Here is a 223,081-nt window from a genome sequence, read left to right on the forward strand (position 1 = left end):
TGCCTTCGAATTCATCGCGAGCAGGCTCGCTCCTACAGGGGAATGCGTACGCTCTGAGCTGCCGCAGGCTGCGATCTTTTGATCTTCGCTTTTCTCTCAAGCCACATGGTCCGTTTGAGGGATGCCCACCCTTGCGCGCATTGCTTGAATGCCAGGGTAGGGGCGCTACACCCGCCCCGCTGCACGCGCGCCCCGGCGGATGGGGTGAACAAAGGAGAACAACAAAAATGCTCAACCAAGACCTGATTCGCCAGCGTCTGAGCCAACGTGCCCGCGAGCTGGTGCCGATCCTGCGTGAACGCGCCCTGAACGCCGCGCAAGCCGGCCAGTTGCCTGAAGAAACCTTGAAGGATTTCCATGACGCCGGGTTCTTTCGCATCCTTCAGCCATCTCGCTGGGAAGGCTATGAGTTGGAGCCCAAGGACTTTTTCGAGGTGCAGATGACCCTCGCCGAGGGCTGCATGTCCTCGGCTTGGGTGCTGGGCGTGGTGGCGATCCACAATTGGCAATTGGCGTTGTTCGATGACCGCGCCGCGCAAGATGTGTGGGGCGCCGATTCCAGTGTGCTGATCTCTTCTTCCTACATGCCGGTGGGCAAGGTCGAGCGGGTCGAGGGTGGTTTCAAGCTGAGCGGGCGCTGGGGTTTTTCCTCGGGTAGTAAGCATTGCGATTGGGTGTTCCTTGGTGCGCTGGTGCCGCCGGAAGAAGCGGGTGGGGCGCCGGATTACCGGACCTTCCTGGTACCGCGCAGCGACTATCAGATTCTCGACAACTGGAATGTCATGGGCCTGGAAGCCACCGGTTCCCACGACATTCTGGTGGAACAGGCCTTTGTGCCGGAATACCGAACCCATCGCGCCTTTGACGGTTTCATGCAGAACAGTCCGGGTAATGCGGTGAATACCGCGCCGTTGTTTCGGCTGCCGTTCGGGCAGATTTTTGTGCGCGCGGTGTCGTCCTCGGCCATTGGCGCCCTGCAAGGTGCGGTTGATCAGTTTGTCGAGCACAACCGCGCGCGTGTCGGGGTCAACGACGGTCGCAAAATGGTCCAGGACCCGGCCGCGCAGTCGGCACTGGCCAACGCGATGGTGTGCGTCGACGAGTGCAAGACCGTGCTGCTGCGCAACTTCGCCCTGATGCTGCAACGGGCGCAAAGCGCGGAACCGTTGAGCATGCCGGAGCGGGTGAAGATGCGTTATGACTCGGCGCTGGTGGCCGACAAATGCGCCAAGGCTGTCGCCGACCTGATGTTCAACAGTGGCGCCTCGACCATCTTCCGCAGCAACGGGATCAACCGGGCGTTTCGCGACATTCACACCGGTCGCGCCCACGTTGCCAACAATCCTGCCAAGTACGCCTGGAATCTCGGTGGGGTGAGCATGGGGCAGGACAGCAACGACTTTTTCCTCTGACTGTTTTTCCATGAATCGGCTAGTCCGTTTGCGTGATTCGAGCGCCCCGTCGATGCCCGAGCATGGGTGCAAGGCACAGGTCTCTGGCGCCGACTGCGCATCCAATAAAGACAAGGATCAACCATGAAATTTTCACTGATTTACGAAGCCCAGACGGTGGACTCCAGCCGTGAAGGCGACCGCAAGATTTTCGAAGACACCGTCGAGCAGGCTGTGCTGGCCGACAAGCTCGGCTTCGACACCTTCTGGTGCGTGGAGCATACGGCGCTGAGCAACTACTCGCACATGTCCGCGCCGGAAACCATGCTGGCCTTCGTTGCCGGTAAAACCGAACGCATCGGCATCGGCCACGGCGTAATTTGCCTGCCTCCTGCAATGAACCACCCGGTGAAAGTGGCGGAACGCATTGCCACCCTCGATCTGTTGTCCAAGGGGCGGGTGCATTTTGGCGTTGGCAAGGGGGGCACTCAGCAAGAGGCAGGGACCTTCGGTTACGACCTGGCTACCCTGCAACCGCAGATAGACGAAATGATGTACCTGATCCCGAAAATGTTCGTGCAGGACGAAATCGAGCATAACGGCGACTTCGTGCAAATCCCGAAGCGCCCCATCCATCCCAAGCCTTATCAAGACCCACACCCGCCGATGTACTTGGCCTGCACCAACACCGAGTCGCTGAAAAATGCCGGCGGTCGCGGTATGGGGGCCCTGGTGTTGGGCTTCGGTGGTCCTGAAGAGATCGCCAAGAAAGTCGAGGTGTATCACGAGGCCTGGGACAACCGCGACGAGAAGAAACAGGTCGGCTTCCGTCCCAACCGCCATATCGCGGCGCTGTGTCCGGCCATCGTTCTTGAAGACAATGAAGAGGCTCGCCGCATTGGTATTCGTGGCCAGCGTTACTTCATGGAGTCGCTGGGCTATTGGTACGGTGGTGGCGAGCGTCCGGACCCGGAAAAGTGGAAGGACGACACGTTCGTCGACGGTAACGGCCAGAGCGTGATCAAGTCGCGCTTCGCCTCGGAGGAAGTCAGCGTCGATTTCTCCGACCCGACCATGGCGATGATGAACCCCAACCACGCCTACGGCACCGTCGAAGATTGCATCGGTTACGTGCAGCGCCTGATCGATGCCGGCGCCGACGAGATCCTGTTCATCTGCCAGATGGGTACCGTGCCGCAGTGGGCGCAACTGGAGACCTTGCGCAACATCGGCGAGAAAGTGATTCCACATTTCCGCAAGGCTTGAAACCCGACGCTTAAGGCGTGAACACCGCATGACCCTTGTGGGAGCGAGCCTGCTCGCGAAGGCGGTGTGCCAGTCGACACAGATGTTGGCTGTCATGCCCTTTTCGCGAGCAGGCTCGCTCCCACAGGTTTTTGGGGCAGTTCCCGTTACCGAGTTGGTGTTTAAACAGGGTTTGTTTAATCGTTGTCAGTGTTACTTGATGAAAGCTACAACACCTTGCGTCGTTGCCTACAGGTACGCCAGAATCCGCCGGCTTGTGCGCCTTGGGCTTGCTCGGTAACTTGATTCGTGTCACTGCCCATCAGTGATCGGGTTTAGCAGCCTGGGGTTATAAGTAAGCTGCACAAGCTCTTGTCAGTCAGGCATTCTCATGCCTGCACTTGATGGTAGTTGTGCGCAGGGCGCCTTCGGGCGCGCCGGCTTTGCTAGCTTCCCCGGTCTGCTAACCTGCGTACAGCTGCCTCCCTCTCGTTTAGCAGCAGGAGGGTTGGCACCCAATCAGGAAGCCAGCTTATGTTCAAAGTCACACCCAACCCACCGGACACCGATCCGGCCTCCCCGTACGAACCCGATTCAAAAAAACTCAACGACGCCGCCGAGCGCGCCCTCAACTACCACTTCCCCTCGACAGCCGACATCAAAGCCACGCCGCGCACACCGAGCACCCTGTTTACCGTCGACCCCGAGGTCACGACTGAAACCCTGATGGTTTATCTGGTCGAGACGCTAGCCTCGGTGGATGTGATGGTCCATCAGCTGGTGGATCATCTGGACGGTGGAGACCGCAATGCCCTGCTGGGCATTTCCAACAGCGTGATGCTGGCGGAGATCACGGCAAATCGGGTACTGGATCAAATCGAACCGCCTGCGTAAAAACGCAACCAATCCCTGTGGGAGCGAGCCTGCTCGCGAAGGGGCCCTAACATTCAATATCAATGTCGAATGTCAAACCGCCTTCGCGAGCAGGCTCGCTCCCACAGGAAATGTGTTCCACCGGCCCTAACGCGATCCGTAGCAGCTGGCGAAGCCTGCGTCCGAACGCGGCCCGAGCCGAACGCAGGCTTCGCCAGCTGCTACAAGGTATGCGTTGCTGCTTAACTGATCGGCATTAGCCATTTATGGCCCGTTTTTTTTGTTCCCAGCCAATCATTTCCGCTAGTCCCATTGGACGATGTTGCCCCCCTCCAAACCCGTTTGAATAGCCCTATATAAAGTCTCTCCCGGCAGTTGCCGAGGGGCGGCTCGGCCTGAGAAAAACGAGGAGTGCATCCATGGATATCCGTGGTCTGGGTTACGTCACCCTGTTATCCAGCGACCTGGTGCAATGGCAGCAGTACGCAAGCCAGGTGCTGGGCATGATGGTCACCGGTAGTGATGACGATGAGCGCCTGTACCTGAAAATGGACGATCGCCATTATCGCATCCTGGTGGAGAAGAGCACTCAGGATGGCTTCGGCGCCTGCGGCTGGGAAGTCCCCGGCAAAGCGGCACTCGAACACGCTGTCAGCGTTCTGGAACAGGCCGACGTACGAGTGACGCGCGGCACAATGGCTCAAGCCGAACTGCGCAAAGTCCAGGAGCTGGTGCACTTCAGCGACCCGGATGGCAATCGCCACGAACTGTTCTGGGGACCGTTGCAGGACTTCGCGCGCTTCGTCTCGCCGGTGGGGGTCAAGGGTTTCGTCACCAACGAATTGGGCATGGGCCACGTGGTCCTGCCGGCGCCGAGCTTCGAGCGCTGCCGGGACTTCTACGAGCAAGTGCTCGGTTTCGGCCTGTCCGACCTGATGAAAGTCCGCTTCACCCCGGACCCGGCCGAGCCGCAAAAACGCATTCACTTCCTGCACTGCAACAACGGCCGGCACCACTCGCTGGCGATCTTCGAGTGTCCGATGCCCCACGGTTGCGTGCACATGATGGTCGAGGTCAGCACGCTGGACGAAGTCGGCCGGGCCCTGGACCGCGTGCACGCCAACGGCGTGAAACTCTCGGCCACCCTCGGCCAGCACACCAATGACCAGATGATCTCGTTCTACATCAAGACCCCGTCCGGGTTTGACCTGGAATACGGCTGCGATGGCCTGGTGGTCGACTGGGATCGCCACACGCCTTTCGAAAGCACCGTGGTCAGCCACTGGGGCCACGACTTCAGTGTCGGTCGCCAATGAGGAACATGACGATGGACAAGCAAATGACCCCCTTCGAGATCGTCGGCCAACTGCGTGACGGTATGACCATTGGTATTGGTGGCTGGGGACCGCGACGCAAGCCCATGGCCCTGGTGCGGGAGATACTGCGCTCGGACCTCAAGGACCTCACCGTGGTCGCCTACGGCGGTGCCGATGTCGGCATGCTCTGCGCCGCCGGCAAGATCAAGAAACTGGTGTTCGCCTTCGTGTCCCTGGATTTCATTCCACTGGAACCGTATTTCCGCAAGGCGCGCCAGGAAGCGGCGTTGCAAGTGATGGAAATCGATGAGGGCATGCTCCTGCTTGGCCTGCGTGCAGCAGCGATGAACGTGCCGTTTATTCCGACGGCGGTTGGGCTGGGCACGGATGTGCTGCGTCACAACAGCCAGATCAAACTGATCGCCTCGCCCTACGCCGACGGCAAGGACTGGGTCGCCATGCCGGCGCTCAAGCTGGATGCGGCGCTGGTTCACGTCGACCGTGCCGATGTGCGCGGTGTCTGTCAGATCAGCGGTCCTGATCACTACATGGACGATCTGTTTGTACGTGCAGCGACTCATAGCTACGTCACCTGCGACGAACTGGTCGACAGCGAATTTTTCCATTCCGATGCAGCACAGGCGCATCGAGTGTTCTGGGAACGCAACCTGACCACCGCCGTGGCCCACGTTCCGGGCGGTGCGCATCCGACATCCTGCGCGCCGCTGTACGGTTTCGACGTCGCGCACTTCAAGGCTTACAACGCGTCGGCGCAGGTCATTGATGGCTGGCAGGGTTATGTCCAGAACTATGTCGACTGCACTCACGAGCAGTACCTGGAAAAAGTCGGCGGCCTGGCTGCCATCCGCCAACTTCCCCTGCCGGTTTTCTAAGCGAGCCTCGATATGACCACCTCTGCAATGACCTACAGCCTCGCCGAACTGATGATCTGCGCTGCCTCCGAGGCCTGGCGCGACGACGGCGAAGTCCTCGCCAGTGGTATCGGAGTGATTCCGCGCCTGGCCGCGTCACTGGCCATGCTCAGCTGCAATCCGCAGCTGCTGATGACCGATTCCGAAGCCTACATGGTCGCCGAACCGGTGCCATTGGGCGCGCGCAACGGCTACCAACCCAAGCGTGACAGCTGGATGGGTTTTTCGCGGATTTTCGACAACGTCTGGGGCGGCAAGCGCCATGCGTTGGTCGGCCCGACCCAGATCGACCGTTTTGGCCAGGCCAATATTTCGTGCATTGGTGACTACGCCAAACCCAAGGCGCAGATGCTCGGTGTGCGCGGTTTTCCCGGCAACTCGATCAGCCACGCCAACTCCTTTTGTGTGCCCAGCCACAACCGTCGGGTGTTCGTCGAGGGCGAGGTCGATATGGTTGCTTCGGTCGGCTACAACCCGGCCCGCCTGGCGCGCGGCTGGTCCCTGGACGAGATCGATATCCGGCTGATCATCACCGACCTCTGCGTGCTGGATTTCCAGGGGCCGCAACGGCAAATGCGCATTCGCTCGCTGCACCCCGGTGTGACCGTGGCTGAAGTTCAGGACAACACCGGATTTGCCCTGCATGTGCCGCAAGACTGCCCGACTACAGCTGCACCGAGCGTCGAGCAATTGCAGCTGATCCAGCGCCTGGACGCGCACAACCTGCGCGCCAGCCAGCTCAAAGACAACCCGCCAGGCCAACGCTGAGTGTCGCTCAGGCAGTCCCGTTTCGGAGAAAAGTGATGGCTGAACATAACGACAAAAAAGAAGCCGACGTGGTGCTTTACGAGGTACGGGGCGAGGTAGCCATCGTCACCATGAACCGCCCCGAGTACCACAACGCGCAGAACTCGCAGATGACCTATGCGCTGGACGCGGCGTTTCGTCGGGCCTGCGACGACGATGAAGTGAAGGTCATTGTTTTGCGCGGCGCCGGCAAGCATTTCTCCGCCGGGCACGACATTGGCACCCCGGGCCGTGACGTCAACCAGACGTTCGAACGCGCCAGCCTGTGGTACGACCATGTCAACAAACCGGGCGGCGAATTTCTCTATGCCCGGGAGCAGGAAGTCTATCTGGGCATGTGCCGGCGCTGGCGCGAAATGCCCAAGCCGACCATCGCCATGGTCCAGGGCGCCTGCATCGCGGGCGGGCTAATGCTGGCCTGGGTCTGCGACCTGATCGTTGCCAGTGAGGATTCATACTTCGCCGATCCGGTGGTGCGCATGGGCATTCCCGGGGTCGAGTATTTTGCCCATGTGCATGAACTGAACCCGCGCATCGCCAAGGAGTTTCTGTTCCTCGGTGAGCGCATGCCAGCGGCGCGCGCTTATCAAATGGGCATGCTCAATCGGGTGGTTACCCGCGATGTGCTGGAACAGGAAACTCTCGACATCGCCGGGCGCATTGCGCAAATGCCGCGCCTGGGTCTGCAACTGAGCAAGCAGGCGGTCAACAACGCCGAAGACTTGATGGGCAAGCGCGCGACCATGGACATGGTGTTCGGCCTGCATCACTTCGCCCATGCCCACAACGAACTGGTATCCGGTGACCGTCTCGGCGGCTATGACGCCAAGGCTATGGCCAGTTCACAACGCACAACAGGTGGGGCGTGAGCATGGCGGTCTCTCTGAATACCCGTCTGACCGAGTTGCTCGGTTGCCGCTACCCGATCATCCAGACTGCCATGGGTTGGGTTGCCGATCCGAAACTGGTGGCGGCGACCGGTAATGCCGGCGGCTTTGGTTTTCTCGCCGGCGCGACCATCGAGCCGCAACGGATGGAAGCGGCGATCCTCGAAACACGGCGCCTGACCGATCAGCCGTTCGGGGTCAATTTTCATATGTACCAGGCCAACGCCGGCGAGATTGTCGAGCTGGTGCTGCGTCATAACGTCAGGGCGGTCAGCTACAGCCGCTCGCCCGGCAAGCAAATGATCAGCCGTCTGAAGGACGCGGGTGTGGTGTGCATCCCCACGGTCGGTGCTCTAAAGCATGCGCAGAAAGCCGTGGAGATGGGCGCTGACGCCGTCACCGTTCAGGGCGGCGAGGGCGGCGGGCATACCGGGTCGGTGCCGACGTCGTTGCTGCTCGATCAAGTGGTCAACGCGGTCTCGGTGCCGGTGGTCGCGGCTGGTGGATTCAAGGACGGCAACGGTCTGGTGTCGGCCCTGGCCTACGGTGCCGAAGGCATCGCCATGGGCACACGCTTTCTGATGTGTGCCGACAGCCCGGTGCCGCAGGCGACCCTGGCGCGTTACCTGGCAGTCGAGGACCCGGCGGCGATCATCATCAGCCGCGCCATCGACGGCATGCCGCAACGGATGATCCGCAACGAATTGCTCAACCAACTAGAAGCCAGCGGCGGTCTCAAGCGCTGGTTGCTGGCGGTGCGCAGTGGCTTGGCCTACCGCCGCCATAGCGGCATAAGCCTGGTTCAACTGCTCGGCAGCGCGCTGAAGATGCGCGGCAGCGGCGAGCTGACCGCCGCGCAAAGCCTCATGGCGGCCAACGCACCGATGGTGATTCAGAAAGCCATGGTCGACGGGCGCCCGGCCGAAGGCGTATTGCCCGCCGGCCAGATTGCCGCGTCCATCGACAGCTTGCCTAGCTGCGCCCAATTGATTGAACAGATCGTCCGCGACGCTGAAGCGCGCCTGGGCGATCTGTGCCGCCGTGTGTCGTGAAGGGGAAAGGCATGAAACCATTTAGCGTCAGTATCGAAAACGGCATCGCCGAACTGGTGTTCAACCAGCCACCGGTCAACGCCTTCAATTGTCAGGGCTGGACCGATATCGCCAGCGAAATCGAAAGCTTCGGTCGCGACGCCAGCGTCCGGGTGATTGTCATTCGTGCTGAAGGTCGCGGCTTCTGTGCCGGGGTCGACATCAAGGAGCTGGCCGCCGACGGCAACCTGATCGTGGCGGTCAACAAGGGCAACTACGACAGCTTCAAGGCGATCCACCGTAATCCGAAACCGGTGATCGTCGCCGTGCACGGCTTCGTCCTCGGCGGCGGCATCGGTCTCTGCGGCGCTGCCGACATTCTGGTGGCCTCCGAGTGCGCTCGTTTCGGGGTGCCCGAAGTGGATCGCGGCGCCATGGGCGGCGGCGCCCATTTGCAGCGGCTGTTCCCGGTGCAGAAGGTGCGGCACATGTACTTCACCGGCGAGATGATCGACGCCGCGGAGGCCTGGCGTCTCGGTGCGGTGGAGCGTGTAGTCAAGCGCGAAGATTTGCGTGAAGCCGCGTTGCAGATCGCCCGCGCCATCGCCGCCAAAAGCCCGGCCATGATCAGCCTGGCCAAGGAAGCCTTGAGCGGCATCGAAGACGGCAATCTGGAAGACAAATATCGCTGGGAGCAGGGCTTCACGCTTGAAGCCTATCGCTCACTGGACTCTCAGGAAGCACGCGACTCGTTCGTCGAGAAACGCGATGCCCGATTCAACGGCTGAAGGCACTCTCATGGACCTGACATACACCCCGGCCCAGCAGGCCTTTCGTGCGCAAGCGCGGGCCTGGCTGACGGCCAATGTACCCAGCGAACCGCTGCAATCGTTCGACACCGAGCAAGGCTTTGCCGAGCATCGTGCCTGGGAAACCCGGCTCAATGAGGGGCGTTGGGGCATGGTCACCTGGCCGACCGAGCTCGGTGGACGCGGTTGCGACTTGATCGAGTGGCTGATTTTCGAAGAGGAATACTACCGTTCCGGTGCCCCCGCGCGGGTCAACCAGAATGGCATCTTCCTGCTCGGGCCGACGCTGATGGAATACGGCAGTGAAGAACAGAAAGCGCGATTTCTGCCGCGCATGGCCACCGGGGAAGATATCTGGGCCCAGGCCTGGTCCGAACCGGGTGCCGGCTCCGACATGGCGGCGATTCGCTCAAGGGCTGAACGGGTGGGCGACCACTACGTGATCAACGGTCAGAAAACCTGGTCGACCCGTGCGGTGTGGGCCGATTGGGCGTTCGGGATTTTCCGCACCGATCCTCACTCGCAGCGCCATCAGGGCCTCACGTTTATTCTGCTGCCGCTCGATACGCCGGGGATCACCGTACGGCCCATTCCTCAGCTCAATGGCTTGCCGGGGTTCGCCGAAATCTTCTTCGACGACGTCAAAGTGCCGGTGGAGAACGCGTTGGGCGGCGAGGGAATGGGCTGGCATGTGGCGATGTCCACCGCCGGGTTCGAGCGCGGTTTGCTGCTGCGTTCGCCGGCACGTTTTCAGGAAACCGCCCGGCGTCTGGTGCAGCTGTACCAGTCGAATCGCGAGCAAGCCGACCGTGATCCGGCGATTGGCGAAGCGGTGATGCGCGCCTGGCTCGACGCCGAGGCCTACACCCTGAACACCTACATGACCGCCTCGCAACTGGTGCAGGGCGGGAAGATCGGGCCGGAATCCTCGACCAATAAAATTTTCTGGTCGGAACTCGATCAGCGCATGCACGACACCGCCCTGAGCATTCTCGGATGGCGCGGCGAGCTGCTGCCCGAGGCTCCGGCGGCTGGCGATGCCGGCCATTGGCTGGAAGGTTTTCTGTTTGCCCAGGCCGGGCCGATTTACGCCGGCACCAACGAGATCCAGCGCAACATCATTGCCGAACGCATGCTCGGCATGCCGCGTGCCTGAGGAATCAATCATGGACTTTAGTTTCAGCCGCGACCAATTGCTGTTTCAGGACAACGTCAGAAGTTTTTTGATCAACGAAGTGACCCCGGAGCGCATTCGCGAACTGTGGCTCAGTGATAGCGGGCGCAGCGACCGGCTCTGGGCGCAACTGATGGAGTTGGGCCTCACCGCGCTGACCGTGCCGGAGGAGCATGACGGGATGGGCATGAATGAACTGGACTTCATTTTGATCGCCCAGGAATGTGGTTACGCCGGTCTGCCGGAGCCGCTGGTGGATACGATGCTGATCGGCGTGCCGTTGCTCGCTGCCCTTGATGAAAGTCACGCGGCGCTTAAGCAACATTGGTTGGTGCGTGTCGCTGAAGGCCGCGCGCGGTTGGCGATTGCCGAGCCGGGTAACCTGCTGGTCAGCGATGCCCATGTCGCCGATTTGCTGTTGCTGGCCCATGGCGATGAGGTGCACGCGGTTGAGCGTGGCACCGTGCGACTGACCCGCAATGTATCGATCGATCCCAGTCGTCAACTGTTCCAGGTCGACTGGACACCCACGCCCGCCACCTGTGTGGCTGCCGGTGAACAAGGGCGGCGTTTGTGGGCCGCTGCGTTTAACCGCGGGGCGCTAGGCAGTGCCGCGCAGTTGCTCGGGCTGGCCAAACGCATGGTCGATCTTGCGGTGGATTACACCTTCGAACGCAAACAGTTTGGCAAACCGGTCGGTTCGTTCCAGGCCGTCAAGCACTTGATGGCCAATATTGCGGTGCAGATCGAATTCGCCAAGGGACCGTTGTATCGCGCCGCCTATGCACTGGCGGAGCAACAGCCGGGTCAGGAGGTGTTGATTTCCCATGCCAGATTGGCGACCTCGGAAGCGGCGATGCTCGCGGCCAAAAACACTATTCAGGCTCATGGCGCCATGGGTTACACCTGGGAGGTCGACCTGCACCTGTTCATGAAACGCGCCTGGGCGCTGGACAAGGTCTGGGGTGATCGCGGCCATCACAAAGGACGAATCCGTGCGGCGTTGTTTAACGGCAATCACGCCCTGGGTGCTGGCAATACTTTCTGACGGCGACTGTGCCCGACTTCAACTGACTGCGAGGTAGACCATGCCTGAAGCCTATATTGTAGATGCTCTGCGCACGCCCACCGGCCGGCGCAAGGGTGGTTTGAGCCAGATTCACGCGGCCGATCTGGGCGCCCATGTCTTGCGCGCGCTGGTCGAGCGCAACGACATCCCCGATGAGGATTACGACGACGTGATCTTTGGCTGTGTCGACACCATTGGCCCGCTGGCCGGGGACATTGCCCGGACCAGTTGGCTGGCCGCCGGCCTGTCGCAATCGGTGCCTGGCACTACCATCGATCGCCAGTGCGGTTCGTCCCAGCAAGCGGTGCACTTTGCCGCCCAGGCCGTGATGAGCGGCACTCAGGATGTGGTCGTCGCCGGTGGCGTGCAAACCATGACCCAGATCCCGATTTCCTCGGCCATGATCGCCGCTGAACCGTTGGGCTTTCGCGACCCGTTCAGCGGCTCCGAAGGTTGGGTCAGGCGCTACGGTGCGCAACCGCCGACGCAATTTCGCTCGGCGCAAATGATTGCCGAGAAGTGGGCGTTGTCCCGCGCGCAGCTGGAGGCCTATTCACTGGAGTCGCATCAGCGAGCATTGCGGGCCATCGAGCAAGGGCGGTTCAACCGCGAGATCGTACCGCTGGCCGGGGTCGTACACGACGAAACGCCGCGCCAGACCAGCCTGGCGAAAATGGCCGAACTGGAAATTCTGTTTGGCTGTGATCGGGTGACGGCAGCGGTCTCCAGCCAGACCTGCGACGCGGCCAGCGCGATGCTGATTGTCTCTGAAGCGGCGCTCAAGCGTTACGGGCTGACGCCTCGAGCACGCATCCACCACCTGAGCGTGCGCGCCGAAGACCCGATCTGGATGCTCACCGCACCGATCCCGGCGACCGCTTACGCGCTCAAACGCGCCGGCATGAAGCTGGAAGACATTGATCGGGTGGAAATCAACGAAGCCTTCGCGTCGGTGGCGATGGCGTGGCTCAAGGAGACGGGTTATCCGCATGAGCAGACCAACGTCAATGGAGGGGCGATTGCCCTTGGCCATCCCTTGGGCGCCACTGGCACCCGTTTGATGTGCAGCCTGCTGCATGAACTGGAGCGCAGTGGTGGGCGCTTCGGTTTGCAGACCATGTGCGAAGGCGGTGGCCAAGCCAACGTGACAATTATTGAACGCTTGTAATCGATGCTTTTGAGGGGATCCGAAACATGAATATCTGTGAGAACCGCATCGTGATCATTACTGGCGCCGGTGGCGGTTTGGGCCGCGCCTACGCGCTGGCCTTCGCCGCCGAAGGCGCCAAAGTGGTGGTCAACGACATCAACCGTGAAGCGGCACTGGCCGTGGTCGGCGAAATTCTCGAGCAGGGCGGCAGCGCTGTGGCCAATAGCAACGACATCACCCGCTATGACGATGCGGCGTTGATCGTGCGTCAGGCGATTGAAACCTACGGTGGCCTGAACGTGGTGGTCAACAACGCCGGCATCTGCCGCGATCGCATGTTCGCCAGCCTCACTGAAGTGGATTGGGATGCCGTGGTGACCGTGCACCTCAAAGGCCATTTCTGTATCGCCAGCCACGCCACACGTTACTGGCGCGAGCAGGTCAAGGGCGGTGCCACGGTAAACGCGCGGATCATCAACACCAGCTCCGGCGCAGGTTTGCAGGGCTCCATCGGTCAGTCCAACTACGCGGCGGCCAAGGCCGGTATTGCGGCGCTGACATTGGTCCAGGCTGCTGAACTGGGGCGCTATGGGATTACCGTCAACGCGTTAGCCCCGGCAGCGCGAACCGGCATGACCGAGCAGGTGTTCGCCGACACGATGAAAAAGCCTGAAGAGGGCTTCGATTACTTTGCCCCGGAAAACGTCGCGCCGTTGGTGGTCTGGCTCGGGTCCGAGGTTTCTCGCGAAATCACCGGACAGATGTTCGAGGTCGAGGGTGGCAAGCTGTCGATTGCCGACGGCTGGCGCCGAGGCCCGGAACTGGACCGTAACGGCCGATGGGCGGTGGACGAGATGGGCGAAGCGGTCACCCAACTGATGGCACAGGTCATTCCGGCAGCGAAAGTCTACGGCAGTTGACCGAATATAAAGACAGAGGAGCGCTTCACCGATTGGCACGCGTCGATGGCAACACTTTTTCTTGCCCACTCCAGGCCACCCTCACAAATCATGAAAAATTTGTTAACATCATTTTTGATATTCGGTGGGCACCGTAGGCAAGTCCACGGATCGGGTCTTTAAGATGAGGCCCTGCGCTATTTCTTGAGCGACAGCGTCACCGGCCTTATTAACGGTATATGGAGCAAGGCATGAAGCTGACGTTGATATTGACCAAGCACAATGTGCTGATTTACGCATACGCGTCATGACCCTACTGGTCACCGGCGCAGCTGGTTTCATCGGTTTTCACACGGCCAGGCGTTTATGCCAGGACGGACATGAAGTCGTCGGCATCGACAACCTCAACGACTACTATGACGTGGGGCTCAAACGCGCGCGTCTCAAAGAGCTGGAGTCCTTGCCGGGCTTTCGATTCCAGAAGCTGGACATCGTCGACAAGCCGGCATTGATGGCGTTGTTCAGCGACTATGGGTTTACAGAAGTTGTGCATTTGGCCGCGCAGGCGGGCGTTCGTTATTCGCTGGACAACCCCGACGTTTATGCGCAGTCGAACCTGGTGGGCTTTCTCAATGTGCTGGAAGCCTGCCGGCACTATCGCCCTGCGCATTTGATCTATGCTTCGAGCAGCTCGGTGTATGGCACCAACAGCAAAATGCCGTTCAGCGTCGAGGACGCTGTCGATAATCCCATTTCTCTCTATGCAGCCAGCAAGCGGGCCAATGAATTGCTGGCCCATACTTATTGCCATTTGTATGGTTTGAAGGCCAGCGGATTACGCTTTTTTACCGTTTACGGGCCGTGGGGGCGACCCGACATGGCGCTGTTCAAATTCACCAAAGCGATGCTCGAAGGCCTGCCAATTGATCTCTATAACCAGGGATTGATGGCGCGCGACTTCACCTACGTCGACGACATTGTCGAAAGCATTGCCCGACTGCGCCCTAGACCGCCGGTGGCGGACGGGCCGGCCGATGGTGTCAACCGGCTATTCAACATCGGGCGCGGCATGCCGGTGGCGCTGCTGGATTTCGTCGACTGCCTGGAGACCGCGCTGGGTATGCCAGCCAAGCGCAACTTGTTGCCGTTGCAGGCCGGCGATGTGATTAAAACCTGGGCCGATGTCTCGGCACTGACCGAATGGGTCGACTTCAGTCCGCAGGTTGCGGTTGAAACCGGTGTGAAGGAATTTGTGAAGTGGTATCGCCAGTTCTATCAGATATGAGCCGTTCGCCCTTAATAAAAAAGACCGAAGTAAAAGAGGGCCTCTATGAGCCATGACATTTTTGTATCTGTACTGATTCCCGCAAAGAACGAAGCGAACAATCTCAAGCAGTTGCTTGAGGAAGTCCGTGTTGCTTTGGCCGATGAGTCTTACGAAATCATCGTTGTGGACGATGGCAGTACCGATGCCACCTTGCATGAACTGGGGCAGATCAAGCACAACGGCCTGAGCCAGTTGCGCATCCTGCATCATGAGCGTTCGCTGGGGCAAAGTACCTCGCTCTATCACGCAGCGTTGGCCGCTCGGGGGCAATGGCTGGCCACACTCGATGGCGATGGTCAGAACGACCCTGCGGACATTCCGGGGATGTTGGCGCTGGTGCGCAGTCAGAAGGGTCGCGTCGACCTGCAACTGGTGGCTGGGCACCGCGTCAACCGCCGTGATACCGCCAGTAAGCGCTGGGCTTCACGGTTTGCCAACGCCCTGCGTCGCCGCATGCTGAAGGACGACACCCCGGACACCGGTTGCGGGCTGAAAGTGATCGAGCGTGCGGCATTTTTGCGCCTGCCTTACTTCGACCATATGCATCGGTATATTCCGGCACTGATCCAGCGGCACAACGGCCGAATGATCGTCCATCCGGTCAACCATCGACCGCGCACGGCCGGGATCTCCAAATACGGCAACATCGACCGCGCCCTGGTGGGCATTCTCGACCTGATCGGCGTTTGGTGGCTGATCAAGCGCACGCGTCTGAATACAAATGCGCAGGAGATCGAAGGATGAACCTCTCCCGCGAAACCCTCTGGCTGGTGATCGGCTTTGTGGGGCAGATAGCCTTCACCGGCCGTTTCATCCTGCAGTGGCTGTACAGCGAATACAAGAAGCGCAGCGTGATTCCGGTGAGCTTCTGGTACCTGAGCATCGTCGGTAGCACCCTGCTGCTTTTTTATGCCATTTATCGACAAGACCCGGTCTTCATCGCCGGTCAGGCGTTCGGTTCCATCGTCTATTTTCGCAACCTGCAATTGATTGCCAAAAGCAAACATCCGAAGGAATGAATCATGCGCAGATCCCTATCGCCCAGGGTCGAATGCCTAGGCTTGATGCTGCTTGCTCTTTTATTGATCGGCGCGGGACTTGGGCTGCGTCAGCCGCAGAATGTTGACGAAGAGCGGTTCCTCGGCGTTGCGCTGGAGATGCTGCACCACGGCTCGTGGCTGATTCCCCACCGCGCGGCGGAGATCTACGGCGATAAACCGCCAGTGTTCATGTGGGCCGTGGCGTTCTTCGCCTGGCTCACTGGCAAGCCTTCTATCGCCCTTTATATTCCGGGCCTGCTGTCGGCCGTGACGGTCACGGCAGCGGTCTACGACCTGGGTCGCAGGCTCTGGAATCAGCGTACCGGCCGCACGGCGGCGCTGTTGTACCTGGCGACTTATCAAACCTACAGCATCCTGCAGACCGGCCAGATCGACAGTTTTGTGGTGCTGTTCACCTCCGTTGGGCTGTACGGATTGGCGCGTCACCTGTTGCTCGGGCCAGCCTGGCGCTGGTTTTACGTTGGTTGCGCGGCCATGGGTATTGGCGTGATTACCAAAGGAGTGGGTTTCCTCCCGGCTTTGATGTTGATTCCGTATGCTTACGCGGTGCGCAAAGATTGGCCGGGTGTGGTGGCCATGCCGGGCGAGAAGCGCAAGTGGTTGCTCGGGTTTTTGATCATGCTGGGCGCCATCGCGATCTGGTTGCTGCCCTTGGCCTTGTCCATTGTGCTGAACGGCGGCGCCGATGAACTCGCCTACGCGCGCGAAATCCTGCTGCGCCAGACGGCAGGGCGCTATGCCGCCTCGTGGGACCATCGCGAACCGTTCTGGTATTTCTTCGTCAAAGTGATCCCGCAATACTGGCTGCCGTTGGTACTCGCGCTGCCGTGGCTGGTTCCCGCCTGGCGAAAACAGCTGCGCAAGCATGACGGTCGAGTGCTGGTACTGCTGGGCTGGGTCGGACTGGTCGTACTGTTTTTTTGCATCAGTGCCGGCAAACGCAAGTTGTATATCTACCCGGCAGTGCCCGGGCTGGTGCTGGTGGCTGCACCGTTGATTCCCTGGTTACTCAAACGCTGGTTCGGCCAGCGCCCGCGTGGTCGAAAGGTATTCCAGGCATTGGTCTTTACCTGGTTTGCTCTATGGATCGCCCGCGGTTTCATCGAGCCGATCAAAGACGGTCCCAATCCGCACGAGGCGATCATGGCGCAGGCGGCGACCATGACCAATGGCGCAGAGCTGGTGCTGGTCACCTGGCGTGAGGGCCACTGGCTGTACGCCCGCCAGCCGATCGTGCATTTCGGGATGGCCGACTCTACGGTCGAGCAGGCAGCTCAATGGCTGCGCGAACACCCTCAGGCCTACGCATTGGTACCGGACGAATTACTGAGCCAGTGTTTCAACCCTCAGGCTGCACGTGAGCTGGGCGAAACATCCCGTGCGCAATGGTCGATTGTCGGTGCCGATGCCGATAACGGAAAATGCCATCCGGGGCAGCCTGGCCATGTCTATCGCTTCAGCTGGTGACCAGAAAAAACGTGAGTAATCCATGGAAGGCCGGATTACTCATTGTCTCTGTTGCATTGGCGCTACCTGTCCGGCCAGGGGCTGACTGCCCCTGATCCTTCAGGTGGACACCGGATAAAAGACACCTCGCAGGAGGGGCGAGCATGGCTATAATCGGCCAACGTTCCCTCCTGTCACCACACGAGACTGCCATGACCATTTCCCTGTACGACGCTTCCGTCCCGGTTTTCAAACAAATGCTCACCGCCCTGAGCGATGTCTTGAACAAGGCCGAAGCCCATGCGACTGCCAAGAACATCGACCCGAACGCGTTCCTGCAAGCCCGTCTCTACCCGGACATGTTCCCGCTGGTGCGGCAGGTGCAGATCGCCGTTGATTTCGCCAAGGGCGTTTCCGCGCGTCTGGCTGAAGTCGAGCTGCCGAAATACGACGACAGCGAAACCACCTTCGCCGAGCTGCAAGCGCTGCTGACCACGGTTCTGACCTTCATCGGCGAGATCAAGCCTGAACAGATCAACGGCAAGGAAGGCATTGAAATCATCACCCGCCAGGGCACGCCGAAAGAGAAGCGCTTCACCGGTCAGGCTTACCTGCTGAGCTACGGTCTGCCGCAATTCTTCTTCCACGTCACCACCGCCTATGCGCTGTTGCGCCACAACGGTGTGGAAGTGGGCAAGCGCGATTACATGGGCGCGTTCTAAACCGACCCGATAAAAAAAAGCCCGCCAAGGTGTAAGCCTTGGCGGGCTTTTTCGTGCCCCATTCCTGTAGGAGCGAGCTTGCTCGCGAAGGTGTGTCAGCTACATAGGTGTCGGCTGACCCACCTTCGTCGGAACGCCGCCCGGAGCAAGCTCGCTCCTACAGGAATGGATGAACAACAAGATAGGCAGGTTCGTGCAACTTTGTTTGGAAACACTCTGTTAAGATCCGCCATCCTCATTTTCATGTACTGCCAGTGGGCCCTCGGGCTATCGCTGGTGTTGGCGTTTTCTGGAGTTTTGCATGCTGTTGCCCATCCTTCTGTTGTCTGCTGCCGGTTTCACGGTGCTGACCACGGAATTCATCATCGTCGGCCTCCTGCCGGCCATCGCTAGAGACCTTGAAGTCAGCATTCCCCAAGCGGGCTTGCTGGTGACTTTATTCGCCTTCACCGTCGCCGCGTTCGGGCCGTTCCTCACGGCGTATTTCGCCCGGTTCGAACGGCGCAAGCTGTTCATTTCGGTGCTGATCATGTTCGGTCTGGCCAATACCCTTGCAGCGTTTGCACCGAACATTTGGGTGATGGCCGTTGCCCGTTTGATCCCGGCGCTCGGGCTGCCCGTGTTCTGGGCGCTGGCCAGCGAGACAGCGGTGGACATCGTCGGGCCGGATTACGCCGGACGCGCCATCGCTAAAATCGGTTTCGGCATTGTGTGCGCCACGGTGTTCGGCATTCCGGTGGGCACGTTGATCTCCGATGCATTCGGCTGGCGCAGTGCCTTCGGCATTCTGGCGGTGATTGCATTTGCCAAGGCGTTATTGTTGTTTATCTACCTGCCGAAAACCAATCTGCACCAGCATCAGGTGAGCTTGCGCTCGCAGTTCAAGATCCTGCGCAGCCCGTTAATGCTGGGTCATGTGCTGTTGTCGATCCTGGTGTTCAGCGGCATGTTCACCGCTTACACCTACCTGGCGGATATCCTTGAACGCCTGGCCGGATTCGACGGCGCCGTGGTCGGCTGGTGCCTGATGGGCTTTGGCGCGGTCGGTTTGATCGGCAACTCGCTGGGCGGCCGCGCGGTGGATCGCCATCCGCTGATCGCCTCGATGATGTTCTGCGCGTTCATGATCGCCGGCATGGTGGCGCTGGTGCCCAATATTCATTCGCCCCTCGGCCTGGCGGCGTCACTGGGGATCTGGGGCGTGACGCAGGCAGCGTTGTTCCTGGTCAGTCATGTGCGTTTGATGAAGGCTGCGCCTGAAGCGCCGGCCTTTGCCGCATCGCTGAACATTGCCGGCGCTAACCTCGGGATCGGCCTGGGCGCCATGGTCGGCGGTCGAGTGATCGACGGTGTCGGCCTGCAAGGTCTTGGTTTCGCGGCCGCCGGATTTATCCTTGCCTCGATCCTGCTGGCGATCGCGTTGATGACCTTCAAACCGCGTGAAATCTGCGCCTGAGCCCTTTTAAATCTCGGTAAATAGCTCGCGTCGGGCACCTTCGGTAATGGCGACAATACCGGGGTGCTTGACCTTGCGTTCCACCGAAATGGCATAGAACGACTCGGTCACCGCGTCAGTCTGGCCGATCACCTCGACACCGTATTGGCGTTTCACTTCGTCGGCAATCACGCTCGGGCCGATGAATATCCCGCTGCCGGATTGGCCGAAGGCCTGCATCAGCGCGCTGTCGTCGAATTCACCGACGATTCGCGGCTGAATTTGCTGTTCGGCAAACCAGCGCTGCAAGCGACTGCGCACAACGGTTTCCGGCCCGGGAATCAGCAGGGGCGCGCCGTGCAGGCTGCGAGGGAAATCCTGTCCATACCGTGCTGCCAGTTGCGTGGTGGCGAAGAAGCTGATGCCGCATTCACCCAGTTTCTGGCTGTAGCCCTTGATGTCCAGGTGCGACGGCATCGGGCTGTCGGATATCACCAGGTCCAGACGCTGGATCGCCAGGTCCGCGAGCAAGCGTTCGAGTTTGTCTTCGCGACAGGTGATGCGTAGCGGCTCGCTGAGCTCCATGGTCGGCGCGATCAAGCGATAGACAATGGATTTGGGCACCACGTCCGCCACCCCCACCCGAAACAGAATTTGCTGCTCGTTGGGTTGTGCTCGCAACATCAACTCCAGTTCACCGCCCAGCTGAAACATTTGTTCGGCGTAGGGCAGGGCCTGGCGACCGGCCTCGGTGAGTTCAAGCTGGCGACCGACTCGGCGAAACAGCTCGATGCCATAAGTTTGTTCGAACAGTGAAATCTGCCCGCTGATGGTCTGCGGTGTCAGGTTCAGCTGCTCGCAAGCGCGCACGATGCTGCCTGTTTTAGCCACCACCCAGAAGTAATGCAGCTGTCGATAATTAAGCATGTTGCTGAAATCCCCGGTTCATATCATCTGTAGGAGCCGTAGGAGCACACGCACACGCCCTATTCGAATTGTCAGCTCTCGATTCGTTAAAACCGAAGTATACCCGCTAAAAATACGAATTTTCCTGAAGTGTTTGTCTGCCTAGAATGCATCGCTATCAACGGGCCATCGTTTCAACCCGGATTGTTCTATCAAGGAAAGCATCATGAAGCTTAAAACCACGGCGCTGCTGATTACGTCTTTACTGGTACTGGCCGGTTGTGACCAAGCCGAGAAAAGCGCGCAGCAATTGATGAACAAGGCTGCCGAAACCGCCAAACAGGCGATTGACGATACCCACAAAGCCGCCGAGCAAGCGATCAGCGATGCTGCTCGCGGCTTGATCAGTAAGAAAGAATCACCGGGCGAAGACAAAGAGAAAACCGACGCTTCGTCCCAGGAAATCTAAACCGTCTTACAGCGAGTCAGGACTGACCCATGGAATACCTTGTACAACTTGCCGCCAGCCCCACCGCGTGGGTCGCCCTGGCCACTTTGATCGTCATGGAAATCGTGCTCGGCATCGATAACCTGATTTTTATCTCGATCCTGACCAACAAATTGCCGGAGCAGCACCGGCAGAAGGCGCGGCGCATAGGTATCGGCATGGCGTTGATTTTGCGTCTGGCGTTGCTGAGCACTATCGCTTTCATCGTCAAGCTGACTGAGCCTGTGATCGATATTTTCGGCCAGGCCTTCTCGTGGAAGGACATGATCCTGATTGCCGGTGGCCTGTTCCTGCTGTGGAAGGCGACCACCGAGATCCATCACAGCATGGACCCGGCACCGGAAGATCCGAAGTCGGCGACATCTGCTGTGACCTTGGGCTTTGCTGCTGCAATCGGTCAGATCCTGATGCTGGACATGGTGTTTTCCATCGACAGCATCATTACCGCGGTTGGCATGACCGAGCACTTGCCGATCATGATCATTGCGGTGGTGGTATCGGTGCTGGTGATGTTGCTGGCGGCTGATCCGCTGGCCAAGTTCATCAACGACAACCCGACGGTGGTAATGCTGGCGCTGGGCTTCCTGATCATGATCGGCATGACGCTGATCGCCGAAGGTTTTGGCGCCCACGTACCGAAAGGGTACGTCTACGCGGCCATGGCGTTCTCGGCGACGATCGAGGGCCTGAACATGATGTCGCGCCGGGCCAGGCAGAAACGCTTTTCTGCTGAAACTTGACCCGCTGTAAATGAAACGGCCGCCGGGGTTCGAAAGAGCCCGGGCGGCCGTTTTTGTTGGGGGCTGAACAGCGTCAGTCAGTGCGTGGTCGCGTGCTGTGCAGCTGTTTTTTCGGGTTTGGTCACCGGCACCGCTTGAGCGTGATGATGGTAGCGTCGGGTAATGCGCAGGACGCCCCACAACATGGCGGCGGCAACGGCCAGCCAGCTGGAAATCAACATCGCAATGGTCATTGTCAGGCTCATCAGTGCCTCCTCTTTGCCCTGCTGCGGGCACACACTCTTTGCAAGTGACAGTCTAGTCGCTGCTGTATTTCAGGCGATTGACTAAGGGGCGGCAAACACCAACCCGTTCGCTCTATCGAATGCAATCAACTACCGTTTAAGGCTATACCGCCGCCGCGCGGCGTCCTATGATCGACGGTCAAGCCGGGAGCGCGAATACCTGGCGTCTAATCAAGAGAGAGATGAAGGTGCGGGTATTTTCTCAAATTCTATCGGCGGCGCTGATTGTGGGCTGCGTTTCAGGTCTGGCGGGTTGTGCGGGGAGCGTTGCGCCAGAGATCAAGCGCCTGCCGGAGCGTGTCGAACTGAGCGGCAGGTTCTTCGTGGGCGTGGCCGAACAAAGCGGACCGCAAGTGCTGGCCAGCATGCTGTCCCAACAAGGCGTGGTGATTACCCCCGGGTTACTCGAAAAGCCTTTGAATTTGCCGGGTGCCGAAGCGCAGTTGCCGCAGAACATGCAGAACCTCGCCCGCGAGTACGGCATGATGGTCTATCCCCTCGACAGCAATCTGCCCGCATTGTTGACTCAGGTCGCGGCCGGTTTTCCGGTGATGGTGCGTTTTACCGACGGTTCGGCGTTCTGGGCGGAACCCCGTTACGCCATTCTTGCTGGCTACAACCGTCAGAAGAAGACAGTGCTGCTGCGCGCCGGGATGAATCGCCGGTACCTGACGAGCTTCAGTTCATTTGAATCGGCTTTCAAGGATGCTGGTGGCTGGGCCGTTTTAATTCAGGCACCGACGCAGATTCCAGCCAACGTCGATCATCAGCGTTGGCTTAAGGCCGCGAATGAACTTGCCCAGGCAGGACAGGAACAGGCCGCTGCCCGCGCGAAGAAGGCACTGCCCGCGCAATAAGGTTCCGTTCGTCATCTGTATGGCACTGCCAGGCGCGATTGGCCTCTTATGGATAAGGCCCCGGATTCTTCCGGGGTAGAATCAAGGAGGCGTCCATGGCAGATTCCACTTCACCCTCGGGCCCGCATTCGTCTGAACATTCTTCGGGCGATGACTTGGGTTTTGATCCCGATTCACCGGACCTCGCCGATCCTCAGGTCGATCCCGTCGGCCCTGCCAGGGCGCCCAGAGATGTAAAGCCGGGCGAGGATTGCAAGGCGCCGGCCAAGCCTTACGACCCGCTCGCGGATCTGAAACCCTGACCTTCAGTGTGAGGTGTGTATGTCTACCGATTCGAGTTTTGACGACAAGCATCCGGACAGTGTTCCAACAACCCCCGAAGACGACATTGATCCGGTGATGGATCCGGACAGCCCGTTACGGGATCCTTTGGCCAGGCCTATGGTGGTGTCGACAGAGCATCCGCGAGGCACAAGAGATCCGAGTACCGGAGACGGCATTCCCGATGACGACCAGATGCCGCTGCCGAATGATTAATGCCAGACGAAAAAGCCCCGAATAGCGAATGGGGTCCACTGTGGGAGCGAGCTTGCTCGCGAAAGTCTCAGGAACGCTGCGTTTAGCCAGTAAACACGCGTTATCGTTAACGACCATCGCGAGCAAGCTCGCTCCTACAATTTCCTATTACTTAGACGCTTCAATCACGCCACTTTGGCGGTGCTTGAGGTTCTTTTCTGCCTTGTATTGCAACGCCACCGATGGCACGTCTGTGCTCCTGCCGGATTCGACCCAGTTGCGGATCCGCGTGGCGTCGGCAAAGTGCGTGTACTTGCCGAAAGCGTCGAGAATCACCAGTGTCACTGGGCGATTACCCATGCTGGTCACCAGCACCAGGCAGTGGCCGGCCGGGTTGGTGAAACCGGTCTTGGTGATCTTGATGTCCCAATTTGGCTTGTTGACCAAGTGATCGGTGTTGTGGAAACCCAGGACGTAGTTGGGATTGCGGAACCGCACGGATGTTTCTTTGGTGGTGGTCAGCTCGCTCAGGATCGGGTATTTGTGCGCAGCGACCAGCAGTTTGCTCAGGTCTCGGGCGGTGGAGACGTTACGAGGCGAGAGGCCGGTCGGTTCGACGAAGTGGGTACTGGTCATGCCCAGTGCCCTGGCCTTTGCGTTCATGGCCGCAATGAATGCGACATAACCGCCTGGATAGTGATGGGCGAGGCTGGCGGCGGCTCGGTTCTCCGACGACATCAGGGCGATCAGCAACATTTCCCGGCGCGGCAATTCGCTGTTGAGTTTGACGCGGGAGAACACGCCTTTCATTTCCGGTGTGTCAGCGATGTTCACGGAAATGTACTCAGACATATTCTGCCGGGCTTCGACAATCACAAGGCCCGTCATCAGCTTGCTGACGGATGCGATCGGCACAACCACGTCCGGGTTGTTGGCATAGATGACTTTGTTGGTCTGCATATCTATTAGCAACGCGCTGCCTGAAGCGATCTTCAGATGCGAAGCGTCTCGGGGCACCGATGTTGTGTCGGCGGCGTTGGCCATTGGTGCGATGAAAGTCCCTGTAAATGCAAAAAATAGACTCAGGATGAATAGACGGATTTTCACGCTGGCAGACTCGTAATGTGTTGATAAGCCGTTTTGTAACGGGCTATTTCGGAAAAGCGCGACATTCTGGAGTATGGCTGAATAACTGTCGATGGTTGTTCAAGTAAGGGGTGAAAGTCCTTTGAAATATGAAAAAAAAGTCATTTTCCGGCAGATGGTCGATCTTTTTCTGCGGATGAAAAAAACCCCGCCATGGGCGGGGTTCTTTGACTCGTTGTCTACGTCTGCGTCGACACTCAGCTGTGCAGGGTTTCGGCGGCGTACAACGTGTTTTCCAGCAGGCAAGCGCGGGTCATCGGGCCAACGCCACCAGGAACTGGAGTGATCCAGCCAGCGCGGGGCAGGGCGGTTTCGTAGATCACGTCACCGACCAGTTTGCCGTCTTCCTGACGGTTAATGCCGACGTCGATCACGATCGCGCCTTCCTTGATCCACTCACCCTTGACCAGCCCCGGTTTGCCGGCGGCGACCACCACCAGATCGGCACGACCGACGTGGCCAGCCAAATCCTTGGTGAAGCGGTGGGTGACGGTCACGGTGCAACCCGCCAGCAGCAATTCCATCGCCATCGGGCGACCGACAATGTTGGAGGCGCCAACAATGACAGCATCCATCCCGTAAAGATCGGCACCGGTGCTTTCCAGTAACGCCATGATGCCTTTAGGCGTGCACGGACGCAGCAGTGGAATACGCTGGGCCAGACGGCCGACGTTATAAGGATGGAAACCGTCGACGTCCTTGTCCGGGCGAATGCGTTCCAGCAATTTGGAGGCATCCAGGTGTTCAGGTAAAGGAAGCTGAAGCAGAACGCCGTCAATCGCCGGGTCGTCGTTCAGGCGATCGATCAGATCGGTGAGTGCTTCTTGAGTGGTTTCGGAAGGCAGGTCGTAGGCTTGGGAAATGAAGCCGACCTCTTCGCAGTCTTTACGCTTGTGCGAGACATAAACCTGAGAGGCAGGATCGCTGCCGACCAGGATCACCGCGAGACCGGGGGTGCGCAGGCCTTGCTGGCGACGCTCGGTGACGCGTTTGGCGATCTGCTGGCGCAGGCTGGCGGCGATCGATTTGCCGTCGATTAGTTGTGCAGTCATTGCGCGTGATTAACCATCGAGAGGGGAAAAAAAGAGAACGCATTCTCGCATGTCATGAGGTGAGGGCAAAGGCGCTTGGTCTGCAAATTCCCCTAACCCCTTTAATTAAATGAATTTTTTTTAAAAAAGAGTTGACGACCTTCAGGCTCACCTATAACATTCGTCGCACTTGTCGGGCACAGCCTAGCACTGGTTAAGAAGGTCGAGCAGAGTTGATGTTTAATTCGGTGAGACTGAAAGCACTTAGTTTGTAATCGTCCAAGAATACAGATTAAAAAGGCGCCCGTAGCTCAGCTGGATAGAGCATCCGCCTTCTAAGCGGATGGTCGCAGGTTCGAGTCCTGCCGGGTGCGCCATTAGGCAGCTTTGGCACAAGTAAGGCAACATGGCAATATGGTGGGCGTAGCTCAGTTGGTAGAGCACGGGATTGTGACTCCCGTTGTCGAGGGTTCGATCCCCTTCGTCCACCCCATATTTAGAAAGGCGCCAGATTAATAATCTGGCGCCTTTGCTTTAAAAGCTTGATGCGGATGTGGTGGAATTGGTAGACACACTGGATTTAGGTTCCAGCGCCGCAAGGTGTGAGAGTTCGAGTCTCTCCGTCCGCACCATTACAAATAGCTATTTAGATAGCAAAAAACGGCGCAGCACCTGAAAAGGGCTGCGCCGTTTTTGTTTTAGAAGTCGAAATTTTCAAAACGATCGCGGGTTCCGGGTCGAGAGGGTGGGTTGGTTCGTCGCATTTGTGTTTCTCGATGATGCCGATTCACCCGTCGGTCCCCTTGTGGGGTCGGCTGTCAGGGATGGATTGCCGAATCCTTCTATATATAGAAGGATTGTTGCAGGGCCCTGGCTTGATTGGCTGTATTTGCTAACAGGGCGAGGCACAACCGTTTGTCCCCGCCTATAAATTGCCTGCTGCGTTTTTACCCGTTTTCAGTAGGGTGACTTCTTGAGTTTGACCCACTAGAATGCATGCCCTTGATTCTGGGGTCGGAAACGGCCGGCTAACGTCTGTGCAACGAGGAATATCCATGCAAGTTTCTGTTGAAAATACTTCTGCTCTTGAGCGCCGCATGAGCATCACCGTGCCGGCTGAGCGCATCGAGACTCAGGTCAACAAGCGTCTGCAGCAGACTGCCCAAAAGGCCAAGATTGCTGGCTTCCGTCCAGGCAAAGTGCCTATGAGCGAAATCAAGCGCCGTTTTGGTGCTGATGCGCGTCAGGAAGCTGTCGGCGACGTCATTCAGTCCTCTTTCTACGAAGCTGTCGTTGAGCAGAAGCTGAACCCGGCTGGCGCTCCTTCGATCGAGCCAAAATCGCTGGAAGCAGGCAAAGACCTGGAATACGTCGCTATCTTCGAAGTGTTCCCTGAGTTCACCGTTGCCGGTTTCGAAGGCATCACTGTCGAGCGTCTGAGCGCTGACGTGGCTGACGCCGATCTGGACAAAATGCTGGACGTGCTGCGCAAGCAGAACACCCGTTTCGAGGTGGCCGATCGCGCCGCTCAGAACGAAGACCAACTGAACATCGATTTCGTCGGCAAGGTTGACGGTGAAGTGTTCGCTGGCGGTTCTGCCAAAGGTACTCAGCTGGTGCTGGGTTCCGGCCGCATGATCCCTGGTTTCGAAGACGGTCTGGTCGGCGCCAAAGCCGGTGAAGAACGCGTTCTGAACCTGACCTTCCCAGAGGACTATCAGAACCTCGATCTGGCAGGCAAAACCGCTGAGTTCACCGTAACCGTGAACACTGTTTCCGAGCCAAAACTGCCAGAACTGAACGAAGAGTTCTTCGCTCAATTCGGTATCAAGGAAACCGGTCTGGAAGGCTTCCGTACCGAAGTTCGCAAGAACATGGAGCGCGAACTGCGTCAGGCGATCAAATCCAAGGTCAAGAATCAGGTAATGGATGGTCTGCTGGCCACCAACCCGATCGAAGTGCCTAAGGCTCTGCTGTCCAATGAAGTTGACCGTCTGCGCGTGCAGGCTGTTCAGCAGTTCGGCGGCAACATCAAGCCTGACCAACTGCCGGCCGAACTGTTCGAAGAACAAGCCAAGCGCCGCGTTGTACTGGGTCTGATCGTGGCTGAAGTGGTCAAGCAATTCGACCTCAAGCCTGACGAAGCCCGCGTTCGTGAAATGATTCAGGAGATGGCTTCGGCCTACCAAGAGCCTGAGCAGGTCGTGTCCTGGTACTACAAGAACGACCAGCAGCTGAACGAAGTCCGTTCGGTTGTGCTGGAAGAGCAAGTTGTGGATACTGTTCTGCAGAAGGCTAGCGTGACCGACAAATCGGTCTCTTACGAAGAAGCAGTCAAGCCGGTAGAAGCTCCACAAGCCGACTGATCGTTTTTGCTGTAAGAAGTACACACCATAAGCCAGCCTTCGTGCTGGCTTATGCGTATTCAAGACATAACTATTTGGGAGTGACTGCAGAGCATGTTCCGTAATTCGTATATTCAGCAGAACTCTGATATCCAGGCCGCAGGCGGCCTGGTCCCGATGGTTGTCGAGCAGTCTGCTCGTGGCGAGCGCGCTTATGACATTTACTCGCGCCTACTCAAGGAGCGAGTGATTTTTCTGGTTGGCCCGGTAGAGGACTACATGGCCAACCTGATCTGTGCGCAACTGCTGTTCCTTGAAGCGGAAAACCCGGACAAGGACATCCATCTCTACATCAACTCCCCGGGCGGTTCGGTGACGGCGGGTATGTCGATCTATGACACCATGCAGTTCATCAAGCCAAACGTGTCGACCACCTGTATCGGTCAGGCGTGCAGCATGGGCGCGTTTCTGCTGACAGCAGGTGCCGCGGGCAAACGTTATTGCTTGCCGAACTCGCGTGTAATGATTCACCAGCCACTGGGCGGTTTCCAGGGTCAGGCGTCGGATATCGAAATCCACGCCAAGGAAATCCTCTTCATCCGCGAACGTCTCAACACGCTGATGGCCAAGCATAGCGGGCACACTCTTGAAGAAATCGAGCGTGACACCAATCGCGATAACTTCATGAGTGCAGACGCCGCGCGTGAGTACGGGTTGATCGATGAAGTGATCAGCCAGCGCCCCGCTTAAAATAAGCAGCTCAAAAAGGGTTGGTCGGCTGCTCCGATCACCAGCGGGCTTGAAAAAGCCCGCAATAGCCTTCATCTTGTGTTGCAAGCCTATCGGATTTGGATCGAACGAATGACTGACACCCGCAACGGCGAGGACAACGGCAAGCTGCTCTATTGCTCCTTCTGTGGCAAAAGCCAGCATGAAGTGCGTAAGTTGATTGCCGGCCCCTCGGTCTTTATTTGCGACGAGTGCGTCGACCTGTGCAATGACATCATCCGTGAGGAGGTGCAGGAAGCCCAGGCCGAAAGCAACGCGCATAAATTGCCTTCGCCTAAAGAAATCAGCGGCATCCTTGATCAGTATGTGATTGGTCAGGAGCGTGCGAAAAAGGTTCTGGCCGTAGCGGTATATAACCACTACAAGCGTCTGAACCAGCGCGACAAGAAAAGTGACGACGTCGAACTCGGCAAAAGCAACATCTTGCTGATCGGCCCGACAGGTTCGGGTAAAACCCTGCTTGCCGAAACACTGGCCCGCTTGTTGAACGTTCCGTTCACCATCGCCGACGCAACCACCCTCACCGAGGCGGGTTACGTGGGTGAAGATGTCGAGAACATTATTCAGAAGCTGCTGCAGAAGTGCGATTACGACGTAGAAAAAGCCCAGATGGGCATCGTCTATATCGATGAGATCGACAAGATCTCGCGCAAGTCTGATAACCCGTCGATCACCCGGGACGTTTCCGGTGAAGGCGTGCAGCAGGCCCTGCTCAAGTTGATCGAAGGCACGGTCGCTTCCGTTCCGCCTCAAGGTGGTCGCAAGCATCCGCAGCAGGAATTCCTTCAGGTCGACACCCGTAACATCCTGTTCATCTGTGGTGGTGCGTTCTCTGGTCTGGAAAAGGTTATTCAAAACCGTTCCACCCGTGGCGGCATCGGCTTCAACGCAGAAGTGCGCAGCAAGGAAGAAGGCAAGAAAGTTGGTGAATCCCTGCGTGAAGTCGAACCTGACGATCTGGTCAAGTTCGGTCTGATCCCGGAGTTCGTCGGTCGTCTGCCCGTTCTTGCCACGCTGGACGAGCTTGATGAGGCTGCGTTGATGCAGATTCTCACCGAGCCGAAAAATGCTCTGACCAAACAGTATGCCAAGCTGTTCGAGATGGAAGGTGTGGACCTGGAATTCCGGGCCGACGCTCTGAAATCGGTCGCTAAACGTGCCCTGGAACGCAAGACCGGTGCCCGTGGACTGCGCTCGATTCTCGAAGGTGTATTGCTCGACACTATGTATGAAATTCCCTCGCAGTCCGAGGTAAGCAAAGTAGTGATCGATGAAAGCGTTATAGAAGGTAAGTCCAAGCCACTGTATATCTACGAAAACAGTGAGCCGGCTGCCAAGGCCGCGCCAGACGCTTAAGCGTCACGCAGCTGGAACAAAGAAGGGGCCTTCGGGCCCCTTTGCTTTTAGCGCGGTTTAACACAGTCTTTGCGCTTGTTTTTTTTTAAGGCAGCCCCCATCTTGGTTTCAAGCTTACATCCATCTGTTTACGGCCATATGGCCGCCGTAGAGGCGAAATCATGAAGACAACCATCGAATTGCCTCTCTTGCCATTGCGTGATGTTGTGGTTTATCCGCACATGGTTATCCCGCTGTTCGTGGGGCGCGAGAAATCCATCGAAGCCCTCGAGGCTGCGATGACGGGCGACAAGCAGATACTTCTGCTGGCTCAGAGAAACCCTGCTGACGACGATCCCGGTGAAGAAGCACTCTATCGCGTAGGTACAATCGCTACTGTCCTGCAGTTGCTCAAGCTGCCTGACGGCACGGTCAAGGTTCTGGTTGAAGGTGAGCAGCGGGGCGCTGTGGAGCGTTTCAGCGAAGTGGACGGCCACTGCCGTGCCGAAGTCTCATTGATCGACGAAGTCGACGCGCCTGAGCGCGAGTCGGAAGTGTTTGTCCGCAGCCTGCTGGCTCAATTCGAGCAATATGTGCAGCTGGGCAAGAAAGTCCCCGCTGAAGTCCTGTCGTCGCTCAACAGCATCGACGAGCCAGGCCGCCTGGTCGACACCATGGCTGCGCACATGGCCCTGAAGATCGAGCAGAAGCAGGAAATCCTCGAAATCATCGATTTGTCGGCCCGGGTCGAGCACGTTTTGGCATTGCTGGATGCCGAGATCGATCTGCTGCAAGTCGAAAAGCGGATTCGCGGTCGCGTCAAAAAACAAATGGAGCGCAGCCAGCGCGAGTACTACCTGAATGAGCAAATGAAGGCCATTCAGAAAGAGCTCGGCGACAGCGATGAAGGCCACAACGAAATCGAAGAGCTGAAAAAGCGCATCGATGCCGCGGGTCTGCCGAAAGATGCCTTGGCCAAAGCCCAGGGCGAACTGAACAAGCTCAAGCAAATGTCGCCGATGTCTGCTGAAGCAACCGTGGTTCGTTCCTACATCGACTGGCTGGTTCAGGTGCCGTGGAAGGCTCAGAGCAAAGTGCGCCTGGACCTGGCTCGTGCAGAGGACATTCTTGACGCCGATCACTACGGTCTGGAAGAAGTCAAAGAGCGGATCCTCGAATACCTCGCCGTGCAAAAGCGCGTGAAGAAAATTCGTGGTCCGGTGTTGTGCCTTGTCGGTCCTCCCGGCGTGGGTAAAACCTCTCTGGCAGAGTCGATTGCTCACGCCACTAACCGCAAATTCGTGCGCATGGCCCTCGGTGGTGTGCGCGATGAAGCGGAAATTCGCGGTCATCGCCGTACTTATATCGGTTCGATGCCGGGAAGATTGATTCAAAAGATGACAAAGGTGGGTGTGCGCAACCCGCTGTTCCTGCTCGATGAAATCGACAAAATGGGCAGCGACATGCGCGGCGATCCGGCGTCGGCATTGCTCGAAGTGCTCGATCCCGAGCAGAACCACAACTTCAACGATCACTATCTGGAAGTCGACTACGACTTGTCCGATGTGATGTTCCTTTGCACCTCGAACTCCATGAACATCCCGCCGGCTCTGCTGGACCGGATGGAAGTGATTCGTCTGCCGGGTTACACCGAAGACGAGAAGATCAACATCGCCGTCAAATACCTTTCGCCCAAGCAGATTACGGCCAACGGCCTGAAAAAAGGCGAGCTGGAATTCGACGCCGAGGCGATTCGCGACATCATTCGCTACTACACCCGTGAAGCCGGTGTACGTGGCCTGGAGCGCCAGATCGCCAAGGTTTGCCGCAAGGCGGTCAAAGAGCATGCGCTGGAAAAACGCTTCTCGGTGAAGGTGACTGCGGAGATGCTGGAACACTTCCTTGGCGTGCGCAAATTCCGTTACGGCCTGGCGGAATCGCAAGATCAGATCGGTCAGGTTACCGGGCTGGCGTGGACTCAAGTGGGCGGCGAATTGCTGACCATCGAAGCCGCTGTCGTGCCGGGCAAAGGCCAGTTGATCAAGACCGGTTCCCTGGGTGACGTGATGGTCGAGTCGATTACCGCAGCGTTGACCGTGGTCCGCAGTCGCGCGAAGAGCCTGGGGATTCCTCTGGACTTCCACGAGAAGCGCGACACGCATATCCACATGCCGGAAGGGGCGACCCCGAAGGATGGCCCTAGCGCCGGTGTAGGTATGTGCACGGCGTTGGTATCGGCATTGACCGGGATCCCTGTGCGGGCGGATGTCGCCATGACGGGCGAAATCACATTGCGTGGTCAGGTATTGGCGATTGGCGGTCTTAAAGAAAAACTGCTCGCTGCTCACCGTGGCGGGATCAAGACCGTGATCATTCCTGAAGAGAACGTGCGCGATTTGAAGGAAATTCCTGACAATATCAAGCAGGATCTGCAGATTAAACCGGTTAAATGGATTGACGAGGTCCTGCAAATTGCGCTGCAATACGCGCCGGAGCCCTTGCCGGATGTGGCTCCTGAGATTGTTGCGAAGGATGAAAAGCGCGAGTCTGACTCTAAGGAAAGAATTAGCACGCATTAGTACGGATTTGCCTGAGGGGCTTTCTTGACAGCTTTTTAGAGCCCTTGTTATAAAGCGGCTCTTTCTTAGTGTCTGTAGGCCATTCAGCACTTGTTTTTGTTTTCACCAAAAAACTTAGAATTATACTCAAATAGATATAAGGGGACTTAGAGTGAACAAGTCGGAACTGATTGATGCTATCGCTGCATCCGCTGATATCCCGAAAGCTGCTGCTGGCCGTGCGCTGGACGCTGTAATCGAATCCGTCACTGGCGCTCTCAAGGCTGGCGACTCTGTTGTTCTGGTTGGTTTCGGTACTTTCTCCGTAACTGATCGTCCAGCTCGCATTGGTCGTAACCCACAGACCGGTAAGACACTGGAAATCGCAGCAGCTAAAAAACCAGGTTTCAAAGCCGGTAAAGCGCTGAAAGAAGCTGTCAACTAAGTTCGATTCAGGTTTTTTGCCTATCCGGGTCGGGGTCATGCCTGACCTGGCAGCGGAGCGGTAGTCCAGTCGACAAGTCGCCGATCTGAGACCACCGAGGGTCGCCAGTTCGAACCCTCGGTCCGCTCCGCCAGTTACGAGAAGGCGCATCCTCGGATGCGCCTTTCTTCTATCCGGATTCTACCCACGCTCCACGGTTGCCTAATTTTGAAGTTCAACCGTTTCTGGGGGACGCATGCTGCAGAATATCAGGGACAATTCACAAGGCTGGATTGCCAAGACCATCATTGGTGTCATCGTTGCTCTGATGGCTTTGACCGGTTTCGACGCCATTTTCAGGGCCACAAGGCACACCAATGATGCGGCCAAGGTCAACGGCGAAGAAATCAGCCAGAACGAGCTGAGCCAGGCGGTTGATATGCAACGCCGTCAGCTGATGCAACAACTGGGCAAGGATTTCGACGCTTCCTTGCTCGATGAAAAAATGCTGCGCGAATCGGCCCTCAAAGGCCTGATCGATCGCAAACTGCTGCTGCAAGGCGCAGAAAGCTCGAAATTCGCTTTTTCCGAAGCGGCTTTGGATCAGGTGATCCTGCAAACGCCTGAGTTCCAGGTGGATGGCAAGTTCAGCTCTGAGCGTTTCGATCAGGTCATTCGTCAACTTGGCTACAGCCGCATGCAATTCCGCCAGATGCTGGCTCAGGAAATGCTGATCGGTCAGTTGCGCGCTGGTTTGGCGGGTAGCGGTTTCGTCACTGATGCACAGGTGCTGGCGTTCGCCCGTCTGGAAAAACAGACTCGCGATTTCGCTTTCCTGAACGTCAAGGCTGACCCGGCGGCTGTGAAGCTGACCGACGATGAGGTCAAGGCCTACTACGACGAGCACGCCAAGGAATTCATGACACCGGATCAGGTCGTCATTGATTACCTCGAATTGAAGAAGGCTTCCTTCTTCGATCAGGTCAGCGTCAAGGACGAAGACCTGCAAGCGGCGTATCAGAAAGAAATTGCGAACCTGTCCGAACAACGCCGGGCTGCGCACATTCTGATCGAAGTGAACGATAAAATGACCGAGGCGCAAGCCAAGGCCAAGATCGAAGAGGTCCAGGCGCGTCTGGCCAAAGGTGAGAAATTCGAGGCTCTGGCCAAGGAATTCTCCCAGGACCCAGGTTCGGCAAACAACGGCGGTGACCTCGGTTTTGCAGGTCCTGGCGTCTACGATCCAGCCTTCGAAAAAGCGCTGTATGCGTTGGCCAAGGATCAGGTTTCCGGACCGGTTCGTACCGATTTCGGTTTCCACCTGATCAAGTTGCTGGGTGTGGAAGCACCTGAAGTGCCGACGTTCGCCAGCCTGAAAGACAAACTGACCCGCGAGCTGAAGACCCAGCAGGTCGAGCAACGTTTTGTCGAGGCGACCAAGCAATTGGAAGACTCCACGTTCGAAGCGTCCGATCTGGGCCAGCCGGCGCAGGACCTGAAGCTGACGGTTCATACATCCAAGCCGTTCGGTCGTGAAGGTGGCGAAGGTATTGCGGCAAACCGTGCCGTGGTCACCGCGGCATTCAGTCCTGAAGTATTGGATGAAGGTGCCAACAGCACCGGTATCGAGCTGGACCCTGAAACCGTGGTCGTGCTGCGAGCCAAGGAGCATCTGAAGCCTGCGCAACTGCCTCTTGAAAGCGTTAATGCGAGCATCCGCGTGCAATTGGCCAAGGAGCACGCCAGTGCTGCCGCCAAGACCAAGGCTGAAGAGCTGATTGTCAGCCTGCGCGAAGGCAAGACACCGCTGGACAAGGCGATCGACGGTCAGGCCTGGAAGGTAACCCAGGCAGCCACTCGTGCCCAGGAAGGGGTCGACCCTGCCGTACTGCAAGCACTGTTCCGCATGCCGAAGCCGGCAGCCAAGGACAAGCCAACCTTCAGCAACGTGACCCTGGCCGATGGTAGCCTGGTGATCGTGCGCCTGAATGCGGTGAATGAAGCCGCGGTGCCGACCGATGAAGAGAAGGCTCAATACCGTCGTTATCTCGCGTCGCGTATTGGCCAGCAAGACTTTGCGGCTTACCGCAAACAGCTGGAAAGCCAGGCCGACATCAAGCGTTTCTGATGTCAGACTGAGTTTTGCGCTACACAAAGACCCCGGCCGAAAGGCCGGGGTCTTTTGTTTTCCGTACGTCGTTTTTTTTTGCGTCATTTCCCGCAAACATGGGTCAATACCTGTGTAACTGTTTTAAGACACAATCGATGCGGCACTCGACATCGATCTGTTGCACAATACGCCCCGGACCGTTTTCCTCAGGATGTTCAATGTTTAAATCATTTCCCATGCGTGTTGCCGGGCTGGCGTTGATGCTGGCCGCCGCGGCCGGTTGCTCGTCGAAAAAGTCCGCCATCTATGAGCATGAGAACTTCAACGACTCCGGCACGTTTTCGCGCAGCTACCCGGTGACTGATGTGCAGACGTGCGAAGCCGCTCGTCGGGCATTGCTCAGCCAGGGCTACATCATTACCAGCGGCGACCCGAAACTGGTCAGCGGACACAAAAGCTTCCAGCAGACCGGCGAGACCCACTTGGAGATCAGCTTCAGTGTGGTCTGTGCCGATGACGGCAGCGAGGGGCATCACGCCACCATGTTCGCCAACGCGCTGCAGGATCGTTATGCGCTGAAGAAGACCAACAACTCCGCCAGTGTCGGTGTGGGTGTATTGGGTTCGGTGTCGATGCCCATTGGCTCGTCCGACGATTCAATGGTCAAGGTCGCCAGCGAAACCGTATCCTCGGCCAAGTTCTACGACCGTTTCTTCACCCTGGTCGAGTTGTTCCTGCCGCCTGAAGCGAAGAAAGCCGCGCACATCATCGAGAAGCCGAAAACCGATCTGGGCGTGCCAGAAGCCAAGGTTGCACCGCCAGCGCCGACCCCGACTCCGGCACCTGCGGCAGAACCTGCACCGACCCCAGCCGAATCCGCGCCTGCAGCATCGGTGCCAGTGAGTTCTGCGCCTGTATCATCGGAGCCAGTGACTTCTGCGCCTGTAGCATCGGAGCCCGTGGCTCCTGCGCCTGAAGCGGCGCCGATTGCCAAGACCGAAAACACCGAGTCGACGTCGTCCACGCAAGCCATTACTCCACCGGAGAACCCGAGCAACATGGCGCCTCCGACCGAGCCGATTCCGGCCATGCCTGTCACCGGCCAGTAATCCGGCCCTGGCGTTACGGGTTCGGGTCAGACGATACCGAACCCGTAGCGGCTTTCAAGATTGATCTGCGTCAAGCCGGCCTGTTGTCCTACAGCCGTACCGAAAAAAACCTGTGATAAATTCCTGACGGGCTGCTACTTTTTATCAAGTGGCTGTTTAGCGTCCTGCCTGCGTCATTTTTCGTTCACGTGGGCACTTTATGCTTGGGGCGCTGGTCATTTATTCAGGCGATTTTTAAACGAGCTGTGGGGGATTCAAAAATGGACGACTATCAAGAAGAGCTGCTCGAGTTTCAGGCGTTTGAACTGGACCCGCTGGAACCGGCCGAGGATGCTACCGAGCTGTAGCATCAGGCGGATTGGCGATGACTGCGGCGAAACTCGCCGGGTGTCTGGCCATTCCACCGTTTGAAGGCCCGTTGAAATGCTTCGGCTGAGGCAAAACCTAGCAGGTAGGCGATTTCACCGAATGCCAGTTCGGTGTCGCGGATGTAGGTCATGGCCAGGTCGCGACGCGTGTCGTTGAGAATCGCGCGAAACTGCGTGCCTTCCTCGGCGAGTTTGCGGCGCAAGGTCCAGGTGGGCAGCTTAAGGCGTGCCGCCACCTCTTCGAGGTCGGGTTCCCGGCCTCCATTGAGTAACGGCCCCAGCAACTGAGTGATGCGTTCACGCAGGGAGCGGGTGCGTGTCAGCTGCTCCAGTTCCCGCTCACACAGTTGCAGCAAGTGCCTCCAGGTGCTTGGGCAGTGCTCCGGGTTGCGCAGGGCGAGGCTTTCCAGGCTCAAGCGCAGTTGGTTATGCTCGCAGCCAAACTGAATCGGACAGTCGCCCAGCACCGCATAAGCCTCACGGTATTGCGGCGCTTCGAACTCGATCTCAATGCGCTCGGCGCGTAGCGAGGTCAGGCTTACGCTGGATAATTGCTGCAACCAGCCGGCAATGATCGAATCCACCACGAAGCGGTTATAGGCGTTGTACGGGCTGATGGAGTAGAACCTCAGCCAGGCGCCTTCGGCGTCTTCGTGAAAGGTCGATTGCCCTCGATAGTTGGAGCCATACAACGCTTCGAAGCGAATCAGGCAGCGCGCCGCTTCTCGTACCGTCGGCGCCTGTGCGGCAGTGACCCCGGCCAGGCCGGCCTGGCTCAGGCGACTGAGCTGGCCCATGCGCAAACCCAGGGCAGGGTCGTCGGTCAGCTGAATGGCGCCGTGGCCCAGGCGCATATAGCGCGGGATCGAAAGCCGGGCGCCGGCTTCGCCGAGGCGTGCCGCGTCCAGGCCATATTGTTCGAGCAGTGGCAACGGGTCTACACCGTGACTGCGCACGGCTTCGGCCAGGCTATGGACGAAGCCTACCGAAAGATCACCGAGACGCATCGGCAGCGGTTTCATTGTCTACAACCAGAGATTCAGCAGACGTGCACCACGTGCGTTGCCGTCGGCAAATTGCTGTCCGTTGCTGCTGATAAAGCTTTGGCCGGCGCTGCCCTGATCCCAGAACTGGCCTCTCAGGAACACGCTCATGCCGGCGATCGCCTGACTGCTGGGCGGTTGCGCGGTGAGTGTCAGGCGATGCCAGGCCTGGCCTTCGCTGAGCTCGCCAGCCTTGAGGCTGACCGAGGCTGGCGTCAACAGCCCCTTGTAGCCGCGCCACGGTTTGTCCCAAGTGCCGCTCCCGCTGACGTAGGCCGGGACCGCCACCAATTGCGCGCCTTGAGCGTCGAGCTTACGGTAGTTGTCGGGGTACCAGCTGTCGCTGCCGATCAACACACCCAGACGTCCGGCCGGGGTGTCGACGACATTGAGCGTGTGCTCGCCATTGGCCTCGATGACGTCATAGTCATCGAAAATCGGATGCATCTGACGCTGGGGCTGGCCGATGGGCAGGCCATCGCGGCCGAACACCACGCTGCTGTTGAACAGTGCGCCTCGGCCGACTTTCAGGGTGCCATCGATGACGCTGGGGTCGGGCAGCACAATGGAACCCGCCACCAGTGTTACGTGGAACTCTTTCGCCAGACCACCGAACAGCGCCTGGTAATCCTTGGCCATGCCCTTGGCTTTCATCCGTAAGTGAGCGTCGTCCAGTCGGCTGTCGCCCTTGGCACTGATCAACGCGCGAAGGAACTTCCAGGGGTTGCTCACCGCCAGCCAGTTCATGGCTTCCTTGAGCGTGGTGGCCTGGTATAGCTCATCTTTCTCGCCGCTGACCATCAGCCAGGTGCCGACATGTTCCGGCAATACGACGATGGTTTTTTCATTCAACAAGCCTTGATCCTGAGCCTTCTGCAAGTAAGCGGCGAGTTTGCGGTGCAAGCGTTCGGGGCTTTGATAGTCGGTGGGAAACAGCTCGGGCTGGATGCCCAGCAGGTTGCCGCGGTCGGCGGGTGTACCCTGATCCACCGCCAGATTGATCCGCAGGTCCGACAAGTAATGACCCACCGGACGGTCCGCGGCCCACATCGCGTAGGTCGTGAGGGCGGCTATCAAGGCCATGAAGCAGGTCAGGTACAGAAGTTTGCGCATGGGAAAGCAATCAACAGCCGTGTGCAGGGTTCGCGACTAGGGTAGGGCCCATACTGGCGCTTGCCAAGGGTTGCTGCGCATTTGGATCAATAAGTTGTCAGTTACGGTCATTGAGCGACAACGGCGCGGCTCTTAGTCTGTGGAACATGACTGATAGGGGCCTTAGAGCCCCTGCACTTTTTCCGTGATCGCTTGTTGTGGAGTTACCGATGGCCGCCGCTCATTACCCGCACCTGTTGGCCCCGCTGGACCTGGGTTTTACCACGTTGCGCAACCGCACCCTGATGGGGTCGATGCACACCGGTCTTGAGGAAAAGCCCGGCGGCTTCGAGCGCATGGCGGCGTACTTTGCCGAACGTGCCCGCGGCGGTGTCGGCCTGATGGTGACCGGCGGCATTGGTCCGAACGACGAGGGCGGAGTGTATTCCGGCGCGGCCAAGTTGACGACCGAAGAAGAAGCGCTCAAGCACCAGATCGTGACCCGCGCAGTGCACGAGGCGGGCGGCAAGATCTGCATGCAGATCCTGCACGCTGGCCGTTATGCCTACAGCCCGAAGCAGGTTGCACCGAGCGCCATTCAGGCGCCGATCAACCCGTTCAAGCCCAAAGAGCTGGACGAGGAGGGCATCGAGAAGCAGATCAGCGATTTCGTCACCTGTTCGTCCCTGGCGCAAAAAGCCGAATACGACGGCGTCGAAATCATGGGCTCCGAGGGTTACTTCATTAACCAGTTCCTGGCGGCTCACACCAACCACCGTACCGACCGTTGGGGCGGCAGCTACGAAAACCGCATGCGCCTGCCGGTGGAAATCGTTCGCCGGGTACGTGAAGCAGTGGGCCCCAACTTCATTATTATCTTCCGCCTGTCGATGCTCGACCTGGTGGAAGGTGGCAGCACCTGGGAAGAAATCGTGACGCTGGCCAAGGCCATCGAACAAGCCGGTGCGACCCTTATCAACACGGGGATCGGGTGGCACGAAGCGCGGATTCCGACCATCGCAACCAAGGTGCCGCGTGCGGCGTTCAGCAAAGTCACGGCCAAGCTGCGTGGCTCGGTGAACATTCCGCTGATCACCACCAACCGCATCAATACCCCGGAAGTCGCCGAGCAGATTCTTGCCGAAGGCGATGCCGACATGGTCTCGATGGCACGGCCGTTCCTCGCCGACCCGGACTTCGTCAACAAGGCGGCTGCTGGGCGTGCCGATGAAATCAACACCTGCATCGGCTGCAACCAGGCCTGCCTCGATCACACCTTCGGCGGCAAACTGACCAGCTGCCTGGTGAACCCGCGGGCTTGCCATGAAACCGAGCTCAACTATCTGCCGGTGCAGCAGATCAAGAAAATTGCCGTGGTCGGCGCGGGTCCTGCGGGTTTGTCCGCCGCCACCGTGGCTGCCGAACGTGGTCATCAGGTGACGCTGTTCGATTCGGCCAGCGAAATCGGCGGCCAGTTCAACATCGCCAAGCGTGTACCCGGCAAGGAAGAGTTCTTTGAAACCTTGCGCTATTTCAACCGTAAACTGCAGACCACCAACGTTGAACTGTGCCTGAACACCCGTGTCGATGTGGCGAAACTGGTTGAAGGCGAATACGACGAGATCATTCTCGCCACGGGTATCGCTCCAAGAACTCCGGCGATTGCGGGCGTGGAGAACGCCAAGGTATTGAGTTATCTCGACGTGATCCTCGAGCGCAAACCGGTGGGCAAGCGTGTCGCGGTGATCGGTGCCGGTGGTATCGGTTTCGACGTGTCGGAGTTCCTGGTCCATCAAGGCGTTGCGACCAGCCAGGACCGTGAAGCGTTCTGGAAAGAGTGGGGCATCGATACGCACCTTCACGCACGCGGTGGTGTTGCCGGCATCAAGGCTGAGCCGCATGCGCCGGCCCGTGAGGTGTTCCTGCTGCAACGCAAAAAATCCAAGGTCGGCGACGGCCTGGGCAAGACCACTGGCTGGATTCACCGCGCCGGTCTGAAGAACAAGCGGGTGCAGATGCTCAATAGCGTCGAGTACCTGAAGATCGACGACGAAGGTTTGCACATCCGCATCGGCGAAACCGGCGAGCCGCAAGTGCTGGCGGTGGACAACATCGTGATCTGCGCCGGGCAGGATCCGCTGCGTGAACTGCAAGACGGCTTGGTGGCTGCGGGGTTGAACGTGCATTTGATTGGCGGCGCGGACGTGGCGGCAGAGCTGGATGCCAAGCGGGCGATCAACCAGGGTTCGCGGTTGGCTGCCGAGTTGTAATACGCAGGCCAACGTGCCAATGACCTTCGCGAGCAGGCTCGCTCCCACAGGTTCTGTGTTGTTCACAAATTTTGTGGCCGATACAAAATCCCTGTGGGAGCGAGCCTGCTCGCGAAGGCTTCCTTTGAGCGACTAGAATGCTGGCTCTTTCCGAGCACAGTCAGGCGCCGATGCTTTACCCGTCCTCCAACGGGCTACTCCAAGCCCCTTTAGAACCCCTTCACCTTGACTGGCTCAAAACTGCCGGCATCGAAGTCGCGACCCTGCGCCTGGACCAGATCGACCCGCTGATCAGCGGCAACAAGTGGTTCAAACTCATCGAGCACCTGAAGACGGCTGACCTCGCCGGTGCCAAAGGCATCATCAGTCTGGGCGGTGCTCACTCCAATCATCTCCACGCACTGGCGGCTGCAGGCAAGCGCTTCGGTTTTAGTACCGTTGGTCTGCTGCGCGGTCATCCGCAAGACACGCCAACGGTGAACGACTTGCAGGCCTTCGGCATGCAGTTGCACTGGCTGGGTTATGGCGGTTATCGCGCACGGCACGAAGCGGGTTTCTGGAGCCCATGGCGGGCGCAGTACCCGGATCTGCATCCAGTGCCTGAAGGTGGCGGCGGATTGCAGGGAGCAAGAGGCTGCATGCAGTTTAAAGCGAGGGTCCACGAGCAACTGAACGGTTTGGGCTGGAGCGACTACGACGGCTGGTGGCTGGCCTGTGGAACCGGTACGACACTGGCTGGCCTGGTATTGGCCGAGGCGGGAGAGCATCCGGTTTACGGTGCGTTGGCGGTGCCCGACGATCACGGCGTGGCGCAGCAGGTCGCATCGATTGTGCAAGCAGCGGGTTTGCCGCATTCAGATTACCAACTGTTCGACGCCAGCCGGGGAGGCTTCGCCAAAGTCGATCCACTGTTACTCGAATTCATCGAACAGACCGAACTGGCCAGCTGCATTCCTCTGGAGCCGCTGTACACCGGTAAAGCGCTGTTGATGCTCAAGCAGCAAGTCGAAGCCGGAAGATTCGAAAAGGGAACGCGTCTGATCTTCATCCACACCGGCGGTTTGCAGGGCCGCCGGGGGTTTCAATGACAGGCCGGAGTCAGCCGCGTTTGGGCATCATCCGCAGAAGTGTGTTATCGCCCACCACATAATGGTGATAAAGCCCGGCCAAGGCGTGCAGGCCGATCAGCCAGTAACCGATGGTGCCGCCGAGCACATGCCAGTGCTCGATTTGCTTGGCCAGTGCCTTGTCCTCTGACACCAGTAAGGGCAGGTCAAAGCCGTAGAACATTACCTGCTGTCCCTTGGCACTGGTGACCAGCCAGCCCAGAATCGGCATTGAAATCATGAAAATGTACAACGCCCAATGCATCACCCGGGCGAGTGTGGTTTGCCAGTGAGGGGAAGCGGGGAAAATCTGCGGTGCCGGGCCCAGGCTGCGGGCGAATAATCTGAACCAGACCAACACAAACACGGTCAAGCCCAGCATGTAGTGCGTTTCGGTAATTAGCGCTCGTCCGCCACTGCCTTTGGGAAAGATCCCGCGAAATTCGATACAGGCGTAGACCAGCACCAACAGCACCAGCATCAACCAATGCAAAACGATCGATACAGTGCTGTAGCGCGAGTGGGAGTTTTTCCACGGCATACGGTGTTCCTCACAGGTCAGGTCTAGCCACCGTTATTGTTCGGCGGTGTGCTGTAACTGTAATCCTGTTTCACCGGGTTTGCCCGAGGCCAATGGTCGTTGAATGCTCTGGTTCAGGTGATAGACAGCAAAAAAGCGCCCGTTCCGGTCTGGAACTGGCGCTTTTTTGAGACAGGGAGGTGTTTTTAGCGGGTTTGCGGCATCTCGCCGTTGGCCAAACGCTTATTGATATCGGCAATCACTTCCGGCAAATCGGTGATGGTGTCGATCATATAATGTGGCCGAGAGCCTTCGAACATGGCATGGATGCGCTTGCGTTCGCAGGCCAGGGTGTCGCTGCTCAGGGCGCGAAAGTCTTCGTAGTCCAGACCCAGCGCGTTGCCCGAGCAGATCAGCGCCACGGTCCACATACCGGCGCGCCGACCTTCGAGGATGCCCGGCACGGTGTCGTCGATCTTCACACAGGCAGCGACATCGTCGATGCCCAAGGCGATGACGTTAGCCAACGCCTGGGCCGGCCATGGGCGACCGTTCGGCACTTCGTCGGTGGCGACCACATGGTCGGCGATGTAGCCATTGGTGGCCGCCAGTTCAACCACTTTGTCCATGACCTGTTTCGGGTAGCCGGAGCAGGAGCCGATTTTGATCCCTTGCTGGCGCAGGTTGGCGATGGTGTCCAGCGCCCCCGGGATCAATGCCGAGTGCTCGGCGATTTTTTCGATTTGCAGCGGCATGAAGCGTTTGTATATCGCGGTGACGTCATCGTCGGTCGGCGTGCGGCCGAATACCTTGCGATAACGTTCGGCGACTTCCGGTTGATCACACAACGTGCGTATGTGATCCCATTTGCCCATGCCCATCGGCCCGCGAGCTTCTTCGATGGACACCTGGACGTCGAACTCGGCGAAGGCTTCGACAAAAATCTGTGTTGGCGCGAAAGAACCGAAGTCGACGACGGTGCCGGCCCAGTCGAGGATCGCGGCTTGCAGTTTGGTAGGGTTTGCGTAGTTCATGGTGTTTAAATCCTGTAGTCGGGCAATGGTGATCCCTGTAGCAGCTGCCGAGCCTGCGAGGCTGCGTTCGGCTGCGAAGCAGTCGTAAACCCTGTCAGCATGGTCTACCTGAAACACCGAGGTGGACGGTTTTACGACTGCTTCGCAGCCGAACGCAGCCTCGCTGGGGCTCGACAGCTGCTACAGGCGGTTTAGATTTCGAGTACTTCCATTTCCAGCAATGCTTCGGCGACCGCCGCCACCGCCGCGTGCATCTCGGCCTGGTTGACGTGTCCGATGCAGCCGACACGAAACGTTTCGACTTGGGTCAATTTGCCCGGGTAGAGGATGAAACCCTTGGCTTTGACACGTTCGTAAAATTCTTTGAACTGGTAGCGCGGGTCTTTCGGTGCGTGGAAGGTGACGATGATCGGCGCCTGAATCTCGGCGGGCAGGAAGCTGCGCAGGCCCAGTTTGGCCATGTCATCCAACAGCACTTTGCAATTGTCGGTGTAGCGCTGGTGCCGGGCCGGCAACCCGCCTTCTTCGTTGTATTGCAGCAGGGCTTCATGCAGCGCAGCGACTACGTGGGTCGGCGGAGTGAAGCGCCATTGGCCGGTCTTGGCCATGTAGGTGTGCTGGTCGAACAAGTCCATCGCCAGCGAGTGCGAGTTGCCGGCGGCATTCGCCAGCGCTTCTTTGCGAGCGAAGACGAAACCCATCCCCGGCACGCCCTCCAGGCATTTGCCCGAAGCGGCAATCAACGCGTCGAATGGCACCTGTTGCGCATCGATCGGCAGCGCGCCGAAGGAGCTCATGGCGTCGATGATCAGGCGTTTGCCATGTTGCGCGATGATGTGGGCAATCTCCGGCAACGGGTTGAGGATGCCGGTACTGGTTTCGCAGTGAATCAGCGCGACGTGGGTGATGCTGGCGTCGGCCTGCAGCAGACGGTCGACGTCGGCAGCGGTGGTCGGTTCGTCTTCGGCGGTTTCAAAGGTGCTGAAGGAACGGCCGAGGACTTCGCAAATTTTTGCCAGGCGTTTGCCATAGGCACCGTTGATCAGCACCAGGACTTTGCCGTCGCGTGGCACCAAAGTGCCGATTGCCGCTTCGACTGCGAAAGTGCCGCTGCCTTGCAATGGCACGCAGTGGTGGCTGCTGCCGCCGTTGATGATCGCCAGCAATTGTTCGCAGAGGCTGGCGGTCAGTTGATTGAAGCGGTCATCCCAAGAACCCCAGTCGACCATCATCGCCTGACGGGTGCGATACGACGTGGTCAATGGGCCGGGGGTGAGCAGGATGGGTTCAGCAGTACTCATTCTCGTGTCCTCGCAATCGATGGGATGAAGCTACGGGACTTAAATTGCAATTTGCCGTGCTATCAATCAAATTGTTTGTTGTTATGCCAGCCATCAGTGAGAGTTATTCATGAACCTGTTCCAGCTCCGCGCCTTCGATGCGGTAGCCCGTGAGGGCAGCTTCACCCGGGCCGCCGCGCGATTGTTCATCAGCCAACCGGCGGTCACCGGGCACATCAAAGCTTTGGAGGAGCATTACCAAATCACCTTGTTGCGGCGCACCGCGCGAAGGGTGGAACTGACGGAAGAGGGCACCCAGCTGGCCGCGATCACTCGCGCGATGTTTGGCCTGGCCGAAGAAGCGCAGGTGATGCTGGAGGCCAACCGGCAGTTGTTGACCGGGCGCCTGGAAGTGGCGGCGGACGGGCCGCACATGGTCATGCCGATGCTCGCCAGTCTGCGGGCGAGGTATCCCGGGGTCACGGTGAATCTGCGTCTTGGCAATGCTCAGGAAACCTTGGCGGCGTTGTTGTCCGAGCATGCCGACGTGGCGGTGCTCACCGAAGTCGAGCCGCGCAAGGGTTTGCATTTACAGGCGTTGAGCGAGTCACGGATATGCGCGCTGGTGCCCGAAAGTCACCCTTGGGCGCAACGTTCCAAAGGGGTGCCACTCAAGGCGCTGGATCAGGTGATCATGGTGTTGCGCGAACCGAGTTCGATTACCCGGCGCACGTTTGATGCGGCTTGCGCTCAGGCCAGGATCAATCCTCGAGTGTTGCTGGAGCTGGACAGTCGGGAGGCGGTGACCGAGGCCGTTGCTGCGGATTTGGGGGTGGGCGTGGTGTCGTCGGTGGAAGTCAGCCACGATCCCCGCGTGGTGGCGGTGCCGATTATCGGCGATGGACTGGTGAATCGGCACATGATCGGTTGTATGGAGCGGCGGCGGGATTTGCGCTTGATACAGGCGTTTTTCGGTTTGGCGCCAGACCGATAGACCGCGGCGCCTTCATCGCGAGCAAGCTCGCTCCCACAGGTTTTGCGTCGTGCACAAGATTGGCGGCCAGCATAAATTCCTGTGGGAGCGAGCTTGCTCGCGAAGGGGCCGGACCTGCCTACACCAGACTCTCGCGAACCATCTCCAGAAACGTCGCCACTACCCGCCGTGAACTCTGCTCGCGCAAGCACACCAATGTCTCCGTCAGCCGCCGCTTGCAATCGGTGATCGGCAACGCACACACCCGCGAATCCGCACCGAACTCCGCTGCCGACACCACGCCGACGCCAATCCCTACAACCACCGCTTCTCGTGCTGCTTCTCGGCCCTCCACTTGAATCGCCGGTCGAATCCGAAACCCCGCCCGGGCCATTTCCTCTTCCAGGGTCTGGCGCGTCACCGAACCGATTTCCCGTAGCACCAGCGGCGTGTCATCCAGGTCAGCGAGGCAGATGGATTCACGATCCGCCCACGGATGATTGCGCGAAACAAACGCTACCATCGGGTCATTGCGCAGCGGCAGCGAGATCAGTCGCTCGTCGCTGACATCGCGCCCCAACAACGCCAGATCGGCCTGATAGTTGAACAACCGGAACAACGATTCATCGGTGTTGCCGGTTTCGATCTTTACGCTGATGCCGGGATAGCGTTCGCAGAAGCGGGCGATTTGCGGCAGCACATGCACCGGCGCATCCACCGCCAGAATCAGGCTGCCGGTCTGCAATGCCTGAGAGTCTTGAAGCAACTCCTGTGCTTCGGCCTCGATGACGAAAAGCCGTTGAGTAATGCCCAGCAACCGCTCGCCCAGATCGGTCAGGCGTACCGAGCGTTTGTTGCGGTGAAACAGCAGCACACCGAAACGCTCTTCGAGCTTGCGCACTTGATCGGAAATGGCCGGTTGCGTGAGGAATAACCGCTCGGCAGCTTTGGTGAAACTTCCATGGACGGCGACAGCGTGGAAGGCTTTGAGCTGGGCGTGGGAAACCGACATCGAAACCTCCAGTAACAAGCTGAGCTTATATTTGAAATACGATAAATCGATTTCACTTATTAATCAGTAATTGTTTTTATCGCTCTCAGCCCCGGTGACTGGTCAGTCGAACAGCATCCGGGGCCATGAGCCTGTGCGTGCAACTGCAGGCCTCATCTGACCGGTATTGCCTCAAGGGACAGGGCGATATCGCAGTGCTCAACAATAAAAACACAGGCGTTTTCTTCCAATTCTGCCGGCACACTCACACCCTGAGGTCAGAACCACAATGAACAATCACATCGGCACCATCAAGCGTTGGCGCGTGCAGATCTTCGCGATCACCTGGCTCGCTTACGCTGCGTTCTATTTCACCCGCAAAGCCTTTTCCGTTGCAAAACTGGGGATCGCTGAAGACCCCACCTTCATGCTCGACAAAATGGCCATGGCCAACCTCGACGCCATCTACCTCGCCGCGTACGCCATCGGGCAATTCACCTGGGGTATCGTTGCCGACCGCTTTGGCCCGCGGGTCGTGGTGCTCGGCGGGTTGCTGATTTCGGCGGCGGCAGCGCTGGTGATGGGCAGCTTCGCAACGTTACCGATCTTCGCCACGTGCATGCTGATTCAGGGGCTGGCGCAGTCCACAGGATGGTCGGGGCTGTGCAAAAACATCGGGAGTTTCTTCCCCGCCGAGCAGCGCGGGCGGGTCCTCGGATTATGGAGCTCCTGCTACGCCTTTGGCGGGCTGGTGGCCTCGCCGTTTGCCGGTTGGTGGGCGTACACGCTCATCGGCACCTGGCACGCGGCGTTCATTTCCAGTGCGGCGGTGGTTGGGCTGGTCGCCGTGCTGTTTTTTATTTTTCAACGCAACAAACCGGAAGATGTCGGCTTGCCGGCGGTGGAACCGGAGCCGGAACTGACGGCCGATGAGGCCTATGCACAAAGCAAAATCAGCGTTCTGGAGCCGTTAAAGGAAATCCTGCGCAACCGTACCGTGCTGGTGCTCGGCTTCGCCTACTTTCTGCTGAAGCCGGCGCGCTACGCGATTCTGCTCTGGGGACCGGTGATCGTCTTCGAGCAGATGCCGACCGTGGGTAAGGTCGGTGCAGCGATCATTCCGACCTCGTTCGAGCTGGCCGGGTTGCTCGGGCCAATCCTGCTCGGCCTGGCCTCGGACAAACTGTTCGGCGCCCGACGGATGCCCGCCTGCGTGCTCAGCCTGTTGGCGTTGACCATTTCGCTGGCGCTGTTCATGGGCGCTTTGCACACCGGCAGCGTTGTGTTGGTGGTGGCACTGCTGTTCGTCATGGGCCTGACCCTGTACGGCCCGGACTCGATGATCAGCGGCGCGGCGGCGATTGATTTCGGCACTGCGAAGGCCGGCGCCACGGCGGCAGGCTTCGTCAACGGTTGCGGCTCGGTCGGTGCAGTTCTCGGTGGATTGCTGCCGGGTTACTTCGATTCGGTGACGGTGTTCATCGTCTTCGCCGGCTGCGCGATGTTCTCTGCCTTCGTGCTGATCCCGCACTGGAACAGCCGCCCGGCTGGCCTGCATACCGAAAACGCGTTCGTGCCGAACCGGCCGATGAGCGTCAAACCCCTGCGTACCTGAGGATTTACCGATGAGACCTTTCTGGCTGGAACAGGCGCTGGAGGCCGAGACCTGCGCGCCGTGCGAACCCTTGGCGGGCGATACACGCGCCGATGTCTGCATTGTCGGCGGCGGCTACACCGGGTTGTGGACCGCGATCATGCTCAAGGAGCAGAACCCTGAACTGGAGGTGCTGCTGATTGAAGCGGACATTTGCGGGGCTGGCGCCAGCGGGCGCAACGGCGGTTGTGCGCTGTCGTGGTCGGCCAAGTATTTCACGCTGGAAAGGTTGTTCGGTGTCGCAGAGGCGGTGCGGTTGGTCAAAGAGTCCGAGCGCAGCATTCATGCCATCGGCGCCTTCTGCGAACAGTACAGGGTGGATGCCGACTACCGCCTCGACGGCACGCTCTACACCGCGACCAACCGTGCGCAATGCGGTTCGACCGACGCCGTGATTGCGGCGTTGGAGCGTCACGGGATCAACTCCTTCACCCAACGGCCAGTGGCCGATGTGCAACGCATGGCCGGTTCCAGCAAGCATCTGGAAGGCTGGTTTTCGCCAGCCGCCGCCAGTGTGCAACCGGGGAAACTGGTGCGCGGGCTGCGCCGGGTTGCCTTGCAACTCGGGGTGAGGATTCACGAGAACACCGCCATGACCGGGCTGGAGGAGGGCACGCCTGCCGGCATCCAGACGCCGAACGGCACCGTTCGCGCGGACCGGGTGGTGTTGGCGATGAACGCGTGGATGGCCCGTGCATTCGCGCAGTTCGAGCGCAGTGTGGCGATCGTTTCCAGCGACATGCTGATCACCGAGCCGCGCCCGGACCTGCTCAATGAAATCGGCTTGACCAGCGGCGTGACCGTGCTCGATTCGCGAATTTTCGTGCACTACTACCACAACACCCCGGACGGTCGAATCATGCTCGGCAAAGGCGGCAACACCTTTGCCTATGGTGGCCGGATGTTGCCCGTGTTTGATCAGCCGTCGCCGTACGCGGGGTTGTTGCAGCACAGCCTCGCAGAGTTCTTTCCGGTGTTTGCCGGGGTCAAGGTCGAGGCCACCTGGAACGGTCCGTCAGATCGATCGGTGACGGGGCTGCCGTTCTTCGGCCAGATGAGTGCCAGCGGCAACGTGTTCTACGGTTTCGGCTATTCCGGCAGCGGGGTCGGGCCCTGTCATATGGGCGGGCAGATTCTCGCCTCAATGGTTCAGGGGCTGGACAATGCCTGGACGCGTTCACCGCTGGTCAACGGCCCGTTGGGCTACTTTCCGCCGGAGCCGATCCGTTATCTCGGTTCACTGATGGTGCGCAACGCCATCCGCCGCAAGGAGCGTGCGGAGGATCACGGGCGTCGGCCACGGCATCTCGATGTGCGCCTGGCGAAATTCGCCGCCGCAGCCGGCAAGGCTGACAAGGGTTGAGTACGCCTAGCGGTTGATCAGCCAATCGAGCAGCAGACGGCTATCGTTATGGGGCTCGCAAGCGATTCGAGGTGCTGGCGGAGGGCTCGCAGTAGCGCATAGCACCGGACGGTCCGGGTCGCTGTCGAGAAAACTGATAAGCACTTCGCAGCCACCCAGGGGCAGCCGGGAAGGATCGATCCGATCCTCAGGCGTTGCGAAGACAACGGGCAGCCAGATGCCGGAGGATTCGCCGGTATCGGACGCAAGCGTTGGCCACAACCTGACCTGTATCCGCCCGCGTTCATCCAGCGGCGAAGGTTGCCCGTTCGGGCCCAGCACCCGAGCTGTCTGAAAGCCTGGAATGCGCGGTCTGGTGTGTGTGAGCGCAGGCCTGAACACCGTTGACCACGCAATGGCGGTGAACCGATTGGTGTAGCGCCGGACAATGTCGATGCGCTCTTCGGCGAGAATCGACGGCTGTTGGCCCTGATGCCGAATCTCGGTCAGCAGCCACTGATCGTTGAAGGTTGGGAGCGGATGTTCAGACACTTGTACGATTTGCCCGGCGCGCAATTTACTCTGGTTACTTTGACCCTGTATCTGCCAATGCAGGCAGCGCAGCCGCTCCAGTATCCGACGGCTGGGTTGCTCACTTTGGAGTGGCTGCGGGGCGGAGTGCGCGGCAAGTGGCGGCGAGGTATGACGCTGGAACAGTTCACTGATCACCGGCACATTCAGCTCATGAGGGGGATCGCCATGAAAAGGCATGAGCAGCGGTTCCTGGGGAAAACTCAAACTGTCATCCGCCAGCACCAGCACATGGCCATCGCGCCGATGTTCGAAGTGATAGTGGATGCCTTCTTCTTCACAGAGCCTTTGCAGGAACGCCAGGTCGCTCTCATCGAACTGAATGCAAAATGCCCGGATGGGGTAGCGCCCGCTCGGTAGCTCAAACCGATAGCTGTCTTCGGGCAGCGCGTTTTCTTCAAGCAACTGGCGCAGGATGGCGGGCACACCGAGTTGATGAAATACCCGGCGAGAAGGCTGGCGGTCGAGATTTTGAAGGTACGGCACCATCACCAAGTGGTAGCCGGTCCGGTGTGGGCCGCGATGCTCGCGGCTGGCACTGTGCAGGATGCCGTGAATGCCAGTGTCATCCCCGAGGCTCAAGAACACCGGTTGTTGCAGCAATCGATCAAGACTTATCGTCGGCGCCAGTCCGATGGCTTCGATGTCGAATCGATAAGGCTGGTTTAGGGCTTCATGGCCACTGAACTGCAGCACCTGCAAGCTCAAGTCGTCGTCGAGCAGTGTCAGGGTGAGGGGGCTTTCCTTGTCGTTGTGCATCGATTGCGCTTCTGCCACGGAGTACGGGTGCAGAGGGTACGAAACCATTGCCGTTTAGGGGTACCGCAAACTGACTTTTCAGAATCGCCCTACAACCGCTGGTGAAGATGTCGATCGTGGTGCCGGTGTATAAGTCAGAATTTGTGGTCGATTGCCAACTTTAGGCCGTATAAACTTGGCGCCATGCGTCGGCCAATAGATGTCTCGGCGCCACAGATAAGAGAGTGAGTAAATGGGCGCACAGTGGAAGGTTAAACACAAAGAAGCGGCATCTAACGCCAAGGGCAAGATCTTCGGCAAACTGGTGAAAGAAATCACCATTGCTGCGCGCAACGGCGCCGATGTCGCCACCAACGCACACCTGCGCCTGGTGGTCGAGCAAGCGAAAAAGGCTTCGATGCCACGTGAAACCCTGGAACGTGCGATCAAGAAAGGCTCGGGCCAGCTCGGCGAGACCGTGCAATACCATCGCGTGACCTATGAAGGGTTCGCCCCGCATCAGGTGCCGCTGATCGTTGAATGCGTGACGGATAACATCAACCGCACCGTCGCCGAAATCCGCGTTGCTTTCCGCAAGGGCCAACTGGGCGCTTCGGGTTCGGTGGCTTGGGACTTCAACCACGTCGGTATGATCGAGGCGTCCCCGGACAGCCCTGACGCCGATCCGGAAATGGCGGCCATCGAAGCGGGCGCTCAGGATTTTGAACCAGGTGATGAAGCAGGCACCACCCTGTTCCTGACCGAGCCTGCCGATCTGGACGCCGTGCAAAAAGCCCTGCCTGAGCAAGGTTTCACCGTGTTGTCGGCCAAGTTGGGCTATCAGCCGAAGAACCCGGTCACCGGGTTGAGCGATGAGCAAATGGCTGAAGTCGAAGCGTTCCTGGAAGGCCTCGATAACCATGATGACGTGCAGGACATGTTTGTCGGGTTGGCGGGTTAATCTGATTCGTCAGTAAAACCGCCATCGCGAGCAGGCTCGCTCCCACAGGGGAGTGCATTCCAATGTGGGAGCGAGCCTGCTCGCGATTGACCGCGAAGCGGTCACTGGATATCAAGTGCTTGCACTATCTCGCTGAACCCCGGCCGCGCCAGCACATCCGGCTGACAGCATCGCTGCTGCAACGCCTCCAGCTGCAAACGACCTTCATCGCTCAGCCCCGAGTCGATCCGCTCCAGCAATTCCCCCAGCAACACACCAAACGCTCGCACTTCGATCCGTTGCAATGCACGGCTCTCCAGGCTGTCTGAAGTGGCGTGGAAAGACGCTGCACCAAAGTCCCCCAGCAAGCAATCACCTGACTCGTGCCACAGAATATTGTGGCCATAGAGATCACCGTGGGTGATGCCCTGTTGATGAAGGTGTTCGGCCACCGAGGCAATGCCATTGGCGATTCGCAATGCCACGCCAGCACTGAAACGGGTGTCGTTGGCATAGATGTCCCGAGTGCAAGACGCCAGGCTTGGCAGACTGGCGAGGTTGCGGTAGCTCGGATCGATCAGTTGCATCACCAGCCCGGCCTGGGCAAGTGGATGCTCGACAATCCTTCCTTCGACCCGAATCAGATTCGGGTGGAGGCCGGCGGTAATGCACGCGTTCATTTCGTGCAACGGCGAGCCGTCGCTGGTCATTTCGCCTTTGTAGAGTTTGACCGCGACCTGCACGGCCGACTGCCCCGGTCGATCCCACGTCGCCCGATGAATCACCCCCGACGCGCCTTCGCCCAGTTGCTGTTCCAGGCGCAGCTGCGACCAAGGGATGCTCGCCGTCGCTTCAAGGGCGGCCGCATCGGCTTCGGTTTCCAGCGGGTTACCCGCGTAGGCCAGCCAGGTCAGGCTCGGCAGGGACAGCAACCACTCGGGTAGCTCGGTCAACTGGTTGGCGGCGATGCGGATCAATTCGAGTCGATGGCAGTGACGCAAGCTTTCGGGCAAGCGCTGCAAGCGGTTACCGGCCAGCATGAGTTTTTGCAGGTGCGGGCGTTCACCCAGCTCGGTTGGCAGCTCAGTGATGCAGTTATCAGTGAGGATCAGCCAGCGCAGTAATGGCGGCAGGGCGGCAGCCGGCACTTTTGCGATGCGGTTGGCTTTGAAGGCGATCATCGACAGCGCGGTGCATTGGCCCAAACAGGCGGGCAGTTCGGTGAACAGATTGTCCGAGCAGAACAGCACGCGCAAACGGGTCAAGCGATGCAGATCGTCCGGCAGGCTGCTCAGGGCATTGCCACTGAGGTTGAGCACCTCCAGCGAGTCCGCCAGGTCGAAGATTTCCCGAGGGAACTCCGTCAGTCCGCAAACGAGGTCCAGGCGGGTAGCGCCCGTCAGTGTGCCGGCGCGCAGTTGTGCGAGGGTATCCATGAATAAATTCACTTCTTATCGGGAAGAGGGCTCGAACGGCCCGAAATGGGCGACATGATAACGGGAAAGATGAGTTGTCTGTCATGCCGTCATCGCGAGCAGGCTCGCTCCCACAGTTGACCGGGTTGTCTGGGCGGATGCGGACACCTGTGGGAGCGAGCCTGCTCGCGATGAGGTCGGCTGCAACACTGCAAAGCTGCCGTTCATCCCGGATCCCGGACCTCGACCAACTGCCCCAGCCGGCTACGCGTGCGCGCCAGGTCGATGGCATCCCCGCCCAGGCTTTCGCGTAGGGATCGCTGTCCGAGCACAATCAAATGCTTGTCCTGATCGTACAAAACATCAATCAGATTGATGAAGCGCTGCTGGGCGGCGATCGAACAATCGGCGAGGTTGGGCAAATCAAAGATGATCCAGTGATCAAAACGCCGGCACAGCTCCAGATAATCCATCACCGCCGTCGGGTGGTCGCACACATGGCTGAAGGTAATGCCGAGGGTCCGCCCCTCGCAGTATCGAGCTTGAATATGCCGTGTCCCGACGGCCAGTTCGATGGCGGGCAACACAGGTTCAGGCAGGCTCAAGGCCTGACGCTGCGCCACCGTGGCCGGCCAGACGTAATGGCCTCGGGTGAACAACTGCTCGGCGTGGGTTCTGACCTGGCTACGGTAGTCGTGCGGGCCGCCGACTTCCATGACCTGCATTCGCAGGTTGATCAGGTCGATCACCGGCTTGAAGCGCGCATGGTAGAGCGGGTTGGGCAACAAGCCTTCCGGCGGATAGTTGGACGTGACCAGCAGCAGGATGCCTCGGCGGAACAAGGCTTTGAACAGCCGAGTGATAAGCATCGCATCGCCGATGTCATGGACATGAAATTCGTCGAAACACAGCACCCGGCAATCGAGCAGCTGTTCATCAAGGGTGGTTGCCAGCGGATCCGGTTGATCGCGATGACGGAACATGCCCTGGTGCAGTTGGGCGAAAAATTCATGAAAGTGCAGGCGCTGTTTTTCCGCGAGCGGGATGGCCTGGAAAAAACCGTCGAGCAGCCAGCTCTTGCCACGACCTACGGCCCCATGCAGGTAAAGGCCGGGAAGCGTCTTCGTTGACGTGCCCATCAACACCGAGGCGTGCTGCGCCATGCAGTCAATCACGCGCTGTTGGCTATGACTGAGGGTGTATCCCTGGGAGTGGGCTTTGTGGCGGAAGTAGTCGTGGATGACGCGAGCGGACTCGGTGCCGCTGGCGGTGGCAGCGCAAGCTGTGCCGAAGAGACGACGGAGCGCGGACCAGCGCGGTGCGAATCGCGATCGTTTGGGCGGTCGAGCGGCCACTGTGATGTCACCCCCGTAATCTTCAGGCAAGCTCCCCGAGCTGCGGCGGCGTAGTGTAACCAAAGGCGGAATAACCCGACCACTGCGGGCAGTGTGTGCGGCGCAAAAGATCGCGGCTTGAGGGCGCTAAGCGGTTCGCGCAGCCAGGCTCTGCTAGAATCGGTCACCTTGACTACACGAGGTGCCTCCATGAACGAGCCGATCCGCCTGACCCAATACAGCCACGGTGCAGGTTGTGGCTGCAAGATTTCTCCCCAGGTGCTGGAGGTGATTTTGGCCGGCAGCGGGGCACAGAACCTTGATCCGAAACTCTGGGTGGGCAACGCCTCCCGCGATGACGCGGCAGTCTATTCCATTGATGAAGAACGTGGTGTCGTCTCGACCACCGACTTTTTCATGCCAATCGTCGATGACCCGTTCGATTTCGGCCGCATCGCGGCCACCAATGCAATCAGTGATATCTACGCCATGGGCGGTGATCCGTTGATGGCGATCGCTATTCTCGGCTGGCCGGTCAATGTGCTGGCCCCGGAGATTGCCCGTGAAGTCATTCGCGGTGGACGTTCGGTCTGCGACGAAGCAGGCATACCGTTGGCCGGCGGGCACTCGATCGATGCACCGGAGCCGATTTTCGGTCTGGCGGTCACCGGGCTGGTGGAAAAGCGCCACATGAAACGCAATGACACCGCCACGGCCGGTTGCCTGCTTTACCTCACCAAACCCCTGGGAATAGGCATCCTCACCACCGCCGAGAAAAAGGGCAAATTGCGCCAGGCCGACATCGGCCTGGCCCGCGACTGGATGTGTACGCTGAACAAACCGGGCAGCCGCTTCGGCAAGCTCGAGTGCGTGACCGCGATGACCGATGTCACCGGTTTCGGCTTGCTCGGCCACCTGGTGGAAATGGCCGACGGCAGCAACTTGTCTGCCCGCATCGAGTATGACCGTGTGCCGCGCCTGCCGGGTGTCGAGTATTACCTCGACCAGGGTTGCGTTCCGGGCGGGACGCTGCGCAATTTTGACAGCTACGCGAGCAAGGTCGGTCGTCTACAGGAACTGCATAAACGTGTGCTTTGCGATCCACAGACCAGCGGTGGGCTGCTGGTCGCCGTCACCCCTGGAGGCAACGAGCAGTTCCTCAAGGTGGCCGCCGAGTTGGGGCTGACCCTGGCGCCGATCGGCGAATTGATTGAGCGACAGAGCCATGCGGTTGAGGTGTTCTGATGTCCATCGAGTTCACCGATTATCGCGATATCTTTCTCAATGATCGGCCGATGATGGATGCCCGCGCACCCGTCGAGTTTCATAAAGGCGCATTCCCCGGCGTGATTAATCTGCCGCTCATGAACGATCTGGAGCGACAAAGGGTTGGCACCTGTTACAAACAGCACGGTCAGCAAGCGGCCATTACGCTGGGGCATCAGTTGGTGTCGGGGGAAATCAAGGCCGGGCGCATTCAGGCCTGGGCCGATTTTGCCCGAGCGCATCCTGAGGGTTATTTGTATTGTTTTCGCGGCGGGTTGCGCTCGCAGATCGTCCAGCAGTGGCTCAAGGACGAGGCAGGTATCGACTACCCGCGGGTCGGCGGCGGCTATAAGGCCATGCGGACGTTCTTGCTGGAGACGATCGATCAGGCAGTTGCCCAATGCGATTTCGTGTTGCTGGGTGGCATGACCGGCACCGGCAAGACCGAAGTGCTCACGCAATTGAGCAACGGGCTGGACCTTGAAGGTCACGCCAATCATCGAGGCTCCAGTTTCGGCAAACGCGCGACGGGCCAACCGTCCAACATCGACTTTGAAAACCGGCTGGCGGTGGACGTGCTGAAGAAGCGCAACCACGGCATTGAACAGTTTGTACTGGAAGACGAGAGTCGCATGGTCGGCAGTTGCGCCTTGCCGCTGCCACTGTTCCAGGGCATGCAGCAGTTTCCGATGGTCTGGCTTGAAGACAGCCTGGAAGGGCGAGTCGAGAGAATCTTGCGCGACTACGTGGTGGACTTGTGTGCCGAGTTTATTGGCGTCTATGGCGATGAAGGCTTCTCGCTGTTTTCCGAGCGTTTGTTGGCGAGTCTGAACAATGTTCAAAAACGACTGGGCGGCGAACGTCATCGGCGGATGCTGATTTTGATGGAAGACGCGCTGGCGGAACAGGCGAGCAGCGGGGCGGTGGACCTGCACCGGGGCTGGATTGAAGGGTTACTCCGCGAGTATTACGACCCGATGTATGCGTTCCAACGGGAGAAGAAGGGTTCTCGGATCGAGTTTTCCGGGGAGCGGGGTGCTGTTCTTGAGTACCTTCGGGAGCGTGGTAGTCAGCGAGGGTGATGTTGTTTTTGCTGGCCCTATCGCGAGCAGGCTCGCTCCCACATTAAATCTCAGTGCCACACAGATCCAATGTGGGAGCGAGCCTGCTCGCGATGGGGCCCTTACAGCCACAATAAAACTTAAAGCAGAGCAGCCCCGATCACCCCGCTGACCACACCAATCACCATGGTCATCAACGCCACGCTCACCAGCACCTTGGCATCGAAATCCTTGCGCAGCATCAGCAGTGACGGCAGGCTGATGCTCGGCAGGGTCATCAACAGCGCGACCGCCGGGGCGATGCCCATGCCCAGAGTCATCATGGTTTGCACGATGGGGATCTCGGCGGCGGTGGGGATCACAAACAGCGTGCCGATGATCGCCAGCGGCACCAGCCACAACAGGCCGTTGGCCATGGCGCCATCAATGTGCGGGAACACCCAGACCCGCACGGCGCCCAGTACCAGGACTGCCAGGATGTAGATAGGGATGGTGCTCCAGAATAATTGCCACAATGTCCGGCCCCAGCGGGTCAGGAACGGTTGCGTATCCTTTTCGCTGGCGTCGGCCACCGCTTCGACAGCCGCCTCCGGCAACACCTCAGGGCCGGCGATGCGCTGAGCGATTATCGACACGCCAAACACCAGAACAATCCCCGCCACCAGACGCAACGCCGTGAAACCCCAACCCAACACGAAGCCCATGAACACCAGGGTGGCAGGGTTGAGCACCGGGTTGCCGATCCAGAACGCCAGCGCCGCGCCGACCGATACATTCGAACGGCGCATGCCGGCGGCCACCGGTGCGGCGCAGCACGAGCACATCATCCCCGGCAGGGCAAACAGACCGCCACGCAGGGTCGACGCAAAACCGGCTTGGCCAAACAGGCGCAGCAACCAGTCTCGCGGGATCAGTACTTGCAGGAGAGAACCGAGGATCACCGCCAGCACGGCCGCTTTCCAGATTGCCAGGAAATATACCTTGGCGTAGGTCAGCGCTGCGGTCAGGGGAGCGGTTTGTGCATCGTTGAGAATTGAGGCGCCGATGCTGTGGTTGTCAGCCGCGAGGAACGCTTTCGCGTAATAAGGCGACCATTTGACGTAGTAGAGGCCGATGCAGGCCACCAGGATAAACAGGGCGGGTTTCCACCAGAACGACCAACCCCTGGCGGGGACAGCTGCGCTTGATAGTGACATTGAGAGGTTTCGCTTGTGAGGGGGGAGATGCGTACAGGATAGCCCAGCCCCCAACACTTATGTCGGACACACCTTCGAACCATTATCCAGACCCTGTTTGTAGCTGTGGCTGACCAGACTGGCTTTGCCGTTGCGCCACGTCAGGGTGAGCACGTACAGCGAGTCGTAGTCACTGGACGCCCAGTCGTCGGTGATGATTTGTTTCTCGCCGACAGCTTCCCCGGCGACCTTGTTGAGCAGCTCCGGCAAATAGCCGTGGGACCACGCGGTGTAGATGACCGAATTGTGATACTTGTCCTGCAGCAGCTCCTCGGCAAGGTCGCTGGTGTCGTTGGCCGAGAAACTGATGTTCACCGGCAACCCGAGCTTGATCGCGCTGGGGTTGATGGTCATCAAGGGCCGGAGGTAACTGTAGGAATTGTCCCGTTCACCTTCTTCGACATTGCGTGTCGGGTTGGCCGCGAACACGTAATGGGCCTTGCCGAATTTTTCCGGCAGCAAGGTGGCCAGGTCGATGGCGCGATTCAATCCCTGGCAATTGAGCTGGCCCAGGCCCTCAGCGGGTTTTTCCGCGTGGCGCAGGAATACCAGCGTCTGGGTGCCGTCTGCCGGTTGGTTGCGACCTTTACTGTATTCCAGCAACAGGAAAAGCGCGCTGGCCGCCAATAGGGCGGCCAGGACAACATACGCGCGATGTTTGAAGCGTGGGACGAATTTCAAAGGGTTCATCATTGAATTTAGAGTTCTTAAGCGCATTCGATTAAGGCTGACAAACCTTTTTACACCGCGACCTCCTGGTCAGTTTCCCAAAGGGCAGTAATCAGCGTTTGCTGAAGCCCGTTGGGTTCGATTCCGCGGAGTTTGCAGCAATGTACCGACAACCTTGAACGGGGTGGAGCAGAGGTTTACGACAGGATGTTGCTGATTTTATCGACACCGTACAATTTGGCGCGCTGACAAAGGCTGGGATTTTTTTGAGATTGTTCATCAGGCCTGTCGATAACGCCAAAAGATCGCAGCCTTCAGCCACTCCCATTATGATCGTCACTCTTAATCTCTTCGTGGATTCCTCCCATGACCGATCTGTCTGCGTTCCCTATCACCCAAAAATGGCCGGCCCAGTACCCGGAGTGGATTCAGCTGTACTCCCTGCCGACCCCCAACGGCGTCAAAGTCTCGATCATGCTCGAGGAGATCGGTCTGCCCTACGAACCGCATCGCGTAGGTTTCGACACCAACGATCAACTGTCTCCCGAGTTTCTGTCGCTGAACCCCAACAACAAGATCCCGGCCATCCTTGACCCTCATGGCCCAGGCGACCAACCCCTGGCACTGTTCGAGTCCGGGGCGATTCTGATTTACCTCGCCGACAAGAGCGGGCAACTATTGGCCCAGGAGTCGGCGGCCCGTTACGAGACGATCCAGTGGCTGATGTTTCAGATGGGGGGGATCGGGCCGATGTTCGGCCAGCTCGGATTCTTCAACAAATTCGCCGGCAAGGACTACGAGGACAAACGTCCCCGTGACCGTTACGTCGATGAAAGTAAAAGGTTGTTGAGCGTTCTTGATGGCCGCCTGCAAGGTCGCGACTGGATCATGGGCGAGCGCTACACCATCGCCGACATTGCGACCTTTCCGTGGGTGCGCAACTTGATCGGCTTCTATGAGGCCGGCGACCTGGTGGGTATTCAGAATTTCCCCAATGTCACGCGGGTGCTGGAACGCTTCCTGGCACGACCTGCGGTGAAGCGTGGGCTGGAAATCCCCAAGCCAAACGATTCCATTTGATCAGGACCAGGGACGGCCATGAGTACCTACCATTTCAAGCAAGTCGATGTTTTCAGCCGCGTTGCGCTCAAGGGCAATCCGCTGGCGGTGGTGTTCGGCGCCGATGAGCTCAGCGATGAGCGCATGGCGGCGTTCGCCAGCTGGACCAACCTCAGTGAAACCACCTTCGTGCTCGAACCGCGTGATCCCCGGGCCGACTACCGGGTGCGCATCTTCACGACCCTGAACGAGTTGCCCTTCGCCGGGCACCCGACCTTGGGCACTTGCCACGCGTGGCTGGAAGCCGGTGGCGTGCCCAAGGGTGAAGAGATCATTCAGGAGTGCGGCGTCGGCCTGGTGCGTGTTCGTCGCCAAGGCACGGAGTTGGCCTTTCTTGCGCCGCCATTGATCAGAACCGGGCCGGTGGAGCCTGACGTGCTAGAGCGCGTGCGCCGTGGGTTGCGGCTGGAGCCGGGCGCCATCGTCCGGGCGCAATGGGTCGATAACGGCGCCGGCTGGCTGGCGGTGATGGTCGAGGATCGGCATCAGGTACTCGACTTGCAGCCGGATCATTTGCAAATGCTGGGCCTCGCTGTGGGTGTGATTGCACCGTGGGATGCCGCACGCGATGGCGATGACGCGCAATTCGAAGTGCGGGCGTTTATCTCCGGCGACGGCATGCCGGAAGACCCAGCCACAGGCAGCTTGAACGCCGGGATCGCCCAATGGCTGCTCAGCGAAGGGTTGGCGCCGGCGTCCTACGTCGTCAGTCAGGGCCTGACCATGGGCCGCGCCGGGCGAATTCAGGTCGATCAGGTGGGTGATGAGATCTGGATCGGCGGTTCTGTGTTGACGTGCATTACCGGCACATTAACCTTGTAGCAGCTGCCGAGCCTGCGTTCGACCGTGTAGGAGCGAGCTTGCTCGCGAGAAATGTAAGAGCAACGCGGTTATCCAGATCGCACGCGTGATCGTTGACGTCCGTCGCGAGCAAGCTCGCTCCTACACAGTCGGACGCAGAGCCGCTACGAATGTTTGTATCGATTATTGCCAATTCGGTAAGGGGCTATTCCGCGCCTCAGGTTTGTACCCTACACCGCACAGGGCATAAGCTTCGCCCCCTACGACTTTCGTCTTGTCCCCCGTTTTCAGGAAATTTCATGTCCAGTCAGTTCCCCGAAGCACGTCCACGCCGTTTGCGCCGCAATGCGAGCCTGCGCAGCCTGTTCCAGGAAACCGAGTTCAGTCTGAACGACCTGGTCTTGCCGATTTTCGTCGAAGAGGAAATTGACGATTTCGTACCAATCAAGAGCATGCCTGGCGTGGCGCGCATTCCAGAGTCGAAACTGGCCGGTGAGATCGAGCGTTATGCCCGGGCCGGTATCAAGTCGGTGATGACGTTCGGTGTGTCCCATCATCTGGACAGCAACGGCAGCGACACCTGGAGCGACAACGGGCTGGTGTCGCGCATGTCGCGCATCGCCAAGGACGCGGTGCCGGAGATGATTGTGATGTCCGACACGTGTTTCTGTGAGTACACCGACCACGGCCATTGTGGCGTGCTGCATCATCACGAAGTCGACAATGACCAGACCCTGATCAACCTCGGCAAACAAGCCGTGGCCGCCGCCCGTGCCGGTGCTGACGTGATTGCCCCGTCGGCGGCCATGGATGGCCAGGTACAGGCGATTCGCCGAGCGCTCGATGACGCCGGTTTCAGCCAGACCGCGATCATGGCCTATTCGACCAAATTCGCCTCGGCGCTTTACGGTCCGTTTCGTGAGGCCGGCGGCAGTGCGCTCAAGGGCGACCGCAAAAGCTATCAGATGAACCCGATGAACCGCCGCGAAGCCGTGCGCGAGTCACTGCTGGACGAGCAGGAAGGCGCCGATGCGCTGATGGTTAAACCGGCCGGTGCGTACCTGGACATCATCCGCGACATTCGTGAAGTGTCGCGTTTGCCGCTGTCGGCGTATCAGGTGAGCGGCGAGTACGCGATGATCAAGTTCGCCGCGCAGGCAGGGGCGATCGATGAGGATCGTGTGGTGCGCGAGAGCCTTGGCGCGATCAAGCGGGCAGGGGCGGATTTGATCTTTACCTACTTTGCGATGGACCTGGCGTTGGCCGGGATCTAAAGAACCTTGTAGGAGCGAGCTTGCTCGCGATGGACGTCAACGATGACGCGTATTGTCTGGAAAAATGCGCTGCCTTCGAGTTTATCGTCGGATCGCCGCCCGGAGCAAGCTCGCTCCTACACGGTGATGCGGTGACCTCAGGATTTGCCAAAAAACGGCCTGATGCCGTGTGCCCGGAAATACCGCTCGATCACTTTCGGGTCCGAGCACGTTTCGGCAATGGCCACGTACGTATCCGGCCGTAACAGATAAAACCCGTTACGCCCCAGGCCTGCTGCATCAAACGCCGGCCGCCAGTCAAACACGTGCAGCGGCAAATGATGCTCGACGCACCAGGCGATCATTTCGTCGCTGGTGTCGCCATACACATGCACCTGCCAGGTCAGGCACTTCAGCGACTCGAAATTGTCGCCCTCACCGTCGTGCGCCCAAGGCAATCGATCACCGCCATGAACATGCCCGGCAACGCCGTTGCTCAAGGGCATCGCGCGATAATTCAGGGTGACCTGCGACACCATGCGAAACAGGAACTCGCGGGTCGTCTCGAACGAGGCCAATTTGGGAATCACGAACGGTGCCAGGCGAGTGCGCAGAACATCGGCCAAGCGGCCTTCGGCGGTGACGAAACTGAATACCCGGTCAGTGGTCGCCACCAGTTTACGCGCAAAAGCGATGCGCTCGGTTTCGTAGGTGTCGAGCAGTTTGGCCTCGGCACCACCGCTCAATACGGCTGCGAGCTTCCACGCCAGGTTGATGGCATCGCCGATTCCGGTGTTCATGCCCTGGCCACCCGCCGGGCTGTGGACATGCGCAGCATCGCCCAACAGAAACGCGCGCCCGGTGCGAAAGTGATCCGCCACCCGATGATGCACCCGGTAGGTGGAGAACCAGTTCACCTGTTCGATTTGCACCTTCATATGCTCGATCGCGCGACTGCTGACGTCTTCGAAACGCAGGGTTTCGGCATGCTCGGCACGTTCATCGCGCACGGTGCCGATCAGCCGCGCGCGACCTTCACCCGCCAATGGAAACACCGCGAGAAAATCGGCTTCATCGAGGTCCACGTGCAGTTCGCCATTGAACGCCGGGCCGCTGGCTTGCACATCCGCCACGTAGAAAATCTGCTGGTAGGTGCCGCCTGGAAATCCCGTGTCGAGGGTCTTGCGTACAATCGACCGGGCACCGTCACAACCGGCGAGATAACAGGCCTGGCAGGTTTCCTGCTGGCCATCGGGCAGACGCAGATGGGCGGTGACACCGTCGCCGGTTTCCTCGAAACTTTCCAGTTCAGTGTTGCGCTCGACCCTGATGCCAAAGGCTTCAAGGCGGTCTATCAGTAGTCGTTCGTGCTCGTCCTGGGGAAACATCTCGAGGAACGCGTAGGGCGTCAGGCCCTCGCCGATGCGGGTGAGCGGCAAACGCGCCACGGGTTCGCCCTTGACCCAGAAATTGGCTGCTGCCACTCGATGACCGTCGCGCACAATGGCATCGCTGAGGTCGAGCTGACGGTAGAGTTCCAGCGTCCGCGCCTGGACGGCCAGCGCCCGGGACGTGGTGCCGGCGGTCGACGTCTTGTCGATAATCCGCACGCGGATCCCCAGTTTGTTCAGCCATAGCGCCAGCACCAGCCCGGTCGGGCCGGCGCCGATGATCAATACGTCGCTACGGTTCATGCGCCGGACCTCCTCGGTTTGTGGAGCAAGTATGGTTCACTCGCAGAGGACGGCCAGGCTGACTGCCCAACGGAAAAAGGCCTTTCTGGAACATCCGCTGACCATCAGCAGTCATAGCCTGCGTCATGCCATTGAACGTAGGGTGACCCCGGTTAATTGGATTTGATGGAGCAACATGCAAACCAATCGATTGTTCATGAGTGTTGCCACGCTGTTGGTTCTGGCCGGTTGCGGCACTCAGCGTCCTCAGGAAGCAGTGGTGCGCAAGCCCGACGAGGTCAAGGCGCAGATCGTGCGCCTGTTGCCCGCCAAGACTGTCGATCGCCAAGGCTGGGCCACGGACATTTATGCGGCATTTGCCGCCCAGAACCTCTCACTGACCACGCAAAACCTGTGCTCGGTATTGGCAGTCGCCGAGCAAGAGTCCACGTTTGAGGTGGACCCAGTGGTGCCGGGGCTGGGCAAAATTGCTCGCGACGAGATCGACCGCCGGGCCGCCAAAGCTCACATTCCCGGCCTGCTGGTGAGCGGCGCATTGCAGGTGCGTTCACCCAACGGCAAAAGCTACAGCGATCGACTGAGTGCGGCGCGAAGCGAAAAAGAGCTCAGTGCGATTTTTGATGACTTTATTGGCATGGTGCCCATGGGCCAGACGCTGTTCGGGGGGTTCAATCCGGTGCACACCGCCGGGCCGATGCAGGTCAGCATTGAGTTTGCCGAGCAGCACGCAAAGGATTATCCGTATCCGGTAGAGGGTTCGATCCGTCATGAAGTGTTTACGCGGCGCGGCGGCCTGTATTTCGGCATCGCCCATTTACTCGGCTATCCGGTGAGCTATAGCCAGCCGCTTTATCGTTTTGCCGATTTCAACGCCGGCTGGTACGCCAGCCGTAATGCTGCGTTTCAGAGCGCAGTGAGTCGGGCGTCGGGCATACCGCTCGCGCTGGACGGTGATTTGATCCGCTATGACTCGATTATGCCGGGCTCCACGGAGTTGGCGGTGCGCACCCTTGGCAAGCAACTGGACATGCGCAATCCGACGATTCGGGATCAACTGGAACAAGGAAAAAGCCTCGATTTCGAGGACAGCAAACTCTATCGGCGGGTCTTCGAGTTGGCCGAAAAGGCCGAAGGCCGGCCATTGCCTCGTGCAGTACTGCCGGGGATCGTCCTGCAAAGCCCGAAAATCACCCGCAAACTCACCACGGCATGGTTCGCCAAGCGGGTCGATGAACGTTATCAGCGGTGCATGGCGCGGTGAACCGATAAAAATGCGCGCAAAAACAACCCGGCTGATGAGGCCGGGTTTTTCGTGTAGGAGCGAGCTCGCTCGCGATGGTCGTTAACGATGATGCGTGTTTACTGGCTAAACGCGGCGCTCTTGAGTCCATCGTCGGAACGCCGCCCGGAGCAAGCTCGCTCCTACAATTTTCGCTGGCTGTTTAGGCCGGGCTTTTTCGTTGAGTGCTGCTTGCAAGCTACTCATCCATGCAACGCGGCTTTCGATCAGACGATCCGAACCACCTTCAGCGACAACCTGGTGAGCAGGGGCAGCTCATGAGAGTGTGCTCCGGATGGTTCGGTCGTCGGGTGGCAACGGTGGGGGCGGTTTCGGCTTCTACACTGGTTAGCTGGCGGGTGCCTTTGTCCTTTAGAGGCGTCGCGCAGCCGATTGCTACGCTTGGGTAGGGGTTAGCGCAGGTTTCAGTCTTTTGATCTTTTCCATTTCGTGGTCCCAAGGACGTGTTTATGTACCAGCTTTACGGACACAAGAACTCCGGCGCGGCGGCGATTGAAGCGGCCCTTGAACTCTGCGAGATTCCTTACCGCTTCATCGATGCTGAAGCGTCGCTGGAGACGGCTCAAACCCTGGAGAAACTCAACCCGCTCAAGCAGATTCCGACGCTGCAATTGCCCGACGGCAGCATTCTGACCGAGAGCGCGGCAATCCTGATTCATCTGGGGCTGACGTTTCCCCAGTCGAAGTTGTTACCAGCACTGCCCGCCGAGCGCGATCAGGCGATTCGCGGCCTGGTGTACATCGTCAGCAATTGCTATTCGGCCATCGGCATCATCGATTACCCCGAGCGCTGGTTGGCCAAAGTGGACGAGTCGTCCAGGCAGAACCTCATGGCCGGTGCCCGCGCGCGCCTGCATTGGAGTTGGGAGGTGTTTGCCGATCAGTTTGCGGGCGAGTTGTATCTGGGCGATGAGACACCGGGGGCGCTGGATGTGTTGGCGGCAGTGATCACGCGGTGGGCCGGCAGTCGCGAGCATTTACGCAACGCCCGCCCCGGTTTTTCCGCCTGGCTTGAGCGAATCGACCGCCACCCGATATTGGCACCGGTTTTTGCCCGGCATTGGCCCGCCTGAAGCACACTGTCAATCCAATGTGGGAGCAAGCCTGCTCCCACAAGGTGATGGGGTGTTTTGTGCATCACTCGCCGCGAATGTACTGCTCCAACTGACGAATCAGCTCGGCCTGTTCGGCGATGGCTTCCTTGACCAGGTCACCGATGGACAGCAGGCCAAGCAATTTGCCGTTTTCCACCACCGGCAGGTGGCGCAGACGTCTATCGGACATGATGCCCAGGCAAGTATCGACGGTTTGATGGGTGTCCACGGTGATCACCGGGGACACCATGATGTCGCGAACCGGCGTGCCTACCGAAGAGCGTCCATGCAACACCAGTTTGCGCGCGTAGTCTCGCTCACTGATGATGCCTAGCACTTCATCATTCTCCACCACCAGTAGTGCGCCGACGTTCTTCTCGGCCATCTTCATCAGAGCTTCCAGCACCATGTGATCGGGTTTGATCTGGTGCACTTCCTGATTCTTCTGATCTTTCAACTTGAGCAGTTGGGCGACGGTTTTCATGGCGATTTCTCAGGTGTTGTCGTTGTTCTTGAAGAATCGTAGACCCGAGCGCTGAGGGCAAGGAAGAAAGCGGCAGATAACGCTCAAAAAACGCCATTTGGCGGTTTTTCTTCGCCTTTCATCGTTTTATCGGGTGGGGACGAGACGGTATCTACACTGATATTAAGGTGCGCGTCCGTCGCACCGGACAACCACATTACTGGAGTCTGACCCATGACCGACCGTACCTGCGACTGCCCCAAATGCTCATGCAAACTGGGCGAACATCCAATTGTGCGCCACGGTAAGCACTATTGCTGCGAAGGTTGCGCCAAGCACCACGAACACGGAGAGGAATGCTCCAGCAAGGGCTGTAAATGTGCCCACGGCTGACAGGCTATTTGTAGGTTGTAGGAGCGAGCTTGCTCGCGATGGTCGTTAACGATAACGCGTATTGACTGGCTATACGCGGTGCTCTTTAGACCATCGCGAGCAAGCTCGCTCCTACAGTTCAGTTCAGTTCAGTTCAGTTCAGTTCAGTTCAGTTCAGTTTGCCGGTCGCCAGGTAACATTCTCGACGCCGAATTTTTCCGCCAGCGGCTTGCTGGTCTTTTGTACCTTCTCTCGGCCAAAGCGAGGGATTCGCCCGACACCCGCATCGCAACTTGCCCAATGCCAAGCCTCCGCGTTATCCATTTTGTCCAGGCGGATAATGAATGACTTGGGTACGCCATGAAGGGTGTATTCAATGACGAAAAGTTTTGCGTTGTTCATATGGCCTGTATTCCTCCCTGTGGTAATAGAGGGATCGCGGGTATAGCGGAAAATTCAGTCGGGTTGTCGGACGGCGACCGCCAGTGGCGAGAGGACCGGTGGCTCGTTACCATGCAATTCCTGCCAAACCCAATGATCCTTGCCCATGGCCCTTGCCACACCCCCCGACCTGAGTGACACCGATGTGCCTGTGCAACCGCTGGCGCGCACCTACCCGCGCGGGCTGTTTATCGAACCCCACGAGCATGTCTGGGGCCAATTGCTGTATGCGATGAGCGGTGTGATGTGGGTAGAAACACCGCATGAGGCGCTGGTGGTCCCTCCGCAACGAGCAGTATGGCTGCCGCCGGGAGTGCCGCACGGGATTCGCGTGGTGTCGGACTTGCAGATGCGCAACATCTATCTGCGGCCTTCATTGGCAGCGACGCTCGACGACACTGTTCAAGTGATCGAAGTCGGCGGACTGCTGCGTGAATTGATCGTCGGGCTGGTGGAGCAGGGCGACGAGGGTGACCCGGCGTATTACGAGGCTCTGGTCGGCCTTGCGCTGCTTGAGCTTAGGCGAGCCAAGCGCTCTGTGCTGAAAATACCGTTGCCGGACGATTCCGACCGGCGCTTGATCAATCTGTGCCAGGCGGTCATGGCCGCGCCTTCGCTGGATGTTTCTTTCGAACAGCACGCCGAAACGGCCGGGGCCAGTGTGCGCACGCTGGCGCGGTTGTTCAAGGAGGGTTTAGGCATGGGCTTCGCCGAATGGCGACGACAAGTGCAATTGGCCACGGCCGTTGCCGAGTTGATCCAGGGCGTGCCAGTCAGTGCGATTGCCCGGGAGCTGGGCTATTCGCCGAGCAGTTTCAGCGACATGTTCCGCCGGGAGCTGGGTGTCGCGCCTTCGCAGTTCTCCGCGAGTCAGCGTGAGCTATCCCAGCCATAACGAAAACTAGTAGCAGCTGGCGGAGCCTGCGTTCGGCTGCGCAGCAGTCGTAAAATCAGGCAGCGCAGTGCTTCAGTCATATCGTGTACGCAGGTTTCACGACTGCTGCGCAGCCGAACGCAGGCTTCGCCAGCTGCTACAGGTGTGCGTTGCGAGCGGTGTTTTGGCCGACATTCAGAAGTACTTGGCCGATGCTCGCCGTCGCGGCGCTCTAGACTCATTGCCTACCTCAGTTCCCCACGGAGTCTGCCATGAGCTACTTCATTTCACTCGTCATCGGCCTGGGCGTCGGTCTGCTCTACGGCGCACTGGATTTTCGCTCCCCCGCACCGCCAGCTATCGCGCTGATCGGTCTGCTGGGCATGCTCGCTGGCGAGAAGCTCTGGCCGATGGGACGGCAACTGGTGGCTGGCTGGATCTCCTGAGGTTCCCTTTCCTAATTGACGGACATTCCCATGAAAGCATTGCAGTTCGACAAAACCGGCGACCTTTCGGCCCTGCGCTACGTTGAGGTTCCCACCCCCGTTGCCGGCACCGATGAAGTGTTGGTCCAGATCAAGGCCGCCGGGCTCAACCCCAGCGATGTGAAGAACGTGTTGGGACGTTTTCCCTACACCACCTTGCCGCGAATTCCCGGTCGTGATTTTGCCGGTGTCGTCGTGGAAGGCCCGCAGGCGTTGATCGGTCAGGAGGTCTGGGGTACCGGCCGTGAATTGGGTTTTTTCGCCGACGGTTCCCATGCGCAATTCGTCAAACTGCCGGCCAACGGCGTGGCGCGCAAACCCACTCATTTGAGCTTCGCCCAGGCTGCCAGCCTCGGTGTGCCATACACCACGGCGTGGGATGCGCTGGAACGCAGTTTGGTGACGGTCGGCACACGATTGCTGGTGATCGGCGGCGGGGCGGTCGCCAGCGCGGCGCTGGCGTTGGCCAAGGTGCGCGGCGCGCAGGTCCTGGCGGCGGCGCGGCGGCCGGAGCAGGTCAAGGAGTTGGACGCTCAGGGGTATCAAACACTGCTGCTGGATAAACCCGAGGACTTGGGGGACCAGGTGCATGCCGTTTACGCCGACGGCGCGGACGTGATTTTCGACACCACCGGTTTCTGGCTGCCGGCGTCGGTCGCTGCCCTGGCTGCGTTCGGCCGCATCGCAATCATTGCCGCGCCGGTGGATGGCCTCGTGCAATTGCCGGCCCTGGCCCTGTATCGCAAGGGCGGTTCGGTGGTAGGGATCAATTCGTTGCTGTACGGCGTTCAAGCCTGCGCGGCGATGCTCGATCAGTTCGGCACGTTTTTCGATCAGGACCTGTTGCCGATGCCGCAAGGGCTGCTCGAATCACCGTTGGCCGATGGGGTGACGCGATATGCGCAGGTGAATCAAGGCAGCGGTGAAAAAGTCATCCTCCTGCCTTGACCCTGTCCACCCTGGCGATGGTCAGAACTGCGCTGTTTGCTTGAGCATCTGCGCTGCCGGTGTATCGGTCGGGCTGACCATCGCGTAGTTGTAACCGCCCCCCGACCAGTACTCGGCCTGCAATTCACCATCGCGGCGACTGCCCCTTGGCAGCAGGAAGTTTTTCGGTCCCGGCGGGCGGACGTAGAAGCTGATCTTGTGCCCGCCCTGATCCTCATACACCACCATCGCCGCCGTTCCTTGATCGGTGCTGAGCAAGCGCCCGCTGGCTGGTTTGAACCCTGCGCCCGAGAGGTCAGGCAAGCGATCGGCCTGAGTGAAATAACGGTCGAGCCAGCCCTGCATATCGCCGTCATCGCTGACCTTGTAGTCCGCCGGCAGAATGCCTTGTTGGGCAAACAGTCGGTACGCCTGCATCGCATCGGTCATCGGTAACTGGGTACTGACGAGGGTCATTTCTCGGGCCTGCCAACCGCTGAGCCCGCCGATACCGACCGCGATCAGTAATACGGCGGCGCTGGCCAGGTGGCGGCGAGACTGGCGTTTCAGGCGTTGACGGATCACTGCCGGATCAAGTTCCGGGTTCGCCGGCTGTTGCAAAGCACCGCTCAATGCCGCGCGCAATTGCTGGGCGTCCTGCTGCCAGGCGCGCACTTGCGCGGCAACCTCCGCGTTGCTGGCCAGAAAGGTTTCCACCAGACGTCGGTCGGCATCGCTCAGTTGATGGTCGACGTAGGCATGCAGGTCGCGCTCGCTCGGGGGCATGCTGATCATTTGAGTATCCGCAGAGAAGGGCTGATGATTTCGCCGTCGCTCAACTGGCGCAAGGCCTGGCGGGCACGTGACAGGCGGGACATCACGGTGCCGGTCGGGACGTCGAGAATCTCGGCGACCTCTTTATAGCTCAGGCCTTCCACCGACACCCAGAGCAGCAGCGCGCGTTGTTCGGTGGTGAGCTGATCGAAGGCCTTGAGGGTCGATTGGGCAATCACGGTACGCTCCACCGACGGCTGTGCGTCGTCACGCCCGGTGAAGAATTCAAGCATTCGCGCGTATCGCCGCGTGCGCCGGTGAGCATCGAGAAACTGGCGGTAAAGAATCGAAAACAACCAGGCGCGCAGGTCACCTTCGGGACGTTTGTCACCCCAACTCGACAGCGCCCGCTCCAGACTGGCCTGCACCAAATCATCGGCGCCGCTGGGATTGCGCGTCAACGACACGGCAAACCGGCGCAATCTGGGAATGATTTCTCTCAATTGTTCGTCGATATCATTCATGAAGTTCTGACTAGTCACTACGCTGGACTAGGAAGACGCCCGGCATTCGAGGTTATTCCACGCCTGAGAAAATAAATACCGGGCGATGGAATAAACCGCTGTGGGGTTCGTCTGCTTGTTCTTCTCACTTGTGGCCGATGGCCCTGGAGTCTTTCATGGTAGATCGATCATCACCGCCAACCCGGCCACCTTTGAGTGCTGCGAGCCTGACGTTGCGTCTGGCCGGCATTGCCGTCGTCGTCGCCACACTTGCCGGGGCTTTTGCCTACGTCAACGGCACCTTAGACCCACAGCGATTGACACCGAAAAAGTTGATCAATGTGCTGGAGACCAATAACGGTGTGCACCCTGGATTCCGTCGTAACCACTCCAAGGGCGTGTGCGTGATCGGGCATTTCGAGAGCAGCGGCGAGGCGCGCAGTTATTCCAGCGCTCAGGTGTTCAACGAGGCGCAGACCCCAGTAGTGGGACGTTTTGCACTGCCTGCCGGTAATCCTTACGCGCCGGACAACAGCGTGCCGATCCGCAGCCTGGCATTGCGCTTCACCCAGGCCAACGGCCAACAGTGGCGCACCGGGATGAACAGCATGCCGGTGTTCCCGGTGGGCACACCGGAGGCGTTCTACCAATTGCAACAGGCCCAGTCGCCAGACCCGGCCACCGGCAAACCGAACCCGTCGGCCGTGTCGGCGTTTTTCGGCTCGCATCTGGAAGCCGCACCCTTCCTGGCCTGGATCAAAACCGCCAAGCCGTCGGCCAGCTACGTGACGGAAACCTACAACAGCATCAATGCGTTTTACCTGGTGAATGCCGCCGGGCAACGCCAGGCCGTGCGCTGGAGCATGACCCCGATAGCTCAGGATACGGCGGGTGCCACGGCGCCGGAGGGCGGTGATTTTCTCGAGAAAGACCTCGTTCAGCGTATCTCTGCAGGGCCCTTGCGTTGGCAGCTGAACATCACGCTGGCCAATCCGGGCGATCCGGTCAACGACGCCAGCAAGGCCTGGCCCGACGGCCGCAAAGTCCTCAATGCTGGCACATTGGTACTCGAAAGCACCCAGCCGCAACTCAATGGCGAGTGCCGTGACATCAATTACGATCCGTTGGTTTTACCCAGCGGTATCGAAGGCTCCGACGACCCCTTACTCGCCGCTCGCTCAGCCGGTTACGCCAATTCCTACCTGCGTCGCACCAGCGAAGTCAGCCAGTTACCCGCCGCCAAACAGGAGGCCAAGCAATGAGCGCCCAACCGAACCACTTCGCACCGCTGGCGCGGCTGCTGCATTGGCTGATGGCGCTGATGGTCATTGCCATGCTGTTTATCGGCGCGGGCATGGTCGCCTCGGTGTCCGAGCGTCATGAGTGGCTGATCCATCTGCACAAGCCGTTGGGGATCGCCATTCTGCTACTGGTGGTCGTGCGTCTGGCGGTGCGCTTTTCTACACAACAACCGCCGTTGCCGGCCGACCTCCCTGGCTGGCAAGTGCTGGCGGCTAAAGCCTCGCATGTGTTGCTGTACGCCTTGATGTTGATTTTGCCGTTGCTAGGCTGGGCGATGATTTCGGCGGCGGGCGACCCGGTGATGCTCAGCAGTTCGTTGCAATTACCGTCGATCCTGCCGGCGAATGCGCAAGTGTTCGCGTTCCTGCGCAGGGCTCACAGGTATTTGGCGTATCTGTTGTTTTTGACCGTGTTGCTGCATCTGGCGGCGGCGTTGTTTCACGGTTGGGTGCGTCGGGATGAGGTGCTGGACAGCATGTTGCGGGGGAGAGACCGAGGTTGATCCTCTGTAGCAGCTGGCGCAGCCTGCGTCCGGCTGTGTGTAGGAGCGAACTTGCTCGCGATGGTCGTTCAGCCACAGAAAATGTGTCGGATGTTCCATCTTCGCGAGCAAGCTCGCTCCTACACACAGCCGGACGCAGGCTGCGCCAGCTGCTACATGGACCGGGCAATCAGCGCAGCGAATCGACCATGTCTGCAACGGTCGTCAGCACATCTTTACCCAACTGTTTCGAGCGCTTACCCGACCAACCCGTCAGCGCATTCGGCGCATCGTTGTTGTCCTTGAACGGCATTTCCAGGGTCAGCGACAGGCAGTCGAATTTCTCGCCGACGCTGTTGCAAGCCAGGGTCATGTTGGCTTTGCCCGGCTCGTCGCGGGTGTAGCCGTGCTTGGTCTGGAAGTCCTTGGTCAGGTGCTTCAGATGACTGCGGAAATGCTCTTCGAGTTTTTCGATCCGCGGCGTATAGCCTGGGTTACCTTCGCAACCGGCGGTGAACACGTAGGGGATTTCTTCATCGCCATGGACGTCGAGGAACAGGTCGACGCCGTACTTTTCCATCTGCTGTTGTACGAAAAAGACTTCCGGACTGATTTCCTGGCTGGCGCTCTGCCAGGCGCGATTCAGGTCCTGGCCCATGGCATTGGTGCGCAGGTGACCGTGGAAGGCGCCGTCCGGGTTCATGTTAGGCACCAAATACAGATCGGAGCTGGCCAGCAGTTTGTTCAACACCGGATCGTCGTGTTTTTCCAGGCGTTCGATCACACCTTCCATGAACCATTCGGCCATGTGTTCGCCCGGGTGTTGCTGGGCGATGATCCAGACCTTGCGCTGACCTTCGGCGCCAGAGCCTTTGCGCAACAACTGGATATCACGCCCTTCGACGCTCTTGCCGGTGGCCAGCAGTTCGGTACCGGCCTTGGACAGCGCCTGCTCGATCAGCCAGTCGTGACGACCACGGCTGTAGGGTTCGAAATAGGCAAACCAGGCGTGGGTGGCGGTGGCTTCAAGGTTGAAGCGCAGGCAGTCGCCTTCGAAAATGGTCGGCACCCGGAACCAATTGACGTGGTCATAGGACGCCACGGCCTGATAACCGTCCCAGGCTTTGTTGTAGGAGGATTTGCTGGCATTGTTCAGGCGAAACCAGTGTTCCTGACCGACGTGCAGACCGCTGGCCTTGAAATGGAACCACTGAAAGTGCGGGCTGCGGGTGTCTGGTTTGATGGCCAAAAGCGCCTGCAACGGATTGCTGATGTCCAGCACTTCAATGTTGCCGCTGTCGAAGTTCGCGCTGATGTCGAAAGAGGATTTAGCCACGGCCATAGTCGATTCCTGAATATGATTTCATGGCTGCTACTTTACACGCTGGAGAGGGAAAAACCGGTGGAAATTGTGGGGTGGAACGAGGGGGGCGTCCTCCTTGACGCCGACGCAGCTTAGAGACTGTGCGATGGGTTCTCAAGCGCTATTTTTTCATTAGTCTGGCCCAATGTTGGCGGGCCTCTTTTGCCAGTAGATATTTTTTGGATATCTTGCGCACCATCGAATTTTCAGCACCCAAAGGCTTCATTTGCCTGAAGATAAAGCCGGAATAACTGGCAAAAAAAAGACCCGGCAAAAAGCCGGGTCAAAAACCGTGATTAGCCTGATGAGGAGATAGTCCAGGGAACCGACCTAAGGTCACTTGGACAATCGACTGATCTCGCGATCAGCTGCATGCAATAATAATCATTCTCGTTTGCAAGTCAATTGATTTTGTCTGCACGATTGGAAAATTCTTTCCCGTCGTCCTGCCAAATATTTTCTGTTTCAGCGGTTTTTATCCCCCTCAAGGCATCGGTCTACCATCGCCTTGGCCATATCAATCATGTGCACTGCCGAAAATGCCAGGTCCCGGTGAGCACCGTGCAGATGATTGGCTGACTCATTGGCAATGGCAGCGGCGCATCGCAACAGGTCCGATGCATGAACCAGCGCTTCTTCGCAGCTGATGTTGCGGTTCACGTCGAAGAAGCGCGCCTCTGCCGCTTCATCGGAAACAACTGGTTTCAAGTAATAGTCCAGCGCTCGCTGCGCGGCGGCAGAGCCTTTGGGCGAGGTGAGGGTGGTGTCGATTTGCATGTCTGGCAGGTCGTTGTTGGGGAAGGTCATGGTGTTGGCAGACTCCGTGATAGGTTCAGATCCGTGAATCAATCCTAATACGTACTGTATTTGTGACGAGAATTTAAATACTACAATGTGTGTTTTGATGGCCGGAGGCGTCCACGTATCGTGCCGCACATGGATAAATGGATTGAATTGGTCAAGGCCAAGATGAGTGAACTCAAAGTCACTCAAGAGATACTCGCCGAGCGCCTCGGGATGTCCCAGGGCGGCGTAGGCCATTGGCTGACAAAACGACGTCAGCCCGGCATCGACGACATGAATCGGGTATTGCAGGCGCTCGGCATGGAGTTTCTGGAAGTGGCGCTGGTGATCAGGGAGCCGGAGCCCTCACCGGACGACGAAATGCCCCTGTCGCAAAAGTACAACCCCTACTTCCGCTACCCGGTCAGTAGCTGGCGCGAGCCCGCAGAGGTTCGCGACGGCGAGCAGGCGGTCTACGGCAAGGCGCGGTTCGAGCTGTCCGATTACCACGCGCAAGGCGCAGCGTTCTGGCTGAAGGTGGTGGGCGATGCGATGACTGCACCCAGCGGCATCAGTATTGCCGAGGACATGTTGATACTGGTGGACCCGGCGGTAAGCGCCGAACCCGGAAAACTGGTGATCGCCCAGTGGTCGGACAGTGCCGAGGCGACCTTTCGCAAGCTGATCGAAGAGGGCGGGCAGCGTTACCTGGTCCCGCTCAATCCGACGTATCCGAAAGTCCTTTACACCGAAGAGTGCCGAATCATCGGCGTGGTGGTTCAGGCAACGGCCAAGTTCTAGTCAGATCGGTCCTCGCAATGCGTAGGACCGATCTTCATTTCACGCCTCTTCCAGCTCGACCAACGCACTGCCTTCGCTGACCATCTCGCCTTCCTGGCAATACAACGCCTTGATGACCCCGGCGTGTGGTGCGCGAATACTGTGCTCCATCTTCATTGCTTCCAGCACCACCAGTTGCGCCCCGGCCTCAACCGCTTGCCCGGCCTCCACCAACACGCGGACGATACTGCCGTTCATGGGGGCGGTGAGCCCGCCCTGATGGCTGTGACTGGCTTCGACGGCACTGATCGGGTCGTAGGACTCGATACGGCGCAACTCACCTTCCCATTGCAGATACACAACGCCGTCACGGCGGATTGCCCGATGCTGGCGGCGCATGCCGTTGTGCTCGGTGAGCAGTTGCTCACCGTTGAGTTGAGCCGTGCGAAGGTTCCCCAGGGTCAGCGCCCGGTCTTGTCCTTCACAGCTCAAATGCAAGGTGATTTCTGTTGGCAGTCCGGCACGGAAACCGGTGTTGTGAGCCCATGGCGAACTCAGGTCATCGGCGCGCGTCGCGCACGGTTGGCTCTGGGCAAACGCCTGCGCGGCGGCCTGCCAGAACTCGTCACTGAGGTCCGAGGACTCCGGTAGCAACTGCTCCTGGTAGCGCGGAATGAATCCAGTATCCAGTTCGGCGGCGGCAAAGGCCGGATGGCCGATGATCCGGCGCAGGAAGTTAATGTTGGTCTTGAGCCCGCCAATTGCAAACTCATCGAGCATGCTCAGCAAACGCAGTCGCGCCTGTTCACGATCCTCGCCCCAGGCAATCAGCTTGCCGAGCATCGGGTCGTAGAACGGCGAAATTTCATCGCCTTCTTCGACGCCACTGTCGACGCGCCGCCCCGGACCTTGCGCGGATTCGCGATACAGCTCAAGACGCCCGGTCGCGGGCAGAAAATCATTGCCCGGATCTTCGGCATACAACCGCACTTCGATGGCATGACCCAGCAGTGGAACTTCGGCCTGGGACATCGGCAGCGTTTCACCACGTGCCACACGAATCTGCCACGCCACCAGGTCGAGGCCGGTAATGGCTTCCGTGACGGGGTGTTCGACTTGCAGGCGCGTGTTCATTTCCATAAAGAAAAACTCGCCCCGCGAATCCAGCAGGAATTCCACGGTGCCCGCGCCGACGTAACCGATGGCTTGTGCCGAGCGCACGGCAGCCTCGCCCATGGCGCGACGCAATTGCGGGCTCAGGCCGGGAGCAGGGGCTTCTTCGACGACTTTTTGGTGCCGACGCTGGATCGAGCAGTCACGTTCATTGAGGTAAAGGCAGTTGCCGTGCTGGTCGGCAAATACCTGGATTTCCACGTGGCGTGGTTTGAGCAGGTATTTCTCCACCAGCATCCGCGAATCGCCGAACGATGATTTTGCTTCACGCTGAGCCGAGGCCAGGGCTTCGGCCAGTTGGCTGACGTCCTCGACCACTTTCATGCCTTTGCCGCCACCCCCCGCCGTGGCCTTGAGCAGCACCGGATAGCCGATGCGCTCGCAGGCATCGCGGAAGGTGTCGAGGTCTTGAGCTTCGCCGTGGTAGCCGGGCACCAAGGGCACGCCCGCGGTTTCCATCAAGGCTTTGGCGGCGGATTTGCTGCCCATCGCATCGATGGCCGAAGCGGGTGGGCCAAGGAAGATCAGGCCGGCGTCTTCAATGGCGCGGGCGAACCCGGCGTTTTCCGACAGGAAGCCATAACCCGGATGAATCGCCTGGGCGCCGCTGGCCTTGGCGGCGGCGATCAGTTTGTCGATTTGCAAGTAACTGTCAGCGGCTTTGCTGCCACCGAGGTCGACGCGGATATCCGCTTCGCGGCTGTGGCGGGCTTCACGGTCGGTGGCGCTGTGAACCGCCACGGTGGTCAGGCCCAGAGCCTTGGCGGTGCGCATCACCCGGCAAGCGATTTCGCCACGGTTGGCCACCAGCAGAGTGGTGATAACAGGTGCGCTCATCAACGCGGCTCCTTGGTGGTGGTTGCGGCTTGCCAGTTCGGCGGACGTTTTTGCAGAAAGGCCCGCAAGCCTTCCTGACCTTCGGGGCTGACGCGGATTCGGGCGATGGCGTTTTCGGTGTAGCGACGCAGCGCCGGGGTCAGCGCGCCGTTGCCGACTTCACGCAGTAAATCCTTGCTGACGCGCATCGCGGCCGGGCTGTTTTGCAGCAGGTTGTCGATCCACTGCTCAATTTTCTGCTCCAGATCATCGGTCGGATAGCTCTCCGACAACAGGCCGATTTCCCGTGCCCGTTGCCCGCCGAAACGTTCGGCCGTCAAGGCGTAGCGGCGTGCCGCGCGTTCGCCAATGGCTTGCACCACGAACGGACTGATCACGGCAGGTGCCAGGCCGATGCGCACTTCCGACAGGCAGAACTGCGCGTCATCGGTGCCGATTGCCATGTCGCAGCAACTGATCAGGCCCAACGCGCCGCCGAATGCCGCGCCTTGCACCACGGCCAGTGTCGGGACTTTCAGCTTGGCGAGGTTGTACATCAACTCCGCCAGTTCCCGGGCGTCGTCGAGGTTGGTTTGGTAATCGAGTTCGGCCGATTGCTGCATCCAGGCCAGGTCGGCACCGGCGCTGAAATGCTTGCCACGTCCACGCACCAGCAGAAACCGCAGGCTGGCATCGGCCGAGACCTTGTCCAGCGCGAGGATCAACTCACGGATCATTTCAGCGTTGAAGGCGTTGTTCTTTTCCGCACGGCTGAGCCACAGCGTGGCGAAACCACGCGGGTCGGTCAGCAGTTCGAGGGTATTGAAGTCGTTCATATTCGTCCGTCTCCACGGCACTTGTAGGAGCGAGCTTGCTCGCGAAGGATGTCAACGATAACGCGTGCTTTCTGAATTAACGCGGCGCGCTATCGTCCATCGCGAGCAAGCTCGCTCCTACAGAATCACATACGGAACACGCCGAAGCGGCTCGGTTCGATTGGCGCATTCAGCGACGCCGACAAGGCCAGGGCCAATACTTCGCGGGTCTGCGCCGGGTCAATGACGCCGTCGTCCCACAAGCGGGCGCTGGAGTAGTAGGGGTGACCCTGTTCCTCATACTGGTCGAGGATCGGTTGCTTGATCTCGGCTTCCTGTTCGGCGCTGAAACCCTGGCCACTGCGTTCGGCCTGCTCGCGTTTGACCTGGACCAATACGCCGGCGGCTTGCTCGGCGCCCATCACGCCGATCCGCGCATTCGGCCACATCCACAGGAAGCGTGGATCGTAGGCCCGCCCGCACATTCCGTAGTTACCGGCGCCGAAGCTGCCGCCAATGATCACGGTAAATTTCGGTACCTTGGCGCACGCCACGGCGGTCACCAGTTTCGCGCCGTGTTTGGCGATGCCGCCCGCCTCGTACTTCTGGCCAACCATGAACCCGGTGATGTTTTGCAGGAACAGCAACGGGATGCCGCGCTGACAGGCCAGCTCGATAAAGTGCGCGCCTTTTTGTGCGGCTTCGGCGAAGAGGATGCCGTTGTTGGCAAGGATCGCAATCGGGTAACCGTGCAAGTAGGCAAAACCGCAGACCAATGTCGTCCCGAACAACGCCTTGAACTCGTCGAACACCGAACCGTCCACCAGCCGCGAAATGACTTCGCGCACATCGAACGGCTGCTTGGCGTCAGCCGAGACCACGCCGTACAACTCTTCGCTGTTGTACAGCGGTGCGATAGGCGCTCGCTGCTGCACTTCGCCGAGTTTGCGCCAGTTGAGGTTGGCGATGCTGCGCCGGGCCAGCGCGAGGGCGTGTTCATCGCTTTCGGCGTAATGGTCGGCGACACCGGAAATCTTGCAGTGCACATCGGCCCCGCCGAGGTCTTCGGCACTGACCACTTCACCGGTCGCCGCTTTCACCAGCGGCGGACCGGCGAGGAAGATAGTGGCCTGGTTGCGCACCATGATCGCTTCGTCGGCCATGGCCGGCACGTAGGCGCCCCCCGCGGTGCAGGAACCCATGACCACCGCGATTTGCGGAATGCCCATGGCACTCATGTTCGCCTGATTGAAAAAAATCCGGCCGAAGTGTTCGCGGTCCGGGAACACCTCATCCTGACGCGGCAGGTTGGCGCCGCCGGAGTCCACCAGATAGATGCAGGGCAAGCGGTTCTGTTGGGCGATGGTCTGGGCCCGCAGGTGCTTTTTCACGGTCAACGGGTAATACGAGCCACCTTTCACGGTGGCATCGTTGGCGACGATCATGCACTCGACGCCTTCGACGCGGCCAATTCCGGCAATCACGCCAGCGGCGGGAACGTCTTCACCGTAAACCTCGTAGGCCGCCAATTGGCTGATCTCGAGAAAGGGCGAACCCGGATCGAGCAGGCGATTGATTCGCTCACGAGGCAGCAGTTTGCCCCGCGAGGTATGGCGTTCTTGAGCCTTCGGGCCGCCACCTTGCTGCACTTGAGCGAGCAGGGTGTGCAGGGCGTCGACCTGTTTGAGCATCGCCGCGCTGTTGGCCGCGAACTCCGCCGAACGAGGGTTGAGCTGGGTATGCAGGATAGCCATGGACAGCTCCGTTTAGCGGGTTTCGTTGAACAGTTCGCGACCGATCAGCATGCGGCGGATCTCACTGGTGCCGGCGCCGATTTCATACAGCTTGGCATCACGCAGCAGACGACCGGCCGGAAACTCGTTGATGTAGCCGTTGCCACCGAGAATCTGGATCGCGTCGAGGGCCATTTGCGTGGCGCGTTCGGCGCTGTAAAGGATCACGCCGGCCGCGTCCTTGCGCGTGGTTTCACCACGCTCGCACGCTTGGGCTACGGCATAAAGGTAGGCGCGGCTGGCGTTCAGTTGGGTGTACATGTCGGCGACCTTGCCCTGGATCAGCTGGAATTCGCCGATGCTTTGGCCGAACTGCTTGCGGTCGTGGATGTACGGAACGATCAAGTCCATGCAGGCCTGCATGATCCCGGTCGGGCCACCCGAAAGAACAACGCGTTCGTAGTCGAGACCGCTCATCAGCACTTTCACGCCGCCGTTGAGCGCGCCGAGGATGTTTTTTTCCGGGACTTCGACGTCATCGAAAAACAGCTCGCATGTGTTCGAACCGCGCATGCCGAGTTTGTCGAACTTGTTGCTGCGGCTGAAGCCTTTCCAGTCTCGTTCGACGATGAACGCGGTGATGCCGTGCGGGCCTTTTTCCAGGTCGGTCTTGGCGTAGATCACGTAGGTATTAGCGTCCGGGCCGTTGGTGATCCAGGTTTTGCTGCCGTTGAGGACGTAGTGATCGCCACGTTTATCCGCGCGCAATTTCATCGATACCACGTCGGAACCGGCATTTGGTTCGCTCATGGCCAGGGCGCCGATGTGCTCGCCGCTGATCAGTTTTGGCAGGTATTTGGTTTTTTGTTCGTGATTGCCGTTGCGATTGATCTGATTGACGCAAAGGTTGGAGTGGGCGCCGTAGGACAGGGCGACCGAGGCCGAGCCGCGGCTGATTTCTTCCATGATCACTACGTGGGCCAGATAACCCAGGCCAGCGCCGCCGTACTCTTCCGGAACGGTCACGCCCAGCAGGCCCATGTCGCCGAATTTACGCCACAGGTCGGCGGGGAACAGGTTGTCAATGTCGATCTGAGCAGCGCGGGGGGCGATCTCTTTGGCGACGAAGGACTGGACCTGATCGCGCAGCATGTCGATGGTTTCACCGAGGGCAAAGTTCAGGGATGGATAGCTCATGGGTCACCTTTTGGCTTTTTGTAGGAAGAGGCGGGCAGCGATCGGGCTCTCACCTTTACGTTAACGTAAGCCTGTGACGAATGGCTGTCAATCACCCTTTACGTTAACGTCAACTTGAGCGAGAGTAGAGCCAGTTCAAGATAGAACGCGGACCAACCCTGTGGGAGCGAGCCTGCTCGCGAAAGCGTCGGATCAGTCGACATGGATGTTGAATTATCGACCTCTTTCGCGAGCAGGCTCGCTCCCACAGGTGACCGTCGGCAGCCCGTTAATAAAGACAATAGGGGTCGTCATGGATCAACCCAGTGCAAGCCCGCAGCGCAGTTACACCCGTGGTCCCCAGGACAAAGCGTTACTGGCGATGACCATCGGTCAGGCCTTCGATAACACGGTCGCGCAGTACCCGACCGGGGAGGCGCTGGTCGTGCGCCATCAACAGTTGCGCTACACGTGGCAGGAACTGTCCGACGCGGTGGATCTGCACGCCAGAGCCTTGTTGTCGCTGGGTTTGCAGACCGGCGATCGCCTCGGCATCTGGGCACCTAACTGTGCCCAGTGGTGTATCAGCCAGATCGCCAGCGCGAAAATCGGCGTGATTTTGGTCAACATCAATCCGGCGTATCGCAGCTCGGAAGTTGAATACGCATTGAAGCAATCCGGTTGCCAATGGCTGGTCTGCGCCGGCGCCTTCAAATCCTCCAACTATCACGGCATGCTCCAAGGCCTGGTGCCTGAGCTGGCTGAGCAATCCATCGGCAAGTTGCAGTGTGAACGGCTGCCGGAGCTGCGCGGCGTGATCAGCCTCGATGCGCAACCGCCATCAGGCTTCTTGCCCTGGTCGCAACTGGCCGATCTGGCCGCCAGTGTGTCAACCGGGCAATTGCGCGAACGTCAGGACAGTCTGCACTTCGACCAGCCGGTGAACATCCAGTACACCTCCGGCACCACGGGTTTCCCCAAGGGCGCGACCCTCAGTCACTACAACATTCTCAATAACGGTTACATGGTGGGTGAAAGCCTTGGCCTGACCGCCCATGATCGATTGGTGATTCCGGTGCCGCTGTATCACTGCTTCGGCATGGTGATGGGAAACCTTGGTTGCATCACCCACGGCAGCACGATGATTTACCCCAACGATGCGTTCGATCCGCTGCTGACCCTGAGCACCGCTGCCGAAGAAAAGGCCACCGCGCTTTATGGCGTGCCGACCATGTTCATCGCCATGCTTGATCAACCCGGGCGCACGGAATTCGATCTGTCGAACCTGCGCACCGGGATCATGGCCGGAGCCACCTGTCCGATCGAAGTGATGCGTCGCGTCATCAGCGAAATGCACATGAGCGAAGTGCAGATTGCCTACGGCATGACGGAAACAAGTCCGGTGTCTTTACAGACCGGTCCGACAGATGAGCTGGAATTGCGCGTCACCACCGTCGGCCGGACTCAGCCGCAACTCGAAAGCAAGATCATTGACGAGGCGGGCAACCTTGTACCGCGCGGTACCATTGGCGAACTGTGCACTCGCGGTTACAGCGTGATGCTCGGGTACTGGAACAACCCGCAAGGCACCGCGGAAGCCATCGACCAGGCAGGCTGGATGCACACCGGCGATTTGGCGAGCATGAACGACGAAGGCTATGTGTGCATTGCGGGCCGCAACAAGGACATGATCATCCGCGGCGGCGAGAATATTTATCCGCGGGAGCTGGAAGAGTTCTTCTTTACCCACCCGGCCGTGGCGGATGTGCAAGTGATCGGGATTCCGTGTTCGCGCTATGGCGAGGAGATTGTCGCCTGGATCAAATTCCACCCGGGCCATAGCGCCACCGAGCAGGAGTTGCAAACCTGGTGTAAAGAACGCATCGCGCACTTCAAGACACCGCGTTACTTCAAGTTCGTCGAAGAGTTCCCGATGACCGTGACGGGCAAGATCCAGAAATTCCGGATGCGTGAGATCAGTATCGAGGAAGTGCGTAGCAAACAGGTCTGAAGAGACCTTCTGTAGGAGCGAGCTTGCTCGCAAAAAAGTCAACGATAACGCGTGCATTCTGGAACAACGCGGTGCCCTTGAGTTCTTCGCGAGCAAGCTCGCTCCTACATGGGAGCGGTAAATGCTGAATGCCAGAAAGCACAAAGGGGAGCCGAAGCTCCCCTTTAATTTGTCGTTGCGTGTGCTCTTTTTTTATTATTGAGGGGCGGTCTGTTTTTGTTTTTAGTGACCGTGACCCTTTACCGCTGTTTTTATCGATCCCCATCCGGGATCAAGAGCAAACGTATTTTTTTGAGCGCTGATCTACTTTTTCGCTAAGCGATCCAACCAGTTCGGGAGCTACCTGAAGGTAGTTTTATTGTTCTCTGCCCGGTTGCGGGTTACTTCGAAAAGCACCCTGAAAAGCACATCTTCTCCAAAAAAATCTGTTAGCTGCGTCTCTGCCGTGTTGTTTTTGTTATGTCAGAGTCGTTACGTCTTATTTTTATTAGGGCTTGCTGCTTTTTTTGTTCTTGTTATGTCATAGAGATAGCAGAAGCCGTGCCAACTTTTAAAAATCCTTTAAAATCAACTATTTAAAAATTTGTAGGATTTTTCGGTCGGCTAAATCCAGACAAATTGTTTCCGTGTTACTCGCTTGTGCCCACGTTCCAGCGGGGGCGGTAACACCCGACGCCTCACTGTGCGCTTCGAGCCTTGGCCACGCGCGAACCCGTTGGTCGGCCTAGCACGGAGCAAATTTGCTGCCCCGCGAGAATCAATGCGTCCAGGTCGATTCCGGTCTTGATGCCTAAGCCATTGAGCAGGTAAACCACGTCTTCGGTGGCGACGTTACCGCTGGCCCCCTTGGCGTAGGGGCAGCCGCCCAGGCCGGCGATGGAGCTGTCGAATACCGAGATGCCTTCCAGCAGGCTGGCATAGATGTTGGCCATGGCCTGGCCATAAGTGTCGTGAAAGTGCCCTGCCAGTTTTTCACGCGGCACATCGGCGGACACCACTTCAAACATCTTGCGAGTCGCGCCAGCGGTGCCGGTGCCGATGGTGTCGCCCAACGAAACTTCGTAGCAGCCCATGGCGTAGAGCTCGCGAGCGACTCGTGCGACCTGCTCCGGCGCGACGTCACCTTCATAGGGGCAGCCCAGCACGCAGGACACATAACCGCGCACGCTTACGCCATGCTGTTTGGCGGCGTCCATGATCGGTACGAAACGCTCCAGGCTTTCGCTGATCGAGCAATTGATATTGCGCTGGGAAAATGCTTCGGACGCCGCCGCGAATACCGCGACCTCCTTGACCCCGGCGGCAATGGCGTCTTCAAACCCGCGCAGGTTGGGGGCGAGTGCGCCGTAGGTCACGCCTGGCTTGCGTCGGATCTGCGCGAAGACCTCGGCGGAGCCGGCCATCTGCGGGACCCATTTGGGCGAAACGAAACTGCCGACTTCTATATAGCCGAGGCCGGCCGCGGTCAGGGCGTCGACCAGTTGCACCTTATCCGCAACGCTGATGGGTTGGGCTTCGTTTTGCAGACCGTCGCGGGGGCCGACTTCGACCAGACGTACATGTGTGGGTAGGGACATGGGGTGGACCTGTGTTGATAGTTTGAAGACTGAGAAACCCCTTGTAGGAGCAAGCTCGCTCCTACAGGTTTTTGATCGTCTGCTCCAGCGCCTGGACGCAGCGCTCCTGCGCGGTGTCCAGTTCCAGCTTCATCTGCTCGATGTCGAGCATCTGTTGCTCCAGCTGTTCGCGGCGCTCGGCGATCTTGTTCAACATGGTTTGCAGCTGCTTTTGATTGCCGCCGGTGGGGTCGTAGAGTTCGATCAGCTCACGGCATTCGGCCAGCGAAAAGCCGATACGCTTGCCCCGCAGGATCAGCTTCAGGCTGACCTTGTCGCGGGGCGAATAGATGCGTTCCTGGCCGCGCCGCTCCGGGCTGAGCAGGCCTTGCTCTTCATAAAAGCGAATGGCTCGGGTGGTGATGTCGAGCTCGCGGGCTAGGTCGGAAATGCTGTAGGTCTGGCTGCTCATGGGCGCGCTCGAATAAGGTCATGGCGCTAAGCTAATGTCAGGTTGACGTTTACGTCAAGGGGCATGATTCCTCGGTGTTATTGCCGGCCTCATCGCGAGCAGGCTCGCTCCCACAGGTCATCTGAGCGCTGTAGATCCAATGTGGGAGCGAGCCTGCTCGCGATGAACGATGATGCGGTCCGAAGTCCTACACCTTATCGAGTTTCTTCTCATGTGCCGTCACCTGCTGGCACAGCTCGATCATCTGCTCGCGCATCCAGCGGTTGGCCGGATCCTGGTCAGTGCTTTCGTGCCAGTAGAGGTGGGTTTCAACGGGGGGTACATCGTTGACCGGCAGGCTGAAGGCGTGCAAATCATTACGCCGGGCGAAGCGTTCCGGCACTGTCATGACCATGTCGGTCTGTTGCAACACCTGGGATGCCATCAAGTAATGCTGGGAGCGCAGGGCGATCTTGCGTTGAATGCCCATTTTTCCAAGCGCCAGGTCGACATGGCCCAGACCACTGCGGCGGCTGGAGATATGAATGTGGGTCAGGGACAGATAATCATCGAGGCTGAATTTTTCTTTGCCCGCCAGCGGATGCCCCTTGCGCATGGCACATACGTAGCGGTCTTCCATCAACTTGACGTGACGCACCTGCGGGTCCGTGTTGAGGGGGGCATCCACGGCGAAGTCGAGACGCCCTGCCGCCAGTTCCTTGGTGGTCTCGCGGCGCTTGGACAGGAAGCTCTCGATGATCACCGTCGGCGCCAGGCGGCGCAGGCGCTGGAACAGCGGCGGCAGAATGATCGCTTCGGTGAGGTCGGTCATGCTGATGCGGTAGGTCTTCACCGCCTGCAACGGGTTGAAGATGCGGCTTTCCTGCACTGATACCCGCAGTAATGAGAGGGCGTTGCGCACCGGGCCGATGATGTTCTGGGCCATCGGTGTCGGCACCATGCCTTGGGCGGTGCGCACGAACAACGGGTCGTTGAAGGTTTCGCGCAAACGAGCCAGGGCGTTCGACACCGCAGGCTGGGTAATGCCGACAATTTGTCCGGCGCGGGTCAGGTTGGCTTCGGTGTAGATCGCGTCGAAGACGATGAAAAGGTTGAGGTCGACCTTGCTCAGATTCATTGCGCTGCACTCTTATTGTTGGGCTCTCAATCATCCGATCATATATCGGTGATGAATGTTAATACACGCCGAGAATAGGCTAGGTAAATTTTCATAGCTGTTCTAGCATCGATTGCATGACCTGAACAACACCTCTGAACTGTCAGTTAAAAAGGTAGAGCTGCCATGGATTTCGCTTATTCGCCCAAGGTGCAAGAACTGCGTGAGCGCGTGACCGCGTTCATGGATACCTACGTTTATCCCGCCGAAGCCGTGTTCGAACGTCAGGTCGCCGAGGGCGATCGCTGGCAGCCGACCGCAATCATGGAAGAACTCAAACTCAAGGCCAAGGCTGAAGGCCTGTGGAATTTGTTTCTGCCTGAGTCCGAGCTCGGCGCCGGGCTGACCAACCTTGAGTACGCGCCACTGGCAGAAATCATGGGCCGCTCGTTGCTGGGCCCCGAGCCGTTCAACTGCTCGGCGCCAGACACCGGCAACATGGAAGTGCTGGTGCGCTACGCCAACGAAGAGCAGAAACAGCGCTGGCTCGAACCGTTGTTGCGCGGTGAGATCCGCTCGGCGTTCGCAATGACCGAGCCGGACGTGGCGTCCTCCGACGCCACTAACATGGCCGCCCGTGCCGTTCGCGAGGGTGATGAGTGGGTCATCAACGGCAAGAAATGGTGGACCTCCGGCGCCTGTGATCCACGCTGCAAGATCCTGATCTTCATGGGCCTGAGCAATCCCGATGCGCCACGCCATGCGCAGCACTCAATGATTCTGGTGCCGGTGGATGCGCCGGGCGTCAAGATCGTTCGTCCGTTGCCGGTGTTCGGTTATGACGATGCGCCGCACGGCCACGCCGAAGTGCTGTTCGAGAATGTACGAGTGCCGTACGAAAACGTGCTATTGGGTGAAGGACGCGGCTTCGAAATCGCTCAAGGTCGTCTTGGCCCAGGCCGGATTCACCACTGCATGCGTTCGATCGGGATGGCCGAGCGCGCGCTGGAACTGATGTGCAAACGTTCGGTGAACCGTACGGCGTTCGGCAAACCGTTGGCACGTCTGGGCGGTAACATCGACAAGATTGCCGACTCGCGGATGGAGATCGACATGGCGCGGCTGCTGACGTTGAAAGCGGCCTACATGATGGACACCGTCGGCAACAAAGTGGCGAAGAGCGAAATCGCGCAGATCAAGGTCGTGGCACCGAACGTCGCCCTGCGGGTTATCGACCGGGCGATCCAGATTCATGGCGGGGCCGGGGTGTCCAACGATTTCCCGCTGGCCTACATGTATGCGATGCAGCGCACCCTGCGCCTGGCTGACGGCCCGGATGAGGTGCACCGCGCAGCGATCGGCAAATTCGAAATCGGTAAGTACGTCCCTAAAGAGATGATGCGCAACAGTCATTAAGACTGATTCGATCAATTGTAGGAGCGAGCTTGCTCGCGATTGACGCCAAACCACCGCGTATATCCAGAAAACACGCGTTATCGTTAGCGACCATCGCGAGCAAGCTCGCTCCTACAATTACGACTGCCTCAGTCGACCACTGGCAACCCGAAAAACGCCCGCGCGCACGCGGTGCTGTGCGCCGCCAGTTCTTCCTCGCTTTCCCCACGATGCAACGCCACTTCACGTAATACTTCGGTGAGGAAGGCCGGTTCGTTTCGGCCATTTTTCGGTTTGGGCCGCAGACTGCGCGGCAGCAGATACGGCGCATCACTCTCCAGCATCAACCGACCCCGTTTGATCTCTTTCACCAACGGGTGCAGGTGCGTGCCTCGGCGCTCGTCGCAGATCCAGCCGGTGATGCCAATGTGCAGATCCAGATCGAGGTAACTGAACAGCGCCTTTTTTTCGCCGGTGAAGCAGTGCACGACGGCAGCAGGCAGCTGATCACGGAAATCACGAAGGATTTCCAGCAGTCGTTGACTGGCATCGCGCTCGTGAAGGAACACCGGCAATTGCAACTCGACCGCCATCGCCAGATGTTCTTCCAGGACCTTTTCCTGCTGCGGACGCGGCGAGAAATCGCGGTTGAAGTCCAGCCCGCATTCACCCACGGCCATCACGTTCGGCTCCTTGAGCAAACTGCGCAGACGCTGGGCGCTGTCGGCGTTCCAGTCGCTGGCCGAATGGGGGTGAATGCCAGCGGTGGCGAACAGCCGTTGCGCCGTTTCATCCAGTTGCTGGCACAATTCCAGTGCCTGTTCGCTGCCCTCGACGCTGGTGCCTGTGAGCACCAATTGGCAGACACCGGCCGCATAGGCGCGGTCGAGTACCGCCTGGTGTTTGTCGGCAAAACTGGGGTTGGTCAGGTTGACGCCGATATCGATGAGTTGCATGGTGCTACCTCGGACCAAAGGCCGGAAAGCATATCAGAGCTGTAGATTTATAAGAAAAACCAAGAACTACAACGAGTTAAAGCTGTCTCTTGATGCCGCGAGACAGGTCGGGTTGGCCAGCGTGCCATCACCGTGCCAGTCTTTCGCACTTTGCCAGCGCTCAAGGCGCTCTGTTTCTGTCGTTCGATTTCACCAAAATGTTGAAATCGACCCCAGTATTCTTTCCGGAGAGTGGATGACACGTCCCTCGGTTTTGCTACTGTTGTGTTGTTCGTTGCTGCTGCCGATGCCGGCGGTTGCACGTCTGGCCGGACCGCTGCAAGCCGTGCCGTCAACCAAGGTGCGCGATCTGGCGGACATCCGCAGCAGCCGCGTGCTGCGGGTGCTGGTCAATCAGAGCCGCAACAGTTCCGGCGAAGTCCAGGGCCAGGCCATCGGCGTCGAATACCATCGCCTGCGCGCCTTCGAGCAATACCTCAACGGTCACGCCCGTGACGGTCAGGAAATCACCCTCAAGATCATTCCCAAAGCCAAGGATCAACTGCTCGGTGCATTGCAGCGCGGGGAGGGTGATCTGGTTGCGCCGGGGGAACTGCTCGATCTGCATTCGGGCTATGCCGTCAGCACCAGTGAACCGGTTGCCAGCAACATTCCGCTGCTATTGGTCGGGATCAAAGGTGAGAAGCGCTATACCCGTCTCGAACAACTCTCTGGCAAAACCCTGGCATTACCCACTGGCAGTGCTGCCGGGGATGCGGTCAGTCAGATCAATCAGAAGCTCGCCCTGCATAAATTGCCACCGGTGAAGATCGAGTGGGTTGACCCCACCCTGGCGGTCGAAGACGTTCTGGAGATGGTCCAGGGCGGGATTTTTCACCTGACCATCGTCGAGCAACCGATTGCCGAGCGTTGGGGCAAGATCCTGCCCAACTTGCGTTTCGATCGGCAGGTGCTCATCAATGATCCGGGTGAAGAATTCTGGTTCGTGCGCCGCGATGCCTCAATGCTGCGGGCGAGCATCGATCGCTTCCTCATAGGCTACAAAAATCCATCGGATCAGGATGCCGCTTTCCTGCGGATCTATCGACGCCTGTATCAAGTTCACTATCCATTGGCCAAGGCTGATCGCCAGCGTTTGGAACAACTTCGACCGGTGCTGCAGAAACACGCCGATGCTCAAGGCATGGACTGGCTGAACCTGGCGGCACTGGCGTTCAAGGAAACCGCTTTGCAACCCAGCGCCAGCAACGGTAGCGGTCCCACTGGCCTGATGCAGATCACCCCGTCCGCCGCCCAACGGGTAGGGATCAATAACATTCAGAACCTCGACGCCAATGTGCAGGCCGGGGCCAAGTACCTGGCGATGATCCGCCGCAAGTTTTTCGCCAGCCCTAAACTCAACGAACGTGAGCGCATGGCATTTGTGCTGGCGGCTTACAACATCGGACCGGAGCGGGTTCAGGGCATGCGCGCCGAAGCACGGCGGCGTGGGTTGAATCCCAATCAATGGTTCTTCCAGGTCGAGCGCATCGCCATGGAGCAGGTGGGAATGGGACCTGTCAGCTATGTTAATAGCGTGAACAAGTATTACCTGGCGTTCGATCGGGAGCGGGAGTCGTTGGAGCCCCAGGGGCAGAAAGTTGCCTCACGGAAATGATCGACTAAACTGATTATTATTGCGGAAAAATCGCGCTTTTAACATTTGGTTTACTGATTAATATAGCGGCCAACCCACTCTCAACTCAAAATGGATGACACAGCATGAGCTCACTGATCAACAAGGTATTGTTTACCCGCGCTGGCTACGGCCTGACTGTTCTGCGGATCTGCGTCGGCATCATCTTCGCTGCCCACGGCTCGCAGAAACTGTTCGGCGCGTTTGGTGGTTACGGCTTGGCGGGCACCGCGCAGTACATGGAGAGCGTCGGCTTGACACCCGGGTATCTGATGGCAACGCTGGCGGGTGGCACGGAGTTCTTCGCCGGCCTGGCCTTGATCATCGGTTTGTTGGTCCGCCCGGCTGCACTGGGGCTCATCTTTCTCTCGGTGGTAGCCATCCTCTCGGTGCACATCCATAACGGGCTGTTCTTGGCTAACAACGGTTTTGAATTCGCCTTGGCCCTGCTGGGTGGCAGTATTGCGGTATTGGTTGAAGGTGCCGGCAAGCTGTCTGTCGACCGCGCCATCGCAGGGTAACCTCACTGGCTCAACAAAAAGGCCCGCATTGTTCGGGCCTTTTTTGTTGCTCGGGATTCTTGACACTGTCCAGTCAGCTTCTCTAGGATGCTGCTCATGCGCCGATTTAAACAGCTACTTGCGGGGCGCCAGGTGACTCATCCAGTTGCCTATAGAAGCTTGAAACAGGCTTCGAAATACCGCTAAAGCGCTGGTTCGGTGTTGCCTCTCACCTGCCATGCAGACTTTTGAGGCAGAGACACGACACGATGAATGCACTAAGCCCCGTTGTACGCCCCGCGCCGATCACGGCACATCTCACCCAGCGCAATCCAAAAATCCTGCTTGGCGGTAAACATCAGCCGACGCTCTTGCGTTATCTCGATGGCTGGCCACGTCGTGCCGGTGGCCCTGCAGCCTTCCTGATCCAGTTTGTCGAGGACGGTGAGTCGCTGGCTCGGTTTGCCAGCGACAGTTTCGATCTGGCGGTGATCCAGTCGCCCTGCATCGAGGATGCCCCGCAAGTGATCAAACAACTGATCCGTGTCGCCCGGCAAGGGTTGATTACTCGCCGCTGAGTCGAGGAAAAAAGTTTTCGTCAGGGCTCAACTGTCTCTGTGCGCTCCATTCACCGGCATGCGACTGCCCAGTCGATAGCGTGAGGAGGGATGGATCAGGCGCACATAGGTGACGATTTTGCTCTGACTCCAGGTTCGGCGCATGAGGACCAGGCAGGGTTCATTGGCATCGATTTGCATGTGTTTGGCTTCATCGCTGCTGGGGTGGCTGGCTTCGACGATATGTTCCATTTCATCGGGCCTGATCACCTGCAACAGGTACCTTGCCGGTTGCAGGTGCTCACCAAAGTCTTGCTGAAGAAATTCCGGTACCAACTCGGGATTGACGTAACGATCCTCGAGTTGCACCGGTACGCCTTCCTCGCAATGCACACAGATCAGATGAAAAACCGAGGAGCCGGTGGCCAGCGCCAGTGCGGCGGCCACCGGCATCGAGGCCGCTTCGCGTCCCAGGTGCAGGACGCGGCACGTGTAGCTGTGACCCCGGGCAATGATCTCGTCGGCGATGTTGGTGATTCGCAGCAGATTCGATTGCGGTTTGCTTTCGGCCACGAAGGTGCCGACGCCCGAGATTCGCACCAGATGACCCTCTTCGGTCAGTTCACGCAATGCCCGGTTGACGGTCATGCGCGACATGCCCAGTTCCTGCACCAAACGGTTCTCTGAAGGGATCAGGTCGCCGGGTTTCCAGACACCCGCGCGAAGCTGGCCTTGCACAAAATCCTTCGCGCGCCGATAGAGCGCCTGCGGTGCATTTTTCATCATTAGTCGGTCCGCGTCTCTTGTACGGCAAGCACGCTTGCCAAGGCTGTCAGAAAAAGGTCGTTATCCTCACAGCTTCCAATAGATACCCGCAAGTGATTAGCGTATCCGGCTTCGCGCCAGGGTTTGATGATCACCCCCTCACGTAACAGCGCCTGATTGATCACTTCGGCAGGATAAGGGGTGATGAAGTACAGGAAATTGGCCATGGACGGTGCGGTCGAGATGCCTTGTTCCTGCAGAGCGATCGCCAGTCGCCGGCGTTCGCTGGCGACATGGGAAAGGCAGGCTTGCAGATGTTCGTCGTCGGCCAGCGCCGCAACCGCCGCGGCCTGTGCCACGCGGTTAACGTTGAAGGGCGTGCGCAGACGGTTGATCAGATCGGCCAGCAGCGGATCGCTGACGATACCGTAGCCAACGCGCAAACCCGCCAGGGAATAAGCCTTGGAGAAGGTCCGCAGCAGGACAAACGGTTTGCCGCAGGCCTGAATCAAGCCCAGGCAATCCGGATAGTCGGCCTCCTGTCGGGCGTATTCATAATAGGCCTCATCGAACACCAGCAAACACTGTGCGGGCAATGCGTCGAGCAACTGCTGCAACTCGTCGGCGCTCAGGGTGCAGCCCACCGGATTGGACGGGCAGGAAAACATCAGCAAGCGCGTGCGTGGCGTGAGTGCGGCGACCATCGCCGCCACGTCGAAGGTGCCTTCGGCGGTCAACGGTACGCCTACCACCCGGGCACCGGCTGCCATTGGGTAGATAAAGTGCAAGCCGAAGGACGGTACCACGGTGACGACTTCATCGTCGTGGTCCAAAAATACCCGACTGATGACGCTCAGCAAATCTTCCGAGCCATTGCCGAACACCAAGTGATCTTCCGGTACGTCGAGTTTTTTCGACAGTGCGGCGCGTAATGCCTGGCAACCGGCATCAGGGTACAGCGCAATTTCACTGCAGGCCTTGGCAATTGCGGCGGTAACGGCGGGTGCCGGGCCCATCGGGTTTTCATTGCTGCCCAGTTTGGCAACGCGGGTCAGGCCGAAGCGCTTGCGCACCGCATCCGAGCCGAGGCCGGCGTTGTAGCTGGCCAGGTCACGTACTTCGGCGCGGGCTAACAGATTCAGATCGTTGGCATTCATACAGGGCTGACCTCTTTGGTGTCTTGCCAGAAGGCATTGCGATCCAGGTAGTTCTGCAAAAATTGCTGCAGACGCGGCTGTTCGGCGTTGTGAAAGATTTCGTGGGGCGTGCCGTGAGCGACCACCTGACCCTGATCGAGAAACACCACCGAATCGGCAACCTGGGCGGCGAAGCCCATTTCATGGGTGACCACCACCATGGTCATGCCTTCCTTGGCCAGGGTCTTCATGACCTGCAGCACTTCGCCGACCAGTTCCGGGTCGAGGGCAGAAGTGGGTTCATCGAACAGCATGATGTGCGGCTCCATTGCCAGCGCCCGGGCGATTGCCACGCGCTGTTGCTGACCACCGGACAGTTGCGCCGGATAGGCCGCCGCCTTGTGGGCCAGCCCGACTTTATCCAGCATCGCCATGGCTCGTTGCCGGGCGTCATCGGCGGATAACTTGCGCACGCGCAACAAGGCTTCACTCACATTGCCAAGGGCGGTCATGTGCGGCCACAAATTGAACTGCTGGAAGACCATGCCGACATTGCGCCGCACCAGATTGATTTGCGACTGTGCCGCGCGCTTGCGGCCCTTGCCGTTTTCCGGCACCCAGCCCAGTAACTGGCCTTCGATATAAATCTCGCCCTCGTCGTATTCCTCAAGGAACGCCATGCTGCGCAGCAGGGTGCTTTTGCCTGAGCCGGAAGGGCCGATCAGGCACACCACTTCAGAATGCCGGACCTGCAAGTCGATACCCTTGAGTACACGCAGATTGCCGAAGCTCTTGCCGACGTTGTGCAGTTTCAGCATCGGCTCGCTGTTGTCGGAGAGTGCCTTGGAAGTCTTCATCGCTTCACCTGATTGTTTCAATACGGATGATGGTTGCGGGCCTATTGGCGTCGAAGGGGCGGAGTTCGTGCGCAGGTCCGCGGCGGCAGAAAGGGGGCCTTTCATCGCGGCTGCTTCTGCATGAATCGCCCGACGCGCACTTCCAGCAGCATGCCCATCCGTGAACAGGCTTCCACCAGCAGCAGGTAGCCGATGCATAGCACCAGCAGGGTTTCGACGAAGGCGAAGGTTTCCGAGCCAATGCCGGTCAGGACCATGGTCAGTTCGGGGATGGTGATAATCGACAGCACGGCGGTTTCCTTGCACAAAATGGTGATCAGATTGACCAGCGCCGGCAGGATGATCACCAGCATTTGCGGAATCTGAATGCGCACGATGCATTGCAGGCGGCTGATGCCCAGGCAGTCGGCGGCTTCCAGTTGTCCTCGGGCTACGGACTCAAAACCGGTACGGAAAATTTCCGCGAAATAAACGCTGCCATAAATGCCCAAACCAAGAATGCCCGCCGGAATGGGGTCCAGGCTCAACCCGAAAGACGGGCCGCCGTAGTACACCAGGAACAACTGGACCAGAAACGGCGTACTTCGAATCATCTCGATGAATACCCGCAACGGCGCGCGAACCAGGCTGTTACCGAACAGTTGGGCGACGGCAATCAATAGGCCCAACAGCAGACCCAGCACCACACCCGTGGACCAGGTACCGAGGGTGACCATGAAGCCTTCGCCGATGTCGCCGAGGTGGTCGGTGATGATCGTGGGGTCAAAGATCATGCGGTGCGCTCCTTCAGATGGCGTTCCAGCAGGCCGCCGAAGAACGCCAGCGGGATGTTGATCAGGCAATAGAAGCCAGCCAGCATCAGGTAGTCCTGAACGAACATGTAGTCACTGGCCGCGATGTTCTGCGCTGTGCGGGTCAGGTCGGCCAGCCCCACCACTGAGACCAGTGACGACGCCTTGATCAGCAGGATCATTTCATTGACCAGTGCCGGCAGGGTCAGGCGCACGGCTTGAGGGACACGAATGCGCACCAGCATTTGTCCTGAGCTCAGCCCCAGCAGGCCGGCGGCTTCGAGTTGACCGCCGGGAATGGCGAGAAAACCACCGCGCATGATTTCTGCGATGTACGCTCCCGCCGCCAGGGACAGGCCGATCACCGCCGCCACCATGGGTGAAACGTTGGGCAGGCCGATACGCGGCAGGAAGTAATAAATGAACAGCAATTGCACCAGCAGTGGAATGCCGCGGAACACGAATATATAAGCGCCACCCAGGCGTCTGAGCAACGGCAGGGGCGACAGACGCAGGCTGCCGACGATAACGCCGATGACAAAGCCAATGGCCAGTGCCGCGACGGAAATCTCCAGGGTCACCAGCAGGCTGTCCAGCAGCAGCGGCAGGTTTTGCAGCAGTAAAGGCCAATCGAACATCGTCGTGCCTCCAACATGGATAAATCACCGGCTCGGCTGAGCCGGCGATCCGTTCATCGATCCCCCAGACTTTGTTTACCAGGTAGGCTCGAAGTCAGCTTTTGGCACATCCATTTCGGCACCCAGCCATTTCTTTTGCAGGGCTGCGAGACGGCCGTCATCGTGCATTTTCAGCATGGCGGCATCGAGTGCAGCGATCAGGCTGTTGGCGTCGTCATCCTTGCGCCCCAGGTAGGCGAAGTAGGATTTCTTGCCGAACGGAGGCATCACCACTTTGTACTTGTCCGGGTGTTGCGCGGCGACGTAGGTAATGTTCGGCAGAGAGTTGGCGACCGCAACGATGCGCTTGGTCCCAAGCTCTGCGTAGGCCTGGTTGTTGTCGATGTATTCACGCACATCGACTTTTTTCGGCAGGGTGGCGGCGAAGGTTTTCAGCTCTTCGAGCTGCGCCGAGCCTTTGCCTGCGCCCACGACTTTGCCGGCAATGTCTTCGGGCTTATTGATGGGGCTGTCCTTGGCGCTGACCAGCAACGCTACGGTTGCCTCGGCTATCGGCATGAGGAAGTGGTAACGCTCCTTGCGTGCTTTAGTCACGATGATAGGCCCTGCGACGATGTCGAATTTCTTGGCTTCCAGCCCTGGCAATACACTTGGCCATGGCAGGTCCATGAACCTGACCTTGACGCCCAACTCTTTGCCCAACTGATCGAACAGTTCGGAGTTCAGGCCTTTCTGTTTACCGTTCTCGGTGAAGTCGAAAGGTGCAAATTGCAGTTCGGTGCCCACCACCAGTTCACCGGCCTTTTTCACATCGGCCAGTTGGTCAGCCTGGGCCGCCATACAGGCGCCAGCCAGGGCCAAAGCGATGCACAGGCCGTTGAATTTTTTACTGAACAGAGAATCGAGTTGCATGGTGTAACTCCTTCGTCAGGTACAGCGATGCTTATGGTGTGTGTTGGTTCTAGTTATGTGTTGCGGGTGATTCATTACCGCTACAGCAGTTAACGTGCCACAGCGGTATATACAGCTTGAATAAGTGCTCAACCGAGGATTTTTCCCGGATTGAGAATGCCCTTGGGGTCGAAGCAATCCTTGAGTTGCTGCATCGCCTCGCGAGCCTCGAGGCTGACCGAGTAATGGAGAAACTCGCGCTTGAGCAGGCCGATGCCATGTTCGGCCGAGACCGAGCCGCCCAGTTCGCCGACCGCGCTGTAAACCAGCTCTTCGACCTCAAGGAGGGGGGCGGGTTGGGGCAAGGAGGCGCAGTCGACGGTCAGGTGCAGGTTGCTGTCACCGATGTGGCCGAAATACACACTGTGGTTTCCCGGCCAACGTTGCTCAAGGCGTTGGCGACAGCGTTCGACGAAGTCGCCGATCAAGCCGATGGGCAGGCTGACGTCGAAGTTCAACGGGGTCATGCGCAGGGGGAATTCGCCGGTCGCTTCACGGATCTTCCAGAGTGCCCTGGCCTGGGTCTGGGAACTGGCCAGTACCGCGTCAACCACTTCACCGGCGGCAACGGCCTCCTCCAGCGTCTCTTCAAGCAGGTTCCGAGGGCTGGCTGACTCGAGCAATACATACAGCGGATGATCGAGCGACATCGGGGGTGTCGGGTTTTCCAGCCAGGAAACTCCCAGGCGGAAGAAGTCTTGCCACATCAGTTCATAGGCTTGCGGAGTCCCCACGCTGCGTTGCACCCGGCGCAGCAGGCTGACGGCACTGGGGTAATCGGGCAGGGCGCAGAGCAGGGTGGTGGTTTCGCCGGGTGTCGGGGCCAGTTTCAATACCGCACAGGTGATCACCCCAAGGGTGCCTTCGCTGCCGATGAAGCACTGTTTCAGGTCATAACCGCAGTTGTTCTTGATCATTTTGTTGAGCAGGTTGAGTACCCGACCATCGGCCAGCACCACCTCCAGCCCGAGTACCAGGTCACGGGTCATGCCATAGCGGATCACCGCATTGCCGCCAGCATTGGTGGCGATGTTGCCGCCAATCTGGCATGAACCCCGAGCGCCGAGATCCAGCGGGAACACAAAACCAGCCGCGAGAACCGCTTGCTGGATCTCCTCCAGCGTAGTGCCGGCCCAGACGCTGATGGTCGCCGCCGCCGGGTCGATTTCTTCAATGCCGCGCAGACGCTCAAGGGACAGGGCAATGTCCGTCTCGCGAGGCACTGCCCCACCCGCCAAACCGGTCATTCCGCCTTGGGGTACCACCGATTGCCCTGCGTCATTGCAGATGCGCAAGGCGCTTGCGACCTGCTCCGTGGTGCGCGGCAGCAACAGCGCGGCAGGGCAGGCCGGTGCATGGCCGGTCCAGTCGCTGTAGTGCCGTTGACTGATATCGGCACCGGTCACCACCGCGGCATCACCCAGCGCCTGGCGCAATTGTTCTAGGGTCTGTTGCAGATCGTTCATCGGTTCAACTCACGGTGAAGGAAGTGGAAGGCGTCGCGCACAGTTGGCGACGGTCGAGCTGGTTCAGGTCCGGCGTACCGAGTAATGACAGGGCTAGGCGCAGCTCTTGAGCGAGCAGGTCGAGGGCATGGCGGGCACCTGCTTGTCCGCCGACAGCCACTCCATACAAAGTAGCGCGCCCGAGTAAAACTGCATCGGCACCCAGGGCGCAGGCTTTGAGTATGTCGGTGCCACGGCGCACGCCGCTGTCGAGCAGTAGCGTCAGCTTGCCTTTGGCCACGGCGGCAATCGCCGGCAGGCAGTCGATGCTGGCGGGAACACCGTCCAGTTGCCGGCCACCGTGATTGCTCACCACCAGCCCGTCGAGGCCCAGCGCAACGGCTTTCTCGGCATCGGCCGGGTGCAACACCCCTTTGAGCAGCAGCCGTTGTGGCCAGCGGTCGCGCAGTCGGGCGAGGGCATCCCAATCGAGCCCGGTGTCCATCTGGCTGCCGATGAAATGGGCGGCACCTTCGATGTTGCGTTGCTCGACGGGCAGATAACGTTCGATGTTGCCCAGGTTCGGCAGGCCATGGGGCCACAGCGCCTGGGCCATCCAGCGTGGATGATTCAACACGTCGAGCTTGTTGCGCAGGCTCAGTTGCCGGGGGCGGATAAAGTTGCGTTTATCCCACTCCCGATTGCCCAGCAGCACGGCATCGCTGGTCAACAACAAGGTCGTGCAACCCACGGCGCTGGCGCGTAGCAACAGGTCTTCATGGACCTTGGGATCGCGCAGGCAATACAGCTGGAACCAGAGATTCACCTCCGGCACTGCCGCCACCACTTGTTCCAGGGAACTGGTGGAAACGGTGCTCAGGGTGAAGGGCAGGCCGAGCTCGGTAGCGGCCCGAGCCAGGTGAATATCGGCATCGCGATAGAGCATGGCGTTGTAGCCGGTGGGGCCGATGGCGATGGGCAGCGGCAGTGCTCGCCCAAACAGCGAGCGCTGGGATTGGGTCACGCAGCAGGGCACCAGGGTCTGTGGTAACAGGGCGATATCAGCGAAGCCCTGACGGTTGCGGCGCAAGGTCAGTTCTTCCTCGGCGCCACCCTCCAGGTATTCCCAGGCGAAATGTGGCAAGCGTTGGCGGGCCATCGCGGCCAACTCGGCAATGCTCTGTGCTCGACGAAAATCGGGGCCTGAGTAATAGCGACGCATGGCACTTCCCATCGGCTGCGAAAGAATAAGTGTTCGCCGCAGCAACGCCGCAGCGAACGGGTTCGGCTCAGGATTACAGAGCCTTGGTGTACACATCAGGTGTATAGACGTTCGGCAGGCAGCCAGCGAGTGAACGCTGCGCTTTCGACCCAGGCCCGTGCGGCGGCGATGTCGGGTGCGAAGTAGCGGTCTTCATCGTAGTGAGCGACTTCTCTGCGAATCATCGTCAGCACTTCGCCGAGTTTTTCCGAGGTCTGCAGTGGGGCATGCAAATCCACGCCTTGTGCCGCACCCAGCAGTTCGATGGCGACTACCGCGCTGCTGTTACCGGCCATGTCCAGCAAACGACGTGCCGCAAAGGTCGCCATCGAGACGTGGTCTTCCTGGTTGGCCGACGTCGGCAGACTATCCACCGAGGCTGGATGGGCGAGGGTCTTGTTCTCTGAGGCGAGGGCAGCAGCGGTAACCTGAGCGATCATGAAACCGGAATTCAAACCGCCTTCGCGCACCAGGAAGGCCGGCAGTCCCGAGAGTGCCGGATCAACCAGTTGGGCGATCCTGCGCTCAGACAGCGCACCGATTTCTGAAATGGCCAGGGCCAGTACATCGGCGGCCATGGCGACCGGTTCAGCGTGGAAGTTGCCGCCGGAGAGCACGTCTCCATCGGCACAGAACACCAGCGGGTTATCCGAAACGGCGTTGGCTTCACGCAGAAACACCCCGGCGGCGAAACGCATGTGATCCAGGCACGCGCCCATCACCTGGGGCTGGCAGCGCAGCGAATACGGGTCCTGCACCCGGTCGCAGTTGCGGTGGGATTCACGAATCTCGCTCGTGGCCAGCAGTTCGCGGTAGAACAATGCCACGTCGATTTGCCCCGGTTGTCCGCGAACCGCCTGGATTCGCGGATCAAAAGGCACGTCCGAGCCTTTCAGTGCTTCCACGCTCAGGCTGCCGGCGACTACCGCTGCACTGAACAGCTTTTCGCAAGCGAACAGACCACGCAAGGCCAGCGCCGTCGAAACCTGGGTGCCATTGATCAGCGCCAGGCCTTCCTTCGGCCCCAGTACCATCGGTTCGAGGCCGGCAATCGCCAGGCCTTCGACGGCATCCATTTCACGGCCTTCATGACGCACTCGGCCGACACCGATCAACACAGCCGACATATGCGCCAATGGCGCCAGATCGCCCGAAGCACCGACGGACCCTTGTGACGGTATGCACGGATAAACCCTGGCGGCATAGAGCTTGCTCAGGGCCTGAATAACTTCCCAGCGAATCCCGGAAAAACCACGGGCAAGGGAGCCGACCTTGAGCGCCATGATCAGGCCGACACTGGCGTCATCGAGTAACGGGCCGGTGCCCGTGCAGTGCGACAGCAGCAGGTTGCGTTGCAGCTTGGCCAGCGATTCGGTGGCGATGGAGGTCCGTGCCAGCAGGCCGAAGCCCGTGTTGATGCCATACACCGTGCGTTGGTTGGCGATAATGTCGTCTACCGTACGAGTACTCGCATCGACAACGTCGCGTGCAGCCGGGTCCAGTTCGAAAGGGCTTTGCAACTGGTAAATGGCGCGCAATTGATCGAGGGTGAGTTGGCCGGGTTTGAGCTGCAACGATACATGCATTGAGAGTGTCCTGACGTCAGGGTGGTGGGAAACAGGGTAGCTATACGCTCCTGTATATACAGGTAGAGCAAGATGCAGGCCATAATGCAGGATTCGGTCGCTGAGTAGCGTTCCAGACGTGGTTTGTCCACGACAAAAGAATCAAGCCAAGGCTGCACTTTGTTCAATGCTGTAACCAAAGGTTGCACCAGGTTCGGTCACTCCGCCCCCTGCTGGGGCGAAGGGGAACCAATGGGTAACAGGTTGTTTTCGGTTTTGTGTCGAGATTTAAAAGCGGTATTCGCTTTAGTCCGAGGCTTGCAAGCGAGTGCCTGGTTGGGCGGCATAGTAAATGCTTTCGGCTGTATATACCGGTTCGTCATTCGCTGACGAAACCTTCATCCAGCGACTGTATGCACGACGTACTCAGGAGTGAGCATGACCTCTAGCACCAATCTGCCGTTGATCGATATGTCCGGTGTCCGCGAAGGTGATCAGGCGAGTATTCGTCGAGCCGGTGACGCTATTCGAGAAGCCTGTAGCGAAACCGGCTTCTTCTACATCGTCAATCACGGTGTACCGCAAACGGTAATCGACACCGCTATGGCGGCAGCCAGGCAGTTCTTTGCCTATCCGACCGAGGTCAAGCGTCAGGTGGCGGTGAACAATCGGCATCGAGGCTGGCATGCGTTGGGTGGTGCGACCATGTATGAAGCCACGAAACCCGATCACAAGGAGTTCTTCAGTATTGGCCTGGAGCTAGCGGAGGATGATCCTTGTGTACTCGCTGGTGAGGCTCTGCGTGGCCCGAATCAGTGGCCACCCTTCATGCCGCAATTGCGCGAAGCGCTAACTGAGTACTATTCGGAAATCGCAAAGGCCGGAGCGGATCTGCTGAAGGCGGTGGCTGCCGGGTTGGGTATCGAAGAAGACTTCTTCATGGATAAGTACACCAAGCCTCTGCAGCGTACGCAGATGGTCTATTACCCGCCGCAACCGCCGCAAGCCGAGGCTGATCAGTTTGGGGTAGCGCCTCATACGGATTACGGCTGCATAACATTGCTTCATCAAGACAACAGCGGTGGTTTGCAGGTGCGTGAGTTGGGCTCCAATCGATGGATCGAGGCCACGCCAATTCCGGGCAGTCTGGTGGTGAATGTCGGAGACTTGTTGGCGCATTGGTCCAACAATCGTTTTCGTTCGACCCTGCACCGGGTCATCAACTCTTCAGGCCATGAGCGCTACTCGATTGCGACGTTCTACGACCCGACTTACAGCGCCACAGTCGATCCCTGCGATCTGGGTATCGACCGGGCGCAGAGCCTTTATCAGCCGGTGGCCGCGGGAGACTACATTCTCAAGCGTATAGATGACTCAATGGCCTACCGTAAAAAGCACTAGTGCCGAGTCGTTGATTCACGGGTCAGGAGTCCGTGCAGTTTTAATGCCCGCGACTCTTCATGATCCTTGCGCATTGGAAGCGCCTCGGCATTAGTCATCGCACAATATAGGGGGGCGTCATATATTGTGCGATGACGCTTTATCGTTGCTTTTGCGAGACAAAAAATGGAACTGAAAGAAGCGTCAAGTGCGACGCTGAGGCAGGCTCGTGTTCTGCAAGGCCTAAGTCAGCAAGGTAATCCCTCCGATCGAGGTGCTATTTGAGTACGAAGTTGATTACGAAAGATGGTTTTGAAGCTCTAAAGAATGAGCTGGATCACCTCTGGCGAGTGAAGCGCCCGGATACTACTCAGAAGGTTACCTGGGCGGCCTCGTTAGGCGATCGAAGTGAAAATGCGGACTATCAGTACAACAAGAAGCTCCTTCGCGAAATAGATCGACGAGTTCGGTACATCCGCAAACGACTCGAGGATATGAGGGTCGTCGAGTATTCACCGGAGCAGGAGGGGCGAGTTTTCTTCGGCGCCTGGGTTGAGATCGAGAACGATGCCGGGGATGTGAAACGTTTTCGTATTGCCGGCTACGACGAGATCTATGGGCGCAACGACTACATCTCCATCGATTCGCCGATGGCGCGAGCACTGCTAAAAAAAGAGGTGGGTGATGAGGCCGTTGTTCAGACCCCAAATGGCGAGACGTGCTGGTGGATCAACGAAATAGTTTATGAAAAACAGTAGGCCGAATTAGCACTCATACTAATCATATCTATTTGATTGTTAGCGACTTTTGTCGTTTTATCATAGGGCGGGCCATTTTAGCCCGCGTTTGAATTTATCAGCCCTCGCGCAAGACTGTCAGTGGGCTGGCGTTCAGCGCGCGACGTGTGCCGAACACACCGGCCCCGCCGATCAGTGCAGCGCCGATCAGTGGCAACATCAACAGCCACGGATGCGGATGCCATGGCAGGTCGAAGGCGTAGCGGTAGAGCACCAGGCTCACCAGCTCAGAACCCAGCGCCGCCAACAACCCGCTGACCGCTCCAAGCAAGCCGAACTCGATCCGCCGGGCCTTGACCAGCAACTGCCGCTCGGCCCCTAGCGCACGCAACAGCGCGCCTTGGCGGATGCGTTCATCCAGCGTCGCCTGCAAGCCGGAAAACAACACGGCCATTCCCGCTGCCAATACGAACAACAATACGTACTCCACCGCCAGTGTGACTTGGGCGAGGATGCTGCGTAGCTGCTCCAGCAAGGCTTCGACTTGCAAAATGGTGACTGCCGGGAAGCTGCGGGAGAGATCGACGATCTGCTGATCATGTCCCGCCGCCAGATAAAAGCTGGTCAGGTAAGTGGCCGGCAGATCCTTCAGCGTCCCCGGCTGAAAGATCATGAAGAAGTTCGGCTGAAAGTTGTCCCAGTTAATGGCTCGAAGACTGGTGACTTTCGCTTCGCGATTGACCCCGCCGACGGTAAAGACCAGATGATCGCCCAACTTGAGTTTCAGGCTTTCGGCAACTTTGCCTTCCACCGACACGCCAGGTATCTCATCGGGTTTTTGATCGGCCCACCAGTTGCCGGCGGTGAGCGTGTTGCCCGCCGGCAAGTCCGCTGCCCAGGTCAGGCTCAGGTCACGCTGGATCGCTCGATCACCGGCCGAATCCTTGCTGACGATTTCCTGCACCGGCTCGCCGTTGATGCTGATCAGTCGCCCCGGCACCACTGGATACAGTGGTGCCGATTGTGCCGACAGTTCGATCAGGCGATCGGTGAAGGCCTGTTTGTCCGCCGGGAGAATGTTCAGGGCGAAATAGTTCGGCGCATTTTTCGGCAACTGATTTTGCCAGGTGTCCAGCAACTCACCGCGCAACAAGGCGATCAACGTCATGGACAGCAGAATCAAACCGAAGGCCAGGGATTGTCCCGCGGCCGCCAATGGATGGCGCAGCAATTGGCCCAGCCCTAGTCGCCACGGCAAGGTGGCGCGCGCCAGCATCCGGCGCAGGCTTTTCAGCAGCAGTAACAGCAAGCCACCTAACAGTAGTGCGGCGATCACGCCTCCGCCGAGCAAGGCGAAGGTCAGCACCAGGTCCAGGCTCAGGCGCCACATGATCAGTCCAAGTGCGCCCAGTGCCGCGCCGTAGACCATCCAGGTGCTGGAAGGGATCGGCAGCATGTCCCGGCGTAATACCCGCAATGGCGGAACGCGACCCAGCGCGGCCAATGGTGGCAACGCAAAACCGGCCAGCGCCACCAGCCCGGTGCCAATCCCGGCGATGGCTGGAAACAGACCGCCCGGTGGAATATCGGTCGGCAACAAATCATGCAGCATTGCGAACAGCCCGAGCTGCGCCACCCAGCCGATCAATGCGCCGCTGAGGCTGGCGAGCAGTCCGAGGACCGCCAGCTGCACACTGAACAGCGCCAGGGTTTCCCGACGGGACAAGCCCAGGCATCGCAACAATGCACTGGCATCGAATCGGCGGGTGGCGAAGCGCGTCGCTGATAGCGCCACCGCCACACCGGATAGCAGAACCGCCACCAGGCTGGCCATGTTCAAGTAACGTTCGGCTTTGCCCAGGGCGCCACCGATTTGCCGGTTGCCGTCGCGTGCATCCTGCAGGCGTTGGTTGGCCGCGAGGCCGGGCTTGAGCAGTTGACGATAGATTTCCAGTGCCTGGGCATTGCCGCGCCAGAGGTCGCGGTAACTGACCCGGCTGCCGGGTTGCACCACTCCAGTCGCTGCGAGGTCACTGAGATTGATCAGCACCCGCGGCGTCAGGCTGTAGAAATTGCCGGCGCGGTCCGGTTCGTAAGTCAGCACCCGAGCCAGTTTCAGGGTTCGCATACCGACGTCGATGCTGTCGCCGATCTTCAACTTCAGCGCGATCAGCAGGCGCGCTTCGACCCAGGCTTCGCCGGGTTTCGGTCCGCCACCGGCTACTTGCGGGGCGTAGGGCGCGGGAGCGCTTTTCAGTTCGCCGCGCAGTGGGTAGGCATCATCGGCTGCCTTGATGCTGGACAGTTGAATGCCGTTGTCGGTGGCGATAACGCTGGAGAATTCCACTACCTGAGCATGTTCGAGGCCCAGATCAGTACCGCTTCTTATCTGTTCGGGCCGGGCCGGTGAGCTGCCTTCAAGCAGCAGGTCGGCACCGAGAAATTCCGTGGCTCGCAGCATCATTGCGCCGTTGAGGCGGGCGCCGAAGTAGCCGATTGCAGTACTCGCCGCCACGGCCACCACCAGGGCGAAAAACAATACCCGCAACTCACCGGCGCGGGCGTCGCGCAGCAATTGGCGAATGGCGAGACTGAACAGGCGCAACAGCGGCAGGCGTGCCATCAAGGCTCCAGGGGGGCGACCAGCAGGCCGGCTTCAAGGCGGATCAGGCGCCGGCAGCGATGTGCCAGGCGTTCGTCGTGGGTCACCAGCACCAGGGTGGTGCCGCGTTCCTGGTTCAGTTCGAACAGCAGATCGCTGATGCGTCCGCCGGTGTGGCTGTCGAGGTTGCCGGTAGGCTCGTCGGCAAACAGCACGTCGGGTTCGGCGGCAAACGCCCGGGCAATCGCCACGCGTTGTTGTTCGCCGCCGGAGAGCTGGCGGGGTGAATGGGTCAGGCGTTGCCCCAGCCCGACCCGTTGCAGCAGTTCGGTGGCGCGTTCGCGGGCGTCTTTTCGGCCGTCGAGCTCCAGCGGCAGCATGACGTTTTCCAGTGCATTGAGACTGTCGAGCAACTGGAATGATTGAAAGACAAAGCCGACATGTTCTGCGCGAATGCGTGCGCGTTGGTCTTCGTCGAGGTTGCTCAGGGCTTGCCCGGCGAGGGTGACTTCGCCACTGCTCGGCAGGTCGAGACCGGCGAGCAAGCCAAGGAGGGTGGATTTGCCTGAACCGGACGCGCCGACAATGGCCAGGCTGTCGCCCTTGTTCAGTTCCAGGCTCAGTTCGTGCAGGATAGTCAGTTCACCTTCCGCGCTGGGTACCACTTTGCTGAGGTTCTTCGCGGTGAGAATGCTTGCGCCCATGGAGAATCCGATGCGTGTGTGGTTTTTGAGTGCTGGCCTGGCCTTGATGTGCATGGCCCAGAACGCAGCGGCGGGTACAGTCCTGATCGTTGGCGATAGTATCAGCGCGGGTTTCGGGCTGGATACCCGCTTGGGGTGGGTGTCATTGCTCGAGCAACGGCTCAAGCGTGAAGGTTTCGACGATAAGGTGGTTAACGCGTCCATCAGCGGCGACACCAGTGCCGGAGGCCAGGCGCGCCTGCCCGCGCTGCTTGAGAAGCATAAACCTGAGCTGGTGATCCTCGAATTGGGAGGTAACGACGGGCTGCGTGGGTTGCTGCCAACCCAATTGCAACAAAACCTTGCAGCGATGATCGACAGTTCCCGCGCCAGCGGTGCCAAAGTGCTGCTGCTCGGCATGCAATTGCCACCCAACTACGGCGTTCGCTACACCAAGGCCTTTGCCGAGGTCTACAGCAACCTTGCCAGCGAGAAAAAGGTCCCGTGGGTGCCGTTTTTTCTCGACGGTGTCGGCGGTCATCCAGACTTGATGCAAGCCGACGGCCTGCACCCGGCTGCCGTGGCTCAGGACAAGTTGCTGGAAAATGTCTGGCCTACGCTAAAACCGTTGCTATGACACTTTTCTAAGGGCAGGCTTTCGGCTAAGGTGGCGCCCCCGATTTGGAGCCCCCGATGCCGCGTCCCGCCTGGTCACTTTTTGCCTATCAACTGATCGAGCCTGACGAACAGCTGGATCTGTTCGCCTGCCAGGAAGTGCGGGTGCATCTGGTGACACGTCAGCTGGAGCTGGGTGGTTCGGCGGACCGAACCTTGTGCGGCAGCCTGCTACCGGCACAGCCGCGCTGGTCGAGCGTCGACCGCCGGGTATTCCAGGACCAGCGCCTGTGCTCCTTGTGCCGCGCGATCCTGGAGTCGCAAAAACGCGGCACATCGCCGATCTGGCCAGAGCTGCGCTTCGAGCTTTGACGCCTCAAAGATAGCTTGCTATCGGCCAACTCCCCGAAATTTCAGGCGTCAGTGTACAATCCCGTTTTTATTCCCTCTGTCGATCATGCGAAGGATTTTCCGGATGTTGCCGCGTTTTCCTGCCGTCACCCGCTGCCTGACTCTTGCCGCCCTCTGTGTGGCCGGTCCCGTTGCAGCATTGGAGTTGCCTCTACCACCGCCCGGTGAAGACATCGTTGGCCAGGTGCAGGTCGTCAAGGCCAAGTACGAAGATACCTTCGCCGACCTTGGTACCACTTACGATCTGGGCTATTCGGAAATGGTCGCGGCCAACCCGGGCGTCGACGCCTGGCTGCCGGGCGCCGGCACCGAAATCATTCTGCCGACCCGCTTCATCCTGCCGCCGGGGCCGCGTGAAGGTATCGTGATCAACCTGGCTGAATACCGCCTCTACTACTATCCGAAAGGCCGGAACGTGGTGTACACCTTCCCGCTGGGGATCGGTCGTGAGGGTTGGGGTTCGCCGATTGCCCACACCACTATCACCGCAAAAACGCCTAACCCGACCTGGACGCCTCCAGCGTCCATCAAGGCCGAGCACGCCGCCGATGGTGACCCTTTGCCGAATGTGGTGCCGGCCGGCCCTGATAACCCACTGGGGCCGTTCAAGTTCAGCCTGGGCACTCCGGGCTACCTGATTCATGGCTCGAACAAAAAATTCGGCATCGGCATGCGCACCAGCCATGGTTGCTTCCGGATGTACAACAACAACGTGCTGGAAATGGCGGGCATGGTGCCGATCGGTACGTCGGTGCGAATCATCAACGACCCGTACAAGTTCGGCAAGAGTGGCGGCAAGGTGTATCTTGAAGCGCACACGCCGCTGGACGATAACGGCAACCCGTCAGTGGTCGACAAGCACACCGCGGTGATCAACGCGATGCTCAAGCGTGAGGACATCACTAATAACCTGCGCATGAACTGGGATGTGGTGCGTGATGTTGTTGCCGCTGAAGATGGGATGCCGGTGGAAATCGCTGTGCCCAATACTTCCGCGCCGATGGTGACGAATGCGCCGATCGACCCGCTGCAGTAACGCTTGAAAGGAACCCGCCGATGCTGACCGCGTCGGTGGGTTTTTTATTGCCTGTACCAAACACCGGGCAATAAAAAAGCCGACCCAAAAAATGGGTCGGCTTGATAACAATCCCGAAGGATTATTACTTGCGGCTAGCTTTGTCCAGCATGCGCAGAGCACGCTCGTTAGCTTCGTCAGCAGTCTGTTGTGCTTTTTGAGCAGCAGCCAGAGCTTCATCAGCTTTACGGTAAGCTTCGTCTGCACGAGCCTGGGAGCGAGCTGCTGCGTCTTCAGTAGCAGTCAGACGTGCTTCGGTTTCTTTCGATGCGCTGCTGCAACCGGTAGCCAGAACTGCGGCCAGAGCCAGAGCAGAGAATTTCAGAACGTTGTTCATCGTGTTCCCCTTCAAGGACTTTCCATTAAGTGACTATCTCCTCAGAGTGAGGAATTAGCCGGCGTACATACTACCCATTACTTGTCGTAAGTAAACTGACGTAAAGCAAGAAGCCAAAAAAATTGTAGGCTTTGATTCTTTTTCGAGCAACTTTTAACTGCAATTGTTTAAAAAATATCCAGCTACGAGGCCCGAGTTGAGCGATTCGCCATGGAAAAGCTGCGCGTCGTCGTCGTCGCTTTTTTCGGTCTTGGCTAAAGTCTAGCTACATGGATTCGTCTATACTTTGGTTCGGATTTTGCGCGCTGCCTCTCATATCTTTATCCATGTAGAGGTGACTTTAAGAAAGGGCGCTCGTCTTAAGTCTCAATATCCGGCAATGTTCAGGCTGTCGACCCGCGGAAATCTTCGGGCGAGCCGTCCCTGCGTGACCCGGAGCAGCACCTGCCAACCTGCGTGATGACGAGCGTACCTTGAGCATTTTTGCCAATGGTGCCTACTATTTGTACGTGCCCGGTTGCGCGAGATTGGTGCGGCTCTTCTCGGTGTCCATTCAGGCACGGGGTGGCGTAGATGTTCCTTCGCCGGAAAAACATCGGTAAGGTAGGGGTCAGAATTCAAGACCCGCGAGGAGTAGTGATGAGCGAGGCGTTGTCCATCCACCATGACCAGGCTGGTCATCAGTTCGAGACCAATGTGGACGGTCATCGTGCCTACCTGACCTATATGGACCTGGGGAAGCAGACCCTGGATATTTACCGCACCTTTGTGCCCAACGCGCTGCGTGGTCGGGGCATTGCGGCTGCGTTGACCGAGCAGGCACTGCAATACGCTGAGGAAATGGGTTACACAGTCATTCCGTCGTGCTCCTACGTGGAGCGCTACATGGAGCGTCACCAGCGCCATGCTGCCAAGCTGAGCCAGTGACCTTTCAAGAATCAAACGCATAAAAAACGCCGGGTTTAGCCCGGCGTTTTTTTGTCTGCAGAGCAGCGCTATCAGCTGCGATCGCGTTTGGGCAGCACATCCTTGAGCTTGGCATGCATGCTGCGCAAGGTGCTTTCGGTTGCGGACCAGTCGATGCAGGCATCGGTGATCGACACGCCGTATTGCAAGTCGGCGAGGTCTTTCGGAATCGCCTGGCAGCCCCAGTTCAGGTGACTTTCGACCATCAGGCCAATGATCGACTGGTTGCCTTCGAGGATCTGATTGGCGACGTTCTCCATCACCAGCGGTTGCAGGGCCGGGTCCTTGTTGGAGTTGGCATGGCTGCAGTCGACCATGATGTTCGGCTTTATCTTGGCCTTGTTCAGCGCTTGCTCGCAGAGCGCAACGCTGACCGAATCGTAGTTCGGCTTGCCGTTGCCACCGCGCAGCACCACGTGACCGTAGGCGTTGCCCTTGGTCGTGACGATCGATACGCCACCTTCCTGGTTGATGCCCAGGAAACGGTGCGGGCTGGAAACCGATTGCAAGGCGTTGATCGCCACGGTCAGGCCACCGTCGGTGCCGTTCTTGAAGCCGACAGCCGAGGACAGGCCCGAAGCCATTTCCCGGTGAGTCTGGGATTCGGTGGTGCGTGCGCCGATGGCCGACCAGCTGATCAGATCCTGCAAGTACTGCGGGGAGATCGGGTCGAGGGCTTCGGTCGCAGTCGGCAAGCCCATCTCTGCCAGGTCCAGCAGCAATTGGCGACCGATGTGCAGGCCATCCTGAATCTTGAAGGAGTCGTCCAGGTACGGGTCGTTGATCAGGCCTTTCCAGCCGACGGTGGTCCGCGGCTTCTCGAAATACACGCGCATGACCAGATACAGGGTATCGGACACTTCGGCCGCGAGCGCCTTCAGGCGTTCGGCGTATTCGTGGGCAGCCTTGATGTCGTGGATCGAGCACGGCCCGATGACGACAAACAGGCGGTGGTCGGTGCCGTCCAGAATGTTGCGAATGACTTCGCGACCCTTGGTGACGGTGCGCAGGGCAGCGTCGCTCAGAGGGATATCACGCTTGAGCTGATCGGGAGTGATCAGCGTCTCATTGGAGGCGACGTTTAGGTCGTTGATCGGTAAATCAGCCATCGTTTACTCGTCAGGTCACGGGTGCCGGCCGCCAGCGAACCCGCGCGGCGGAGCACAGCAAATTAAGCGCGTCGGGGAGCCGAACCTTAGCGCGTTACGCGCCTGCTCGACAATGGGCAGACACGGGTTTAATCCAGTGCTGGCTGTGCAAATGCGTTGCGAACCGTGTCGTGGGAGAACTCGTGGGCATGTTCCTGGACCCATTCGAGCGCCAGGGCTTGAGCATCCTGCAGATCTTCGTGCGCGTCGCGCAGGCGGCGGTAATGTTCTATCTGACACACCTGCTCGCCCATCCGGGCGCTGAACAGCATCTGCTCGTCCACAAAGGCGATGCCCACCAGATAGCCTCGCTTTCGTCGCAGGCACCAGGCCACATAGCCTAGAAAACGCAAGTCGGGATTCAAGGTCGGCATGCGCACTTCCAGCGCTGTACCGTGGCGCCAGGCGCGGTGGTAATTGCAAGCCATGCCCCCGAGGCTGATAGTGTGCAGCCGTTGCCGCGATATGCACTCATGCGTGAGCAACGTTAATTCAACAGGCACATCGTCAGGGTGAGGAAGAAAACGTCCCATGAACACGGACTCCATGTGTCGGCCATCTGACATTGTTCCTCCCAGTATAGTGGTCGAATGGGAGCTGACCGATTTCGACGCCGACCAGCGGCTGCTGGCAATGAACGGGGTATCGCTGGTGATTTTCACCAGTGTTGGCTGCGCCAGTTGCCGTTTTGCCCGTGAGCAATTGCCACGACTCGACCTGAAGGTCGATCAGTTGTGCTGGATCGATGCGGGGAACAATGGCGGCGTGGTCGAGCGTTATCAGGTCTTTCATTTGCCGGCGCTGTTTGTGGTGCGCGACGGTGAGTTCTTCGGCGCACTTAAATCGCGCCTGACCCGCACTGAGCTCAATGCCGCCGTGGGTCAGGCCCTGAATCGAATTGCAGAGGAGTTGCCATGATGGGGGCAGTTGCCAAACCGACAATCGGTATTATCGGAACCGGTGCTATCGGCGGTTTCTACGGGGTGATGCTGGCGCGTGCCGGCTTCGATGTGCACTTTCTGTTACGCAGTGAGTTTTCAGCGGTGGCTGAGCGAGGGCTTCAGGTCAATAGCGCGGTCCATGGCGCGCTGACGTTGAACCCGGTTCAGGCCTATTCGACCGCCGAAGACATGCCGCCCTGTGACTGGTTGCTGGTGGGCGCGAAAACCACCAGTAACGCGGACCTCGCACCGATGATCCGTCAAGTCGCCGCCCCCGGTGCCAAAGTGCTGCTGATGCAAAATGGCCTGGACGTCGAAGACAGCCTGCGCGAATGGCTCCCCGATTCGCTGCACTTGCTCGGTGGGCTCTGCTACATCTGCGTACACCGCGAGGAACCTGGTGTTATCACCCATCAGGCGCTCGGCGCGGTACATGTTGGCTACCACAGCGGTCCCGCAACCGATGAAACGATGCGCACAGCGATTGTGGAGGAGGGCGCCGGGTTCTTCCGCGCTGCCGGCATCGATTCGCAATCAATGACGAACTTGCATCAGGCACGTTGGCAAAAACTGGTCTGGAATATCCCTTATAACGGTCTGTCGGTGCTGCTCGGGGCAAGCACCACGCCGCTGATGGCGGATGTCGACAGCCGGGAATTGATCAAGGCATTGATGGCCGAAGTGGTTCAGGGGGCGACAGCCTGCGGTCACGCCATACCGGCCGGTTATGCCGATCATCTGTTCATGGTGACCGAGAAGATGCCGGATTACTGGCCGAGCATGTACCACGACTTTCTGCACAAACGACCGCTGGAACTGGCTGCGATTTACAACCGTCCACTGGCGGCCGCCAAAGCCGCAGGATGCGAGCTGCCGCGAATCGAAGCGTTGTATCGCAGCTTGAGTTTTATCGATCGACGCAACACTTGAGTCGATCAACCTGAGGGAGAAGGGCATGGCAAAAGGCATAGACGACAAACTGGTGCTGGCGATTTCTTCGCGGGCACTGTTCGATCTGAGTGAAAGCCACAAGGTCTATCTGTCGAGCGGTGTCGAGGCCTATCGGCAATATCAGATCGAACACGAGGACGAAATCCTTGAGCCCGGCGATGCCTTCCCGTTGGTGCAAAAACTCCTGAACCTCAATACCAGCCTCGGCCGGGCCCGGGTCGAGGTGATCCTGGTGTCGCGCAACAGTGCCGACACCGGGCTGCGGGTGTTCAACTCGATCCACCACTATGGGCTGGCGATCTCCCGAGCGGCGTTTGTCGGCGGACGCAGTCCTTATCCGTACCTCAAGGCCTTTGGTTGTGATCTGTTTCTCTCGACCCATGCCGAGGACGTGCGCAGTGCACTGGATGCCGGGTTCGCCGCAGCGACTATTCTGTCGGGCGGTGCCAGCCGTGCCGCCAGCGATGAATTGCGCATTGCTTTCGACGGTGACGCGGTGCTGTTTTCCGACGAATCGGAGCGGGTTTACCAGGCAGGAGGGCTGGAAGCCTTTCAGGCCAGTGAGCGTGAAGCGGCTCGTGAGCCGTTGCGCGGTGGCCCGTTCAAAGGCTTCCTTGCCGCCCTGAACGTTTTGCAGCGCGAGTTCCCGGAGGACGCGTGTCCGATCCGCACCGCCCTGGTTACGGCGCGGTCAGCGCCGGCCCATGAACGGGTGATCCGCACGTTGCGCGAATGGGACATTCGTCTGGACGAATCGTTGTTCCTCGGTGGCCTGACCAAGTCGGCATTCCTCGAAGCCTTTGCCGCTGATGTATTTTTCGACGATCAGGCCGGCCATTGCGAATTGGCCCGCGAGGTGGTCGCCACTGGCCACGTGCCGCATGGCATAAGCAACGAGCAAAAGGTTTAAGCCCACGGTTCAACGCGTTACACGAAACGTCGTACTCGCCAAGGCACTGCTAAGCTGAATCAATCTCCGCCATGTTGGCACGCGAGGAGGTCATATGATTGGGTCGATTCTGTACGCCACTGACCTCGGCCTGTACGCACCCCTAGTGATGCAACATGCCCTGGCGCTGGCGCGGACATTCAATGCTGACTTGTACGTGGTGCATGCGGTGGAACCCATGGGGTTGTTCGCCGAGTCGGTGCTTCAGAGTTACCTCGATGAACAGGCGTTGAACGAGTTTCACAGTCAGGGCCTGAACACGGTCATTGCCAGTATCGAGCAGCGGGTGCTTGACAGTTTTCGTGAAGAACTGGGAGGCGAGGGGGCGCAGGACCTGGAGCGGATACAGGCGGTTCGGGTGATTCAGGGGGACCCGGCGCAAGTGATTCTCGACCAGGCGCAGAAACTCTCGGTGGATTTGCTGATCGTAGGTAGTCACAGCCATGGGGTTGGTGCGGAAACGCCTTTGGGCAGGACCGCAACGCGCGTGTTGCAACTGGCTCGGGTGCCAGTCTATCTGGTGCCGCTGGTGGAGCGTCGTCGCCAAGAGGATCGCTAGAACGCGAATAGTGGCAGTTTGATAAAAAAGTTCTAGATTTATTCTTCAAACCATTAATATAGTTATATACCGTCGCTGATGCCCGTGGCGTCTACCTGCTTTGAGGGATACATATGAAGCTTCAACAACTGCGCTACATCTGGGAAGTGGCGCACCACGACCTCAACGTTTCCGCTACCGCCCAAAGCCTCTACACATCGCAACCGGGCATCAGCAAGCAGATCCGCCTGTTGGAAGACGAATTGGGGGTCGAGGTTTTCGCCCGCAGCGGCAAGCATCTGACCCGCGTGACCCCGGCCGGCGAGCGCATCATCACCACCGCGGGCGAAATTCTGCGCAAGGTTGAAAGCATCAAGCAGATTGCCCAGGAATTCTCCAACGAGAAAAAAGGCACCCTGTCGATCGCCACCACCCACACCCAGGCGCGTTACGCGTTGCCTCCAGTGATCAGCGCGTTCATCAAGCAATACCCGGACGTCGCCCTGCACATGCATCAAGGCTCGCCGATGCAGATCGCCGAAATGGCCGCTGACGGCACCGTCGATTTCGCCATCGCCACCGAAGCCCTGGAACTGTTCGGTGATCTGGTGATGATGCCGTGCTACCGCTGGAACCGCTGCGTGGTTGTGCCACAAGGCCATCCGCTGACCAAGCTGCCAAAGCTGACCCTCGAAGCCCTGGCCGAATACCCGATCGTGACTTACGTGTTCGGTTTCACTGGCCGTTCGAAACTCGACGAAGCGTTCAGCCATCGCGGCCTGACGCCAAAAGTGGTATTCACCGCTGCCGACGCCGACGTCATCAAGACTTACGTTCGTTTGGGTCTGGGCGTGGGTATCGTCGCCAAAATGGCGGTCGACGCTAAACTCGATAGCGACCTGGTGATGCTCGACGCCAGTGACTTATTCGAATCCAGCATCACCAAAATCGGTTTCCGTCGCGGCACGTTCCTGCGTGGCTTCATGTGCGACTTCATCGAAAAGTTCGCCCCGCACCTGACTCGCGAAGTCATGGCCAAAGCCATCCAGTGCCACAACAAGCAGGAACTGGAAGAACTGTTCGACGGCGTCGAATTGCCGGTCCATTAATGGGGTGTCCTGCCTCGGCTAAACGACCTCGGTGACAGAAAACTGTTGCCGGGTGCCGGCCACCAAAATGTCCACCTCGTCCCCTTCGAACTTGCCCAGCAGGCTTTTGCCCAGCGGTGAGCGAGGGGTGATGACAGTAATCCATTGCCCCACCAGATCGACTTTCAAACCGGCAGCGTCGGGGGCCAGGAACAACCACTGTTCACGACCTTTTTCGTCTTCCAGGCCGAGCAATGCGCCCACTTCGATACCGCGCTGTTCGTCATAAGGTCGCAGTGTCAGGTTCTGGCAAAGCGTCAACGACTGCCTGATTTCCTCCACGCGCCTGGCTTGTCCGGCGGCCAGGTAGGACGCCTCCAGCCCCAGGGTGTCGTACTTGTTTTCGGCGATGTTTTCTTCGTGGGTCGCGGTTTCGTACGCGGTTTGCGCAGCGCGTTCAGCGATGTCGAGATCGACCCGCAGTTTGTCGAGGATCAGTTGATGGACCGTTTGTTTATTCATGATCAATCGCAGAATTGCAGGACATTGGCGCGGCTTTTTTCGCTCGGCGCGTTGTGATCCTGTTGCAACCAGAACTGGCATTTTGGGTTGGACAGATTACGGCTGGTGCTGCGCGCCTGATCGAGTCGTTGCTGTTGCTCGTCCTTGCGCAGGTTCTCTTCGTATTGATCGAACAATGGACTCTGCGGCGCAATATCAGGCACCGGCTGCGCCACCACAGGCGGTTTAGCCAGTTGCTCCACCGCTTGTGCGATGGGGGCCAGTTGCTCGCTGAACAACAGGCGAGAGGCGAGCCAGCAGGTCAGGGCGATCGCGAGGAAACCCAGCCACAAACCAAGGGCAATGCTACCGGTCAGTCGCAGGGCATTGAGCTGAATGGGCAGTGGGCGGCGGGGGTTGGGACGGTAGGGCATGACTGCCTCCTTGCGAGTGGTCGCGGACGAGTGGCGATTGTCGCATGAAGATTAATCGCCGTCGGCTCTTCTGCGCAGGGTAATTTATGCGGACAATCGGCGCCTTTGCCAACGGGAGCCTGGAATGCCTGAAATGAAAACCCGCTGGGATATTTTTTGCACGGTGGTCGACAACTTTGGCGACATCGGTGTGACCTGGCGTCTGGCCCGCCAATTGGTGGCCGAACACTCAATGGATGTTCGTTTATGGGTCGATGATCTGCGAGCATTTGAACGCATTTGCCCGGCGATCGACATCAACGCCTCGCAGCAGTGGCTGCAGGGTGTCGAGGTGCGTCAATGGCCGGCCGACTGGCAGCCTGCTGAAGCCGCTGATGTGGTGATCGCCGCGTTCGCCTGCCAGTTGCCCGGTGCCTACATGGACGCCATGGCCGAGCGGGAAAAACCGCCGCTGTGGATGAATCTCGACTATCTGAGTGCCGAGGACTGGGTCATTGGCTGCCACGGCTTGCCGTCGGTCAAATACAAAAGTGTGCAGAAATTCTTTTTCTTTCCGGGGTTCCGCAAAGGTACCGGTGGGCTGCTGCGTGAAAACGGCTTGCTCGAGCAGCGTCGGCAGTTTCAGCAGGATCCCGAGGCTCAGCGAGCTTTCCTGCAAGGTTTAGGGATTGATCGCGCGCAGGGGGCACAGTTGATCTCACTGTTTGCCTACGAAAATACCGGGTTGGCCAGTTGGCTCGACGCAATGACGGGTGACTCGGCACCCACTCATCTGCTGGTGCCGGAAGGTCGGATTCTCGGCGATGTCGAGCGTTGGCTCGGGGTCGAGGCATTGAGTGCCGGCGCGGTACACGTGCGTGATGCCCTGACCGTGCAAGTGTTGCCGTTCGTCCGACAGGAGCAATATGACCGATTGCTCTGGAGTTGCGATTTCAATGCGGTGCGCGGTGAAGATTCCTTCATCCGGGCGCAGTGGGCGGGGCGGCCGCTGCTCTGGCACATCTACCGGCAGGATGAAGACATTCACCTGGACAAGCTCGAAGCGTTCCTTTCGCTCTATGTAAAAGGCCTCTCTGAGCCGGCCAGCAAAGCGATCAGCGGTCTATGGCGCGCCTGGAATGCCGGTGAGAAAATGACCGAGCATTGGCAATCGACCCGCAAACACGGGCCGGAACTGCAAAAGCATGCCGAAGCGTGGTGTCTGGAACAGGGCTTGCAAGCAGATCTTGCCGCAGCGCTGGTACAGTTTTACCTAAATTGGATATGATACGCGGCCTAGATTTTTGTAAATCCCATCCAAATTCGGATATTCGCAATGAAAACTGGTAAAGAACTGAAACCCGGTACGGTGATCCGTCTCGAAAACGATCCTTGGCTGGTTCAGAAAGCTGAATTCACCAAGTCGGGTCGTAACAGCGCGATCATGAAGACCAAGCTGAAAAACCTGCTGACCGGTTACAAGACCGAGATCGTTTACAGCGCTGACGACAAACTGGACGACGTAATCCTCGACCGCAAAGAAGCGACCCTGTCCTTCATCAGCGGCGACACCTACACGTTCATGGACACCACCGACTACACCATGTACGAGCTGAACGCTGAAGACATCGAAGCCGTTCTGCCTTTCGTTGAAGAAGGCATGACCGATGTTTGCGAAGCGATCTTCTTCGAAGAGCGTCTGGTTTCCGTAGAACTGCCGACCACCATCGTGCGTCAGGTTGACTACACCGAAGGTTCCGCTCGCGGCGACACTTCCGGCAAGGTAATGAAGCCTGCCAAACTGAAGAACGGCACCGAACTGTCGGTGGCTGACTTCATCGAAATCGGCGACATGATCGAGATCGATACCCGCGAAGGCGGTTCCTACAAAGGCCGTGCTAAATAAGCACAGCTTCAGGAATGAAAAAGCCCGACCATTGAGTCGGGCTTTTTTGTGCCTGAAAGGATGGTGATTAAACCGTCACGTGCAGACGCACATCGACGTTGCCACGGGTGGCGTTGGAGTATGGGCAGACCAGGTGGGCGGCGTCGACCAGGGTTTGCGCATCGGCTTGTTCCAGGCCCGGCAGGCTGACATGCAGGTCGATGTCCAGACCGAAGCCGCCAGGAATGTGGCCGATGCCGACACGGGCAGTGATCGAAGTGTCGTTCGGGATGGCGCGTTTGGTCTGGCTGGCAACGAATTTCAGCGCACCGATAAAGCAGGCGGAGTAGCCGGCGGCGAACAGTTGCTCAGGGTTGGTCGCTGCGCCGCCAGCACCGCCGAGTTCTTTCGGGGTGGCGAGTTTGACGTCGAGGATGTTGTCGCTGGAAACCGCACGACCATCACGGCCGCCAGTGGCAGTTGCAATTGCGGTGTAGAGAGTTTGCATGGTGTGAGCCTCGTGTTGATATGGGTTGTTTGCGCTAAATGATTGCGTGCTAAGTAAGTGCGAAATGAATGTATAGCGCAATTAATTAGCGCGCAAGATAAAATTTTGAAAAAGCTTGGCAAAACCCATTGGGTGCGAGGTCAAGTGTGGGAATAGTGCTGAAATAGAGCCGTCGAGAAGGGGTTCGACGAGCGTAATTTTTTTTGCGGAGCAAGCCGAGTTCGTAAGGACACGCAAGACAACTGTGGGAGCGAGCTTGCTCGCGATAACGGTGTGACATTCAGCATTGATGTTGACTGACACACAGCCATCGCGAGCAGGCTCGCTCCCACAGGGATTTATGTTGGGCTTAAGGTTAGAGGCTCTCTTGCAGATGGCTACGCAAATCCTGCAATTGCGCTTGCAGCGTCCGCAGATGCTCCAGCGTCTGCCCGCTGGCGGCGAGGATGCACTGTGGAATGCTGCGCGCCTTGTCTCGCAGTGCACGACCTTGTTCGGTCAGCTCAACGATCACCACCCGTTCATCCACACGACTGCGGGTGCGACTGAGCAGGCCTTCGACTTCCAGGCGTTTGAGCAGCGGTGTCAGTGAGCCAGGATCCGTCAGCAATTGCGTGCTGATTTCGCCTACGGTCAAACCATCCTTTTGCCACAACACCATCATCGCCAGGTATTGCGGATAGGTCAGGCCCAGCGCTTGCAGCAGCGGTTTATAGACTTTAGTCATTAGCAGCGACGTGGAATGCAGGGCGAAGCAGATCTGGTTGTCCAGCAGCAGCTCTTCGTAGTTATCCGGGGTGTTGCGCTCGGTGGTCATTTCGCAGCCTTGTTCAGTGATCTTCATGAATCTAGCGGACGAATCTTTAATGCACCAGATAATTCAACTATTCGCTGGCCAACGCCATGCTCACTCTGCGTTTCGCTGCCAGCGCTGACTGCGTAGGATGAGCGGCCTGATAGGAAGGGAAATCGCCTGTGATTGAGTTCTTGATGTACCTGGTGTTTGGCGCTGCCTTGGGCACCCTGGGTGGGTTATTCGGTATTGGCGGTGGGTTGATCGCGATCCCGCTGCTGGGTGTGCTGTTCGGCCTCGATCAGCAAATTGCGCAAGGTACGGCGCTGGTGATGGTGGTACCGAATGTGATGCTGGCACTGTGGCGCTATCACCAGCGCAACCGGATTGAAGGGCGTCATGCGCTGCCGCTGGCCTCGATGGGTTTCTGCTTTGCCTGGATCGGTTCGATCTGGGCAGTGGGCATTGACGCGCAAACCATGCGCCTGGGCTTTGTTGCGTTCCTCGTCGCGCTGTCTGCCTACAACCTGGTGCGAATGTTCAGCGCCAAGGTGTCGGCCTCTTCGCAGATGAATTACTCATGGCCATGGCTGGGCGTACTCGGCGCGGCGTCCGGCACCATGGGCGGGTTGTTTGGCGTCGGCGGGGCGGTGGTGGCGACGCCGGTGCTGACCAGCCTGTTCGGCGCCAGCCAGGTGGTTGCGCAGGGGTTGTCGCTGGCGCTGGCGTTGCCCAGCACCGGCGTTACCCTGGTGACTTACGCCGTACACCATCAAGTCGACTGGATGATCGGTGTGCCCTTGGCGGTCGGCGGTCTGATGAGCATCAGTTGGGGCGTGAAAATTGCCCACGCCTTGCCGGAGCGGCGGCTGCGCGGGCTGTTTTGTGGTTTCCTGGTGTTCTGTGCGGTGATGCTCGCCTTTAAAGTTTGAAGCCTTCGACGATGTGTTCGGCCAGGCACTCGGTGATCGGAGACGGGTTGTGCAGGTTACGCACCAGCATAATGCTCGCCTCGGGCAGCAGTGGCAGGTCTTCGGCTTCACCGAGGATGCGCATGTCCGGGGTGATCAGGCTTTCGAGCTGCGCGGTGACGGCCAGACCGGCACTGACCACCGCCATGAGCGCCGACAGGCTCGAGCTGTTATAGGCAACGCGGTAATCGCGGCCCATGGCGTCCAGCGCATTGCAGGCCCACAGCCTGCAGAAACAATCACTGTTGAACATCGCCAGCGGCAACGGCGTCTGCTCGTGGGCACTGAAGCATTGCGCCTCGGCCCAGACAAAACGCTCCTTGCGCAGCAACTCACCGATCTCGTTGCCCGGCTTGCAGGTGACGATGGACAAGTCCAGGTCCTGGCGCAGCAGCAATTGTTTTGATGATTCGCAGTGCACCTCGATCTGGATCAACGGATAGGACTGGGCAAAGCGCCGCAAAATCCCTGGCAGAAAACGCATCACATAATCGTCCGGCGTGCCGATGCGCACCATGCCGACCATGTGTGGCTCGCGCAGGGTGTTGAACACCTCGCTGTGCAGTTTGAGGATGCGCCGGGCGTAGCCGAGCAGCACCTGGCCTTCTGCGGTCAGCCGCACTTGACGGCCGTCGCGCTCGAACAATTGGCGCTGCAACACATCCTCTTCCAGTCGCTTCATCTGCATGCTCACGGCGGACTGGGTACGGTTGACCAATTCACCGGCGCGGGTAAACCCACCTTGATCGGCAATGGCGACGAAGGTGCGCAGCACGTCTGTGTCGATACTTGGGAAGGCAGACATCCATCAATCTCCGAGATGTGTGACATCAGAAACATTCGTTGGATTGATCTTAGACCTGGCGCGACACTTGAGTCATCCCAAACGGAGGGCAACAAGATGAAAGGTCAACATGAATATCCAGCGGTAGAAAAACACTCGATCCACCTGGTGTCCGATCTGCTGCATAAGTTCAGTCGCTGGTACGAACTTCACCGGGAGCGCGAACTGCTGGCGAGTTTGAGCGACGAAGCACTGAAGGACATCGGCATGAGCCGTGCGGATGTAGAGTTCGAGTCGGTAAAACCGTTCTGGAATGATCCGATGCACAAATGAGTAAGGCTCAACTACACAAACCCTCTTGCGATGAGGTAGGTTGCGAGCAGACAAGGAGATGCTCATGCCCGCGACGCTGTCCTTTTCCCTCAACCAGGCTCGGCGTCTGGCGCTGGCTGCCCAAGGGTTCAACGGGCGCCAGTCGCCAGCGACGATCAAACCGATTCAGCTCAATCGTCTGATCGAGCGTTTGGGCGTTCTGCAGATCGATTCGGTCAATGCGTTAGTGCGTTCGCACTACCTTCCCTTGTTTTCCCGCCTCGGCAATTATTCATCCGACTTGCTCGACCAGGCTGCCTGGAGCCAGGGCCGTCGACGCACGCTGTTCGAGTATTGGGGCCATGAAGCGTCGTTGCTGCCCTTGTCGATGTACCCGCTGATGCGCTGGCGCATGTCGCGGGCGACGCGTGGTGAAGATATCTATCAGCAACTGGCAACATTCGGTCGTGAGCAACAGGGCACCATTCGCCGGGTGCTGGCGTCGGTTCAGGAATTGGGTGCGCTGGGGGCCGCAAGCCTCTCGACCCGCCAGGAACGGGCAGGGCCGTGGTGGGACTGGAGTGCGGAAAAACATGCGTTGGAATGGTTGTTCGCCGCCGGTGAAGTGACCGTCGCCGGCCGACGCGGATTCGAGCGGCTCTATGACTTGCCGGAGCGGGTCATTCCCTCGGCGATTCTGCAGCAGCCGCGGCTCAGTGAGGCCGAGGCCCAGCGCGGGCTGTTGCTGCATGCCGCGACAGCCTTGGGCGTTGGCACCGAAAAGGACCTGCGGGATTATTTCCGCCTGAGCCCGACAGACAGTCGTCCACGTCTGGCGGAGCTGGTGGAGGCGGGTGAGTTACTGGTGTGTGAGGTCCAGGACTGGCGGCAGCCGGCGTATTGCCTGCCTGGGCCGAAAGTGCCGCGCAAGGTCGAGTCCAGTGCGCTGCTTTCACCCTTCGATTCGCTGATCTGGGAGCGAAGTCGCACCGAAAGGCTGTTCGACTTCCGCTATCGGCTGGAGATTTATACGCCGCAGGCCAAACGGGTCTACGGCTATTACGTGTTGCCGTTTTTGCACAATGAACGAATTGCTGCGCGGGTGGACCTGCGCGCCGAGCGGGCCTTGGGCCGTTTGGCGGTGCACGCAGTCCATGAAGAAGAGCCGGGGCTGGATGACGAGGGCATGATGGCGCTGGCGGTCAGTCTGCGGCAGATGGGCGATTGGCTGGGGCTTGAACAGGTGCAGTTGAATTGTCAGCGGGTGAGTGCGGCCAGGTTAAGAGTGGCATTGGCTCGGATGGGTAATCCAGCTTGAAAATCGGGATGTACATCAGGACCACAACGACCCCGATCAGCCCCACGATGGCAGCCGACCCGTATCCCCCAGATGTACCCAGCCCCCTGTAGGAGCGAGCTTGCTCGCGATGGCGGAGTGTCAGCCAACAGCCATGCTGAATGGCACACCGCATTCGCGAGCAAGCTCGCTCCCACAGGGATTGTGTGCTTATCCAAGGGCGTGTTTAAGCGTGTTTGGCGTTACTTGATGAAAGCTACAGATCCTTGCGCCGTTGCCTACAACTACGCCAGAATCCGCCGGCTTGTGCGTCTTGTCCCTGGTCTCTATCGTCTGTGCATCGCTGCCAATTCAGCGGTCGGGTTTAGCGACCCAATTAGGTATAAGCGCAACATTGCTCCAGTCTCTAATTGCAGGCCTTTTTATGTCTGTGGTTTCGATATGGTGGCTGTGCGCGGGAGACCTTCGGGTCTGCCGGGTCTTATACCTCCCGGTTCGCTAACCTGCGTACAGCTGCCTCCCTTACTTGTTTAGCGACAGGTTCTGGTGGTTTCACTAGGTATAAAGGAGCTTCACCATGCCCAAACCAACACCCAATCCCCCTGATTCAGAAACCGAAAGCACTACCGCCAAGCGCGCCTCCAACCTCCACCTAAAACCCACCATCCTGAAATCCTCCGCCCCACACAAACCCAGCACTATGTTCTTCATCGCCCCGGACATCGACACCGAAAGCCTGCTGGCCCACGCCTGAGAGTCATTGGCTTCCGCGAGTGTCATGGCCAGTGATTTCGCGACGTTTCTAGAGGGGCCACAGCGCAGTACGTTGTTGGGCATCCAGCAGGTCATCATGCTGGCCGACCTGGCCGTAAACCGGGCACTGGATAACCTCGATCCGCAAGACTGAACACAATCCCTCGCCACATGCGTTCGTCAGGTAGACCGGGTTATCGTTCTTCGCGAGCAAGTCGGATCGCCGCACCGCCGCTCCCACATTTGACCGCATTCATCTGGGAAGACTCGGTCAAATGTGGGAGCGGCGGTGCGGCGATCCGACTTGCTCGCGAAGGCGTCCGCCCATTCAACCCGAACCGATCGGTTGACCCCACCGCGTCCGATACACCCCCAGCGCGCAGCCCCGTAATCGCCAACGGACAAAAACCATGCAGGGCCGCTATCCTTGCCCCATGTTCATCGAGCGGGTTTGCCCATGCTTCAGGTTCGCGGCGTCTTCAAAAGCTATGCCACGCCGCAAGGTCCGCTGCCGGTGTTGCAGGGTGTCGACCTCACGTTGAAACCCGGAAGCAGCCTGGCGCTGATGGGCGAGTCGGGCAGTGGCAAAAGTACCTTGTTGCACCTGATCGCCGGGTTGGACAAGGTCGATCGCGGCAGCATTCGCAGTGGTGAGCATCGGCTGGAGGCGATGAGCGAAGGGCAATTGGCGAACTGGCGACGCGCTGAAATCGGTCTGGTGTTCCAGCAGTTCAACCTGATCGGCAGTCTGCGGGTCGAGGATAATCTGGCGTTTCAGGCGCGACTCGCCGGGCGCCATGATCCACGCTGGCAGGCGCATCTGGTGCTGCGTTTGGGGTTGGGAGATTTACTGCGGCGTTATCCGGAGCAGCTGTCCGGCGGCCAACAACAGCGGGTGGCGTTGGGCCGTGCCTTGGCCTCGAAACCGAAACTATTGTTGGCTGATGAACCCACCGGCAGTCTCGATGAGGCCACCAGCGATGAGGTGTTGAAGTTGTTGCTGGAGCTGCTCGACGACAGCCCAACGGCGTTGTTGATGGTCACCCACAGCCCGAAGGTAGCTGCGCGACTGGCCGAAAAAGTGCTGCTCCAGGGTGGCCGACTGGCTGGCACGGACGAGCGCTGACGTGCGGGTCTTTGGCGAAACGTTGCGGGCGCTGATCAGCCATTGGCGGCAGCATCCTGTGCAGTTTTTCAGTGTGCTGACCGGACTGTGGCTCGCCACCAGCCTGCTGACCGGGGTGCAGGCGTTGAACAGCCATGCGCGGGAAAGCTATGCCCGTGCCAGTCAGTTGATCGGCGGCGAACCCCAGGCCAGCCTCATTGCGGCCAATGGCGGCACCTTTTCTCAGCAAGTCTTTGTCGAGCTGCGCCGCGCGGGCTGGCCGGTATCGCCGGTGCTGCAAGGTCGGGTGGTGCTCAAGGGGCACGAAGACCAGCGATTGCAACTGATGGGCATCGAGCCGGTGTCGTTGCCGGCAGGTTCCGCGGTGGCTGGCCGGGCGTTGGCGATCGAGCAGATCGTCGGGTTTTTCAGTCCGCCGGGCAGCACCTGGATTTCGCCACAGACGTTGCAAGCGTTGGGCCTGCGCGAAGGGGCGCAGCCTTTGAGTGTGAACGGTGAGGCATTGCCTCCGCTGCAGGTTCAAACCGACATGGCCCCCGGTGTGTTGCTGGTAGACATCGGTTTTGCCCAGCAGATTTTGCGGTTGCCCGATCAACTGTCGCGGCTGCTGTTGCCCAAGGATTTCACCGCGACCTTGCCTGATCAATTCAAGGGGCGGCTTCAGCTCAAAACCAGCGGCGAAGAGAACAATCTCGCGCGCCTGACCGAGAGCTTTCATCTGAACCTCGATGCCTTGGGGTTCCTCTCCTTCGTGGTCGGCCTGTTTATCGTTCATGCGGCGATTGGTCTGGCACTGGAACAACGCCGTGGCTTGCTCAGAACCTTGCGCGCCTGCGGGGTCAGTGCACGGATGCTGATTGCCTGCCTCGCCGTCGAGCTGGGTGGGCTGGCTTTGATCGGTGGGCTCGCTGGCGTTGCCAGCGGCTACCTGCTGGCCAGCGTGCTGTTGCCGGACGTCGCCGCCAGTTTACGCGGCCTGTACGGCGCCGAAGTGCCGGGGCAATTGGGCCTCAGTCCACTGTGGTGGCTCAGCGGTGTCGGCCTGAGTTTGCTCGGTGCCTTGTTGGCCGGTGCCAGCAGTCTTCTACGGGCGGCACGCCTGCCGTTGCTGGCCCTGGCCGATCCGCAAGCCTGGCATCAGGCCCACGCGCGCTGGTTGCAGCGCCAAGGATGGTTCGCCGCGATTGCCGCGGTGATCGCGCTGATGGCATTGATCTGGGGCGACAGTCTGGCCAGCGGCTTTGTGCTGATGGCCGCGCTATTGCTCGGTGCTGCATTGGCGTTACCGGTGGTGCTGAGTTCGGTGCTGAACCTGATGCTGAGCCGCGGTCGTTCGGTACTCGGTCAATGGTTTCTTGCCGATTGTCGTCAACAACTGCCGGCCTTGAGCCTGGCGCTGATGGCACTGTTGCTGGCGCTGGCGGCAAACATCGGTGCCGGCAGCATGACCGCCGGTTTTCGCCAGACCTTCAGTGACTGGCTGGAACAACGCCTGAGCGCCGAGCTTTACCTCAACCCACAAAATCCGGCCCAGGCCACAGAGCTGTACACCTGGCTCACACAGCAGCCGCAGCTCACCGCCGTACTGCCCAACTGGCAAGTGTCGATCCAGCTGCAAGGCTGGCCAGCGGAGGTTTTCGGTGTGATCGATCACCCGACCTATCGCCAGCATTGGCCGTTGCTGGAGGCCTTGGGCGATAATCCGTGGAACCGACTGGCCAAGGATGATGCGCTGATGCTCAGCGAACAACTGGCTCGACGGCTGAAGGTGCGCCTCGGCGACCATCTGACAATCCCTACGCCGAACGGCTCCTGGTCGCCGCGGATTGTCGGAATCTACGCCGATTACGGTAATCCCAAAGGCCACATTCTGGTCAACATCGATCACCTGCTGCGCGGTTGGCCGCAGCTGACACCGAACCGTTTCAATCTGCGCATCGACCCGGCATCAATCCCGGCGTTTCTCACCGCGCTGCAAGCACGCTTTGCGCTGGACGACAGCCGCATTGTCGACCAAGCCCGGCTCAAAGCCTGGTCCACCCAAGTGTTCGAGCGTACTTTCGCCGCCACCGCCGCGTTGAACAGCCTGACCCTGTGCGTGGCGGGAGTGGCGTTGTTCATCAGCCTGCTGACCCAGAGCCAGAGTCGCCTCGGGCAACTGGCGCCGCTGTGGGCATTGGGCGTGACACGCCGACAGTTGATGCTGCTCAACCTCGGGCAAACCTGGTTATTGGCCGTGTTGACGCTGGTACTTGCGTTGCCATTGGGCATCGCGCTGGCCTGGTGCCTGGATGCGGTGATCAATGTTCAGGCGTTTGGCTGGAGGCTGCCGTTGCGCGTGTTCCCGGCGCAGCTGTTGCAGTTGATGGGGCTGGCGCTGCTCGCGACATTGCTGGCGTCGGCGTGGCCGCTTTACACGCTGCATCGCACGCAACCGGCCGATCTGTTGAGGACGTTTGCGCATGAGGATTAAGGTCGGTCTTTTACTCTTGGCGGTATTGGGCGGGTGCGACAACTCGGCGCCCGTCGATAAAGGCTTCGCCGGTCTCGGCAGTCAAGCCGCTGCCTTTACCGAAGTGGTGCCCGGTCGGGTGTTCAGCTTCCCGGCGGATCACGGACCGCACGACGGTTTTCGGATTGAATGGTGGTACGTCACCGCCAACCTCAAGGACGATCAGGGCCATGAATTCGGCGTGCAATGGACGTTGTTTCGCAGCGCATTGAAAGCGGCACCCGAGGTCACTGGGTGGGCTAATCAGACCCTCTGGCTGGGGCACGCAGCTGTGACGTCGGCGACGGTGCATCACGCCGCCGAACGCTATGCCCGGGGAGGCGTCGGTCAGGCCGGGGTGAGCGTGCAGCCGTTCAATGCATGGATCGACGATTGGCGGTTCAGCAGTCAGGCGACCGATCCTTTGACCGAGCTTCAACTCAGTGCCCGTGACAAAGGGTTCAGCTATCACCTGCGACTGACGTCCACGCGTCCACTGGTGCTGCAGGGCGACAAGGGTTTCAGTCAGAAATCCGAACAGGGGCAGGCGTCGTACTACTATAGCCAGCCGTTTTTACAGGCCAGCGGTACATTGGAAATTGATGGCAAAGCTTATTCGGTCAGCGGGCCGGCGTGGCTCGACCGCGAGTGGAGCACCCAGCCACTGACCGCGAACCAGACTGGCTGGGACTGGTTTTCCCTGCACCTGGATAGCGGCGAGCAAGTCATGCTGTATCGCATGCGGCAAAAAAACGGCGAGCCTTACCTTACCGGCACCTGGATCGGCGCTCAGGGCCAGACTCAGTTGTTGCACGCGAACGATATCAGTCTCACGCCGCAAGACACCGCGAACGTCGCCGGGCGTTCGATGCCCGTTCGCTGGTCGATCAAAATCCCGGGCAAGCACCTCGACATCACCCTGGATGCCCTCAACCCCAATGCCTGGATGGATTTGCGCATTCCTTACTGGGAAGGCCCCGTGCGTTTGAGTGGCAACCAGGCGGGGCAGGGCTATCTGGAAATGACCGGGTATTAAGATCAAGAGATCGCAGGCTTCGATGTCCATTCCACAGGAACTCCGAACGCCGCCCAACTCTCTACCGTACGAACGCTTTACAGGAGCCCGCCATGAGTGATGACCTCAAACCACCCGACCTTGCGTCCTGGCAGCGCCTGTTCGAAGACAAGGCCTATTGGCAGCAATCCCCCGATGCTCATTACGCCGAGTTGTTGCGAGTGGCTGACGATTTGTTGGGGCAGGGTGCCATCGACCTTGAACAGTGGCAGGCCCTAAAGGCTCAGGCCGTGCAATCGCACAAGGATTCGCCCGCCGTGAACGTCGCCCAGGAGCTCGACGACCCTGACGCTTGAGTCCCGCTGCGGCCAATCGGTCACGCAAGAAACTTCGGACACTCCCTGATCAGCGTCTATGCTGTGGGCACAGACGTCGCTGGGCTGCGGCTCAGCGCTGTTTGCTGCCTCGAACTCACAGGGAATGTACTGCTTATGAAACTTCATGCACTGACTAAAGCCATCACCCTCGCCACCTTGCTGTCCGCCGCCAGTTTCAGCGCCATGGCTGCGGATATCCCGTTGTCAGCCGCCGTGGAAGCCGATCAGGTGGTGACTAAAGTCGTGTCGGTCGATGCCGCCAATCATCAAGTCGTCCTCGAAGGGCCGGAAGGTCGTCAGGTTCATGTGCAAATGACCGACAAGGCAAAGAATCTGGGCAAACTGAAAGTCGGCGATGAGGTAAAAGTCGACGTCATCCATTCAGTCGCGGCGGTCCTCGACACCGACGTCGACAAAGGCCTGCCAGGCACTGTCGAACGTACTGGCGAAATCCGCGCCACCAAAGAAAACCCCAACCCCGGCGGCGAAGCCTACCGGCAGGTGCAGGTTCAACTGAAAATCACCAAAATCGACCTTGCCAAAAATCAGGTGACCTTCGAAGGCCCGGCCGGGAAGTCCAAGACAGTCGATGTCGAAAGACCAGAAGTTCAAGCGAAACTGAAGGACTTGAAGTTAGGGCAGAGCGTTGTGGTGACCTATACCGATATCCTGAAGGTAACCAGTCAGCATTAACAACTCTACGTGCTGATCGTTCTTGTACAGTGTTTTGTATAAGAATGATCAGTTTTAATAGTGGGGCGGGTTGGGTCTGGAAGTTTAAGTAAGATATTTCGATCGACATTTTGTTACATATTGTGTCGATAATTTCATGTGCGTACACACGGACATATCGGCCAACTTCTATTAAAATGTTCCCCGTTCGCCCGGTGTCAGGGCTCTTTACCGGTGCATGGATTGCCAGGCCATTACACTGGGCGAACACCTCCCCCGAAGTGCAATATGCACTTGCAGCAATGCCTATGGGCCAAGTTGAATGTCTAACAATGCCGATTCAACGCATTGCCAAACGGTAGACAGTACCGATGATCATTGTTGCTACTGCGAACCATCGGCTCATCACAAAAACTACAACAGAACCTGAGCCCTGCGAGTAACTGCAGCGCTCCGCTTGTTGCCATTCCAATAAAAGCGGCTCCCCCAGTAGTTTTATCTTTTGCGTTCCACTTCGACTCGGACGCGAAAGTTCTGGAGGGGCGTAAACAAACAACATCGACCAGCAGAGCTGGCCGATGCTTGAAACGATCAGCCAGACTTAGTCAGTGATCGGAGAGCGCCAGTCATCGGAACCTGACGTCCCGCAGACTTCGTGGGTCCAGGTGATTTTGCGGTAGGTGAAATGCACGTCTTGCAGATGGGTGAAGTGCAAGTTCGCCGGGTCTTGGCAGTTATGCATGTAGTCCTTGATGTCGACGATGATCGCGTCTTCAAGCCGGGTGGTGTAGTAGTGTTCCTGGGTGCCTTGAGTCGAGGTGCGGTACCACTTGATTTCGATAGTGGCCATGCGCTCGCCCGACGTCAGGGCCGCCAGCAGCAGTGGGGAAGCCTTGTCGAATACCTTGGTGATCACGACAGGTTTGTGAATGCGCTGACCCGTAGGCTGGCCGGACTGCGGGTCACGCGGGATGATCACTTGGTGGCTGAAACCCTGAACCATGACCTGGTCTTCATGACCTTCCTGGTAGGAGTTGCCAATGGAGTCTGCGGTGAACGCGCCGGCAGTGATCAAACCTTGCTTCTCGCCTGTGACGGACATATACGCGGGTGTAGCCATGGATGCTCTCCTTGCTTAATACGTGAGGGTGCCCGGTAGGTGATATCGCCCGGCGGGCGCCTGGCTGTTTTCAAGGTCCGTGCCATTAGCATGGGGAACTATATAAATCAGTGACTTGAGACGTTTTTATGATCGACGAAAAGAACCTGGGCGACGATCATCTCGAAATATGGGCAAAAGCTTGCGCAGCGCTGCGCAACTTCTTGCGTGCTCGGCATGAGGGGCCTGACAGGCGAGACGATTAGCGTGCAGGCAGGACGTTTCTGATGGGCGGGGGCGCAACTTCTTGCGCGTTAAAGCTTTGCGTCACCGCTCATGGGTGCTTGGCATCCAGTGCAACGAATGGACTGATCGAGCGGTCCATAACAAACACTGAAACGGCTGTGAAATCCCCGAACAACCCTGAACTGAAGTGAGAACGACATGAAAATCCTTATGGTTCTAACGTCCCACGATCAATTGGGTAACACCGGTAAAAAAACCGGTTTCTGGCTGGAAGAATTCGCCGCGCCCTATTTCGCCTTCAAAGATGCCGGCGCTCAGCTGACCCTGGTTTCACCGAAGGGCGGCCAGCCACCGCTGGACCCGAAAAGTGACGAGCCGGGCGCGCAAACCGAGGCCACTGATCGCTTTCGCAAAGACGCCGCGGCTCAATCCGCATTGGCTTCTACCGCCCTGTTGAGCAGTGCGAGAGCGGAAGACTACGACGCGGTTTTCTACCCGGGTGGCCATGGCCCGCTGTGGGACCTGGCCGAAGACAAGAATTCGATCGCGCTGATCGAGGCATTTTACAAAGCCGGTAAACCGGTTGCGGCGGTCTGCCATGCACCGGGCGTATTGCGTCATGTCAAAGGCACGGACGGTCAGCCGTTGGTCAAAGGCAAGCGCGTCACGGGGTTCACCAATAGCGAAGAAGAAGCCGTGCAATTGACGAAGGTCGTGCCGTTTCTAGTGGAGGATATGCTTAAGGAGAAGGGCGGGATTTATTCCAAGGGCGATGATTGGGCGAGCTATGTGGTGACAGATGGCTTGCTGCTGACCGGACAGAATCCAGCGTCTTCGCAGGCGGCTGCCGAGGCATTGCTGACGAAGTTGAAATAAGATCAAAAGATCGTCCGAACGCGGCCTGTAGCAGCTGGCGTAGCCTGCGTTCGGCTGTGTGTAGGAGCGAGCTTGCTCGCGAAGATGGAACATCCGACACATTTTCTGTGGCTGAACGACCATCGCGAGCAAGCTCGCTCCTACACACAGCCGGACGCAGGCTGCTACGAGTTTTCGTCACGCCTCAGTGGAGAGGCCCAGCGCGGCATAGCATTCCACGATCGAACGCCGCTGAGTCTCGGCATACAACCCCAACTCGTCGATGGTCGGCTGCCCCAACGCCTTCTCGAATGCCTGCTGGTTCGAATGCACCCCATAGTGGGTTTGCGCCGCATCCCCCAGGTTCGACTGAAAAATACCCGCCGCACTGACCGGCAGGAAGTCTTCATACACCAGGGGTTCAACCTGCAAATACCCGTCGCTGATCAACGTTTCCAGCGAAGCGGTCTTCAATTCATCCGTCGCCAGGCCTTTTTCCGTGACGAAGTAGCGAAAGTACGCCAGTTCCTGTTGGCGCATGCCTTCGTAGGTGTCAGGAAAGTCGCCAAAGTGTTGGGCCATCAATGTGTTATAGCGGGCGGCGTTGGCTTCGTTGGGAAAATCCTTGAGCTCGTCCCGGGCGGCGTTGAGCAAGCGGTCGTAAAGCGCCCGCCCCTTTGGCGTGAGTGCGGCGCCACGTTGCTCGATTTCGCCAAAGCGGGCGCTATGGCTACCGTGAGATTCGGTTTGGTCGGTGAAGGCGACAGGCTCGTCCAGGGCCTTGAAACTGGTCTGGCGCAGCAGGATCGGGCACTGGCGGCGGGGTGGGCCTTCGATCACGGCTTTAGGGGTGATGCCGTGGGCAGGCATTTGCGCCTGTACGATGTCGATGTCCAGGGTGCGCGGTGTCAGGTGGTTGATGTGCGGGCCATTGAACGCCACGACGTCGGCGATCAGTCGATGCTGAGCGCTGAGTTTCTGGTATTGCTCGGCGGTGACGGTGGCACTGTGGTGCCAGCGGAAGGTTTCCAGGGCTTGCTCGACGAAGTCCCGGGCCTCGGGTTCGGTAAGCCCGCCTTCGGTTTCGGCGCGATCAATGAGCGCCAGCGCCGCTGGCGTGAAGATCGACCGTTTATCCAGAACCGACTGGGCGAACGCTTGCAGCTCCAGGTCTTCGATCAGTTCCAGGCGCAGCAGTGAAGTGAATACCCGGAACGGGCTGACTTGCAGCGCCTCTTCATGCACGGCACGGAACGCGGTGGAATGCACCGGCACACCCGCCGGGGTCAGGTCGTAATAACCCACCGGTTGCATGCCCATCACCGCGAATAACCGGGCCAGGGTTGCCAGTTCAGCGGCGGTGCCGACGCGGATCGCGCCATGACGCTCGAGGTCCAGGCGCTGGATTTCGCCGGTGCTGTTCAACTGCCGGGCGATCTGTGGATCGCTTTCCAGTACGTGGCGGTTGGTCTGTTCCACCAGTTCCATCAGCGCGCCGTACAGAGGCACTTCTTCGCGGTACATGTCGGACATCGCTTTGGAGAAGCGTTGGCGGATCAGGTCGGGGCTGATGAAATTCGGATGGTTCATGAAAAAAATTCCTGGCGCGGTAACGTAAAGGATGAGGGAAAAGATCGCAGCCTTCAGCGACGCCGACAAACGAAGTTTCTGACGGACTTCATTCTGCCAAGGACTGCTTAGTCCCCTGTAGGAGCGAGCTTGCTCGCGAAAAACCCAAGGGCGCTGCTGGACATCCGGTTTACGCGTTACCGTTAACGACCTTCGCGAGCAAGCTCGCTCCTACAGCTGCTACACGGGGAGTTGAGAGCGTTGCGATGCCAAAAACTCCCGATACAAGCGCGCTGTACTGGTCGGCAGCTCCACCATCGGCATGTGGCCAATGTGGTCCCAGACTTCCACACGAAGATCGACGATGCCCTTGCTCCAGATAGCCACGCTGCTGACATCGATCAAGCGATCCTTGCGCCCCCACAGCAACAGCGCCGGGGCCCTGATGTCGGGAAGTTTCGGCTCCATCGGCGGACTGGCGCGAAAATCCTTGAAGATTTCTTCGAGCTCTTCGCGCTGCTGTTGATAACGCAGGGCGATGGCGTCCAGCACCACCCCCGGCACCCACGGCGGCTCGGCCATGGTCATGGCGTAGAAACGCCGGAACTCCTCCCTTGAGTGGATCAGGAACGGGTTATGGCCGTTGGCCAAATGCCGTTCCATGTCACTGATCTCGGGGGCGGTGACGCCGGCCGGGTCGATCAGCGCAACTGAAGCAATCCGGTCCGGGTAAGTCGCCGCCAGCCATGCCGCGATGTAACCGCCCATGGAGTTGCCGATGACATGGACTTTCTCGACACCGCAGACGTCGAGCAACTGGATCATCCGCTTGGCCTGCAAAGGAATGTCATAGCCGCCGCCCGCCTTGAAGCCGGTTTCGCCATGGCCGGCGATGTCAGGGATGATCACTCGATAGTGGCCGACAAAGTGGCGGGCAAAGCGCAGCCAGATGTTCTTGTCGGCGCTGTAACCGTGGAGCATCAGCACGCTGCTGGACGCCTCGTAGGGCCCGCCTTGCCAGGTCGAGACGGTCATTTCGGCGATCGGCACGACGATTTTGTGCAGCCCAAACAACTTGGCTTCCGCGGCCATGTTCAAGTCATAGAGCCAGTACCCGATAGCCGGGTAACTCAACCAGCTCCAGGCCACGAAAACCGCGATTACGACAACCAACACAAGCATCAGGCGTCTTCCTTATACGAGATCAGGACAAAATGTGGTCGCCGGGCTTCAGTGTCCGGGTCAACCGGTGATAACTGAAACTGAACCCCGGAAACATGGCGATCACGTGACCGCTCTTGCTTTGATACCAACTGTGGCAACCCCCCGACTTCCACACCGTGCGTTCCATTTCTCGGTGGATCATTTCAGTGTAGGTACGTTCTGCCTCGGGGCGTACTTCGATACTGCGCAAGCCGTGTTCTTTCAGCGTGCGAATGCAGTCAAGGATGTAGTTCATCTGGGACTCGATGATAAACAGCGCCGACGTGTGGCCGATGCCGGTATTGGGGCCGGTGACGATGAACAGGTTGGGAAAGTCCGGCAGGCTTGTGCCGAGATAGGCCCGCGGATACTCGGCCCAGAAGTCTCTGAGTTGTGTGCCGTTTTTTCCGCTGACCGGGTAGGAAATCACCCCGTCGGTGGCGTCGTAGCCGGTAGACCAGACAATCAGATCGACGTCGATGTGCTGGCCGTCCAGGGTGACGATTGCGCTTTCGTCGATGGCCGCGATCCCTTGTTCGCGGCTGTGCAGGGTGACATTGGAGCGTCCCAGCGCCGGATACAAGGTGCTCGAAATAATCACCCGTTTGCAGCCAATGGTGAAATCCGGTGTCAATTTTCGGCGCAGTTCAGGGTCGGGCACTTGCCGCTTGAGGAAGCGCAGGGCGTGTTGCTGGACCATGTGTATCGCCGGTCTGGAGTATTTGAAGGCAATGACCCGGGTTTCGAATTGCCAATAAATCATCCAGCGCAGCAGCTTGTAGGCCGGTTTGAGCCCCAACAACCAGCGCTGGAACCGGCCGAACGTGCGGTCGGCCCGGGGCAATACCCAGTGGGCCGTGCGCTGGAACACATGCAAATGCTCGACGTCCGGGGCAATCGCCGGAATGACCTGGGCCGCACTGGCACCGCTGCCGACAATCGCGACACGTTTGTGCCGATAATCGTAGGTGTGATCCCAATTATTGGTGTGAAACGTCTTGCCCTGGAACCGTTCCTGGCCCTCGAAGCGCGGGATCACGGGTTGGCTCAGCGGTCCGGTGGCGTTGATCAGGAACTGCGCGTAAAACGTGCCTTTGCTGGCGGTGTGCACGGCCCAGCATTGGCCTATATCGTCCCATTCGATGCGCTCGACATTCGCCCCCAGTACCACTTTGTCCCGCAAGCCAAAGTGCTCTACAACGTGCTGGGTGTAGCGGTGCAGTTCGGCTTGTTCGGCAAACATCTGCGTCCAGCGGTAGGGCGCGAAGGACAGCGAATAGAGCGGTGAGGGCACATCGACCGCCGCGCCGGGGTAGGTATTCTGGCACCAGGTGCCACCGAAAAAGTCCCGTCGCTCGAGCAGGCGAAAATCGTCGATACCTGCCTTGAGCAAATTGATCGCCGCGCACTGGCCGCCAAAACCGCTGCCAATAATCAACACTTGAAAGGTCTGCATGGGCCTCCTTTATTTCGTTATTGTTCGACCCCTTCCTTGATGTATAGCCAATCATTGCGTTCGCGCCTCATGGCTATGCCGCGGTATTCAGGCTGCCAACCGGTGATGGCTATTTAATCTTGCCCTGATAGACTTCGATCACACAGGCAACCCGGTGTTATCAGGTTCCGTTCAGTGGCACAGAGGCCCCTATGGGAAATGCGGGAGTAAAAGGACTTTCATTGGCCAAGAGGCTCTACACTTCGCGAGTCCTGGGTTTGTCGCTGGGTTTGTTGTGTGTGAGCGTGGCGATGTACCCGCTGAACCCGGCGCCCTGGGTCTGGGGGGTAATGCTGTTCAATGGGCTGCTCTGGCCGCATCTGGCTTATCAATGGGCACGTCGTTCCAAGGCTCCGTATCACGCGGAGCACCGCAATCTGCTGGTGGACGCCTTTTTGGGTGGCTTCTGGGTCGCCGCCATGCAATTCAATCCGCTGCCCAGCGCGACCACTATTTCGATGATGGCGATGAACAACGTGGCCATTGGCGGCTTGCGTTTTCTGCTGGCGGGTGGCGTCGCGCAGATTATGGGCGTCGGCGTCGGGTTTCTGCTGTTCAGGCTGGCCTTCATCCCTGAAACCAGTCAGTTGCAGTTGTATGCCTGTTTACCCTTGATGTGCCTGTATCCGCTGGCGCTGGGCTGGCTCTGTTTCCGTCAGGCGCACGCCCTCGGTCGACAAAAGCGTGAATTACTGGCCCTGAGTCGTACCGACAGCCTCACCGGCCTGCTTAATCACGGCACTTGGAAGGATCAGCTGGAAATCGAATTCCAGCGTTGCCAGCGCCAGCAGCGGGGCGGTGCGATTGCGCTGATCGACATTGACCACTTCAAAGCCATCAACGACACCTACGGCCATGTTGCCGGTGACATCGTATTGCGTCAGTTGAGCAAGGTGCTCAAACAGAACCTGCGAGCGACCGATATCGCCGGGCGTTACGGCGGCGATGAATTTTGCGTGATCCTCCCTGACCTGCCGCTGGCGAGTGCTGCTGCAGCCATGGATGCCCTGCGCGCTCGCTTCGCCACCCTGGGCTACGAGCAGAGCCCGGCGCTGAAAGTCAGCCTGAGCATCGGCCTGGCGGCCTTCAGCCCGGCCCACACCGACGCGACCCTGTGGCTCAACGACGCCGACCAGGCGCTGTATGCAGCCAAGACCACCGGCCGTAACCGCGTCATCTGCTGCGGGTCTCAGCATGAGGTGCTTGATTCAGTGTGAACTGACCCGACGCCTTCGCGAGCAGGCTCGCTCCCACATTGGATCTCCAGTGTTCACAACCCCCTGTGGGAGCGAGCCTGCTCGCGAAGGCGTCGGGTCAGTTCACACCCTCACACTGGCTGAACCATTATTCTTTAACGCTCATAAACTCTTGCGCCCAACGGATGTATTCCTCCGGCTGCGTGTAGGTATGAGTCAGTTCGGTGGCGCTTAAATCCGACGCCTGGGTAAAGATCTGCCGTTGTTCGCGCAGGCTGTCGTATGTCGCCTTGATGGCGGCGAAGTACGCGCCATGGCCGTCGATGGTGACGCGTACACCCAGTTCGGCCAGGCGTTTATCGTCGCGTAGCGCCGGATTGCCGTAGGTGACCAGCATCAGCGGTACGCTCAGGTGCTCGGCAATTTTCTCAAGCTGGTCGAAATCCTGTACACCGACCATGCAAATCCCGTCCGCGCCAGCGTTTTGATAGTGCCGGGTGCGGCTGATGATTTCCTGAATCGGCAGGATGCCGGCGTTGGTGCGGGCAATGATCGCCATTTCCGAGTCGCACCGGGCTTCCAGTGCCGCACGAATTTTGCCGACACCTTCCGCCACCCCGATAAGGTCGGTGGATTTGCGGCCGAATTGTGCCGGCAGCAGGGTGTCTTCGATGGTCAGGGCGGCGACGCCGGCGCGTTCGAGTTCGACGATGGTGCGCATGACGTTGAGTGCGTTGCCATAGCCGTGGTCGGCGTCGGCGATGACCGGCAATTGGGCGACACGACCGATGCGGGTGGCCTGCTCGGCGAATTCGCTGAGGGTGATCAAGGCAAAGTCAGGGGCGCCTAATACTTGCAGCGACGCGACCGAACCGCCCAGGATGCCGACTTCAAAACCCAGGTCGGCGGCAATGCGGGCCGACATTGGGTCGAAGACCGATGCGGTGTGATAGCAAGTGTTGGAAGCGAACAGTTCGCGAAAATTACGGCGCAAATCTTGATGGGAAAGCCTGGACATACAAGTTCCACCACTGCAATTGGAATGGAAAGGCTTGAGCAAAAGTGTCAACGCCGAATGAATAAAAGGCTATCACGCGGACGGCGGGAAGATGATGACGAATTTGCAGCGGTGCAGGCGCCTGTCGATCACGCCGCCACGGCCTGGCACCGTTGACTGAGCAGCGGCACAGCACGTACCGAGTTGCCGGGTTGCAATTGCAGGCGCTTGGCGGTGAGGCGGTCGACGATCAGGCTGTTGCCCGCCAGTCGCGCCGGGGCCGCGGTGATGCGGCTGTTTTCCAGACGACGATTGTGGATCAGCCAAACCGGAGCCTGGTCGTCCGGTGTGCCGATCGACAGCACCAGCGTTTGGCTGTCGCGCACGGTACGTACGTTCGACACCGGGGCTTCGATGACCGGGCCGGCGTCGAAGATGTCGATGTAACCCTGGTGGGCAAAACCTTCGGCGGCAAGGATTTTCAGGGCCGGCTCGGTGTTCGGGTGTGGCTTGCCGATGACGGCCTGGGCCTGCTCGGTGAGCAGGCAAGTGTAGAGTGGTTGGCGCGGCATCAGTTCGGCGATGAACGATTTGTTACCCAAGCCGGACAAGTGATCGGCATGGCTGAAATCCATCTTGAAAAAGTGCCGGCCCAGGCTGTCCCAGAACGGTGAACAACCTTGTTCGTCGGCGCTGCCGCGTAACTCGGCAATGAGTTTGTCGCCAAACAGATGTGGGAACTCGGCCACAAACAACAAGCGCGCCAAGGATAACAATCGACCGCTATTGCCCTGGCGCTGATCGGGTCGCAGGAACAGCGAGCAGAGTTCCGATTGCCCGGTCATTTCATTGTTCAGGAACAAGGTCGGGATCTGGCGCTGGATACCCAGGTCCGGTGAAGAATTGACCGTGAGACCGACCCGGTAGTTGTACCAGGGCTCACGCAGGCCCACGGCCCCCGACATGGCACTGACTCCCACGACTTGCTGATCGTCGTCTTCGAGCACGAACAGGTAATCGGCATCGGCGCGCTCAACCTGATCGGCGAAGGTCCGTTGCGCCCAGCGCACTCGGTGGGCCAGGCGGTCTTCGTTAACCGGCAGGGTGGTGAGCCCGGGGCCGGCCAGTCGCACCAGCGCGAGCAAGGCGGGCAAGTCGGTGACTAGAACCGGACGGACAATCATGATGCTGCTCCTTCTTTGCACGGGCTCGATTGCTGTCGCCGGATACGGGGCCAGGTGAAGTTCACAGAGCGATCAGCCGGACCGGGCTGCCATCAGCCACCCTGAGCGCTGCGCACATCTCGCGACTCAAGGCCACGGGTTGCCCGACGTTGTGGTCCAGTTCAGCGACAATCGCACGATAGTCCTGTAGCGAGTCGTTGCTCACCAGGTACTTGCCTCGGGCATCGATGGACGTAACCGGCTTCGCCGTGCCGGTCTGACTTTGGGCGATGGAGCGAATGCCGCACAGACGTGCATAGAGCGTCGGCCCCCCGTCGAACAGGTCGATGTAGCTGTTGGTTTCGAACCCTTCGCGTTCGAGGATATCGAAGGCATCCTGGCCGTCGGGATGAATCCGGCCAATGCAGTCCTGTGCGGCCTTGGGCAACATCGGCACGTAGATCGGGTATTGCGGCATCAGTTCGGCGAGGAACGTGCGGCTTTCCAGGCCGCAGAGCCGCTCGGCCTCGGCATAGGGCAGGTCAAAGAAATGCTTGCCGACGGCATCCCAGAACGGCGATTGATCGTCATCGCTGCTGAAACCGACGATCTCGGTGATCACCGCTTCGGCAAAGCGTCGCGAGTGAGCGGCAATGAACATCAGTCGCCCCCGTGACAGCAACTCGGAAAACGCTGTTCGCGCGAGTGCCGCATCAATGTGAAAACCCCGCAGCAACGTGTGGCCGCTGAGGTCATGACATAACGACAGTGCCGGCACGCCATGCTCGATGTTCAATTCCCGCGAGGCGCTGTTGAACGGCCGGTTGCGCAAGCTATAGAACGGTTCTCTGAAACCGGTGGTGGCGAGAATTTCCGAGCAGCCGACCAAGTTTTGGGTCGACAGATCTTCAAGCACGAAGAAGTAATTCTCCGGGCCGTGACCCTGAACGTCTTTTTCGAATGAGGCGCAGGAGTCGAGAATCCGCTCTTTCAAGCGATCGCTGTCGTCCGGCAAGGACGTGACCCCCACCAGGCTTTCCCGGGCAAGTCGCTGCAACTGAGGCAGGTCGGTAATCTCGACTGGACGTAAGACCAGCATGGATGCACTCCTGTATCAAAAGGTTCGGCGGTTAGCACCGAACCTGACTATCACTGTCGGTTTCCATGCGGTAAATCGGCGGATGCCTGAAATTTTGTCAGACACTGCTCTTTTTCTTGTCAGCTGTCGGGCGGGGTGGGGCCTGCCGCTCTGGAACCCGGTTTATCGGGGTACTGAACGGGGGGCGAAATTGAGCAACGGGAGGAGGGGGATCGCTGAGAGTGGGCATCCGGGCTCCTGCTGGATGGGGTTGTTTTGATTGGGTAGTCCGTGAAAGCAGTATTTATTTAACGTCGGCTCGCTGTCTAGTTTATTTTTGTGGGTTTTTTCAGAGTCCCCAAGTAGGGCGAAAAGCCTGTGTGACCGGGGTTACAGGGATGTCGATAGCTCTTGTAGGTCATCACCTAAAGGCGTGTCGGAAAAAGACGAAAAACGACTTGAATCCACTACCACTGCCTGAAACGAAACGCCCCCAATAGCGTTTCTTACGGCACAATTGCGCGAGCATTGGCGGCGTGATGCCGATTTCCATTCCCATCGACAGAGTGAACGTTCGTGCAGGCGACCCGTTTGACCTTGCTGTGCCACGCTCGAACCGTCGCACAGAAATTGGCGTGTTTTCCTACGGATGAGCCCGTGGAGATGGATTGGCAATTAGCGAGGGGCACGCGCGCCGCTCAGTTCAAGAAGCGGCCGCGCCTGCTCAGCGGTCCTGAACTGCGCACGCGGCAAACCGCCGAGTTGTTCGGCAGCGATGTGGAGCTCGTCACGGCGTTGAGCGATTGCGATTTCGGACGCTGGAAAGGCGCACGAATCGACGACCTGCAAAAGTCTGAACCCGAGGCATTGCAGGTGTGGCTCGATGATCCGCATTCGGCGCCTCATGGTGGTGAGTCGGTGACGCAACTCGGGCAGCGAGTGGCCGCGTGGCTGACGACCCTGGAGGCCACACCTGGGCACTTCGTTGCCATCACCCATCCGTTTGTCATTCGCGCCGCACTGACACAGGTGCTGCACAGCGCGGCGTTTAACCTGATTGACGTTGAGCCGCTGTCGGCCATCGAATTGCGGTTCAACGGCCGCTGGCGGCTGCGTCTGCCGGGCACGGACTTTGAAGGAAAGCATTGATGAAAAAGCTGCTGGTCATCGGCATCGGCGCCGGCAACCCCGACTACATCACGATGCAGGCCGTGAAAGCGCTGAACCGCGTCGACGTGTTTTTTCTCATGGACAAGGGCCAGAGCAAAGACACGCTTATCGACCTGCGCCGCGAGATTTGTCAGCGCTACATCACCGGGAGCGATTACCGTTTTGTGCAAGCCAACAGCCCGGAGCGCGAGCGCGGCGATGTGGACTACACGTCCAGTGTCGAGGCGCTTAACCTTGCCAAGCAGCGGACTTTCGAACGGCTGATTAATGAAGAAATGACCGACACCCAGTGCGGCGCTTTCCTGGTGTGGGGTGATCCGGCGTTGTACGACAGTACCGTGCGGATCTTGCAGACGATTTTGGCGTCAGGTCGCTGTGATTTCGAATTCGAGGTGATACCCGGCATCACCAGTGTTCAGGCATTGGCGGCGCAGCATAAGGTGCCGTTGAATCGTATCGGCAAGTCGATCGAGATCACCACCGGCCGCCGGTTGGCGGCGGGGCAGGTGAGCGATGCTGACAGCCTGGTGGTGATGCTCGACGCAGAAGATTCCTACCATCAAGTGGCGGATCAGGAGACAGAGATTTACTGGGGCGCCTACCTGGGGACGCCGGATGAAATCCTGATCAGCGGCAAACTCAAGGACGTGGCGGATGAGATCGAACGGGTGCGCAAGGCGGCCAGGCAGGCCAATGGCTGGATTATGGATACCTACCTGTTGCGCAAGCCTTGAAAAAATTGGTGTCTGAACCGGCCCCATCGCGAGCAAGCTCGCTCCCACAGGGATCTCCAGTGTTCACATAATCCCTGTGGGAGCGAGCCTGCTCGCGATGGGGCCCGAAAGAACACCTCAAGAAATCGCCTTGACCTCCCGCCCAAACCGTTCCCGATACACCGACGGTGGCACGCCGACCACGCTGCGAAACGCTACCCGAAAACTGTCGACCGAGCGATACCCGCAGTGCTGGGCAATCTGGTCCGTATTCTGGTTTGTGCTTTCCAGCAATTCGCGAGCCCGACCCAGGCGCTCATGTTGCAACCACGTCTTGGGGGACTGGCCGCTGGCTTCTGTGAAACGACGCAGGAATGTCCGTTCACTCATCGCGGCTTCGCTGGCGAGGTCGCGAACCTCCAGCGGTTCATGCAAGCGCTCGCGCGCCCACTGCATCACGCGGGAAAGATCGCTGCGCGGTGTAGGACTGACCGGTGTCGGAATGAACTGCGCCTGGCCGCCCGTGCGTTGCGGCGACATCACCAGACGCCGCGCCACCGAATTGGCGACTTGGGTGCCGAAGTCCCGCGCCACCAGATGCAGGCAGGCGTCGATGCCGGCCGCGCTGCCGGCCGAAGTGATCAACTGACCCGAGTCGACGTAAAGCACGTCTGGGTTCACCAGAATGTTCGGGAAACGCGCGGCCAGTTCAGCGGTATAGCGCCAGTGCGTGGTGGCGCCGTGACCGTCGAGCAAACCGGTGGCCGCCAGCACAAACACTCCGGAGCAGATCGACAGCAAACGCGCACCCCGGGCGTGGGCCTGGCGCAAGGCCACGAGCAACGCCTCGGGCACCGGCGCGCAGCGGTCGCGCCAGCCGGGAATGATGATGGTCCGGGCGTCGTCGAGTAGTTCCATGCCGCCATCGGCCAACACCTGAATGCCGCCCATGGCGCGCATCGGGCCTTGGTCCACCGCGACGATTCGATGCTCGTACCATGGGAAGTCGAACTCGGGCCGGGTCAACCCGAAGATCTCCACGGCGATGCCGAATTCGAAGGTACAGAGGCCGTCGTAGGCCAGAATCGCGACTAATCCAGGGGAGGGCTGCATTTGGCGGAAAGTTCCCGGTGAGTGTCTTGTGCGCCACTGTAGCGTCAAGCGCTGGGCGGATAAAGTCTCTCACACCCACCGAGACTTTGGAGTACAGCACATGACCAGCCTGGTCCGCGCCATTCCCGCCGCCCCATCGGCAATAGCCCTCATGCATTTCAGCAACCGTCTGACTTTCGAAACTGACTGTTCTGACGTCTACAGCAGCCAACAGTCCGCTGATGTGGATTTTGTCCTCGTCGACGTGCGCGGTCCGCTGGCGTTCGAGCGTGGCCATGTGCCGGGCGCGATCAACATTCCAGGCCGACTGTTGACTGCCGAAGGTTTGGCGGCTTATCCAAAATCCACCTTGTTTGTGGTTTATTGCGCCGGGCCACACTGTAACGGCGCCAATAAGGCCGCCGTGAAACTGGCGGCGCTGGGTTATCCGGTCAAAGAGATGATTGGCGGGGTGACCGGGTGGCTGGATGAAGGGTTTGAGTTGAGCACTGAGGCCAGAGCGGTGAGCGCCGTGATGGGTTGTGAATGTTGAGTTAGCAGAAAAGATCGCAGCCTCGTTTCACTCGACAGCTGCTACAGGATTGAGTGTGCATAGGGTCACGGAGCTGCCGCAGGCTGCGATCTTTTGATCTTGCTGTTTAAACCGCCGCCCACCACTCATCCAGCGTCGCCTGCAACCAGTCAAAAACGGCGGCATAGTCGGCGCTGTCCTGCGGCTCCCGTGGCAACGGCGACTCCTCTCCAAAATGCGCATTGAGCGTCGCCACCGATTGAGCATTCCACTCCGGGTGAAACTGCAAGCCCACCCGCGTCGGCCCGACGCAATACATCTGCTGCTCACATCGATCACTGCTGGCCAGCAGTAGGGCGTCAGACGGGAGATCGATGGCGTCTTCGTGCCATTCAAGCACCTTCAACGTCTGGCCATCGGCGAACGTCACCGAGGTCCAGCCGGTTTCGGTGAGTGCCATCCGTCGTACATTCCCGCCCATACCCAGCGCCAGTAACTGTGCGCCCAGGCAAATGGCAAAGACGGCCGCACCTTTCTCCAGGCTGTTCGCCAACCACTGGCGTTCGGTTTCCAGCCATGCAGGTCCAGCGTTTGACTCGTAAGGCCCGCCCAGCAAAACCACTGGAGCAGCACTCACTGCTGGCAACTGGCCGAGGTCGGCGCGAAACACCTCCAGCGTCAATCCTCGCAACGCGGCCCATTCGGCAATGGCGCCGGGGCCCTCGGCGGGGTGATGCTGGATCAGGTTCAACGTTCGCATCGCGCTTTTCATGTCGGCCACCTTTTTATAAATATTTGTCGCTTGAACACAATTTACCCTCCTGAAGCCACTCTAGACTGCCGGCCACTTCGGTCTTGATCAACCGAAAGCTGCCAATAAGAGTCTCCGCACACGGGAGTTATAAATGAAAAAGCTAGTGATGTTCGGTGCCCTGGCACTGTCGATGTTGTCCTTGACCGCTGTGGCCGAAGACGCCAAGCCGATCCGCATCGGTATCGAAGCCGGTTACCCGCCATTCTCGATGAAAACCCCTGACGGCAAACTCACTGGTTTCGACGTGGACATCGGCGACGCACTGTGTGAACAGATGAAAGTGAAGTGCACGTGGGTCGAGCAAGAGTTCGACGGCCTGATCCCGGCCCTGAAGGTCAAGAAAATCGACGCCATTCTGTCGTCCATGACCATCACCGACGACCGTAAAAAGAACGTCGATTTCACGATCAAGTACTACCACACGCCGGCACGTTTCGTGATGAAAGCAGGGTCTGACGTCAAAGACCCGCTGACCGAACTCAAGGGCAAGAAAGTCGGTGTGCTGCGCGCCAGTACCCACGACCGCTTCGCCACCGAAGTGCTGGAGCCGGCCGGCATTATCCTGGTGCGTTATGGTTCCCAGCAGGAAGCCAACCTGGACATGGTGTCCGGCCGCATTGACGCGCTGCTGGCCGACTCGGTCAACCTGGACGACGGTTTCCTGAAAACCGACGCCGGTAAAGGTTTCGCGTTCGTAGGGCCAGAGTATAACGATCCGAAATACTTCGGTGGCGGCGCCGGTATCGCCGTGCGCAAGGGCGATACCGCCCTGGCTGAGCAGTTCAATACCGCTATCAATGAAATCCGCGCCAACGGCAAGTACAAGCAAGTGCAGGACAAGTACTTCAAGTTTGACGTTTACGGCGAGTAATCGATCCGTTCTGTAGGAGCGAGCTTGCTCGCGAAGGACTTGAGGGCAACGCGTTTATTCTAGAAGAACGCGTTATCGTTAACGTCCTTCGCGAGCAAGCTCGCTCCTACAGATTTCACAGGAGTTCCCATGCAACGCATCGACCATCCACTGCCCTGGAGCCACCTGGGGACCGAACGCACACTCAGTGTTTTTCGTTATGGCGCTGGCACTCGCAAGGTCTACATCCAGGCCAGCCTGCACGCTGACGAATTGCCGGGCATGCGCACAGCCTGGGAATTGAAAAAACGCCTGACTGAACTGGAAACCCAGGGACAGCTGCAAGGCGTGATCGAACTGGTGCCGGTGGCCAACCCCATCGGCCTCGATCAACACCTGCAAGGCAGCCACATGGGCCGCTTCGAACTGGGCAGTGGCAAGAACTTCAACCGCTCGTTCGTCGAACTCAGTGCACCGGTGGCCGAGTTGATCGGTGATCGTTTGGGTGCCGACGCCGACGCCAACATCGCGCTGATTCGCCAGACCATGGGCCAGGTCCTCGATGGCTTGCCCGCGCCGGTTTCGCAGCTGGAAGCCATGCACCGGTTGCTGCTGCGCCACGCTTGTGACGCCGACATCACCCTGGATCTGCATTGCGATTTTGATGCGGCGATCCATATCTACGCGTTGCCGCAACACTGGCCGCAATGGCAATCCCTGGCGGCGCGCCTGAAGGCCGGGGTGGCGTTGCTGTGTGAAGATTCCGGCGGCAGCTCGTTCGACGAGTCCTGTTCTTCGCCGTGGTTGCGTCTGGCAAGGGCGTACCCCAAGGCCGCGATTCCGCCGGCCAACCTGGCGACGACGCTGGAGTTGGGCAGCATGGGCGACACCCGGGTCGAGCAGGCCCAGGCCAATTGCGAGGCGATTCTTGGGTTCCTCGCCGAGCAAGGCTTCATCAAAGGCACCTGGCCGCAGGCTCCGAGCGAATGCTGCGAAGGCATGCCGTTCGAGGGCACCCAATACCTGTTTGCGCCGCATCATGGCGTGGTCAGTTTTTTGCGTGAGGCCGGTGAGTGGGTCGAGCAGGGGGACGCGCTGTTTGAAGTAGTCGACCCGTTGAACGACCGCGTCACCACCGTTTGTGCCGGAACCAGTGGGGTGTTGTTTGCGATTGATCGCGGGCGGTATACCCAGCCGGGCACGTGGCAGGCGAAGGTCGCTGGGCGTGAGCCGATTCGGGTGGGGAAATTGATTAACGATTGACGGCGTAATCTTCGGCGCCTCATAGGGCCTCTTCGCGAGCAGGCTCGCTCCCACAGGGGATGCATTTCAAATGTGGGAGCGAGCTTGCTCCGGGCGGCGTTCCGACGATAGCGGCATCAGCAACGGCCAAAATCCTTCGGTAAGCTCCACAGTGTTAGGCTCTCTCCGAATCCTGCGCACTGTAAAGGAAGCTTTATGTTGAAGTTTTTCGCTCTGCTGACGCTGTTGGTGTCCGCCACCGTCCACGCTCAAACCCCGCTGCAAACCGATCTGCCGCTCAAGTACCTGGAGCAGGCCAACCCTGAGACGCGCAATCAGCCCCTGGTGATTTTCCTTCACGGTACCGGCAGTAACGAGCAGGACCTGTTTGGCATCAAGGATGAATTGCCCGCGCAATACACCTTCCTGTCGGTGCGCGCACCCATGGAGATGGAAGAGGGCAGTTACCAATGGTTTCGCAAGAAGGGCGAAGGTGCCTACAACGGTGAGACGGACGATCTGAAGACCAGTGGCCAGTTGCTGTTGGATTTTGTCGCACAGGCGGTGAAGAAATATCACACCGAGGCGAACAAGGTTTTCCTGGTGGGTTTCAGTCAGGGCGCGATCATGTCCTACGAGGTCGGCTTGCGTCACCCCGAGGCGATGGGTGGGATTGCCGCATTGAGCGGACGGATTCTGCCGGTGCTCAAGTCCGGACTCAAACCGGATGAAAAACGCCAGGCGCTGGCGATTTTCATCGGTCATGGCACTGCGGACAAACGCCTTCCCTACACCGACGGCACTGACGCCGACCAGGTATTGCAAGACTTGTCACTCAAGCCTGAGTTTCATGCCTATCCGGGGTTAGGCCATAACATCAGCGACGCCGAGATGCAGGATTTGAACGCCTGGCTGCAGCGCCTCAATCCCTGAGCCTTACTTGCCGCTGACGATCTGGTTGATCAACGTTTCGTGGGCGGCCATGTCAGCGGGGCGGGAGATAACCTGAACGACAGCCATGCGAGTGCCGGACGCCGCTATCAGCGTCGAGTTGAGGGTCATGCCCCCCCCTTGTTGGGCTGTACCGTCAACCTGTCGGATGCCCAGCCCGGTGTTTTTTTGGGTCAGGCTTTTTTCGCTCAATTTGTTGTAATCCGGTAAAGATTTACGTTGTGAATTGTCGAAGTCGGCCACGGTGTCATCGAGAAACGTACCGTCGTTGTCCTTGACCTTGACGCCATCGGGGAGGTTATTCTCCGCGGCGATCACCACCGTCTTGGTGGTCTCGTTGCTGTACAGGGTGCCGCTCGCGCCCGTGGAGCTGGCTGGCAACGGGCTGGCGATGAAGCCCTTGGGCAGGGTGAAGGTGAACTTACCGTCGAGCATCGAGACTTTCTGTGCCGAATCACCGGTGGTGGCCTTTTTTGCAGCCTGCACATTCAAAATTGCCAGACTGGACGCGGCCACAAGCAACAGAACTACGGCTTTCTTGCTTAACACTGACATTCGAATTCTCCAGGGATGGTCGCGCTATGGGGGCGATCATCCCATGGCGGTTGTGAAGCATCCAGCCTGGCGTAACTGTCGGCGATTGGTGGGTGAACCCCATTTGATTGACGTACAAGCTTTTCGCACTAGTCGTTCGAAATAATCGAAGGCGTTGTGGGGGTTTTGGCAGTGGGCTGTGAGGTGGCAATGACGGCACCGGCGATAATCAGCAGGGCGGGGACGATCAGCATCGGGCTGGCATGGCTGCGCCCCACGGTGATCAACAGCACTGTGGAAATCAGCGGGGCCAGGTAGGAAAGCGCCCCGAGTGTCGCCAGACTTCCGCGCTTGGTGGCGTGGTCCCAGGCAAAAAACGCCAGCCCGACCGGTCCCAGGCCGAGGACAATAATCGCGGCCCATTGGCTGCCATCGGGTCGTACCGTGGTTTCGAATGCCAGATGACACGCCAGTCCCGCCAGGGCAACCAAGCCGCAGATGCCGCCGATGATGTTGCTGGGCACTTCACTGAACCGGCGGTTGAACACCGAGTAAACCGCCCAGATAAGCGCACAACCGAACGCGGCGAGATAACCGGCGATGGGCATCGCGGTACCGGCATCGGGCACTCGCTGGAGCATGATGAACGCCGTTCCAGCCAGGCCCAGCAGCGCGCCGAGCATTTGCCGCTTGTGCAGGCTTTCTCCGACCGATAACGCCGAGAGCAGCACCAGCAACAGCGGCCAAAGGTAGTTGATCAGGCTGGCTTCTGCCGCCGGGGCGGCCTTGAGCGCGAAAAAGTACAACGCGTGATAAACGAAAATTCCGACGAAGCCCGTCGCCCATACGGCCCAGGGTTGACGCCAGCTACTGAAGCCGGCAATTCCGCGTCGACCGAGAATCAACAGGCTCGCGACGAACGCTACGCCGAATCCCAGCGTCAGCAGTTCAAAGGGCGGAATGCCTTCGGTGAGTGTGGTCAGCAAGGCCAGGGAGGACCAGAGCACTATCGCAATCACGCCGACGGCCGTGGCGGCAGTGGCGTTTTGGAGCTGAGTCATGTCTGTTCCTTCAGCGCGATGAGCGGGCGACGATCCTGGCCCGATGACCTCAATGAGCTTAGCGCTTGATCGCCGTACGTCCAGTGTCCGCCCCTCTGGAGTCCGGACTCGCGTTCACTGGTTTTGCCAGTAAACGCTTAGTCACCCCGAGCATCGACACCGAGACTGCAATACCGAGGACGAACGCGGACAAACCCATGCCGGGCAGCGCCAGCGACAGCACCAGGCAAAACGCCGCGAACGAATACATGCCGGTGGCGGTGGCTCGTAGCAATGCGGCAGTAAAGGCCGGGCCGCGGGCTTGCTGGGAGAACACCGCCATCACGCTGCCCAGCACCGGGAATACCGCGAGCAGCCCACTCCAGCGGTCGCCGACGGTGCTGGCCAACACCGTCACGGCGAGGGTGAGCAGGGCACCGGCCATCATGCGCAGCAGCAGTTTGTCGGATTTCGGTGCCGGGCCTGAAACGAGCGGTTTGACCTGCGGAAACAAATAAGGCGCAGCCAACAGTGCGCTGGCGGCAGCGATCACTGAAAAGGTCAGGGAGGGAGGGATTACCGACAGCACCACGGCCGCTGTGGCCCAAACCAGCAAGGAAAAGCTCAGTGCCCACGGCCACGTGGCGCGTTGTGCGACCTGGGCGTAGGTCACGCAGAAGGCAATCATCGCGAACATGGCCGATAACGCCGCCGTCGCCGATTGAGCGGCGAACACCTGGCCTTGTTCGATGGCGAGGAAAAACAGAATCGGCCCGACCACCACCGGCAACCCCGACAGCCAACCGGCAACGCTCGGACCCCAGCGTTTGCCCGCAAGGGAAATCAGCAAAAGAAATCCGGGAATCACCAACAGTTTGAGCATCAGCACGCACGCATCTCCGACCTGTTTGAGATGGCAACGTTAGCATTGCGTGTAATGAATTGCTCTGTAGGTTGGGTGATTTTGTATACAAAAACAAATCGTAAACTGTAGGAGCGAGCTTGCTCGCGATGGTCGTTAACGATGACGGCGTAATCCTGACACCCCGCGCTGCTCTCTAGTGCATCGTCGGAACGCCGCCCGGAGCGAGCTCGCTCCTACAGTTGATCTGCACCCTGTGGGCGAGGTAAAAAGAACCCGGTGTGACAGGCGCCACACCGGGTGTTTTGCCAGACTGCAGCGGATCTTCGTGGGTCCCCGCGCAGTCTGTTGAACGCTTTACGCCCGCTCGATCGCCAACGCAACGCCCTGACCGCCACCGATGCACAAGGTGGCGAGGCCTTTCTTGGCGTCGCGCTTGATCATTTCATGCAGCAAGGTCACCAGTACCCGGCAACCCGATGCACCGATCGGGTGACCGAGGGCAATGGCGCCGCCGTTGACGTTGACCTTGTTCAAGTCCCATTCCAGGTCCTTGGCCACCGCCAGGGATTGCGCGGCGAAGGCTTCGTTGGCTTCGATCAGGTCCAGTTGATCGATGGACCAGCCGGCCTTGTCCAGGCAGCGGCGAGTGGCCGACACCGGACCGATGCCCATGATCGCCGGGTCGACGCCCGCGTTGGCGTAAGCGGCAATTTTGGCGAGTACTGGCAGGCCCAGGGCCTTGGCTTTGTCGGCGCTCATCAGGATCACAGCGGCGGCGCCGTCGTTCAGGGACGACGCGTTACCGGCGGTCACCGAACCGTCCTTTTTGAAGGCCGGTTTCAGTTTGCCCAGCGCTTCGGCCGTGGTGCCTGCGCGCGGCTGTTCATCGGTGGCGAAGGACAGCGGATCGCCCTTGCGCTGGGGAATCAGGATCGGCGTGATCTCATCGGCAAACCGTCCGGCTTCGATGGCGGCCGTGGCTTTCTGTTGCGAGGCCGCGGCGAAGGCGTCCTGTTGTTCGCGGGTCAGGTTGTACTTGTCCGCCAGGTTCTCGGCAGTGATGCCCATGTGGTAATCGTTGAACGCATCCCACAGACCGTCGCTGATCATGGTGTCGACGATTTGTGCGTTGCCCATGCGCAGACCGGTGCGAGCGCCGGGCATGACGTAGTTGGACAGGCTCATGTTTTCCTGACCGCCGGCAATGATCACCTCGGCATCGCCACAGCGAATGGCCTGGGTCGCCAAATGCAGGGCCTTGAGACCCGAACCGCAAACCTTGTTCAACGTCATGGCGGGCACGGTGAAGGGCAGGCCGGCCTTGATGGCGGACTGGCGGGCAGGGTTTTGCCCGGCGCCAGCGGTCAACACCTGGCCCATGATCACTTCATCGACTTCGGCCGGGTTCAGGCCGGTTTGCGCCAGCAACTGACGGATCACCGCAGCGCCCAAATCAACGGCAGAAACATTGGCCAGGGAACCCTGGAAACTGCCGATCGCGGTGCGCGTGGCGGCAACAATGACGACTTCTTGCATGGAATGATTCCTCACTGGGCAGCGAACTGCATTTCCGGAACGTGGTCCGGCACGATCATTTTACCAGCGGTTTTGGCGATGATTTCCTCAACACTGACGCCAGGTGCGCGTTCCTTGAGGACAAATGCGCCATTTTCGATTTCCAGGTAAGCCAGGTCGGTCAGCACGCGTTTGATGCACCCGGCGCCGGTCAGCGGCAGGCTGCATTTGGACAGGAGCTTGGACTCACCGTCCTTGGACGCGTGGGTCATGATGACGATGATGTTGTCTGCGCCGGCCACCAGGTCCATGGCGCCGCCCATGCCCTTGACCAGCTTGCCGGGGATCATCCACGAGGCAATGTTGCCTTGCACGTCTACCTCAAAGGCACCCAGCACGGTCAGGTCGACATGACCACCGCGAATCATCGCGAAGGACTCGGCCGAGGAAAAGATCGAAGCGCCGATACGCGCGGTCACCGTTTGCTTGCCGGCGTTGATCATGTCGGCATCGATGGTTTCTTCAGTCGGAAAGGGGCCCATGCCGAGCAGGCCGTTCTCCGATTGCAGCATGACTTCCATGCCTTCAGGAATGTAGTTGGCGACCAGGGTCGGGATGCCGATGCCCAGGTTCACGTAAAAGCCGTCCTGCATTTCGCGGGCGACGCGTTGAGCCATTTGTTCGCGGGAAAGTGCCATTGTTGTTATTCCTTCATTCGGTCCGGGGGCAGGGGATCACTTACGCACGGTGCGCTGTTCGATGCGCTTTTCGAACGTGCCGCAAATGACCCGGTCGACGTAGATGCCAGGGGTGTGGATCTGCGACGGTTCCAGCTCGCCGGGTTCGACGATTTCTTCCACTTCGACCACGGTGATCTTGCCGGCGGTGGCAGCCAGTGGATTGAAGTTCTGGGCGGTGTGGCGATAGATGACGTTGCCGAAATGGTCGGCTTTCCAGCCTTTGACGATGGCGAAGTCACCGGTGATGGACTCTTCCATCAGGTACTTGCGACCGTGAAATTCGCGTACTTCCTTGCCTTCGGCCACTGGGGTGCCGACGCCGGTAGCGGTGAAGAACGCCGGGATGCCGGCACCGCCAGCGCGCATTTTTTCAGCGAGGGTGCCTTGCGGGGTCAGGATGACTTCGATAGCACCGCTGAGCAGTTGCTCCTCGAACATTTTGTTCTCACCGACGTAGGAGGCCACCACTTTGCTGATCTGCCGGTCTTCCAGCAATACGCCGAGGCCGAAACCGTCGACGCCGCAATTGTTGGAGACCACGGTGAGGTCGCGTGTGCCTTTGCGCTTGATTTCGGCGATAAGGTTTTCCGGAATCCCGCACAGACCGAAGCCGCCTGCGATCACAGTCATGCCGTCTTCCAGACCTGCCAGAGCTTCCTCATAGGAACTCACGCGCTTGTCGAAACCTGCCATATGCACCTCTTTTATTCTTTGTGGGCGGCTGGCTAGCCGTATGGAATGAAGTGTCTCGCCGACGTATTGATTTGTTAAGTTGATTTTTAAGGTTGATTGATAGATAAAGATCATCAATCAATGGCCTGTATTAAAGTGGAGTCATCGTCCATGACAGTCAAGCAGATCCGCGCCTTTCTGGCCGTGGCCCAAAGTTTGAGTTTTGCCGTGGCCTGCGAGCGGTTGCACCTGTCGCAATCGGCGTTGAGCCTGACCATCAAGGCGCTGGAAGAGGGCCTGGGTGGGCGGTTGTTCACCCGCAATACGCGCAATGTGGCGCTGACTGCCGAAGGTGAATCGCTGGTGCCGCTGGCCCGCCGGTTGATCGCCGACTGGGACAATGCCGAGGACGAACTGCGCCAACGCTTTACCCTTCAGCGCGGGCGCGTGACCCTGGCGGCGATGCCGTCGTTTGCCGGCAACCTGTTGCCATCGATCCTCAAGACGTTCCGCGCGCGTTATCCCAAGGTCAATGTCACGGTCAATGACGTGATCAACGAGCAGGTACTGGAGATGGTGCGTGACCGACAGGTGGAACTGGGGGTGGCGTTTGAGCCGACGCAGAGTTCTTCGCTGCAATTCACGCCGTTGTACAGGGACCGGTTTGTGGCCGTGGTGCCGCAAGATTGCGCGCTGGCCGCAATGGGCGATATCGACTGGCAGACCTTGCTCAAGGAACCGTTCATCACCTTGCAGCGACCGTCGACGCTGCGGGTGATGCTGGAAGAACACTTGCACGCACGGGGAATGAAATTGCCAGTGGAGTTTGAGAGTCACCAACTGGCGACGGTAGGACGGATGGTGGCCAGCGGCTTGGGGGTGAGTGCGGTGCCGGCATTGTGTGCCGAGCAGATGCGCGAATTGGGCGCACGCTGTATTACGCTGCGCGACCCCGTGGTGGAGCGGGCGATCGGGGTGTTGACCAAGCCGGGGATTGAGCTGTCGGCGGCGGCTCAGGCGTTGTTCGATATTCTTAAAGAGGAAAACCTGGGCGAGCGCCTGTCTGCCCGCTGAACCCAATACCCTGTGGGAGCGGGCCTGCTCGCGAAGGTGGGTCAGCTACATTGATGTCGACTGACACACCTTCGTCGGAACGCCGCCCGGAGCAGGCTCGCTCCCACAGGGATTGGGCTTCTTCAGTTTCCAAGTTGTTGAGCCAGTAATGGAAGCAACCGTTCACACGATGCCTCAATCTTCAGATGGAGCAGGTCATCGGCCCGCGTCCTCCCCAGATTGATCGCGATCAACGGTTTCCCCTGATCCGCCACCACCCGACACAACCGAAACGCCGAATATGCCATCAACGACGACCCCACTACCAACAACCCCGCAGCCTGCTCGACCGCTGCCATCGCTTTCGCCGCGGTGGCTTGCGCCACGTTTTCACCAAAAAACACCACATCCGGTTTCATCCGCTCGCCTGCGCAACGCGGACAATGCGGCACCTGAAACCGCGCCTCGAATGCCGGATCCAGCAAGGTATCGCCATCCGGCGCCTGCACCGCGTCCACGCCGGCCAGATAGGGGTTTTGCGCCTCCATCAAGCGCTGAATCGAATCCCGTTCGCTGCGTTCTCCGCAATCCAGACACAGCACCCGATGCAAGCTGCCGTGCAGCTCGATCACGTCATGGCTTCCCGCCTGGTCGTGCAAGGTGTCGACGTTCTGAGTGATTAACCCGCTGATCTGCTGCGAATTTTGCAAACTGGCCAAGGCTTCGTGGGCCACGTTTGGCCGGGCCTGGCGCACTCGCGGCCAGCCGAGCATCGCCCGCGCCCAATAGCGGCGCCGGGATTGCGGGGCCGAGAGGAACTCCTGATACATCATTGGCTGCCGGCCGCGCCGCACGCCTTGGTTGTCGCGGTAATCCGGGATGCCCGACGGCGTACTGATGCCGGCGCCGGTCAGGACCACAAACGGCTGGCCGGCCATTAACTGCAGGAGCTGCTCGAGTTGTTCACCAATGGGGCTGTCTGGCATGTTCAATACTCAGGGACCAGTGTAGGAGCGAGCTTGCTCGCGATGGACTCGAAAGCGCCGCATTAAGTCAAAAAACACGCGTTTTCGTTAACGACCATCGTCGGAACGCCGCCCGGAGCAAGCTCGCTCCTACACAGAGGGGGACGGAGGTTATTTACGTGCCTCCAGTATCAGGTTGAACGGGGTTTCCGTCGCCCGACGGAACGTCTTGAATCCCGCCTCGGTGAACACTTTGCGCAACCGTGCCTCGCCGGCCTGGGCGCCGAGCCCGAGACCGACTTCCTGGGACAGCGAGTTCGGGGTGCAGATAAACGTCGAGGCGGCATAGAACAACCGGCCAACCGGGGTGGTGTTGTCGTCGAGCGAGTCATTGGCGAAGGGTTCCACCAGCAGCACCGAGCCGTCTGGTTTCAGTGAGTCATAGGCGTGCCGCGCCGCACCCACCGGGTCGCCCATGTCGTGCAGGCAGTCGAAATAGCAGACCAGGTCATAGTCGTCGCCAGGGTAGCTTTTTGCCGTGCCCTGGAAGAATCGCGCGCGCCCGGCCACGCTACCTTCTTCGGCGCGTTGGGTGGCGACAGTGACCGATGGCGCGTGGTAGTCGAAACCCACGAACCGCGAGTTCGGGAATGCCTGGGCCATGATCACGGTTGATGCGCCGTGCCCGCAGCCGATGTCCGCAACCTTGGCGCCGGCCTCGAGTTTGGCGACCACGCCGTCCAGGGCCGGCAGCCACTCGGCAATCAGGTGCGCTTTGTAACCCGGGCGGAAGAACCGTTCCGTGCCGCTGAACATGCACGGGTGGTGATCGCCCCAGGCCAGGGCACCGTTGCCGCGCATGGCGTTGACCAGTTTGTCTTTGTCATGGAAAAAAGAGGCGACCACTGAGACACCGCCCGCGACATAGACTGGTGAGTCTTCGATCGCCAATGCCAGGGCTTGCTCTTCGGGCAGGCGGAATTGGCCGTCGCGATGTTCCATGTAACCGGAAGCGGCGTGGGCGCTGAGCCATTCGCGCAGCAGTCGGGCGTTGCAGCCGGTTTTGTCGGCGAGTGCTTCAGGGGTCATTGGCTGGCTGTCGGCCATGGCCCGGTACAGGCCGAGTTCTTCGCCGAGGATGACATTGGCGAGCATCGCCGCGCCGCCCATGTCATTCACCAGTTTGCCCATGAAATCGTTGAGTCTGGCCTCGTCCATCACGTGTGCTCCTTTAACAGGATCACAGTCCAGAGGCAGAGTTGCCTGGGCATTAGCCACTGGGCGGTGGTCGTGGGAATGAACAGGACGATAAGCTCGTCCTGAGTGCAATAAGTTTAGTTCGCGGGTCGCACAGCGTAGCCCGGAACGACGAAAGCCCCTATTTCTTGACTGAAATTAATCCACTGTAGGAGGTAGGAGCGAGCTTGCTCGCGATGGTCTGTCAGCTACATGGGTATCGCCTGACACACCATCGCGAGCAGGCTCGCTCCCACAAGTGGAGGAAGAGTCCATTGGCCAATATCTCAAGGCAATTCCCGGATCAAATTGGGTGTACCGCTGACACAAGCGTGCCGCTCGTCATTTTTTTCCCCCAATCCCCGCGAAATTTTCCAACACCAGCCGATACAGATAACAGGCGCGCGCAAAGCTGTTACCCGTGTGGCGCCGAGCTGAAAGGTGCGTGTCAACGCCTGCCATACAGCGATCACGGCAAGGATGCTCGACGCCTTAATCACCCGAGAATCATCCTATGTCATTGCGTAATCTGAACATCGCGCCTCGAGCTTTCCTGGGTTTCGCCTTCATCGCCTTGCTGGTCATCGTGCTCGGGGTGTTTGCCGTGAACCGCATGGCGCTCATTCGCCAGGCCTCCATCGACATAGAAAGCAACGAACTGCCCAGCGTCGGGTTTCTAGGCAACATGACGGAAAACGTCCTGCGGATGCGCATTCTTTCGTTCCGGGTGTTGGTCAACCGTGACCCGGCCGCGCTGCAGGACGCCCAGGCGCGCATCAACGTGCTCGTCGACAATCTCCGTAACGCCCAGGCCAGTTACGCAGCCTTGCCCGCCCAGCCGGAAGAGGCCGCGCTGTACAAGACGTTTACGGTCACCCTGGACGGCTACATACAAGCCCAGAACCAGATGTTGGAGCTGTCGCGACAGAACAAGCTCGATGAGATGCGCGCCGTGATCAATACACAGATCAAGGACGGCACCGACCAGATGGGTGAGCAGCTCAATAAGCTGGTGGCACTGAATACCGGCTATGCCAAAACGGCCTCGGCCGATGCGGGCGAACACTACAGCAACGCGATTACCGGCATCATCGCGGTTGCGGTGGTGGCGGCCCTGATGACGGTGCTACTGGCGTGGCTGTTGACCCGCAGCATCGTCACGCCGCTGAACCGTGCGCTCCAGGCCGCTGAAATCATTGCGGGTGGCAACCTGACCAAAGCCATCGAAATTGATGGCAAGGATGAACCGGCCCGTTTGCTCGGTGCCTTGTCCGCCATGCAGGCTAACTTGCGTCAAACCATCGAGCAGATCGCCGGTTCCGCCACTCAACTGGGGGCTGCCGCCGAAGAACTCAGCACGGTCACTGAAGAAGCGTCCCGCGGCCTGCAACAGCAGAACAACGAAATTGAACAGGCCGCCACGGCCGTCAACGAAATGACCGCCGCCGTGGAGGAAGTCGCCCGCAATGCAGTGTCGACGTCCGAAGCATCAAACCAGTCGACCCAGGCGGCCCGTGAAGGTCGTGACCGCGTGGTGGAAACGGTCGACGCGATCCAGACCATGACCCACGACGTACAAAACACCTCGGTGATGATCGAAGGCCTGGCCGCCCAGGGACGCGACATCGGCAAGGTATTGGATGTGATTCGCGCCATTGCCGAGCAAACCAACCTGTTGGCGCTGAACGCCGCGATCGAAGCCGCCCGTGCCGGTGAGGCCGGGCGTGGTTTTGCCGTGGTGGCGGATGAGGTCCGGGCGCTGGCGCATCGCACTGCGCAATCGACCCAGGAAATCGAGAAGATGGTCGCCGGCATCCAGAACGGCACAGGCGAAGCGGTTTCCTCGATGCAGCAAAGCAATCAGCGCACCCAGAGCACGCTGGAAATGGCTCGCGCTGCCGGTGTGGCGCTGGAGCAGATCACCCAGTCGATCCATTTGATCAACGAACGTAACCTGGTGATCGCCAGTGCATCGGAAGAACAGGCTCAGGTTTCCCGTGAAGTTGATCGCAACCTGGTGAACATCCGCGACCTCGCTTCCCAGTCCGCCGCCGGTGCCAACCAGACCAGCGCTGCCACGCATGAACTGTCGCGTCTGGCGGTGGACTTGAATGCGCTGGTGTCACGGTTTGTGATTTAACGTTGTGGCATCTGTAGGAGCGAGCTCGCTCGCGATGGACGTTAACGATAACGCGTTTATTCAGGAAACACGCGTTATCGTTTACGCCCATCGCGAGCAAGCTCGCTCCTACAGGGGCAACCTAAGTTCGGCACACAACCCGCCCCCTTCACGATGACTCAACGTCAACGCCCCCCCGATCGCCAACGCCAGCTGTTGCGCAATCGCCAGTCCCAACCCGGTCCCGCCGGTGCTGCGGTTACGCGAATTCTCCACGCGGTAGAACGGTTCCATCACATGGGCCAAATCTTCCTGGGCAATCCCGGGCCCACGGTCCATGACTTTCACTGACAGGTTGCCGTTTTTCGCTTCCACCGACAATTCGGCAGCCCCGGCGAACTTCAATGCGTTGTCGGTCAGGTTGACTAATACCCGACGTAACGCGTGGGGCCGGGTGTCGATCACCGCTGAACTTTTACCGACCAGGCGAACGTCCTTGCCCATGTCCTGATAGTCAAACACCAGGCTGTCGAGGAACGAATCCAGGTCGGTGCGGCGACTTTCCTCGGTGGCGCCGTGAAGGCTGCGGGCATACGCCACGCCTTCGCGCACCAGGTGTTCCATTTCGCCAAGGTCGTTCCACAGTTTGTCTTTCTCGCTGGAGTCGTCCATGAATTCGGCGCGCAGTTTCATGCGGGTGATCGGGGTTTGCAGGTCGTGGGAAATCGCCGCCAGCAGTTGCATGCGTTCTTTCAAATACGCCGCGATACGCGCCTGCATTGAATTGAAAGCCTTGGCGGCATGGGCAACTTCAGTCGGACCTTTTTCGTCCAGGTGCACGGGATGGGCATTGGGGTCCAGGGTCTCGACGGCTTCGGCGAGGCGGCTGAGCGGGCGGATGGCAATTCTCACGGCGAGCCAGGTGCAGATGATCATCAGCGCCAGTTGCCCCAGCAGCACGAAGGGCAACCAAGGCGACAACGGCACCATGGCGGGGCGGACGTCGATGGTCACCGGGTTGCCGTCCGCCAGTTTGAGATGGACCTGAAAGTGTTTTTGCTCACCGGGGATGTCGGTCACGGTCATCGGGTAATCCTTGCCGATGGCGTCTTTGATCGAGGTCACCGCAATGGGCGTATCGCTCATGGGCACGCCTGGCGAGCCTTCATCCAGCAGATAGCGGTAGTTGCGCCGCTCCAGTCGTTGCAGCCAGCTTTTGCGCTCTTCGGCTGGCAAGCGATCGAGGATGGCGATGGAGGTCGAAACGTCGGTTTCCAGATTGCCCAGCATGGTGTTTTTCGCGCTTTCGTAACGCTCGTAATACTGCGCGCCAAAGGACAGCGCCTGGGCGAGGATCAACCCGATCAGGAAAATCAGCGAGAGCCGGGAGGCGAGGGTGCGGGGCCAACGCACCGAGAGGTTCATGACATCGCACCGAGCACTTCCACCGGCAAGGAAAACACATAGCCTTCACTGCGCACGGTTTTGATGTAGGCCGGTTCACGGGCATCGTCCAGCAAGCGCTGACGCAAGCGGCTCACCAGCAAATCGATGGAGCGGTCGAACAGATCGGCGTCGCGGCCCTGGGTCAGGTTCAGCAGCTGGTCGCGATTGAGCACGCGTTGCGGGTGATCGAGAAATACACGCAGCAATCGATATTCGGCGCCACTGAGCGCGACCATCGTGCCGTTCGAGTCGAGCAAGTGCCGGGCCGAGGTGTCCAGGCGCCAGCGCCCGAACGCCAGCAGGCGACTGCTTTCAGTTACCACCAGGTTCGGCGGCAGCATCCGCGTACGGCGCAGCACGGCATTGATTCGCGCCAATAGCTCGCGGGCGGCGAACGGCTTGACCAGGTAATCGTCGGCACCCATTTCCAGGCCAATGATGCGGTCGGTCTCGTCATTGCGGGCAGTGAGCATCAGCACGGGCGTGGCTTTGTGTTTGCCGGCGCGCAACTCGCGGCAAAGCAGCAGGCCATCGTCGCCGGGCATCATGATGTCGAGCACGATCAGGTCCACGGGCGTGGATTCAAGGAAGGCGCGCATTTGCCGTCCGTCTGCGACGACGGTGGTGCGCAGGCCGTTTTTCTTGAGGTAGTTGCCTACCAGTTCCCGGATCTCGCGGTCATCGTCCACGATGAGAATGTGATCGACGTGTTCCATGGGCCCTTGCCTCTGTGAGTGGGGAGTGTCGAGCAGTCTATCGAGCCTTGGCCCGCTCGCCCAAAGCCCTTTGTATTGCAGTGTATCCAGTGTGTCGACGGATACACGGGGACGCAAAAACATGAATGTTCAGGCGGTTTGTATCGCTGTGTATCGGGGGCCGACTTTGATACGTAGCGATTTACACGCGCCTGTTTTCGACACAGTCGGGATACCTCACGGGCCCCTAATAGGTTCCATCGAGGCAACCCGGACCGCCTCGGCTCAATTGAACGACCTACCCATTGAAGCCTTGCGGACCTCGCCATGAACCACTGTAGGAGCGAGCTCGCTCGCGATGGACGTTAACGATACCGCTTGTTTGCTGAATGAACGCGCCGCTCTCGAGCCCATCGCGAGCGAGCTCGCTCCTACAAAAGGACGTGTGTGGATTGCCACCCTCGTACTTCAAGGTGAACTTCATGTTCCTCATCGCTTTCCTGGGCGGCGTGTTGACCGTCCTCAGCCCCTGCATCCTCCCGGTCGTGCCGTTCCTGTTCGCAAGTGTTGACCGCACGCGGTCCTCGATCGTGCTCACCCTTGGCGGCATGGTCCTGACCTTCGCCCTGATCTCCAGCCTGGCCGTGGTCAGCAGCGAGTGGGTGGTGCAAGCCAACAGCACCGGTCGCCACATCGCCCTGATCGTGATGGTGCTGTTCGCCCTGTCACTGATTTCTGCCCGGGCCGGTGACTGGCTGGCCCGTCCGTTCGTGGCGCTTGGCAATCGCCTTGACCCTGACACCCGAAAAATGTCCGGCCCATTGGGCTCGGTCATGATCGGCGTCGCCACCGGTCTGCTCTGGGCGCCGTGCGCCGGGCCGATTCTTGGCGTGATCCTCACCGGCGCGATGCTTCAAGGCGCAAACGCCCAGACCAGTCTGTTGCTGGTGGCTTACGGCCTGGGTAGCGCTGTGTCCCTTGGCACCCTGATCTTAGCCGGTCGCGGCCTGGTCAATCGCTTGAAATCATCGATCCCGATCACTGGCTGGTTGCGTCGTGGTGCCGGTGTTGCCGTGCTGGCCGCTGCCGCGGTGATTTCCACCGGCGCGGACAAAACACTGCTGGCCCGCACCTCGTCCGAAGGCATAAGTAGCGTCGAGAAAAGCCTGCTGGAAACCGTCCCCAAAGTCGTCGATTACATAATCAGCAAGGTCAAGGCCGACTCGTCGATGGACAATGCCAAAGGCACCATGCCGTCGCTGTCCGGCGCGGTCGAATGGCTCAACTCGCCCGCCCTGACCAGCGACGACCTGAAAGGCAAAGTGGTCCTGGTGGACTTCTGGACCTTTGACTGCATCAACTGCCAACACACCTTGCCGTACGTGAAGGACTGGGCGAAGAAACACGAGAAGGAGGGCCTGGTGGTGATTGGCGTCCACACCCCTGAATACGGTTTCGAACGCATCATCGACAACGTCAGGGATCAGGTGAAAAAGCTCGGCATTACCTACCCGGTGGCTATCGACAACAACTACGCGATCTGGCGCAACTTCGACAACCAGTACTGGCCCGCTCACTACCTGATCGACGCCAAGGGGCAGGTGCGTTACACCCACTTCGGTGAAGGCAGCTACGACACGCAGGAGAAGATGATTCAGCAATTGCTGGAAGAGGCCAAGGCCGACGCCTCCAGCAGCGTCCCCACCCATTTTAGTAGCAGCTGGCGAAGCCTGCGTTCGGCTGCGAAGCAGTCGTAAAATCAGAACTCGCGGTGTATCAGGAACACCGAGCAAGCCGAGTTTACGACTGCTTCGCAGCCGAACGCAGCCTCGCAAGCTCGGCAGCTGCTACACCGGGTTCGTGTTGCGGTCACGGCGTATCGGCAATCCCGAGGGCGGGTCGAGACGTTACCTGACTGCGCCGCCACGCCGCTGGCGGTGCGCCGAACTCTCGTCGAAAGGCCCGGCTGAACGCTGTATCGGTCTGGTAGCCGACTTCTTCGGCAATGCGCATCAATGAGCTGTTGCTGCTGCGTAACAGGTTGGCCGCCAGCAACATGCGCCATTGCGTCAAATACTGCATCGGCGAACTCCCCACCAGTTGCTGAAACCGTTCCGCCAACACCGACCTTGAAGTCCCGGCGGTACGCGCCAGTTCATCCAGTGTCCAGGCATGACAGGGTTTTTTGTGCAACGCATTCAATGCAGCGCCGACGATCCGGTCGCCCACACCCGCCAGCCAACCGGTACGACGTTCGCCTTGTTCGTTCATATACAAGCGCAGCACTTCGATGAACAACACCTCAGCCAGCTTCGCCAACACACCTTCACCGCCCGGCCGTGGCGACCGGGCCTCTGCCAACGCGTAACGGACCGAAGACTCCAGCCAGATGCCAGCATTCGAGCCGCGCACATTGACCCTGACCACCGCGGGCAATCCCGTCAGCATCATGCCCGCCAACCGTGTATCGCACGCCAGATAGCCGCACACCAACCGCGTGACGGCACCGCCACCGCCATAACTCAATTGCCGTGGACGACGTGACAGCACCACGTCCAGCCTGGCACCGGTCGCCGGTGCCAGGCCTGGCTCGGAGCCCATGCGATGGGCGTCTCCCTGAGGGAACACCACGACATCGCCGGCGGTCAGCAAAAGGGGGGGCTCGTCACCGAGTTCGACGTAGCACTCGCCTTCGGTGATCAGGTGAAAGATCACCACCCGTTCGGCGCCAGGCTCCAGGAACGGCGCCGCCGCGTCGGCGCTGGGCGACTGGTAGCACCAGGGGGCGGTGAACCTGGCGTTGATGAAAATTGCGCCGACCAGGCGGACGACGCGCAGGGTTTGAGACAGGGCGTCCATGATGATTTCCCGTGTTGGCAGCGGGGCGACGTTTGATTGTGAGCCTGTCGCCGCGCGACGCGAAATCTCCGGACGATCGGACAGTCCTGGCCGACGATCGGGCAGGACGCCGACGTTACCCGGCGCGATAGTTGGCAAACAGGGTCACCCGACCCTGTCACCAATAACAAGAATGGGAGGTTGCCATGCCAAAGTTCATCATTGAACGCGAGATCCCGGGCGCTGGAACACTGTCAGAAAGGGATTTGAAAGCGGCTTCGCAAAAGTCCTGCAAGACGTTGCGCGAGTTGCCGGATGTGCAGTGGCTGCAGAGTTATGTCACCGGTGACAAGCTCTATTGCGTGTACATCGCGCCGAGCGAAGAGTTGATCAGGGAGCACGCCAAACAGAGTGGTTTCCCGGCCAACCGCATTTCCCAGGTCTCGGCCGTTATCGATCCCACCACGGCGGAATAAGCCGGGGCTGTTTTCCAACCCGCAACGGAGCGGAATTCATGAGTACACCCATTGATCTGACTGCCTTGAAACAGCGTCAAATGGCCGCGTGGGCCAGCGGCGATTATGCGGTGATCGGCACCACCTTGCAGATCGTTGGCGAGGAACTCGCCGAAGCCTGCGACCTGCTGTGCGATGAGAACGTGCTGGATGTCGCCGCCGGCAACGGCAATGCAACGCTCGCCGCGGCACGCCGTGGCTGCCACGTTACCTCCACCGACTACGTGGCTGCGTTGCTTGAGCGCGGCGAAGACCGGGCCAGGGCCGAACACCTGGAAGTGACGTTTCAAGTGGCCGATGCCGAGGCGCTGCCCTTTGCGGATGCCAGCTTCGATGCCGTGCTGTCGACCTTTGGCGTGATGTTTGCGCCAGATCAGGACAAAGCCGCTTCGGAGCTGGCGCGAGTCTGTCGCCCTGGAGGCCGGATCGGCCTGGCCAACTGGACGCCTGAAGGCTTCGTCGGCCAGATGTTCAAGACCCTCGGCCGCCACTTGCCGCCCCCTGCAGGCGCTCAATCGCCGTCCCAGTGGGGCACCGAAGCCTGGCTGCATACGCACTTCGATGAGCGTGACTTTCTGCTTCAGGTGACACGCCGGACGTTCAACTTCCGTTATCGCTCGGCTGCACATTTCATTGATGTGTTCCGTAACTGGTACGGTCCGGCCCACAAAGCCTTTGCAGCGCTGCCACACGAGGGCGCCAAGGCGCTTGAAACTGACCTGACCGAACTGTTGAACCGCATGAACCGTGCAGGCGACAAGTCGCTGGTGGTGCCGAGTGAATACCTTGAAGTGGTGATCACGCGGCGTTAATTATTGTAGGAGCGAGCTTGCTCGCGATGGAGTGTCAGGCAACGTTGATTCGACTGACACACCATCGCGAGCAAGCTCGCTCCTACAGGGGGATTTGTGGTGGTCTGGGGGTTCTAAACAACCTTGGCGCCGCGTGCTGTCAGCAGTTCGCGCAGCACCGAACGATGGCAGTGCGCTTCATCCTCGCAATAACAACCCACCGCCAGCGAGGTTTGATGAGAGAGAACGGCCAATAGATCGAGCAGTTGACTGGGCGCTGGATGGTTCATTTCTGCCTTGAACTTGCGCTTGAAGGTGTCCCAGGCTTTGTCATCGGTGGCGGCTTTGGCTTCGGCCACCAGTTCCGCGCTCGGCGAAAGCAGCGGCTGCCATACATCATAAAAATCACGACTGGCAAACTCGGTCTTCGGTACGCCACGCGGTGGACGCCGAACCGTGCCCAGGCGCAGGCCTTCACTGGCTGCACGGGGCGAGCCGAGTCGCACGATATGGATGGGCATGGTCGATGTATTCCCCTCAACGCTCACTTGAAAACTGTCCGCGTAACCAGGTGTACCAGTCAGCCAATCCCTCACCCTGGGTGGCGGACAGCTGCAGCACTTCTATATCAGGATTTATCCGGCGTGCGAAGGCAATGCAGGCGCTCACGTCGAAGTCCACGTAGGGCAACAAGTCGGTCTTGCTGATGATCATCAAGCTCGAGGCCTTGAACATGTGCGGGTATTTGAGGGGCTTGTCGGCGCCTTCGGTGACCGAGAGGATGACCACTTTGGCACGCTCGCCGAGGTCGAACAGGGCAGGGCAGACCAGGTTACCGACGTTTTCCACAATGACCAACGAGTTGGGCGCGGGTGCCAGTTGCTGCAACGCACCGGCCAGCATTTCGGCTTCCAGGTGGCAACCGGTGCCAGTGTTGATCTGCACCGCCGGGCAGCCGGTGGCGCGGATGCGTTCGGCGTCGAACAGGGTTTCCTGATCGCCTTCGACCACGCTGATCGCCAGGCTACTGGAGAGGTCACGCAAGGTGCGTTCCAGCAACGTGGTTTTCCCGGCGCCAGGGGAACTCATCAGGTTCAGCGCCAGAATGTCATGAGCCTTGAGCCATTCACGATTCTGCTCGGCCTGCCGATTGTTCTTCGCCAGAATGTCCTGCTCCAGTTGGACGGTGGTGCCGTGCACATGAGCATGCCTCTGGACCGGTTCAGGTTCATGAACGTGGGCATGCAGGCGCACAAAGTCGCCGCGTGGCTCGTGTTCGCCAACCCGTTTCAAAGTGCTGGTCGTCAGGTCGGTGATCCGAGCCCTGGCACCGTTGGAGCAACCACAGGTAGTACACATCAGGCGGCCTCCTCAATTTCCATCGACTTGATCCGTAACTGGTCACCCCCATGCGGGCGCTCCAGGTTGACCGAGCCGCAACGACACATGGACAGCATGTCGTCCATGCGCACCTCGGCGCCACAGTCACGGCAGCGGCTTAAGCCTGGAACCCGAATAATCTCCAGGCTCGACCCCTGCAGTGAAGTGCCTTCAGTGACCACGTCGTAGCAAAAGCGCAAGGCGTCCGGCATCACGCAGGACAACGTGCCAACCTCCAGCGTGACGCGTAAAACCCGCGCAGCGCCGGCGTGTTCGGCACAGGCTTCGACGATGCTCTGGGTGACGGACAACTCGTGCATCAGCAGATCCTCGGCAGTTGTTCGCCGATCAGCATGTCGACGATGCGTTCGCCACCGAACGCGGTGTGCATGATCACGCAACCCACCGGGCTCTCACTGATTTCACCGATGATGGCTGCGTCGGCACCCGCCGGATGCGCGCGCATTGCCGCCAGTGCCAGCTCGGCATATTCGGCCGGGATCACCGCCACCAGCTTGCCTTCGTTGGCAAAATACAGCGGATCGAGACCGAGAATTTCCGACACGCCCTTGACCGCTTCGCGTACCGGAATGGTCGGCTCGTCGAGATTGACGCAGACGTTGGCGGCCTGGGCGAACTCGTTCAGTACCGTGGCGATCCCGCCACGGGTCGCGTCGCGCAGGCAATGCACATCAGGGCAAGCCTCGAGCAGCGTCGCGATCAAACCATGCAGCGGTTGGCAGTCGCTCTGGATCGGCACGTCCAGCGCCAGGTCATCGCGGGCGGCGAGGATCGCCACGCCATGGTCGCCGATGTAGCCGTTGACCAGCACCTTGTCGCCGGGCCGGGCACGGGTGGCCGCGATGTTGACGCCCGCCGGAATCACTCCGATGCCGCTGGTGTTGATGAACAGTTTGTCCACGGCGCCGCGCTCGACCACCTTGGTGTCGCCGGTGACGATCTGCACCCCGGCCACCCTGGCGGCCTGTTGCATGGAGTCGACGATGCGCCGCAAGTCGGCCACCGCAAAGCCTTCTTCGAGGATCACCGCACAGGATAGATACAGCGGACGTGCGCCCGACACGGCGAGGTCGTTGACCGTGCCGTTGACCGCCAGGTCGCCAATGTTGCCGCCAGCAAAGAACAGCGGATCAACCACATACGAATCCGTGGTAAACGCCAGTCGATCTCCGTGCCCGACGAGCTCACTCAAGGTGAAGCGAGCCTGGTCTTCCAGCGGTGCCAGCGACGGATTGTTGAAGGTGCCGACGAACACATCGTCGATCAGGTCGCGCATGGCTTTGCCACCGCTGCCGTGAGCCAGAGTGATGGTGTCGCCGCGCACCTTGCCGCTGCGCTGACGGATACGCGTTATCGGTTCATCGACGAGACTGGCAGGGCCGGGGACGGTCATGTCTGATGCTCCCGTTGTGCGTCGGCAGCTTCGCGTTTTTTCAGGATATCCACCAGGTCGATGCGCCCATAGTTGTACACCGCAGCGCAGGCACCTTCGCTGGAAACCATTAACGAGCCCAGCGGCATTTCCGGGGTGCAGGCGGTGCCGAATACTTTGCATTGCCACGGCTTGATTACACCCTTGAGCACTTCGCCGCATTGGCAGGATTTAGGGTCGGCGATCTTCAGGTTCGGTATCGGGTATTTGCATTCGGCGTCGAAGCGTGCATAGGCGTCGCGTAACTTGACCCCTGAATGATCGATCGACCCCAGGCCACGCCATTCGAAGAACTCACGCAACTGAAAGACCTTCTGCACCGCCGCCAGGGCGGCATTGTTGCCGGCCTCGGGGACCACGCGCTGGTACTGGTTTTCCACCTCGCATCGGCCCTCGGCCAGTTGTTTGACCACCATCCACAGTGACTGGAGGATATCCAGCGGTTCGAAACCGGAAATCACCACCGGTTTCCTGTAGTGGCGGGCGATGAATTCATAGGGCTCGCTGCCGATCACCATGCTCACGTGGCCGGGGCCGAGGAAACCGTCGAGGGTCAGTTCCGGCGAATCGAGAATCGCCTTGATCGTCGGGATGATGGTGATGTGGTTGCAGAACACCGAGAAATTGCCGAGGTCCCAGGCTTCGGCGCGCAGGATGGTCAGGGCCGTGGACGGCATGGTGGTTTCGAAACCGAGGGCGAAGAACACCACCTCTCGCGTCGGGTTGTCGCGCGCGATTTTCAGTGCGTCCATTGGCGAGTAGACCAACCGCACGTCAGCCCCTTCGGCCTTGGCTTGCAGCAGGCTTTTGCGCGAACCGGGGACACGCATGGCATCGCCGAAGGTGGCGAAAATGATGTTCGGGTGCTGCGCCAGGGCTACGCAGTCATCCACCCGGCCCATGGGCAACACGCACACCGGGCAGCCAGGGCCGTGCACCAGTTCGATGGCGTCGGGCAGCATCTGCTCGATACCATATTTGAAGATCGAGTGGGTGTGCCCGCCGCAGACTTCCATGAGCTGCAACGGCCGTTGCCGGCACAGCGGAATTCGCTGCACCAGCTTCTCGATCTGCTTCACCAGCACCCTGGCTTTGACTGGATCACGGAATTCGTCGACGAATTTCATGCTAGCGTCTCCAGGCCACCGCGGTCGTCGGCGAGCAGGGTGTGCACCAGGTCCCAAAGGATGTGATAGGTGGCGACGTGCACTTCCTGGATCCGGTGGATGCTGTCCGTGGGCACCACCAGGCAATGATCGACGTCCGCCGAGCGGGCCATTGCGCCACCGTCGCTGCCGGCCAGACCCATCGTGGTCAGGCCCATTTCATGCGCCTTGGCAAAGGCCTTGAGCAAATTGCCGGAGTTGCCACTGGTGGAAAAACCCACCAGTCCATCCCCGGGTCGACCCAGGGCAATGACCTGACGGAGGAAGATATGATCGAAGCCGACATCGTTGCCGACGGCGGTCATCATCGCCTGGTCTGCCGCCAGGTTCGTCGCCGTCAAGGCTGGGCGGCCCGCAGTGATGGGGTGCAGGAACTCCACCGCGAAATGCGCGGCGTCGCAGGAGGAACCGCCGTTGCCCATCGACAACATGCGTCCGCCTCGCCGGTACACCTGTGCAATGGCTCGCGCCATCGCGACGATGGCTTCGGTGTTCTCGGCAAAGAAGCGCTGCTTGACCTCGACACTGTGGGCGGCTTTTTGTCGAACGGATTCCAATAGCGCCTTATCGACGGCGCCACTCTCTTGCTTGTCACCGTGCAAGAACGGGTACAACCCACGCAGTGGACTATCACCTTCAGACATGGCCGTGCCTCGCTATCGTGAGTCCTGCATCCATTGCATTTCCTCGGTCATTTCACCGAGCGCCTGCAGCAGTTCGAGGGTCTTCAACGCCTCGTGTTCGTCGATCCGGCTCATGGCAAAACCGACGTGGACCAACACCCATTCACCGACGCAATCGGCATGGGTACGACCGTCACCGACCACACACGAGATGTTGATCGCGCGGTGGATGCCGCCGATTTCCACCGTGGCCGTATCGGTCGCCGCGTCAACGATCTCGACGATTTGCCCGGGGATGCCTACACACATGGTGGTCGCTCCTCTTGTGGGTGGAGCGATTGCGCTGCGGCGACAACCGCTTGACCCAGGCTTAAGCCGCCGTCGTTCGCGGGCACTTGGCCGTGGCGCAGCACTTGCAGGCCCTCGGCTTCCAGGCATCGGATCAGTTCGGTGGCGAGTATCGCGTTCTGGAACACGCCGCCCGAGAGGGCAATACGGCTGTGCCACAGATCGCCATGTTGCTGGTGCAGGTGCTCGATCATCTGTGCCACGGCGTGCGCCAGGCCGATATGGAAGCGCGCCGCGATCACGCCGGGCGGTACACTGGCGCGCAAGTCTTCCAGCAGGGCTCGCCACATTGGCTGTGGTTCCAGACGCGGCAGACCGCCCGCCAACACGATTGCGAACGGGTAGCCTTGGTCGAGGGCTGTGCGATCGACGATGGCTTCCAGTTCGATGGCCGCCTGACCTTCGTAGCTGACGGTCTGGCACACGCCGATCAGCGCCGAGACGGCATCGAACAGCCGTCCGCAGGAGCTGGTTCTGGGGCTGTTGAAGCCGGATTCGAGCATGCCGTTCAAGGTTGCCAGTGGTTTGTTCGCCAGCGTCCGGAAGTACGACAGATCGCCGAACTCGTCGGTCATTGTGTGCCATGCCGCCAGCCGTCGCAGGTGGGCATAGGTCATGCGCCAGGGTTGCTCGATGGCGGCCTCGCCACCGGGCATGGCAACGGTCGACAGGCTGGCCAGGCGTCGATAGCCGCGATAATCGGCGAGCAGGAACTCACCGCCCCACAGGCTGCCGTCAGCGCCGTAACCGGTACCGTCCAGGGCAACGCCTAGCACCGGCGGCGCGTTCAGCGCTATGCCGTTGTCGGCCATGCACGCGGCGATGTGCGCGTGATGATGCTGCACCTCGATCAGGTCCAGGCTTGCAGCGCCAGCCCAGTCCCGGCCGAAACGGCTCGGCAGATAGTCGGGATGGCGGTCGATGACCAGCACCTCCGGATGATGGTCAAACAACTGTCTGTACAGCGTCAGGGTTTGGCCGTACGCCGCATTCGTGCCGGGATGGGCCAGATTGCCCAAATGCTGGGACAGGATCGCCTGACCGTCCTTGATCAGGCAGAAGCTGTTTTTCAGCTCGCCCCCCAGGGCCAGAATCGCCGGAGCATTTAGAAACCCGGTGGGCAGGCGTAGCGGTGTCGGCGCATAACCACGGGCGCGGCGCAGCAGGGAAGGGGCGTCGGCCACTTGCCGGACCACCGAGTCGTCCAGCCGATTGACGATGTCCCGATCATTCAGCAACAGTGCGTCAGCGATACCCGCCAGCTGTTTACGGGCCTCATCGTTGTCGATGCACTGGGGTTCGTCGCTGCGGTTGCCGCTGGTGAGCACGATCGGTGCGTCCAGGCCCGCCATCAGTAAATGGTGCAGGGGGGAATAGGGCAGCATGAAGCCGTAGCAACGCTGCCGGGGAGCGACGCTTTCGGCCAGTTGCTGCGGCCCCTGGATATCGAGCAGCACAATCGGTGCCGCCGGGCTATGCAGCATTGAGGTGTCGGCCAGGGTCAGGTTGCAGTAACGGCGGATCATCGACTCATCCCGAGCCATCAACGCGAAGGGTTTGTGCTCACGGCGCTTGCGTTGGCGCAGCTGCTGCACCGCGTCGGCATTCGACGCGTCGCAGGCCAGGTGCACGCCGCCGATGCCTTTGATGGCGACGATATGCCCGGCCTTGAGCAAGCGTTGAGTGGCCTCGATCGGATCACCGCGGCAATCGACTGCCGAACCGTTTGCCACTTCAAGCCAGAGCTTCGGCCCGCAGACCGGGCAGGCATTGGGTTGAGCATGAAAACGTCGGTCCGCTGGATTCTCATATTCGCGCAGGCATTCGGGGCATTGGGCAAACGCGCCCATGCTGGTGTTGCCGCGATCATAGGGAATGGCGCGGACAATCGACATGCGCGGGCCGCAATGGGTGCAGTTGGTGAAGGCGTAGCGGTAACGGCGATTGGCGGGATCAAACACTTCGCTCAGGCACGCTGCGCAGGTCGCAGCGTCGGCGACAATGCCGGTATGCACCTGGCCGCCGGCGCTTTTGACGATGCGAAAATCGGTTACCGGTGATCCACCGCGCAGTGCCGTTGATTCCAGTGAATCGATCCGTGCCAGCGGCGGTGCTTCATCGCGCAAACGCTGTAGGAACCGCTCCCGTGCAGCGCGCTCACCCCAGATGCGGATCAGCACCCCTTCGGCATCGTTGCACACGTCGCCCACCAGCGCGCAATCGCGCGCCAGCCGCCACACCGTGGGTCTGAAACCGACGCCTTGGACCAGTCCGCGGACACGGATCGCTTCGCCACCCAGAGACGTGCCCCGGGTGTTTTGCACAATCTGATCAAGCCGTTTGGATGTGCGCATTACCGTCTCCCAGGCGGATGCCTGCGTTGGAGATCACATGTTGCGAATTTTCAGATAGCGTTTGATGTCGTGGAAATTCACCACCACCAGCGCGACAATCAGCGCCAGAATCAGAACCCAGAAAATCGTCCAGCCACTCATTTCTATCCTCCCGGAGCGGTCAGGCTCCTTGTTTCGTCAGCCGTTAGTTCGTTCAGCAGGCCGAGCACTTCGACGACCGCTTTGTCGACCGCGCGGGTCACCGCGTCGCTCAAACCCATGTATCCCTGCTCGCCACCCAGAGAGGCCGGCTGACAGCACACCATCAGGACCCGCGGATGATGTTGATCCAGCGCGGCGATGAAGCGCAGGACGCTGGCCGGGTCCATGCCGTGGGGTGACATCAGTTGTTCGCTGCGACCTGGTGTGGTTGCGTCACCGATCTGCGGTTCAATCAAATAAATCGTGCCCGGTGCCTCGCCACGATCCACGGTGTCGATCAGGATGACGACCTCGTAGCCCTCCATCAGCGCATAACCGAGGTCCAGGCCACGGATGCCGAAATCCGCCACGTCGACCCCGTCCGGCACTTGCCGCTGGACCAGCCGCGAGGCGACTTCGCAACCAAAGCCGTCGTCGCCCATGAAGATATTGCCGATGCCGGCGACGAGAATTTTCATCACTGCACGCCCTCCAGCGACTGGATCTCTTCGGGTGAAAAAAAGAACCGATGCCCCGGCATCCGTTGCAAACCCCACTCGCGACCCGGGTCGTCATCTAGGGTCACGGCGACATGCACGCGGTCTTCGAAATCACGTTCGATGGCTTCAATCACTGCGGTTTTGCCGGCCAGCATCAGGTCCATGGCATCGCCGCCTGCTCGGGGTTGCAGTCGCACGCGATCGCCCACCCGCAGCGCGGTACCGTCGTTGTGGTCGTACACCAGGCGCGGGCCGCTTTGCACCGGATCGCGCATGACTCCATGCAGGCGCATGAAGCTGTCGCCATCGAGTGCTTCGGTGCGAGCGAGCAAAGCCGCCGAGCGTGGGTCGAGCTCGGCCATCTCGCGTTTTTCGCCGTCGGTCATGGCGAGGATACGCAGACTGAGGATTTCGTCGATTTCAGTGGAGTCGAAAAATTCACCGGGACTTTGCGCGGCTATTTCCGGGTAGTCGTACAGAATGATCGGTGATGACAGCAGCAGATTCCGCGCACCGGGCTCGCCCACCATTACCGGGTAAGTGCCTTGGTTGTCGCAACCGGCGGCCGCGTCCTTGAGTGCCTCGGGCGGGTCCATCAGGCTGACGAAAGCACCGCGCTCGACGCCGAGCAGGGTGTGGGTGGAGGCGAAACTGTAGAGGCTTGCCTGTTCGCGGTCGGTGACGCTGGCCGGGTCCATGGGTGTGTGGTTTTCGATGCGCACGGTCAGTCGCCAGACGTCTGCGCTGACGGGTTGCAGTTGCAGGTCGATGTGGCCCTGGATCGCCGATTGATTGCGCAGCAGCACGCCGCGAATCAGTCCGTCGTCGCTGAGTGGTTCAAGTTCGCGTCGACCTTCGAAGGCGAATGGCACGTTGCGCCCGGTCCCCAGAAGGTCGCCCAGTCGACAATCGACCACCGGCAGGTCGCGCTCCACGGCTTCCTGCCAACAATGAAACTGCCGATGGCCCAAGGTCAGCGACGGTACCGGGCTGAACGGCAAGTCTTGCGGCGCTTGCGGCCATTCGCTCAATGGCACGTGCAACTCGCCGATCTCACGGGCCAGTGGCTGCAGGAACCGTACACGCACTTCGAGTCGTGTGTCAGCGCTGCCCTGGACCAGGCACTGGGTCTGCATCTGCCAGGGTTCGCCGCCTTCGGTGGCCTCGAACCAGACCTTCGGATAGATCCCGCCGAAGGTCCAGCGCTGGCGATTTTTCGCTGAAGTGGAACGGTAGGGGTACAGGATGTAACCCTCGTAGAGCACCGCTTCGACCACCGGTTGCACCGTTTGCAGGTTCATCACGCCAGCCTCTTCGCCTCGGCCAGCAGGCTGGCGAGCGCTTCATCAAAACCGGGATGCCCACAGCGGCGTTTGTACTCGTACAACGCTTCGAACACTTGCGCGTTGACGCTCAGCCAGTGTTGGTTGGGGTAGTAGAGTTCCATCATGTCCTTCCACACCTGGACCGGCAGCGCGTAATGAGTTTCTTCGTTCCAGGAAATCAGGGCCATGGCCAGCGCGCCTTCCTCGTCGCGATAGAACACACTGCCGGAATACAACAGCAGCAGAGGCACCACGCCCTGATCGAGGCCGTGAAAGTATTTGGTGGCCGCGAGGTTGAAGTCGAAGCTGCAAGGGACCGGCAGATTCACTTCGGTGCGTTCGCCGGTAAACGCCGGCACCACCACGGTTGCGTGGGTCCAGAGCAGGCTACGCAAGGTTTGACTCCAGCGTGAAGGCTCACCGAACAAATCACTCAGGCGCGACTGTTCTGCCGGCGCGTAATAACGTTTGGCGGTCTCGATGCGAATCTGGCATTGCAGCGAGATGCTCTGGATCGGCACGGGGCGTCCGCGCTGGCGCAGTTCCAGTGCCAGATGCAGGGTCGGGGCGACGGCGTATGGGTCCGGCATGGCGCCGTTGACCGAAAGGCTGAGGTCAGGCATCGACGTTGCTTCCTGTTTCGGCACGCAATTGTTCGAAGAAGCGCAACTGCGCGGCTTGCGCATCCTGTCCACCCGAGAGTCCGTGCCAATGGGTGCGAATCAACCCGACCAGTTCATAGCAACGGTCTACGGGGATGCGGTAGTACTCGCGAGCGTGGTCCATTCGGTTGACCAGCAGGGCTTCGACGTCCGGTTGCAGCTCGAGCAGCACAGGGTTGGCGGCGGCCAGTTCATCCCAGGTGTGCAGCGCCAGTTTCGACTCGGTAGCACCGGCGGGGCCGGGATACAGCGCCAACACGCGATGCTGAGGCGAGCTGTGAACGAAAAATGCCAGGTTGATCGGGATCAGCAAGCCGTCCCATTGAGCATCGCTGAGTACGAAGGCGTGCAGCCGCGTCACATGACGAGGCACACGCCGGTAGCGTCGGGCTTCGGGGCTGTCGAACAACAGGGCGCAGGCCTGACAGGCGCAGAGCAGGCGTCGGGTATCGGGCTCGATCAGGTGTTCATGCTCATGGCCAATCTCGGCATAGCACAACTCGCAGTGCTCCACCGGTTTACGCTCGATGCCCAGAAAGCCCTTGAGCGAGGCCACCCAGTCATCCATTTTCGCAACGATGGCCTCGGTCATGTTCGGTCCTCACTGTAGTCGTTACTCGTTGGCTACCACCGGCTGGGTCACCCAGACCAGCGGCACAAAACCGGCGTGGGCGGTCAACGTGTCCAGCCCCTCGATCAGCAATTCTTCGGCATCGGGGACCATTTCCATCAGCACGTCCTCGATCTCCTGACGCAGTGCTGCGGCCGTGGGCATGACGCCGTCAGGATCGCTGGCGCTGACGCTGATCCGCACTTCGTTGGCCTCCACGCCGATCAGTTCGATGAGCACACCTTTGACCCCGAGGTGCGGGCGCAACCGATCAATCGCTTTGCGTGCTCGGGTCGGTAGGTCCTCGGGATGCAGGTCGTGCAGCAGCAACAGCCCGCGCACCCGTGGGTTGGCGGTAAACCGCGGCAACAGCGTGTCTGCCGGTTGCGTGCCGGTTTCGCGGATGATGTCCAACAGGTCCGCCAGCCCCAGGCTGTGCAGGCGGATCACCACCCGCACCAGTTCCTGCGCCGCGCTTCTGGCGGTCGGGTCTTCAAGCCCGTCCAGCGCGGCTAGCAGTTCTTGCAGGCGCGCGACTTGCTCGTCGAGTTCCTGTTGCCGGGCGCCGCTCACGGTGTCGACTCCGCGTCATCCGCTTCCGTCGACTGGCCGAGGCCGCCATTGCCGGGCGCGTGGATGACTTTGAGGGTTTTGCCGTTGCCCAGGTACATGTGCACGCCACAAGGCAGGCACGGATCGAAGCTGCGCACGGCGCGCATGATGTCGATGCCCTTGAATTTATCGGGGCCGTTTTCCTCGAAGATCGGCGTGTTCTGCACCGCGTCCTCGTAAGGGCCAGGGGTGCCGAAGGTATCCCGGGGACTGGCGTTCCATGGGGTTGGCGGGTACGGATGGTAGTTGGCGATCTTGCCGTTGCGGATCACCAGGTGATGGGACAGCACCCCGCGCACCGCTTCATGGAAACCGCAGCCGATGGCGTTTTCCGGCACCTTGAACTCGGTCCAGGTTTTGGTGTGGCCGGCCTGCAATTCACTCAGCGCCTTCTCGACGAAGTGCAGGGCGCAGCACGCGGCGTAGACCTGGAAGTAGGTCCGGGCGCGGTCACGCTCGATGGCGTTGCTCCATTTCGGTACATGCCATTCGAACTCGACTTCCGGTTTGAGCGCGGTCGGTGGCAGGTACATTTTGATGCTTTGGCCGGTGGCCTTGATGTAGCCGATGTCGACCAACCCGGCCAGCGCGGTGGCCCACAGGCGCGCCAGTGCGCCACCGCCGGTGTCCAGCGCCAAGTGTTCGCCGGTGCGTTTGTCCAGCCAGCGTGGGGACATGACCCAGGAATACTTGTCGTCGAAATCGCGTTTCTGTGGACGCGGCACGGTGGTCTGGTTCCACGGGTGATTGATGTCCACCACATTGCCCAGTGGGTCTTTCTCCACTAGTTTTGCGCGTTTTTCCCAGCTTTCGTAATACGAACTGCCGAGCAGGATGCGCATCTGCAAATTGATCTCCACCAGGTCCGTGGTGACCAGTTCGCCGTCCACCACCACGCCAGGGGTGACGAACATCGCCCGTCCCCATTCGGTCATGTGCTGGTACTGGTAATCGCAATGCACCGGGTTATTGAACGAACCCCAGCAGCCGAGCAGGATGCGCCGCCGGCCGACTTCCTCGTATCCGGGCAGGGCTTCATAGAAGAAGTCGAAGATGTCGTCATGCAGCGGCAGGCAACGCTTCATGAACTCGCAGTACCTCATCAGCCGGGTCAGGTAGTCGGTGAACAGTTGCACGGTCGGCACCGTACCGACGCCGCCGGGATAAATGGTCGAAGGGTGAACGTGACGACCTTCCATCAGGCAGATCATTTCCCGGGTGTAGCGCGAGACCATCAGCGTCTCGCGATAGAACTCGCCTTCGAACGGGTTAAGCGCGGTCATGATGTCGGCGATGGTCTTGTAGCCGTGTTTGTCGGCGTTTGGCGCAGGCGTTTGTTGTGCCTGTTCCCAGACGCCGGGGTTGGTCTCCTGGACCATCCTGGCGCAGAAGTCGACCATCAGCAGATTGTCCTGGAAGATGTTGTGGTCGAACATGTATTCGGCCGCTTCGCCGAGGTTGATGATCCACTCGGCAATGGCTGGCGGGCGGATGCCGTAGGCCATGTTCTGGGCATAGACCGAGCACACGCAGTGGTTGTCGCCGCAAATGCCGCAAATACGACTGGTGATGAAGTGGGCGTCGCGCGGGTCCTTGCCTTTCATAAATACCGAATAGCCGCGGAAGATCGAAGAGGTGCTGTAGCACTCGGCGACTTCGCGGTTCTCGAAGTCGATCTTGGTGTAGATGCCCAAGCTGCCGACGATCCGGGTAATCGGGTCCCAATTCATCGAAACCAGCGTGGCGGGCTTTTTCGCGGTCGCGTCCGTGGGCTGCGTGACAACGTCATTTTCGGTGATCGCCATGGGGAATTCCTCCTGGCTCGGTACGGTTGGCCCAAGGAACTAACGACGAATTTCGGGCGGTGGATTGGTGGTCAGCTTTGTGCCCTTATGCCGCCATTTCGGTTCTTTGTTGAGGGTGTCGTTGGTGAACCCGCGCAGCCACTTGACCAACTTGCCGTAAGGGCGGACCAGGTTCGAGGAGAACACCGCACCGGGAGGCTCATCCATGAACGGCATGAACTTGTCGGGGAAGCCCGGCATGGTGCAGCCGATGCAGATGCCGCCGACATTCGGGCAACCGCCGAGGCCGTCCATCCAGCCGCGCTTGGGCACGTTGCACTGCACCACCGGACCCCAGCAGCCGAGCTTGACGATGCACTGCGGCTGCCCATATTCCTTGGCAAAGTTGGCTTGTTCGTAGTACCCGGCGCGGTCGCACCCTTCGTGTACGGTTTTGCCGAACAGCCAGGTCGGGCGACCGGCATCGTCCAGCGGAATCATCGGCGCGACGCCGGCCAGTTGGCGTAGCAGGTACAGCAAGGTTTCCATGAAATTGTCCGGTTGCACCGGGCAACCCGGCACATTCACCACCGGCAGGCCGGCCTTGGATTTCCAGTTCCAGCCCAGGTAGTCGTTGACACCCATGCAGCCGGTGACGTTGCCTTGCATCGCGTGGATGCCGCCGTACGTCGCGCAGGTGCCGCAGGCCACCACCGCCAGTGCCTTGGGTGACAAGCGGTCAAGCCATTCGGGGATAGTGATCGGTTCGCCGGTTTGCGGGTCATTGCCCATGTAGGCCCAGTAACCTTCACCGCTGAGGTTTTCGTTGGGAATGGAGCCCTCCATCACCAACACGAAATCAATCTCGCCGCGTGCTGCCTGGTGCCAGTACTGCATCAACTCCTCGCCAACCTCGTAACAGAGGTCGGGGTTGTGCAGGTGGACTTTGGGCAGGCCCGGAATCGCGCCCAGCACTACCTCTTCAATGCTGGGCAGGGTGGCGGCGGTGATCGAGATCGAATCGCCGTCACAGCTCATGCCATCGTTGATCCAGATGATGTGGACTTCTTTGAGATCGGGTTTGCGTTGCGTCTTGCGTCCATAGGGGACGCTGTCTGACTCAGCCATGGTTGGCCTCCTGATCGCCTGCACCCGTGCATTACAGGGTCGGTCAGAGGACGCAAAGCAGGGGCGGCCATCAGACCGGATTACACATTTTGGTGTTGTAACCCGATCGCAGGACAGTGACCAAGCGTGCGACTACCTAGGGGGTTCTACCTAGTGCGCTGTTTGATGGGTATCAGCTTCGGATCTCAAGGTGCTCGTAGCCTTGCCATTTGTAGATGGCGGTCGAAACCACCCAACTGAGCATGAAAATGCCGATGATGAAGTAACCCACCATCCCAAAATGATTATTGAGGTTGCCCACCACGTCCCAGAAGCCGCCGCTCAATTCAAGCTTTTCGGCCAGCAGGCCCAGACCTTCGATGCTGCCGACCAGCAGTGCGATCAGCACTGAGACCGCGGTGATAGTGATGTTGTAATACAGCTTGCGCACCGGTTTGACGAACGCCCAGCCGTAGGCGCCCAGCATCAGGATGCTGTCGGTGGTGTCGATCAGGGTCATGCCGGCGGTGAACAGTACCGGGAACACCAGAATCGTCCAGATCGGCATGCCCTGGGCCGCACCGGTGGCGGAAATTCCCAGCAACCCGATTTCTGTCGCGGTGTCAAAACCGAGGCCGAACAGCAAACCGAGCGGGTACATGTGCCAGCTCTTGGTGATCAGGCGAAACACCGGCCGAAAAATCCGTGCGAAGAAGCCGCGGTTGGCCAGCAACAGATCGAAGTTTTCCTCGACATAGGGCTCGCCCTGGCAAACCCGGCGAAAAGCGCGAATGACCGAATGCAGGATCACCAGGTTCATCAGCGCAATGGCAAACAGGAAAAACGTCGACGCCAGCGTGCCGATCATCGCGCCGAGCGCTTTGAAGCCGGCCATTTGTCCCTGCATTGCCATCGCGGTCACGGCAATGCCGATCGATGCGAGCACGACAATCGTGGAATGGCCGAGGGAGAACATCAGGCCGACGGTGACCGGCCGTTTGCCGACCTGCATCAGTTTGCGGGTCACGTTGTCGATCGCTGCGATGTGGTCGGCATCGACTGCATGTCGAAGCCCCAGGGTGTAGGCAAGCAGGCTGGTGCCTATGAGCAGCGGATAGTCACGCAAGGCGATGAACGCCCAGACCCATGCAGCAATGTTAAAGACGATCAGCAGGGTGTAGAGGGCTGAAATCTTGCCTTTCAGCCGGCCGCTCTCGTCATCTTGCACGGTGTTGACTATGGTTTTCATGGAGGTCTCCCTGGATCGCGTGGAGATCATGCAGCATGACCCTCTGCATGCCTGAGCGACGCAACGTCGTTCACAAATGCAGTTCGTGGATACCGCACAACACCGCCATGGTGATCAGTTCGGCGGTCGAGTGCGCTTGCATTTTGAGCATCAGGTGTTCGCGGTGATGTTCGACGGTGCGCGGGCTGATCATCAGTTGCCGGGCGATTTTCTTGTTGGGCAAATCCGACACCACCAGCGCAAAAACCTGTTGCTCACGGGGTGAGAGGTGAATGAACCGTTGCAACACCAGGTTTCTTTCTTGCGTCAGGCGACGGTCGTCTGTGTCCTTGTCCAGCGCCAGCTGGACACTCGCCAGCAGGTCCTTTTCGCTGAAGGGTTTTTCCAGGAAATCCACGGCGCCGCCTTTGAGCGCCGTCACCGCCGTGCGGGCATTGCCATGACCGCTGATGAAAATGATCGGCAGGCGCACGTGTAATTCTTTCAATTTTTTTTGCAGGGCCAGTCCGTCCGTGCCGGGCATTCGCAGGTCGGTGATCAGGCAGCCAGGCTGTTGTGAGTCGAAGACGTCGAGGAAGGCTTCGGCGCTGCTGTACGTTCGAACTTCCAGGCCAGTGGTTCCCAGTGTCAGTTCGAGGGCGGTGAGGAACGGCGGGTCATCATCGACCACGTGGATGACTTGCTCAGTCGTCATGGTCATCACCCTGGACGGCGGGCAGGGTGAAATGCACCATTGCGCCGGTAATGCGAGTGGGTTCGGCCCAGAGCTTTCCGCCGTGTGCCTCGATAATCGTGCGGCTGATCGACAAGCCCAGGCCCATGCCTTTGTTTTTTGTGGTGTAGAAGGGCTTGAAGATGCTGTCAACCTGCTGACGGTCCAGGCCCGGGCCGGTGTCGATGACGCTGACCTGAACGGGCCCCGCAGGCAGCTGCCGCGCCTTGATACACAAGCGATGGTTCAAGCCGCTCATTTCGCGCATGGCTTCGATACTGTTATGTGCCAGATTCACCAGTACCTGGCCGATCTGTACGGCGTCGACCCGCACGCAAGGCAGGCCCTGTTCGATGTCCAGTTGCAGTTCGATATCGCTGTCTCGGGCGGCGACTTCTATCAGCATCGTCACGTCCTGGAGCAGGGTGGAAAATTCGCAATCGCGGAACATCTCGTCGCTATCGTTCTGCAAAAAGCCGCGCAAGTGACGAACTATCTCGCTGGCAAACCTCGCCGCGTCCTGGGCCTGTGTCACGGCTTTGACAAAGTCCGGGCTCTGCGTCGCTCCCGCGCTTAACAGCCGCGACGCCGCTTCACAGCAGAGTACGACCGTCCCCAGAGGTTGGTTCAGTTCGTGGGCCAGGCTGGAGACCAGTTCGCCAGCCGTGTTCTGGCGCGCGAGCCGGGTCAGTTGCGATTGCAGGCTGCGCAGTTTAAGTGCCGACGCCTGTTCGCCAGAGACGTCGATCATGACGCTTCGAAAGTGCTCGATATGTCCGTAGATATTGGGCTCGCGGTCACTTTTCAGCCACAGCGTGGCAATCCGCCCCTGCCGGTTCTTGACCCGTAACTTCTGGTTTATACAGCCGCCCGCGCTACCGAGTTTGCTCAGGTGGGCCTGAAACAGTTGTTTGTCGGCGCCGACCACCCAGCGGGCCAGTAATTCACCGGTGAGCCACGCCGGCTTCCACCCCAACATTGCCGCACCGGTGCTGTTGATCTTGCAAATGCGCCCCGAAGCGTCGAGTAGCACGTAGCCAACAGGTGCACGCTCGAACAACTCGCGGTAGTCGAACGTCAGGGGGGGCGATTTGTTCTGCATACACTGGCCGGTGAACGCTTCAGAGGTGGCTGGATGCGAGTCCATCGCGGTTCTGCCGCTCATACGTCATACCAGTGTAGACGCGTGCCTGAATCTGGCAGTTGCGCGATGCCTTTGCTGTCCGGGTCGGGCTCGACTAGCCTGCCAAGAGGCATGCAATGAAAGAGGGTGGCACCATGCGTTGGCCCCGGCATTTTTTAGGCCTGCCGCTGCACCCTATGCTGGTGCACTTTCCGCTGGTGTTCTGGCTTAGCGTGCCACTGTTCGACGGGCTGGCACTATGGTCCGCTGCGGGCCCCTGGTGGGGACTTGCCTTGGGCGCCAGTCTTGCCGGCGTCCTGACCGGCGTGCTTGCCCTGATGACGGGCCTGATGGAATACATCCACCTGTCCGAAACCGGCAGCAACGATGTGCGGCTGGCCGCCCGTCATGGGGTGCGCACGACCCTCGTCTGGTGTGCGATGACGGTGAAGTTGATAGTCGCCAGCCTGGCGCAAACCTCTGCGGTGTTGATCCTGGGCTGCATGGTGACCGACGTCCTGGCTTGCGCCTTGTTGCTGCAAGGGGCGTTTTTTGGCACTAAGGTGACGTATGGCGGGTACGAGCGGTGAACGCGGGCGGTCAATAACAACCGCCCCATCAGCATGGCTGACATCAGCCCCGGGACTTTTCGAGCCACTCCATCGCCGTACGCCAGATGCAGATTCCCAGAAAGTACGCTGACATCAGCAGCCAAAGCCCCATCACCATCGGGTTGATGACGGGATGGTTGATCACCAGCGATAAACTGCACAACAGCCAGATGGCCGTGACGGCGATGTTGATCGGCATGAACTTGCGCACGCGAAACGGGTGAAGGAATTTCATCTGCGTTACGGTCAGGAGCGCCAGGCCGATGACAGTGAGCAAGGTGACCCATGGCGACGGTGCAATGATGTACAGGCACAGCGCGACCACGTTCCACGCGGCGGGGAAACCCTGGAAGTAGTTGTCCTTGCTTTTCATGTTGACGTTGCAGAAACAAAACAGCGACGAAATCAGAATCAGCGAGACGGTCAGCAGCAGCGTGTAATCCGGCAACGGAACGTAGCGATAGATGAATAGCGCCGGGATAAACACATACGTCAGGTAATCGATGACCAGGTCGAGGATCGAGCCGTCGAAACTCGGTAGCACCGACTGCACATTGACTTTGCGTGCCAGCGCGCCGTCCAGCCCATCGACGATCAAGGCGATGCCCAGCCACAGCAGGCAGGTGGTGGGTTGGTTTTCCAATAGGGCGAGGGTCGCGAGGAAGGCGGTGACCACGCCAGTGGCGGTGAAACCATGGGCGCCCCATGCTTTGAGCCTGGCGATGTGTAGGGTGGAAATCACGGCGGCATTCTCCAGAAAGTGAAGCAAGCCAGTTATCACCCTGATGATCGAGGGCGGCGGCAAACCGGGGTCGGGTTGTAGGTATCGACCTGAAATCCGGGAATAAGGTTCACCGTTCGTCAATCTTAGCTGGGCGGCCAGAGAATACTGCGGATTTATCTGTGGCGCTGTTCACTTATGGGCGGCGGGGGGGTAATGGGCTTTGATTGGGTGTATATCCTTTTTTTTGGTGATGGCTGCTAATGGTTTCGCCCTTACGGCGAGTCACTTGGAAAAGCCCCAAGTAACCAAGGGCTCTTGCCCCTTTCGTTCGGTGCCTCGCTATGGCTCGGCATGCCCTCGCTCCGGTCCTGCTCCGTGGGCCCGCCGCCATCGGCCATCCATGGCCGGGGGCGGCTAACCCGGCATCCATGCCGGGTTGCCCACTGCGCAGAACCTCCACTCGGCTTCTCGAGGGGGCGGTGCGTCAAGATCAAAAGCTGAAGGCGAGCTAACGCTCGGCCTGATAAGTGGTGAGGATCAAAAGCGGTACGCCGCGCCATTGTGGGGGGTGAAAAACAATTGCGGTGCGCCGATCCATTGTGGGAGTGAGCCTGCTCGCGAAGCTGTTGATCTTGCCGTTGCCGTTGCCGTTGCTTCGGCTTCAGATCTGCCGCCCCCGGCCATGGATGGCCGATGATGGCGGGCCTCCGGAGCAATACCGGAGCAACGCTGGAGGGAGGGCATGCCTGGTCACGCTCGGCGGCGCTTTGAGGGAGTGAACGCTTTGCGCGAGCAGCGCACTGGACGCGATCGCTGCGCCTATGGCATCGTCGAAATAATACGCCATGTAGCAAACAGGATCAGCGCGATGGAGGAGGGGGATGAAGTCGACGTCAAGACGTCGATGGCGACGCTGAAGGCGTTCAATCTTTGTGTGCTGCATTTGGGGCGGCTGGCTCGAGATCGCGGCGCTTCCCAATTCATCGCCGATGGTTTGCAGGCATTCCGCCAACTGGTGCCGTTCGCTTCGGCCTGGTGGGGCGAGATGTCCGCGTCTGGCGCCAATACTCCCCCCAAAAGCTGGATGCACGGGCGGATCAATCTGCCCGAGTCGTTTGCCGCCGAATGGCACAAGGTCGCGGTCAGCGATAGATTTTCTCATCAGACCTTGAGTCAACTCGGGGCAGTCGTGCGTGACAGTGAGTTCACCGACCCCTGCGAGGAGGTCAACGACTTTGCACGGCGTCACGACCTTTACCATGTGATGTGCATCACCTTCGAATTGCCCGAAAGTGGCTTGATGTTCTTCGTCTGTCTTTACCGTGGGGCCCAGGCACAAGCGTTCAGCGACAGCGAAGCCGATTTGTTTTCGGCGTTCTGCGACCACTTGTTGCAGTTGTGGCGGTTTCAGGTGCAGGACATGATCCGGATCGACATGGGCAACGGCGCGACGGACTTCGGGGTCGCGCGCATGGACGGCAGTTTGCTGTACGTAGGGGCGAAGTTGTGTGTGGCCATTCAGCGCGAGTTGCCGGGGTGGAGCGGTTCAATGCTTCCGGTCGAGGTGATCGCGCAACTGCCAAAGGCGCCCTGCGTCATCCGCCTGGGTCGCTGCGCATTGACGCTGAGTCCTAACGCCGATCACGTCATCCTGTCGCTCGAAGCGCAATCGCGCGGGGCGGTGCTGGCACCACGGGAGCGCACGGCAGCGATGCTGTTCGCCGCCGGTCATTCCTACAAAGAGATCGCCAAAATCCTTGTGTTGAGTCCGGCGACAGTGCGCACCTACTTGCGCAACTGCTATTTGCAGTTGGGCGTGAAAAGCAAGGTGGAGCTGGGTTCTGTGCTGCGTTCGGCGAGTTCGCTGGCGGATGCGGCACGCCGCGATTAATCCCGGCTGTAACGCGATCTGTAGCAGCTGGCGAAGCCTGCGTTCGGCTGCGCAGCAGTCGTAAACCCTGAGCGCTCGGTGAGTCTGACACACCGCATTGTCTGACTTTACGACTGCTGCGCAGCCGAACGCAGGCTTCGCCAGCTGCTACACGTTATGCGTTCAGGCGTAACCACCGGAATTTACCTCACCCCTCCTCATTTGTGGAGGTCCGTACTTCTGCTGCGCTCTATATCGTGTGCCCTGCATATCAAGGGCTTGCACGGCAGTCTGTTCGGGCCACTTCAAAACTATAAAAACAGGGGTGAGGCATTGAAATTGTCCAGGCTATTTATCGCCGTTGCAGCGACAACGGCATTTTCCGGTGTGGCGCTGGTGGGGTGCCAGACGCAGGGTTCGACAGGCGCTGACATGGTGATGCGCAACGGTTATGTCTACACCGTCGATGGCAAGAATTCGGTGCAGCAGGCGATTGCGGTGACCGGGGGCAAGATTGTCTATGTTGGCAGCGATGAGGGCGTTGCCGCCTACATCGGCGCGCAGACACAGCAGATCGACCTGGCAGGACGCATGCTGATGCCGGGCTTCATCGATGCGCACATGCACCCGGGGGACGGCGGTCGTGCCATGACCCTGTGTGACCTGAAATATCAGACGATGACGCGCAAGGTGTTCCAGGAAACCATTCAGGCCTGCCTGGATGCTGACAAGGACAAAGGGCCCGACGTCTGGCTCGAAGTCGGCAGCTGGGACCGCATAGGCATGGACGGACTCGACGGCGATCCGGACAAATCGACCCTGGACGCACTCAAGACCCAACGCCCGATCCAGGTCCGTTCCACCGACTTCCATACCGTGCTGACCAACTCTCGTGGCCTGGCCGTTGCCGGCATCAACAAACACACGGCCAATCCCGGTGACGGCAAGTACATGCGCGACAGCGCCGGCAACCCGAACGGCATCTGTGAGGATGGCGCTGCCGATGCCATGGCCGCCATGGTGCCGCCGGCTACCGATGCCGAGAAGCTGACGCAGACCCGTGCGGCACTCGACGCCATGCGCCAGCAGGGCATTACCAGTTTCTTCGATGCCTTGTCGGGCCCCGAGAATGGCAAAGCCTTCACCACCTTGCAGCAGTCGGGCGAGCTGACTGCCCGGGCGTTGTTGGCGATCAAACTGGACCCGGCTGCCGCTGCTGCCGACCCGGCAAAAACCATCGCCGAGGCCAAGGCACTGGCCAACACCTATGACCAGGGCGAAGCCAAACCCGCGCCCGGGGTGAGCATGCGCCACGTCAAACTGTTTATGGATGGCATCATCAACGCCCCGGCGGACACGGGGGCAATGTTGACGCCGTACCTGCACAACTCCGGCACCGCCAAGGCGCCGAAGTGGACGCCGGGCAAAAACACGGGTGAGCTGTATTTCCCGCCGCAAGTCCTCAACCCGTTACTGATGCAGGCGGTCCAGGCCGGCTTCGACCCGCACTTGCACGCCACCGGCGAACGCGCGGTGCGTGATGCGCTGAACAGCATCGAGTACGTGCGCCGGCAACTGCCCGGTAATGGGTTCCGTCCCGCTATTGCTCATGCCGAGTCGGTGGACCCTGCCGACTATTCACGCTTCAAGGCCCTTGATGTGACCGCCACCATGTCCTTCCAGTGGGCCCAGCAGGCGCCGTCCACGGTCGATGGCACCAGCGATCATCTGGGCGCCGAACGTTTTTCCCGCATGGAGCCCTCGGGCAGCATCGCGAATGCCGGTGGCCGTGTGGCGTATGGCAGTGACTGGCCTGTCGACCCGCTGGATGAATTCCTGGCGCTGAAAATCGGTGTTACCCGTTCGGGCGATCCGCTGAACCCGCACAGCTATGGCCCCAAGTACGCCGGGCGACTGAACAATGACCCGGCGCTGTCGCGCAGCGAAGTGTTGCGCAGCATCACCCTGAACGCCGCCGAGCAGCTTAAGTTGGAGAACGTGGTCGGTTCGGTCGAAGTGGGCAAGTTCGCTGACTTGATCGTCCTCGACAAGAACTTCATGCAAGTGCCCGAGGACGAGCTGGGCCGAAATCAGGTGTTGCTGACCGTCGTGGGCGGCAAGGTCGTATGGGCCAAGGCACCGTTCGTTGGCCTTCAAACGGCTCAGGCATCCCTCACTCGTACCGCCCAATAAAAACAAGAGAGCGTTCCGATGCAACGATTTATTCCAAACCTGTTGGCCGCGGCACTGGCGTTGGCTTCGATGCAAGCCATGGCCGCCGCCGACCTGGTGCTGTTCAACGGCAAGGTTTTCAGCGCCGAACCTGGCCAAGGCCTTTCGCAGGCGGTGGCCGTGCAAGACGGCAAGATCCTCAAAGTGGGCAGCGATGCCGAGATCACCGCCCTGGCCGACGCCCGGACACAACGCATCGACCTGGCCGGCAAAGTGCTGATGCCGGGGATGATTGATACCCATAGCCACCCGGTGGTCGCGGCCTTCGACAGCATGGGGGCCAATCTGCTGGACGAAGAAAAACCGTTGCCGGAACTGGAGCAATGGATCATCGAGCAGGATCAGGCAGGCCGTGCACGGGCCGGTGACGTGATCAGCATTGCCGGGGTCAGTTCAGCCTATTGGGACAAAAGTCGCGAACTGGGAAAACGCTTCAATCAGGGGCGCTGGACCGAGCAACCGCTGGTGCTGAGCGGGATTGACGGTCACACCGGCTGGGCCAACAACGCCATGCTCAAACGTATAAACATCGATGCTGCGCTGGTCAAAAGCCTGCCGGAAAAAGAGCGAAGCTATGTGGGGCATGAAGCCGACTTCACACCCAATGGCTATTTTGCCGAGTCGCGCTGGGACCTGGTCCGCAACCAGATTCCGGCGCCTAGCGACGAAACCATGCTGAAGGCTGCCCGCGAGGCAGTGAAGGTCAACAACCAATATGGTGTCACCGCCTGGATGGACGCCGCGGCGAATGCCGGCAGCGGCGATTCGCTGTTCGACTTCAAGGCAACCGAGCAGAGCTACGGTGTTCTGCCGCTGTACCGCGAACTGGCGGAGAAGGGCGAACTCAGCGCACACGTCGCGGCGCTGCTGGTCACTAACCCGAAAAGCAAACCGGCCGACCTCGACGTGCTGGCCACGGTGATGAAAAAGTTCGAGGGCGTGCCCAACCTGACGTTCCCCGGCATCAAGGTGTTTGCCGACGGTATTCTGGAGTTTCCAGGGCAGACGGCCGCGGTGATCGTGCCCTTCAAGAACAGTCATAAAAACGGTCAGCTGCTGATCGACCCGGCGCACTTTGGTGAGCTGGTGGTGGCGGCGGAGAAGCGCAACTGGATTGTGCACATGCACGCGGTCGGCGACCGCGCCGTGCGGGAGTCTTTGAATGGCGTTGCCTATGCGCGCAAGCTCAATCCGACGCCGGTGGCGCACAGCATCGCTCACCTGCAACTGGTCAATCCCAAGGAGTTTCCACGCTTCAAACAGCTGGGTGTGATCGCCTCCATGCAACTGTTGTGGGCCACCGGCGAGACGTACACGGTGGAATTGGTCAAGCCGTACATCAGCGCGTTTGCCTACGGTTATCAGTACCCCGCCAGGTCCCTGCATAACGCCGGCGCGGTCATCGCCGGAGGCAGTGACTGGCCGGTGTCCAGCCCCAATCCATGGAACGCCATTGCTCAGGCCAGCACCCGTAAAGGACCGCTGGGCGTGCTGAATGCCAAGGAAAGCATTGATCGCCAGACCATGTTCTACGCCTACACCCTCAATGCCGCCAAAGCCCTGCGACTGGAGCAGCAAATTGGCTCGTTGGCACCCGGCAAACAAGCGGACCTGATCATCCTCGACCGCGACGTATTCAAGGTCAGCGACGATGAACTGTTCGAGACCAAAGTCCTGAAGACCTTCTTCGCCGGCAAAGAGGTTTACGCGCCCGCGTCCTGACCACCACGGCCGCACCCCCCAAAATATGCCTGCTCCTCGTACCGCGAGGGGCCCGGCATCGCCATGCCCGACATTCCATGTACCGCCATAACAATAAGAGAGTTGTATGAACGCACGCGCACTCTTCACCCTGGCCAGCCTTGTGTTGGCCCCCCTGACCACGCAAGCACTGACACTCAGCGATGACTTCAACCTCGACATGAGCCTGACTGCTGTCAGCGATTATCGTAGCCGCGGTATCTCGCAAACCCTGGGCGATCCGGCGGTTCAGGCCGGTGCCACGCTGATGCACAGCAGCGGCCTGTATGTCGGCGCCTGGACCTCGAACGTCGATTTCGGCGGTGACTTCAAGACCCGGCAGGAACTTGAGTACTACGCGGGTTACTACTGGCAGGCGACGGAGGCAATCAGTCTCGATCTGGGCTACATCAAGTACGACTACCCCAAGGAAGGCCAATTCAATCTGAGTGAGGTCTACGCCATCCTCGATGTTTACGGGGTGAAGCTCGGCGGTTACTACTCAAAGGACACGCCGAACGCCTTTGGCGAAGACCAGGACACCCTCTACACCTACCTCAGCTACAAAATCGCACTGCCGGCCGAGGTTGGCCTGGACCTGCGCGTGGGGCGCAACGATGTGAAAGACCCGGCGTTCTGGTCCGCCAGCGGCGACAGCCGCGAGTCCTATTACGAGTGGGAAGCCAAGGTGAGCCGTGAATTCGTCGGCGTGACCTGGGGCCTCAGCTATATCGATACCGACCTGTCGAAAAGCGAATGCGCGGGCTGGTACGGCTATGACGATTTGTGCACGGCGACCGTGGTCGCCAGTGCCAGCAAGACTTTCTAAGCGTTAACGCGCGAACCCTAAAAACAAGTACCTCACAGGAAAACACCGTCATGCCCCAGGTCAGCGATAGTCAGCAACGAAGTCCCCTGATCGAGACCCGTTCGATCGATTACATTCCCGAGGCCGAACGCCACGGCAGCCTCTACAGCCAGTTCACCCTGTGGCTCGGCGCCAACCTGCAGATCACGGCGATTGTCACTGGCGCGCTGGCGGTGGTACTGGGCGGTGATGTGTTCTGGTCCCTCATCGGCTTGCTGATCGGCCAGTTGCTCGGCGGTGCGGTGGTTGCCTTGCACGCGGCGCAAGGCCCGAAGCTGGGGCTGCCGCAGATGATCTCCAGTCGGGTGCAGTTCGGGGTTTATGGGGCGGCTATCCCGATTGTGCTGGTGTGCTTGATGTACCTCGGTTTCAGTGCCACCGGCGCGGTACTGTCGGGGCAGGCGATTGCCCAGTTGATCCAGGTCAGCGACAGCGCCGGGATTCTGATCTTCGCCGTGTGCATCGCGTTTCTGACGATCTTCGGCTATCGGGTCATTCACTTGGTGGGACGAGTGGCCAGCGTGCTGGGGATCATTGCCTTTGCGTATCTGTTTACCCGGTTGATGACGCTCAACGATATCGGCCTGTTGCTGGACAATCGCCATTTCGGCTGGAGCACGTTCCTGTTGGCCGTGTCGTTGTCCGCCTCCTGGCAAATCGCCTTTGGCCCTTACGTGGCAGACTATTCGCGCTACCTGCCGAGCAACACCGCGTCCTGGAAAACCTTTGCCGCTGTCGGTCTGGGCACGGTGCTGGGGGCCCAGGCTTCCATGGTGCTGGGGGTGTTCGCGGCGGCGTTGGCCGGTACGAATTTTCGCGGTCATGAGGTGGCAACCATCGTCGGGTTGGGCAGTACGGGGTTGATGGCTTCGCTGCTGTACTTGAGCGTGGTGTTCGGCAAGGTCACGGTGTCGACGCTCAACGCGTATGGCAGCTTCATGTGCGTGGCCACCATTATCAGTGGCTTTCGCAGTCGCCTCGAGATTACCGCCCGGCAGCGCATGCTGTTCGTGCTGATGATTGTCGTGGCGTCCACCACACTGGCGCTGCTGGGGCAGTACTCGTTTCTGAACAGTTTCAAGTACTTCATCCTGTTCCTGCTGACGTTCTTCACACCGTGGAGCGCGATCAACCTGGTGGATTACTACTTCATCAACAAGGAGCGCTACGACATCCCGGCCTTGTCCGACCCGGCAGGTCGCTACGGTCGATGGAACGTGCTGGGAATCAGCGTGTACGTCATCGGCGTGTTGATCCAGCTGCCTTTTGTCGATACCCACTTTTACTCCGGGCCAATGGTCGGGCAGCTGGGCGGTGTTGATATTTCCTGGATCGTCGGCCTGACAGTGCCAGGGATACTCTATTACCTGCTGGCCAGGAACTCAGCGCTTGCGGTGGCGGTTGAGCGCAGTTCAGAGGCCTGAAGCGGCTCACGTATCAATGTCCGGGGAGGTTCCAGCGTTCGCGAAAGTGCTGGTATTGCTCCTCGGGCATTTGAATCAATAGCGGGGACTGGCGCGGGTCCAGCCAACTGAGCAAACGAGTCATGTCCGCTTGATCCATGGCGGTGCAACCCAGCGTCGGGGACGTCGGGCTACGCCAGACGTGAAAGAAAATGCACGAACCCGACGCGGGGGAGGGTGGCGTGTTGTGTTCGATGACAATGCCTTGTCGATACAGCTCGTCCATGCTGCGCATGTGTTCGGAACTGTTCCAGTCCTTCGCGACAGTCGCCCCGTCGACCAACTGGTTGTAGTGTGTGGACTGGCTGTCATCCACGCATTCGATGGCGGGTGTCAGCGCCAGGTAAGGCAGTCGGGTATCGGCCGTGGTGTCGTAGCCAAAAGCCGTCCCCAGCTTGAAGATCCCGGCCGGTGCTTTGCCGTCACCCTCCTGTTTAATCGGACCGTCTTGCGGGTCAACGGGGGTGAGTCCCTTGCCCCAAGCCAGCCCGCTCTTGCCTAACACCACCGGAAACGGCGCTTCGTACGGTCGAAACGCGTTCCCCTGGCGCTCATAGCGCTGGGCGGTGCCCTGGCTGTCAGTCCAGTTTTTGCTGGTGACCACAATCAGCTGATGGCTGGTGTCGAGAACGCTGCCCGGGTCCAGCCGCGTGATGGGGAAATCCATCACGTTCTGCAACGCAGCGTCCCGTGTGTAGGTGAAGTGCCACCATTCCTTTGAATAGCCGGCAAACCCTTCCTTTTCCATGGCGCGGCTGAGCGTCTGACGATTTTGTTTGGCGACCGCGTTGATCGTCGGGTTGTCGGTATGCGCCGGCTCATCGAAGCAATCGAAACCGGTTCCCATGTCCAGCGCGCCGTCGTGCCAGCGTTGGCCATAGGGGGCTGTGCAATCGACTGGTGTGGCTGAAGGTGTCCAGGTTTCGGCGGGCAGGGCGCCCGGGCCGGTCAATGTCAAATCAACGGTGCTGCCTTTGGAGTGGTTGGAAACCCGGGCGACATAACCCAGGTGCCAGAAGTCTTTCTTGTCCACGCGCGGATAGAACTCGGCCTTGAGCGGGTCACCCGGTTCCGTTGCGAAACGTCCCATGTCCGCGACAGCCCGGCTGGGTCGATAGCAGTCAAATACCTTCAAACCGTAGCCTTGCGTGCGCAGTGCCGTTTGTACCCGAGCCAGTGCCTTGGCGGCTTCCAGCGACAACAGGCATTCCGGCGCCGCGTACCCGTCGAGGACGTGTCCGGTGAAATTGTGGGTGCTGGCGTAGCGGATATCTTGCTCAATGCTCGGATCAACCGTACGCAAGTACACCATGTGCTCGGGCCGTGGCTCGGCGCCGGCGAGGCACGGCGCAGCGAGGCTCAGAAACAGGATTTTGCACAGGAGGCGGCGCATGTGAGGCTTCCGGAAAGGTTGGATGCCTCATCATGGCTTCAAACCCGCTCCGCTTCCACGAGGTTGTGCGTCGCATGCCGCATCGAAGCCTGCGTTCGACCCCGTAGCAGCTGTCGAGCTTGCGAGGCTGCGTTCGGCTGCGCAGCAGTCGTAAAACCTGAGCACGCGGTGTTTCTGAAACACCGCATTGCCTGATCTCACGACTGCTGCACAGCCGAACGCAGCCTCGCAAGCTTGACAGCTGCTACGGGGCCGAGCGGCTACTGGTTGTGTTGTGCGCTGCGGGTCAGTCGCGGTAGACCGGGAAATCACTGCACATCGCTGCGGCCTGTCTGGCGACATGTGCCTCGACATCGGCGTCGCCGAGGTGATCGAGGATGTCGCAGATCCAGCCCGCCAGTTCGATGCTCTGGGCTTCCTTGAAACCTCGACTGGTAATCGCTGGCGTACCGATACGCAGGCCAGAAGTCACGAAGGGCGATTGTGGATCGTTCGGTACCGCGTTCTTGTTCACGGTGATCCCGGCACGGCCGAGGGCAGCGTCGGCGTCTTTGCCGGTGAGGCCCTGACGAATCAGGCTGACCAGAAACAGGTGGTTGTCGGTGCCACCTGACACCACGTCGTAGCCACGGTCGATAAACACGTTCGCCATCGCCTGGGCGTTGCGGATCACTTGCGCCTGGTAGGTAGTGAAGGCGGGCTCCAGCGCCTCTTTGAAGCACACCGCCTTGGCCGCGATCACGTGCATCAACGGGCCACCCTGGCCGCCGGGGAATACGGCTGCGTTGAGTTTTTTCTCCAGTTCCGGATTGGCCCTGGCCAGGATCAGGCCACCACGCGGACCGCGCAGGGTCTTGTGCGTGGTGGTGGTGACCACGTCGGCAAAGGGAATCGGGTTCGGGTACAGACCGGTTGCCACCAGCCCGGCGACGTGGGCCATGTCGACGAACAGGTAAGCGCCCACTTTGTCAGCGATCTGACGGAAGCGCGGGAAGTCCAGGGTTTTGGAGTAAGCGGAGAACCCGGCGATGACCATTTTTGGCTTGTGCTCAACCGCCAGACGCTCGACTTCGTCGTAATCGATCAGGCCGGTGGTGGTGTCGATGCCGTACTGAACAGCGTTGTAGAGTTTGCCGGAGAAGCTGACTTTGGCGCCGTGGGTCAGGTGGCCGCCGTGGGCCAGGCTCATGCCCAGCACGGTGTCACCGGCCTGCAGCAACGCCAGATACACTGCGGCATTGGCCTGGCTACCGGAGTGCGGCTGGACGTTGGCGTAATCGGCGCCGAACAGCTGTTTGGCACGATCGATGGCCAGTTGTTCGACCACGTCGACGTGCTCGCAGCCGCCGTAGTAGCGCTTGCCCGGATAGCCTTCAGCGTACTTGTTGGTCAGGCCGCTGCCTTGCGCTTCCATGACGCGTTGGCTGGTGTAGTTCTCCGAGGCGATCAGCTCGATGTGGTGTTCCTGTCGCGCGTCTTCGGCGTTCATCGCCGCCAGCAATTCGTCGTCGTAGCCTTTGATCTGGTCATGCTTGCTGAACATGGTGAAGCCCTCTGTTTATTTTCTGGAGGTTTGACGTACCCGGGGGATCAGGCGTCGGTGTTGATCAGGTGCTCATAAGCGGTCTGGTCAAGCAGGGTGTCCATTGCGCTGGCATCGCGTGGTCGCATGCGAAAAAACCAGCCTTCTCCCAGCGCGTCTTCATTGATCAATTCGGGGGCGCTTTCCAGCGTCGAGTTCACTTCAACCACTTCGCCGTCCAAGGGCATGTACACGCCGCTGGCCGCTTTTACCGATTCCAGCACCGCCACTTCATCGCCGGCATCGAATGCGCGCAACTCGGGCACTTGAACGAAGACCACGTCACCCAGCGCTTGCTGGGCGAAAGGAGTGATGCCTACGGTAATCAGGCCATTGCTCTCAAGACGCAGCCATTCGTGGTCGGTGGTAAAACGCAGTTCGCTCATATCAACTCCTTATTGTTCTGGTGGCTTCAGAGGTGATAGCAAGGGGGGTGCCATATTTATTTATTCGTTTTAAATCAATGATATAAATTGTTTTAGGCAGGGTTGGCGAGTCGCGCGTGTATTGAAACCAATACAGGCATCGGGGGCGGGAGCAGGAAAGTCCGGACCAGGCGAGTGACGGTGTTTTGTCTTGGTTTCGATACGCTGTAGTGATTTACAGACAGTGGGAGTTGATGCAGCACCTGTGGGAGCGAGCTTGCTCGCGATGAGGGCGGGCCAGTCGAAATCACTGTTGACTGAGCCACCGCTATCGCGAGCAAGCTCGCTCCCACAGGGATCTGCAGTGGTTCAAAACTGCGGGTATCAGGGCTTGTTGGGAATGCCGTACTTGCGCAAGCGGATGGCAATCGCGCTGTGCGAGGTGTGCAGGCGAGCGGCGAGCAAACGGCTGGAGGGGTAGCTGCGGTAGAGCTGTTCCAGAAGGTTCTTTTCAAACCCTTCGACGGCTTCCTCCAGACTGCCCACTTCACCGTCGTTCTGCCGCTCCACGGCCGTGCGGGCGATGTCCAGGTCGTCGATGTCCACCAGCGGATTTTCACAAATGGCGGCGGCGCGAAAGATCACGTTTTGCAGTTGGCGGACGTTGCCTGGCCAGCGGTTGCCAAGCAGTGCCGCAAAGGTGCCGGGCGCCAGTCGGCACAGCGGACGCTGAATCTGCGCACAGGCTTGCTGCATGAAGTGATTGGCCATCAACAGGATGTCGTGACCGCGCTCACGTAACGGCGGCACTTGCAGATTGAGCACATTCAAACGGTAGAACAGGTCTTCGCGAAAACGGCCTTCAGCGACCATTTTTTCGAGGTCGCGGTGGGTCGCGCTGAGGACCCGCACATTGACCTTGACCTCGCGATCGCCACCGACCCGGCGGAAGCAGCCATCGCTCAAAAAGCGCAGCAACTTGGCTTGCAGGTAAGGCGACATTTCACCGATTTCATCGAGGAACACCGAACCTTGATCAGCCAGTTCAAGCAGGCCGAGTTTGCCGCCCCGTTGCGCACCGGTGAAGGCGCCGGGGGCGTAGCCGAACAGTTCGCTCTCGGCGAGGCTCTCTGGCAGTGCCGCGCAGTTAAGGGCCAGAAAGGGGGCTTCGCGGCGTGTGCTGATGGCGTGGCAGGCGCGGGCCACGAGTTCTTTGCCGGTGCCGGTTTCACCCTGAATCAGCAAGGGCGCATCGAGCGTGGCAACGCGCTGGGCACGGGACTTGAGTGCACGAATCGCGGGTGACTCGCCGAGCAGCGCATCGAAGCCTTCGGCGTGGTCGTGGTGCAGCGCCGACAGGCGTTCACCGATACGACTTGGCTGATAGAGGGTCAAGAGAGCGCCGGCGTCGGTGATCGGCATGGCATCGAGCAGCAGGGTCTGGCCGCCGAGGGTGACCTCATGCATGGGCAGGCGGAAACTGTGTTCGATCAACGTGTGTTGCAAGTCCGGATCATCGAACAGCGCGCTCAACGGCTCACCGGCCGGCTCACGACCACACAGGGCGATCAGCGCCGGATTGGCCAGCAGCACATGGCCCAGGCCATCCACCGCCAGCACCGGATCGGAACTGGCCGCCAGCAGGGCATCCAGTTGCAGACGTCGGCGTTGCCCCGGGAGGATGTCGACCATCGTCACCGCTTGCACGCCGCGCACACCGAGCAACGCATCGCGCAGCTCTTCCATCACATCGGCGCCCAGGGTCGGTGCATCGATGTAAACGTTCGGCGGAACCATTTCCACGGCATCCAGATTGAAACTGCGCCCACCGAGCAGGGCCAGCACTTCCTGGGTGATGCCGACGCGGTCGATGAAGGTGACGTGGATGCGCATAGGTGGCCTGCAAGGGTTGCGAACGGAATGAGTATGACCGGCACGCGCCGCGTCTGTCAGGTGTTGCCGGTATTGCCGGTGTTGCGTGAAGTGGCGGCCAGGTCCTCAAGAAACGCCTCAAGTATCGGCGGCGGGGCAACGCCGCGACGGGTGATCACATCGAACGGAGACATCAGTTGCAAACTGGCCGGTGCCAATTGGTGCATCTCGCCGGTCTTGATCCACTGCGCGGCAAAGTGCACGGGCAGAAAGCCCAGGTACGCACCGGAGATGATCAGGATCGCCAAGGCCTCGATGTTGTCGACGGTGGCGGCGGCTTTGCTGACACCCAGGCGTTCCAGGTCGTACTGCTGCATGTAACCCCTGACGACAATTCGGCTCGTGGAAATCTCTTCGAGCAGTTCGTCACCCTCGGCCTTGCTGCCATGCAGCGGATGCCGCCGCCCGCAATACAGCCCCAGTGCCTCCTTGTACAGCGGCGAGTGCAACAGGCCCGGAACGTAGATCGGGAAGTGCCCGATGGCCAGGTGCAACCGGCCGTCGAGCACGCGTTCTTCCAGCTCGGCGGGGGTGCCGACGTACACGTTCAGGTGCACGTCATGCCCCCTGGACACGAAGCGTTGGGTGGTACGCGGGATCGGTGAATCAGGGTCGGTGATGGTGGTGTCGATGATCCCCAGGTTGAGCTTGCCGCTGATGTGTTGCTTGAGCACGTCGGCGTCCATGCAGAAATTTTCCACCGCCGAGAGCAGGCGCTGGGTCGCTTCATGGATGGCCACGCCTTGCTCGGTCAGGCGAAACCCGCTGCGTCCACGTTGGCAGAGCTTGACCCCGAGCCGGGTTTCCAGATGGGTCATTTGTTCGCTGATGGTTGATTGGCCGGCATTCAACGCCGCTTGCGCAGCAGAAAAGCCACCGCACCGAACAATCGTGGCAAACACCCTGAGCAGTTTCAGATCGACATCGTGCAGCTGAATCACCTTGGACCTCCTGCGTGTGGATGCATCGGTAATGCCGATATGAGTATCTGATGTTTAGCATTTTTTCCACGAAAACCTGCGTCCATAGTCACTTCAACGGCGGTCACCTTCCATGTCCGCTGAGCCGAAAACAAGAATTGGAGAGGCCTGAAATGTCGAACAATGGTTATGAATCCGGTCGCCTGAACCTGCCCTTCGTGGGGCACTGCACCTTTGGCAAATCCCCGGTGTGCACCGACTGGGATGCACTGGATGCGGACGTGGCGATCCTTGGCGTACCCAACGACATGGGCACCCAATGGCGTTCCGGCGCACGTTTCGGGCCTCGCGGGATTCGCGAGGCATCGACGCTGTTTTCCTTCGGCCATGCTGGGGCCTACGACCACGAAGATGACGTCATGTACCTGACCGCGGCCGATGTGCGCATGGTTGACGTCGGTGACGCCGACATCGTGCACACCGACATGGTCACCAGTAACGAGAACACCGAGTATGCCGTGCGCAAGATCCTCGATGCCGGCGTCATGCCCGTCGTGCTCGGCGGCGATCACTCGGTGCACGCGCCAGTGATCAAGGCCTTCGAGGGGCGCGGTCCGATCCACATCATCCACTTCGATGCGCACCTGGACTTCGTCGACGAGCGTCACGGCGTTCGCTATGGCCATGGCAATCCGCTGCGCCGCGCCTCCGAAATGAACCACATCGTCGGCATGACCCAGATGGGCATCCGCAACGTGTCTTCCTCCAATCGCGATGACTACGAAGCGGCCCATGCGGCGGGCTCGAAGATTCTTTCGGTACGCGATGTGCGTCGCCTTGGGGTCGAGGGTGTGCTGGCGTTGATCCCGCAAAACATCAACTACTACATCACCATCGACATCGACGGCTTCGACCCGTCCATCGCGCCTGGCACGGGCACACCGAGCCATGGCGGCTTCCTCTACTACGAAGTGCTGGAGATCATCCAGGCCCTGGCCAAGCGCAGCAAAGGCAACATCGTCGGCATGGACCTGGTTGAGGTCGCACCCGTATATGACCCTTCCGGCATGACCTCGATTCTGGCCGCGCAACTGCTGCTCAACAGCATCGGTTTCATCTTCCACGAGCGGGCTCAGGCGCGGCACGCCTTGAGCGAAACCACCACGGCTTCGGCGTGATTTGACCGCCGCACAGAGAGCGTAGAAATGGACACGATCGTTAAGCAGTATTTGCAGAAATTCGGTGTATCCGAAGCCACCCAGACCTTCCTCAGCAAGGTACAGAAGATGTTCATCGGTGGCGCCTGGGTCGAGGCCAGCGACGGCCAGACATCCGAGGTCATCGAACCCTCGACCGAGGGCCTGATCACGCGGATTCCCATGGGCACAACCGAGGATCTGGACCGCGCCGTGCAAGCAGCCCGCGCACAGTTCGACGGTGGTGCATGGCGTCAGGCCAAGCCGGCGGAGCGTGAGCGGATGATGCAACGCCTGGCCGACCTGATTGAACACAACGCCTTTGAACTGGCGGAAATCGAATCGATCGACATGGGCAAGTCGGTGGCCTTCGCCAAGGATGTCGATATCCAGGGCACCGTCGACACGCTGCGATATTTTGCCGGTTGGGCCACGAAACTCCACGGGCGCACCGTTGAACCCTCGTTGCCGGGCAATTACCTGGCTTATACACGCAAGGAAGCGGTGGGAGTGGTCGGCGCCATCGTGCCCTGGAACTTCCCTTTGCAAACCATGGCCTGGAAGCTCGGTGCGGCGCTGGCAACCGGCTGCACCGTGGTGGTCAAGCCGGCCGAACTGACCTCGCTGTCGGCCCTGCGTTTTGCTGAGCTGGTGCAGGAAGCCGGCATCCCGGACGGGGTGATCAACATCGTCACCGGGCGCGGCAGCGTGGTCGGTGCGGCCATGGCCACGCACCCCGGCATCGACAAATTGACCTTCACCGGTTCGACCCCGGTCGGCCGCACTGTCGGGCGTGCCGCGCTGGACGAAATGAAGCGACTAACCCTGGAACTCGGTGGAAAATCACCGGTAATCGTGTTGGCCGACGCGGACGTGCCTGCGGCCGCCAAGGCCATCGCCAACGGGGTGTTTTTCAATTCGGGACAGGTGTGCGATGCCGGTACTCGCGCTTATATTCATCGCAGTATCTACGACGAGTTCCTGCGTGAACTGATCACCTACACCCGCACCTTGAAAATGGCCCCGGGCCTGGACCCGGACTGTTTCATCGGCCCGCTGGTCTCGGCATTGCAAAAGCAGCGAGTGAGCGATTACATCGAAACCGGCAAGCGTGAAGGCGCCGAACTGGTCTACGGCGGCCAGGCTGTCGATGGCCCCGGTTTCTTCGTCGAGCCGACCATCTTCGCCCATTGCCGCAACGACATGCGCATCGTTCAGGAAGAGATTTTTGGTCCGGTACTGGTGACCGCGCCATTCGATGATGAAGAAGAGGCCTTGGCGCTGGCCAATGACTCGCCGTACGGCTTGGCAGCCGCACTCTATTCCAATGACCTTGGAAAGGTGCACAGCCTGATTCCACGGCTGCGTGCGGGTTCGGTCTACGTCAACGCCCACGGCACCCTCGACCCGTCGATGCCGTTCGGTGGCTACAAGCAATCCGGATTCGGCAAGGATCTGGGCGCGGAGCAGCTCGATTACCTGCTCGAGACCAAGGCGGTCTGGATCACGCTGCCCTGAGTCACGGCTGACGGAGCCCCTTGTAGGAGCGAGCTTGCTCGCGATGGAGTGTCAGTCGACACCCCTGTAGCTGACACACCATCGCGAGCAAGCTCGCTCCTACAGGTTTTGCGTCGGCGAGGCCTTCATTAATCAGGAACAGCAAGGAGGCATTCGGGCATCGTTCACCCAAAAGAATGCGGTTATTCCGTCATGATCTTCCAACAATAAGAGACCATCATGAACACTAACGCCAAATCCGCTCCGAGCGTCTCGGTCCTCGATGACAAACCCGTTGTCGAAAGCCATTCGATTGACTTCATCCCGGAACACGAACGCACCGACAAACTGTCGAGCCAGGGCCCGTTCTGGTTTCTCGGCAATTTCACCTTCTTCACCATGACCATCGGCTTCGTCGGTCCGAGCGTCGGCCTGACGGCGCTCTGGACCACACTGGCCGGCACGCTGGGCATCATGTTTGGCACGCTGTTCATGGCCTTTCATGGCTCGCAAGGCCCACACCTCGGCCTGCCGCAGATGATCCAGTCGCGTGCGCAGTTCGGCTATCGCGGCGTGATCCTGGTGCTGCTGGCGACGCTGTTTGTGTTCGCCGGGTTCAACATCGTCAACCTGGTGTTGATGATGCAGGGCCTGCACACGCTCTTTGGCTTCAACCCCGCCGTGATCGCCGTGGCCGTGACGATACCAGCGGCGATTTTGGCGATCCTCGGCCATGACTGGATGCACCGTAGTTTCAAATGGGCCTTGTACCTGTCGCTGCCACTGTACGGACTGGTGACGTTGGCGGTGCTGATGGGCTGGGTTCCCGATGCGGCAATGCCGGTGCTCGGGGCCGGTGAAGTAGCGCCGCCGCCGTTGGGTTTCAACTGGACCGGTTTCATCGCCCAATTCGCGGCGGCGGCGAGTTACAACATCGCTTATGCCCCGTATGTGTCCGATTATTCGCGTTACCTGCCGAAGAACACCTCCAGCGGCAAACTGATCGCGGTGGTGTTTCTGGGGGCGTCGTTGTCCGGTGCGTGGATGATCTCCGTGGGTGGCTGGCTGGCCGATCACCTGCATTCCACTGATGTGCTGGTGGCCCTCGGCCAAGTCGGCAACACCGTGTCGCCGTTGATGGGCACTGTGGTGGTGGTCATCACGATCCTGGCGTTCCTGCCGGTAATCGCCATGAACATCTACAGCGCCAAGCTGACCACGCTGACCTGCGTCGACTCGATCAAGCACATCGAACCCACCCGCAAGGCGCGGGTCCTGGCGATTGGTTTCGTGATTCTGCTGCAACTGGGCGTGGCCCTTAGCATCCAGAGTTCGGGCAAAGGCCTGTCGGTGCTGGGGATCTACCTGGTGGTGATGTTGTACTTCCTGGTGCCATGGACCTCGGTCAACCTGACCGACTACTTTTTCGTCCGCAAGGGCCGCTACGCCATCCCGCACTTCTTCATGCCTCACGGCAACATCTATGGCAGTTGGGGCCTGCGCGGCATTGCAGCGTACGCCATAGGCTTCATTTCGATGATCCCGTTCTTCTACATCTACGACGGCGTCGAGCAGCGTGAAGTCTATGTGGGTCCGCTCGCCAAAGCGCTCGGCAGTATCGACATCGCCTGGCTGGTCGGCCTGATCGTGTCGGGGCTGGTGTACTACTGGTTCAGCCGCTCGATCGATCTCAAGCGCGAAGAAGCGGTCATCCAGCACATCGAAAAAACATCCCCTCAATACACCACTGGCGACAAGCTGACCTTGCACTCGTTGCCCGTTTTCAACGAATCGACGGTCGGGAGATAACCATGGCTACGCAAAAATACGACTACATCATCATCGGCGCCGGCTCGGCAGGTTGTGTGTTGGCCAACCGCTTGAGTGAAGACCCGGACACCTCCGTGTTGGTGCTGGAGTTCGGCGGCAGTGATCGCAGTGTGGTGATCCAGATGCCGAGTGCCTTTTCGATCCCGATGAACACCAAGAAGTACAACTGGCGCTACGAGACCGAGCCGGAGCCTTTCCTCAACGGCCGTCGAATTCACTGTCCGCGCGGCAAGGTGCTGGGTGGCTCATCGTCGATCAATGGCCTGGTGTACATCCGTGGTCACGCCTATGACTTTGACGAGTGGGAGTCGCTCGGCGCACAGGGCTGGGGTTACCGCAATTGCCTGCCGTATTTCAAACGGGCCGAGAGCTACGAGGAGGGCGGCGACAACTATCGTGGGCAAACCGGGCCGTTACACACCACCAACGGCAATCACATGAAAAACCCATTGTATGGTGCCTGGGTCGAAGCGGGCGCCGAAGCGGGCTACCTCAAGACCGACGACTGCAACGGCTTCATGCAGGAAGGTTTCGGCGCGATGCACATGACCGTGAAAAATGGCGTGCGTTGCTCCACTGCCAACGCGTACCTGCGCCCGGCGATGGGCCGCCCGAACCTGACCGTGATCACCCATGCGATGACCCGCCAGATCATCCTCGAAGGCAAACGCGCGGTGGGGATCAGCTATGACCACGATGGCCAGACCCACCAGGTCTATTGCAACCGCGAAGTGCTCGTATCGTCCGGCCCCATCGGTTCGCCGCACTTGCTGCAACGCTCCGGCATCGGCCCGGCCGACGTGCTGCGTAAAGCCGGGATCAGCGTCCGCCATGACCTGCCCGGGGTAGGGGAGAACCTGCAGGATCACGCCGAGGTGTACATCCAGTTTGGCTGCAAGGAACCGGTAACACTCAACAGTAAAATGGACCCGCTGAGCAAACTGCTGATCGGCCTGCGCTGGCTGCTGTTCAAGGATGGGCTGGGGGCGACCAATCATTTCGAGGCCGGTGGCTTCATCCGTTCCGAGAAAGGTCTGCGCTGGCCGGACATTCAGTTCCACTTTCTGCCGGCAGCCATGCGTTACGACGGCAACAAGCCGATCAAGGGCCACGGCTTCATGGTGCTCACCGGGCCGAACAAACCGAAAAGCCGCGGCTATGTGCGGGCCCGTTCCGCCGACCCTTACGAGCATCCGCAGATTCAGTTCAACTACCTGCAACGCGAAGAAGACCGGGAAGGTTTCCGCCGCTGCATACGCCTGACCCGGGAGATCATTGGCCAGAAAGCCATGGACCGTTTCCGCGACGGTGAGATCGCACCGGGACCTCAGGTGAACACTGATGCAGAAATCGACGCCTTCGTTCGTGAAAACCTTGAGAGCACCTACCATCCTTGCGGCTCGTGCCGAATGGGTGAGGACGATAGGGCGGTGGTCGATTCCGAGCTGCGCGTGCATGGCATCGCCGGTTTGCGGGTGATCGACTCCTCGGTGTTCCCGACTGAGCCGAACGGCAACCTCAATGCCCCGACCATCATGCTCGCCGAACGGGCCTCCGACCTGGTGCGCGGACGTAAAATGTTGCCCGCCTCCGATGTGCCTGTCGGCGTGGTCCAGGATTGGGAAACCAGTCAGCGCTCATCGCTGCCAGGACGCAACGTCCGGGTCTGATCCAGACGCCCGACAGCCAGGCTACCGTGAAGGTAGCCTGGAGATAAGGCATTTTGCTGGCCCCGCAGTCTCGCACTAACCGCCAAAATCATTTTATTTTCAGGTGGTTAGGTGGATGCAAATGCACAAGGTAGTGATCGCGCTGGTCTCGTTTTCTTTGGCGAATGTGGTGGTCTCGGTCCAGGCCAAAGAGCTGTTGCCCAATGATCGGTACATGTGCAGCTGGGGCGCGGGTACTGCGGCGAGGGCCCAGGAACTCAAGCTTTCGGGCGTGTCGCTGTATGCCGCTCGTCAAAAAATACAGGCCTACCCCTTCAGCAAAGCCTGGATGCGGATGATGGCCATGGGCATTACCGAGCAAACCTACGACAGCCCATCGAAGTTCAAGCCTGAGGCTGTCCGGGAGAGCTTCTACGAAGGATGCATCCACTACAAGTTGGCCCGTAAATAACCGGGCCCTCGCCAGTCAGTAAGAAAATCTCAGGCGAAACACGCTCCTTGTAGCAGCTGGCGAAGCCTGCGTTCGGCTGCGTAGCAGTCGCAAATCGGGCGCCGCGGTCTTTCAGGTTAACCGAGTACGCAGGATTGACGACTGCTGCGCAGCCGAACGCAGGCTTCGCCAGCTGCTACATATCGGCATTAGCCCTCGACCCCCATCTCCCTCACGGCGCCGGAAAATCGTTCCGGCGAGCCGCAATACTCCCTCCTTAGTTCCCTATCGAAAAACGGCGTGACTGTCGTGAAAACGACCTGTTTACGCTGAACGCGCAACGCGATGATTTTTCTGTTGAACGACTGTTCAGCTTCGACTATGTTCCTTCCACCTCCCCGGCTGGTTGCGCGGGCTTGCGTTTCTTCTATTCGAACGAGGCACTGGCATGCGGTTTTCACCCTTTGTTGAGCGGATTTCAGGCGACGGTGTTGCCGCTTGGGATATTCACTATGCGGCATTTGAAGCCCAGCGCCGTGGCGAGGATGTGATCATCCTCAGCATCGGTGACCCGGATTTCCCCACCCCCGATTTCATCACCGATGCCGCGATCCACGCCCTGCGTGAGGGCGACACCCACTACACCGAAATTGCCGGGCGCGATGCCTTGCGTGAAGCCATCGCCGCTCGCTACAGCCCGTTGTTTGGCCGTGAGGTGCAAGCGTCCAGCGTCATCATGACGGCGGGTGCGCAGAACGCATTGTTTGCCGCCTCGATGTGTTTGCTCACGGCCGGCGATGAAGTGATTGCCCTGGACCCGATGTACGTGACCTACGAGGCGACGCTCAAAGCCTCCGGCGCGACGCTGGTGCGCGTGCCCTGCGCGGCGGATTCAAATTTCCGGCTCGATGCCGCCGTATTGGCCAAGGCCATTACCCCACGCACCCGGGCCATTTTCCTGGCCAATCCAAACAACCCCACCGGCGTAGTGCTCAACCGCGAGGAGCTGCAAGCCATCGCCGAACTCGCCATCGCCCATGACCTGTGGGTCGTGGTGGACGAGGTGTATGAGAGCCTGTGCTTCGAGCGCGAACACCTGAGCCTGGCGGCTTTGCCGGGCATGGCCGAGCGCTGCGTGGTGATCGGCAGCCTGTCGAAATCCCACGCCATGACCGGCTGGCGTATTGGCTGGATTGTCGCCAATGAAGCCCTGATCGCGCATGTCGAAACCCTGGTGCTGAGCATGCTTTACGGCTTGCCGGGTTTTGTCATGGAAGCCGCGCTGAAAGCAGTAGAAGCCCATGAAGACGTGACCCACGGCATGCGCGACATCTATCGCCGTCGTCGTGATCTGGTGGTTGCGGGGTTGTCTGACTGCCCGGGGATTTCAGTGCTCAAACCCGATGCCGGCATGTTCGTGTTGATGGACGTCCGTGGTACCGGGCTGACCTCTCTGGAGTTCGCCTGGCGTCTGCTGCGCGAGGCGCGCGTATCGGTTCTCGATGCGGCCGCATTCGGTGAGCCGGCCCAAGGTTTTGTGCGGCTCTCGTTCACCTTGGGTGAAGAACGGCTGGCCCAGGCTTGCCAACGTATTCGCGATTTTGTCCTGGTGTTGAAAGGCGAAGCGCCGAGGCCGGTGATCAGTCGGGTCACCTGTGAAGCGACCGTTGAGCCGGCCGCTGGCAAAACCATGATTGAAGTCGATCGCCTGCACAAACGCTTCGGCAATATCGAAGTCCTCAAAGGCGTTTCCCTGACGGCCCGCGAAGGCGACGTGATCTCGCTGATCGGCGCCAGCGGCTCGGGCAAAAGTACCTTGCTGCGCTGCATCAACATGCTCGAAGTGCCGGACCAGGGGCGCATTCTGGTGGACGGCGAAAGCATTCACCTGAACTTCGATCGTCCCGGCGCGCCGCTGGTGTCCGACGCCAAACAGCTGGTACGGATCCGTTCGAGCCTGGGCATGGTGTTTCAGAACTTCAACCTCTGGCCCCATCGCACGGTGCTGGAAAACCTCATCGAAGCGCCGACCCAGGTCCTGCGTGAAAGCCGTGCGGAGGCCACTGAACGGGCCGAAGCCTTGCTCGAACGTGTGGGGCTTGCCGCCAAGCGCAACGAGTACCCGGCGTTTCTCTCCGGGGGACAGCAACAACGGGTGGCGATCGCCCGGGCCCTGGCCATGCGGCCCAAGGTCATGCTGTTCGATGAACCCACCTCGGCACTCGACCCGGAACTGGTCGGCGAAGTGCTGCGGGTGATCCGCTCTCTCGCGGAAGAAGGCCGGACCATGATCCTGGTGACTCATGAAATGGCTTTCGCACGCGATGTCTCTTCCAAAGTCGCCTATTTGCACCAAGGGCTGATCGAGGAAACCGGCTCGCCGGACGAAGTGTTCGTACACCCACGCAGCGAACGTTGCCGACAATTCGTCAACGCTCATCAGACTCGCTAATACACAATAAAAAGACGGGGAAAGAATCATGGGAAATCGACGTTTGGCAAATTGGATGACAGGTGTGGCCTGCGTAATGCTGGCCGGCATGAGTGCGGCACAGGCTCAGCCGATCAGGTTCGCGGTGGCGGCCGAACCCTATCCGCCATACACCGAGAAACAGGCTAATGGTGAGTGGAAAGGCTTTGAAGTGGACCTGATTCACAAGCTGTGCAGCGACATGAAAGCCGAGTGCGAGATCAAGGAAGTGGCGTGGGACGGGATCATCCCGTCGCTGTTGGCGAAGAAGGTCGACGTGATTTTTTCTTCCATGTCGGTGACCGAAGAGCGCGAAAAACAGATCGCGTTCAGCAAGGCTTATTACGATTCGGTGGTCGCGGTTGTAGGGCCGAAGGGGACGTCGGTGAAAAAGTACCCGGATGATCTCAAGGGCAAGATCATCGGCGTGCAGAACTCGACGGTGAGCGCGAGCTACCTGAAGCAGTACTACGAAAAAATTGCTGACGTGAAGTATTACGACACCCAGGACTCTGCCAACGCCGACCTGATTGCCGGTCGCATCGACCTGATGATGGCGGACGGCACGGCCATGGCCTCGTTCGTCAAGACTCCCGATGCCAGCAACCTGGAATACCTCGGCGCGGTGCCTTATGACCCGATCTTCGGCAAGGGCGTGGGCGCCGGTCTGCGCAAGGACGACGCTGAACTCAAGGCCAAACTGGACAAGGCGATCACGAGCTTGCTCGCGAGCAAAGACTATGAGGACCTCTCCCAAAGCTACTTTGGCACCAGCGTGAAACCGGCGTTCTGACTTGTAGGAGCGAGCTTGCTCGCGAAGAACGTCAACGATAACGCGGTGTGTCTGAAGAACCGCGTCGCTCTAACGTCCATCGCGAGCAAGCTCGCTCCTACAAGGGATCGCGGTAACCGGTTGGTTGCGATAATGGGAGAGTGAAATGCCGGCAATGTTCGAATTGATCAATTTCAGCGAACAAGGATGGGGCAGTGCGCTGATAAAAGGGCTCTGGATGACCCTGCAGATATCGGCCGGGGCCTTCGTGGTCGGGCTGTTCATCGGTCTGGTGGTGGCCTGCCTCAAGTTGGGCGCGCCCAAACCGATCGCAGCACTGATGCGCGGCTACACCACGTTGTTTCGCGCGGTTCCGGAATTGTTGCTGATCCTGTTGCTGTACTACGTCGGTTCCATGCTCCTCAATTCGCTGATGGCCCAGATGGGTTACGGCGTACTGAACGTCAGCGGGCCGCTGGCGGCGATCCTGGTGCTGGGCCTCGTGCAAGGCGCTTACGCTTCGGAGATTTTTCGGGCGGCGATCCAGGCGATTCCTTTCGGTCAGATCGAGGCAGCGAGGGCGTTTGGCCTGAGCGGGTTCGGTCTGTTCCGGCGCGTCACACTGCCGATCATGGCGCCCTATGCAATGGCCGGGATGGCCAATTTGTGGATCAACCTGATCAAGGACAGTGCACTGATCAGCGTGGTCGGCACCAACGAGCTGTTGTACACCGCCAAGCAAGGCGCGGGTTCGACGCGTCACTACCTGTTGTTCTACCTCACGGCCGCGGCGATGTATTACGCGGTGACGTTGGTGTCCAACTACCTGTCGGGACGGCTTGAGCGACGTATTCGTCGCTGGATGCCTTTGGCTGAGTGAATGAAATGATTCCAGCGTGGATAGTTGAATACGCGGCGCTGTTGGGCCGAGGGCTGCAAACGACCATCACCATCCTATTTATCTCCAGCGTATTCGGGTTCGTGCTGGCGGTTCTGGTGGCGTTGGCCCGTATCTCGAAAAACCGGGTGATCGCCAAGGCCAGCCTGTTCTACACCAGCGTCTTGCGCGGTACACCGTTGTTGATCCAGATCTACATCTTCTATTACGGGCTCGGCAGCCTGTTCGCACAGTTTCCGCTGATACGCGGCAGTTTTCTCTGGCCGTATCTGCGTGACGGTTACTGGTACATCGTGTTCGCCCTGGTGCTGTCGGTGGGCGCTTATGTCGGCGAAGTGATTCGTGGCGGCCTGCTGGCGGTGCCAAAAGGTGAAATGGAAGCGGCGTCGGCCTTCGGCATGACCCCGCGCCAGTCGTTGTTGCGGGTGCGCTTGCCTCGGGCCATGCGCTTGCTGTTGCCGACCCTGGCCGGTGAGACGGTGATGTTACTGAAGTCCACGGCGCTGGCCTCGACGATTGCGATCATCGACCTGCTGGGCGCCGCCAACGTCGTGCGGGCACAAACCCTTCAGGTCTACGAACCGTTGCTGCTGGTGGCCGGGGTTTATGTCTGCCTGACGTTCCTGATCGAGGCGCTGTTTGCCTTTGCCGAGCGGCGCGGGACGCCGATGCGCAGGGCGGTGTAATGAGTGCGCCACGGGTTGTCGACCGGTCGTTGCAGGGCATTGGCCTGTGCACGCTGGGCTACGCGTTCCTGGCGTTGCAGGACGCGGCCATCAAGTGGCTGGTAGCCGATTATTCGGTGGTCAGTATCCTGTTTTGGCGGGGCCTTGTGGTGGTGCTCGCCTGTCTGCTGGTGGGGCGATTGCGCCTGGTCCAGCGGGCCTGGCGCTCACCGAGCCGGCGCTTGCTGGTGGTGCGCGGCTTGCTGTCGATTGTGGCCTGGCTGCTGTACTACACCGCCGCAAGGGACCTGACCCTGGCGGAGATGACCACGCTGTATTTTTCGGCCCCGATCATGGTGACGGTGCTGGCGGCAGTGATTCTCAAGGAGCGTGCCAGCGCCTGGCAGTGGTTCACGCTGGTCGTGGGCTTTGTCGGGGTAATCATTGCCTGTCGGCCCAGCAATATGGCCGATCCCTTGCCCATCGTGCTGACGCTGCTGGCGGCGATGTGCTGGGCGTTCACCTACATCCAGTTGCGGCAGGTAGATGACCAGACGTCCGTGTTGGAGCAGATGCTGATCACCAACGTGGTGTTTGTGATTTGCATGACAGTCGCGCTGCCCTGGACTCATACGCCGGCACCGAACCCGGCGTGGCTGGGGATGCTGGGGGCCGGAGTGGTGGGAGGCATCGGCCAGTTCCTGCTGTTCGCCAGTTTTCAGCGGGCCACCGCGACCTTGCTGGCGCCGTTCGAGTACACCGGCCTGATCTGGGCGTTCCTGTTATCGAACCTGATCTGGGGCACGCTGATGGATGTGTCGCTGATCATCGGTGCCGGGTTGATCGCAGTCAGCGGCACCCTGGCGATGATCTTCGGTCGTCACCCATCACAGGATGTCGTCGGTGCTGAATGCTCCGTGACGCAAGCCCTTTATCCAGCAGCGGCAGATATGGAGGCCGTTGGCGGGGCTGAAGGTTTCGGGGTTCAGGCACCACTCGATCCAGAGTCCGTCGAGCATCGCGGATAAACCAATGGCGGCCAGGCGGGTGTCGTGGATCACGAAACCCTCACTGGCCGCCAGGTCATCGAGCAGTTGGCGGAGCAGATCGAGGTAGGCGCGATAGCTTTTTTCGTGGGACTGGCTGACGTGTTCGGAGTGACGAATCAGGCTCCAGAACACCACCCATGCGCCGAGCAAATTGGGGTCCATGACCCGGGACGAAAACGAGCCGGTGAGGAACGCGTCCATCTTTTCGGCCGGTGTTCCGGCCTGCTCGATTTCCTGCTGAAGGGCGGCGGTCAGCTCGCTGGCGAGCTTCTGGTAGGTGTCGGCGATCAACGCATCGATGCTGCCGAAATGATGGTTGAGCAGGCCGACGGACACCCCGGCTTCGGTGGCGATGCGCCGCACGGAAATACCAGCGTGCCCGTCGCGGACCAGACAGCGCAACGTCGCCGCAACCAGCATTTCGCGGCGTTCGTCCGGTTCAGCACGGCGGTTTTTAGGGGCGAGGGTTGTCACAAGGGCGTCCTTGGGTGCAGAGCCTGATGGGCGAGCTTAATTGAACGGACGTTCAATCACCAGTCTCGGCAGTGGCAACACAGCGGCTTTTAACGGTCATCACAGGAGGACAAACTTATGGCGCAGGATATTTCGTTCAACGTTCGCAACAATAACGGTGACGCGGTGCAGGTCGGGGCCTGGCGTTTCGAGGGCGATGGCAGCGGGCCGACCGTTCACTTGCAGGCAGGTGTGCATGCCGATGAAATCGCCGGAATGCTGGTCCTGCACCTGTTGATGCAGCGCCTTCAGGTCGCCGAGGCCCAGGGCCGGCTCAAAGGCCATGTGACGGTGGTGCCACAGGCCAATCCGCTGGGCATCGGGCAGTTTCGTCAGGGGCGAATTCTTGGCCGATTTCACGACGCCACGGGGCATAACTTCAACCGCTTGTTCGACCAGTCGAACGCCATGGCCCACCCTTCGACCAATGTCCAGGAATGGCAAAAAAAGCTGGTGCAACTGGCGGCCCCGGCGCAGGTGATGCTCGACCTGCACACCGACGACGAGGCCCTGCCGTACCTCTACGTTCATCGCCGTTTCTGGCCCCGTGGCCGCGAATTGGCGGCGGCGATGAAAATGGATGTGGCGATCATCTGGGACGATGGCGGGGATGGCTCCTTCGAGGAAACCATTATCGCGCCGTGGCTGCGAGACGGCATCAACGATCAGCACATGGCCGCAACGCTGGAGTTGCGCGGGCAGGGCGATGTCAGCGACCGCTTTGCCGAGCAGGACTCCGACGGGCTGTACGTCTGGCTTTGCGCTTGCGGGGTGATCGATGAGGCACTGTCGCCAGGTGACTGGCCCGTCGAGGCGATGGAAATGGGCCACATGGAAACGATCCTTGCACCGCAACCCGGCGTGCTGATCTTTGAAAAAGAGCTGGGCGATTTCGTCGAAGAAGGGCAGCGGTTTGCCCGAATTCTGCGGCGCCCGGGTGATCCATCGTCCGAAGTGGTGCTGTATGCCCGGCAAGCGGGGCGGATGGTCACGCGTTATCGGGACCGGCTGGTGCCTCAGGGCATGGTGGTGGCGAAATTCACCGGCAGCCGCGTGTCGCGCAACTGGAATGGCGGGTTGCTGGACCCGAACTGAAGGGAAAAACGTGGTGTGGGCAAAAATAGGGGCGGGTGTCATCAGGGTGTCACCTATGGCATGGCAGGATCTTCGCAAAGCGTCTTGAACGCCCGGCGCAACGCCGTCCGTTGGCTGATCAATCTGCCAGGAATCCCCCACCATGAAAGGCGACGCCTCCCTGTTTGCAGCCATTGACCTGGGCTCCAATGCGTTTCGCATGATGATTGGACAGTCGGTCAGGCGAAATCAGCAGTGGGTGATCCAGGAAGTGAAAACCCTGCGTGAGCCGGTCCGTTTGGCGGAAGGATTTCAGGCTGGGGCCCTGGATGAGTTGGCGCTGGATCGGGGATGGCAAGCGCTCGCGCGATTTGGCAAAAAATTGCGTGGTTTCGAGGCGGGTCGGGTGCGGGCAGTGGCCACCAGTGCCGTGCGCGAAGCCGACAACGCGCAACTGTTTTTGGGCAGTGCGGAGCGGCACCTGGGGTTTCGGATTGACGTCATATCGGGACACGAAGAGGCCCGATTGGTGTATGCCGGGGTGGCCCACACGATTCCGGCCGCCGAGAGCATGCGACTGGTGGTGGATATAGGCGGCGGCTCCACTGAACTGATTCTGGGCCGAGGCGCTCAGCCGCTGATCACGGAAAGCATTGCGATTGGCAGCGGCACGTTTGGGGCGCGTTACTTTCAGGGTGGATGCATCACCGCTCATGCGCTTCTGGAGGCCGAGCGGGTCGCCACACTGCAGTTTGAAAAGGTCGCGCGTCGGTACCGCGAGCTGGGTTGGCAGCAGACCATCGGCTCTTCCGGCACCGCGCGGATGCTGGCCAAAGTGCTCAAGGCCAACGGCTTGAACGACTGCGGCCAAAGCGGTATCACCTATAGCGGCCTGTTGCGCTTGTCGTTGCGCCTGCTCGAAGTGGGGCATGTCAAACAACTCAAGTTGACGGGCTTACAAAGCCATCGGCTGAGTATTCTGCCTGGCGGCCTCGTGATCATGCTGGCCGCGTTCAAAGTCTTCGGGATCTCGCACATGACGCCGTCCGAGCCCGGCTTAAGGTTTGGCGTTCTGCATGGTTTGATCCACAAAAGCTGCTAGGCTCAGGCGTCGATCTCAGCACCGAGTGAGCCCCTGTCATGGCTGTCCAAGTCCTGCGCGCCGACGCATCCCACCTCGAGACAATCGCCAACCTGTTCGACGCCTATCGAGGCTTCTACGGCCAGCCATCGAACCTGGCGCAATCGCGCGACTTCATTGCCGAGCGCATTGCCCGGAATGAATCCGCCATCTTCTACGTCCAGGATTCCACCGGCGATGCGCTGGGTTTCGTTCAGTTGTACCCGACGTTTTCCTCCATCGATGCACACCGCGCCTGGCTGCTGAGCGACCTGTTCACCGCCCCCTCTGCCCGCGGGCGAGGGGTCGGGACGCTGCTGATGAACGCTGCACGAGACTTTGCGCTGTCGACCGGCGCCAGGGGCATGGTGCTGGAAACGGCCACGGATAACGTCGGGGCACAACGCTTGTATGAGTCCTTGGGCTACGTGCGCGATCCGGGTTATTACACCTACTGCCTGGATTTGACGAAAAATTGAGCCCTTACACCTCACGGGATCAGCGCGGGTCTCCCAACACCGGTCTGAAAAACGTCCGCTCATAGCTGAGGATGCATTTCGTCTCTTGTGCATACCTGAAGGCTGCGAGGCAGTCCGGGTCGTTCATGGAGTCTTGCCGGTAGCGCTCGTAGGCTGAAAGGCTGGGGAAGGTGAACATCGCCATCGCGATATTATTGGCACCCTCGGATGGCAGGAAATAGCCGTGATGCTGGCCGCCGAACTTTTCAACCAGTGGAATCCACAACAACGCGTAGTGTTCAAACGCTTCGATCTGGTAGGGATCAAGCACGTATTTCAGGTGACAAGTGACCATGGTTGTCTCTCTTGGGTTTATCGGGGAAATCATCAAAGGCGTGAACTAGACTTTGCCTCAGATTTATCTGGAGGTCTCTAGCTCATGAGCGCCTTTGAGGTTTACTGGTTCCCCATCATCGTTGCAGCCTGCAGCACGGGTTTCGGTGTCTGGCTGTCGCCATGGTGGGCCAAACGCCAGAGCACCCAGGCTTATCTGAGCCGCGATGATTTTCTCGGTGACTGGGAGTCCACGTGGCAGGACGCTGATGACCCCAACCAATGGGTCACCGAGAAAGTCAAAGTGGATGTCGCCGATGGGCGTCTCCGGTTGTTGAATTCCAGCAATGTGGGTGGGTACCTCTGGCAGGGAACCTGCGACATTTATGATGAGCGTTATCTTTACGGTACGTGGAAGTCGATTAGAAAAGCCGCGCATTCGACGGGAGTGTTCAGCTTCTTGACGCTGCCTCAAGGACAGGTTTTGGTCGGGCAGGCCTTGGGCCAGGACCGCACTGGCGTCGCTCGAACATCGGACTGGATCCTCGCCAGGGAAAAAAAGGGTCTTGAGGAAGGCAAAGAGTGGCTGGTTGAGCATGCGACTTACTTTCACGGTGATGTTTGATCGATGCCGACAACCACCTTGAAGAGGACGATAAGCAACATGAAGAAGGCGACGACTGGTCCAATGGAAGCGGGAGAGGGAACCTCTGCCGCTGAGCTGATAGATACCAGAATCAAGGAGCTGACCGATTGGCGTGGCGACACGCTGGCACGGATCCGGGCGCTCATCCGCGAGGCCGATCCCGACGTGGTCGAAGAGTGGAAGTGGAGAGGCGTTCCGGTGTGGTCACATGCCGGCATCCTTTGCACCGGTGAAACTTATAAGAGCGTGGTGAAAATGACCTTTGCCAAGGGCGCCTCGCTGCAAGACCCTGGCGGACTGTTCAACGCCAGCCTCGAAGGCAACACCCGCCGTGCGATTGATGTGCACGAAGGCGAGAACATTGATGAAAAAGCGCTGAAAGCGCTGATTCGCGCTGCCGTGGCCCTCAACAATGCCGCTCGCACCAAACCGGCTAAATAAAGAGGCAGGGCTCCGGCGACTAATGCCAGTCAGTTAAGCCGTGACGCGATCTGTAGCAGCTGGCGAAGCCTGCGTTCGGCTGCGAAGCAGTCGTGAAATCAGCCGACGCGATGCTTCAGAAGGACCGCGTGTACAGGTTTCACGACTGCTACGCAGCCGAACGCAGGCTTCGCCAGCTGCTACAGGCGTCAGGGATAGAATTTTTCCATTCTGCCGCGTGTTGCGTTGAATGAAATCGGTCTAAAAATGCCCTTTCAACTCTTCGAACCATTGCTATCCTTGAAGATGTAGGTGATGACGCAGACTGATGCGCAAGCGGATAGCGAGGAAACGTGGGGCGCGTTCCGAAGGGTACACGGTTAGAAAGATCTCCGCGCTGAGATCCAGCCCTTATGCCGTGTGAAGCAGAGCAGCAGTTACGGTTCAAAAAAACTGTTCTGTGGGAGGCCTGATAAACCTTGTAAGCCGGAGACCAGCACTGGCCACCTACTCGATTTTAAAAGCCCGCCTTGTGCGGGCTTTTTCGTGTCCGCAGGTTCAAGGCGTTGTAGTCAGGTGTTCTATTACGATCCCTGTGGGAGCGAGCTCGCTCGCGATGGTGTGTCAGCAACAATAATGTCGACTGACACACCGTCGCGAGCGAGCTCGCTCCTACAATTATTTCAGGTACCAACCCCACGGCTGGTCACTGACATACTCGGTGACTTGCTTCACCTCCAGGTAATTGTGCAACCCCCACTGGCCCAATTCGCGGCCAATACCACTGTGTTTCATGCCGCCCCAGGGCGCTTCGACAAAGGTTGGTTGCGAGCAATTGACCCAGATAATCCCGGCGCGCAACTGGTTGGCGACGCGGGTGGTGCGGTGTAAATCGGCACTCATTACCGCAGCGGCAAGGCCGAAGCGGCTGGCGTTGGCCATTTGCACCGCTTGTTCTTCGGTCTTGAAGCGCTTGATGCACAACACCGGGCCAAATACCTCTTCGCGCCAGAGAATGCTGCTGTGCCCGGGCTCGTCGAAGATGGCCGGCTCGATGAAGTAACCCTGTGCCAGAGACGGCGGCCGCCGACCTCCGGTGAGCAGGCGTGCGCCACTGGCGAGGCCCTGATCGATGAAACCGAAGACCTTGTCATACTGGCTTTGACTGACCAGCGGGCCAAGCAGGACACCGGGCTCCAGGCCAGGGCCAATGGTGATTTTTCGGGTTTCCTCGACCAGCCGCTCGATCAACCGCGAGGCAATGTTTTCTTGCACCAGCAGGCGTGAGGTGGCGCTGCACACTTGGCCCTGGTTCCAGAAAATACCAAACAGAATCCATTCCACAGCGGCCTCGACATCCGTGTCGTCGAACACAATGAACGCGGACTTACTGCCCAGTTCGAGGCTGATGTTCTTGATGTCGCGGGCCGCCGCCGACATGATTTTCGCCCCGGTGGGCACGCTGCCGGTGAAGGCCAGTTTGTCCACGCCGGGGTGCTCGGTGAGCGGACTGCCAGCATCGGCGCCCAGGCCGGTGACCACGTTCAAGACCCCGGCCGGCAGACCGATGCGGTCGGCGGCAGCGGCCAGTTCCAGCGCGGTCAGCGGCGTCAGCTCGGAGGGTTTCAACACCACCGTGGCCCCGGCAGCCAGCGCCGGCGCAACCTTCCACGCCGCCATCAGCAATGGGTAGTTCCAGGGGATGATCTGCCCGGCCACACCCATCGGTTCATGGCGGATGCGGCAGCGAAAACGCGCGTCCGGTAACGCCAGGGGCTGGTCTTGCTGCTGATCCAGATCACGGGCCAATCCGGCGTAGTAGCGAAAGCAGCCGATCGCATCGCCAACGTCCCACTGTGCTTCGGGCAACGGTTTGCCGTTGTCGCGCACTTCCAGTTCGGCCAGCGCTTGTTGGCCACTTTCCAGTTCGTCGGCCAGGGCTTCCAGCCACTGCGCGCGCTCGGCGCCACTGGTTTGGCTCCAGCCATTGTCAAACGCGCGTCGGGCGGCGCGCACGGCATGATCGACGTCTTCTTCTGTCCCGGCGGCGACTCGATGAAAGGTGTGTTCAGTGGCCGGGTCGATGACGTCCAGGTACCCGCCCAGATCCGGGCTGACCCACTCGCCGTTGATGTATAGCTGATCACGCATGCTGAGACTCCTGAACGCCGGTGCGGCGGTTTTGCAGAGAGCGGGAAGTGAAGAGCAGTGCCATCGACGCGCAAATGATCACCGTCGAGACCGCGTTGATCTCCGGCGTCACGCCACGGCGGATGGAGGAAAAGATGTAGATCGGCAACGTCGTTTCCGAACCGGCAACGAAGAAGGCGATGATGAAGTCGTCAAAGCTGAAGGTGAACGCCAGCAGGAACCCGGCCATGATCGCGGGGCTGATCTGCGGCAGGGTGACTCGCCAGAAGGTCTGCATCGGTGGTGCGTACAAATCGGCCGAGGCTTCCAGCAAGGCCTTGTCCAGCGAGTCGACGCGGCTGCGCACAATCACCATGACCAGTGCCATGGTGAACAGCGAGTGCGCGGCGATCACCGTGAAAAAGCCCATGTTCAGGCGTGGAACACTGGGGATCAATGTCGCCAGCAACGGGTTGATCAGGTCGAACAGACTGATGAACGCTATCAACGTCGAGATGCCGATGACGATGCCCGGGACGATGATCGCGCAGTACGTCAGCGCATCGAACAGCAGGCGCACTTTGGGGCCGGTCCGTTGCAAACCAAATACCGCCAACGTGCCGAACAGCGTGGCGATCACCGCCGACGTGAACGCAATGAACGCGCTATGCCCCAGCGCCTCCATGATGAACGGATTGCCGAACGCGCGACCAAACCACTGCATCGAGCAGCATTCGAATGCCAGGCCACTGCGCCCGGCGTTGAAGCTGAACAGCACGATCAACGCGATCGGCGCGTAGAGAAACAGGTACAGCGACGTCGAATAACTGCGCAACCACATGTCATACACCTCCGTCTGCGGGACGGCTGCCATAGCGCGCCACCAGTTTCAGATACACGCCGATGATCAGCAGCATCATCGCCACCAAGGTCATCGCCAGCGCACTGCCGAAGGGCCAGTTGCGCGATTGCAGGAACAGGTCGACCAGCGCGTTGCCGACGAAGAACACTTTGCCGCCGCCGAGAATGGCCGGGATCAGGAACTCGCCCATCAGCAGGATGAACACCAGCATCACGCCGGTGATGATCCCCGGCGCGGACAGCGGCAGGGTGATCCGGCGAAAGCTTTCGAAGGCGCTGGCGCCGAGGTCGGCGGACGCTTCGAGCAGGCGCTTGTCGAGCTTCTCCAGGCTGACGTAAATCGGGAACACCATCAGCGGCAGGTAGCCATAAACGATGCCGATGAGCACCGCCCACGGCGTGTTGATCAGACGCACGTCCTCAAGGCCAAGGCTGGCCAGCAGCGCCGGGATACCCTTGCCGCTGAGGATGAAGATCCAGGCATAGGTGCGGATCAGAAAGCTGGTCCAGAACGGCACAATCACCAGCGTCAACAACAGCGAGCGGTTCTTGCTGACCTTGACCGCCAGAAAGTACGCCAGCGGGTAGGCCGCCACCAGGCACACCAACGTGCCCAGCGGCGCCAGCATCAGCGTGTTGCTGAACGCCGCCCCGCGGGAGCCGAGGTTCAGGTAATTGGCCAACGTGAAGCCACCGGCGTAACCGCCCACGGCACTGCGCTCGCCGAAACTGAAGACCAGGATGATCACCAGCGGCATCAACAACAGCAGCAGGAACCATAATGTCGAAGGCAAAAGCATCAGCAAGGTAATCCGCCGGCCGAGGCTGCGCCGCTGGCGAACCTCGACTGACAGGGCATTGCCCGACTGCACCGTTTGCGGGTGGGCGGCGGCGTTCATGGGTGACTCCTCATTGGCCATGGTCAGGCGATCAGGCGGACTTGAAGCGGGCCATCAGTTCGGCGCGCGCCGGGCTGGTCAGCGTTGCGGCGGCCCCGAATTCCAGCGGGCTGAGGGCTTCGGCGGCCGGGTACATGATCGGATCGTTGAGCATGGCGGTGGGCAGCAACGCATCGACGCGCTTGTCGCCGCTCGGGTAGCCGTGGCTCAACACTTCGAGTTTGTTGTGCTGCGGATCGAGCAGGTAGTTGATAAAGGCGTAAGCGGCGTCTTTGTGCTCCGAGCTTTTCGGGATGGCGAAGAAATCGCTCCACAACTCGCCACCTTCCTTGCCCAGTTCGAACTGCATTTGCGCGTTGTCGCGGTGCAACTGTGACGCGTCCCCAGTCCAGGACATCGCCAGCCAGGCATCGCCGCTGCGCATCGACGGTTGAATGTCGGAGTTGATTGCGAACAGGTGCGGCTTGACCTCGATCAACAGTTTTTCGGCGTCGGCCAGTTCTTTCGGGTCCAGGGAGTTGAAGCTGTAGCCGAAGCTTTTCAGGGCGTTGCCGATGGCGGTCAGTTGGTAGTCGTGGACCATCGTCCGACCGCTGGCAGGGCCTTGGGCGGCGGCCCAGAACTCCTTCCAGCTGGTCGGCCCGTTCTTCAGCTTGCCGGTGTCGTAGAGCATGCCGGTGGTGCCCCAGTTTTTCGGCACCGCGTACACCTTGCCGTCCACCGTGCCCTGGGCCATGAACTTTTGCTGGAAGGCCGACGCTTCGAAATTGGGTAGGCGCGACAGGTCCAGCGGTTCGATCAGGCCCAGGCCAACGTAGGTGCTGATGGTGTAGTTGGTCGGCACCAGCACGTCCCAGCCGCTGCCACCGGCCTGCAATTTGGCGAGCATTTCGGTACGCGCACGCACACCACGCCGAACGCCTGGGTGCGGACGCGGTATTCGGTGGAGTTACCCAGGTAAATGCGGTCTTCCACGCAGCCTTGCAGAGTCACTTCTCGCGCCATATCAGCGCTGGCGCCCGCAATGCTGATCAGCTCCGGGCGCACGGCGATGCAGCCGTCGGCGTCAGCGCTCAGGGCTTTGCCGGTGGACGTCAGCGGGCTGGTCAGTTCCAGCCCCTGGGCGGTGCGCAGCACCACCGAATTGCCGTGCAGGCGCCGCACCGTGCCGTCGAACAGGTTGGATTCGCCGATAAAGTCGGCCACGTAGCGGCTGGCCGGCGCTTCATAGAGTTGTTCCGGGGTGGCGGTCTGGATGATCGAACCGTTGCGCATCACGCTGATGCTGTCGCTCATCGACAGGGCTTCTTCCTGGTCGTGGGTGACCAGCACGAACGTGATGCCGACCTCGCGTTGCAATCGCAGCAATTCGGATTGCATCTCCTTGCGCAGCTTGCGATCAAGCGCCGCCAGCGGCTCATCGAGCAACAACACGGTAGGCTTGTTGACCAGCGCGCGAGCGAGGGCGACGCGCTGCTGTTGACCGCCGGACAGCTCACTCGGCTTGCGCTGGCCGAAGCCGCTGAGGCGGACCATTTCCAGCGCCTCATCGGCCATGCGCAGCTGGTTTTTTGTCCGGGCGCGGGGTACGGTAGCGCAGGCCATAGGCGATGTTTTGCGCCACGGTCAGGTGCGGGAACAGGGCGTAATGCTGGAACACCATGTTCACCGGCCGCTCGAACGCCGGCACGCCGGCGACGCTTTTGCCGGCCAGACGCACTTCGCCTTGGGTGGGCTGTTCGAAGCCGGCGATCATGCGCAGGGTGGTGGTTTTGCCGCAGCCTGAACCGCCGAGGAAGGAATGGAAGGAGCCACGGCGCACGGCGAAGTTCAGGCCATTGACGGCCGCCACCTCGCCATAGCGTTTGACCACATTGCAGAATTCGATATCGCTTGGCGGGTTGTCGTTCACGCTGTTGTTCACGAGGCGGGCTCCCTTGCAGTGATGACTCAATGCGTCGAGGGCCAAACTAGCAATGGGGGTTTTGCGCTGTATATATCCCTTGGGGGATAGAGTCGTTTTCGGCTGTCAGGCTTCGACGACCAATTCCTGGCCGGTGAGGTCGCGGATAAACAGCCCGAGCAATTCGGACTGGCTGCCGATGCCGAGTTTGGCGTAGATGTTTTTGCGATGAATCTTCACCGTGCCGGGACTGATGTTCAATTGTTCGGCGACCGAAGCGCTGGAGTGACCGCGCAACAGCAGCTGGACAATTTCCTGCTCGCGCCCGGTAAGAATGTGCGCGCCGAACTGATCGAAGGCTTCACGGATCTTGAAATCCAGGTCCTGCGCCGGACGCGGTTGCTGGGCCTGACGCAAGCGCCAGGCTTCATTGATGACCTGCTCGACCACGGCCTGGGCGCACTCGATCAACTGCATCTCGTCACGGCTGAATGCGCAACTGGCAGAGGAGCGCATCAGCGATAGAACGGCCATGGAGCCATCGCCGAGGTCGACGAAAAACGCCACTTCTTCTGCCAGACCGGTTTGCTGGTAATAGGTCAGGTAGTACTCGCCAAGGTAGAAGTGGTCAGGCGCGAACTGCCGCAAACGCCATAACCCGGGCGCTTGTCCACGGGTACACGCGAGGTAGAACGGGTCCAGCAAATAGGGCCCGCACTGGTAGTCATCGACATACACGGCACGCTTGTCGGCGGAGAAGGTATCGAACAGCGCCAGCGGCCGGTGATTGCCTTCGTAGACGAACAGCACGAAATGATCGACCGGGCATACATGCCGCAACCAGTGGCTCAGGCCCGACAGCCGCGCATGCCCGGGGGGCAGGTCTAGCAGGTGGGCGACACCGGTGGTCCAGAGTTTCAGTTCCTTGGTGCGCATGGTCACTTCAGGCCGGATTGGGTTGCGTTTAGATGCACAAAGTGCGCCATGGATGGTTTGGCCTGTGGTGGTGGGGTAGGGGCCAATACCGTCGTAGCAAACATGCACCGTGACAGGGCCGGGTGTTACCGAGAACCACAGGCGTGGTATCAGAAGTGATCGATCAGGGAGAGGTGTTGCAGATGATACCAATTGGCCATCATCTCGGCTAAAGTGTGCACCGCTCGAGAATTGGATCCCGGGCATTTTCTCATGGAGTTGTTCAGTGAAATATCTCAGCAAAGTTGTAGCCGTTGCCCTGTTCGGCCTGGTTTTGGCAGGCTGCACCGGTACCCCGATGAATACCCAGCACTACGACAGCAGCCAATACACCGTCGTCGGCCACAGTGAAGCAAGCGCCACTGGCCTGCTGCTGTTTGGCGTCATCCCGATCCGCCAGAACAGCCGGTTTGTTCGTGCTCAGGACGAGGCGATCAAGGCCAAGGGCGGCGATGCCATGATCAACACCCAAGTGCAGGAAAACTGGTTCTGGGCGTGGGTCCTGACCGGTTACACCACCAAGGTGTCCGGTGATGTGGTCAAGCTGAAAAACATCTGAATTCGGCGTGAAAAGAAGCCCGTTTTTTCAGTGATTCGCCTGGGCTCGGCATGCCCTCGCTCCGGCATTGCTCCGGCCTCTGGGAAAGGGGCAGGCAGCCGAAGCAAAGCAAAGGCAACGGCAAGATCGGCTCCTTGTATGTGGACCGGGAATGTAGGAGCGAGCTTGCTCGCGAAGGACGTTAACGAAAACGCGTTCTTCCTGAATAAACGCGTTGCGCTCAAGTCCATCGCGACCAGGCTCGCTCCCACATAAGAGCAGATTGGTGTACATCCGCTTCTCACCACTCATCAGGCCGAGCGTTAGCTCGCCTGCAGGTTTTATCTCGATGCACCGCCCCCTCGAGGCGACCAAAAAAACGGATATACACCCAATCAAACCCCAACTAACCCCCGGCCAAAAACCGCGAAGGGATCGCATCCACAAACGGATAAAGTGAAAAGTAAGGCCTGGCCTCATCAATAACCCGCTGAAATGAAGGCCTCTGCGTCAACCTGTCGAAATACCCCCTCAAATGCCCATAGCCATCAGGAAACGACACCAGCGTACTGGCATAGAAAAGAGCCGGAGCCGCCGCGCAATCGGCCAGGCTGAACTCCGCACTCGCCACCCAGGTTCTAGACGCCATCTGACGATCGATCATCCCGTATGCCGTCATCAACATGGAGCGCTCCCTGGTCAAATCACCGTTAGCGGCGCGTAACCGATCACCGACAATCGCCTGCAGCGGTTCCTGTACGTAAAGATCAAAAATACGGTCCCACAGACGCACCTCCAGCGAGGTATCCCAATCGTCTGGAATCAGACGTGACCGACCGGCATAGAAGCGATCCAGGTATTCGATAATGACCGTGGTCTCCGGCACGCTGCGCTGTTGCGCATGATCGTGGATCACCGGGAACTTGCCGAGCGGC

At 59.5% G+C, this 223,081-nt stretch carries 212 protein-coding genes, 3 tRNA genes and 4 pseudogenes (1 of these 219 cut by a window edge); 116 read left to right on the forward strand and 103 right to left on the reverse strand.

What is annotated here, in order from left to right; all coding sequences use genetic code 11:
• The first annotated feature begins 227 nt into the window (after window positions 1-227).
• The 19 genes from AC1MDT_RS02300 (at window position 228) to AC1MDT_RS02390 (ending at window position 19,595) form a co-directional block, all read left to right on the forward strand.
• A complete protein-coding gene (locus AC1MDT_RS02300) occupies window positions 228-1,412 on the forward strand; it encodes an acyl-CoA dehydrogenase family protein (RefSeq protein ID WP_480420506.1) in 1,185 nt (394 codons plus the stop codon).
• A gap of 123 nt (window positions 1,413-1,535) precedes the next feature.
• Window positions 1,536-2,657, forward strand: coding sequence for an LLM class flavin-dependent oxidoreductase (locus AC1MDT_RS02305; protein ID WP_480420507.1), 1,122 nt, complete (start codon window positions 1,536-1,538; stop codon window positions 2,655-2,657).
• Window positions 2,658-3,170: 513 nt separating this feature from the next.
• The gene (locus tag AC1MDT_RS02310; protein WP_480420508.1) at window positions 3,171-3,530 is read left to right on the forward strand and encodes a DUF6124 family protein; all 360 of its coding nucleotides are present in this window, start codon (window positions 3,171-3,173) and stop codon (window positions 3,528-3,530) included.
• Between the two features lie 398 nt (window positions 3,531-3,928).
• Window positions 3,929-4,825 (forward strand): VOC family protein, encoded by an 897-nt coding sequence (locus tag AC1MDT_RS02315; protein ID WP_480420509.1) that lies wholly within the window; start codon window positions 3,929-3,931, stop codon window positions 4,823-4,825.
• Between the two features lie 11 nt (window positions 4,826-4,836).
• Window positions 4,837-5,718, forward strand: coding sequence for a CoA transferase subunit A (locus AC1MDT_RS02320; protein ID WP_480420510.1), 882 nt, complete (start codon window positions 4,837-4,839; stop codon window positions 5,716-5,718).
• Window positions 5,719-5,730: 12 nt separating this feature from the next.
• On the forward strand, window positions 5,731-6,525 hold the full coding sequence (locus AC1MDT_RS02325; RefSeq protein WP_480420511.1) for a CoA-transferase subunit beta: 795 nt from the start codon (window positions 5,731-5,733) through the stop codon (window positions 6,523-6,525).
• 35 nt (window positions 6,526-6,560) lie between these two features.
• The gene (locus AC1MDT_RS02330; protein ID WP_480420512.1) at window positions 6,561-7,433 is read left to right on the forward strand and encodes an enoyl-CoA hydratase; all 873 of its coding nucleotides are present in this window, start codon (window positions 6,561-6,563) and stop codon (window positions 7,431-7,433) included.
• A gap of 2 nt (window positions 7,434-7,435) precedes the next feature.
• On the forward strand, window positions 7,436-8,503 hold the full coding sequence (locus tag AC1MDT_RS02335; RefSeq protein ID WP_480420513.1) for an NAD(P)H-dependent flavin oxidoreductase: 1,068 nt from the start codon (window positions 7,436-7,438) through the stop codon (window positions 8,501-8,503).
• Between the two features lie 11 nt (window positions 8,504-8,514).
• Window positions 8,515-9,270, forward strand: coding sequence for an enoyl-CoA hydratase family protein (locus AC1MDT_RS02340; protein ID WP_480420514.1), 756 nt, complete (start codon window positions 8,515-8,517; stop codon window positions 9,268-9,270).
• Between the two features lie 10 nt (window positions 9,271-9,280).
• Window positions 9,281-10,447, forward strand: coding sequence for an acyl-CoA dehydrogenase family protein (locus AC1MDT_RS02345; RefSeq protein WP_480422685.1), 1,167 nt, complete (start codon window positions 9,281-9,283; stop codon window positions 10,445-10,447).
• 10 nt (window positions 10,448-10,457) lie between these two features.
• Window positions 10,458-11,513 (forward strand): acyl-CoA dehydrogenase family protein, encoded by a 1,056-nt coding sequence (locus AC1MDT_RS02350; protein ID WP_480420515.1) that lies wholly within the window; start codon window positions 10,458-10,460, stop codon window positions 11,511-11,513.
• Window positions 11,514-11,553: 40 nt separating this feature from the next.
• Window positions 11,554-12,702, forward strand: a complete 1,149-nt coding sequence (locus AC1MDT_RS02355; RefSeq protein WP_480420516.1) for an acetyl-CoA C-acetyltransferase — start codon at window positions 11,554-11,556, stop codon at window positions 12,700-12,702.
• 26 nt (window positions 12,703-12,728) lie between these two features.
• Complete coding sequence (locus tag AC1MDT_RS02360; RefSeq protein WP_480420517.1) at window positions 12,729-13,604, forward strand: SDR family oxidoreductase; 876 nt, start codon at window positions 12,729-12,731, stop codon at window positions 13,602-13,604.
• Between the two features lie 286 nt (window positions 13,605-13,890).
• Window positions 13,891-14,868 carry an NAD-dependent epimerase/dehydratase family protein gene (locus tag AC1MDT_RS02365; RefSeq protein WP_480420518.1) on the forward strand — a complete coding sequence of 326 codons (978 nt, stop codon included), beginning with the start codon at window positions 13,891-13,893 and terminating at the stop codon, window positions 14,866-14,868.
• Between the two features lie 45 nt (window positions 14,869-14,913).
• Window positions 14,914-15,654, forward strand: coding sequence for a glycosyltransferase family 2 protein (locus AC1MDT_RS02370; RefSeq protein WP_480420519.1), 741 nt, complete (start codon window positions 14,914-14,916; stop codon window positions 15,652-15,654).
• Complete coding sequence (locus AC1MDT_RS02375) at window positions 15,651-15,929, forward strand: lipid-A-disaccharide synthase N-terminal domain-containing protein (protein ID WP_480420520.1); 279 nt, start codon at window positions 15,651-15,653, stop codon at window positions 15,927-15,929. The genes AC1MDT_RS02370 and AC1MDT_RS02375 overlap by 4 nt, the downstream gene beginning before the upstream one ends.
• Before the next feature lie 3 nt (window positions 15,930-15,932).
• Window positions 15,933-17,438 carry an ArnT family glycosyltransferase gene (locus tag AC1MDT_RS02380; RefSeq protein ID WP_480420521.1) on the forward strand — a complete coding sequence of 502 codons (1,506 nt, stop codon included), beginning with the start codon at window positions 15,933-15,935 and terminating at the stop codon, window positions 17,436-17,438.
• 191 nt (window positions 17,439-17,629) lie between these two features.
• Window positions 17,630-18,139 carry a DUF1993 domain-containing protein gene (locus tag AC1MDT_RS02385; RefSeq protein ID WP_480420522.1) on the forward strand — a complete coding sequence of 170 codons (510 nt, stop codon included), beginning with the start codon at window positions 17,630-17,632 and terminating at the stop codon, window positions 18,137-18,139.
• A gap of 301 nt (window positions 18,140-18,440) precedes the next feature.
• The gene (locus AC1MDT_RS02390; protein WP_480420523.1) at window positions 18,441-19,595 is read left to right on the forward strand and encodes an MFS transporter; all 1,155 of its coding nucleotides are present in this window, start codon (window positions 18,441-18,443) and stop codon (window positions 19,593-19,595) included.
• 6 nt (window positions 19,596-19,601) lie between these two features.
• On the opposite strand, the gene nhaR is transcribed toward AC1MDT_RS02390, so the two are convergent.
• Window positions 19,602-20,501 (reverse strand): transcriptional activator NhaR, encoded by a 900-nt coding sequence (gene nhaR, locus AC1MDT_RS02395; protein WP_480420524.1) that lies wholly within the window; start codon window positions 20,499-20,501, stop codon window positions 19,602-19,604.
• 205 nt (window positions 20,502-20,706) lie between these two features.
• Here nhaR and AC1MDT_RS02400 point away from each other — a divergent pair, with 205 nt between their 5' ends.
• Together AC1MDT_RS02400 and AC1MDT_RS02405 are read left to right on the forward strand one after the other, a co-directional pair.
• Window positions 20,707-20,949, forward strand: a complete 243-nt coding sequence (locus AC1MDT_RS02400) for a hypothetical protein (RefSeq protein ID WP_480420525.1) — start codon at window positions 20,707-20,709, stop codon at window positions 20,947-20,949.
• Between the two features lie 29 nt (window positions 20,950-20,978).
• Entirely contained in the window at window positions 20,979-21,728 is a 750-nt protein-coding gene (locus AC1MDT_RS02405; RefSeq protein WP_480420526.1) for a TerC family protein, read from the forward strand.
• Between the two features lie 77 nt (window positions 21,729-21,805).
• On the opposite strand, the gene AC1MDT_RS02410 is transcribed toward AC1MDT_RS02405, so the two are convergent.
• Complete coding sequence (locus tag AC1MDT_RS02410) at window positions 21,806-21,973, reverse strand: hypothetical protein (protein ID WP_480420527.1); 168 nt, start codon at window positions 21,971-21,973, stop codon at window positions 21,806-21,808.
• Window positions 21,974-22,140: 167 nt separating this feature from the next.
• Here AC1MDT_RS02410 and AC1MDT_RS02415 point away from each other — a divergent pair, with 167 nt between their 5' ends.
• The 3 genes from AC1MDT_RS02415 to AC1MDT_RS02425 all read left to right on the forward strand — a co-directional run bounded on the left by AC1MDT_RS02415 (window position 22,141) and on the right by AC1MDT_RS02425 (window position 23,406).
• Window positions 22,141-22,869, forward strand: a complete 729-nt coding sequence (locus AC1MDT_RS02415; RefSeq protein WP_480420528.1) for a peptidase C39 family protein — start codon at window positions 22,141-22,143, stop codon at window positions 22,867-22,869.
• 95 nt (window positions 22,870-22,964) lie between these two features.
• Window positions 22,965-23,171, forward strand: a complete 207-nt coding sequence (locus AC1MDT_RS02420) for a DUF6021 family protein (protein WP_480420529.1) — start codon at window positions 22,965-22,967, stop codon at window positions 23,169-23,171.
• Between the two features lie 19 nt (window positions 23,172-23,190).
• Window positions 23,191-23,406: a hypothetical protein gene (locus tag AC1MDT_RS02425; RefSeq protein WP_480420530.1), complete on the forward strand. Its 216-nt coding sequence runs from the start codon at window positions 23,191-23,193 to the stop codon at window positions 23,404-23,406.
• A gap of 147 nt (window positions 23,407-23,553) precedes the next feature.
• Here AC1MDT_RS02425 and pbpG read toward each other — a convergent pair whose 3' ends face one another.
• The gene (gene pbpG, locus AC1MDT_RS02430; RefSeq protein ID WP_480420531.1) at window positions 23,554-24,492 is read right to left on the reverse strand and encodes a D-alanyl-D-alanine endopeptidase; all 939 of its coding nucleotides are present in this window, start codon (window positions 24,490-24,492) and stop codon (window positions 23,554-23,556) included.
• Window positions 24,493-24,728: 236 nt separating this feature from the next.
• Window positions 24,729-25,583 (reverse strand): bifunctional methylenetetrahydrofolate dehydrogenase/methenyltetrahydrofolate cyclohydrolase FolD, encoded by an 855-nt coding sequence (gene folD / locus AC1MDT_RS02435; RefSeq protein WP_414909396.1) that lies wholly within the window; start codon window positions 25,581-25,583, stop codon window positions 24,729-24,731.
• A 279-nt stretch (window positions 25,584-25,862) separates the two neighbouring features.
• On the opposite strand from folD, the gene AC1MDT_RS02440 reads away from it, so the two are divergent.
• The 10 genes from AC1MDT_RS02440 to AC1MDT_RS02485 all read left to right on the forward strand — a co-directional run bounded on the left by AC1MDT_RS02440 (window position 25,863) and on the right by AC1MDT_RS02485 (window position 36,232).
• Window positions 25,863-25,939 (forward strand) — tRNA-Arg (locus AC1MDT_RS02440).
• Between the two features lie 40 nt (window positions 25,940-25,979).
• A tRNA-His gene (locus AC1MDT_RS02445) sits at window positions 25,980-26,055 on the forward strand.
• Between the two features lie 54 nt (window positions 26,056-26,109).
• Window positions 26,110-26,194: transfer RNA gene (locus AC1MDT_RS02450), tRNA-Leu, on the forward strand.
• A 423-nt stretch (window positions 26,195-26,617) separates the two neighbouring features.
• Window positions 26,618-27,928 carry a trigger factor gene (gene tig, locus AC1MDT_RS02455; protein WP_480420532.1) on the forward strand — a complete coding sequence of 437 codons (1,311 nt, stop codon included), beginning with the start codon at window positions 26,618-26,620 and terminating at the stop codon, window positions 27,926-27,928.
• Window positions 27,929-28,021: 93 nt separating this feature from the next.
• The gene (clpP, locus tag AC1MDT_RS02460; protein WP_480420533.1) at window positions 28,022-28,657 is read left to right on the forward strand and encodes an ATP-dependent Clp endopeptidase proteolytic subunit ClpP; all 636 of its coding nucleotides are present in this window, start codon (window positions 28,022-28,024) and stop codon (window positions 28,655-28,657) included.
• Between the two features lie 111 nt (window positions 28,658-28,768).
• Window positions 28,769-30,052 (forward strand): ATP-dependent Clp protease ATP-binding subunit ClpX, encoded by a 1,284-nt coding sequence (gene clpX, locus AC1MDT_RS02465; RefSeq protein ID WP_414909399.1) that lies wholly within the window; start codon window positions 28,769-28,771, stop codon window positions 30,050-30,052.
• A gap of 161 nt (window positions 30,053-30,213) precedes the next feature.
• Window positions 30,214-32,610 carry an endopeptidase La gene (gene lon, locus AC1MDT_RS02470; RefSeq protein WP_480420534.1) on the forward strand — a complete coding sequence of 799 codons (2,397 nt, stop codon included), beginning with the start codon at window positions 30,214-30,216 and terminating at the stop codon, window positions 32,608-32,610.
• Window positions 32,611-32,761: 151 nt separating this feature from the next.
• Window positions 32,762-33,034 carry an HU family DNA-binding protein gene (locus AC1MDT_RS02475; RefSeq protein ID WP_002552737.1) on the forward strand — a complete coding sequence of 91 codons (273 nt, stop codon included), beginning with the start codon at window positions 32,762-32,764 and terminating at the stop codon, window positions 33,032-33,034.
• 235 nt (window positions 33,035-33,269) lie between these two features.
• A complete protein-coding gene (locus AC1MDT_RS02480; protein ID WP_480420535.1) occupies window positions 33,270-35,141 on the forward strand; it encodes a SurA N-terminal domain-containing protein in 1,872 nt (623 codons plus the stop codon).
• A gap of 200 nt (window positions 35,142-35,341) precedes the next feature.
• On the forward strand, window positions 35,342-36,232 hold the full coding sequence (locus tag AC1MDT_RS02485; protein ID WP_480420536.1) for a DUF2242 domain-containing protein: 891 nt from the start codon (window positions 35,342-35,344) through the stop codon (window positions 36,230-36,232).
• Between the two features lie 349 nt (window positions 36,233-36,581).
• Here the strand turns inward: AC1MDT_RS02485 and AC1MDT_RS02490 are convergent, their stop codons facing one another.
• Complete coding sequence (locus AC1MDT_RS02490; protein WP_480420537.1) at window positions 36,582-37,622, reverse strand: AraC family transcriptional regulator; 1,041 nt, start codon at window positions 37,620-37,622, stop codon at window positions 36,582-36,584.
• A gap of 3 nt (window positions 37,623-37,625) precedes the next feature.
• The gene (locus tag AC1MDT_RS02495; RefSeq protein ID WP_480420538.1) at window positions 37,626-38,756 is read right to left on the reverse strand and encodes a carbon-nitrogen hydrolase family protein; all 1,131 of its coding nucleotides are present in this window, start codon (window positions 38,754-38,756) and stop codon (window positions 37,626-37,628) included.
• A gap of 209 nt (window positions 38,757-38,965) precedes the next feature.
• Between AC1MDT_RS02495 and AC1MDT_RS02500 the strand changes: the two genes are divergently transcribed.
• Together AC1MDT_RS02500 and AC1MDT_RS02505 are read left to right on the forward strand one after the other, a co-directional pair.
• On the forward strand, window positions 38,966-41,005 hold the full coding sequence (locus AC1MDT_RS02500) for an oxidoreductase (protein ID WP_480420539.1): 2,040 nt from the start codon (window positions 38,966-38,968) through the stop codon (window positions 41,003-41,005).
• 170 nt (window positions 41,006-41,175) lie between these two features.
• A complete protein-coding gene (locus AC1MDT_RS02505) occupies window positions 41,176-42,093 on the forward strand; it encodes a 1-aminocyclopropane-1-carboxylate deaminase/D-cysteine desulfhydrase (protein ID WP_480422686.1) in 918 nt (305 codons plus the stop codon).
• 10 nt (window positions 42,094-42,103) lie between these two features.
• Here AC1MDT_RS02505 and AC1MDT_RS02510 read toward each other — a convergent pair whose 3' ends face one another.
• From AC1MDT_RS02510 to AC1MDT_RS02520, 3 genes are all read right to left on the reverse strand, one after another.
• A complete protein-coding gene (locus AC1MDT_RS02510; RefSeq protein ID WP_480420540.1) occupies window positions 42,104-42,652 on the reverse strand; it encodes a cytochrome b in 549 nt (182 codons plus the stop codon).
• Window positions 42,653-42,837: 185 nt separating this feature from the next.
• Complete coding sequence (gene phnX, locus AC1MDT_RS02515) at window positions 42,838-43,665, reverse strand: phosphonoacetaldehyde hydrolase (RefSeq protein ID WP_480420541.1); 828 nt, start codon at window positions 43,663-43,665, stop codon at window positions 42,838-42,840.
• A 191-nt stretch (window positions 43,666-43,856) separates the two neighbouring features.
• Window positions 43,857-44,966, reverse strand: coding sequence for a 2-aminoethylphosphonate--pyruvate transaminase (locus AC1MDT_RS02520; RefSeq protein ID WP_480420542.1), 1,110 nt, complete (start codon window positions 44,964-44,966; stop codon window positions 43,857-43,859).
• 109 nt (window positions 44,967-45,075) lie between these two features.
• On the opposite strand from AC1MDT_RS02520, the gene AC1MDT_RS02525 reads away from it, so the two are divergent.
• Window positions 45,076-45,939 (forward strand): LysR substrate-binding domain-containing protein, encoded by an 864-nt coding sequence (locus tag AC1MDT_RS02525; protein ID WP_480420543.1) that lies wholly within the window; start codon window positions 45,076-45,078, stop codon window positions 45,937-45,939.
• Window positions 45,940-46,057: 118 nt separating this feature from the next.
• Here AC1MDT_RS02525 and AC1MDT_RS02530 read toward each other — a convergent pair whose 3' ends face one another.
• Entirely contained in the window at window positions 46,058-46,930 is an 873-nt protein-coding gene (locus AC1MDT_RS02530) for a LysR family transcriptional regulator (protein ID WP_480420544.1), read from the reverse strand.
• A 268-nt stretch (window positions 46,931-47,198) separates the two neighbouring features.
• Between AC1MDT_RS02530 and AC1MDT_RS02535 the strand changes: the two genes are divergently transcribed.
• A complete protein-coding gene (locus AC1MDT_RS02535; RefSeq protein WP_480420545.1) occupies window positions 47,199-48,524 on the forward strand; it encodes an MFS transporter in 1,326 nt (441 codons plus the stop codon).
• 10 nt (window positions 48,525-48,534) lie between these two features.
• A complete protein-coding gene (locus AC1MDT_RS02540) occupies window positions 48,535-49,926 on the forward strand; it encodes an FAD-dependent oxidoreductase (protein WP_480420546.1) in 1,392 nt (463 codons plus the stop codon).
• A 6-nt stretch (window positions 49,927-49,932) separates the two neighbouring features.
• Here the strand turns inward: AC1MDT_RS02540 and AC1MDT_RS02545 are convergent, their stop codons facing one another.
• Complete coding sequence (locus AC1MDT_RS02545) at window positions 49,933-51,255, reverse strand: type VI secretion system Vgr family protein (protein ID WP_480420547.1); 1,323 nt, start codon at window positions 51,253-51,255, stop codon at window positions 49,933-49,935.
• Between the two features lie 232 nt (window positions 51,256-51,487).
• Between AC1MDT_RS02545 and AC1MDT_RS02550 the strand changes: the two genes are divergently transcribed.
• Entirely contained in the window at window positions 51,488-52,195 is a 708-nt protein-coding gene (locus tag AC1MDT_RS02550; protein ID WP_480420548.1) for a YebC/PmpR family DNA-binding transcriptional regulator, read from the forward strand.
• A gap of 101 nt (window positions 52,196-52,296) precedes the next feature.
• On the opposite strand, the gene AC1MDT_RS02555 is transcribed toward AC1MDT_RS02550, so the two are convergent.
• Together AC1MDT_RS02555 and zapE are read right to left on the reverse strand one after the other, a co-directional pair.
• Window positions 52,297-53,610: a leucine-rich repeat-containing protein kinase family protein gene (locus AC1MDT_RS02555; RefSeq protein WP_480420549.1), complete on the reverse strand. Its 1,314-nt coding sequence runs from the start codon at window positions 53,608-53,610 to the stop codon at window positions 52,297-52,299.
• A 203-nt stretch (window positions 53,611-53,813) separates the two neighbouring features.
• The gene (zapE, locus tag AC1MDT_RS02560) at window positions 53,814-54,944 is read right to left on the reverse strand and encodes a cell division protein ZapE (RefSeq protein WP_480420550.1); all 1,131 of its coding nucleotides are present in this window, start codon (window positions 54,942-54,944) and stop codon (window positions 53,814-53,816) included.
• 189 nt (window positions 54,945-55,133) lie between these two features.
• Here zapE and selD point away from each other — a divergent pair, with 189 nt between their 5' ends.
• On the forward strand, window positions 55,134-56,168 hold the full coding sequence (gene selD, locus AC1MDT_RS02565; RefSeq protein WP_480420551.1) for a selenide, water dikinase SelD: 1,035 nt from the start codon (window positions 55,134-55,136) through the stop codon (window positions 56,166-56,168).
• Window positions 56,168-57,271 (forward strand): tRNA 2-selenouridine(34) synthase MnmH, encoded by a 1,104-nt coding sequence (mnmH, locus tag AC1MDT_RS02570; RefSeq protein WP_480420552.1) that lies wholly within the window; start codon window positions 56,168-56,170, stop codon window positions 57,269-57,271. The genes selD and mnmH overlap by 1 nt, the downstream gene beginning before the upstream one ends.
• A gap of 119 nt (window positions 57,272-57,390) precedes the next feature.
• Here mnmH and AC1MDT_RS02575 read toward each other — a convergent pair whose 3' ends face one another.
• Window positions 57,391-58,446 (reverse strand): permease, encoded by a 1,056-nt coding sequence (locus tag AC1MDT_RS02575; protein ID WP_480420553.1) that lies wholly within the window; start codon window positions 58,444-58,446, stop codon window positions 57,391-57,393.
• 57 nt (window positions 58,447-58,503) lie between these two features.
• A complete protein-coding gene (locus AC1MDT_RS02580) occupies window positions 58,504-59,178 on the reverse strand; it encodes a histidine phosphatase family protein (RefSeq protein WP_480420554.1) in 675 nt (224 codons plus the stop codon).
• 342 nt (window positions 59,179-59,520) lie between these two features.
• Here AC1MDT_RS02580 and AC1MDT_RS02585 point away from each other — a divergent pair, with 342 nt between their 5' ends.
• From AC1MDT_RS02585 to hemB, 3 genes are all read left to right on the forward strand, one after another.
• Entirely contained in the window at window positions 59,521-60,234 is a 714-nt protein-coding gene (locus AC1MDT_RS02585; RefSeq protein ID WP_480420555.1) for a glutathione S-transferase family protein, read from the forward strand.
• A gap of 18 nt (window positions 60,235-60,252) precedes the next feature.
• Window positions 60,253-61,095, forward strand: coding sequence for a PhzF family phenazine biosynthesis protein (locus AC1MDT_RS02590; protein WP_480420556.1), 843 nt, complete (start codon window positions 60,253-60,255; stop codon window positions 61,093-61,095).
• A 278-nt stretch (window positions 61,096-61,373) separates the two neighbouring features.
• Complete coding sequence (hemB, locus tag AC1MDT_RS02595; RefSeq protein ID WP_480420557.1) at window positions 61,374-62,348, forward strand: porphobilinogen synthase; 975 nt, start codon at window positions 61,374-61,376, stop codon at window positions 62,346-62,348.
• Between the two features lie 137 nt (window positions 62,349-62,485).
• On the opposite strand, the gene AC1MDT_RS02600 is transcribed toward hemB, so the two are convergent.
• The gene (locus AC1MDT_RS02600) at window positions 62,486-64,021 is read right to left on the reverse strand and encodes an FAD-dependent oxidoreductase (RefSeq protein ID WP_480420558.1); all 1,536 of its coding nucleotides are present in this window, start codon (window positions 64,019-64,021) and stop codon (window positions 62,486-62,488) included.
• Between the two features lie 175 nt (window positions 64,022-64,196).
• Here AC1MDT_RS02600 and AC1MDT_RS02605 point away from each other — a divergent pair, with 175 nt between their 5' ends.
• Window positions 64,197-65,282: a DUF1615 domain-containing protein gene (locus tag AC1MDT_RS02605; protein WP_480420559.1), complete on the forward strand. Its 1,086-nt coding sequence runs from the start codon at window positions 64,197-64,199 to the stop codon at window positions 65,280-65,282.
• A gap of 488 nt (window positions 65,283-65,770) precedes the next feature.
• Window positions 65,771-66,394, forward strand: coding sequence for a glutathione S-transferase N-terminal domain-containing protein (locus AC1MDT_RS02610; RefSeq protein ID WP_480420560.1), 624 nt, complete (start codon window positions 65,771-65,773; stop codon window positions 66,392-66,394).
• 64 nt (window positions 66,395-66,458) lie between these two features.
• Here the strand turns inward: AC1MDT_RS02610 and AC1MDT_RS02615 are convergent, their stop codons facing one another.
• A complete protein-coding gene (locus AC1MDT_RS02615; RefSeq protein WP_201117947.1) occupies window positions 66,459-66,899 on the reverse strand; it encodes a CBS domain-containing protein in 441 nt (146 codons plus the stop codon).
• Window positions 66,900-67,112: 213 nt separating this feature from the next.
• Between AC1MDT_RS02615 and AC1MDT_RS02620 the strand changes: the two genes are divergently transcribed.
• Window positions 67,113-67,271, forward strand: coding sequence for a metallothionein (locus AC1MDT_RS02620; protein ID WP_201117945.1), 159 nt, complete (start codon window positions 67,113-67,115; stop codon window positions 67,269-67,271).
• A 153-nt stretch (window positions 67,272-67,424) separates the two neighbouring features.
• Here the strand turns inward: AC1MDT_RS02620 and AC1MDT_RS02625 are convergent, their stop codons facing one another.
• On the reverse strand, window positions 67,425-67,652 hold the full coding sequence (locus AC1MDT_RS02625) for a DUF6555 family protein (RefSeq protein WP_157712600.1): 228 nt from the start codon (window positions 67,650-67,652) through the stop codon (window positions 67,425-67,427).
• 145 nt (window positions 67,653-67,797) lie between these two features.
• Here AC1MDT_RS02625 and AC1MDT_RS02630 point away from each other — a divergent pair, with 145 nt between their 5' ends.
• The 3 genes from AC1MDT_RS02630 (at window position 67,798) to AC1MDT_RS02640 (ending at window position 69,998) form a co-directional block, all read left to right on the forward strand.
• Window positions 67,798-68,586 (forward strand): AraC family transcriptional regulator, encoded by a 789-nt coding sequence (locus AC1MDT_RS02630; RefSeq protein ID WP_480420561.1) that lies wholly within the window; start codon window positions 67,798-67,800, stop codon window positions 68,584-68,586.
• Window positions 68,587-68,837: 251 nt separating this feature from the next.
• Window positions 68,838-69,011 (forward strand): DUF1427 family protein, encoded by a 174-nt coding sequence (locus AC1MDT_RS02635; RefSeq protein ID WP_192304656.1) that lies wholly within the window; start codon window positions 68,838-68,840, stop codon window positions 69,009-69,011.
• A 30-nt stretch (window positions 69,012-69,041) separates the two neighbouring features.
• Complete coding sequence (locus tag AC1MDT_RS02640) at window positions 69,042-69,998, forward strand: quinone oxidoreductase family protein (protein WP_480420562.1); 957 nt, start codon at window positions 69,042-69,044, stop codon at window positions 69,996-69,998.
• Between the two features lie 21 nt (window positions 69,999-70,019).
• On the opposite strand, the gene AC1MDT_RS02645 is transcribed toward AC1MDT_RS02640, so the two are convergent.
• Both AC1MDT_RS02645 and AC1MDT_RS02650 read right to left on the reverse strand, forming a co-directional pair.
• Window positions 70,020-70,772 carry an anti-sigma factor family protein gene (locus AC1MDT_RS02645; protein ID WP_480420563.1) on the reverse strand — a complete coding sequence of 251 codons (753 nt, stop codon included), beginning with the start codon at window positions 70,770-70,772 and terminating at the stop codon, window positions 70,020-70,022.
• A complete protein-coding gene (locus AC1MDT_RS02650) occupies window positions 70,769-71,275 on the reverse strand; it encodes an RNA polymerase sigma factor (protein ID WP_480420564.1) in 507 nt (168 codons plus the stop codon). The genes AC1MDT_RS02645 and AC1MDT_RS02650 overlap by 4 nt, the downstream gene beginning before the upstream one ends.
• Before the next feature lie 155 nt (window positions 71,276-71,430).
• Between AC1MDT_RS02650 and AC1MDT_RS02655 the strand changes: the two genes are divergently transcribed.
• Window positions 71,431-72,516, forward strand: coding sequence for a catalase family peroxidase (locus tag AC1MDT_RS02655; RefSeq protein ID WP_480420565.1), 1,086 nt, complete (start codon window positions 71,431-71,433; stop codon window positions 72,514-72,516).
• On the forward strand, window positions 72,513-73,058 hold the full coding sequence (locus AC1MDT_RS02660; protein ID WP_480420566.1) for a cytochrome b: 546 nt from the start codon (window positions 72,513-72,515) through the stop codon (window positions 73,056-73,058). Before AC1MDT_RS02655 ends, AC1MDT_RS02660 begins: the two co-directional genes overlap by 4 nt.
• A 169-nt stretch (window positions 73,059-73,227) precedes the next feature.
• Here the strand turns inward: AC1MDT_RS02660 and AC1MDT_RS02665 are convergent, their stop codons facing one another.
• Window positions 73,228-74,379: a M14 family metallopeptidase gene (locus AC1MDT_RS02665; RefSeq protein WP_480420567.1), complete on the reverse strand. Its 1,152-nt coding sequence runs from the start codon at window positions 74,377-74,379 to the stop codon at window positions 73,228-73,230.
• 486 nt (window positions 74,380-74,865) lie between these two features.
• Window positions 74,866-75,207, reverse strand: a complete 342-nt coding sequence (locus AC1MDT_RS02670; RefSeq protein WP_480420568.1) for a DUF6124 family protein — start codon at window positions 75,205-75,207, stop codon at window positions 74,866-74,868.
• Window positions 75,208-75,336: 129 nt separating this feature from the next.
• Between AC1MDT_RS02670 and AC1MDT_RS02675 the strand changes: the two genes are divergently transcribed.
• Complete coding sequence (locus tag AC1MDT_RS02675; protein ID WP_480420569.1) at window positions 75,337-75,984, forward strand: LexA family protein; 648 nt, start codon at window positions 75,337-75,339, stop codon at window positions 75,982-75,984.
• A 39-nt stretch (window positions 75,985-76,023) separates the two neighbouring features.
• Here the strand turns inward: AC1MDT_RS02675 and AC1MDT_RS02680 are convergent, their stop codons facing one another.
• The 4 genes from AC1MDT_RS02680 to AC1MDT_RS02695 all read right to left on the reverse strand — a co-directional run bounded on the left by AC1MDT_RS02680 (window position 76,024) and on the right by AC1MDT_RS02695 (window position 81,697).
• The gene (locus AC1MDT_RS02680) at window positions 76,024-77,973 is read right to left on the reverse strand and encodes an acetyl/propionyl/methylcrotonyl-CoA carboxylase subunit alpha (RefSeq protein WP_480420570.1); all 1,950 of its coding nucleotides are present in this window, start codon (window positions 77,971-77,973) and stop codon (window positions 76,024-76,026) included.
• Window positions 77,973-78,788: a gamma-carboxygeranoyl-CoA hydratase gene (locus AC1MDT_RS02685; protein WP_480420571.1), complete on the reverse strand. Its 816-nt coding sequence runs from the start codon at window positions 78,786-78,788 to the stop codon at window positions 77,973-77,975. The genes AC1MDT_RS02680 and AC1MDT_RS02685 overlap by 1 nt, the downstream gene beginning before the upstream one ends.
• A gap of 125 nt (window positions 78,789-78,913) precedes the next feature.
• Complete coding sequence (locus AC1MDT_RS02690) at window positions 78,914-80,521, reverse strand: carboxyl transferase domain-containing protein (protein ID WP_480420572.1); 1,608 nt, start codon at window positions 80,519-80,521, stop codon at window positions 78,914-78,916.
• A 12-nt stretch (window positions 80,522-80,533) separates the two neighbouring features.
• Window positions 80,534-81,697, reverse strand: coding sequence for an isovaleryl-CoA dehydrogenase (locus AC1MDT_RS02695; protein ID WP_480420573.1), 1,164 nt, complete (start codon window positions 81,695-81,697; stop codon window positions 80,534-80,536).
• Window positions 81,698-81,989: 292 nt separating this feature from the next.
• Here AC1MDT_RS02695 and AC1MDT_RS02700 point away from each other — a divergent pair, with 292 nt between their 5' ends.
• Window positions 81,990-83,687: an AMP-binding protein gene (locus AC1MDT_RS02700; RefSeq protein WP_480420574.1), complete on the forward strand. Its 1,698-nt coding sequence runs from the start codon at window positions 81,990-81,992 to the stop codon at window positions 83,685-83,687.
• A 677-nt stretch (window positions 83,688-84,364) separates the two neighbouring features.
• Here AC1MDT_RS02700 and AC1MDT_RS02705 read toward each other — a convergent pair.
• From AC1MDT_RS02705 to AC1MDT_RS02715, 3 genes are all read right to left on the reverse strand, one after another.
• Window positions 84,365-85,264: a hydroxymethylglutaryl-CoA lyase gene (locus tag AC1MDT_RS02705; protein ID WP_480420575.1), complete on the reverse strand. Its 900-nt coding sequence runs from the start codon at window positions 85,262-85,264 to the stop codon at window positions 84,365-84,367.
• Between the two features lie 61 nt (window positions 85,265-85,325).
• The gene (locus AC1MDT_RS02710; RefSeq protein ID WP_480420576.1) at window positions 85,326-85,715 is read right to left on the reverse strand and encodes a MerR family transcriptional regulator; all 390 of its coding nucleotides are present in this window, start codon (window positions 85,713-85,715) and stop codon (window positions 85,326-85,328) included.
• A 187-nt stretch (window positions 85,716-85,902) separates the two neighbouring features.
• Window positions 85,903-86,832 carry a LysR family transcriptional regulator gene (locus tag AC1MDT_RS02715; protein WP_414909316.1) on the reverse strand — a complete coding sequence of 310 codons (930 nt, stop codon included), beginning with the start codon at window positions 86,830-86,832 and terminating at the stop codon, window positions 85,903-85,905.
• 165 nt (window positions 86,833-86,997) lie between these two features.
• On the opposite strand from AC1MDT_RS02715, the gene AC1MDT_RS02720 reads away from it, so the two are divergent.
• Window positions 86,998-88,227 carry an acyl-CoA dehydrogenase gene (locus AC1MDT_RS02720; protein ID WP_414909315.1) on the forward strand — a complete coding sequence of 410 codons (1,230 nt, stop codon included), beginning with the start codon at window positions 86,998-87,000 and terminating at the stop codon, window positions 88,225-88,227.
• Window positions 88,228-88,355: 128 nt separating this feature from the next.
• On the opposite strand, the gene AC1MDT_RS02725 is transcribed toward AC1MDT_RS02720, so the two are convergent.
• Window positions 88,356-89,162 (reverse strand): TatD family hydrolase, encoded by an 807-nt coding sequence (locus AC1MDT_RS02725; protein WP_480420577.1) that lies wholly within the window; start codon window positions 89,160-89,162, stop codon window positions 88,356-88,358.
• A 235-nt stretch (window positions 89,163-89,397) separates the two neighbouring features.
• On the opposite strand from AC1MDT_RS02725, the gene AC1MDT_RS02730 reads away from it, so the two are divergent.
• The 3 genes from AC1MDT_RS02730 (at window position 89,398) to AC1MDT_RS02740 (ending at window position 91,915) form a co-directional block, all read left to right on the forward strand.
• Window positions 89,398-90,819: an MltF family protein gene (locus tag AC1MDT_RS02730; protein WP_480420578.1), complete on the forward strand. Its 1,422-nt coding sequence runs from the start codon at window positions 89,398-89,400 to the stop codon at window positions 90,817-90,819.
• Between the two features lie 104 nt (window positions 90,820-90,923).
• Complete coding sequence (locus tag AC1MDT_RS02735; RefSeq protein WP_480420580.1) at window positions 90,924-91,358, forward strand: DoxX family protein; 435 nt, start codon at window positions 90,924-90,926, stop codon at window positions 91,356-91,358.
• 248 nt (window positions 91,359-91,606) lie between these two features.
• Window positions 91,607-91,915 (forward strand): class I SAM-dependent methyltransferase, encoded by a 309-nt coding sequence (locus tag AC1MDT_RS02740; protein ID WP_480420581.1) that lies wholly within the window; start codon window positions 91,607-91,609, stop codon window positions 91,913-91,915.
• A 27-nt stretch (window positions 91,916-91,942) separates the two neighbouring features.
• Here AC1MDT_RS02740 and hutC read toward each other — a convergent pair whose 3' ends face one another.
• The 9 genes from hutC to hutH form a co-directional block, all read right to left on the reverse strand.
• Entirely contained in the window at window positions 91,943-92,680 is a 738-nt protein-coding gene (gene hutC, locus AC1MDT_RS02745) for a histidine utilization repressor (RefSeq protein ID WP_480420582.1), read from the reverse strand.
• Window positions 92,680-93,816, reverse strand: a complete 1,137-nt coding sequence (gene hisC / locus AC1MDT_RS02750) for a histidinol-phosphate transaminase (protein WP_480420583.1) — start codon at window positions 93,814-93,816, stop codon at window positions 92,680-92,682. The genes hutC and hisC overlap by 1 nt, the downstream gene beginning before the upstream one ends.
• On the reverse strand, window positions 93,813-94,613 hold the full coding sequence (locus AC1MDT_RS02755) for an amino acid ABC transporter ATP-binding protein (RefSeq protein ID WP_480422687.1): 801 nt from the start codon (window positions 94,611-94,613) through the stop codon (window positions 93,813-93,815). Before AC1MDT_RS02755 ends, hisC begins: the two co-directional genes overlap by 4 nt.
• Before the next feature lie 140 nt (window positions 94,614-94,753).
• Entirely contained in the window at window positions 94,754-95,425 is a 672-nt protein-coding gene (locus AC1MDT_RS02760) for an amino acid ABC transporter permease (protein WP_480420584.1), read from the reverse strand.
• The gene (locus AC1MDT_RS02765) at window positions 95,422-96,081 is read right to left on the reverse strand and encodes an amino acid ABC transporter permease (protein ID WP_090322620.1); all 660 of its coding nucleotides are present in this window, start codon (window positions 96,079-96,081) and stop codon (window positions 95,422-95,424) included. The genes AC1MDT_RS02760 and AC1MDT_RS02765 overlap by 4 nt, the downstream gene beginning before the upstream one ends.
• A 75-nt stretch (window positions 96,082-96,156) precedes the next feature.
• Window positions 96,157-96,993 carry a transporter substrate-binding domain-containing protein gene (locus AC1MDT_RS02770; protein ID WP_480420585.1) on the reverse strand — a complete coding sequence of 279 codons (837 nt, stop codon included), beginning with the start codon at window positions 96,991-96,993 and terminating at the stop codon, window positions 96,157-96,159.
• A gap of 128 nt (window positions 96,994-97,121) precedes the next feature.
• Entirely contained in the window at window positions 97,122-98,498 is a 1,377-nt protein-coding gene (locus tag AC1MDT_RS02775) for an FAD-binding oxidoreductase (protein ID WP_480420586.1), read from the reverse strand.
• Window positions 98,499-98,502: 4 nt separating this feature from the next.
• Window positions 98,503-99,699 carry an alpha-hydroxy acid oxidase gene (locus AC1MDT_RS02780; protein WP_480420587.1) on the reverse strand — a complete coding sequence of 399 codons (1,197 nt, stop codon included), beginning with the start codon at window positions 99,697-99,699 and terminating at the stop codon, window positions 98,503-98,505.
• Between the two features lie 95 nt (window positions 99,700-99,794).
• Entirely contained in the window at window positions 99,795-101,324 is a 1,530-nt protein-coding gene (hutH, locus tag AC1MDT_RS02785) for a histidine ammonia-lyase (RefSeq protein WP_480420588.1), read from the reverse strand.
• A gap of 417 nt (window positions 101,325-101,741) precedes the next feature.
• On the opposite strand from hutH, the gene AC1MDT_RS02790 reads away from it, so the two are divergent.
• Window positions 101,742-102,704 (forward strand): isopenicillin N synthase family dioxygenase, encoded by a 963-nt coding sequence (locus AC1MDT_RS02790; protein WP_480420589.1) that lies wholly within the window; start codon window positions 101,742-101,744, stop codon window positions 102,702-102,704.
• Window positions 102,705-102,964: 260 nt separating this feature from the next.
• Window positions 102,965-103,441, forward strand: a complete 477-nt coding sequence (gene greB, locus AC1MDT_RS02795; protein ID WP_480420590.1) for a transcription elongation factor GreB — start codon at window positions 102,965-102,967, stop codon at window positions 103,439-103,441.
• Between the two features lie 97 nt (window positions 103,442-103,538).
• Here greB and AC1MDT_RS02800 read toward each other — a convergent pair whose 3' ends face one another.
• Window positions 103,539-106,043: an ABC transporter permease gene (locus AC1MDT_RS02800; RefSeq protein WP_480420591.1), complete on the reverse strand. Its 2,505-nt coding sequence runs from the start codon at window positions 106,041-106,043 to the stop codon at window positions 103,539-103,541.
• Window positions 106,043-106,726, reverse strand: a complete 684-nt coding sequence (locus AC1MDT_RS02805) for an ABC transporter ATP-binding protein (protein ID WP_480420592.1) — start codon at window positions 106,724-106,726, stop codon at window positions 106,043-106,045. Before AC1MDT_RS02805 ends, AC1MDT_RS02800 begins: the two co-directional genes overlap by 1 nt.
• 10 nt (window positions 106,727-106,736) lie before the next feature.
• On the opposite strand from AC1MDT_RS02805, the gene AC1MDT_RS02810 reads away from it, so the two are divergent.
• The 3 genes from AC1MDT_RS02810 (at window position 106,737) to AC1MDT_RS02820 (ending at window position 108,767) form a co-directional block, all read left to right on the forward strand.
• Window positions 106,737-107,342 (forward strand): arylesterase, encoded by a 606-nt coding sequence (locus AC1MDT_RS02810; RefSeq protein WP_480420593.1) that lies wholly within the window; start codon window positions 106,737-106,739, stop codon window positions 107,340-107,342.
• 56 nt (window positions 107,343-107,398) lie between these two features.
• Window positions 107,399-107,692 (forward strand): hypothetical protein, encoded by a 294-nt coding sequence (locus AC1MDT_RS02815; protein ID WP_003226812.1) that lies wholly within the window; start codon window positions 107,399-107,401, stop codon window positions 107,690-107,692.
• Window positions 107,693-107,795: 103 nt separating this feature from the next.
• Window positions 107,796-108,767, forward strand: coding sequence for a L,D-transpeptidase family protein (locus tag AC1MDT_RS02820; protein ID WP_480420594.1), 972 nt, complete (start codon window positions 107,796-107,798; stop codon window positions 108,765-108,767).
• A gap of 124 nt (window positions 108,768-108,891) precedes the next feature.
• On the opposite strand, the gene oprI is transcribed toward AC1MDT_RS02820, so the two are convergent.
• The gene (gene oprI / locus AC1MDT_RS02825; protein ID WP_003199355.1) at window positions 108,892-109,143 is read right to left on the reverse strand and encodes an outer membrane lipoprotei OprI; all 252 of its coding nucleotides are present in this window, start codon (window positions 109,141-109,143) and stop codon (window positions 108,892-108,894) included.
• 639 nt (window positions 109,144-109,782) lie between these two features.
• Here oprI and AC1MDT_RS02830 point away from each other — a divergent pair.
• Window positions 109,783-110,070: a GNAT family N-acetyltransferase gene (locus AC1MDT_RS02830; protein ID WP_020800382.1), complete on the forward strand. Its 288-nt coding sequence runs from the start codon at window positions 109,783-109,785 to the stop codon at window positions 110,068-110,070.
• A 71-nt stretch (window positions 110,071-110,141) separates the two neighbouring features.
• Here AC1MDT_RS02830 and AC1MDT_RS02835 read toward each other — a convergent pair whose 3' ends face one another.
• Together AC1MDT_RS02835 and AC1MDT_RS02840 are read right to left on the reverse strand one after the other, a co-directional pair.
• Entirely contained in the window at window positions 110,142-111,218 is a 1,077-nt protein-coding gene (locus AC1MDT_RS02835) for a 3-deoxy-7-phosphoheptulonate synthase (RefSeq protein WP_480420595.1), read from the reverse strand.
• Between the two features lie 128 nt (window positions 111,219-111,346).
• Window positions 111,347-111,790: a PilZ domain-containing protein gene (locus AC1MDT_RS02840; RefSeq protein ID WP_480420596.1), complete on the reverse strand. Its 444-nt coding sequence runs from the start codon at window positions 111,788-111,790 to the stop codon at window positions 111,347-111,349.
• On the opposite strand from AC1MDT_RS02840, the gene AC1MDT_RS02845 reads away from it, so the two are divergent.
• From AC1MDT_RS02845 to cysB, 5 genes are all read left to right on the forward strand, one after another.
• Window positions 111,789-112,175, forward strand: a complete 387-nt coding sequence (locus AC1MDT_RS02845) for a thioredoxin family protein (protein WP_480420597.1) — start codon at window positions 111,789-111,791, stop codon at window positions 112,173-112,175. The genes AC1MDT_RS02840 and AC1MDT_RS02845 overlap by 2 nt on opposite strands.
• Window positions 112,172-113,128 (forward strand): putative 2-dehydropantoate 2-reductase, encoded by a 957-nt coding sequence (locus AC1MDT_RS02850; protein WP_480420598.1) that lies wholly within the window; start codon window positions 112,172-112,174, stop codon window positions 113,126-113,128. Before AC1MDT_RS02845 ends, AC1MDT_RS02850 begins: the two co-directional genes overlap by 4 nt.
• Window positions 113,129-113,153: 25 nt before the next feature.
• The gene (locus AC1MDT_RS02855) at window positions 113,154-114,059 is read left to right on the forward strand and encodes a 5'-nucleotidase (RefSeq protein WP_480420599.1); all 906 of its coding nucleotides are present in this window, start codon (window positions 113,154-113,156) and stop codon (window positions 114,057-114,059) included.
• 94 nt (window positions 114,060-114,153) lie between these two features.
• Window positions 114,154-114,657 carry a universal stress protein gene (locus AC1MDT_RS02860; RefSeq protein ID WP_414909169.1) on the forward strand — a complete coding sequence of 168 codons (504 nt, stop codon included), beginning with the start codon at window positions 114,154-114,156 and terminating at the stop codon, window positions 114,655-114,657.
• Window positions 114,658-114,770: 113 nt separating this feature from the next.
• Window positions 114,771-115,745, forward strand: coding sequence for an HTH-type transcriptional regulator CysB (gene cysB / locus AC1MDT_RS02865; protein WP_480420600.1), 975 nt, complete (start codon window positions 114,771-114,773; stop codon window positions 115,743-115,745).
• A gap of 18 nt (window positions 115,746-115,763) precedes the next feature.
• On the opposite strand, the gene AC1MDT_RS02870 is transcribed toward cysB, so the two are convergent.
• A complete protein-coding gene (locus tag AC1MDT_RS02870) occupies window positions 115,764-116,246 on the reverse strand; it encodes a GreA/GreB family elongation factor (protein ID WP_414909168.1) in 483 nt (160 codons plus the stop codon).
• Window positions 116,247-116,248: 2 nt separating this feature from the next.
• Window positions 116,249-116,659 carry a hypothetical protein gene (locus AC1MDT_RS02875; RefSeq protein ID WP_480420601.1) on the reverse strand — a complete coding sequence of 137 codons (411 nt, stop codon included), beginning with the start codon at window positions 116,657-116,659 and terminating at the stop codon, window positions 116,249-116,251.
• 124 nt (window positions 116,660-116,783) lie between these two features.
• On the opposite strand from AC1MDT_RS02875, the gene earP reads away from it, so the two are divergent.
• Together earP and AC1MDT_RS02885 are read left to right on the forward strand one after the other, a co-directional pair.
• Window positions 116,784-117,926, forward strand: coding sequence for an elongation factor P maturation arginine rhamnosyltransferase EarP (gene earP / locus AC1MDT_RS02880; protein ID WP_480420602.1), 1,143 nt, complete (start codon window positions 116,784-116,786; stop codon window positions 117,924-117,926).
• A 48-nt stretch (window positions 117,927-117,974) separates the two neighbouring features.
• Entirely contained in the window at window positions 117,975-118,544 is a 570-nt protein-coding gene (locus AC1MDT_RS02885) for an elongation factor P (RefSeq protein ID WP_007943632.1), read from the forward strand.
• Window positions 118,545-118,611: 67 nt separating this feature from the next.
• Here the strand turns inward: AC1MDT_RS02885 and AC1MDT_RS02890 are convergent, their stop codons facing one another.
• Together AC1MDT_RS02890 and AC1MDT_RS02895 are read right to left on the reverse strand one after the other, a co-directional pair.
• On the reverse strand, window positions 118,612-119,031 hold the full coding sequence (locus tag AC1MDT_RS02890; protein ID WP_480420603.1) for an organic hydroperoxide resistance protein: 420 nt from the start codon (window positions 119,029-119,031) through the stop codon (window positions 118,612-118,614).
• A 355-nt stretch (window positions 119,032-119,386) separates the two neighbouring features.
• Entirely contained in the window at window positions 119,387-119,848 is a 462-nt protein-coding gene (locus tag AC1MDT_RS02895; protein WP_480422688.1) for a MarR family winged helix-turn-helix transcriptional regulator, read from the reverse strand.
• Window positions 119,849-120,021: 173 nt separating this feature from the next.
• Here AC1MDT_RS02895 and AC1MDT_RS02900 point away from each other — a divergent pair, with 173 nt between their 5' ends.
• On the forward strand, window positions 120,022-120,756 hold the full coding sequence (locus AC1MDT_RS02900; RefSeq protein ID WP_480422689.1) for a sulfite exporter TauE/SafE family protein: 735 nt from the start codon (window positions 120,022-120,024) through the stop codon (window positions 120,754-120,756).
• On the opposite strand, the gene AC1MDT_RS02905 is transcribed toward AC1MDT_RS02900, so the two are convergent.
• Window positions 120,746-121,600, reverse strand: a complete 855-nt coding sequence (locus AC1MDT_RS02905) for a LysR family transcriptional regulator (RefSeq protein WP_480420604.1) — start codon at window positions 121,598-121,600, stop codon at window positions 120,746-120,748. The genes AC1MDT_RS02900 and AC1MDT_RS02905 overlap by 11 nt on opposite strands.
• 96 nt (window positions 121,601-121,696) lie before the next feature.
• On the opposite strand from AC1MDT_RS02905, the gene AC1MDT_RS02910 reads away from it, so the two are divergent.
• The 8 genes and pseudogenes from AC1MDT_RS02910 to AC1MDT_RS02945 all read left to right on the forward strand — a co-directional run bounded on the left by AC1MDT_RS02910 (window position 121,697) and on the right by AC1MDT_RS02945 (window position 129,643).
• Complete coding sequence (locus AC1MDT_RS02910) at window positions 121,697-121,912, forward strand: DUF1127 domain-containing protein (protein WP_033057173.1); 216 nt, start codon at window positions 121,697-121,699, stop codon at window positions 121,910-121,912.
• A 64-nt stretch (window positions 121,913-121,976) separates the two neighbouring features.
• The gene (locus AC1MDT_RS02915) at window positions 121,977-123,209 is read left to right on the forward strand and encodes a winged helix-turn-helix domain-containing protein (RefSeq protein WP_480420605.1); all 1,233 of its coding nucleotides are present in this window, start codon (window positions 121,977-121,979) and stop codon (window positions 123,207-123,209) included.
• Between the two features lie 556 nt (window positions 123,210-123,765).
• Window positions 123,766-124,095 (forward strand): annotated as a pseudogene (locus tag AC1MDT_RS02920) (DUF6124 family protein).
• A gap of 303 nt (window positions 124,096-124,398) precedes the next feature.
• Window positions 124,399-125,067 (forward strand): ABC transporter ATP-binding protein, encoded by a 669-nt coding sequence (locus AC1MDT_RS02925; RefSeq protein WP_480420606.1) that lies wholly within the window; start codon window positions 124,399-124,401, stop codon window positions 125,065-125,067.
• A gap of 1 nt (window position 125,068) precedes the next feature.
• Window positions 125,069-127,540 carry an ABC transporter permease gene (locus tag AC1MDT_RS02930; protein ID WP_480420607.1) on the forward strand — a complete coding sequence of 824 codons (2,472 nt, stop codon included), beginning with the start codon at window positions 125,069-125,071 and terminating at the stop codon, window positions 127,538-127,540.
• On the forward strand, window positions 127,530-128,594 hold the full coding sequence (locus AC1MDT_RS02935) for a lipocalin-like domain-containing protein (protein ID WP_480420608.1): 1,065 nt from the start codon (window positions 127,530-127,532) through the stop codon (window positions 128,592-128,594). The genes AC1MDT_RS02930 and AC1MDT_RS02935 overlap by 11 nt, the downstream gene beginning before the upstream one ends.
• Before the next feature lie 92 nt (window positions 128,595-128,686).
• Window positions 128,687-128,929, forward strand: coding sequence for a hypothetical protein (locus AC1MDT_RS02940; protein WP_480420609.1), 243 nt, complete (start codon window positions 128,687-128,689; stop codon window positions 128,927-128,929).
• Between the two features lie 135 nt (window positions 128,930-129,064).
• Window positions 129,065-129,643, forward strand: coding sequence for a hypothetical protein (locus tag AC1MDT_RS02945; protein ID WP_480420610.1), 579 nt, complete (start codon window positions 129,065-129,067; stop codon window positions 129,641-129,643).
• Between the two features lie 580 nt (window positions 129,644-130,223).
• Here AC1MDT_RS02945 and AC1MDT_RS02950 read toward each other — a convergent pair.
• Window positions 130,224-130,742, reverse strand: coding sequence for an Hcp family type VI secretion system effector (locus tag AC1MDT_RS02950; RefSeq protein WP_480420611.1), 519 nt, complete (start codon window positions 130,740-130,742; stop codon window positions 130,224-130,226).
• A gap of 423 nt (window positions 130,743-131,165) precedes the next feature.
• On the opposite strand from AC1MDT_RS02950, the gene AC1MDT_RS02955 reads away from it, so the two are divergent.
• Entirely contained in the window at window positions 131,166-131,843 is a 678-nt protein-coding gene (locus tag AC1MDT_RS02955; protein ID WP_480420612.1) for a type 1 glutamine amidotransferase domain-containing protein, read from the forward strand.
• Between the two features lie 177 nt (window positions 131,844-132,020).
• Here the strand turns inward: AC1MDT_RS02955 and hglS are convergent, their stop codons facing one another.
• The 3 genes from hglS to AC1MDT_RS02970 form a co-directional block, all read right to left on the reverse strand.
• Entirely contained in the window at window positions 132,021-133,412 is a 1,392-nt protein-coding gene (hglS, locus tag AC1MDT_RS02960; protein ID WP_480420613.1) for a 2-oxoadipate dioxygenase/decarboxylase HglS, read from the reverse strand.
• Between the two features lie 219 nt (window positions 133,413-133,631).
• Window positions 133,632-134,573: an alpha/beta fold hydrolase gene (locus AC1MDT_RS02965; protein ID WP_480420614.1), complete on the reverse strand. Its 942-nt coding sequence runs from the start codon at window positions 134,571-134,573 to the stop codon at window positions 133,632-133,634.
• Between the two features lie 22 nt (window positions 134,574-134,595).
• Complete coding sequence (locus tag AC1MDT_RS02970; RefSeq protein ID WP_480420615.1) at window positions 134,596-136,050, reverse strand: flavin-containing monooxygenase; 1,455 nt, start codon at window positions 136,048-136,050, stop codon at window positions 134,596-134,598.
• Between the two features lie 191 nt (window positions 136,051-136,241).
• On the opposite strand from AC1MDT_RS02970, the gene AC1MDT_RS02975 reads away from it, so the two are divergent.
• Window positions 136,242-137,306, forward strand: coding sequence for a diguanylate cyclase (locus tag AC1MDT_RS02975; protein WP_480420616.1), 1,065 nt, complete (start codon window positions 136,242-136,244; stop codon window positions 137,304-137,306).
• 127 nt (window positions 137,307-137,433) lie between these two features.
• On the opposite strand, the gene AC1MDT_RS02980 is transcribed toward AC1MDT_RS02975, so the two are convergent.
• The 3 genes from AC1MDT_RS02980 to AC1MDT_RS02990 form a co-directional block, all read right to left on the reverse strand.
• Window positions 137,434-138,303, reverse strand: a complete 870-nt coding sequence (locus AC1MDT_RS02980; protein WP_480420617.1) for an isocitrate lyase/PEP mutase family protein — start codon at window positions 138,301-138,303, stop codon at window positions 137,434-137,436.
• A 128-nt stretch (window positions 138,304-138,431) separates the two neighbouring features.
• Complete coding sequence (gene astA / locus AC1MDT_RS02985; RefSeq protein WP_480420618.1) at window positions 138,432-139,466, reverse strand: arginine N-succinyltransferase; 1,035 nt, start codon at window positions 139,464-139,466, stop codon at window positions 138,432-138,434.
• A gap of 61 nt (window positions 139,467-139,527) precedes the next feature.
• Window positions 139,528-140,544, reverse strand: a complete 1,017-nt coding sequence (locus tag AC1MDT_RS02990) for an arginine N-succinyltransferase (protein WP_480420619.1) — start codon at window positions 140,542-140,544, stop codon at window positions 139,528-139,530.
• A gap of 555 nt (window positions 140,545-141,099) precedes the next feature.
• Between AC1MDT_RS02990 and AC1MDT_RS02995 the strand changes: the two genes are divergently transcribed.
• Together AC1MDT_RS02995 and cobF are read left to right on the forward strand one after the other, a co-directional pair.
• Entirely contained in the window at window positions 141,100-141,672 is a 573-nt protein-coding gene (locus AC1MDT_RS02995; RefSeq protein ID WP_480420620.1) for a histidine phosphatase family protein, read from the forward strand.
• Window positions 141,672-142,427, forward strand: a complete 756-nt coding sequence (gene cobF / locus AC1MDT_RS03000; RefSeq protein ID WP_480420621.1) for a precorrin-6A synthase (deacetylating) — start codon at window positions 141,672-141,674, stop codon at window positions 142,425-142,427. The genes AC1MDT_RS02995 and cobF overlap by 1 nt, the downstream gene beginning before the upstream one ends.
• Window positions 142,428-142,544: 117 nt before the next feature.
• Here cobF and ftrA read toward each other — a convergent pair whose 3' ends face one another.
• The gene (ftrA, locus tag AC1MDT_RS03005) at window positions 142,545-143,519 is read right to left on the reverse strand and encodes a transcriptional regulator FtrA (protein ID WP_480420622.1); all 975 of its coding nucleotides are present in this window, start codon (window positions 143,517-143,519) and stop codon (window positions 142,545-142,547) included.
• A 100-nt stretch (window positions 143,520-143,619) separates the two neighbouring features.
• On the opposite strand from ftrA, the gene AC1MDT_RS03010 reads away from it, so the two are divergent.
• Window positions 143,620-144,051, forward strand: a complete 432-nt coding sequence (locus AC1MDT_RS03010) for a rhodanese-like domain-containing protein (RefSeq protein ID WP_480420623.1) — start codon at window positions 143,620-143,622, stop codon at window positions 144,049-144,051.
• Window positions 144,052-144,157: 106 nt separating this feature from the next.
• Here AC1MDT_RS03010 and AC1MDT_RS03015 read toward each other — a convergent pair whose 3' ends face one another.
• Window positions 144,158-144,790: a type 1 glutamine amidotransferase gene (locus AC1MDT_RS03015; protein WP_480422690.1), complete on the reverse strand. Its 633-nt coding sequence runs from the start codon at window positions 144,788-144,790 to the stop codon at window positions 144,158-144,160.
• 145 nt (window positions 144,791-144,935) lie between these two features.
• Here AC1MDT_RS03015 and AC1MDT_RS03020 point away from each other — a divergent pair, with 145 nt between their 5' ends.
• The 3 genes from AC1MDT_RS03020 (at window position 144,936) to AC1MDT_RS03030 (ending at window position 147,869) form a co-directional block, all read left to right on the forward strand.
• On the forward strand, window positions 144,936-145,715 hold the full coding sequence (locus AC1MDT_RS03020) for an ABC transporter substrate-binding protein (RefSeq protein ID WP_480420624.1): 780 nt from the start codon (window positions 144,936-144,938) through the stop codon (window positions 145,713-145,715).
• Window positions 145,716-145,844: 129 nt separating this feature from the next.
• Window positions 145,845-146,957, forward strand: a complete 1,113-nt coding sequence (locus AC1MDT_RS03025; RefSeq protein WP_480420625.1) for a succinylglutamate desuccinylase/aspartoacylase family protein — start codon at window positions 145,845-145,847, stop codon at window positions 146,955-146,957.
• A 195-nt stretch (window positions 146,958-147,152) separates the two neighbouring features.
• Window positions 147,153-147,869: an alpha/beta hydrolase gene (locus AC1MDT_RS03030; protein ID WP_480420626.1), complete on the forward strand. Its 717-nt coding sequence runs from the start codon at window positions 147,153-147,155 to the stop codon at window positions 147,867-147,869.
• A gap of 3 nt (window positions 147,870-147,872) precedes the next feature.
• Here the strand turns inward: AC1MDT_RS03030 and AC1MDT_RS03035 are convergent, their stop codons facing one another.
• From AC1MDT_RS03035 to AC1MDT_RS03060, 6 genes are all read right to left on the reverse strand, one after another.
• Window positions 147,873-148,442 (reverse strand): DcrB/PsbP domain-containing protein, encoded by a 570-nt coding sequence (locus tag AC1MDT_RS03035; protein ID WP_480420627.1) that lies wholly within the window; start codon window positions 148,440-148,442, stop codon window positions 147,873-147,875.
• A gap of 128 nt (window positions 148,443-148,570) precedes the next feature.
• A complete protein-coding gene (yddG, locus tag AC1MDT_RS03040; protein WP_480420628.1) occupies window positions 148,571-149,482 on the reverse strand; it encodes an aromatic amino acid exporter YddG in 912 nt (303 codons plus the stop codon).
• Between the two features lie 58 nt (window positions 149,483-149,540).
• On the reverse strand, window positions 149,541-150,350 hold the full coding sequence (locus AC1MDT_RS03045) for a hypothetical protein (protein WP_480420629.1): 810 nt from the start codon (window positions 150,348-150,350) through the stop codon (window positions 149,541-149,543).
• A 330-nt stretch (window positions 150,351-150,680) separates the two neighbouring features.
• Complete coding sequence (locus AC1MDT_RS03050; RefSeq protein ID WP_480420630.1) at window positions 150,681-151,862, reverse strand: acetyl-CoA C-acetyltransferase; 1,182 nt, start codon at window positions 151,860-151,862, stop codon at window positions 150,681-150,683.
• A gap of 11 nt (window positions 151,863-151,873) precedes the next feature.
• Entirely contained in the window at window positions 151,874-152,539 is a 666-nt protein-coding gene (locus AC1MDT_RS03055; RefSeq protein ID WP_480420631.1) for a CoA transferase subunit B, read from the reverse strand.
• Window positions 152,540-152,575: 36 nt separating this feature from the next.
• Window positions 152,576-153,274 (reverse strand): CoA transferase subunit A, encoded by a 699-nt coding sequence (locus tag AC1MDT_RS03060; RefSeq protein ID WP_480420632.1) that lies wholly within the window; start codon window positions 153,272-153,274, stop codon window positions 152,576-152,578.
• Between the two features lie 150 nt (window positions 153,275-153,424).
• On the opposite strand from AC1MDT_RS03060, the gene AC1MDT_RS03065 reads away from it, so the two are divergent.
• The gene (locus tag AC1MDT_RS03065) at window positions 153,425-154,327 is read left to right on the forward strand and encodes a LysR substrate-binding domain-containing protein (protein WP_480420633.1); all 903 of its coding nucleotides are present in this window, start codon (window positions 153,425-153,427) and stop codon (window positions 154,325-154,327) included.
• A 122-nt stretch (window positions 154,328-154,449) separates the two neighbouring features.
• Here the strand turns inward: AC1MDT_RS03065 and AC1MDT_RS03070 are convergent, their stop codons facing one another.
• On the reverse strand, window positions 154,450-155,292 hold the full coding sequence (locus AC1MDT_RS03070; RefSeq protein ID WP_480420634.1) for an NAD-dependent protein deacetylase: 843 nt from the start codon (window positions 155,290-155,292) through the stop codon (window positions 154,450-154,452).
• A 150-nt stretch (window positions 155,293-155,442) separates the two neighbouring features.
• Complete coding sequence (locus AC1MDT_RS03075) at window positions 155,443-156,489, reverse strand: class I SAM-dependent methyltransferase (protein WP_480420635.1); 1,047 nt, start codon at window positions 156,487-156,489, stop codon at window positions 155,443-155,445.
• Between the two features lie 532 nt (window positions 156,490-157,021).
• On the opposite strand from AC1MDT_RS03075, the gene AC1MDT_RS03080 reads away from it, so the two are divergent.
• Window positions 157,022-158,647, forward strand: coding sequence for a methyl-accepting chemotaxis protein (locus AC1MDT_RS03080; protein ID WP_480420636.1), 1,626 nt, complete (start codon window positions 157,022-157,024; stop codon window positions 158,645-158,647).
• Window positions 158,648-158,755: 108 nt separating this feature from the next.
• Here AC1MDT_RS03080 and AC1MDT_RS03085 read toward each other — a convergent pair whose 3' ends face one another.
• On the reverse strand, window positions 158,756-160,051 hold the full coding sequence (locus AC1MDT_RS03085; RefSeq protein ID WP_480420637.1) for an ATP-binding protein: 1,296 nt from the start codon (window positions 160,049-160,051) through the stop codon (window positions 158,756-158,758).
• Complete coding sequence (locus tag AC1MDT_RS03090) at window positions 160,048-160,788, reverse strand: response regulator (RefSeq protein ID WP_480420638.1); 741 nt, start codon at window positions 160,786-160,788, stop codon at window positions 160,048-160,050. The genes AC1MDT_RS03085 and AC1MDT_RS03090 overlap by 4 nt, the downstream gene beginning before the upstream one ends.
• 461 nt (window positions 160,789-161,249) lie before the next feature.
• Here AC1MDT_RS03090 and AC1MDT_RS03095 point away from each other — a divergent pair, with 461 nt between their 5' ends.
• The gene (locus tag AC1MDT_RS03095; RefSeq protein ID WP_480420639.1) at window positions 161,250-162,524 is read left to right on the forward strand and encodes a cytochrome c biogenesis protein DipZ; all 1,275 of its coding nucleotides are present in this window, start codon (window positions 161,250-161,252) and stop codon (window positions 162,522-162,524) included.
• A gap of 112 nt (window positions 162,525-162,636) precedes the next feature.
• Here AC1MDT_RS03095 and AC1MDT_RS03100 read toward each other — a convergent pair whose 3' ends face one another.
• Window positions 162,637-163,626, reverse strand: coding sequence for an AraC family transcriptional regulator (locus AC1MDT_RS03100; protein ID WP_480420640.1), 990 nt, complete (start codon window positions 163,624-163,626; stop codon window positions 162,637-162,639).
• Between the two features lie 185 nt (window positions 163,627-163,811).
• Between AC1MDT_RS03100 and AC1MDT_RS03105 the strand changes: the two genes are divergently transcribed.
• A complete protein-coding gene (locus AC1MDT_RS03105; RefSeq protein WP_480420641.1) occupies window positions 163,812-164,081 on the forward strand; it encodes a DUF4242 domain-containing protein in 270 nt (89 codons plus the stop codon).
• 38 nt (window positions 164,082-164,119) lie between these two features.
• Window positions 164,120-164,932, forward strand: a complete 813-nt coding sequence (locus AC1MDT_RS03110) for a class I SAM-dependent methyltransferase (RefSeq protein ID WP_480420642.1) — start codon at window positions 164,120-164,122, stop codon at window positions 164,930-164,932.
• Window positions 164,933-165,045: 113 nt separating this feature from the next.
• Here AC1MDT_RS03110 and AC1MDT_RS03115 read toward each other — a convergent pair whose 3' ends face one another.
• The 19 genes from AC1MDT_RS03115 to AC1MDT_RS03205 all read right to left on the reverse strand — a co-directional run bounded on the left by AC1MDT_RS03115 (window position 165,046) and on the right by AC1MDT_RS03205 (window position 182,141).
• Window positions 165,046-165,432, reverse strand: coding sequence for a DUF488 domain-containing protein (locus AC1MDT_RS03115; protein ID WP_480420643.1), 387 nt, complete (start codon window positions 165,430-165,432; stop codon window positions 165,046-165,048).
• Window positions 165,433-165,448: 16 nt separating this feature from the next.
• Entirely contained in the window at window positions 165,449-166,270 is an 822-nt protein-coding gene (gene hypB, locus AC1MDT_RS03120) for a hydrogenase nickel incorporation protein HypB (RefSeq protein WP_480420644.1), read from the reverse strand.
• The gene (gene hypA, locus AC1MDT_RS03125) at window positions 166,270-166,611 is read right to left on the reverse strand and encodes a hydrogenase maturation nickel metallochaperone HypA (protein ID WP_480420645.1); all 342 of its coding nucleotides are present in this window, start codon (window positions 166,609-166,611) and stop codon (window positions 166,270-166,272) included. Before hypA ends, hypB begins: the two co-directional genes overlap by 1 nt.
• Window positions 166,611-167,705 carry a hydrogenase expression/formation protein HypE gene (gene hypE, locus AC1MDT_RS03130; RefSeq protein ID WP_480420647.1) on the reverse strand — a complete coding sequence of 365 codons (1,095 nt, stop codon included), beginning with the start codon at window positions 167,703-167,705 and terminating at the stop codon, window positions 166,611-166,613. The genes hypA and hypE overlap by 1 nt, the downstream gene beginning before the upstream one ends.
• A complete protein-coding gene (gene hypD / locus AC1MDT_RS03135) occupies window positions 167,702-168,871 on the reverse strand; it encodes a hydrogenase formation protein HypD (protein WP_480420648.1) in 1,170 nt (389 codons plus the stop codon). Before hypD ends, hypE begins: the two co-directional genes overlap by 4 nt.
• Window positions 168,868-169,554 (reverse strand): D-sedoheptulose-7-phosphate isomerase, encoded by a 687-nt coding sequence (locus AC1MDT_RS03140; protein ID WP_480420649.1) that lies wholly within the window; start codon window positions 169,552-169,554, stop codon window positions 168,868-168,870. The genes hypD and AC1MDT_RS03140 overlap by 4 nt, the downstream gene beginning before the upstream one ends.
• A gap of 12 nt (window positions 169,555-169,566) precedes the next feature.
• Entirely contained in the window at window positions 169,567-169,842 is a 276-nt protein-coding gene (locus AC1MDT_RS03145) for a HypC/HybG/HupF family hydrogenase formation chaperone (protein ID WP_414910216.1), read from the reverse strand.
• A complete protein-coding gene (gene hypF / locus AC1MDT_RS03150; RefSeq protein ID WP_480420650.1) occupies window positions 169,833-172,235 on the reverse strand; it encodes a carbamoyltransferase HypF in 2,403 nt (800 codons plus the stop codon). Before hypF ends, AC1MDT_RS03145 begins: the two co-directional genes overlap by 10 nt.
• Window positions 172,236-172,268: 33 nt before the next feature.
• Window positions 172,269-172,376 (reverse strand): DUF6893 family small protein, encoded by a 108-nt coding sequence (locus AC1MDT_RS03155; protein WP_480420651.1) that lies wholly within the window; start codon window positions 172,374-172,376, stop codon window positions 172,269-172,271.
• Window positions 172,377-172,378: 2 nt separating this feature from the next.
• Window positions 172,379-172,894 carry a hydrogenase maturation protease gene (locus tag AC1MDT_RS03160; RefSeq protein ID WP_480420652.1) on the reverse strand — a complete coding sequence of 172 codons (516 nt, stop codon included), beginning with the start codon at window positions 172,892-172,894 and terminating at the stop codon, window positions 172,379-172,381.
• Window positions 172,894-174,216, reverse strand: a complete 1,323-nt coding sequence (locus AC1MDT_RS03165; protein WP_480420653.1) for a hypothetical protein — start codon at window positions 174,214-174,216, stop codon at window positions 172,894-172,896. Before AC1MDT_RS03165 ends, AC1MDT_RS03160 begins: the two co-directional genes overlap by 1 nt.
• Window positions 174,216-174,863 carry a DUF6084 family protein gene (locus tag AC1MDT_RS03170; RefSeq protein WP_480420654.1) on the reverse strand — a complete coding sequence of 216 codons (648 nt, stop codon included), beginning with the start codon at window positions 174,861-174,863 and terminating at the stop codon, window positions 174,216-174,218. The genes AC1MDT_RS03165 and AC1MDT_RS03170 overlap by 1 nt, the downstream gene beginning before the upstream one ends.
• A complete protein-coding gene (locus tag AC1MDT_RS03175; protein WP_480420655.1) occupies window positions 174,856-175,494 on the reverse strand; it encodes a DUF5947 family protein in 639 nt (212 codons plus the stop codon). Before AC1MDT_RS03175 ends, AC1MDT_RS03170 begins: the two co-directional genes overlap by 8 nt.
• A gap of 21 nt (window positions 175,495-175,515) precedes the next feature.
• The gene (locus AC1MDT_RS03180; protein ID WP_480420656.1) at window positions 175,516-176,085 is read right to left on the reverse strand and encodes a hypothetical protein; all 570 of its coding nucleotides are present in this window, start codon (window positions 176,083-176,085) and stop codon (window positions 175,516-175,518) included.
• Window positions 176,082-177,929 carry a nickel-dependent hydrogenase large subunit gene (locus tag AC1MDT_RS03185; RefSeq protein ID WP_480420657.1) on the reverse strand — a complete coding sequence of 616 codons (1,848 nt, stop codon included), beginning with the start codon at window positions 177,927-177,929 and terminating at the stop codon, window positions 176,082-176,084. Before AC1MDT_RS03185 ends, AC1MDT_RS03180 begins: the two co-directional genes overlap by 4 nt.
• A gap of 39 nt (window positions 177,930-177,968) precedes the next feature.
• Complete coding sequence (locus tag AC1MDT_RS03190; RefSeq protein ID WP_480420658.1) at window positions 177,969-179,036, reverse strand: NADH-quinone oxidoreductase subunit B family protein; 1,068 nt, start codon at window positions 179,034-179,036, stop codon at window positions 177,969-177,971.
• A gap of 172 nt (window positions 179,037-179,208) precedes the next feature.
• Window positions 179,209-180,264: a HoxN/HupN/NixA family nickel/cobalt transporter gene (locus AC1MDT_RS03195; RefSeq protein ID WP_480420659.1), complete on the reverse strand. Its 1,056-nt coding sequence runs from the start codon at window positions 180,262-180,264 to the stop codon at window positions 179,209-179,211.
• Window positions 180,265-180,334: 70 nt separating this feature from the next.
• On the reverse strand, window positions 180,335-180,958 hold the full coding sequence (locus AC1MDT_RS03200; protein ID WP_480420660.1) for a response regulator transcription factor: 624 nt from the start codon (window positions 180,956-180,958) through the stop codon (window positions 180,335-180,337).
• Window positions 180,948-182,141 (reverse strand): PAS domain-containing sensor histidine kinase, encoded by a 1,194-nt coding sequence (locus AC1MDT_RS03205; protein WP_480420661.1) that lies wholly within the window; start codon window positions 182,139-182,141, stop codon window positions 180,948-180,950. Before AC1MDT_RS03205 ends, AC1MDT_RS03200 begins: the two co-directional genes overlap by 11 nt.
• 95 nt (window positions 182,142-182,236) lie before the next feature.
• Here AC1MDT_RS03205 and AC1MDT_RS03210 point away from each other — a divergent pair, with 95 nt between their 5' ends.
• Window positions 182,237-182,689, forward strand: coding sequence for a DUF2231 domain-containing protein (locus AC1MDT_RS03210; RefSeq protein ID WP_480420662.1), 453 nt, complete (start codon window positions 182,237-182,239; stop codon window positions 182,687-182,689).
• A gap of 43 nt (window positions 182,690-182,732) precedes the next feature.
• Here the strand turns inward: AC1MDT_RS03210 and pcsA are convergent, their stop codons facing one another.
• Window positions 182,733-183,452, reverse strand: a complete 720-nt coding sequence (gene pcsA, locus AC1MDT_RS03215; RefSeq protein ID WP_480420663.1) for a phosphatidylcholine synthase — start codon at window positions 183,450-183,452, stop codon at window positions 182,733-182,735.
• Window positions 183,453-184,302: 850 nt separating this feature from the next.
• Here pcsA and AC1MDT_RS03220 point away from each other — a divergent pair.
• The 5 genes from AC1MDT_RS03220 to AC1MDT_RS03240 all read left to right on the forward strand — a co-directional run bounded on the left by AC1MDT_RS03220 (window position 184,303) and on the right by AC1MDT_RS03240 (window position 191,568).
• Window positions 184,303-185,325 (forward strand): helix-turn-helix transcriptional regulator, encoded by a 1,023-nt coding sequence (locus AC1MDT_RS03220; protein WP_480420664.1) that lies wholly within the window; start codon window positions 184,303-184,305, stop codon window positions 185,323-185,325.
• A 312-nt stretch (window positions 185,326-185,637) separates the two neighbouring features.
• Complete coding sequence (locus AC1MDT_RS03225; protein ID WP_480420665.1) at window positions 185,638-187,497, forward strand: amidohydrolase; 1,860 nt, start codon at window positions 185,638-185,640, stop codon at window positions 187,495-187,497.
• A gap of 18 nt (window positions 187,498-187,515) precedes the next feature.
• Window positions 187,516-189,258 (forward strand): amidohydrolase, encoded by a 1,743-nt coding sequence (locus AC1MDT_RS03230; RefSeq protein WP_480420666.1) that lies wholly within the window; start codon window positions 187,516-187,518, stop codon window positions 189,256-189,258.
• 106 nt (window positions 189,259-189,364) lie between these two features.
• On the forward strand, window positions 189,365-190,105 hold the full coding sequence (locus tag AC1MDT_RS03235) for a TorF family putative porin (protein WP_480420667.1): 741 nt from the start codon (window positions 189,365-189,367) through the stop codon (window positions 190,103-190,105).
• 50 nt (window positions 190,106-190,155) lie between these two features.
• Entirely contained in the window at window positions 190,156-191,568 is a 1,413-nt protein-coding gene (locus tag AC1MDT_RS03240; RefSeq protein ID WP_480420668.1) for a purine-cytosine permease family protein, read from the forward strand.
• A 13-nt stretch (window positions 191,569-191,581) separates the two neighbouring features.
• On the opposite strand, the gene AC1MDT_RS03245 is transcribed toward AC1MDT_RS03240, so the two are convergent.
• From AC1MDT_RS03245 to AC1MDT_RS03265, 5 genes are all read right to left on the reverse strand, one after another.
• Window positions 191,582-193,000, reverse strand: a complete 1,419-nt coding sequence (locus AC1MDT_RS03245) for a M15 family metallopeptidase (protein WP_480420669.1) — start codon at window positions 192,998-193,000, stop codon at window positions 191,582-191,584.
• A 286-nt stretch (window positions 193,001-193,286) separates the two neighbouring features.
• Window positions 193,287-194,543: a serine hydroxymethyltransferase gene (gene glyA / locus AC1MDT_RS03250; RefSeq protein WP_480420670.1), complete on the reverse strand. Its 1,257-nt coding sequence runs from the start codon at window positions 194,541-194,543 to the stop codon at window positions 193,287-193,289.
• Window positions 194,544-194,590: 47 nt separating this feature from the next.
• On the reverse strand, window positions 194,591-194,968 hold the full coding sequence (gcvH, locus tag AC1MDT_RS03255; protein WP_480420671.1) for a glycine cleavage system protein GcvH: 378 nt from the start codon (window positions 194,966-194,968) through the stop codon (window positions 194,591-194,593).
• Window positions 194,969-195,331: 363 nt separating this feature from the next.
• On the reverse strand, window positions 195,332-196,840 hold the full coding sequence (locus AC1MDT_RS03260; RefSeq protein WP_480420672.1) for a sigma-54-dependent transcriptional regulator: 1,509 nt from the start codon (window positions 196,838-196,840) through the stop codon (window positions 195,332-195,334).
• 56 nt (window positions 196,841-196,896) lie between these two features.
• Window positions 196,897-197,820, reverse strand: coding sequence for a LysR family transcriptional regulator (locus AC1MDT_RS03265; protein ID WP_480420673.1), 924 nt, complete (start codon window positions 197,818-197,820; stop codon window positions 196,897-196,899).
• 152 nt (window positions 197,821-197,972) lie between these two features.
• On the opposite strand from AC1MDT_RS03265, the gene speB reads away from it, so the two are divergent.
• From speB to AC1MDT_RS03315, 10 genes are all read left to right on the forward strand, one after another.
• Window positions 197,973-198,977: an agmatinase gene (speB, locus tag AC1MDT_RS03270; protein ID WP_480420674.1), complete on the forward strand. Its 1,005-nt coding sequence runs from the start codon at window positions 197,973-197,975 to the stop codon at window positions 198,975-198,977.
• A 27-nt stretch (window positions 198,978-199,004) separates the two neighbouring features.
• Complete coding sequence (locus AC1MDT_RS03275; RefSeq protein WP_480420675.1) at window positions 199,005-200,513, forward strand: aldehyde dehydrogenase family protein; 1,509 nt, start codon at window positions 199,005-199,007, stop codon at window positions 200,511-200,513.
• A gap of 219 nt (window positions 200,514-200,732) precedes the next feature.
• A complete protein-coding gene (locus tag AC1MDT_RS03280) occupies window positions 200,733-202,301 on the forward strand; it encodes a purine-cytosine permease family protein (protein ID WP_480420676.1) in 1,569 nt (522 codons plus the stop codon).
• Between the two features lie 2 nt (window positions 202,302-202,303).
• A complete protein-coding gene (betA, locus tag AC1MDT_RS03285; RefSeq protein ID WP_480420677.1) occupies window positions 202,304-203,992 on the forward strand; it encodes a choline dehydrogenase in 1,689 nt (562 codons plus the stop codon).
• Between the two features lie 121 nt (window positions 203,993-204,113).
• Entirely contained in the window at window positions 204,114-204,443 is a 330-nt protein-coding gene (locus tag AC1MDT_RS03290; protein WP_480420678.1) for a hypothetical protein, read from the forward strand.
• Window positions 204,444-204,870: 427 nt separating this feature from the next.
• On the forward strand, window positions 204,871-206,874 hold the full coding sequence (locus AC1MDT_RS03295; protein WP_480420679.1) for an aminotransferase class I/II-fold pyridoxal phosphate-dependent enzyme: 2,004 nt from the start codon (window positions 204,871-204,873) through the stop codon (window positions 206,872-206,874).
• A 28-nt stretch (window positions 206,875-206,902) separates the two neighbouring features.
• Window positions 206,903-207,685, forward strand: a complete 783-nt coding sequence (locus tag AC1MDT_RS03300) for a transporter substrate-binding domain-containing protein (protein ID WP_480420680.1) — start codon at window positions 206,903-206,905, stop codon at window positions 207,683-207,685.
• A 145-nt stretch (window positions 207,686-207,830) separates the two neighbouring features.
• Window positions 207,831-208,544: an ABC transporter permease gene (locus AC1MDT_RS03305; RefSeq protein ID WP_480420681.1), complete on the forward strand. Its 714-nt coding sequence runs from the start codon at window positions 207,831-207,833 to the stop codon at window positions 208,542-208,544.
• Window positions 208,545-208,549: 5 nt separating this feature from the next.
• Complete coding sequence (locus tag AC1MDT_RS03310) at window positions 208,550-209,248, forward strand: ABC transporter permease (RefSeq protein ID WP_480422691.1); 699 nt, start codon at window positions 208,550-208,552, stop codon at window positions 209,246-209,248.
• Window positions 209,248-210,255, forward strand: coding sequence for a DMT family transporter (locus tag AC1MDT_RS03315; RefSeq protein ID WP_480420682.1), 1,008 nt, complete (start codon window positions 209,248-209,250; stop codon window positions 210,253-210,255). The genes AC1MDT_RS03310 and AC1MDT_RS03315 overlap by 1 nt, the downstream gene beginning before the upstream one ends.
• Here the strand turns inward: AC1MDT_RS03315 and AC1MDT_RS03320 are convergent.
• A pseudogene (locus AC1MDT_RS03320) lies at window positions 210,211-210,696 on the reverse strand (TetR/AcrR family transcriptional regulator); the annotation flags it as partial. The gene AC1MDT_RS03315 and the pseudogene AC1MDT_RS03320 overlap by 45 nt on opposite strands.
• Window positions 210,697-210,867: 171 nt before the next feature.
• On the opposite strand from AC1MDT_RS03320, the gene AC1MDT_RS03325 reads away from it, so the two are divergent.
• From AC1MDT_RS03325 to AC1MDT_RS03335, 3 genes are all read left to right on the forward strand, one after another.
• Complete coding sequence (locus AC1MDT_RS03325) at window positions 210,868-211,884, forward strand: M14 family metallopeptidase (protein ID WP_480420683.1); 1,017 nt, start codon at window positions 210,868-210,870, stop codon at window positions 211,882-211,884.
• 142 nt (window positions 211,885-212,026) lie between these two features.
• Complete coding sequence (locus AC1MDT_RS03330; protein ID WP_480420684.1) at window positions 212,027-212,965, forward strand: Ppx/GppA phosphatase family protein; 939 nt, start codon at window positions 212,027-212,029, stop codon at window positions 212,963-212,965.
• Window positions 212,966-213,003: 38 nt separating this feature from the next.
• Window positions 213,004-213,462 carry a GNAT family N-acetyltransferase gene (locus AC1MDT_RS03335; RefSeq protein ID WP_480420685.1) on the forward strand — a complete coding sequence of 153 codons (459 nt, stop codon included), beginning with the start codon at window positions 213,004-213,006 and terminating at the stop codon, window positions 213,460-213,462.
• 19 nt (window positions 213,463-213,481) lie between these two features.
• Here AC1MDT_RS03335 and AC1MDT_RS03340 read toward each other — a convergent pair whose 3' ends face one another.
• The gene (locus tag AC1MDT_RS03340; RefSeq protein ID WP_480420686.1) at window positions 213,482-213,796 is read right to left on the reverse strand and encodes an NIPSNAP family protein; all 315 of its coding nucleotides are present in this window, start codon (window positions 213,794-213,796) and stop codon (window positions 213,482-213,484) included.
• Window positions 213,797-213,880: 84 nt separating this feature from the next.
• Here AC1MDT_RS03340 and AC1MDT_RS03345 point away from each other — a divergent pair, with 84 nt between their 5' ends.
• The gene (locus tag AC1MDT_RS03345; RefSeq protein ID WP_480420687.1) at window positions 213,881-214,399 is read left to right on the forward strand and encodes a hypothetical protein; all 519 of its coding nucleotides are present in this window, start codon (window positions 213,881-213,883) and stop codon (window positions 214,397-214,399) included.
• 39 nt (window positions 214,400-214,438) lie between these two features.
• Entirely contained in the window at window positions 214,439-214,861 is a 423-nt protein-coding gene (locus AC1MDT_RS03350; protein WP_480420688.1) for a DUF1801 domain-containing protein, read from the forward strand.
• Between the two features lie 657 nt (window positions 214,862-215,518).
• Here AC1MDT_RS03350 and AC1MDT_RS03355 read toward each other — a convergent pair.
• The 6 genes and pseudogenes from AC1MDT_RS03355 to AC1MDT_RS03380 form a co-directional block, all read right to left on the reverse strand.
• Complete coding sequence (locus AC1MDT_RS03355; protein WP_480420689.1) at window positions 215,519-216,991, reverse strand: aldehyde dehydrogenase family protein; 1,473 nt, start codon at window positions 216,989-216,991, stop codon at window positions 215,519-215,521.
• Window positions 216,984-217,811 (reverse strand): ABC transporter permease, encoded by an 828-nt coding sequence (locus AC1MDT_RS03360; RefSeq protein WP_480420690.1) that lies wholly within the window; start codon window positions 217,809-217,811, stop codon window positions 216,984-216,986. Before AC1MDT_RS03360 ends, AC1MDT_RS03355 begins: the two co-directional genes overlap by 8 nt.
• Window position 217,812: 1 nt before the next feature.
• Window positions 217,813-218,730, reverse strand: coding sequence for an ABC transporter permease (locus AC1MDT_RS03365; RefSeq protein WP_480420691.1), 918 nt, complete (start codon window positions 218,728-218,730; stop codon window positions 217,813-217,815).
• A 31-nt stretch (window positions 218,731-218,761) separates the two neighbouring features.
• Window positions 218,762-219,622 (reverse strand): annotated as a pseudogene (locus AC1MDT_RS03370) (ABC transporter substrate-binding protein); the annotation flags it as partial.
• Window positions 219,619-220,654: pseudogene (locus AC1MDT_RS03375) on the reverse strand (ABC transporter ATP-binding protein); the annotation flags it as partial. The pseudogenes AC1MDT_RS03370 and AC1MDT_RS03375, both read right to left, overlap by 4 nt.
• Window positions 220,655-220,759: 105 nt before the next feature.
• Window positions 220,760-221,569 (reverse strand): response regulator transcription factor, encoded by an 810-nt coding sequence (locus tag AC1MDT_RS03380; protein WP_480420692.1) that lies wholly within the window; start codon window positions 221,567-221,569, stop codon window positions 220,760-220,762.
• A gap of 265 nt (window positions 221,570-221,834) precedes the next feature.
• Here AC1MDT_RS03380 and AC1MDT_RS03385 point away from each other — a divergent pair, with 265 nt between their 5' ends.
• Window positions 221,835-222,167, forward strand: coding sequence for a hypothetical protein (locus AC1MDT_RS03385; RefSeq protein ID WP_480420693.1), 333 nt, complete (start codon window positions 221,835-221,837; stop codon window positions 222,165-222,167).
• A gap of 385 nt (window positions 222,168-222,552) precedes the next feature.
• Here AC1MDT_RS03385 and AC1MDT_RS03390 read toward each other — a convergent pair whose 3' ends face one another.
• Window positions 222,553-223,081, reverse strand: partial view of a glutathione S-transferase family protein gene (locus AC1MDT_RS03390; RefSeq protein WP_480420694.1) — the 3' portion only. 143 nt of this gene lie beyond the right edge of the window; only the last 529 of its 672 coding nucleotides appear in the window; its start codon lies beyond the right edge, outside the window; it ends in the stop codon at window positions 222,553-222,555.

Source organism: Pseudomonas sp. ASL7 (genome assembly GCF_056680375.1).

Excerpts from the sequence above, each read along its gene's own strand:
- AC1MDT_RS02300 (WP_480420506.1), top strand. The coding sequence starts at position 228 with ATGCTCAACCAAGACCTGATTCGCCAGCGTCTGAGCCAACGTGCCCGC.
- AC1MDT_RS02305 (WP_480420507.1), top strand. The coding sequence starts at position 1,536 with ATGAAATTTTCACTGATTTACGAAGCCCAGACGGTGGACTCCAGCCGT.
- AC1MDT_RS02310 (WP_480420508.1), top strand. The coding sequence starts at position 3,171 with ATGTTCAAAGTCACACCCAACCCACCGGACACCGATCCGGCCTCCCCG.
- AC1MDT_RS02315 (WP_480420509.1), top strand. The coding sequence starts at position 3,929 with ATGGATATCCGTGGTCTGGGTTACGTCACCCTGTTATCCAGCGACCTG.
- AC1MDT_RS02320 (WP_480420510.1), top strand. The coding sequence starts at position 4,837 with ATGGACAAGCAAATGACCCCCTTCGAGATCGTCGGCCAACTGCGTGAC.
- AC1MDT_RS02325 (WP_480420511.1), top strand. The coding sequence starts at position 5,731 with ATGACCACCTCTGCAATGACCTACAGCCTCGCCGAACTGATGATCTGC.
- AC1MDT_RS02330 (WP_480420512.1), top strand. The coding sequence starts at position 6,561 with ATGGCTGAACATAACGACAAAAAAGAAGCCGACGTGGTGCTTTACGAG.
- AC1MDT_RS02335 (WP_480420513.1), top strand. The coding sequence starts at position 7,436 with ATGGCGGTCTCTCTGAATACCCGTCTGACCGAGTTGCTCGGTTGCCGC.
- AC1MDT_RS02340 (WP_480420514.1), top strand. The coding sequence starts at position 8,515 with ATGAAACCATTTAGCGTCAGTATCGAAAACGGCATCGCCGAACTGGTG.
- AC1MDT_RS02345 (WP_480422685.1), top strand. The coding sequence starts at position 9,281 with ATGGACCTGACATACACCCCGGCCCAGCAGGCCTTTCGTGCGCAAGCG.
- AC1MDT_RS02350 (WP_480420515.1), top strand. The coding sequence starts at position 10,458 with ATGGACTTTAGTTTCAGCCGCGACCAATTGCTGTTTCAGGACAACGTC.
- AC1MDT_RS02355 (WP_480420516.1), top strand. The coding sequence starts at position 11,554 with ATGCCTGAAGCCTATATTGTAGATGCTCTGCGCACGCCCACCGGCCGG.
- AC1MDT_RS02360 (WP_480420517.1), top strand. The coding sequence starts at position 12,729 with ATGAATATCTGTGAGAACCGCATCGTGATCATTACTGGCGCCGGTGGC.
- AC1MDT_RS02365 (WP_480420518.1), top strand. The coding sequence starts at position 13,891 with ATGACCCTACTGGTCACCGGCGCAGCTGGTTTCATCGGTTTTCACACG.
- AC1MDT_RS02370 (WP_480420519.1), top strand. The coding sequence starts at position 14,914 with ATGAGCCATGACATTTTTGTATCTGTACTGATTCCCGCAAAGAACGAA.
- AC1MDT_RS02375 (WP_480420520.1), top strand. The coding sequence starts at position 15,651 with ATGAACCTCTCCCGCGAAACCCTCTGGCTGGTGATCGGCTTTGTGGGG.
- AC1MDT_RS02380 (WP_480420521.1), top strand. The coding sequence starts at position 15,933 with ATGCGCAGATCCCTATCGCCCAGGGTCGAATGCCTAGGCTTGATGCTG.
- AC1MDT_RS02385 (WP_480420522.1), top strand. The coding sequence starts at position 17,630 with ATGACCATTTCCCTGTACGACGCTTCCGTCCCGGTTTTCAAACAAATG.
- AC1MDT_RS02390 (WP_480420523.1), top strand. The coding sequence starts at position 18,441 with ATGCTGTTGCCCATCCTTCTGTTGTCTGCTGCCGGTTTCACGGTGCTG.
- nhaR (WP_480420524.1), bottom strand. The coding sequence starts at position 20,501 with ATGCTTAATTATCGACAGCTGCATTACTTCTGGGTGGTGGCTAAAACA.
- AC1MDT_RS02400 (WP_480420525.1), top strand. The coding sequence starts at position 20,707 with ATGAAGCTTAAAACCACGGCGCTGCTGATTACGTCTTTACTGGTACTG.
- AC1MDT_RS02405 (WP_480420526.1), top strand. The coding sequence starts at position 20,979 with ATGGAATACCTTGTACAACTTGCCGCCAGCCCCACCGCGTGGGTCGCC.
- AC1MDT_RS02410 (WP_480420527.1), bottom strand. The coding sequence starts at position 21,973 with ATGAGCCTGACAATGACCATTGCGATGTTGATTTCCAGCTGGCTGGCC.
- AC1MDT_RS02415 (WP_480420528.1), top strand. The coding sequence starts at position 22,141 with ATGATCGACGGTCAAGCCGGGAGCGCGAATACCTGGCGTCTAATCAAG.
- AC1MDT_RS02420 (WP_480420529.1), top strand. The coding sequence starts at position 22,965 with ATGGCAGATTCCACTTCACCCTCGGGCCCGCATTCGTCTGAACATTCT.
- AC1MDT_RS02425 (WP_480420530.1), top strand. The coding sequence starts at position 23,191 with ATGTCTACCGATTCGAGTTTTGACGACAAGCATCCGGACAGTGTTCCA.
- folD (WP_414909396.1), bottom strand. The coding sequence starts at position 25,583 with ATGACTGCACAACTAATCGACGGCAAATCGATCGCCGCCAGCCTGCGC.
- tig (WP_480420532.1), top strand. The coding sequence starts at position 26,618 with ATGCAAGTTTCTGTTGAAAATACTTCTGCTCTTGAGCGCCGCATGAGC.
- clpP (WP_480420533.1), top strand. The coding sequence starts at position 28,022 with ATGTTCCGTAATTCGTATATTCAGCAGAACTCTGATATCCAGGCCGCA.
- clpX (WP_414909399.1), top strand. The coding sequence starts at position 28,769 with ATGACTGACACCCGCAACGGCGAGGACAACGGCAAGCTGCTCTATTGC.
- lon (WP_480420534.1), top strand. The coding sequence starts at position 30,214 with ATGAAGACAACCATCGAATTGCCTCTCTTGCCATTGCGTGATGTTGTG.
- AC1MDT_RS02480 (WP_480420535.1), top strand. The coding sequence starts at position 33,270 with ATGCTGCAGAATATCAGGGACAATTCACAAGGCTGGATTGCCAAGACC.
- AC1MDT_RS02485 (WP_480420536.1), top strand. The coding sequence starts at position 35,342 with ATGTTTAAATCATTTCCCATGCGTGTTGCCGGGCTGGCGTTGATGCTG.
- AC1MDT_RS02490 (WP_480420537.1), bottom strand. The coding sequence starts at position 37,622 with ATGAAACCGCTGCCGATGCGTCTCGGTGATCTTTCGGTAGGCTTCGTC.
- AC1MDT_RS02495 (WP_480420538.1), bottom strand. The coding sequence starts at position 38,756 with ATGCGCAAACTTCTGTACCTGACCTGCTTCATGGCCTTGATAGCCGCC.
- AC1MDT_RS02500 (WP_480420539.1), top strand. The coding sequence starts at position 38,966 with ATGGCCGCCGCTCATTACCCGCACCTGTTGGCCCCGCTGGACCTGGGT.
- AC1MDT_RS02505 (WP_480422686.1), top strand. The coding sequence starts at position 41,176 with ATGCTTTACCCGTCCTCCAACGGGCTACTCCAAGCCCCTTTAGAACCC.
- AC1MDT_RS02510 (WP_480420540.1), bottom strand. The coding sequence starts at position 42,652 with ATGCCGTGGAAAAACTCCCACTCGCGCTACAGCACTGTATCGATCGTT.
- phnX (WP_480420541.1), bottom strand. The coding sequence starts at position 43,665 with ATGAACTACGCAAACCCTACCAAACTGCAAGCCGCGATCCTCGACTGG.
- AC1MDT_RS02520 (WP_480420542.1), bottom strand. The coding sequence starts at position 44,966 with ATGAGTACTGCTGAACCCATCCTGCTCACCCCCGGCCCATTGACCACG.
- AC1MDT_RS02525 (WP_480420543.1), top strand. The coding sequence starts at position 45,076 with ATGAACCTGTTCCAGCTCCGCGCCTTCGATGCGGTAGCCCGTGAGGGC.
- AC1MDT_RS02530 (WP_480420544.1), bottom strand. The coding sequence starts at position 46,930 with ATGTCGGTTTCCCACGCCCAGCTCAAAGCCTTCCACGCTGTCGCCGTC.
- AC1MDT_RS02535 (WP_480420545.1), top strand. The coding sequence starts at position 47,199 with ATGAACAATCACATCGGCACCATCAAGCGTTGGCGCGTGCAGATCTTC.
- AC1MDT_RS02540 (WP_480420546.1), top strand. The coding sequence starts at position 48,535 with ATGAGACCTTTCTGGCTGGAACAGGCGCTGGAGGCCGAGACCTGCGCG.
- AC1MDT_RS02545 (WP_480420547.1), bottom strand. The coding sequence starts at position 51,255 with ATGCACAACGACAAGGAAAGCCCCCTCACCCTGACACTGCTCGACGAC.
- AC1MDT_RS02550 (WP_480420548.1), top strand. The coding sequence starts at position 51,488 with ATGGGCGCACAGTGGAAGGTTAAACACAAAGAAGCGGCATCTAACGCC.
- AC1MDT_RS02555 (WP_480420549.1), bottom strand. The coding sequence starts at position 53,610 with ATGGATACCCTCGCACAACTGCGCGCCGGCACACTGACGGGCGCTACC.
- selD (WP_480420551.1), top strand. The coding sequence starts at position 55,134 with ATGAACGAGCCGATCCGCCTGACCCAATACAGCCACGGTGCAGGTTGT.
- mnmH (WP_480420552.1), top strand. The coding sequence starts at position 56,168 with ATGTCCATCGAGTTCACCGATTATCGCGATATCTTTCTCAATGATCGG.
- AC1MDT_RS02575 (WP_480420553.1), bottom strand. The coding sequence starts at position 58,446 with ATGTCACTATCAAGCGCAGCTGTCCCCGCCAGGGGTTGGTCGTTCTGG.
- AC1MDT_RS02580 (WP_480420554.1), bottom strand. The coding sequence starts at position 59,178 with ATGATGAACCCTTTGAAATTCGTCCCACGCTTCAAACATCGCGCGTAT.
- AC1MDT_RS02585 (WP_480420555.1), top strand. The coding sequence starts at position 59,521 with ATGACCGATCTGTCTGCGTTCCCTATCACCCAAAAATGGCCGGCCCAG.
- AC1MDT_RS02590 (WP_480420556.1), top strand. The coding sequence starts at position 60,253 with ATGAGTACCTACCATTTCAAGCAAGTCGATGTTTTCAGCCGCGTTGCG.
- hemB (WP_480420557.1), top strand. The coding sequence starts at position 61,374 with ATGTCCAGTCAGTTCCCCGAAGCACGTCCACGCCGTTTGCGCCGCAAT.
- AC1MDT_RS02600 (WP_480420558.1), bottom strand. The coding sequence starts at position 64,021 with ATGAACCGTAGCGACGTATTGATCATCGGCGCCGGCCCGACCGGGCTG.
- AC1MDT_RS02605 (WP_480420559.1), top strand. The coding sequence starts at position 64,197 with ATGCAAACCAATCGATTGTTCATGAGTGTTGCCACGCTGTTGGTTCTG.
- AC1MDT_RS02610 (WP_480420560.1), top strand. The coding sequence starts at position 65,771 with ATGTACCAGCTTTACGGACACAAGAACTCCGGCGCGGCGGCGATTGAA.
- AC1MDT_RS02615 (WP_201117947.1), bottom strand. The coding sequence starts at position 66,899 with ATGAAAACCGTCGCCCAACTGCTCAAGTTGAAAGATCAGAAGAATCAG.
- AC1MDT_RS02620 (WP_201117945.1), top strand. The coding sequence starts at position 67,113 with ATGACCGACCGTACCTGCGACTGCCCCAAATGCTCATGCAAACTGGGC.
- AC1MDT_RS02625 (WP_157712600.1), bottom strand. The coding sequence starts at position 67,652 with ATGAACAACGCAAAACTTTTCGTCATTGAATACACCCTTCATGGCGTA.
- AC1MDT_RS02630 (WP_480420561.1), top strand. The coding sequence starts at position 67,798 with ATGGCCCTTGCCACACCCCCCGACCTGAGTGACACCGATGTGCCTGTG.
- AC1MDT_RS02635 (WP_192304656.1), top strand. The coding sequence starts at position 68,838 with ATGAGCTACTTCATTTCACTCGTCATCGGCCTGGGCGTCGGTCTGCTC.
- AC1MDT_RS02640 (WP_480420562.1), top strand. The coding sequence starts at position 69,042 with ATGAAAGCATTGCAGTTCGACAAAACCGGCGACCTTTCGGCCCTGCGC.
- AC1MDT_RS02645 (WP_480420563.1), bottom strand. The coding sequence starts at position 70,772 with ATGATCAGCATGCCCCCGAGCGAGCGCGACCTGCATGCCTACGTCGAC.
- AC1MDT_RS02650 (WP_480420564.1), bottom strand. The coding sequence starts at position 71,275 with ATGAATGATATCGACGAACAATTGAGAGAAATCATTCCCAGATTGCGC.
- AC1MDT_RS02655 (WP_480420565.1), top strand. The coding sequence starts at position 71,431 with ATGGTAGATCGATCATCACCGCCAACCCGGCCACCTTTGAGTGCTGCG.
- AC1MDT_RS02660 (WP_480420566.1), top strand. The coding sequence starts at position 72,513 with ATGAGCGCCCAACCGAACCACTTCGCACCGCTGGCGCGGCTGCTGCAT.
- AC1MDT_RS02665 (WP_480420567.1), bottom strand. The coding sequence starts at position 74,379 with ATGGCCGTGGCTAAATCCTCTTTCGACATCAGCGCGAACTTCGACAGC.
- AC1MDT_RS02670 (WP_480420568.1), bottom strand. The coding sequence starts at position 75,207 with ATGACCTTCCCCAACAACGACCTGCCAGACATGCAAATCGACACCACC.
- AC1MDT_RS02675 (WP_480420569.1), top strand. The coding sequence starts at position 75,337 with ATGGATAAATGGATTGAATTGGTCAAGGCCAAGATGAGTGAACTCAAA.
- AC1MDT_RS02680 (WP_480420570.1), bottom strand. The coding sequence starts at position 77,973 with ATGAGCGCACCTGTTATCACCACTCTGCTGGTGGCCAACCGTGGCGAA.
- AC1MDT_RS02685 (WP_480420571.1), bottom strand. The coding sequence starts at position 78,788 with ATGAACGACTTCAATACCCTCGAACTGCTGACCGACCCGCGTGGTTTC.
- AC1MDT_RS02690 (WP_480420572.1), bottom strand. The coding sequence starts at position 80,521 with ATGGCTATCCTGCATACCCAGCTCAACCCTCGTTCGGCGGAGTTCGCG.
- AC1MDT_RS02695 (WP_480420573.1), bottom strand. The coding sequence starts at position 81,697 with ATGAGCTATCCATCCCTGAACTTTGCCCTCGGTGAAACCATCGACATG.
- AC1MDT_RS02700 (WP_480420574.1), top strand. The coding sequence starts at position 81,990 with ATGGATCAACCCAGTGCAAGCCCGCAGCGCAGTTACACCCGTGGTCCC.
- AC1MDT_RS02705 (WP_480420575.1), bottom strand. The coding sequence starts at position 85,264 with ATGTCCCTACCCACACATGTACGTCTGGTCGAAGTCGGCCCCCGCGAC.
- AC1MDT_RS02710 (WP_480420576.1), bottom strand. The coding sequence starts at position 85,715 with ATGAGCAGCCAGACCTACAGCATTTCCGACCTAGCCCGCGAGCTCGAC.
- AC1MDT_RS02715 (WP_414909316.1), bottom strand. The coding sequence starts at position 86,832 with ATGAATCTGAGCAAGGTCGACCTCAACCTTTTCATCGTCTTCGACGCG.
- AC1MDT_RS02720 (WP_414909315.1), top strand. The coding sequence starts at position 86,998 with ATGGATTTCGCTTATTCGCCCAAGGTGCAAGAACTGCGTGAGCGCGTG.
- AC1MDT_RS02725 (WP_480420577.1), bottom strand. The coding sequence starts at position 89,162 with ATGCAACTCATCGATATCGGCGTCAACCTGACCAACCCCAGTTTTGCC.
- AC1MDT_RS02730 (WP_480420578.1), top strand. The coding sequence starts at position 89,398 with ATGACACGTCCCTCGGTTTTGCTACTGTTGTGTTGTTCGTTGCTGCTG.
- AC1MDT_RS02735 (WP_480420580.1), top strand. The coding sequence starts at position 90,924 with ATGAGCTCACTGATCAACAAGGTATTGTTTACCCGCGCTGGCTACGGC.
- AC1MDT_RS02740 (WP_480420581.1), top strand. The coding sequence starts at position 91,607 with ATGAATGCACTAAGCCCCGTTGTACGCCCCGCGCCGATCACGGCACAT.
- hutC (WP_480420582.1), bottom strand. The coding sequence starts at position 92,680 with ATGATGAAAAATGCACCGCAGGCGCTCTATCGGCGCGCGAAGGATTTT.
- hisC (WP_480420583.1), bottom strand. The coding sequence starts at position 93,816 with ATGAATGCCAACGATCTGAATCTGTTAGCCCGCGCCGAAGTACGTGAC.
- AC1MDT_RS02755 (WP_480422687.1), bottom strand. The coding sequence starts at position 94,613 with ATGCTGAAACTGCACAACGTCGGCAAGAGCTTCGGCAATCTGCGTGTA.
- AC1MDT_RS02760 (WP_480420584.1), bottom strand. The coding sequence starts at position 95,425 with ATGATCTTTGACCCCACGATCATCACCGACCACCTCGGCGACATCGGC.
- AC1MDT_RS02765 (WP_090322620.1), bottom strand. The coding sequence starts at position 96,081 with ATGTTCGATTGGCCTTTACTGCTGCAAAACCTGCCGCTGCTGCTGGAC.
- AC1MDT_RS02770 (WP_480420585.1), bottom strand. The coding sequence starts at position 96,993 with ATGCAACTCGATTCTCTGTTCAGTAAAAAATTCAACGGCCTGTGCATC.
- AC1MDT_RS02775 (WP_480420586.1), bottom strand. The coding sequence starts at position 98,498 with ATGAACGATCTGCAACAGACCCTAGAACAATTGCGCCAGGCGCTGGGT.
- AC1MDT_RS02780 (WP_480420587.1), bottom strand. The coding sequence starts at position 99,699 with ATGCGTCGCTATTACTCAGGCCCCGATTTTCGTCGAGCACAGAGCATT.
- hutH (WP_480420588.1), bottom strand. The coding sequence starts at position 101,324 with ATGCATGTATCGTTGCAGCTCAAACCCGGCCAACTCACCCTCGATCAA.
- AC1MDT_RS02790 (WP_480420589.1), top strand. The coding sequence starts at position 101,742 with ATGACCTCTAGCACCAATCTGCCGTTGATCGATATGTCCGGTGTCCGC.
- AC1MDT_RS02800 (WP_480420591.1), bottom strand. The coding sequence starts at position 106,043 with ATGGCACGCCTGCCGCTGTTGCGCCTGTTCAGTCTCGCCATTCGCCAA.
- AC1MDT_RS02805 (WP_480420592.1), bottom strand. The coding sequence starts at position 106,726 with ATGGGCGCAAGCATTCTCACCGCGAAGAACCTCAGCAAAGTGGTACCC.
- AC1MDT_RS02810 (WP_480420593.1), top strand. The coding sequence starts at position 106,737 with ATGCGTGTGTGGTTTTTGAGTGCTGGCCTGGCCTTGATGTGCATGGCC.
- AC1MDT_RS02815 (WP_003226812.1), top strand. The coding sequence starts at position 107,399 with ATGCCGCGTCCCGCCTGGTCACTTTTTGCCTATCAACTGATCGAGCCT.
- AC1MDT_RS02820 (WP_480420594.1), top strand. The coding sequence starts at position 107,796 with ATGTTGCCGCGTTTTCCTGCCGTCACCCGCTGCCTGACTCTTGCCGCC.
- oprI (WP_003199355.1), bottom strand. The coding sequence starts at position 109,143 with ATGAACAACGTTCTGAAATTCTCTGCTCTGGCTCTGGCCGCAGTTCTG.
- AC1MDT_RS02830 (WP_020800382.1), top strand. The coding sequence starts at position 109,783 with ATGAGCGAGGCGTTGTCCATCCACCATGACCAGGCTGGTCATCAGTTC.
- AC1MDT_RS02835 (WP_480420595.1), bottom strand. The coding sequence starts at position 111,218 with ATGGCTGATTTACCGATCAACGACCTAAACGTCGCCTCCAATGAGACG.
- AC1MDT_RS02845 (WP_480420597.1), top strand. The coding sequence starts at position 111,789 with ATGAACACGGACTCCATGTGTCGGCCATCTGACATTGTTCCTCCCAGT.
- AC1MDT_RS02840 (WP_480420596.1), bottom strand. The coding sequence starts at position 111,790 with ATGGGACGTTTTCTTCCTCACCCTGACGATGTGCCTGTTGAATTAACG.
- AC1MDT_RS02850 (WP_480420598.1), top strand. The coding sequence starts at position 112,172 with ATGATGGGGGCAGTTGCCAAACCGACAATCGGTATTATCGGAACCGGT.
- AC1MDT_RS02855 (WP_480420599.1), top strand. The coding sequence starts at position 113,154 with ATGGCAAAAGGCATAGACGACAAACTGGTGCTGGCGATTTCTTCGCGG.
- AC1MDT_RS02860 (WP_414909169.1), top strand. The coding sequence starts at position 114,154 with ATGATTGGGTCGATTCTGTACGCCACTGACCTCGGCCTGTACGCACCC.
- cysB (WP_480420600.1), top strand. The coding sequence starts at position 114,771 with ATGAAGCTTCAACAACTGCGCTACATCTGGGAAGTGGCGCACCACGAC.
- AC1MDT_RS02870 (WP_414909168.1), bottom strand. The coding sequence starts at position 116,246 with ATGAATAAACAAACGGTCCATCAACTGATCCTCGACAAACTGCGGGTC.
- AC1MDT_RS02875 (WP_480420601.1), bottom strand. The coding sequence starts at position 116,659 with ATGCCCTACCGTCCCAACCCCCGCCGCCCACTGCCCATTCAGCTCAAT.
- earP (WP_480420602.1), top strand. The coding sequence starts at position 116,784 with ATGCCTGAAATGAAAACCCGCTGGGATATTTTTTGCACGGTGGTCGAC.
- AC1MDT_RS02885 (WP_007943632.1), top strand. The coding sequence starts at position 117,975 with ATGAAAACTGGTAAAGAACTGAAACCCGGTACGGTGATCCGTCTCGAA.
- AC1MDT_RS02890 (WP_480420603.1), bottom strand. The coding sequence starts at position 119,031 with ATGCAAACTCTCTACACCGCAATTGCAACTGCCACTGGCGGCCGTGAT.
- AC1MDT_RS02895 (WP_480422688.1), bottom strand. The coding sequence starts at position 119,848 with ATGACCACCGAGCGCAACACCCCGGATAACTACGAAGAGCTGCTGCTG.
- AC1MDT_RS02900 (WP_480422689.1), top strand. The coding sequence starts at position 120,022 with ATGTACCTGGTGTTTGGCGCTGCCTTGGGCACCCTGGGTGGGTTATTC.
- AC1MDT_RS02905 (WP_480420604.1), bottom strand. The coding sequence starts at position 121,600 with ATGTCTGCCTTCCCAAGTATCGACACAGACGTGCTGCGCACCTTCGTC.
- AC1MDT_RS02910 (WP_033057173.1), top strand. The coding sequence starts at position 121,697 with ATGAAAGGTCAACATGAATATCCAGCGGTAGAAAAACACTCGATCCAC.
- AC1MDT_RS02915 (WP_480420605.1), top strand. The coding sequence starts at position 121,977 with ATGCCCGCGACGCTGTCCTTTTCCCTCAACCAGGCTCGGCGTCTGGCG.
- AC1MDT_RS02925 (WP_480420606.1), top strand. The coding sequence starts at position 124,399 with ATGCTTCAGGTTCGCGGCGTCTTCAAAAGCTATGCCACGCCGCAAGGT.
- AC1MDT_RS02935 (WP_480420608.1), top strand. The coding sequence starts at position 127,530 with ATGAGGATTAAGGTCGGTCTTTTACTCTTGGCGGTATTGGGCGGGTGC.
- AC1MDT_RS02940 (WP_480420609.1), top strand. The coding sequence starts at position 128,687 with ATGAGTGATGACCTCAAACCACCCGACCTTGCGTCCTGGCAGCGCCTG.
- AC1MDT_RS02945 (WP_480420610.1), top strand. The coding sequence starts at position 129,065 with ATGAAACTTCATGCACTGACTAAAGCCATCACCCTCGCCACCTTGCTG.
- AC1MDT_RS02950 (WP_480420611.1), bottom strand. The coding sequence starts at position 130,742 with ATGGCTACACCCGCGTATATGTCCGTCACAGGCGAGAAGCAAGGTTTG.
- AC1MDT_RS02955 (WP_480420612.1), top strand. The coding sequence starts at position 131,166 with ATGAAAATCCTTATGGTTCTAACGTCCCACGATCAATTGGGTAACACC.
- hglS (WP_480420613.1), bottom strand. The coding sequence starts at position 133,412 with ATGAACCATCCGAATTTCATCAGCCCCGACCTGATCCGCCAACGCTTC.
- AC1MDT_RS02965 (WP_480420614.1), bottom strand. The coding sequence starts at position 134,573 with ATGCTTGTGTTGGTTGTCGTAATCGCGGTTTTCGTGGCCTGGAGCTGG.
- AC1MDT_RS02970 (WP_480420615.1), bottom strand. The coding sequence starts at position 136,050 with ATGCAGACCTTTCAAGTGTTGATTATTGGCAGCGGTTTTGGCGGCCAG.
- AC1MDT_RS02975 (WP_480420616.1), top strand. The coding sequence starts at position 136,242 with ATGGGAAATGCGGGAGTAAAAGGACTTTCATTGGCCAAGAGGCTCTAC.
- AC1MDT_RS02980 (WP_480420617.1), bottom strand. The coding sequence starts at position 138,303 with ATGTCCAGGCTTTCCCATCAAGATTTGCGCCGTAATTTTCGCGAACTG.
- astA (WP_480420618.1), bottom strand. The coding sequence starts at position 139,466 with ATGATTGTCCGTCCGGTTCTAGTCACCGACTTGCCCGCCTTGCTCGCG.
- AC1MDT_RS02990 (WP_480420619.1), bottom strand. The coding sequence starts at position 140,544 with ATGCTGGTCTTACGTCCAGTCGAGATTACCGACCTGCCTCAGTTGCAG.
- cobF (WP_480420621.1), top strand. The coding sequence starts at position 141,672 with ATGAAAAAGCTGCTGGTCATCGGCATCGGCGCCGGCAACCCCGACTAC.
- ftrA (WP_480420622.1), bottom strand. The coding sequence starts at position 143,519 with ATGCAGCCCTCCCCTGGATTAGTCGCGATTCTGGCCTACGACGGCCTC.
- AC1MDT_RS03010 (WP_480420623.1), top strand. The coding sequence starts at position 143,620 with ATGACCAGCCTGGTCCGCGCCATTCCCGCCGCCCCATCGGCAATAGCC.
- AC1MDT_RS03015 (WP_480422690.1), bottom strand. The coding sequence starts at position 144,790 with ATGCGAACGTTGAACCTGATCCAGCATCACCCCGCCGAGGGCCCCGGC.
- AC1MDT_RS03020 (WP_480420624.1), top strand. The coding sequence starts at position 144,936 with ATGAAAAAGCTAGTGATGTTCGGTGCCCTGGCACTGTCGATGTTGTCC.
- AC1MDT_RS03025 (WP_480420625.1), top strand. The coding sequence starts at position 145,845 with ATGCAACGCATCGACCATCCACTGCCCTGGAGCCACCTGGGGACCGAA.
- AC1MDT_RS03030 (WP_480420626.1), top strand. The coding sequence starts at position 147,153 with ATGTTGAAGTTTTTCGCTCTGCTGACGCTGTTGGTGTCCGCCACCGTC.
- AC1MDT_RS03035 (WP_480420627.1), bottom strand. The coding sequence starts at position 148,442 with ATGTCAGTGTTAAGCAAGAAAGCCGTAGTTCTGTTGCTTGTGGCCGCG.
- yddG (WP_480420628.1), bottom strand. The coding sequence starts at position 149,482 with ATGACTCAGCTCCAAAACGCCACTGCCGCCACGGCCGTCGGCGTGATT.
- AC1MDT_RS03050 (WP_480420630.1), bottom strand. The coding sequence starts at position 151,862 with ATGCAAGAAGTCGTCATTGTTGCCGCCACGCGCACCGCGATCGGCAGT.
- AC1MDT_RS03055 (WP_480420631.1), bottom strand. The coding sequence starts at position 152,539 with ATGGCACTTTCCCGCGAACAAATGGCTCAACGCGTCGCCCGCGAAATG.
- AC1MDT_RS03060 (WP_480420632.1), bottom strand. The coding sequence starts at position 153,274 with ATGGCAGGTTTCGACAAGCGCGTGAGTTCCTATGAGGAAGCTCTGGCA.
- AC1MDT_RS03065 (WP_480420633.1), top strand. The coding sequence starts at position 153,425 with ATGACAGTCAAGCAGATCCGCGCCTTTCTGGCCGTGGCCCAAAGTTTG.
- AC1MDT_RS03070 (WP_480420634.1), bottom strand. The coding sequence starts at position 155,292 with ATGCCAGACAGCCCCATTGGTGAACAACTCGAGCAGCTCCTGCAGTTA.
- AC1MDT_RS03075 (WP_480420635.1), bottom strand. The coding sequence starts at position 156,489 with ATGGACGAGGCCAGACTCAACGATTTCATGGGCAAACTGGTGAATGAC.
- AC1MDT_RS03080 (WP_480420636.1), top strand. The coding sequence starts at position 157,022 with ATGTCATTGCGTAATCTGAACATCGCGCCTCGAGCTTTCCTGGGTTTC.
- AC1MDT_RS03085 (WP_480420637.1), bottom strand. The coding sequence starts at position 160,051 with ATGAACCTCTCGGTGCGTTGGCCCCGCACCCTCGCCTCCCGGCTCTCG.
- AC1MDT_RS03090 (WP_480420638.1), bottom strand. The coding sequence starts at position 160,788 with ATGGAACACGTCGATCACATTCTCATCGTGGACGATGACCGCGAGATC.
- AC1MDT_RS03095 (WP_480420639.1), top strand. The coding sequence starts at position 161,250 with ATGTTCCTCATCGCTTTCCTGGGCGGCGTGTTGACCGTCCTCAGCCCC.
- AC1MDT_RS03100 (WP_480420640.1), bottom strand. The coding sequence starts at position 163,626 with ATGGACGCCCTGTCTCAAACCCTGCGCGTCGTCCGCCTGGTCGGCGCA.
- AC1MDT_RS03105 (WP_480420641.1), top strand. The coding sequence starts at position 163,812 with ATGCCAAAGTTCATCATTGAACGCGAGATCCCGGGCGCTGGAACACTG.
- AC1MDT_RS03110 (WP_480420642.1), top strand. The coding sequence starts at position 164,120 with ATGAGTACACCCATTGATCTGACTGCCTTGAAACAGCGTCAAATGGCC.
- AC1MDT_RS03115 (WP_480420643.1), bottom strand. The coding sequence starts at position 165,432 with ATGCCCATCCATATCGTGCGACTCGGCTCGCCCCGTGCAGCCAGTGAA.
- hypB (WP_480420644.1), bottom strand. The coding sequence starts at position 166,270 with ATGTGTACTACCTGTGGTTGCTCCAACGGTGCCAGGGCTCGGATCACC.
- hypA (WP_480420645.1), bottom strand. The coding sequence starts at position 166,611 with ATGCACGAGTTGTCCGTCACCCAGAGCATCGTCGAAGCCTGTGCCGAA.
- hypE (WP_480420647.1), bottom strand. The coding sequence starts at position 167,705 with ATGACCGTCCCCGGCCCTGCCAGTCTCGTCGATGAACCGATAACGCGT.
- hypD (WP_480420648.1), bottom strand. The coding sequence starts at position 168,871 with ATGAAATTCGTCGACGAATTCCGTGATCCAGTCAAAGCCAGGGTGCTG.
- AC1MDT_RS03140 (WP_480420649.1), bottom strand. The coding sequence starts at position 169,554 with ATGTCTGAAGGTGATAGTCCACTGCGTGGGTTGTACCCGTTCTTGCAC.
- AC1MDT_RS03145 (WP_414910216.1), bottom strand. The coding sequence starts at position 169,842 with ATGTGTGTAGGCATCCCCGGGCAAATCGTCGAGATCGTTGACGCGGCG.
- hypF (WP_480420650.1), bottom strand. The coding sequence starts at position 172,235 with ATGCGCACATCCAAACGGCTTGATCAGATTGTGCAAAACACCCGGGGC.
- AC1MDT_RS03155 (WP_480420651.1), bottom strand. The coding sequence starts at position 172,376 with ATGAGTGGCTGGACGATTTTCTGGGTTCTGATTCTGGCGCTGATTGTC.
- AC1MDT_RS03160 (WP_480420652.1), bottom strand. The coding sequence starts at position 172,894 with ATGAAAATTCTCGTCGCCGGCATCGGCAATATCTTCATGGGCGACGAC.
- AC1MDT_RS03165 (WP_480420653.1), bottom strand. The coding sequence starts at position 174,216 with ATGAACCTGCAAACGGTGCAACCGGTGGTCGAAGCGGTGCTCTACGAG.
- AC1MDT_RS03170 (WP_480420654.1), bottom strand. The coding sequence starts at position 174,863 with ATGCCTGACCTCAGCCTTTCGGTCAACGGCGCCATGCCGGACCCATAC.
- AC1MDT_RS03175 (WP_480420655.1), bottom strand. The coding sequence starts at position 175,494 with ATGACCGAGGCCATCGTTGCGAAAATGGATGACTGGGTGGCCTCGCTC.
- AC1MDT_RS03185 (WP_480420657.1), bottom strand. The coding sequence starts at position 177,929 with ATGGCGATCACCGAAAATGACGTTGTCACGCAGCCCACGGACGCGACC.
- AC1MDT_RS03190 (WP_480420658.1), bottom strand. The coding sequence starts at position 179,036 with ATGGCTGAGTCAGACAGCGTCCCCTATGGACGCAAGACGCAACGCAAA.
- AC1MDT_RS03195 (WP_480420659.1), bottom strand. The coding sequence starts at position 180,264 with ATGAAAACCATAGTCAACACCGTGCAAGATGACGAGAGCGGCCGGCTG.
- AC1MDT_RS03200 (WP_480420660.1), bottom strand. The coding sequence starts at position 180,958 with ATGACGACTGAGCAAGTCATCCACGTGGTCGATGATGACCCGCCGTTC.
- AC1MDT_RS03205 (WP_480420661.1), bottom strand. The coding sequence starts at position 182,141 with ATGAGCGGCAGAACCGCGATGGACTCGCATCCAGCCACCTCTGAAGCG.
- AC1MDT_RS03210 (WP_480420662.1), top strand. The coding sequence starts at position 182,237 with ATGAAAGAGGGTGGCACCATGCGTTGGCCCCGGCATTTTTTAGGCCTG.
- AC1MDT_RS03220 (WP_480420664.1), top strand. The coding sequence starts at position 184,303 with ATGGAGGAGGGGGATGAAGTCGACGTCAAGACGTCGATGGCGACGCTG.
- AC1MDT_RS03230 (WP_480420666.1), top strand. The coding sequence starts at position 187,516 with ATGCAACGATTTATTCCAAACCTGTTGGCCGCGGCACTGGCGTTGGCT.
- AC1MDT_RS03235 (WP_480420667.1), top strand. The coding sequence starts at position 189,365 with ATGAACGCACGCGCACTCTTCACCCTGGCCAGCCTTGTGTTGGCCCCC.
- AC1MDT_RS03240 (WP_480420668.1), top strand. The coding sequence starts at position 190,156 with ATGCCCCAGGTCAGCGATAGTCAGCAACGAAGTCCCCTGATCGAGACC.
- AC1MDT_RS03245 (WP_480420669.1), bottom strand. The coding sequence starts at position 193,000 with ATGCGCCGCCTCCTGTGCAAAATCCTGTTTCTGAGCCTCGCTGCGCCG.
- glyA (WP_480420670.1), bottom strand. The coding sequence starts at position 194,543 with ATGTTCAGCAAGCATGACCAGATCAAAGGCTACGACGACGAATTGCTG.
- gcvH (WP_480420671.1), bottom strand. The coding sequence starts at position 194,968 with ATGAGCGAACTGCGTTTTACCACCGACCACGAATGGCTGCGTCTTGAG.
- AC1MDT_RS03260 (WP_480420672.1), bottom strand. The coding sequence starts at position 196,840 with ATGCGCATCCACGTCACCTTCATCGACCGCGTCGGCATCACCCAGGAA.
- speB (WP_480420674.1), top strand. The coding sequence starts at position 197,973 with ATGTCGAACAATGGTTATGAATCCGGTCGCCTGAACCTGCCCTTCGTG.
- AC1MDT_RS03275 (WP_480420675.1), top strand. The coding sequence starts at position 199,005 with ATGGACACGATCGTTAAGCAGTATTTGCAGAAATTCGGTGTATCCGAA.
- AC1MDT_RS03280 (WP_480420676.1), top strand. The coding sequence starts at position 200,733 with ATGAACACTAACGCCAAATCCGCTCCGAGCGTCTCGGTCCTCGATGAC.
- betA (WP_480420677.1), top strand. The coding sequence starts at position 202,304 with ATGGCTACGCAAAAATACGACTACATCATCATCGGCGCCGGCTCGGCA.
- AC1MDT_RS03290 (WP_480420678.1), top strand. The coding sequence starts at position 204,114 with ATGCACAAGGTAGTGATCGCGCTGGTCTCGTTTTCTTTGGCGAATGTG.
- AC1MDT_RS03295 (WP_480420679.1), top strand. The coding sequence starts at position 204,871 with ATGCGGTTTTCACCCTTTGTTGAGCGGATTTCAGGCGACGGTGTTGCC.
- AC1MDT_RS03300 (WP_480420680.1), top strand. The coding sequence starts at position 206,903 with ATGGGAAATCGACGTTTGGCAAATTGGATGACAGGTGTGGCCTGCGTA.
- AC1MDT_RS03305 (WP_480420681.1), top strand. The coding sequence starts at position 207,831 with ATGCCGGCAATGTTCGAATTGATCAATTTCAGCGAACAAGGATGGGGC.
- AC1MDT_RS03310 (WP_480422691.1), top strand. The coding sequence starts at position 208,550 with ATGATTCCAGCGTGGATAGTTGAATACGCGGCGCTGTTGGGCCGAGGG.
- AC1MDT_RS03315 (WP_480420682.1), top strand. The coding sequence starts at position 209,248 with ATGAGTGCGCCACGGGTTGTCGACCGGTCGTTGCAGGGCATTGGCCTG.
- AC1MDT_RS03325 (WP_480420683.1), top strand. The coding sequence starts at position 210,868 with ATGGCGCAGGATATTTCGTTCAACGTTCGCAACAATAACGGTGACGCG.
- AC1MDT_RS03330 (WP_480420684.1), top strand. The coding sequence starts at position 212,027 with ATGAAAGGCGACGCCTCCCTGTTTGCAGCCATTGACCTGGGCTCCAAT.
- AC1MDT_RS03335 (WP_480420685.1), top strand. The coding sequence starts at position 213,004 with ATGGCTGTCCAAGTCCTGCGCGCCGACGCATCCCACCTCGAGACAATC.
- AC1MDT_RS03340 (WP_480420686.1), bottom strand. The coding sequence starts at position 213,796 with ATGGTCACTTGTCACCTGAAATACGTGCTTGATCCCTACCAGATCGAA.
- AC1MDT_RS03345 (WP_480420687.1), top strand. The coding sequence starts at position 213,881 with ATGAGCGCCTTTGAGGTTTACTGGTTCCCCATCATCGTTGCAGCCTGC.
- AC1MDT_RS03350 (WP_480420688.1), top strand. The coding sequence starts at position 214,439 with ATGAAGAAGGCGACGACTGGTCCAATGGAAGCGGGAGAGGGAACCTCT.
- AC1MDT_RS03355 (WP_480420689.1), bottom strand. The coding sequence starts at position 216,991 with ATGCGTGATCAGCTATACATCAACGGCGAGTGGGTCAGCCCGGATCTG.
- AC1MDT_RS03360 (WP_480420690.1), bottom strand. The coding sequence starts at position 217,811 with ATGTGGTTGCGCAGTTATTCGACGTCGCTGTACCTGTTTCTCTACGCG.
- AC1MDT_RS03365 (WP_480420691.1), bottom strand. The coding sequence starts at position 218,730 with ATGAACGCCGCCGCCCACCCGCAAACGGTGCAGTCGGGCAATGCCCTG.
- AC1MDT_RS03380 (WP_480420692.1), bottom strand. The coding sequence starts at position 221,569 with ATGCGCACCAAGGAACTGAAACTCTGGACCACCGGTGTCGCCCACCTG.